The organism is Plantactinospora sp. DSM 117369, from assembly GCF_053764795.1.
The window spans coordinates 7149142-7378735 of the sequence record NZ_CM132446.1; the positions used below are offsets into that span (position 1 = coordinate 7149142).

Genomic DNA, 229594 nt, shown 5'->3' on the forward strand with positions numbered 1-229594 from the left:
CGCGCTGCTCGCCCCGCTGCGCGGCGGGATCGACCAGACCGGCGGCCCGGTCAACCAGGCTCAGGTGATCATCGGAGTGGTGCTGCTGCTGGTCGGGGTCGCCGCGCTGCTGCCCTGGCTGGTCGAGGCCGTGGTCCGCCGGATGCGCGGCGGCAGCGTCTCGTGGCAGCTCGCCATCCGCCGGCTGCAACTCGACAGCGAGTCCTCGGCCCGGATGGTGAGCGGGGTCGCGGTCGCGGTGGCCGGCGGGATCGCCCTGCAGATGCTCTTCGCCGGGGTCCAGCACAACTACGTCCGGGACACCGGCCAGGACGTCAGCCGGGCCCAGGCGATGGTCCTGGTCGGGGACGACCTGGGGCCGGACGCCGGCTCGCTGGCCGAACGGTTCCGGACCGTCCCAGGGGTCGAACGGGCGGTCGCCGTCCTCGACACCACCATCTCGCCGGTCGGCTCCACACCCGACGAGTACGGCGAGCGGCCCGGCGGCCTGCTGCGGATCGCGGACTGCGCGGAGCTGCGCGAACTCGCCAACCCGGACCGCTGCGTGGACGGCGACGTGTTCCATGTCGTCGACGAGCAGTCACCGGAACAGGTGAACCAGCCGGCACCCGGGCAGCAGGTGGAGATCGGTTTCCGGGACCCGGAGACCACCACCCGGTGGACCGTCCCGACCGATCTGCGGACCGTACCCGCCCGCACCGACCCGGCCGGCAACCAGTTCACCGGTCTGCTCGCCACCCCCGGCGCGCTCGATTCGGCCGCGCTGCGCGGGCTCAGGGGCAAGGTCTACCTCAGCATGGACCTGACCCACCCCGACCACATCGAACTGGTCCGCAACGTGGCGGCCGAAATCGGTCCGGGGGCCGACGTGCAGACGCTGCGCGCCACCGAGGAGGTCACCCGGTTCACCCAGATCCGCCGCGGGCTCTACGTCGGGGTGGTCGCCACCCTGCTGCTGCTCGGCGCCAGCCTGCTGGTCGGCATCCTGGAGCAGTTGCGGGAACGGCGCCGGTCGCTCGCCGTACTGGTGGCGTTCGGCACCCGGCGCGGCACGCTGAGCGCCTCGGTGCTCTGGCAGACCGCCGTACCGGTGCTGCTCGGCCTGGCCCTGGCGATCGTGCTGGGTACGGCGCTCGGCGGCATCCTGCTGTCCCTGGTCGGCCAGACGGTACGCCTCGACTGGCCCAGCATCGGCACCATGTCCGGGATCGCGGCCGGCGTCGTCCTGCTGGTGACCGGGGCGAGCCTGCCGGTGCTGTGGCGGTTGCTCCGGCCGACCGGGCTCCGCACGGAATGACCGCGACCGGGCAGGTCCAGCGCGGGGGACGGGTCCCCCGCGGTCGACCGGCGCTGACCCGGCCCGGTCCCGGAGCGGGCGCTCCCGGGACCGGGCCGCCCCCTCCCCGGTGTGGGTCTGTCAGGCCCCGGCCCGGCGGGCCAGCCGGGCGTCCCGCTTCTCCTCGAACCGGGCCGCCGCCCGGTCCAGCTCGTCGAGTTGCGCCGCCATCTGCTCGCGGGCGGCCTCGCCGTCGGAGTCCAGGCCGGTGACGTTCCAGACGTCCCACTGCCGCAGTACCGGCAGCAGCACGTCGTCGCGGTGCTGGCGCAGGTCGTAGATCCCGGCCAGGGCCATCGCCACCGACTTGCGGGCGAAGCCCTCGATGCCGTTGCCGGGCATCTGGAAGTCGGCCACCACGTCGGCGACCGCCCGCATCGCCTGGCTCGGGGCCAGCTCGAAGGCGGCGCCGAGCAGGTTGCGGTAGAAGACCATGTGCAGGTTCTCGTCCGCGGCGATCCGGGCGAGCAGTTGTTCGCAGCGCGGGTCGCCGGTGACCCGGCCGGTGTTGCGATGCGAGATCCGGGTGGCGAGTTCCTGGAACGAGACGTACGCCAGCGAGTGCAGCACCTCGTCGTCGTGCGGGTTGTCGTAGCCGGCGGACATGTGGGTCATCCGGGCCCGCTCCAGCGCCACCGGGTCGACCGCCCGGGTCACGGTGAGGTAGTCCCGGATCGCCGTGCCGTGCCGCCCCTCCTCGGCGGTCCACCGGTGCACCCAGGTCCCCCAGGCGCCGTCCCGACCGAAGAGCGTCGCGATCTGGTGGTGGTACGACGGCAGGTTGTCCTCGGTCAGCAGGTTGACCACCAGCGCGGTCCGGGCCACCTCGGGCACCGTGCTGTCCTCGGGCGCCCACGCCTCGCCGTCGAGGATCCCGTCGAAGGTCCGCCCCTCACCCCACGGCACGTACTCGTGCGGGAACCACTCCTTGGCAACCCGGAGGTGCCGGTCGAGATTGTCCGCGACGACCGGCTCCAACTCGATCAGCAGGGCGGTCTGGCCCAGCGGTGCGGTGGGGGTGACGGTCACGGGCTCTCCCTACGCTGGCGTAAGTTACGTTCGCGTAGGTTACGGCCGGCACCCCCGGTCAGGCAAGATCAGCCCACCGTCGGCCAGAGGTCCGCCGCCGGCGGCTGCCAGACGTCCGGCGCCGCCGCCACCTGGTCGCCGGAGCGGATGTCCTTCACCTCGTCGCCGACGCCGTCCGCGCCCGGGAACCAGACGTACGGGATGCCGCGCCGCTGCGCGTACCGGATCTGCTTGCCGAACTTCGCCGCCGACGGCGACACCTCGGTCGGGATGCCCCGGCGGCGCAGCGCGTCGGCGATCCGGTTGCTCTCCGGCCGGCGCTCCTCGGCCGCCAGCGCCACCAGCACGCAGGTCGGCACGCTGCGGGAGATCGTCAACGCCTCCGCACCGAAGAGCAGCCCGAGCAGCCGGGTGACCCCGATCGAGATGCCCACTCCCGGGAACCGGGCGTTGGCGTCGCTGGCGAGGTTGTCGTACCGGCCGCCGGAGCTGACCGAGCCGAACCGCTCGTACCCGCGCAACTGGGTCTCGTAGACCGTACCGGTGTAGTAGTCCAGGCCCCGGGCGATGCGCAGGTCGGCCACGCAGAGCCCGGGGGCGTGCGCGACCGCGTTCTCCATCACCGCGACCAGCTCGGCCAGCCCCTCGTCCAGCATCGGGTCGGTCACCCCGAGCCCGCGCACCGCGTCGGCGAAGGACGGATCCGCCGTGGCGATCTCGGCCAGCGCCAGGCACGCCTTGGCCTGTGCCTCGGTCGCCCCGGCGGCCTCGGCCAGCAGCGCCGCCACCCGGTCCGGCCCGATCCGGTCCAGCCGGTCCAGCGCGCGCAGTGCCGCCAGCGGGTCGGTCAGCCCGACCCCCCGGTAGAAGCCCTCCAGGATCTTGCGGTTGTTCACCTGGATCGTGATCGGCAGCCGCCCGTCGGTGCCACCGATCGGCAGGCCGCCGAGCGCGTCGCCGATCACCAGCGGGATCTCGGCCTCGTGGTGCGGCGGCAGGACGTCCCGGTCCACGATGTCGATGTCGGCCTGGAGGAACTCGCGGTAGCGCCCCTCCTGCGGGCGCTCCCCCCGCCAGACCTTCTGGATCTGGTAGCGCCGGAACGGGAACTGGAGCCGGCCGGCGTTCTCCAGCACGTACCGGGCGAACGGCACCGTCAGGTCGAAGTGCAGCCCCAGGGTGCCCTCGCCGGCGCCCGCCGGCCCCTCCTCCTGGAGGCGGCTGATCAGGTAGACCTCCTTGGAGGTCTCACCCTTGCGCAGGAGCTGCTCCAGCGGCTCGACGGCGCGGGTCTCCAGCGGCGCGAAGCCGTACAGCTCGAAGGTGCGGCGGATCCGCTCCAGCACGTACTGCTCGATCATCCGCTGCGGCGGGGCCCACTCCGGGAAGCCGGAGATCGGTGTTGGCTTGCTCATAATGCTCCTGTCGGATCTCGCGCCAACGCGCGAGCGGGGATTACCAGCCCCGGGTGGGCGCGACCCGCGGCCCGTCGAGGCCGGCGACCTCGATCAGGTACGGGTTGCTCGCCCGCTCGCGGCCGATGCTGGTCGCGGGGCCGTGGCCGGGCAGCACGACGGTGTCGTCGGCAAGCGGGAGGATCTTCTCCCGCAGGCTCCGCACCATGGTCGGCAGGCTGCCGCCCGGCAGGTCGGTGCGGCCGATCGACCCGGCGAAGAGCACGTCGCCCGCCAGGCAGATCTGCTCCGCCGCCCAGTCCACCCCGGGTGGAAGGGGCAGGTCGGACCGGACGGCCGGGCCCGCGCCCGGCAGCCGGAACAGCACCGACCCGCCGGTATGGCCCGGCGCGTGGTCGACGGTGATCTCCAACCCGGCCAGGGCCAGGGTCGCCCCGTCGGTCAGCTCGGCCACCTCCTCCGGCTCGGCGTACGGCAGCCGGCCGCCGAAGAGCTGGGCGAGGTCCATCGAGAGCGCCTTGGCCGGGTCGGCGAGCAGCTCGCGGTCGCCCGGATGCACGTACGCCGGAATGCCCCGGGCGCCGCAGACCGGCGCGACCGAGAAGGTGTGGTCGAGATGACCGTGGGTCAGCAGCACGGCGGCCGGCCGCAGCCGATGCTCGGCCAGCAGATCGTCGAGCCGGTCCAGCACCCCGATGCCGGGGTCGACGACGACACACTGTTCCCCGGGCGCGGTGGCCACCACATAGCAGTTGGTGCCGAAGGCGTCCGCGGGGAAGCCGGCGACGAGCACGTGGGCTCCTCCCATCCGACGGTCTCAGTAGCGTTTGGCCCTCAGGTCTCAATGTCAGTTTCGACCTCACCATATCGGGCGGCCCGCACGACCGACCGCTCATATACACCTGCCCCGGGAGGCGCCAGGAGACACAGTGATAATCTCCGATGGTTTCGGGGTGACCTCGTACAACACTTTCCCAGCGGTTACCCGTACACTCTGGCGGGCGTGTGGCGTGGCGCACTTGACGCCGGGGCGGCGGATCGTGCCGTGGCCAGGACGACCGCCGGCACGGCGACCTGAGGTAAGACGACGACCAGGGCACATGGAAAGGGGAGCGCGGGTGGCTTCCAGCAGAGACCGGCAGCGCAAACTCGCGCGGGCCAAGCTCGACCGGCAGATGGCCCGCCGGGCGGCCGCCGCCCGGCGCAAGCGACAGATCCGGGCCGGTATCGGCTCCGCCGTCGCACTGCTGCTGATCGTGCTGGGCTCGTTCTGGGCGCTCGGCGGTTTCGACCGTGACCCGGCCGACGACGCCGCCGCCCCCGAGACGTGCGCCTGGACCAGCCAGGACGCCCAGGCGAACACGAACCTGAAGGACGTCGGCACCCCGCCCACCCGGGACCTGCCCACCACCGGCACCCGGCCGATGACGATCACCACGGACCAGGGCGCCCCGGTCACCGTCGAGCTGGACCTGGCGAATGCGCCGTGTGCGGCGGCCAGCTTCAGCCACCTGGCCGGGAAGTCGTTCTTCGACAACACCAAGTGCCACGAACTGACCAGCGAGGGAGCGCTGCGCTGCGGCGACCCGAGCGGTACCGGCCAGGGCGGCCCGACGTACACGTTCTTCAGCGAGAACACCCCGGACGCCCCGGCGCCGAGCCCGTCCGCCGACCCGTCGGCCAGCGCCAGCCCGTCGGCGAGCCCGTCCCCCAGCCCGACCGCGACCACCCCCGCCGCGCCGCTCTACCCGGTCGGCACCGTCGCGATGATCGGCAACCCGCCCGGCGCCAACGGCAGCCAGTTCCTGATCTTCTTCAAGGACTTCAGCCCGACCCAGCCCAACTACCCGATCGTCGGCCGGGTGACCGGCGGGCTCGACGTGATCAAGAAGATCGGCGCCATGGAAACCGTGGACAATGGTTCCGGCGTCAAAATCAAGCCGAAGACCGACGTGGTGATCCAGAGCCTCACCGTCGGTGAGCCGGCGTCGGGCGACCCGACGGCGGTACCGTCGGCGGCGACCCCGACGCCGACCGCGCCGTCGGCCAGCCCGACGGTCGCCGGACAGTCCTGAGAACCGCAGAGACCAGCCCAGCCGCGGACCCGGCCGCGCTGCACATAGTCCAGGAGGAGCCACCGTGACGTCCACCAGAGAGCGGCAGCGCGCCGCGGCGCGGGCCAAGCTGGAACGGGAGATGGCCGAGCGCGCCGCCGCCGCCCGCAAGCGCCGGCAAGTGCAGGCCAGCATCGGCGCGGGGGTGGCGTTGCTGCTGGTGGTCGCCGGCTCGGTGTGGCTGGTGATGAGTCTCGGCGACGACAAGGACGCCTCGACCGAGGCGGGCGCCGCCACCTGCGCCTGGACCGACATCCCGGCCGAGCAGCGCAACGCGGCGACCAAGGACGTCGGGCTGCCGCCGACCTCGGTGAAGAACACCGGCAGCCAGACGATGACGATCGACACCAACCTCGGTCCGATCACCGCCAAGATCAACCTCGCCGACGTGCCCTGCACCGCCGCCAGCTTCACCCACCTCGCCGAGAAGAAGTTCTTCGACAACACCAAGTGCCACCGGCTGGTCACCCAGGGCCTCCAGGTGCTCCAGTGCGGCGACCCGAGCGTCACCGGCGACAAGTGGAAGGAGACCGACGGCACCGGCGGGCCGACCTACCGGTTCGCCGAGGAGAACCTGCCGACAGACAAGCGGCCGCCGTACCCGGCCGGAGTGATCGCGATGGCGAACTCGGGGCAGCCGGGCAGCACCGGCAGCCAGTTCTTCATCGTGTACGGCGACTCGCAGCTGCCCGCCTCGTACACGGTGCTCGGCACCGTCACCGGCGGTCTGGACCTGGTCGCCCAGGTCGGCGCGGCCGGTGACGACGGCGCCTTCGCGCAGCAGGCCGGTGGCGGCCACCCGAAGAAGGAAGTCCTGATCAAGTCGCTGACCATGAGCGCCCCGGTCGGCTGAGACCGGACCCGTAGGCACAACGGCGCCGCGCCGCCCCGTCGAGGGGTGGCGCGGCGCCGTTCTTGTCGTTCGTGACGTGGGCCCCCGTGCCGGCGGCCCGTTCTCCCGGCCTCCCGGACGGCTCAGGCGCCTGAGGTGACCCGGTAGGCGTCGAAGACGCCGTCCACCTTGCGTACGGCGGCGAGCAGGTGCCCCAGGTGCTTGGGGTCGGCCATCTCGAAGCTGAACCGGCTGACCGCCACCCGGTCCCGGGTGGTGGTCACGGTGGCGGAGAGGATGTTGACCCGCTCGTCGGAGAGCACCCGGGTCACGTCCGCAAGCAGCTTGTGCCGGTCGAGCGCCTCGACCTGGATCGCGACCAGGAACGTCGAGGCCGAGGTGAGCCGCCAGCTCACCTCGACGACGCGTTCGGTCTGCGCCCTGAGGTCCTCGGCGTTCGCGCAGTCGTCGCGGTGCACGCTCACCCCGCCGGAGCGGGTCACGAAGCCGAACACGGAGTCCGGCGGAACCGGCGTGCAGCAGCGGGCGAGCTTGATCCAGACGTCGCTGACCCCCCGGACCACCACGCCCGGGTCGTTGCTGTTGCCCCGGCGCTGCGGGCGCGTGGCGACCGCGGTCTCGGCAAGGTCCTCCGCGGCCCCCTCCTCGCCGCCGTAGCCGGCCATCAACTTCTGCACCACGGACTGCGCGGAGACCTGGCTGTCGCCGACCGCCGCGTAGAGCGAGGCAACGTCGGCGAGGTGCAGGTCCCGGGCGATGGTCATCAGGTTGTCCGTGGTCAGCATCCGCTGCAACGGCATGCCCTGCTTGCGCATCGCCTTGACGATCGCGTCCTTACCGGCCTCGATCGCCTCCTCGCGGCGCTCCTTGTTGAAGTACTGCCGGATCTTCGTCCGGGCCCGTGGGCTCTTGACGAAGCCCAGCCAGTCCTGGGTCGGGCCGGCGGTGTCGGACTTCGAGGTGAAGATCTCGATCACGTCGCCGTTGGAGAGCGTCGACTCCAGCGGCACCAGCTTGCCGTTCACCCGCGCGCCGATGCACTTGTGCCCGACCTCGGTGTGCACCGCGTACGCGAAGTCCACCGGAGTCGAGGCGGTCGGCAGCGGGATCACGTCGCCCTTGGGCGTGAAGACGTAGACCTCCTGGCTGGAGAGGTCGAAGCGGAGCGCGTCGAGGAACTCGCTCGGATCGGCCGCCTCGCGCTGCCAGTCCAGCAACTGCCGCAGCCACGTCATCTCGTCGATGTGGGCCGGCGGGCCGACGATCGTCTCGCCCTTCTTCTCCTTGTACTTCCAGTGCGCGGCGATGCCGAACTCGGCCGTACGGTGCATCGCGTAGGTGCGGATCTGCATCTCGACCGGCTTGCCGGAAGGCCCGATGACCGTGGTGTGCAACGACTGGTACATGTTGAACTTCGGCATCGCGATGTAGTCCTTGAACCGCCCCGGCACGGGCTGCCAGTTCGCGTGGATCACACCGAGTGCCGCGTAGCAGTCCCGCACCGTGTCGACCAGGATGCGCACGCCGACCAGGTCGTAGATGTCGTTGAAGTCCCGACCCCGGACGATCATCTTCTGGTAGATCGAGTAGAGGTGCTTGGGCCGGCCGGTGGTCTCCGCCTTGATCTTGGCGGAACGGAGGTCGACCTGCACCTTCTGGGTCACCTGCCGCAGCAGCGCCTCACGCTGCGGCTGGTGCTCCCCGATCAGCCGGTTGATCTCCTCGTAGCGCTTGGGGAAGAGGTTGGCGAAGGCCAGGTCCTCCAGCTCCCACTTGATGGTGTTCATACCGAGCCGGTGCGCCAGCGGCGCCAGGATCTCCAGCGTCTCCTTCGCCTTCTGCTCCCGCTTGGCCGGGGGCAGGAAGGTCAGGGTACGCATGTTGTGCAGCCGGTCGGCCAGCTTGATGACCAGCACCCGGGGGTCCTTGGCCATCGCCACGACCATCTTGCGGATCGTCTCCGCCTTGGCCGCGTCGCCCAGCTTGACCTTGTCCAGCTTGGTGACGCCGTCGACCAGCAGGGCGACCTCGGCGCCGAAGTCGGCGCGCATCTGGTCGAGCCCGTAGTCGGTGTCCTCGATGGTGTCGTGCAGCAGCGCGGCGACCAGGGTGGTGGTGTCCATCCCGAGGTTGGCCAGGATGGTGGCGACCGCCAGCGGGTGGGTGATGTAGGGGTCACCGGATTTGCGGTACTGCCCGGAGTGCCACCGGGCGGCCATGTCGAAGGCGCGTTGCAGCAGCCGCGCGTCCGCCTTGGGGTGCGACGCGCGGTGTGTCGCGATCAGCGGCTCCAGCACCTCGCTCACCTGCGGGGTCTGCCAGGGAGCGTTGAACCGGGCCAGCCGGGCCCGGACCCGGCGCCCGGTCGGCGCGTTGGCCAGGGCGAAGCTCGTCGCGGGCGGCTGCGGAGCCCCGCCCGCCATTCCGGCGAACTCGGCGGTCGTGCCGGCCCCGATGGCACCGACGCCGGCCGGTACGGGGGCGGGACCGCCGAGCGGTCCGGCAGCCGGAGCAGCGGGACCGGCCTGGCTGCCGGCGGCCGGCTGGGCCGCACCGAGCGGTCGCGTCGCCCCGCCGGCCCGCCCAAGGCCGGTCTGGGCCTGCTCGGCGGCGGCCGTCGGCTCCACGGGCCCGGAGAGCGCACCAGGACGAGTGGGTCCGCCGGCCGGGGACTGGACGCCGCCAGCGCTGGTCGTGACGTCGGCAGAAGTATCAGCCTCGTTGGTGGGATGCACCATGCCCTCCGCCGGAGGGGCGACATCGGAAGACACCGGCCTCCTCAACACTTCGCCGGGAATGACCCGACCGTAGCCGGTCGAGCCGGTCCTACGCCAGTCACGGGCATGTCGCCCGGACCAGCCACGAAGGGCAATCGTACCCGCCCGGACGACCTGGTGACCGTCCTCCGGACGTACGGCGCGGTCGAGCGGTCACCGGGGGGCTAAACGGTCAACAGGGCATGAACCGACCGGGGCGCGAGCCGCTCGCGACCGTTCAGGAAGCCCAGCTCCATCAGCACGCTGAACCCGGCCACCGTGCCGCCGGCCCGCTCGACCAGTTCCAGGGTGGCCTGTGCCGTCCCGCCGGTGGCGAGTACGTCGTCGACCACCAGGACCCGGTGTCCGGCCGTGAACGCGTCCTGGTGCACCTCCAGGGTGGCCTCGCCGTACTCCAGGGCGTACGAGGCGGCGTACGCGGCCCGAGGCAGCTTGCCGGCCTTGCGCACCGGCACCACCCCGACCCCGGTGGCGTACGCGATCGCGGCGGCCACCACGAAGCCGCGCGCCTCGATCCCGACCACCACGTCGAACGAGTCCCGCCCGTGGTGGTCGACGATGTCGTCGATCACCGCCCGGAACGCGGTGCCGTCGGCGAACAACGGCATCAGGTCCTTGAACACGATGCCGGGTTTCGGGAAGTCGGGCACGTCCAGTACCCGGCTGGCCACCAACTGCGCGGTGACCGGGCCGCTGTCGCCGCGTACCTCGGTCGGGGTCTCCGTCACACTGCGTCCTCTCCGGGCAAAGGCGCCCGACCCGCCGCCTGGGCGGCGCGTCGGGCGCCTTTCGGTCCGTTCGTCCGGCTCAGTTGCCGCTTGTCCGGCTCAGCGCCGCTTGCCACCGGGCCGGTTGCCACCGGAGCGACCGCCCCGGGCGCCACCGGACCGCTTGCCCGACGGCCGGGAGCCGACCTTCGGCGCGGCCCCGGCCAGCGCGGTCGCCTCGGCCGCCGGCACCGGAGCATCCTCAGCCGTCGGCTCGGCCGGCGTCTCGGCGGCCGGCCGGGCCTGGCCGGGTTGCCGGGCGGGGCGGCGCGTGGCGGAAGCGTCCCGGCCACCGCCGGCCCGGCGGGCCAGTACCCGCTGGGTGTGCTGCCGGATCCGCGGCTCCCGCTCCTTCAGCGACACCAGCAGCGGCGTCGAGAAGAAGATCGACGAGAAGAACGCGGCGCCCATACCGACGAAGAGCACCAGGCCGAGGTCCTTCAGCGTGCCGGCGCCGAGCAGCCCGGCACCGATGAAGAGCAGACCACCGACCGGCAGCAGGGCGACCACCGAGGTGTTGATCGACCGCATCAGCGTCTGGTTCAGGGCCAGGTTGGCCGCCTCGGCGTACGTCTGGCTGCTGCCACCGGTGATGCCCCGGGTGTTCTCCTGGATCTTGTCGAAGACCACCACGGTGTCGTAGAGCGCGAAACCGAGGATGGTGAGGAAGCCGACGACGGTCGACGGGGTCACCTCGAAGCCGACCGCCGAGTAGATGCCGGCGGTGAGCAGCAGGTCGAGGGCGAGGCCGGAGACCGCCGCGATCGCCATCCGCAGCTCGAACCGGAGCACCAGGTAGCCGGTGACCAGCACGAGGAAGATCACCAGACCGATCAGCGCCCGCTGGGTGATCTGGGCGCCCCAGGCCGCGCTGACCCGGTTGTCGCTGACCGGGACGCCCAGCTCCTGCGCGACCGCCGTCCGTACGTCAGTGGCCTGCTGCTGGTCGAGCGGCGAGGTCCGGAACAGGTAGGTGGCGTTGGCTCCGTTGCCGACCTGCTGGCTGGAGACCACCTCGGCCGGCCCCTCCGGAGTCGACTCGTCGGCGAGCGCGTTGTGCACCGCCTCCTCGGCCCGCTGCATGGTGCCGACCGAGGTCGGCACCTGGAACTCGTTGCCGCCCCTGAACTCGATGCCGAGGGTGAAGCCCTGGATCACGAAGCTCAGCACGGTCAGCAAGACCAGGCCACCGCAGATGCTGAACCACAGCTTGCGGCGGGGGACGATCGCGAGACCGGCCTCACCGCGGTACAAGCGGCTGGCGAGCCCACTCCTGCTCATCTCAGGCCTCCTTCACGCGGGTCTTGCCGGTCGTCGGCGCCTCGTCGTCGTCCCCGGTATGCAGCGCCCGACCCAGCCCGCTGACCCGCGGCGACAGGAATGCCGGGGTACGCGCGAACATCGTCATGATCGGATGCCGGAACAGGAAGACGACCACCAGGTCGAGGATGGTGGCCAGGCCCAGCGCGAAGGCGAAGCCGCGCACCGTGCCGGCCGAGACGAGGTAGAGCACCACGGCGGCCATGATCGAGATGGCGTTCGCCGAGATGATCGTACGGCGGGCCCGGGCCCAGGCGCGGGGTACCGCGCTGCGCGGGCTGCGCCCCTCCCGGATCTCGTCTTTCAGACGTTCGAAGTAGATGACGAAGGAGTCGGCGGCGACGCCCAGCGAGACGATGAACCCGGCGATCCCGGCCAGCGTCAGGGTGAAGCCGATCTGGCGGCCGAGCACCACCAGCGCGCCGAAGACCAGGATGGCGGAGAGGATCAGGCTGAGGAAGATCACCGAGCCGAGCAGCCGGTAGTAGAAGAAGGCGTAGATGATCACCAGGAGCATGCCGATGCCGGCGGCCAGCAGGCCGGCTCGCAGGTGCTCGGTGCCGAGCGTGGCGGTGATGTTCTGCGCTTCCTGCGGCTCGAAGGTCAGCGGCAGGGCACCGTAGCGGAGCTGGCTGGCCAGCTCGTTGGCGCTGGCGTTGGTGAAGCTGCCGGTGATCTGAGAGTCACCGGTCAGCACGCCCTGGATCTCCGGGGAGGAGATGATCTGGTTGTCCAGCACCACCGCCACCCGGCACCGGCCCTCGTCGCCCAGGGCCGCCTGGTCGCACTGGCTGTCGGTGTTGTTGTACGCCTCGCGGGTCAGGTTGGTCCACTTGCTCTGGCCGTCGCCGGTGAAGTCGAGGCTGACCACGTACTGGCTGGTGGTCTGGTCGAGCACCCCGTCGGCGTCCTCGACGTCGGTCCCCTCCACCTTGGCGACGTCCAGCAGGTTCTTCTGCTGGCCACTCTCGCAGGCGACCACCTGCTGGCTCGACTCCTTGATCGAGCCGGGCGGCCGCTGGTCGAGCTTCTCGCAGGTGATGGTCGGTACGTTGAACTGGACGCCGGCCGGCAGGACCCGGATCTCCTGCGGGGTCAGGTCGGCGAACGGCTTGAGCTTCTCGGCAAGCGCCGGGTCCGCGCTGAAGTCCGCCGGCGCCTGGAGCGCGGTGGCGGCGGCCCATGCCTCGGCACCGACCTTCCGCTCCACCGCCGCGCGCTGCTGCTCCGGGGTCTGGTCGCCCGGAGCCGCCGGGGCGGCGCTGGCCGAGGCGCTCGGTGCCGGCGAGGCGCTGCCGCTCGGCGTGGGCGTGGGGGCCGGAGCGCCGCCGCCCTGTCCACCGCCGGCGCCTGGCGACGAGGTCACCGCCGGAGACGGGCTGCCGGACGGGCTGGCGCTGCCGGAGGGGGCTGGGCTGCCGGACGGGGCCGGGCTGGCCGACGCGCCGGGCGACGGTGCGGCGTTGACCGGACCGCCGCCGTCGACGGTCTTGAGCACCTTGCGGAACCGCAGCTCGGCCGGGGTGCCGACGTCGTTGAGGTCGGCGTTCTGACCCGGCACCGAGATCACGATGTTGCGGTTGCCCTCGGTGACCACCTCGGCCTCGGCGACACCGCGGCCGTCCACCCGGTTCTGGATGATCTGCCGGGCCCTCTCCAGGGAGCTGGCGGGGGGCGCCTCGCCGGCCTCGGTGGTCAGGGTCATCCGGGTGCCGCCGACGAGATCCAGGCCGAGCTTCGGCTCAAGCCGGTCCGTCCAGCTGCCCTTGGCCCCGGCGGCGAAGAACACCAGAAGGTAGAGGACGGTGAAGATCAACCCGAGCACGGCCAGCTGCCGCCCGGGTCGCATCTGTCCCTGAGGTGGTGCCACGGCTTTCCTGTCTCCCTGCGCGGTTCGGCCGCTAGTGGTGGGCGGCGGGTCGGAGGCCGGCGGAGTCCGGCGACATGCGTACCGCACCGGTGGGGGTCCCACCGGCCCGTCGATCTATTATCTTCGATGCCAACCCTGCCCCGTCGGGCGGGGTCGGTCGTTGAACCTTTTCAACCTGAACCGCGCGGCACCCACGCACCGCAGCCGACCCTGCGGTCCGCCGGACCGCAAGGTGAGGTTGGAAAAGGTTCATTCCTTCGCGTCGACCTCTTCCGGCACCAACTCGACCCGCTCCACCTTCTGGACGACCCGGGCGATCGCCGGCCGCGCGTACCGCGTCTGCACGCCGGGCGCCACCTCGAGCATCACGGTCTCGTCGTCCACGCTGGTGACGGTGCCGTAGAGCCCGCCGATGGTGACCACCTCGTCGCCGGGGCCGATCGAGGACTGCATCTGCTCGGCCTCGCGGCGCCGCTTCTGCTGCGGCCGGATCATCATGAAGTACATGACGACGAAGAGCAGGACAATCATGAGGAGCGGCATGAAACTCCCGGCTCCGCCGCCGCTCGCTGCTGCCAAAGGCACTGTTACGACCTTCCCATCGGCCTCGTCGCGGCATGAGCATGCCGGAGCGGAGGCAGGAACTCACGTCCTGTACAAACGCGGCGAGTCTAGTCCCTGCACCTGAGAACACCGAATGCGGCACAGATCACGAACGAATCACACCTCCTGGGACCCTGCGGAGAAGAGGTCGGGCACCGCGGGCCCGCTCGCACCAAATGTACCATTTGGCGGATTGCGCCCCAAGTGTCGCCAAGCGGCCTCGGTGGCCACCCGTCCCCGGGGCGTACGGGCCAACAGACCGGCCCGGACCAGGAAGGGCTCGCAGACCTCCTCGACGGTGTCCGGCTGCTCACCCACCGCCACCGCCAGCGTCGACAACCCCACCGGGCCGCCCCGGAACGAGTCGACCAGCGCGATCAGCACCGCCCGGTCCAGCCGGTCCAACCCCAGTTCGTCCACGTCGTAGACCCGCAGCGCCGCCCGCGCGGTCTCCCGGGTCACCGTCCCGTCCGCCCGGACCTCGGCGAAGTCGCGTACCCGCCGGAGCAGCCGGTTGGCGATCCGGGGCGTACCCCGGGACCGGCCGGCGATCTCCGCCGAACCGCCCTCGGTGATCGGCACCCCCAGGATCCGCGCCGACCGCTGGAGCAGCACGTCCAGCTCGTCCGCGGAGTAGAAGTCGAGGTGCGCGACGAAGCCGAACCGGTCCCGCATCGGGCCGGTCAACAGCCCGGACCGGGTGGTCGCGCCGACCAGGGTGAACGGCTCGACGTCCAGCGGGATCGCGGTCGCGCCCGGCCCCTTGCCCACCACCACGTCGACCCGGAAGTCCTCCATCGCGCTGTAGAGCAGCTCCTCGGCCGGCTTGGCGATCCGGTGGATCTCGTCGATGAAGAGCACGTCGCCCTCGGACAGGCTGGTCAGGATCGCGGCGAGGTCACCGGAGCGCTCGATCGCCGGACCGCTGGTCACCCGGATCCCCGCACCCAGCTCGGCGGCGACGATGTTCGCCAGGGTGGTCTTACCCAAGCCAGGCGGGCCGGACAGCAGAATATGGTCCGGCGGGCTGCCCCGGCCCATCGCGCCGCGCAGCAGCAGGTCGAGCTGGTCGCGTACCCGGTGCTGGGCGATGAAGTCGGCGAGCCGTTTCGGGCGTACCGTGACCTCGGCGTCCCGCTCGGCGTCGCTGGCGTACGCCGAGACCAGCCCCTCCGCGTCGGTCACCGGGTCCTGCCCAGCAGCCGGATGGCCTGCTTCAACAGGACCGGCACCGGCGGGGCCGCACCGTCGATCGTCTCCGCCACCGCCGCCACCGCCTGGTCGGCCTGGGCCGCCGTCCAGCCGAGCCCGACCAGCGCCTGCCGCACCTGCTCCGGCCAGGCTCCGCCGGTGACTCCCGCCGCGCCGTCCGGGCCGACCGGGACCGGGCCGATCCGGTCACGCAACTCCAGCACCAGCCGCTCGGCCCCCTTCTTGCCGATCCCGGGTACCCGGGTCAGGGTGCCGGTGTCGGCGTTCGCGATCGCCTTGCGCACCACGTCGGGGGCATGCACGGCGAGAACCGCCTGGGCCAACCGGGGGCCGACCCCGCTGGCGGTCTGGAGCAGCTCGAAGAGCTGCTTCTCGTCGTCGTCGGCGAAGCCGTAGAGGGTCAGCGAGTCCTCCCGGACCACCAGGCTGGTGGCGAGCCGGGCGGGCGAGCCGACCCGCAGCCCGGCCAGGGTGCCCGGCGCGCACTGCACCGCCAGCCCCACCCCGCCGACCTCGATCACCGCGCCGTCCGGGGACAGCCCGGCGACCACGCCCCGGACACTCGCGATCATCCCGTTCCTCCCTGTCGCTTCGAGCCCGACCGGGCGGCCCGCCGGGGCGTACCGGAACGGGCGCCGTCCCGGGACGCGGCCGCCGCCGTGCGCTGCCGGGCCGCGCTGGCCGCCTCCGCGATCCTCGCCCGGGTGCCGCCGCGCCAGATGTGGCAGATCGCCAGCGCCAGCGCGTCGGCGGCGTCGGCCGGCCGGGGCGGCTCGGCCAGCCGCAGCAGTCGGGTGACCATCGACATCATCTGCGCCTTGTCCGCCTGGCCGGAACCGGTGACCGCCGCCTTGACCTCGCTCGGGGTGTACGTCTGCACCGGCAGCCCGGCCCGGGCCCCGGCCAGCACCGCCACCGCGCTGGCCTGCGCGGTGCCCATCACCGTCCGCACGTTGTGCTGGCTGAAGACCCGTTCCACCGCCACACTCTGCGGCCGGTGCTCGGCCACCAGCCGGGCCAGTTCGGTGTCCAGGTGCAGCAGGCGCAGCGGCAGCTCGTCGGCCGGGTCGGTGTAGACGACGTAGTAGGCCACCAGGGTGCACGGCCGGCCGGGCACGCCCTCGACCACGCCGACCCCGCACCGGGTCAGCCCCGGGTCGACGCCCAGCACCCGCACGCCGCCCCCTCCCCGTGCCGCAGCACGTACGTGTGTTCGACACCCTACTGGCCTGGGCCGGAGCCGGAAACGTCGACACGCCCGTACCCGATCATCAGACCCCGGGCCCGGCCGCGGTCGTCCGGGTGCCGCAGCCCGCCACATAGGCCGGTACCGGAGTATGTGGCCGCCGCCCATGTGCCGCCGCCCGGTTGGCTCGTAGCTTTTTCGGCCATGACGGTAGAACCCGGTCGGGACGACCAGGCCGCGCGACGGCGGCAGCAGGAGGCCGGGGCGCCGGGCGCGACCGGCGCCGATCGGCGCCTCCCGCAGATCGTCCGGCTCGACCTGTCCGGGCGGACCGCCCTGGTCACCGGCGGTGCCAGCGGCATCGGCCGGGCCTGTGCCGTCCGGCTGGCCGCGGCCGGCGCCAAGGTGACCGTGCTGGACCGGGACGCCGACCGGGCCGAGGAGGTCGCCGCCGAGATCGGCGGTCGGGCTCTCGGGCTGGACCTCGCCGATCCCGGCGCCGCCGACCGGATCGATCCCGAGTTGGACGTCGTGGTCAACAACGCCGGGCTGCAACACGTGGCGCCGGTCGACGAGTTTCCCCCGGAACGCTTCGACCACCTGCACCGGGTGATGGTGACGGCGCCCTTCCTGATCGTCCGGCGCGCGCTGCCGCACATGTACGCCCGCCAGTGGGGCCGGATCGTCAACATCTCCTCGGTGCACGGGCTGCTCGCCTCGCCGTTCAAGTCGGCGTACGTCTCCGCGAAGCACGCCCTGGAGGGGCTGTCGAAGGTGGTCGCCCTGGAGGGGGCGGCGCACGGCGTGACGGCCAACTGCGTCAACCCGGCGTACGTCCGGACACCGCTGGTCGAGGGGCAGATCGCCGCGCAGGCGAGCGCGCACGGCATCGCCGAGACCGAGGTGGTGGAGCGGATCATGCTGGCCCGGGCGGCGATCAAGCGGTTGATCGAGCCGGAGGAGGTCGCCGAACTGGTCGCCTACCTCTGCTCCCCCGCCGCCTCCTTCCTCACCGGCGCCTCGATCCCCCTCGACGGGGGCTGGACGGCGAACTGACCCGGTGCCTCCCGCAGAATGAACCCCGTGTCCTCGCCGATCGAGTTTCTGGAGCTCCTCGCCCGGGAGGCCGCTCCGGTCGAGTTCGAGGGGCCGCTGGTGGCCGCCCGGGCCGCCGGGGTCCCCGCCGACCGGCTCGCCGAACTGGAGGCGGCGAAGGTGGTGGCGCTGCGGGTACGCGCCCTGCTGGAACGGCGGCGGCGGCGCGAGGCGGAACTCTCCGGCCTGTACGACACCGCCAGTGACCTCGCCGGGCTGCGCGACTCGGACGACGTACTCCGGGCGATCGTGCACCGGGCCCGGCACCTGCTCGGCACCGACGTGGCGTACATGACGCTGGTCGACGACGACCGGGGCGACACGTACATGCGGGTCACCGACGGCTCGATCTCGGCGCGGTTCCAGGGGCTGCGGCTGCCGATGGGCGCCGGACTCGGCGGGCTGGTGGCGCAGACCGGCAGCCCGTACGCGACCGCGAACTATCCGGAGGACGCCCGGTTCCACCACACCGGGGAGATCGACGCCGGGGTCGGCGAGGAGGGGCTGGTCGCCATCCTCGGGGTACCGCTGCGGCTCGGCTCCCGGGTGATCGGGGTGCTCTACGCCGCCAACCGGTCGGCCCGGCCGTTCGCCCGGGAGGAGGTGTCGCTGCTGCTCTCGCTGGCCGCGCACGCCGCGGTGGCGATCGACACCGCCCGGCTGCTCGCCGAGACCCGGGCCGCGCTGGCGGAACTGTCGACGGCCAACTCCACGATCCAGGCGCACAGCGCGTCGGTGGAACGGGCCGCCGCCGCGCACGACCGGATGACCTCGTTGGTGCTGCGCGGCGGCGGGGTGGAGGACGTGGCGGCGGCGGTGACCGAGGTGCTCGGCGGGGCGCTGCTGGCGCTGGACGCCGAGGGCCGGACACTGGCCCGGGTCGGCGAGATCGGCGAGCCGGACCGGGCGGCGCTGGACGAGGCGGTGGTGGCGTCGCGTACCGAGGGGCGCAGCGTGCGCCGGGGCGACCTCTGGTACGCCGCCGTGGTCGCCGGTACGGAGAACCTCGGCGCCCTGGTCTCCCGCCCGGAGGAGGAGCTGGTCGACGCCGACCAGCGGATCCTGGAGCGGGCGGCCCTGGTCACCGCGCTGCTGCTGCTGTTCCGGCAGACGGTCGCCGAGGCGGAGGGACGGGTCCGGGGCGAACTGCTCGACGACCTGATCGCCCGGCCGGTACTCGACGTCGCCGCGCTGCGCGGCCGGGCCCGCCGGCTCGGCGTGGACCTGGACGCCCCGCACGTGCTCGTCGCGGTCGGTGACGACGCGATGGCCGGCAGTACCTCGTCGCGGCAGCGGGTCACCTCGTGGGCCAGCACGTACGCCTCGGCCCACGGCGGCCTGGCGGCGGCCCGGGACGGCCGGGCGGTGCTGATGCTGCCGGGCGGCGACGCCGGTGCGGCGGCCCGGACCGTGGTCCGGGACCTGTCCCGGGCGCTGGGCCGGCCGGTCACCGCCGGAGCGGGCGGGCCGGCGACCGGACCTGCCTCGCTGGCCGGTGCGGCCCGGGAGGCGGAGCGCTGCCTGACCGCGCTGCGCGCGCTGGGCCGGGCCGGGGAGGGTGCCGGCAGCGCCGAGCTCGGCTTCGTCGGGCTGCTGCTGGGCGCGGTCGAGTCCGGCGGCGACCGGGAGGTGGCCCGGTTCCTGGTCGACACCGTCGGCCCGGTGGTCGACTACGACGCCCGCCGGGGGACCGCGCTGGTGAAGACCCTGGAGGCGTACTTCGGGGTCGGTGGCAGCCTGGCCCGGGCGGCGGAGGTGCTGCACGTGCACGTCAACACGGTGACCCAGCGGCTGGACCGGGTCGGGCAGCTACTGGGGCCGGAGTGGCAGAAACCGGAGCGGGCACTGGAGGTGCAGCTCGCGCTGCGGCTGCACCGGCTGCGCGCCTCGTCCGGCCGGGTCGCGGCGGACGCCCGGCCCGAACTGCCCTGACAGCGCCGCCGCCCGGGGCGCCACCGCCCAGCGGTGGCTCGCGCGCGCCGTACCCGCCGGGCGACGAGCGGACGCACCGGCCACTCGGCGGGCGGCGATGCGGGGTGGCTCAGCGGGCGGCGATGCCGGCGATGACCGCGTCGACGACCCGCGCCGGCAGGTCGCGCTCGTCCAGCTCGGGCTGGGCGCGGAGCAGCCGCTGCATCAGCAACGGGGCGGTGAGCAGCGAGAGGGTGAGCTCGACGTCGAGGTCGGCCCGCAGCTCGCCGAGGTCGATCCCCCGGCGCAGCACCTCGCGGATCATCCGCCGCCGCGGCTCGACCAGCTCCTGATAGAGCCGGTACTGCTCCGGGCTGCGGCTGATCGTGGGCATCAGGCAGGGCATGATCTGCCGCATCCGGGGGTCCGGGTTGTGCCCGGTGTTGCCGACCAGCGCGATCAGGTCCTCGCGTACGGACCGGCCGGGCGGTGGCGGCGGTGGCGGCTTCAGCCGGCGCAGCGCGTCCTGGAGCAGGGCCTCCTTGCCGGTCCAGCGCCGGTAGATGGTCGCCTTGCCCACGCCGGCCCGCGCGGCGATCGCCTCGATCGACAGCGTCTCGATGCTGCTGCCCTCGGCGAGCAGGTCGAGCGCCGCTTCCAGGATCGCCTCGTCCGCGCGGATGCTCCGCGGGCGTCCTGGCGCCCGCGGAGCATCCATCGTTTCGGTCACGTTAACCATTGTCCCCTGCTGGTCAGGCGGCGACCAGTTCGGGATCAGCCACCGGCTCCGGCGGCAGCAGCTGCTCCTCGGCCGTGCGGCCGGGCAGCCAGCGGAGCACCACCAGGATGCCGAGGGCGGCGACCACCGCCGAGATCCCGCTGGCCCAGTGCATGGCCGAGACGAAGGCGTCGTTGGCCGCGCTGGTCACCGCCGAGCCGGCCGGACCCCCGAGCCGCTCCGCGACCGCGTACGCCCCGGAGACCGACTCGGACGCGGCGTCCCGGACCGGCGCCGGCAGCGCGCGGGCCGCCGGCTCGATCTGGTCCCGGTAGACCCCGGAGAGCACCGAGCCGAGCACCGCGACGCCGAGCGCGCCGGCCACCTGGCGGACGGTGTTGCTGACCGCCGAACCGACCCCGGCCTTCTCCCGGGGCAGCGCCGACATGATCGACTCGGTCGCCGGCGGCATGATGTTGGCCATCCCGACGCCCTGGACGAAGAAAATCAGCCCGATGATCCAGATCGGGGTGGTGGCGGTGGCGAAGGCGAACGCCACCAGCGCCGCCGAGGTGAGCGCCAACCCGGTCACCGCCACGGCCTTGCCGCCGTACCGCTTGACCATGGTGGCGCTGCGCGGTGCGAAGACCAGTTGGGCGACGGCGAACGGCAGCATCAGCAGGCCGGTCTCCAGCGGGCTGTAGCCCCGGACGAGCTGGAGGTAGAACGCGCTGAAGAACATCACGCCCATGGCGGCGAAGAAGACCAGGCCGATCACCGCGACCGGAGCGGCGAACCGGGGTACCCGGAACAGCCGTACGTCCAGGGACGGGAACTCGACCCGGCGCTCCCAGGCCACGAACGCGGCCAGTACGGCCAGGCCGCCGACGATCGACGCCCAGATCAGCGGCCGGCCGAAGCCGTGCTCGCCACCGTCGATGATCCCGTACGAGAGCGCGACCAGACCGATCACCGAGAGCAGTACGCCGATCACGTCGATCCGGCCCGGCTTCGGGTCCCGCGAGTCGGGCACCAGCAGGGCCACCGCGACCAGCCCGATCAGCACCACCGGGACGTTGATCAGGAAGACCGACCCCCACCAGTAGTTCTCCAGCAGCAGGCCGCCCAGCACCGGGCCGATCGCCACGCCGAGGCCGATCGCGCCGGCCCAGACCCCGATCGCGCGACCGCGCTCCCGGGGGTCGAAGACGTTCGAGATGATCGACAGGGTCACCGGCATCACGGCGGCGGCCCCGAAGCCCATCAGCGCCCGGGCCCCGATCAGTTGCCCCGGGCTCTGCGCGTACGCCGACAGCAGCGAGGCGAGTCCGAAGATCGCCAGGCCGACCAGTAGGAACCACTTCCGCCCGTACCGGTCGCCGAGCACGCCGAAGGTGAACAGCAGCCCGGCGAAGACCAGGGTGTACGAGTTGATGGACCATTCCAGTTGGCCCTGGCTGGCGCCGAGGCCGTGCACCGGGTCGGCCAGGGTGCGCAGTGCGACGTTCAGGACCGTGTTGTCCAGCACGATCACCAGCAGGCTGACCACGAGCACGCCGAGAATGGCCCAGCGCCTCGGGTGCCCGGTGTTTTCCGTTAACTCCATGCCGTGGTGTCCCCCCGAGACCCCGCATCGCCGGATTCGGCTGCGGGGAAGTTTCTTGACCGCACCGACGATAGTCAGCTCAGAACCGAAACGGCACCGTTCCGTATCGTATTGTGACCCGCCTCACCCCGGCCTCCGCCGTGGCCCCAGGCGCGCCTGCCCCGACAGGGCGTACCGCCTTGTACGGATAACCCCGCCGCCCTTCTCCGACCGCTCGACCCGGCGGACCCGCGGGCGATACTCGCCGCCCGGGGCGCGGTCATCACCGCCGCGACACCGCTCGGCGCCGCGCTCGGCGGTCCACTGGTGACCACGTTCGGTGCCGGCGGAACGAGGTGTCCGATCGCCGCCAGACGGCGACTCGGCGTCCGATCACGATGGGTGGCATGAGCGAGGTTATTTCAGTAAAGAGCAGTGTTCTGGATGGAAAAGTAGCGTTTGTCACCGGCGGCAGCCGGGGCATCGGTGCGGCGGTGGCAGTCCGGCTGGCCCAGGACGGTGCGGACGTGGCGCTGACCTACCAGCAGAATGCCGAGGCGGCCGGCGCGGTGCTGGACCGGATCAAGGCGATCGGCCGGCGCGGGCTGGCGATCCAGGCGGACAGCGCCGACCCGGCGGCCGTCGTCTCGGCGGTGGACCGGGCGGCCGGCGAGTTCGGCCGACTCGACGTACTGGTCAACAACGCCGGGGCGTTTCTCGTCGGGCCGGCGGCGGAGGTGGGGCTCGCCGAGTTCGAGCGGAGCGTGGCGGTGAACGTCCGGGCGCCGTTCGTCGCCGCCCAGGCGGCGGCCCGGCACATGGTCGACGGTGGACGGATCATCACCATCGGCAGCAACATGGCCGAACGGGCGGCGTTTCCGGGCTTCGCGCTCTATTCGATGAGCAAGACCGCGCTGACCGGACTGACCAAGGGACTCGCCCGGGATCTCGGGCCCCAGGGCATCACGGTCAACCTGGTCAACCCCGGCCCGACCGACACCGACTCGAATCCGGCCGACGGCCCGATGGCGGAGACCATCCGCGACTTCACCGCCGTCGGCCGGTACGCCGCGCCGGCCGAGATCGCGGCGACGGTCGCCTGGGTGGCCGGCGCCGACAGCTCGTACGTCACCGGGGCGACGATCAACGTCGACGGCGGCTTCACCGTCTGAACCGGTCATCCGACCCGATCCGGTTACCCCGGCCTGCTCCGGTTCCCGAACCGGCGGGCCGGGGTTCCGGGGTGTCCGGTGCGGCGGTGGTGGACGGGGACGGTTCCTGCCGCGCATCCTGTCGAGCTGCCCCGCCCGTGCTCCCGCTCCCCACCTCGCGGTCCGGCCGAGCGAGGGTCACGGCGGTGGCGGTGGGGCCGGCGACCAGCGTGCCGGCCATGGCCAGGCCCGCCGCCACCAGCGCCGCACCGAACCCGTCCGAGCGCGAGGTCGTCATCGGACCGCCCCTTTCCGGTACGCCTGACGTCAGCGTCGCGACCAGCACTGGACGAGGACTGGACACCGACTGGAACACCTGCGGAGTCGGCGCCTCGACGGCGGCGCGGACGAACCCGGATCCCCCGGAAATCCCTCGGCACCGGCACCCGCCCCCGATGACGTTTCCGCAGGTCAGAGCGAACGTGAACACCTTGTTCGCGTTTGCCAGTCCCGCACTGGGCAGGTAAAGATGAGTCGTCTTCGAGCCCGGGCACGGGATCGACTGTCAACAATTCCTGTCGTGACGCGTCCTGACGACGCGCGATCCCGCGTGCCCGCCGACACCCAGACCGAACAGAGGGAGAATTCATGACGATCCTGGTCACCGGCGCCACCGGAAGCGTGGGCCGACTCGTGGTCGCCCAGTTGGTCGAGACGGGCGTACGGGTACGCGCGCTGACCCGCGACCCTGGGTCGGCCAGCTTCCCCGACGGCGTCGAGGTGGTACGCGGCGACCTCGCCGACCCGACGACGTTGCGGTCCACATTCGACGACGTCGAGCGGATGTACCTCTTCCCGGTCGCCCATACCGCCCGCGAGGTGGTCGCCCAGGCGAAGCTCGCCGGGGTACGCCGGATCGTCGTACTCTCCTCCGGCGCGGTCACCGGCGGCTTCGACACCGATTTCCACCTGCCCGTGGAGCGGGCCGTCGAGGAGTCGGGGCTGGAGTGGACGCATGTCCGGCCAGGCGAGTTCATGCTCAACAAGGTCTGGCTCTGGGGGCCGTCCATCCGTGCCGAGAGCGTGGTCCGCGAGCCCTTCCCGGACGTGGCGTGGTGCCCGGTGCACGAACGCGACATCGCCGAGGTCGCCGTCACCGCCCTGCTGGCCGACGGGCATCAGGGCCGGGCGTACGACCTGAACGGGCCGGAGCTGATCACCCGACGGGAGCAGGTGCGGGCGATCGCCTCGGCGATCGGCCGGGACGTCCGGCTGGAGGTGGTGACGCCCGAGCGGGCCAGGGAGATCTACCGGGCACAGGGCGGCTTCGCCGCGGACAACGCCGACTTCCTGCTCGGCTTCGAGGACTACTCGGGCAACGACTCCGATCCGGCGTCCATGGCGGAGCTGGACCTCGGGGCGTACGGGCCGCTGCCCACGGCGGAAGCGGTGACCGGGCGCCCCGCCCGTACGTTCGCCCAGTGGGCACACGACCACGCCGCCGACTTCCGCTGACCCGCCGCACGGCTGCGGGCAGCCGTGATCCCGGAGCGTTCGGCACGTCTGGGCGGGCCACACGTTCCGCGATCACGAAGACCCCGCACCAGCGAGTGCCGGGTATCCTCGTGGACGCTTGTCTCATGTGGCTTCTTCAGATGGACCGCTCCGCACGGCCGGTTCACCTAGCCGGTCGACGGCTCCGGCGGAAGGGCGGCGGGACGTGCGGGTGACGATGGCAAGTGCCGCGGCCCGGGCCGGCCGCGGCAACGAGGACTTCGTCGGCGCCGTCCCCACGGCGGCCGTGCTGATCGACGGTGCCGGTGGGGTTTCCGGTAGCGAACTGGTCTGCCGGCACGGCGCGGCCTGGTATGCCCGCCGGCTGGGAGTGGAACTGCTCGGTCTGTTGTCACCCGACGGCGACCGACCCGTTGCGGCGCTGCTGGCCGAGGCGATCGAGCGGGTGGCGGGCGCCCACCGGGACACCTGCGACCTCGCTGACCCCCGCAGCCCCTGGGCAACCGTGGCGATCCTGCGCCTTTGCGACGGCCGGGCCGACTACCTCGTGCTCGGCGACTCGGTCCTCGTTCTCGACCGAGCCGGCGTGCCGCTGGTCGTCTCCGATCCCCGGGAGGTGACGATGGCCCGGCCGTACCGGTCCGCGCTGGAAGCCGCGGCGGAGGGCAGCGCAGAGTACGAACAGGTCCGCCGCGACGGCATCGCCGTGCTGCGCGCCAACCGCAACCAGCCGGGCGGCTATTGGGTGGCCAAGGACGATCCCCGGGCGGCGGCCGAGGCGGTCGTCGGAAGCCGACCCGTCTCGGAACTGACCGGTGCCGTCCTGCTCAGCAACGGAGCCAGCCGGATCGTCGACCGGTTCCAGCTCGCCGGCTGGCCGGAGGTGCTGGCGGTCCTCGCATCGAGCGGACCCGCCACGATCATCCGCCGCGTCCGGGAGGCGGAAGCCCGCCAGGCAGTGGCGGCCGACGATGCCACCCTCGCGCACTGCACCGACCTCGCCGAAAGCCCCTCTCCATTCCCCGGCGACCGGTAGACCCCCGGACCGGCCACGCGGACGTGGGCGGGGCGGAGCAGGCATACTGGCTGTCCGTTCGTGCGGCCGGCGGCACGCGGACGGACGACCTCTGGAGGAGCATGGCAACCGGTGACGAGGCGAGCAGTCGCCTCACCGCCTTCGGCAACCAATTGATCGAGGTACACATCTGGCTCCGCGAGCTGCTGGCGGAGCTGCGGGACAACGTCGACGGGTATTTCGCGGGCGACGGCCCTCCGCCCCGCGACCTGCGCGTGCACTGCCTCGCCTTCTGCACCGCGCTGACCCGGCACCACACCGGCGAGGACGGCGGGCCGTTCCCGGTGATCGCCGACGAGTTCCCCGAACTGCGCCAGGTGATCACCGAACTGAAGACCGACCACAACCGGATCGACTGGATCCTCGGCAACCTGGAGAAGCTGCTGCGCGAGTTGCCGGCAGAGCCCGACCCGGCCACCGCGATCCGGGTACGGGCCGAGTTGGAGGGACTGTCGGCCATCATGGAGACGCACTTCACGTACGAGGAGAAGAAGCTCGTCTCCGTGCTCAACTCCCTGGACCTGCCCGACTGGCGCAGGAACCGTCCGGCCTTCCTCCACTCCGACCAGGACGCCTGAGCCAGCGGCGATGGTGCCTGTTGGTACACCCCTGAAGGGGCAGCAGCACAAGGGGCAGTAACAGCACACGAAGCGACGGGGCACCGCCCTGCCCGGTAGGCTCGGCCAACCGCGCGGGAAGGAGCGAGGCGTGACGGACGGTTCCGGCAGCACACCGACCAGGGTCGGCCTGGCCCCGATCGGGCGGGTCGAGTCACCGCTGGTCGACCGGGCCTCGGCACCCCGGCAGGGCGACGAGGGCGCACCCGAGGCGTGGCTGGTCTTCGCCCCGGCGGTACGCGACGGTCTGCGCGATCTCCGCCCCGGCACCGACGTCATCCTGCTGACCTGGTTCGACCGGTCCCGCCGGGACGTGCTGGTGGTGCATCCCCGGGGCGACCTGACCCGGCCGCCGACCGGCGTCTTCAGCACCCGCTCCCCGGACCGGCCCAACCCGATCGGCCTGCACCGGGTGCACCTGCTGGAGATCGACGACCTCCGGATCCGGGTACGCGACCTGGAGGCGCTGGACGGCACCCCGATCCTGGATGTGAAGCCGGTACTCGACCGCGACACCGAACGCTGACCCGGCACAGGCCGGCGCTAACCGGTCGGGGTGGCCGGCTCAGCCGACCGCCGCCATGACCTCGTCGGAGACGTCGAAGTTGCCGTAGACGTTCTGCACGTCGTCGGAGTCCTCCAGCGCGTCGATCAGCTTGAAGACCTTGCGGGCGCCTTCCTCGTCCAGCGGCACGGTGACGCTGGGCACCAGAGACGACTCGGCCGACTCGTAGTCGATGCCGGCGTCCTGCAACGCGGTCCGCACGGCGATCAGGTCACCGGGCTCGGAGACCACCTCGAACGCCTCGTCCAGGTCGTTGACCTCCTCGGCCCCGGCGTCGAGTACGGCGAGCAGCACGTCGTCCTCGGAGAGCCCCGCCTTCGGCACGATCACGACGCCCTTGCGGGAGAACATGTACGACACCGAGCCCGCATCCGCCAGCGAACCGCCGTTGCGGGTCAGCGCGGTGCGTACCTCGGTCGCGGCACGGTTGCGGTTGTCGGTCAGGCACTCGATCAACAGCGCGACGCCGCCCGGGGCGTACCCCTCGTACATCACCGTCTGCCAGTCGGCGCCTCCGGCCTCCAGGCCGGAGCCGCGCTTGACGGCGCGGTCGATGTTGTCGTTCGGCACCGAGTTCTTCTTCGCCTTCTGGATGGCGTCGAAGAGGGTCGGGTTACCGGCCGGGTCACCACCGCCGGTGCGCGCCGCAACCTCGACGTTCTTGATGAGCTTGGCGAACATCTTGCCGCGCTTGGCGTCGATGACCGCCTTCTTGTGCTTCGTCGTCGCCCACTTTGAGTGGCCGGACATCTGTAACCTCCGTCGTCAACACGCCTCGATACACGACCGCCCGCTCATCTTCCCGATGATCCCGACCAACCCTGCGTATCACCCAGAGGACGACAACCAGCACGACCTCGGTCGGTTGGCTCTGGGGTGGCAGGCGATCACGAGCAGACTGTCCCGGCCGAACCCGGCAATCCTACCGGCGCCGGACCGGTCGCTGTCAGGTCCCACCGGCACCGCGTCGCGGCGCGTCCCGTTCCATCTGCCGGGCCGGCACCGCCGCACGGACCCAATGGGGGATTCCCGGCACCCCTGGCTGGTACTCCGCGCCGAGGTGTGACCCACCGGGCGGGTCGGTGAACCACCCGACCAGCCGGTGACACCGGCGGCCGAGCCGGTGCCGGTCCCGGTCAGGCGGTCGCCTCCCGGAGCATCAGGCGGCCGTTCGGCGCACCAGGTCGACGAACCACCGGTGCAGGCGCCGGTCGCCGGTCAGTTCCGGATGGAAGGCGGTGGCGACCGCGTTCCCCTGCCGGACCGCGACGATCCGGCCGGCCGCCGGGCCGTCGCTCACCCGCCCGAGTACCTCCACCCCGTCGGCGACCCGCTCGACCCAGGGGGCCCGGATGAAGACGGCATGGAAACTCGGGCCGGGAATACCGGCGATCTCCACCGGCGCCTCGAAGGAGTCGACCTGCCGGCCGAACGCGTTCCGCCGGACGGTCATCTCGATGCCGCCGAAGCTCTGCTGGTCGGGGCGGCCGTCCAGCACCTCGGTCGCCAACATGATCATTCCGGCGCAGGAGCCGTAGACCGGCATGCCCGCGCCGACGCGCTTGCGGATCGGGTCGAGCAGGTCGAACGTCTCGGCCAGCTTGCTGATGGTGGTCGACTCGCCGCCCGGGATCACCAGGCCGTCGACCTGTTCCAGCTCCTCCGGCCGGCGGACCGGCCGCGCCGCCGCACCCGCGGCGGTCAGCGCGGCCAGATGCTCGCGTACGTCGCCCTGGAGCGCCAGGACGCCGACCGTCACCCCCGCCGGCTCACTCCTCGCGCTCACCAATCCGCCGCCCGCTCGCGACTGCGGGGCTCGCAAACCCGGCTCACTCCTCGCACTCACCAATCCGCCGCCCGCTCGCGACTGCGGGGCTCGCAAACCCGGCTCACTCCTCGCACTCACCAACCCCGCTCCGCCAGGCGGTGCGGCACCGGGATGTCGTCCACGTTGATCCCGACCATCGCCTCGCCGAGCCCGCGCGACACCTTGGCCAGCACGTCCGGGTCGTCGTAGAAGGTGGTGGCCTTGACGATCGCGGCGGCCCGCTGCGCCGGGTTACCGGACTTGAAGATCCCGGAGCCGACGAAGACCCCCTCCGCGCCGAGCTGCATCATCATCGCCGCGTCCGCCGGGGTGGCGATGCCGCCCGCGGTGAAGAGCACCACCGGCAGCTTCCCGGTCTCGGCCACCTCCCGGACCAGCTCGTACGGCGCCTGCAACTCCTTGGCGGCGACGTACAGCTCGTCGGTGGGCAGTGAGCTGAGGCGGCGGATCTCGTCACGGATCTTGCGCATGTGCGTGGTGGCGTTGGAGACGTCGCCGGTGCCGGCCTCGCCCTTGGAGCGGATCATCGCCGCTCCCTCCGTGATCCGGCGCAGCGCCTCGCCCAGGTTGGTGGCGCCACAGACGAACGGCACCGTGAAGGCCCACTTGTCGATGTGGTTGGCGTAGTCCGCCGGGGTCAGCACCTCGGACTCGTCCACGTAGTCCACGCCCAGTGCCTGGAGCACCTGCGCCTCGACGAAGTGCCCGATCCGGGCCTTGGCCATCACCGGGATGGAGACCGCGTTGATGATGCCGTCGATCATGTCCGGGTCGCTCATCCGGGAGACGCCGCCCTGGGCCCGGATGTCGGCCGGTACCCGCTCCAGCGCCATCACCGCGACCGCACCGGCGTCCTCGGCGATCTTCGCCTGCTCGGGGGTGACCACGTCCATGATCACGCCGCCCTTGAGCATCTCGGCCATACCCCGCTTGACCCGCGCGGTGCCGACCACTCCGGTGGCGCTGACGGTCTGCTCTCCGGCCGCGGTCGACTGGTCGGAACCGGACTGGGCGGTGGATTCGGACACGGCGTTCTCGCTCCTCGACAGTGGTTCGGACGGGTGAATTCGCACTCGATGCTACGCGGAGTGCAACGCCGGGCCGACAGCCAATCAGACCCCGGGTGGCCTGCCCTGTGGCCCAGCTCACCCGCCCGCCGGGGAGGGGCCGGTCAGCCGACCGAGAGCTCCGGACGGCTGCTCAGGGTCGGGTCGTCGATGTCGAAATAGCGCGGCCGCTCGTGCTTGCGGGCCATCCGGAACAGCCGTACGACGGGGCGGCGCCGCAGGGACAGCGCGTCGCGTACCAGGTCGGTGTGCACCTGACGGGCCAGCGCGAGCCGCCGGCTGGCGCCGATCACCGCTGCCGCAACCGGCTCCTCCGGGTCCAGCGGGCTGGACCGCAGTTGCCGGGTCAGGTCGTTCTCGGCAGCCTCCCGCTCGTCACCCTCGGCGTCCAGCGCGATCCGGGACGCCGCGTACAGCTCCAGCGCGTACCGCTCCTCGGCCAGCACCGCGGCGGCCGCTGCCCGGCGGAGCAGGTGCGCGTCCAGCGCGCGGGTCGCCGACCGCACCCGGAGGTGCATCCGGTCGACCCGGGCCGCGATCCAGATCAGGTACGCCGTCACCAGGACGACCGCCACGGCGACGCCCACCACCCACCACATGCCCGGCATCGTAGTGCGGCCCCACTTCCGTCTCCCCCTGCACGTCACTGTCCCGGCCGGGCTCGCGATCCGGCCAACCGCCCCGAGCCGCACGTGATCCGGCCGACCGGGCCCGGACGGGACGATCCGGCCAACCCGCCCGACCGGCACGGCGGTGCCGAACCGCGCATCCGCCCCGCACCGCACCCGACCGGCTCGGCGCGGCCGCTTCCCGGCTCAGGCCGGCCCGATCCACTCCTCGTCCAGCACCCGACCGTCGGTTGCCTCGATCGCCGTGGCATACACCTCGAGAACCCGGCGGGCGACGGTCGGCCAGTCGAAGGCTTCGACCACCTCCCGGGCGCAGGCCGACAGCTCGGTCCGGCGTACCGGGTCGTCGAGCAGGCGGGACAGGGTACGCCGCAGCGCCGTCGCGTCCCCGGTCGGGAAGAGCTCTCCGGCCCGCCCCCCGTCCAACACCCGACGGAAGGCATCCAGATCGCTCGCCACCACCGTCGCACCGGCGGCCATCGCCTCGGTCAGGATCATCCCGAACGATTCGCCGCCGATGTTCGGCGCGACGTAGAGGTGCACGCTGCGAAACATGCGCGCCTTGTCCGGTTCGGAGACCTGGCCGAGAAAAGTGATCCGGTCCCGCAGCCCCTCCGGTACGCCCTCGTGCAGCTCGGCCACGTCTCCCGGGCCGGCGACCAGCAGCCGCAGCCCCGGGCGCTCGGACGCCAGCCCGACGAATGCCTCCCGGAGCACCGCGAAGCCCTTCCGGGGTTCGGTGAACCGGCCGAGGAAACCCAGCGTGCCGCCCTCGCCCGGTCCGCACGGCCCCGGCCACCCGGGCAGCGGCTCCGCGTCGGCGAACTTCGCCACCGCCACCCCGTTGGGGATCTCCACCGCGCCACCGCCGAGATGCTCGACCTGGACCTTGCGGGCCAGCGCGCTCACCGCGATCCGGGCGGTGATCCGCTCCATGACGAGTTGCAGCACCCCCTGCGCGGCGGCGAGCGCCCGGGACCGGGTCATCGCGGTGTGGAAGGTGGCGACCACCGGCCCCCGGGCGGAGAGCACGGCGAGCAGCGAGAGGCTGAGCGCGAAGGGCTCGTGCACGTGCAGCACGTCGAACCGGCCCCGGGCCAGCCAGCGCCGGACCCGGGTGGTGGAGACCGGCCCGAAGCTGATCCGGGCGACTGACCCGTTGTACGGGAACGGCACCGACCGGCCGGCCGACACCACGTACGGCGGCAGCGGCGAGTCCTCGTCCGCGGGTGCCAGCACGCTCACCTCGTGGCCGAGCCCGATCAGCGCCTCGGCGAGGTCGATCACGTGGTTCTGCACCCCGCCGGGGACGTCGAAGGAGTACGGACACACGATGCCGATCCGCACTGTGCCTCCCCCTCAGGCCGGCTCGGAGATCGACGGGGTGCCGTCCGCTGTCCCCGGCCCCGCCCCGGCGGTCCTGGCCGGCTCGTCGATCCACACCCGTTGCAGCATGTGCCAGTCTTCCGGACGCTGCGCGATGCCCTCGGCCAAGTGGTCGGCGATCCGCTGGGTCAGCGCCCGGACCCGCTGGTCGAGCGGGCCGGCATCCGGTGCCGGCACCTCCAGCGGCCCGATCAGCCGGCCCCGTGGACCGGCCGGGTCGTACCAGAGCGCCGCCACGTAGAGCGGGGCGCCGGTCCGGACGGCCAGCAGTGCCGGGCCGGCCGGCATCCGGGCCCGGCCGCCGAAGAACCGCACCTGCACACCGCGCGCCGACAGATCCCGGTCGGCGAGCAGCGGGACCAGGTAGCCGGCGGCGACCCGCTCGACCAGCACGTCGAAGGGTGCCCGGGCGCCGCCGTGGGTGGGCAGGATCTCCATGCCGAGCCGGCGCCGGAAGTCGAGGAAGCGCTCGAACACGCCCTCCGGCTTGAGCCGCTCCATCACGGTGGCGATCGGCCAGCCGTTCGCGGCCACCCAGGCGCCCGCGGCGTCCCAGTTGCCGGAGTGCGGCAGTGCCACCACCGCGCCCCGGCCGGCCGCCATGTCGGCGGCGAGCAGCTCCTCGCCGTCGAGCCGGAAGTCGTCGCGAAGCTGCTCCCGGCTGCGGGACGGCAGCCGGAACACGTCGAGCCAGTAGCGGGCGTACGAGCGCATGCCCCGGCGGACCAGCTCCTCCAGGGCGGGCTCCGGCAGCTCCGGGCCGACCACCCGGCGCAGGTTACCGGCGAGCCTGAGCGTCCCCGGGCCACGCCTGCGGTACGCCTGGTCGGCGGCGGCCCGGAACAGCGCCGCCGCGGCCGGCCGGGGCAGCGCGCGCACCGCCCGCCAGCCGGCGAGGTAGGCGAACTCGACCGGGGTCACCGGCCGGCCCGCCGCACTCTCACGCTGCCACCCGCCCGGTCACGCGTCCACGCCCGTCTCGGCGCGCTGCGCCTGCCGCCAGACATGCGTCATCCGCTGCCCGACGGTGAAGACCGAGACGGCGGCGAGCAGCCAGAGTGCGGTGACCAGCGCCCAGTCCAGCCCGAGGCCGGTGAGCAGCCCGCCGACCCCGACGATGAGCAGCCGCTCGGTCCGCTCGGCGATCCCGACGTTGCAGGTCATCCCGAGCCCCTCGGCCCGGGCCTTGACGTACGAGACGAGACTACCGGCGACCAGGCAGATCAGCGCGGCGGCGACCCCGACGCGGTCGTCCTGGGTGGCCAGCCAGTACGCGACGGCGCCGAAGACCGCGCCGTCGGAGACCCGATCCATGCTCGAGTCGAGGAACGCGCCGAACCGGCTCGACCCGCCGCGCATCCGGGCCATCGTGCCGTCGAGCAGGTCGGTGAGGGCGAAGAAGGTCACCACGAGCGCCCCGGCCACCAGGTAACCCCGGGCACCGAGCACGATCGATCCGACCACCACGCCGAGCGTCCCGGTCACGGTGACGGCGTTGGGCGTCACCCCGACCCGCAGCAGGGTCCGGGCGATCGGTTCGACGATGCGGGTCATGCCGGCCCGGGCCGACACCTGGAAGATCTTCGCCATGGCCGTCCCACCATAACGGGCCGCGAACGGCGGCGGTACGCCCGGTGGCGCCTAGTTCACGCCGCAGGCTTGTGTCACGACTTGTACGGGTGTGAGATCGGAGCAGGGGACGTGACGTCGCTCACCTGTCACCCGGCACGTCTCCGGCAGCACGGCAGGCCACCCGAGGATATCGCCGCGGAGTCGCCAGGGCAGCTCCCCCGTCGCGCGCGGCGGTCGCCACCAACCACCGGCTTAGGGAGGTGCGCCCCGATGGCGCAGAAGAGTCAGGAGAAAGGGGTCACCGGCCCGGCGCCGGTGGTGGATGAGCCCGGCAGGGTTCGCAACGTGGTGCTCGTCGGCCACTCCGGGGCGGGAAAGACGACCCTGGTCGACGCCCTGCTGGCGGCGACCGGCACGATCTCGCGGCCCGGTGCGGTGACCGAGGGCACCACGGTGTGCGACCACGACCCGGCGGCGGTACGCCAGCAGCGCTCGATCAGCCTGGCCTGCGCGCCGCTCCAGCACAACAACGTCAAGGTCAACCTGCTGGACACCCCCGGCTACGCGGACTTCGTCGGCGAACTCCGGGCCGGGCTGCGCGCGGCGGACGCCGCACTCTTCGTCGTCTCGGCGGTGGACGGGATGGACGGGGCGACCGCCGCGCTCTGGCAGGAGTGCGCCGCCGTCGGGATGCCCCGGGCCGTCGCGGTCACCCGGCTGGACCACCAGCGGGCCGACCTCGACGAGACGGTGGCGCTCTGCCAGCGGGTCTTCGGCGACAACGTACTCCCGCTCTACCTGCCGATGCTGGACGACGAGGGCGTCGACGTGGTCGGCCTGATGGGCCTGATCACCCGCCGGGTCTTCGACTACTCCGCCGGGCTGCCGGCGGCGGTCCGCGACCCGGATCCGGAGCACCTGCCGGCGATCGGCGACGCCCGCAACGAGTTGATCGAGGGCATCATCGCGGAGAGCGAGGACGAAACCCTGCTGGACCGCTACCTCGGCGGCGAGGAGATCGAGGTGCAGGTCCTGATCGACGACCTGGAGAAGGCCGTCGCCCGGGGGCACTTCTATCCGGTGGTGCCGGTCTGCGCCGAGACCGGGCTCGGCATCGACGCCCTGCTGGAGCTGCTGACCTCGGCATTCCCGACCCCGCTGGAGCACGACCTGCCCACCGTCACCGGCGTCGACGGCGCACCGCAGCCGCCGCTGAGCTGCGACCCGGACGGCCCGCTGGTGGCCGAGGTCGTCAAGACCACCATCGACCGGCACGTCGGCCGGGTCTCCCTGGTCCGGGTCTTCTCCGGCACGCTCCGACCCGACCAGATCGTGCACGTCTCCGGGCACGGCATGGCCGAGCGCGGCCATCCGGACCACGACGCCGACGAGCGGATCGCGCACATCTACTCCCCGCTCGGCGCCGCGCTGCGCGAGGTGCCGTACTGCGTGGCCGGCGACATCTGCGCGATCACCAAGTCGGGTACGGCGGAGACCGGCGACACCATCTCGGCCAAGGACCACCCGCTGCTGATCGAGCCCTGGGAGATGCCCGAGCCGCTGCTGCCGGTGGCGATCGTCGCCAAGAGCCGGGCCGACGAGGACGCGCTGGCCAAGAACCTCGCCCGGCTGGTCGCCGGTGACCCGACGATGCGGCTGGAACGCAACCCGGAGACCCATCAACTGGTGCTCTGGTGCATGGGCGAGGCGCACGCCGAGGTGGTGCTCGACCGGCTCCGCGGCGGCGGGGTGGACCTGGAGACCGAGCCGGTCCGGGTGGCGCTGCGCGAGACCTTCGCGGTGGCCTCGAAGGGGCACGGCCGGCACGTGAAGCAGTCCGGCGGGCACGGCCAGTACGCGGTCTGCGACATCGAGGTGGAACCGCTGCCCCGGGGCGAGGGGTTCGAGTTCGCCGACCGGGTGGTCGGCGGTGCCGTGCCGCACAACTACATCCCGTCGGTGGAGAAGGGGGTACGCACCCAGATGGGCCGGGGCATCGTCGCCGGCTATCCGGTGGTGGACCTGAAGGTGACCCTGGTGGACGGCAAGGCGCACAGCGTCGACTCGTCCGACGCCGCCTTCCAGACCGCCGGCTCGCTGGCGCTGCGCGACGCGGCGGAGAAGGGGCAAGTCACGCTCCTGGAGCCGGTGGACGAGGTGGTGGTACGGGTGCCCGATGCCAACGTCGGCGCGGTGATGAGCGACATGTCCGGGCGGCGGGGCCGGGTGCTCGGCACCGAGCCGGACCCGGCCGGCGGCGACCACACCCTGGTCCGGGCCGAGGTGCCGGCGACCGAACTGATCCGGTACGCCGTCGAACTGCGCTCGATGACCGCCGGCGGGGGCACCTTCCGGCGCTCCTTCGTCCGGTACGAGCCGATGCCGGCGCACCTGGCTGACCAGTTCCGCAAGGAGCACAGCGCGTCCGGCCGGTGACCGCCCGAGGTGCCCTCCCCGGGTTGCCAGGGAGGGCACCTCCGCGTCACAGCGTGCCGAGCAGGCGTTCCACCTCGGCGACCTGGTCGGCCGGGAGCGGCCCGTGTGCCAGCGCGCCGGCGTTCTCCTCCACCTGGGCGACGGTCCGGAAGCCGGGGATCGGCACGGTCCGGTCGCTGCGCGCCCAGAGCCAGCCGAGCGCGCCCTGGGCCAGGGTACGGCCGTCCGAGGCGAGCACGTCCCGGACGGCGGCCACCCGGGCCAGGAACTCCGGGGCCGGCCGCCCGTCCCGGAACCAGTCCAGCCAGGCCGGGGCGATCCCGCGTACGTCGTCGGCGGCCAGTGTGGACGACTCGGTGAACTTGCCGGAGAGCAGCCCCATCGCCAGCGGCCCCCGGTTGACGCTGGCCAGGTCGTACCGCTCGCAGACGGCGAGCACCTCCGGCGAGTCCTGTAGCACCGAGAAGGAGTGCTGCACGGCGGTGCAGTGGGTGCCGTCGGTGCCCCAGGAGGCGGCCCGGTCGGGCAGGTCGGTGCTCCAGCCGTACGACCGGATCCGGCCCTCGGCGACCAGTTCCTCGAGGGTGCCGAGCAGGTCGGCCGCCCGGTCGACCGGGAGGTCGCCGAGGTGCAACTGGTAGAGGTCGATCCGGTCGGTCTCCAGCCGGCGCAGCGAGGCGGCGACCGCCTTGCGCAGGTAGCCCGCCGACCCGTCCGCCCCGGTGAGTTGCCGGGTCGCCTCGTCGTAGGTGTTGCCCCACTTGGTGGCGATCACCACCTCGTCCCGGTGCCCGACCAGGGCGCGGGCCAGGATCCGTTCGCTGTGCCCGGTGCCGTAGACGTCGGCGGTGTCGAAGAACGTGACACCGAGGTCGAGGCCGCGCCGGATCGCCCGGACCGACTCGTCGTCGTCCACCTGCCCCCAGCCGAGCGGCTGGTCACCCTGGTGCCATACGCCCCCGATGGCCCAGCAGCCGAGGCCGAGCGCGCTCACCTCGATGCCACTGCGCCCCAACACGCGCGTGTTCGCATTCATGACGGCAAGGGTTCCACATCGGGCCGGACGGGTGGAGCCGCCGACAATCCGCTGGACTCCACCCAGGACGCTGCCGATCATCGGTGCATGAAGATCGGAATAGACATCGGTGGAGTCGTCGTCCAGCAGGTGGACCGGCTCTATCCGGCGGACCAGACGATTGGTGCGGAGCCGATATCCGCCGACCTGCCGGGAGGCCCGGAGACCGAGGACACCGCGCTGCTCGCGGACTTCCGGCGTACGCCGCCGATGCCGGGGGCGTTCGAGGCGGTGGCCGCGCTGGTGGCCGAGATGTTCGGCGAGCACGTGTACCTGGTGTCCAAGTGCGGTGAACGGGTCGAACGGCGTACCCGGCTGTGGCTGGACCACCACGACTTCTATCCGCGTACCGGGGTCCGGCCCGAGAATGTGCACTTCTGCCGTACCCGGCAGGGCAAGGCGCCGATCGCCGCCGTGCTGGGTCTGACGCACTTCGTCGACGACCGGCTGGAGGTGCTCTCCTATCTGGAGACCGTGCCGCACCGCTACCTCTTCCGACCCAGGGAACCCGAGGTACGCAGCCACCGCTCCCACCTGGCGGCGGTTCGCCGGGTCGAGTCCTGGCCGGAACTGATGGCACTGATCGGCGGTGCCGATCAGACAGGTGTTCGAATATCCTGACGGTGGGGATCCGGCCGGTGAGGAGGTCGGGATGACACCGCTGCTGCGCGCCGCCCTGGAGTACGCCGCCGCCGGCGTACCCGTGCTGCCCCTGCACTCCCCGACCGCGACCGGCTGCACGTGCCGCCGGCCCGACTGCGACCGCCCGGGCAAGCATCCCCGCTGGCACCGCAGCCTGCTCCGGCACGGCCTGCACGACGCGAGCACCCGGCCGGAGGTGATCCGGCAGTGGTGGACCCGCTGGCCGGGGGCCAACCTGGCACTGCGTACCGGTGACCGGTTCGACGTCTGCGACGTCGACCCGCCGGACGGGGTCGCCGCGCTGCGCGCCCTGGTCCGGGAGCGCCGGATCACCGGGCCGGTGGTCCGGACCGGCTCCGGCGGCTGGCACCTCTACCTGCGCCCGACCGGCGCCGGCAACCGGACCGGGCTGCTGCCCGGCGTGGACTGGCGCGGAGCCGGCGGCTACGTCGTCGCCCCGCCGTCCCGGCACACCAGCGGCCGGGACTACCGCTGGATCCGCCCACCGGACGTCCCACTCGTCGACTGCCCGCCGGAACTGACCGAGCTGCTCTTTCCACCGGCGCCTCCGCCCCGTGCCGTGACCGGCGGCGCCGACCGGGTACGGCACCCCGACCGGTACGCCAGCGCCGCGCTCGCCGCCGAGGCCAGCACCGTCGCCGGTGCGGTGACCGGTACCCGCAACACCACGCTCTACCGGGCGGCGTACCACCTCGGGCAGCTCGCCGCGCTGGATCTGCTCGACGACCACGACATCACCGCCGTACTGGCTGACGCCGCTGCCCGCAGCGGACTCGGCCGGTACGAGACCGCCCGGACGATCCGGTCCGGGCTGCGTACCGGCCACCGGCATCCCCGGCACGGCCTCGCCGCCTAGCACCGCTGCCGGCCGGCCACCCCGGCCCGACCGGAACGCCTGGCCCGACCGCGCCCCGCCCGCCGGGCGCACAGCCCCATCGGCTGTCCGTCGGCGGCCGGCAAATGTCTGCCGGGAAGACTGTCGAGCTGCCCCGCTCGTGCGCCCACTCCGCTGTCCGGCACCATCCCAGTCGTCGCGCTGCATGCTCGGCAGGAACCGCGACCCAGCCGGACCGGCGACGTCGCTCCTTCCGAAGCTTTGTGCCCCGTCCGTGCACCCAGCTCGACAGTCTGCGCAGCGGCTACCTTCCCGCCGGCCACCTGGGCCGCTCCCGCCCTGGCCGGCGGCGAACGACGGGACGGCCGGGGTCGACGGCCGGCAGCGGAACGCCCCCGTCGGGTCAGTCAGCCCGGCGAGGGCGGGACGAGCAGCCGATGGGACCGGTCCAGGGCGAGCCGGACCGGGTCGGTGGCGTCAGGGTGCCAGCCACGGGCGAGGCCGGCTCTGACCAGCCGCTCGACCAGGCCGGGCCGGACCGGTGTCAGCGCCGGTTCGGCGGGCTCGTCGGCGGTGGAGCCGAGCCGGAGCCAGCCGTCCTCGAAGGGCACCCGGACCTCCAGCGGGCGGCCGCGACCGGAACCGGCCCACCAGATCCGCACCACGACATGCCCCGGGCCTGCCCCGGCCACCACCCACAGGTAGTCGACGCCGTCGACCCGGATCCTCCGCTTCCGCCGACCGGCCACCGCCGAATCCTACCGACGGGGCAACGGCGGCTCTTCGCTCCGCGTTCACCTGGGCGCCGGCTGCCGCTCGTCCACCCGTGCAACCTTCCGAGCCGGCAAGTCAGACAGCAACGGAGAGACGATGCCCTCGAAGAAGACATACGCGACGCTGGCCGCGGTGGCCGTCGCCGCCGGCACCATCGCCGTCACCGGTAGCGGTGTGGCCGGCGCGGGCACGGCGACCACCGGCCGGCACCCGCCGGAGCCGCGCCTGATGTTCGACCGGACCGCCACCTACCCGGTGTTCCAGAACCGGCCAGCGGGCGAGGACCCGACCACCCCGACCGTGGCGGAGATCTCGACGGTCAGCGCGGACGGCCGGACCCTGATCTACACCGACGCGCTGGCCCGGCGGATCGGTTTCCTGGACATCGGCGACGCCGGCCGGCCACGCGGGCTGGGTACGTTGTCGCTGACCGAGTTGGGCGACGCGGAGGACGAACCGACCTCGGTCTCGGTGGTCGGCGGGTACGTGCTGGTGGTGGTGAACACCAGCGCCAGCCACACCGACCCGTCCGGCCGGCTCGACGTGATCCGGCTGGCCGACCGGCGCCGGGTGGCCAGTTTCGACCTCGGCGGCCAGCCCGACTCGATCGCGATCAGCGCCGACCAGCGGTACGCGGCGATCGCGATCGAGAACGAGCGGGACGAGGAGGCGACCCCGGCCGGTGGCGAGGAGGGTGACCTGCCGCAGGCGCCCGCCGGCTTCGTGCAGCTCGTCGACCTGGCGGGGACGTCACCGGCCGGGTGGCGTACCCGGAAGGTGGCCCTGACCGGTCCGGGCGGCAGCGCGCTGCCGGCCCTGGTGGCCGCCGGCCTGACCGGGCCGACCGACCCCGAGCCGGAGTACGTCTCGATCAACCGGCGCAACCAGCTCGCCGTGACGCTCCAGGAGAACAACGGCATCGTCCTGGTGGACCTGCCGACCGGGCGGATCGACCGGGTGTTCGGCGCCGGCACCGCGTCGGTGACCGGCATCGACACCGACAACGACGGCGCGATCGACCCGGCCGGTTCGATCGAGGACCTGCCCCGGGAGCCGGACGCGGTCGCCTGGATCGACGACCGCTACCTGGCGACCGCCAACGAGGGCGACTGGCGGGGCGGCACCCGTGGCTGGTCGGTCCTCGACAGCCGGACCGGCAGGGTGGCCTGGGACGCCGGCAACGGCTTCGAGCAGCTCGCCATCACCCACGGCCTGGCCAACGAGGACCGGGCCGACAACAAGGGCACCGAGCCGGAGGGCGTGGCGATCGCCGAGTACCACGGCACCCGGTACGCCTTCGTCGGCTCCGAGCGGAGCAACTTCGTCGCCGTCTACGATCTGAGCCGGCCCACCTCGCCGCAGTTCCGGCAGGTGCTGCCGGCAACCAACGGGCCGGAGGGGCTGTTGCCGATCCCCGGCCGTGACCTGCTGGCGATCTCCAGCGAGGAGGACGACGCCTCGGTCGGGGTACGCGCCTCGGTGACCCTCTACCGGCTGGGCCGGGGCACTCCGGCCTTCCCGAGCATCGTCTCCGAGCCGTCCCGCCGGGGTGCCGCGCCGATCGGCTGGGGTGCGCTCGGCGCGCTGTCGGCGGTACCGGGGAAGCCGCACCTGCTCTACAGCGTGACCGACGCGGCATTCTCGCCGAGCCGGATCCTCACCATCGACCCGACCCCGACACCGGCGGTGATCACCGGATCGTTGACCGTGCAGGGCGCCGACGGCAGCCCGGTCGGCTACGACGCCGAGGGGATCTTCGCCCGGCCGCAGGGCGGATTCTGGCTCGCCGTCGAGGGGGCCACCGGGGCCGGCAACCAGCTCGTCCGCCTCGACGCGGCCGGGGTGACCCGGCAGGTCGTGCCGGTGCCGGCCGAGGTCGCGGCGGGCCTGGCCAAGCAGGGCTTCGAGGGGGTCACCGCCAGCACCGACCGGCGCGGCCGGGAGGTCGTCTGGGCGGCGCTGCAACGCGAGGTGGCCGGCGACCCGGCCGGGGTGGTCCGGCTCGGCCGGTACGACGTCGCGGCCGGCGCCTGGAGCTGGTTCGGCTACCGGCTCGGCACCACCGGTACTCCGGGGGATTGGATCGGGCTCTCCGAGGTCACCGTGGTCGGCGACCGGCTCGCGGTGATCGAGCGGGACAAGCTGAACGGCCCGGCCGCGAAGCTGAAGCGGATCTACACCGTGGAGCTGCCGGACGCTGCCGCCGGGCCGGGCCCGCTGCGGGTGCTGCCGAAGACCCTGGCCCACGACGTGCTGCCCGACCTGCGCGCCAGCAACGGCTGGACCCAGGAGAAGCTGGAGGGGCTGACCGTGGCCGGCGACGGCCAGGTCTACGCGGTCACCGACAACGACGCCGTGCAGGACGCCACGGGCGAGACGGTCTTCCTCCGGCTCGGTAGCGAGAAGGCGGTCTTCACACGGCGCTGACCTCGACGTACTCCTCGGGGGAGACGGCCGGCGGACCTGGCGGGTCCGCCGGCCGTCCGCGTCTCAGCCGACCGGCGCGGACCAGGCGGTGGCGAGCAGGGTACGGGTGTCGGCGAGCAACTGCGGCAGCACCTTGGTCCGGGCGATCACCGGCATGAAGTTGGCGTCCCCGCCCCACCTCGGCACCACGTGCTGGTGCAGGTGGGCGGCGATGCCGGCGCCGGCCACCCCACCCTGGTTCATCCCGATGTTGAAGCCGTGCGCGTTGCTGACCCGCCGGACCACCCGCATCGCCGCCTGGGTGCAGTCGGCCAGCTCGGCCGTCTCCCCGGCGTCCAGCTCCGTGTAGTCGGCGACGTGCCTATACGGGCAGACCAGCAGGTGCCCGGGGTTGTACGGATAGAGGTTGAGCACCACGAAGACCAGCTCGCCCCGGTGCACCACGAGATTCTCCTCGCCCTCCCGTTCGGGGGCGAGGCAGAACGGGCAGCCGGCCGGCTTCTCGTGCCCCTCCCCCGGCCGGTCCGGACCGGAGATGTAGGTCATCCGGTGCGGGGTCCAGAGCCGATCGAGCCCGTCGGGCATGCCGAGTTCCGCGTGGGGCGCCGCGCCTGTCACGCCGACGATCCTACGACCAGCGCAACCGGCCCGACCGACCCGGACCGTCGCAGTGCCTCCCGCTAGGCGACCGGCTCCGCGCTCGGCCCGGTGTTGACCCGGGACCGGACCACCTCCACGACGTGCGCCACCGCCTCCGCGAGCGGTACGCCGTTGCGCTGCGAACCGTCCCGGTAGCGGAACGAGACCGCCCCGGCGTCCACGTCGGCGTCCCCGGCGATCGCCATGAACGGGATCTTCTGCTGCTGGGCGGTACGGATCTTCTTCTGCATCCGGTCGTCCGAGGTGTCCACCTCGGCGCGGATCCCCTCGGCCCGCAGCGCGGCGACGAACCCGTGCAGGTGGGTGGCGTGCTCCTCCCGGATCGGGATGCCGACCACCTGCACCGGGGCCAGCCAGGCCGGGAAGGCCCCGGCGTAGTGCTCGGTGAGCACCCCGAAGAACCGCTCGATCGAGCCGAAGAGCGCCCGGTGGATCATCACCGGCCGCTGCCGGGTGCCGTCCGCGGCCTGGTATTCCAGGCCGAACCGCTCGGGCTGGTTGAAGTCGACCTGGATGGTGGACATCTGCCAGGTACGCCCGATGGCGTCCTTGGCCTGCACGCTGATCTTCGGGCCGTAGAAGGCCGCGCCGCCCGGATCCGGCACCAGGTCGAGCCCGGACGCCTCGGCGGCGGTACGCAGCGCCTCGGTCGCCTCCGCCCAGTCCTCGGCCGAGCCGATGAACTTCGGCGAGTCGTCCCGGGTCGACAGCTCCAGGTAGAAGTCGTCCAGGCCGTAGTCGCGGAGCAGGTCGAGGACGAACGCCAGCAGCGTGGTCAGCTCGCCCGGCATCTGCTCCCGGGTGCAGTAGATGTGCGAGTCGTCCTGGGTCAGCCCGCGTACCCGGGTCAGCCCGTGCACCACGCCGGACTTCTCGTACCGGTAGACGGTGCCGAACTCGAAGAGCCGCAGCGGCAGCTCCCGGTACGACCGCCCGCGCGCCCGGAAGATCAGGTTGTGCATCGGGCAGTTCATCGCCTTGAGGTAATATTCCGCGCCCTCGAACCTCATCGGCGGGAACATGGTGTCGGCGTAGTACGGCAGGTGCCCGGAGGTCTCGAAGAGCTGCGCCTTGGTGATGTGCGGGCTGTTCACGAACTCGTAGCCGGCCGCCTCGTGCCGCCGCCGCGAGTAGTCCTCCAGCTCCCGCCGGATGATCCCGCCCTTGGGGTGGAAGACCGCCAGGCCGGAGCCGATCTCGTCGGGGAAGCTGAACAGGTCCAGCTCGGCGCCGAGCTTGCGGTGGTCGCGCCGGGCCGCCTCCTCCAGCACCTTCAGGTACGCCTTGAGCGCGTCCCGGGTCGGCCAGGCGGTGCCGTACACCCGCTGGAGTTGCGGGTTGCGCTCGTTGCCCCGCCAGTACGCGGCGGCCGAGCGCATCAGCTTGAACGCGCCGATCAGCCGGGTGCTGGGCAGGTGCGGCCCCCGGCACAGGTCGGACCAGCAGACCTTGCCGCTCTCGGCGTCCAGGTTGTCGTAGATGGTGAGGTCGCCGGTACCGACCTCCATCACCTCGCCCGCGTCGAGACCAGTTCCGCCACCCTCGGTCCCCGCGCCCTTGACCTCGATCAACTCAAGCTTGTACGGCTCGTCGGCCAGCTCGGTCCGGGCCGCGTCGAGGCTGTCGAAGCGGCGCCGCCGGAACCGCTGGCCGGACTTGACGATCTCCTGCATCCGCTTCTCCAGCCGATCGAGATCCTCCGGCTGGAACGGACGGTCGACGTCGAAGTCGTAGTAGAAGCCGTTGTCGATCGGCGGACCGATCCCGAGCTTCGCCTCCGGGAAGGTGTCCTGGACGGCCTGGGCCAGCACGTGCGCGGTCGAGTGGCGCAGCACGTTGAGCCCGTCCGGCGAGTCCAGCCGTACCGGCTCCACCACGGTCTCCGCCTCGGGCGCCCAGTCCAGGTCGCGGAGCTGGCCCTCCGGGTCGCGGACCACCACGATCGCCCCGGGGCCGGCGTGCGGCAGGCCCGCCGCGGCCACCGCCTCGGCCGCCGTCGTCCCGGCCGGGACGACGACGGGGTCGGCACCGACAGGGGTACGGGCTTGGGACACGGTGGCTCCTTACGATCTTGGACGAATCGGACGTCGCCGACGGGATCGGCTGCCAAGATGCTATCGGTCCTGCGTTTTCCTCCTGCCGGCGCCGCTACCTCGGCGTTAGATTGACGCCGTGGCACCCGTGGACGCCGTGAGCGCACTACAGCGTAGATACCAGACCTTCTTCGGCACCGGGCCGGGCGTACCGTTCGCGGTGGCACCGGCCGGCGGCCCGGTGCGGACCTTCGGCACCGGCGAACCGCAGTTCACCATCGTGGTGAAGGACGACCGGGGCGCCAAGGCGCTGGCCGCGCTCGACCAGTTCGCCGTGGCCGTGGCCTACCTGCAAGGTTCGCTGGACGTCGAGGGCGACCTCGCGGCGGCGCTGCGGATGCGGTCGTTCTTCACCGACCGGCATCCGATCGCCTTCCTCGGCCGGTTCGTGCCGGCGCTGCTGCGCGGGCGCCGGGAGGACGACCGGCGCTCCATCTCGCACCACTACGACGAGGACTCCGACTTCTTCCTGACCTTCCTCGACCACCGGCACCGCTGCTACACCGAGGGGGTCTTCGCCTCGGACGACGAGCCGCTGGAAGACGCGATGACCCGCAAGATGGACCTGGCGCTGGAGGCGATCGGGGTCCGCCCCGGCGACCACGTACTGGAGGTCGGCGGCGGCTGGGGCGCGTTCAGCGAGCACGCCGCCCGCAAGGGGGTACGGGTCACCACCACCACGCTGTCGGTGGAGTCGGAGCGCTTCCTCACCGACCTGTTCGACCGCGAGCGGCTGCCGGTGCGAGTGGTCCGGGAGCACATCTTCGGCTACTCCCCCGGCGAGCGCTTCGACGCGATCGTCAACATGGGGGTCACCGAGCACCTGCCCGACTACCGGACGACGCTGCGCAAGTACGCCGAACTGCTCCGCCCGGGCGGCCGGGTCTACCTGGACGCGCTGGCGATGCGCCGCAAGCACATCGTCTCCACTTTCATGAAGCGGTACGTCTATCCGGGCGGCTCGGCCCCGCTGCTGCTGCACCAGTATTTGCGGCACGTGGCGCACTCGCCGTTCGAGCTGCTCAACCTGGTCGACGACCGGCACAACTACTACCTGACCTGCCGGGAGTGGGCCCGCCGGCTGGACGGTGCCCGGGACGAGATCGTGCGCCGCTGGGGCGAGCCGCTGTACCGGCGGTTCCGGCTCTTCCTCTGGGGTTCGGCGGCCGGCTTCGACACCGGGATGGTCCAGGCGTACCGCTGGGTGCTGCAACTGCCGCCGGCTCGTTGAGCCTGGGACCGGGCAGCGGTAGCCCGGTCCGTTATCGGATCGTTATTGCAGTCCGGATGCCCGTGGGAGCGCTCCCGGTAGGGTCGGGCACGAGCCGATAACGACGGTCATCGATCGCCGCGGTCACCGTACGGCGGGGAGCGGCGCCGGACGTGCGGAACCTGCCGCCGGAAGGACCTCCCGTGCGTACCCGACCCACCGCCGCACTGCTCACCGCCGCCCTGCTGACCCTGGTCGGCGTCGGTGTCGGCGTTCCCGCCCCGCCGGCCGCGAGCGCCGCCGCGCTGCCCTACCAGGACCCGGCGCTGCCGGTCGCCACCCGGGTGGACGACCTGCTCGCCCGGATGAGCCTGGACGAGAAGATCGGCCAGATGACCCAGGCCGAGCGCGCCTCGGTCACCCCGGCCGACATCACGAACTACCGGCTCGGCTCGGTACTCTCCGGCGGCGGCTCCGCGCCGACCCCGAACAACGCCACGAGCTGGGCCGACATGTACGACCGGTTCGCCAACGCCGCCCTCGGCACCCCGCTGGGCATCCCGATGATCTACGGCTCGGACGCCGTGCACGGGCACAACAACGTCGTCGGCGCGACGATCTTCCCGCACAACATCGGCCTCGGCGCCACCCGCGACCCGGAACTGGTCCGGCGGATCGGCCGGGCCACCGCCGAGGAGGTCACCGGCACCGGGGTGAACTGGACCTTCGCCCCCTGCCTCTGCGTGGTCCGCAACGACCGCTGGGGCCGCTCCTACGAGTCGTTCGGCGAGGACCCGGCGCTGGTCAGCTCGATGACCAGCGTGATCGACGGCCTCCAGGGCGCCTCGCTGGCCGGCCCGGCGTCGGTACTGGCCACCGCCAAGCACTACCTCGGGGACGGCGGCACCACGAACGGCACCGACCAGGGCGACACCCAGCTCTCCGAGGCCGAGTTGCGGGCCGTGCACCTGCCGCCGTTCGCCGAGGCGGTCCGCCGGGGGGTCGGCTCGGTGATGATCTCGTACAGCAGTTGGAACGGGCAGAAGCTGCACGGGCACGACTACCTGATCAACGGCCTGCTCAAGGGCGAACTCGGCTTCGGCGGCTTCGTGGTCTCCGACTGGAACGGCATCGACCAGCTCGACGGCGCCACCGGGTTCACCGCGGCCGAGGTACGCCAGGCGGTCAACGCCGGCATCGACATGGTGATGGTCCCGACCGGCTGGCGGCAGTTCATCGGCCACCTGCGCGCCGAGGTGCAGGCCGGCCGGGTCGGCCAGGCCCGGATCGACGACGCCAACCGGCGGATCCTGACCAAGAAGTTCGAGCTGGGCCTCTTCGAGCGGCCACTGGCCGACCGGTCGTACACCTCGACCGTGGGCAGCGCGGCGCACCGGACGCTGGCCCGGGAGGCGGTGGCCGCCTCGCAGGTGCTGCTCAAGAACGACGGCGGCATCCTGCCGCTGGCCACCGCGAACAACCGGATCTTCGTGGCCGGCAAGAGCGCCGACAACATCGGGTACGCCAGCGGCGGCTGGACCGTCTCCTGGCAGGGCGGCAGCGGGGCGATCACCCCCGGCACCAGCATCCTGCAGGGGATCCGGAACGCGGTCGCCTCCTCCAGCACGGTCACCTACCAGGCCAGCGGCACCGGCATCGACAGCTCGTACCGGGCCGCGATCGCGGTGGTCGGCGAGACGCCGTACGCGGAGGGGCGCGGGGACCGGCCGAGCGGGATGGGACTGGACGGCACCGACCTGGCCACCCTGGACCGGCTGCGCGCCTCCGGGGTACCGGTGATCGTGGTGCTGGTCTCCGGCCGGCCGCTGGACATCGCCGCCCAGTTGCCGAACTGGCGCGCCCTGCTCGCCGCCTGGCTGCCCGGCACCGAGAGCGCCGGAGTGGCCGACGTGCTGTTCGGGGTACGCCCACCCACCGGCAGGCTGCCGGTGAGCTGGATGAGCAGCGCCAGCCAGCAGCCGATCAACGACGGCGACGGCAAGACGCCACTCTTCCCGTACGGCTACGGACTCGGCTACTCCTGACCTGGAGGTTCGCAATCCGGGCGGACCGGGGCACCGGCCGCCGATTCACCCGACTTGCCATGGGCAGTACGGTCATCACGTGGCCACCGTCCTCCTGGTCGAAGACGACCATGTCGTACGCGGCGCCATGCTGCGCTCCCTGGCCGACCGCGGGCACGCGGTGCACGCGGTCGGTACGGCGCTCGATGCGCTGCGCCGGGTCGCCGCAGAAACCCCCGACCTGGTCGTACTCGACCTCGGGCTGCCCGACCTGGACGGCGCCGACGCGCTGCGGATGCTGCGCGGCATCACCGACGTACCGATCATCATCGCCACCGCCCGGGACGACGAGCAGGCGATCGTCCGGCTACTCCGGGCCGGCGCCGACGACTACATGGTCAAACCGTTCACCGGCGCCCATCTGGACGCCCGGATCACCACGGTGCTCCGCCGGGTCGGCCGGGCGAGCCGGACGGTCGAGCCGGCCGTACACTCCGTCGGCGGGCTGCGGATCGACGTCGGCGAACGGAGTGCACACCTCGACGGGGTGCCCCTGGCGCTGACCCGCAAGGAGTTCGACCTGCTGGCCTATCTCGCGGCGCGGCCCGGCCGGGTAGTGTCCCGCCGGGAACTGTTGGAGGAGGTATGGCGGCAGCCATCGGTCGGCGAGGATCAGACCATCGACGTGCATCTGTATTGGCTCCGCCGCAAAATGGGCGAGTCCGCGGCGAAGCCCCGCTACCTGCGCACCGTGCGGGGGGTCGGGTTCCGGTTGGTGGTACCGGACTGAGGTTGGCGCTGGCCTACCTCGGGGCCGGCATGACCACCATCGTCGCGCTCGCCTTCCTGATCCCGCTCGGCACGGCGCTGCAACGCGACGCCCGCGAGGACGCGCTCGGCGAGGCTGCCCGGCGCAGCGCGGCGGTCACCGGCGCGCTGGCCGTCACCGCCGACCCGGCGGCGCTGCGCCGGGTCGTCGAGTCGACCGCCGGCAACACCGGCAGTGCGCCGGTCGTGCACGGCCTGTCGCTCGGCGGCGACCCCCGGGCCGCCGCCGGTGACGTCGACCGGGCGATCCGGACCGGCACACCGGTCGTCGCCGAGGTCTCCGGTGGCGTGGTCCGGCTCGAACCGGTCCCGGTCGCCGGCCGGGTGCTGGTGGTCGAGGTCTTCGTCTCCGAGGCGGCGCTGAACGCCGGTACCGGCGGCACCTGGCTGATGCTGATTCTGGTGGCGGTCGGCCTGGTGATCGCCTCGGTGATCGTGGTAGACCGGCTCGCGGGCAAGGCCGTCGCCTCGGCCCGGGGGCTGGTGCAGGCGGCGCTGGCCGTCGGCGACGGCGACCTGGAGGTACGGATCCAGCCGAGCGGGCCCCGCGAACTGGCCGAGGCCGGGTACGCCTTCAACCGGATGGCCGACCGGCTGGTCACCTCCCGCACCGACGAACGGGAACTCGTCGCCGACCTGTCGCACCGGCTGCGTACCCCGCTGACCGTGCTGCGGCTCGACGCCGACGCGCTCGACTCCGACGACACCAGCGTCGGCTCGTTCAGCGCGGCCGAGCTGGACCGGCGCCGGACGATCCGGCGGATCCGGCAGGCGATCGTGACGCTGGAAGGCGAGATCGACGTACTGATCAACACGACCCGGAAGACGGTCGCCCAGGAGGCCGCGCCGGGGAGCTGTGACGTCAGCGAGGTGGTTCGGGACCGGATGGTCTTCTGGTCGGCGCTGGCCGGCGACCAGAACCGGTCGCACCGGGTCATCGGCGCGCACACCCGGATCCCGGTGCCGGTGCCCCGGGCGGAGCTGGCCGCCGCGCTTGACGCGGTGCTGGGCAACGTCTTCCGGTACACCCCGCAGGGCACCGCGTTCGAGGTCGCGGTCACCCGGCGGGACGGCTACATCGCGGTCCGGGTGGACGACGCCGGGCCCGGCATCGCCGACCCGGACCGGGCGCTGCGCCGGGGGGCCAGCGACCGTGGCTCCACCGGGCTCGGCCTGGACATCGCCCGCCGGGTGGCCCAGCAGGCGAACGGCTCGGTCAGCATCGACCGGGCCCGGCTCGGTGGGGCGAGCGTGGTCATGCTGCTGGCCGACCCGGACGCCGCGCCCCGGCAGGTGAGCCGGTTCGGGCTGGTCGGCCGGCTGGCCCGGGAGAAGGACGCGGTCACCCGCCGCCGCTGGTCCCGGCCGCGCTCCTCCGGCGACTGAGCGGCACCCGCCCGACGCTGACCGGCAGCCCGCCGACGTTGAGCGGCCACTCGGCCGGGAAGCCGCGCGTCCGGCCGGATCCGGCGTGCCCGCACCGAGTTTCTGGTTCCGCGCAAGTCTTCCTTAGGTCTGGATTAACGCCCGTCCGAGTGCCCTGCCGCGGTGGCAACATCAAACGCGATCCCATCCCGCTCCACCGGGCCACTACCCGCAGATGTTTGCCCCAACCCGGCCCGTGGAGCCTGGCGCGCGGCGGAAGCACGGTCCCCCACACCTGGTTTCCGTCGCGCGCCGATCAGCACGGCTGAGGTCGGGCCGGCGTACCGCCGCGACGCGCGGGGACGTACCGGTCGATCCCGGCCCCATGATCGCTGACCCGGCGCGGCCGCCCGCAGCACCCCGCGCCGGGTCAGCCTGTCTCCGCCGGCCGAACGGGTCAGGACCGATGTGCGACCAGGTAGGCGTCGATCTCGGCAATCAGCTTGTCCCGCTCCGGCGGCGCCAGGAACGAGGCGGTGACGGCGTTGCGAGCCAGCCCGGCCAGCCCGGCGGCGTCGAGGTCGAGCAGTCGGGCGGCGACCGCGTACTCGTCGTTGAGAGTGGTGCCGAACATCGGCGGGTCGTCGGAGTTGACCGTCACCAGCACGCCGGCCTCGACGAGCCGGGGCAGCGGGTGCTCCTCGATCGAGCCGACCGCCCGGGTCCGGACATTGGAGGTCGGGCAGACCTCCAACGGGATCTGCCGCTGGGCCAGGTGCTCCAGCAGCGCCGGATCCTGGGCCGCCGAGATGCCGTGCCCGATCCGTTCCGCGCCCAGTTCGCGCAGCGCGTCCCAGATGGTCCCCGGCCCGGTGGTCTCGCCGGCGTGCGGTACGGAGCGCAGCCCGGCCGCCCGGGCCTGGTCGAAGTAGGGCTTGAACTGCGGCCGGGGCACGCCCACCTCCGGACCGCCGAGCCCGAAGCTGACCAGCCCGTCCGGCCGCTCGTCGAGGGCGATCCGCAGGGTCTGCTCGGCCGCCGGCAGCCCCGCCTCGCCGGGGATGTCGAAGCACCAGCGCAGCGAGACCCCGAGTTCGGTCTCGGCGGCCCGCCGGGCATCCTCGATCGCCTCGCAGAACGCCGGGGCGGGAATCCCCCGGTGCACGTGCGAGTACGGCGTGACCGTCAGCTCCGCGTACCGGACCTGCTGGCGGGCGAGTTCCCGGGCCACCTCGAAGGTCAGCAGCCGGACGTCCGCCGGGTCCCGGATCAGGTCGACCACGCTCAGGTAGATCTCGATGAAGTGGGCGAAGTCGCGGAACTCGAAGTAGGCGGCGAGGGCGTCCGGATCCGCCGGCACCCGGGTCCGGCCCTCGTGCCGGGCGGCCAACTCCGCCACAATGCGCGGCAGCGCGGAGCCGACGTGGTGCACGTGCAGCTCCACCTTGGGCAGTCCGGCGATGAAGGCCGAGAGGTCGGTCACGAAAACTCCCTACTGACGTGCGCCGGTACGGGCGACGAAGAAGACGCGGTGGAACGGAAACTGCACCAACCCGTGCCGGACCGGGTACGCCTCGACCAGCCGCTCGTTCAGTGCGGCCCGGAAGTCGTCCCAGGCCGTACCCGCGCCGCCCAGCACGGCCCGGACCGGACGCAGCGCCGTCCCCTCCATCCAGCTCAGCACCGGATGGTCGGCGGCGCCGGAGGTGGCCGGGAGCAGGTGCACGTAGGTAGTTTCCCAGGCGTCGACGGCACAGTTCGCACCGGTCAGCAGGTCGGCGTAGCCGGCCGCGTCGGAGACCGGCGCGGCCCGGAGCAGGTCGGCGACCAGGTGCCGCCAGCGCGGGGCTTCGGCCACCTCCCGCAGCGCGCGGTGCGAGGCGGCGTCGAAGTTACCCGGCACCTGGACCGCGAGCCAGCAGCCGGCGGTCAGCTCGCGGGCCCAGCGCAGCAGCAACTCCTCGTGCCCGGGCACCCACTGCAACACGGCGTTGGAGACCACCACGTCGACCTCGGGCCCGGGCGACCAGGTCCGGGCGTCGGCCACCGCGAACTCGACCCCGGATCCGCCGTTGGCAGCGGCCGGCGCACCGACCCGGGTGGCGGCGGCGATCATCTCCGGTGACGAGTCGAGCCCGACGACCCGGGCGGTCGGCCAGCGGGCCGGCAGGGTCGCGGTCAGGTGGCCGGGACCGCAGCCCAGGTCGACCACCGTCCGGGGTCGCTCGGCGGCGACCCGGGCGAGCAGGTCGTGGAAGGGCCGCGAGCGTTCGTCGCCGTACCGGAGATAGCTGGCCGGATCCCACATGACTGTCCTCCAAAACCGTACGTACGTCTTGTTTACCATACCGGCACGGTGCCACCCCGGTGGGCCCGAATTCGGCGCGGGATAGGCTCGCCGGCGTGGAAAAGCGGAGATTCCCGCGGTTGAACCGCGAGGTCGGCGTGGTCGGGCTCGGCGCCTGGCAGCTCGGTGCCGACTGGGGCCAGGTCAGCGAGCCCGAGGCCCTGGCGGTGCTGACCGCCGCTGTCGAGGACGGAGTCACCTTTCTGGACACCGCCGACGTCTACGGCGACGGGCGCAGCGAGCAACTGATCGGCCGGTTCCTGCGCGAGCGGCCCGACGCCAGGCTCACCGTCGCCACCAAGATGGGCCGCCGGGTGCCGCAGACGCCGGAGGCGTACGTGCTGGAGAACTTCCGGGCCTGGACGGACCGGTCCCGGACGAATCTCGGGGTCGACGTGCTCGACCTGGTGCAGTTGCACTGCCCGCCCACACCGGTCTTCTCCACCGACGCCGTCTACGACGCCCTGGACACCCTGGTCGCCGAGGAACGCATCGCGGCGTACGGGGTCAGCGTGGAGACCTGCGACGAGGCGCTGGCCGCGATCGCCCGCCCCGGGGTGGCCAGCGTGCAGATCATCCTCAACGCGCTGCGGCACAAGCCGGTCGAGCGGGTGCTGCCGGCCGCCCTCGCCGCCGGGGTCGGCATCATCGCCCGGGTGCCGCTCGCCAGCGGCCTGCTCTCCGGCCGCTACGACGCGCACACCACGTTTCCCAGCGACGACCATCGCAACTACAACCGGCACGGGGAGTCGTTCGACGTCGGCGAGACGTTCTCCGGGGTGGACTACGAGACCGGGCTGGAGGCCGTACGGCGGCTGCGCCCGGCGGTGCCGCCGGGAGCCACGATGGCGCAGTTCGCGCTCCGCTGGATCCTCGACCAGCCCGGGGTCACGGTGGTCATCCCCGGCGCCCGCAACGCCGAACAGGCCCACTCGAACGTCGCCGCCGCCGCGCTCGCGCCGCTGTCGGCCGAGGCGACCGCCACGGTGGACGCGGTCTACGCCGAACTGGTCCGCCCGCAGGTGCACGACCGCTGGTAGCGCGATCGGCCGGAGCGTGCGGCGTGCCGCGAGGCGACGTGCGTTCCGGCCCGCCGTGCGGTTGGCTGAGTGCGACGGGTTGGCCGCGGAACGGATGTGACCGGCTCGCCGCGGAGCAGACGTCACCGGCTCGCCGCGGACGCCACGACCGGTTCAGCGCGGAGCCGGTGCGACCGGGTCGGCGCGGAGAGACGCGACGTCGTCGCGGAGAGGAGCGAGACAGATGAAAGGGTGGCTCCCGCTCACGCTCGGGCTGCTGGCCGTCGTCGTCGGCGCAGTGTGGACGTTGCAGGGGCTGGGTCGGCTCGGCGGCAGTGCGATGACCGGCGAACCACTCTGGGCCGTGATCGGGCCGGTGGTGGTGGTCGCCGGGCTCGTGCTGGTGGTGCTGGGCCTGCGCGCCCGCAGCCGGGGCAGGCCCTCCTGACCGGCGGACCGGTGCCGCCGGGTCGCACCGGATACGCGTCGAGCCCCGCGGGGCGCGGGGCTCGACGTGGATCCCAAAGCAATCGAAACTCGGGCCGGCGGGGGCCGGCCGTCACGGAATCAGATGGGGCGAACCTGCTCCGCCTGCGGCCCCTTCTGGCCCTGAGCGATCTCGAACTCCACCCGCTGGTTCTCCTCCAGCGTGCGGTAGCCGCTGGTCTGGATGGCCGAGAAGTGGACGAACACGTCAGCACCCCCGCCGTCGACGGTGATGAAGCCGAAGCCCTTGTCTGCGTTGAACCACTTCACGGTTCCCTGCGCCATGTGTATCTCCTTCTAAAACTGGCGGCCGAGCACGCCGTGCGGCCGGTTGGCCGTTTTCGAGCAGCGGCGCCTTGGAGTCGGCCCCCACCAAGGAGGACTTCCCTCGACCCACGCCATCTCTCAACAGCGTGGAACAGCAAACCACGTACGCAAAAACTTCGCATAGCCTACCCGACGAAATTCTCCGACATGTGACCTGAGAACGCGTCCCACGGCCCCGGAGGCATCGACGGCACGGGCTGGCGACAGCTCCGCTAACCGGACCAAACCGGATCAGCCCGGGAACTCTCCCCGGACTCGTCGCGCACCGTCGCCGACGGTTCGACAGCACCGTCGCGGCCGCCCAGGGCGACCGCCAAGACGGCGCCGAACAGGCAGAACAGCGCCGCAGCAGTGAACATCTCGGCGTACTCGATCCGGAGCGCGTCGCGTACCGCGGTTGTGTAGTCGGCGACCCGCTGCTGATAGACGGCGCGGTCCACACCGAACGGCAACGGGGTCACCAGGTCGGCGGTGAGTTCCTGGAACCGGTGCAGCCCCCATGCGGTGACTCCGGCGACCCCGAGCAGCATGCCCACCATCCGGGCCACCACCAGAGCGGCGGAGGCGACACCGTGCTGGGCCGCCGGCACCGCACGGAGTACCGCCGAACTCAGCGGTGCGATGACCAGCCCGAGACCGAAACCGGCCAGTACCAGATCGGTGTCGAGCCGGGGCAGTCCGACCGGCCCGATCGGGTACTGGGCCGCCAACGGGTCGACCGGCCAGCCGGCGATCAGCAGGTAGCCGAGTACGGCCAGCGCCAGACCGCCGACGGTGACAGCGCGGTCGCCGAGGCGCCGGGCGAGCAGCCCGCCGAGCACCGCGCCGACCGGCAGCGCCACCAGGAACCGGGTGAGCAGCAGCGCCCCCTGCACCGCGTCGCGCCCGAGTACGGTCTGCGCGAAGAGTTGCACGTCGACCAGGGTCACCAGCAACGCGGCACCGGCCAGGGCGCTCACCCCGAGGGCGACCAGGAAGGGCCGCATCCGTACCCCGGCCGGATCCAGCAGCCGGATCCGGGCCCGGGCCTGCCAGAGCAGGAACGCGCCGAACACCACCACCCCGGCCCCGACGGTGACCGGACCCCACGGCGGCAGCAGCGAACGCGCCGGATCGGGGTTGTAGAGCCCGACCACCAGCAGCCCGAGCGCCACCGCCAGCAGCAGCCCGCCGACGACGTCGACCCGCTGCCGGGCCGCGTCCGACCGGACGTCCCGGCCCGGCAGCGTCAGCCGGACCACCACGATCGCCAGCACCGCGAGCGGCAGGTTCACCCAGAAGACACCGCGCCAGCCGACCAGCGTGGCGAGCCCGGCGCCGTAGAGCGGACCGAGCACGCTGCCCAACTCCTGGGCCGCGCCGACCAGCCCCAGGGTCAGTGCCCGGCGCCGGGCCGAGCCGAGGTCGGAAACCAGCGCCATCGTCACCGGCAGCAGGGCGCCACCGGCCAGACCCTGTAGCCCCCGCCCGGTGACCAGCAGCGGCAGGCTGTCGGCGAGCGCGGCCAGCACCGAACCGGCGGCGAAGCCGGCCAGGCAGCATTCGATGACCACGCGCCGGCCGTACCGGTCGGAGAGCCGGGCGAGCAGCGGCATCCCGGCGACGTAACCGAGCAGGTAGCCGGTGACCACCGGAGTGGCCCGTTCCAGCCGGTTGACCGGGACCCGCAGGTCGCCGAGGATCTCGACCAGCAGGGTCACCACGACGTACGCGTCGAGGGCGGCGAGCAGCACCGCCGCGCCACCCACCCCGATCGCGAGCCGGCGACCGGCCCGCGCCACGGGATCAGGGGACACGGATGGTGACCGGAGCGTCGTACTCCGAGAAGGTCACCGTCACGGTCCCGCTCTGGCCGGGCACCGGGAACCGGGCCCGGTGCAGCAGCCGCCGGTCGGCACCGATCCAGAGCGCGCCGGTGACGTCCGCGCTGACCCCCGGCACCAGGTTGCCGAGCGCGGCGCCGGGCAGCGTCCCCTCGATCCGGTACGTGTCGACCCCGTCGACCTCCTCCCGACCCTCGGTGGTGCCGGTGGCCTTGCCGACCAGGTTGGCGACGCCACGGTCCGGGGAGAGGATCGCGGTCGGGTCGTAGATCGCCGCAGCGGTCGCCAGCGGCAGCTTCTGCCAGCCGCCGGTCAGCCCGTTGACGTGCAGGGTCTCGTCCTTGACCACGAACGACAGTTCCAGCGGCAGCCCGCCCTGCTCGATCTTGGCGGTCCCCTGGGCCTCGCCGGCCGCGGTGATCACACCCTCGGCGGCGCTGATGCCGAGGCTGTCGGCCGCGCCCTCGGTGGCGATCGCGAACCGGGCGGTCCGCACCGTGCCCAGCTCGGTCGCCGCGCTGGAGAGGAGTTCGGCCGCCTCGGGCAGGGTCGTGGAGTTCTCCGCGCCCCCGGCCGGGTCATCGGCGCCCCGGTCGGTGCAGCCTGTGGAGACGGCCAACAGCAGGCTCAGCGCACCGGCGAGCACGAGGGATCGACGCATAACCCGAAGCGTACTCACGACGGATGGACCGTCGGCGGCGATCCGCCCCGGACGGCTCCGGAGTCCGCCGACTCAGTCGGGCCAGCGGCCGGTCAGCCGGCGTACCCCGATCGCGCCGCCCCGGTCCACGGCGGCCCGGACGACAGCGAAGATGGCCCCCTGCAACGCGGCAGCGGCGAGGATCTCGCCCCAGCCCCGGTCCTCGTCGATCGCGTCCGGCGCCTCGCCGTCACCGGCCGTCAACTTCCAGACCTGCCGGAACACCGCGCCGGCGGCCACCCCGGCGGCCATGCCCAGAAGGATGCCCACCGGCCGGTAGGCCACCTTGCTGACTGTCCTGCTCACCCACGTCTCCCTCGTGCCACCAGCACCACGACCGCCAGCGCCAGCGCCCCGGCCGCGAACACGGCCCAGGACACCGGATGGCGCAACGCTACCGAACCGGCGTCGTGCACGGAGGACCGGACGTTCGCGGTGGTCTGCCCGGCCCGCTGCTTCACCCGGTCCCGGGTCTGCGCCGCCGAGCCCCTGATCCGGGCCTTCACGTCCGCCTTGGCCGCCAGGGCCTGCACCGTCTCGCCCAGCTCGGCCCGGGTCTGCCGGATCTCCTCCCGGAGCGCCTCCGGGTTGCCGAAGCCGTTGCTGCGGGTCATCCCTGTCCCCTGTCCCGGACCGCCGAGGCCACCGTACGCACGTCCGCGCGCAGACTGTCCGCCGTGGCCTTCGGCATCGGCGGCACCGCCCGGCGTACCTGGCCCCGGCCGACCAACGCGAAGATCCCGGCCAGGAGGAACAGTGCCCCGGCCACCACCAGCGCGGCGGCCCAGGCCGGAATCACCACTGCCAGTCCCAGCACCGCGGCGGCCACCAGGACGCCGAGTCCGCAGAGCGCCAGCGCGCCGCCACCACCGAAGAGCCCCACCCCGATCCCGGCGTGCTTGCCCTTCTCGGCCAGCTCGATCCGGGCCAGCGCCAGCTCGTCGCGTACCAGCCGCGACACCTGCTCGGTGGCGCGCTGCACCAGCTCGGCGGTGGACTGCTCCGCGACCGGTCGAGCGGAGTCGCGTACGACATCGGCCATGCTGTCCTCCTATCCCGGTTCCTGGGTGTATGCCCCGGTCGCCGGTAGTTCAATCCTGCCGACGGTCCGTTCGCGCCCGGTGTCCGTTCGTCGCGCCCGTCCCGAGCCGGGCGGACGGCTGGCCGGGTGCGGCGGAGGCGGAGATGCGTCCCGCCCCCGCTGTGGTTAGTGTCCGCCACCGAGCGTCCCGATGGCGGCCGATCCGGCAGGTCAGCGGCCCGACCCGCGGCACTCAGCGCGGCGGCGCCTCGGCCGGCTCGTCGGGGCCGACGAAGGCACTGCTCCGGGCCTCGCCGTCGTCGGTACCGCCGAAGAGCCGGGCGTCGTCCGGCGGCTCGTGCTCGGTCGGCCGGCTGTCCGCGGCGGCACCGGGCACCGGGCGGCTCGGCTCGACCCACTGCCAGGGCAGCCGGCCGGAGGCGTCGCCGACCTCCGTGCGCAGCCGGGGCAGCGCGGTCGGCCGCTGGTCCCGCAGCCAGCCGACCAGGTGCTCCCGGACCAGGCAGCGCAGGTCCCAGAGCCTCGGCGCGTCGGCGGCGCTGACCAGGGCGCGCAGCCGGACCATCCCGCCGACCGCGTCGGTGACCTGGAGTACGCAGGTCCGCCCGTCCCACAACTCGGTCCCCTCCACCAGCCGGCGCAACTCCTCCCGCATCGCCTGCACCGGCACCGACCAGTCCACCTCGAACTCTGCGGTGCCCAGCACGGCGGCCTGGGTACGGGTCCAGTTCTGGAACGGCTTGGTGGTGAAGTACGACGTCGGCAGGATCAGCCGCCGGTCGTCCCAGATCTGCACCACCACGTAGCTCAGGGTCAGCTCCTCGATCCGGCCCCACTCCCCCTCGACCACCACCACGTCGTCCAGCCGGACCGCGTCGCTGAACGCCAGTTGCAGCCCGGCGAAGACGTTGCCGAGCACGCTCTGCGCGGCCAGCGCGGCGACCACTCCGATCACCCCGGCCGAGGCGAGCACGCTGGCGCCGACCCCGCGCACGCTCGGGAAGGTCATCAGCATCACCCCGGCGGCCAGCACCACGATGACCGCGATGGTGACCCGGCGCAGCATGACGATCTGGGTCTTGATCCGCCGGGCCTGCCGGTTGTCCGGCACGTCGAGCCGGAACCGGGCCAGCGCGGTGTCCTCGCTGACCAGCAGCAGCGAGGCGACCAGCCAGGCGGTGGTGCCGATGACCGCCAGGACGAGCAGGTGCAGCAGGGTCCGCCGCCACGGCGTACCGATGCCGTAGCCGGTGCTGAACCGCACGCCGAACTGGATCGCCAGCACGGTCGCGGCCACCTGGAAGGGCCGATGCGAGTGCTCGGACAGCTCGCTGAGCAGCACGGACCGTCGGCCGAGCCGGCGTACGGTCCGGTGCACCACCTCCACCACGGCGAGCGCGAACAGCGCCGCGCTCACCGTCGCGATGACCGTCCACAGATAGCTGTCCACCAATGTTCTTCCTTCCACGCCGAAGCCGGGCGCCGCTGCGGGATGTCTCCCGAGCCGCACCCGGCGAGGCTGCGAACGCGTGGGGCCAAATACGTAGAATGCCCCAGAGAGCCCTATGAATCCAGGTCAGACCTTCCGATACCTCGCCTGCACCAGGCAGAACACGGCGAACGCGGCGATGCCGAGCGCCACCAGCGTAAGCAGGATCGACCCGTACGCCTGCTCCCGCAGCGTGTGCAGGGCGGCGTCCAGGCCCCGGGCCCGGTCCGGGTCGTAGGTCACCGCGGCCGTCACCACCAGCAGCCCGGCGATGCCGTACGCGATGCCCTTGGCGACGTAACCGGCGACGCCGAGCCGGCGGGCCAGCGTGCGGGTCTGCGGGCTCATCTCACCGGTCTTCAGGTGCCGCTCGAACCTCTTGACCGCGCCGTACCAGACCAGCCCGATCCCGAGGGCCGCCAGGGCGAGGCCGATCACCCCGACCAGCAGCCGCCCCCCGGACGAGGCCATCAGTTCCTCGGTCAGCGCCTGCTGCTTGTCCGCACTGGACGAGTTCGCCTGCTGCACCACCTGATAGGCCGTCCAGGCGAAGTAGAGGTAGACGAGGGTCCGGCCGAGCGAGGTGAGCCGCTCGACGACCCGCTCCCGGCCCCGGTATTCCCGGTGCCCGATCGCCGCCTCGAAGGCCTGCCAGATCGCCATCGCGAGCAGCCCGACCCCGATCGCACCGACCAGGAAACCGCCGGGCGGCTGCGCGGCCAGGGTACGCAGTGCGCCGGACTGGTCGCCGTCGTCGGTCGGCCGGCCGAAGGCGATCTGCAATGCCAGCCAGGCGAAGAGCAGGTGAACGAGCCCGTAACCGACGAAGCCGGCCCGGGCGAGGATTTCCAGGGGCTTGCTGTTGGCGGCGCGGGCCGCGCTCGCTCCGGCGGTAGAAGTCGCTGACATGGGCGTGTCAATGACCGATCGGGACGATTTCCAAACGTCCGGGCGCCGGTTCCAAACGTCCGGGCGCCGGAGGCGACTCCACCCGGGCGGTGGCCGGCGGTGGCGGATCGTCCCGCCACCGCCCGCCCGGGTCACAGCTCAGCCGGCGTTGCGGCCGATCCGCACCACCACCTGCTCCTGGTCGGCGCTCTGCACGGTGGCGTACAGGCCGCCGACCTCGGTGGCCTGCTGGCCGACGGTCAGCGCCAACTGCTCACCGGCGACTTCGATGGTCACCTTGTCGCCATCGACGCCGATCAGCTTGGCCTCGACCCCGAGGATGCTGGCCTTGGCGTCGACGCCCCGGTCGAAGGTGACGGTGCAGGCGTCCAGCCCGCAGTCTGTGGTGGCGCCCTCGGAACTACAGCCGGCCAGGACGGCCACACCGAGGGCCAGGCCGGCGAGGAGGCCGGCGGCACGACGGACGGTGGTCATTTGGCGGTACGGGGGATTCGTCACCCCACCAAGGGTACCCGGAGTGATCCAGGCAACGGCCCAGCCGACTTCCCGGCTGCGGCCGATATCGTGCCTGCCATGCCGTTCGAGATCGCCCGGGTCCGGGCCGCCTACCCCGCCCTCGCCGAGGGATTCGCGCACTTCGACGGGGCCGCCGGTACCCAGGTGGCCGCCCCGGTCGCCGATGCGGTGGCCGGCACCATGCGAACCGCGGTGGCCAACCTGAGCAGCGCGCACCTCCCCGGGCAGCGCTCCGGTGAGCTGGTGGCGGCGGCTCGAGCGGCGGTCGCCGACCTGGTCGGGGCGACCCCGGACGGGGTGGTCTTCGGGCCGAGCGCGACCGCACTGACCTACCACGTGGCCCGGACGCTCAGCCAGGCGTGGCGCCCCGGCGACGAGGTGGTGGTCTCCCGGCTCGACCACGACTCCAACGTCCGGCCCTGGGTGCAGGTTGCCGAGGCGACCGGCGCGGTCGTCCGGTGGGCCGAGTTCGACCCGGAGACCGGCGAACTGCCGGCCGGGCAGTACGCCGACCTGGTCGGCCCGCGCACCCGGGTGGTGGCGCTCACCGCCGGCAGCAACGCGATCGGCACGGTGCCGGACGTGGCCGGGATCGCCGCTATCGCACACGCAACCGGTGCGTTGGTCTATGTGGACGGGGTGCACGCCACCCCGCACGGCCCCACCGACGTCGCCGCGCTCGGCGCCGACTTCTACGTGACCAGCGCCTACAAGTGGTCCGGCCCGCACCTCGCCGCCGTCGTCGCCGACCCGGCCCGCTGGGCGGAACTGCGCCCGGCCAAGCTGCTGCCCTCGCCCGACCGGGCACCGGAGCGGTTCGAGCTCGGCACGCCGAGCTTTCCGCTGCTGGCCGGGATCCGGGCCGCCGTCGACCACCTGGCCGGGCTGGACCCGGACGCCACCGGCGAGCGCCGAGCCCGGGTACGGGCCGGTCTCGCCGCCGCACTGGAGCACGAGAACCAGCTCTTCGTCCGCCTGCACCGGGGCCTCGCCGAACTGCCCGGGGTGACCGTCTACGGCTCGCCCCGGCACCGCTGCCCGACGGTCTCGTTCCGGCTCGCCGGCCAGACCCCGCAGCAGACCGCCGCCGCACTCGGCCAGCGCGGTGTCTGCGTCTCGGCCGGCGACTACTACGCGTACGAGTACTTCTCCGCGCTGGGCCTGCGGGACAGTGGCGGGGCGGTCCGGGCCAGCGTCTACCACTACAACACGACCGAGGAGGTCGACCGGCTGCTCGCCGAACTCGACCGGCTGGTGGTGGGCGGGATCACCGACAGCACCGGGCTGGTGAGTGGAGAATTGCTCCGGTGAGCTCACTCGTCGAAGAAAATCCCGCCCGCCGCCGCTTCGAGATCCTGGTCGACGACGCCCTGGCCGGCTTCATCGGCTACCGGGTCGAGTCCGGGACGATGGTGCTGGTGCACACGGAGGTCGACAAGCAGTTCGAGGGGAAGGGTGTCGGCAGCGCGCTGGCCCGGGGCACCCTCGACCAGCTCCGCGACCGGGGCGAGCGGGTCCGGGTCACCTGCCCGTTCCTGCTCTCCTTCCTGGAGCGTCATCCCGAGTACGCATCGGTGGTCGCCGACGGCTGAGCCCGTCCGGGGGTGCGGCGGTCGGGTCCCGGCGACGGGCTACCGTCGTACCCGTGGCGGAGCCGGAAGTGCGCACGACGGGCCGGGCGGGTCGGTGGATCACCGTGGTGGTCGTGGTGGTGGCGCTGGCCGCCGTCGGAGTCGGCGTGGGGTTCTGGCGGGGCTGGTTCGCCGACCCGTCGGTCTCGGACGCGCCTCGGGCCCGGGCCGGCACCGTGCAGACCCTGGTCGCAGACCTTGAGGCGCCCTGGGGACTCGCCTTCCTCCCCGACGGCTCGGCACTGGTGACCGAGCGGGACAGCAAGCGGGTCCTCCAGGTCTCCGGCGGTACGGCCCGGGAGGTGGCCCGGATCGAGGAGGCGGCACCGGCAGGCGAGGGCGGCCTGCTCGGCCTCGCCGTCTCCCCGGACTACGCCACCGACCGCTGGGTGTACGTCTACTACACCGCCGCCGACGACAACCGGGTCGCCCGGCTGCGCCTCGGCGATACGGCTCGGGAGGTCGTGCTGAGCGGCATCCCGCGCGGCTCGCGCACGCACAACGGCGGGCGGATCGCCTTCGGGCCGGACGGCATGCTCTACGTCGGCACCGGGGACGCCGGGGACCGCGACGCCGCGCAGGACCGGAACAGCCTGGCGGGCAAGATCCTGCGGATGACCCCGGACGGCCGGCCCGCTCCGGGCAACCCGTTCGGCGACACCCTGGTCTACAGCTACGGCCACCGCAACGTGCAGGGGCTCGGCTGGCACGCCGACGGGACGATGTACGCGGCCGAGTTCGGCCAGAACCACTACGACGAACTCAACCGGGTCACGCCGGGCGGCAACTACGGCTGGCCGGAGGTCGAGGGCGACTCCGACGATTCCCGGTTCGTCACCCCGGTCGCCACCTGGGGTACCGCCGAGGCGTCCCCGAGCGGGCTGGCGGTGGTCGGCGACCGGGTCTGGCTGGCCTGCCTGCGCGGGCAGCGGCTCTATCGGATCGGCACCGACGGGCAGGACGCCGAGGCGCTGCTGACCGGCGAGTACGGCCGGCTCCGGCACGTCGCCCCGGCGCCGGACGGGTCGCTGTGGGTACTCACCTCGAACCGCGACGGGCGCGGCTCGCCGGAGGACGACGACGACCGCATCCTCCGGCTGGTTCCCTGACCGGCCCGACCGACCCGGCTGCCGGCGGGCCTAGATCGCGTGTTCCGGCGCGGGTAGGTCGGTGAACGGGAAGCGGAGTCGGAAGTCGGGCCAGGGCACGCTGAGCCGCAACCAGTCGCCACCACGGCCGGCGTCGACGCCCAGCTCGGCGATCTGACCGAGATCGGCGAGCGAGCGCCGGGCCTGCTCCTCGGTGACGCCGGCCGCGCCGGCCAGGCTGGTCAGGCTGGTGCTGACCACGCGGCGCCGCCATCGCCGCCGGGTACGCGCAGCCAGCCGCCGGATCGCGATGGCCACCAGCACGGCCTGGTCGTCCCGCTGTGCCCGGGCCTCCAGCTCCCGCTCCGCCTCGGAGAGCGGCAGCACGTCCAGCGGATCGCGGTCCAGCCGGGGCGTGACCCACGGATCGTCGCCCTCCTCGTCGTTCAGCTCGAAGAGGCCGAACTCTGCCAGGCAGAGCAGCAGCTCGCCGACGGTGTGCGGGACCGGCACGTCGCGCCGCCGGCACATCTCGGCGAACAGCTCGATCCGGGTGGCGCGGATCCGGACCATCCAGGCGTAGTGCTGCCGGGCGTTCAGCTCGGCGTCCTCGGCGTCCCGGCCGGCGCGGCGCCACCGGGCCCGGTCCACCCACTCGTCGACGCTGCCGGGATCACACCACGCCGAGCCCTCCCAGGGGACGATCGTCGACCAGGCCGACCGGCGGAACCGGGAGTCCCCGGGCACGACGGTGAGGTAGACGAAGGCGCAGGGAAGCCACCTGATCCAGGACGGGGTAAGGGCGGCCCGCTGCCAGCGAGGGGTCACCGGAGGAACGATACCGCGACTCGCCGTGAACGTGGGGGCACCCTTGGTGACAGCCGCGGTACGGATCGGGTGTCGTCCCGGCGGTCCGATCAGGACCGTCCGGCGAGCACCTCCGCGGCGGCCCGGCCGGTGGCCCGAGTGGCGCCGTAGGTGGCCAAATGCACCCGGCCGGTGACGATCGAGGGTACCCCGAGCTCCACCACCACAGCGTCCGGGCGGTCGGCCAGGATCCGGCGCACCGCCGCCGCCATCCAGTCGTGCCGGTGCAGGTCGCGGACCACCAACACCAGTGGTCGGCCGGCCGCCCCGGCGAGCGCCCCGGTCGGCGGGACACGGTCGGCGGCCAGGTCGTCGGCGGCCAGCCGTACGGTCGTGGTGCCAGGCAGCAGGGCGGCCAGCGGGGCACCTACGCCCCACGGGGTCTCGGCGCCGATGGCGATGTTCCGGGGCGGCTCGAACTCCAGCACGTGGGCCGGGCCGGTCAACGGCAGTACGGCCGGGCCGGCACCGTCGGTCAGCCGGACCGCCCGGCGTGCGGCGGCCAGGCCCAGCGGAGAGCCGTCCGGGCCGGCGGGCGTCCACTCGGCGCGCTGGGCCCGGGCGGCACCGCTCCACGCGGCCAGCAGGCCCACCCGCTTGGCCGCCTCGACCAGGCGCTCCTCCGGCAACACCCCGGCGAGCACCGCGTCGACGATCGCGTCCCGCAGCCGCAGGGCGTCCGCCTCGTCGGCGTGCTCGCCGCCGACACAGATCGCGTCGGCCCCGGCGACCAGGGCCCGGACGGTCGCCCCGGCGAAGCCGTACCGGTCGGCGACCGCGCGCATCTCGATGCCGTCGGTCACCACCACACCCTGGAAGCCCAACTCCTCGCGCAGCAGATCGGTCAGCACCCGCCGACTCAACGTCGCCGGCCACTCCTCGTCGACCGCCGGGACCAGCAGGTGACCGGTCATCACCGCCTGCACCCCGGCGTCGATGGCCGCCCGGAACGGCGGCAGCTCGCAGGCGTCGAGCCGCGCCCGGGAGACCGCGATCCGGGGTACGTCGAGATGCGAGTCGACGCTGGTGTCCCCGTGCCCGGGGAAGTGCTTGGCGCAGGCGGCGACCCCGGCCGACTGGAGGCCGCGTACCCAGGCGGCGGTGTGCCGGGCGACCAACCCCGGGTCGGCGCCGAAGGCGCGTACGCCGATCACCGGGTTGTCCGGATTGGCATTCACGTCCGCGTCCGGGGCGTAGTTCAGGGCGATGCCGGCGGCGGCCAGCTCGGCGCCGAGGTCGCGGGCGACCGCCTCGGTCAGCTCGGGGTCGTCGACCGCGCCGAGCGCCAGGTTGCCCGGGCGCGAGCTGCCGAGCCGGGACTCCAGCCGGGTGACGTCGCCGGCCTCCTCGTCGATCGCCACCAGCACGTCCGGCCGTTCCGCCCGCATCGCGTCGGTCAGCGCGGCGACCTGCCCGGCGTCGACCACGTTGCGGGCGAACAGCACCACCCCGCCGAGCCCTTCACCGAGCCACCGGCGCACCCAGTCCGGCGGTCGGGTGGTGCCGACGAACCCGGGCTGGAGCACCGCCGCCGCCAGACTGGACAGGTTGTCCGTCGTTCCGCTCATCCCGCCGGTTCCCCCCGCATCTACAGTGGACAGCCGCCGCCCTGGTAGCGGCGGGTGCTGCCATGGTCACACCACCTCGACAAATAGTCAAGAAACCTTCCTATTAGCCGGAACGGGCCCGGACGTGCGACATGGCCGCCGGTGACGTGCGACAGTGCTGGAATGCAGTCGAGCATCCCGGAGACCGCGCCGCGCCTCACCGAACTGCCGCACCGCCTGCTTGCCGCCGAGGAGACGAGCTGGTTCGACATTCCGGGCGTTCGGATCGTGGGCGCCATCCTCGGCACCGTGCTGCTGGTCGCCGCCCTCCGGTCGATGTTCGGTCGTCGCTAGGCGGTCGATCTTCGCTCGCAATCCGGTGGCCGATCTTCGGTCGCAGTCGGGCGGACGACCGCCGCCGCACGGCCCCTCCGCCGCACGGCCCCTCCGCCGCGCAGGCCCTCCGCCGCGCGGCCCCTCCGCCGCGCCCGCCCGGCGCTCCCCGACATGACCTGTGCGGCGGACTGTCGAGCTGGGCGCACGAATGGGGCACGGATCGAGACCCCGCAGCGCGATCAGCGCGACGAACGCGGACATGAAGCGGCACACGCGGCACAGACGCGGAGCACAAACGCGGCCCAGAGGCGGCACGGACGCGAAACGTAAACGCGGCACAGAGGCGACACGGACGCGACGCGTAAACGCGGCACGGAGGCGGCACGGACGCGACGCGCAGACGGGCGGCAGAGGCGAACAGACGCGACGCGTAGACGGGCGGCAGATGCGTGGCGCGGAGACGGCGCAGACGCGGGGATGGCTGGACCATGCGGGGTGGGTGCAGGGACGGGGCAGCTCGACAGTCTCGTCGGGAGGTAGTACGGGCGCGGGCGACCGGGGCCGTCTCGACCGGTCGGATTTCCGATAAGCGCGGTTCCGCTGCGCGCACTAACATCGACGATCATCGTGACATCGGCAAACGACGCCGCAGCTCACGACCACTTCAGCGCCAGAGATAGTGGCATGAGATGCCGTGCCGAGCCGATGGTTGACCCCGCCCACTCCAGGAGTCGAGAATTCCAAGACGGCGACGGCGAGTGACGCCAGCCTGACCGTGCGTTCGTCGAGCTGCATTGGAGCGTTGATGGGGAGGCTCAGCATTCCCGCCCTGCCGGAGGGGCCGATCCGGGAGTTCTACGAACGGCTGCACACACTGCATCACGTGGCGGGCCAACCCAGCATGCGCGCCCTGCACCATGGCACCCGCACCGCCACCCGCCCCCGGGGGATCAACGCGACCTCGATCCACGCCGCATTCGCCCGGCCACGGCTGGCGCGGTGGGACGTGGTCAGCGAAATCGTCCGGCTGCTCGACGGTGACGTGGGCGAGTTCGCGGAGCTGTGGCAGCAGGCCCGGCACCGGGAGTTGAGCGCGGACGTGCCGCCGGGAACGGTGCTCGGGGCGTACCCGAAAGAGGTTGGTGGATCGTGGCCGGCAGACCGGTCGGGCGGCCCGGTGCCGCGCGAGTTGCCGCCGGACCTGCGGACGCTCTCCGGCCGAGAGCGGCAACTGGCCGAACTCGACACCGTGCTCGACGCCGGCACGGAGGCTGCTATGACGATGATCATCGTTCTGACCGGGCCGCCCGGCGTCGGCAAGACCGCGCTGGCCGTGCACTGGGCGCACCGGGTCGCCGACCGGTTTCCGGACGGACAGCTCTATCTGGACCTGCGCGGATACCACCCGGTACCGCCGACCCGGCCGACCGACGCGCTCGCCGGGCTGCTCGGCGCGCTCGGCGAGGACGCCGCGACCCTGCCTCCCGGGCTGGCCAGCCGGGCCGCCCGGTTCCGCACCCTGCTCGCCGACCGGCGGATGCTGGTGGTGCTGGACAACGCCGGCTCGGTGGACCAGGTACGCCCACTGCTGCCCGGAACCGGTCGGTGCCGGACCCTGGTCACCAGCCGGGACAGCCTGGCCGGTCTGGTCGCCCGGCACGGGGTACGCCGGCTCGACCTTGACCCGCTCGCGCCGCGCGCGCCGCCGTTTCGGGGCGGGCCCCTCGGGGTACCTCCGGCGACCGATGAAGCTGCCACCCCTGCACGCCACCCGGCTCCGCCGTACCGCCCGGCACCGATTCGGCTGGCGATCGTTGCGCCCCGACCAACTCACGGCGATGCGTGCGGTGATGCGCCGCCGGGACGCTCTCGTCGTACTGCCGACCGGGGCCGGAAAATCGGCCGTCTACCAGGTACCGGCGACGCTGCTGACCGGACCGACGGTGGTGATCTCACCGCTGCTGGCCCTCCAGCAGGACCAGATCGCCGCGCTCAACGACCGTGACCAACCGGAGCTGCGCGCGGTACGGATCAGTTCGGCGGAGAGCCGCGCGCAGCAGGCCGCCGCCCTGGACGAGATCCGATCCGGCCGGGCCCGATTCCTCTTCACCACCCCCGAGCAGCTCAGCAACCCGGAACGGCTGGCCGAGGTACGCGCGCTGCGCCCTGCCCTGGTCGCGGTCGACGAGGCGCACTGCATTTCCGCCTGGGGGCATGACTTCCGCCCCGACTATCTGGCACTGGGACACCTGATCCGCGAGTTGGGCCGCCCGCCGGTGGTCGCGCTGACCGCCACCGCGTCGCCGCCGGTCCGGGACGACATCGTCGGCCGGCTCGGCCTGCACCGGCCCCGGGTGGTGGTCTCCGGACTGGACCGGGCGAACCTGTTCCTGGAGGTGGCGAACTGCGCCACCGAGGACTATCGGTGGCGGCGACTGCTCGCGCTGCTCCGCGCCGAGTCCCGCCCGGGCATCGTCTACGTGCCGACCCGGCGGGCCGCCGAGGAACTCGCCGCGAGGCTGACCGCCGCCGACTTCCCGGCGAAGTACTACCACGGCGGGATGCCGGCCGGCGCCCGCGAGGAACTGCACGAGGACTTTCTCGCCGACCGGGTACCGATCATGGTCGCCACGTCGGCGTTCGGGATGGGCATCGACAAGTCGAACATCCGCTGGGTGGCGCACATGGCGCTGCCCGACGCGCCGGACAGCTACCTCCAGGAGATCGGCCGGGCCGGCCGGGACGGCGAACCAGCCCGCGCATTGCTGCTGTGGCGGGCCGAGGACCTCGGGCTGCGCCGCTACTTCACCGGCGGCGCCCCGGACCCCGAGGAGCTGCGCGACCTCGCCGCGCTGCTCCGGGACGGGCCGACCACCCGGACCGCGCTGCGCGAGCGGACCGGGCTCGGCGCCCGCAAGCTCGGCCAGCTCCTCGCCCTGCTGGAACGGGTCGGCGCCGCCGACACCCGACCGGACAACCGGCTCGGCAGCCCCCGGTACGCCCCGAAGCCCGTCGACGCGGCCACCGCCGCGCTGGCCGAGGCGGATCGGCAGCAGACGGTGCAGCGGTCGCGGACCGACATGATGCGGGCGTTCGCCGAGACCCGGAGCTGCCGGGGGCAGACCCTGCTGGCCTACTTCGGCGAGCGGCTACCGAAACCCTGCGGGCACTGCGACAACTGCCACGCCGGGCTGGACGCGACCGCACCGGGAACCGGCACCCGGAACGGTACTGGTCGGCGCAGTGAACGTAAGGGTCCAGGAGCCAACGGTCCCTTTCCAGTACACAGCGCGGTCCGGCACACCGAGTGGGGCTCCGGGATGGTGCTCGGCTACGAGGACGACCGGATGACCGTGCTCTTCGACGAGGTCGGCTACAAGACCCTCTCGGTGCCGGTGGTCAGCGAGCAGGGCCTGCTGGAGCCGGTAGACGACTGATCTACGGTGTCCCGGGGTACGGGTCACAGGACGCCGTACGGCGATTCGGTTTGCCCTCGGCCACGAGGTGCCGTGGGATGTGATGGTTTGTTCTCAGTGGAGGGAGGTTGCCGTGACCGAGCAACCGCTATACGCGAGCGAGTTCGGATTCTCCGACGACGAGTGGGGGCTGCTCGTCGGTCTGCCCCAGTCGGTGCTGACCGCGGCCAGCGCCGCGGAGTCGGACGGCAGCCGCCGGACCCGGACGGAGAACGCCGCCGGGCTGGAGAGCATCGCCGCCGGACGGGAGTCGGCCAGCCCGCTGGTCGCCGCCGTCGCCGGGGAGCTGATCACCCGGGTCGGCGACCCGGAGGTGGGCGAGGAACTGCCGGCGATCGAACCGGACGACCCGAAGGCGCTGATCGCCGACGTGCTGAGCCGGGCGCAGAGCGCGTCGAAGCTGCTCGCCGGCAGGGTCTCCGAGGGCGAGGCCGGGGCGTACCGGCACTGGCTGCTGACCATCGCCGAGCAGGTGGTGACCGCCGCGTCGACCGGCGGGGTACTCGGCCTCGGCGGCGACGAGGTGACCGAGTCGGAGCGGCGCTTCCGCGACGAGCTGGCGCACGTACTCAACGACTGACCGAAGGCGAAGCGCCCCGTATACCCGCGAGGGTTACGGGGCGCTGTGCGTAGTCGGGTCAGCGGGTCGTGACGTCCTGGACGAACGCGCGCCAGGCGGCCGGGCCGAAGGTCAACACCGGTCCGGCCGGGTCCTTGCTGTCCCGTACGCCGACAATCTCGGGGAGGTTCTTCGCCACCTCGACGCAGGTGGATCCGCCATTACCGCTGCGGGTCGACTTCCGCCAGATGGCACCACTCAGGTCTGCCATGTCGCCGCTACTTCCTTAATCAAGCTGAGGGTCTGCCCGGTGGGCAGGGCTACCGCCCGCATGGCTTCCCATTTGCCCTCCAGGGTATCAATCTCGTCCTGTTGGCTGACGACGTGCGCGCGCAGCGGATCGTCCAGATGCGCGGCGACTCCGGACGGTCCCTTGGCCAGGATGAAGCCTCCGGCGAGCCCGGCGTGCGCCCCTGCGGTGGCGGGCACTGCCTGGAGATGGATGTGCGGGCGTTCGGCGAACTGGACGAGGCGGTCGCACTGTTCGGCCATGACCGCCGGGCCGCCGACGCAGCGGCGCAGCACCGCCTCGTCGACCATGACGAAGAACTGCGGCGGTTTCGATCCGGCGAGGATGCCCTGCCGCTCCATCCGGGACTGGGTACGCTGCTCCACCTCGTCGGTGGTCATCAGGCCGCCCCAGCCGAGGACGGCCCGCGCGTACGCCTCGGTCTGCAACAGGCCGGGCACGAGCGCCGGCTCGAACCAGCGGAGTAACCGTGCCTCCCGTTCGATTTCGAGCCACTCGCGCAGCCAGGCCGGTTCGCGGCGGCGCAGTACGTCCGGCCAAAGGTCCCCTACGTCCCTGCCGACGGCTTCCGCGACCTGGGCACGATGCCGGGTCTGCGGGATCCGTCCGGGAGTCACCCAGCGAGCCGCCGTCTTCGGATCCACGCCGATCCGGCCGGCGAGCGATTCGGCCGTCTGACCGGCCTCGGCCATCGCGACCTTGAGAGCGTGGTTCATTCCAGCTCCTAACCGGACGTACCCAACGAATGAAGGCCATTCCGTGGCGCGGTGTGATTGTTCCATCACCCGGCGCAGGCTTCAATCCATGGCGCCTCCGCTCGGACCCATCACCCGCAGCACATCGCCAGGACGGGCGGAGGTTGCCGACGGGGGTGGCGCCAGCGGGGTTGGGATGCCCTGGCGCCGCCCCCGTCTCCATTGCCTCGAAGGGAGAGACAGCATGCGACCGATCCGGCGAGACAGGCCGCGCCACCGCCGCGACTGGCGCCGACTCTGGCGGTACTGCCGATGTGGGTGGCGCTGGCGCTGCCCCGACTCGCTCGGCCTGGTGCCGATGCCGTACTCGCCAACGGTGCCGCCGCTCGACCGCACCGCCCAGCGCGCGGCCGTCGTTTCCGAGCCCTCGTACCCGGGCGCACCGCAGCCTCCTCCCCCAGCCGTCCGGCACTGGGCCCGTAACGACAGGCATCCGCGTAACGAGCGGCATGCGTCGGGGAACTCGGCAGCCGGACGGTACGAGATCGGCCGGGTGGACGCGCTGACCCCCGCGCGACGGCACCGCGCCCGGCAGGTCGAGCGGGCGTGACCGGCCGCCCCGCCCGGGTACTCATGTTCCGGCCGCACGCCCGGTTCCGCGCGCACACGCACACCCGGCCGCTGTTCCTGTGCCGCGAGTGCGGCGCGAAGTGGCCGTGCCAACCGGCCCGGCTCGCGTTGCTCGTCGCCTACCGGAGTAACCCCGCCGGCCTGTGCGACATGCTGACGAACAAGCTGGCCATGGCCCTGTCGGACCAGCCCCGGGCCGACCCGGACGACCTGACCGCCCGCTTTCTCGGCTGGCTGCCCGACGGCCGCTGACGCCATCGCTCACCTGTACGTCAGAGGCGCTAGCACTGGCGGTAGCGCCTCTGACGTACAGCTGAGTCGGCGGCCCCGGGCGAACGACCACACGACACGGCCGGCGACCGGCGTCAGACAAGCCGGCGCCGCGCCAGTTACCGGGCCAGGAGCGCGAGTACGGCGCGCTCGGCGTCGGCGTCGGTGCTCTCCGGGCGCACGTCGGCGACCGTACCGCTCTGGTAGAGGTCGATCAGGCGGGGGTCTACATAGGAGGCCCGGGCCACCGCCGGGGTGTTGCCGAGCCGGCCGGAGACCCGGCGCATCGCCTCGGCGATCACCCGGCGTCGGGCGGTCACCGACTGCTGCGGCCCGGCCTCGGCGAGCGCCCGGGACGCCCACAGGGTCGCGTGCCAGGTACGGAAGTCCTTCGCCGTCATCTCACCCCCGCTGGCCGTCCGCAGGTAGTCGTTGACCTCGTCGCTGCGGACGTCCCGCCAGCTCCGGCCGTCCCAGTAGCCGAAGAGCCGCTGGGCAGCGCGCCTGCGTCGGCGCAGTTCCCGCAGCACCCGGCATGCCTCGGTGTCGTCGATCCGGAGCACCTGGTCGATGCCGCCCTTCGCCGGGAACGCGAAGACCACCGCGCCGTGCCGGCACCGGGTGTGCTCGGGCCGGAGGGTGGCCACCCCGTACGTCGGGTCGTCGCCAGCCGCGTACTGGTCGCTGCCGATCCGGAAGGTGCCCATGTCCAGCAGCCGGGCCACGGTCGCCAGTACCCGGGGACGGCGCAGTCCCCGCCCGGCCAGGTCGGCGCAGACCTGTTCGCGCAGCACCGGCAGCCGGGCGGCGACCTCCAGTACGTGGTCGAACTTCGCCTGGTCGCGCCGGAGCCGCCAGGTCGGGTGGTAGAGGTACTGCCGGCGACCGGCAGCGTCGATGCCGACCGCCTGGATGTGCCCGGCCGGATGCGGGCAGATCCAGACGTCCTTCCAGGCGGGCGGGATCACCAGTTCACGGAGCCGGGTCAGCTCGTCCCGGTCCCGGATCGGCCGCCCCTCGGTGTCCAGGAAGACCACGCCGCGACCGTGCCGGCGCCGCCCGTAGCCCGGGGCCGACAGGTCGCTACGCCGCAACCGCACGGTGACCCCGCCCCACCCGATCGACCTCACCCGCCGCCGCCAGCACCTCGTCCACCCCGATCGCGGCGAGCGCCGGATGGATCCGGGACCGGTCGACCGACTCCCGAACGCCGGCAGGCTCCGCCGGGCGGTGCAGGGCCCGGTGCCAGGGCCGGTCCGGCGGCGGGCCCCAGAGCTGCGGCCGGATCGGCCCGAACAGCACCACCGACGGCGTCCGGTACGCGGTGGCCAGGTGCGCGACGCCGGTGTCCGTACTCAGCACCAGGCGGGCGTGCGCGACCACGGCGGCCAGCTCGACCAGGCCGAGGCGGCCGGCGAGCACCGCCGTCGCCGGCAGCCCGGCACTGCTCGCCACCCGTTCGGTCAGGTCCCGCTCGTCGGGTGAGCCGGTCACCACCACCCGGTGCCCGGCCCGGGTCAGCTCCCTGGCCAGCGTGCCGAACCGGGCCGGCGACCAGCGGCGGGCGGTGCCCTTGCCGCCGGGGTGCACGACGGTCGCCCCGACCGGCACCCGCCGGGGCACCGGTCGGCGCAGGTCCAGGTCGTCCGGGTCGCACTCGACGCCGTACCAGCTCAGCAACCGGCACCAGCGGCGTACCTCGTGCTCCTCCGCCCGCCAGGCTGGGCCGTCGAGGTGGCCGGCCTCGGCACAGTGGTAGCCGCAGAGCCGTTCCGCCCCGGCGGAGGCGAGCAGCCGGTGCGACTGCGGGCCCCGGCCGTGCAGGTTGACCGCCCAGTACGGTGCCGGCCCGGCCCAGTCGACCGGGTCCAGCCCGTCGGTCGGCACCACGTTGTCCACGTCGCCGACCAGCTCCACCAGCGGGGTGAGCCAGTCCGGGGCGGCCACCGTCAGGGTGTGCTCCGGAAACGCGGCACGCAGCCCGCGCAGCGCCGGCACCGCCGTCGCCAGGTCACCCACCCCGAGCGCCCGCAGCACCAGGATCACGGATAGGACGTTTCCCGGTCGGCGCAGACCACCATCTCCCGGATCGCGCATCCGGGCGGCTGGCGCAGGGCGAAGAGCACGGCGTCGGCGACGTGCGCCGGGTCGTTCAGCGCGGCATCGGCACCCGGCCGGTACTGCGGGTCGCGCTCGTCGAAGAAGGCCGTACGCATCCCGCCCGGCACCAGCAGCGTCACCCCGACCGTCCCGGCCAGTTCGGCGGCGAGCGCCCGGGTGAAGCCCACCACCCCGAACTTGGCCGCGCAGTACGCGGTGGCGTCCCCGACCGCCTTGACGCCGAGGGTCGAGGCGACGGTGACCACCGTGCCGCGTGAGCGTTCCAGATAGGGCAGCGCGGCCCGGATGACGGCGGCGGTGGCCAGCAGGTCGACGGTGACGACCTGTTCCCAGGTCTCCGCCGGCACCTCACCGAGCCGCCCCGGCACGTCGACTCCGGCGGCGGTGACCACTCCGGCGAGTCCGCCGGCCTGCTCGGCGAGCTGCCGGGTGGCCGCCTCGGCGGCCCGGGTGTCGGACAGGTCGCAGCGCAGCCACGGCGTGGGCGCGGTCGGCGGCTGCCGGTCGAGCACCAGCGGCCGGCCGCCCGAGTTGAGGATCGCGGCCACCACCGCCGCGCCGAGCCCGCTGGACCCGCCGCTGACCAGCACCGCCCCGCCGAACTCCTCGGCGCCGGCCTCGGCGCCGGCGCCGGCGCCGAGGGAGACGTCACCGGGCCGGGGGGCCAGCGCGCCGCCGGCCCCGTCGAGTCCGCCGCTCACCGGGCCCGTCCCACCGGCCGGCGGCCGGCCCGGGCGGCGGCGATCATCCCGGTGGTGGAGCGCCCGTCCAGATAGGGCACCACCACGGTGTGGCCGCCCCAGCGGTGCATGATCTCGGCCTCCGGCAGGTCCGGCCCGTCGGCGCCGGTACCGTAGTCGCCGCCCTTGACCCAGATGTCCGGCCGCAGCCAGGCCAGCGCCGCGTGCGGGGTGGACTCGTCGAAGACGACCACCGCGTCCACGCAGCCGAGCGCGGCCAGCAGCCGGGCCCGGTCGGCATGCCGGACCAGCGGCCTATCCGGACCCTTGAGGCCGGCCACGCTGTCGTCGGAGTTGACGCAGACCACCAGGCAGTCGCCGAGTTGCCGGGCCGCCTCCAGGGTGGCCACGTGCCCCGCGTGCAGCAGGTCGAAGCAGCCGCCGGTGGCCACCACGGTGCCGCCAGCGGCCCGGACCCGGGCGACCACCTCACCGGCGGCCCGGGGGCCGATCCGGTCGCTCCAGTCCACCGCCGTGATCGGCACGGTGTCCGTGCGGGAGGCGACCCCGGGACGGCTCCGCGCCACCTCATCGGCGCGCCCCACCTCACCGGCCGGTCCCACCTCACCGGCCCGGGCTGCGACACCGGCTGTCGTCCCCGCTCCGGCGCCGGGTCCGTCGGCGGTCGGCCGTGTTCCGGTACGCACCGTCGCTCCGGTACGCACGGTCGCGCCCCTGGCCGGAGCCGCCGGTACGGCACTGGCCACCCCGCCGGCCGCCACATACCCGGACGCCTCGGCCACGGCGTGCTGCACCGCCTCGGAGACCAGCGCGCCGTCGGCCAGCGCCACGGTGGCGGTGGCGGCGAACCGGTCACCGGCACCGCAGGTGTCGCCGTCGGCGCAGGTCGGTGACGGTACCGCCAGCGGCGTCGACCCGGCGTGGCAGAGCAGGGCCCCCTCGCCACCCATCGTCACCACCACCGCACCGACCCGCCAGCGCTGGCGCAGCGCCTGGGCGCACCGGGCCGCGCTGACCAGCCGGGAGCCGCCGGTCGCCACCCCGGCGAGTTCCCGGGCCTCCACCTCGTTCGGGGTGGCCAGCCGGACGCCGGGCACCGCCGCCGGGCCGCGCGGATGCGGATCCCAGACGATCGGTGCGGCGGTGCCGGCCAGCGCGGTACGCAGGGCCGGCAGCCGGGCGACGCCCCGGCCGTAGTCGCTGACCAGGATCCCGGCCGCCCCGGCCAGCAGGTCGAGTACGGCTTCACTCGGCTCGCCGGGTGGCCCGGCCGGTCCGCCCCGGTCGTGCCGGAGCAGCACCCGGCCCCGGGTGCGCAGCCGGATCTTCTCCGGGGTGGCTCCGGGCAGCGGCAGCCCGTAGACCTGCACCCCGGCGGCGGTGAGCAGGTGGCTCAGCCGGGCCGCCCCCTCGTCGTCGGCGAGCGCGGTGACCAGGGCGACCTCGTAGCCGCGCTCGGCGGCGAAGAGCGCGGCCAGCCCGGCCCCGCCCGGCCGGTCGACGCTGTTGTTCTCGTCCAGCACCGGCACCGGCGAGTCCGGGCAGAGCCGGTTCACCACGCCCTCCACGTCCCGGTCGAGCAGCGTGTCGCCGACGACCACGATTGTCCCGGTCACGGCACCTCCTCGGGCCCGGCCGGCCGGAGCGTTCCCGGCACCCGCAGCACCAGTTCGTCCTCGACCCCGGACGGGCGTACCGGGCTGGCGCCGGCCGGGCGTACCGGATCGGGGCTGGCCGGGCGGGCACCGGGCGAGGCCGCCGCCCGGGCCACCGCCGGGGCCGGGCCGGCGTGGCTGGCCGGGCCGAACGGCACCGGCAGGTACGCGTCGACGTAGCCGCAGAGCACGTGCGCCGAGACCAGGTGGAGTTCCTGCACCACCTGGCTGTCCGGACAGGGCACGGCGAGCACCTCGGTGCAGGCGTCGGCGAGCGGGTTCGGGGTCGGGCCGGTCAGTGCCCAACAGCGCATCCCCAGCTCCCGACCGGCCCGGGCCGCCCGGACCAGGTTGGCGCTGCGCCCACTGGTGGAGAGCAGCAGCAGGACGTCGTCGGGGCGGCCGTGCGCGCGTACCTGACGGGCGAAGACCTCGTCGAAGCCGTAGTCGTTGCCGATCGCGGTCAGCGAGGAGGTCTCGGCGCAGAGCGCGATCGCCGACAGCGGGGCCCGGTCGTCGCGCAGCTTGCCGACCAGCTCGGCGGCGAGGTGCTGGGCCTCGGCCGCACTGCCGCCGTTGCCGGCGACCAGGACCCGGCCGCCGCCGGCGAGCAGCCGGGCAAGTTCGTCGCCCCAACGGGCCAGCCGGGCGGCCTCGGTCCGGTACGGCAGCAGTGCGGAGGCGAGCCCGGCCAGGTGGCTGTCCAGCACCTCCATCGACGCGGTCATCCGGCGACCACCCCGCTCGGCCGGCGCACCTCGCTGACCGCGGTGTAGACGGCGGCGATCTGGTCGGCGGTACGCGTCCAGGAGTACCAGCGGCGGGCCCGGTCCAGCGCGGCGGCGGCGTAGCCGAACCGGCGTACCCGGTCGGCGAGCAGGTCCCGCAGGGCGGTGCCGAGCGCCTCGGGATCGCGCGGCGGCACCAGGTCGCCGGTGCGCCCGTCCGCGACCGTGTCGGTGAGCCCGCCGACGGCGGTACCGACCACCGGCACCCCGCAGGCCATCGCCTCCAGCGGGGTCAGCCCAAACGGCTCGTACCAGGGGGCGGCGACCAGCACGTCCGCCGACCGGTACCAGTACGGCATCTCCTCGCGGGGCACCGCGCCGATCAGGCGTACCCGATCGGCCACCCCGACCTCCTCGGCGAGCGCCCGCAGCCGGCGGACCTGGGGGTCGTCGTCGACCTCGCCGGCCGGCGGACCGCCGACCACCACGCACTCGGCGTCCGGGACCATCGGCATCGCCCGGATCACGTCCTGGTAGCCCTTCCGTTCCACCAGCCGGCCGACGGTGAGGATCCGGGGGCGGCCGGGCGCCCGGGGCACGGAGGGGCCGTCGGGCGAGAAGGTCTCGTCGTTGACCCCGGACGGGATCACCGTCACCCGGGCCTGCGGCACGCCCATCCGGACCAGTTCACGGACCTCGTCCTGGCTCTGCGCGATGACCCGGTCGACCGCCCGGCCCAGCGCCCGCTCGTAGCCGACCCGGCGGGCCGGGCTGGTGTCGGCGGCGCCCTGGTGCCGCCGCTTCACCGTGCCGAGCGCATGGTAGGTCTGCACCACCGGAATCCCGGTCTGCCGGCCGGCGGCGATTCCGGCCAGCCCGCTCATCCAGAAGTGCGCGTGCGCGACGTCCGGCACCCAGTCGTCGCCGCGCCAGCGCGCCACCAGCCACCGGCTGAAATCCTTCATGTACGGCAGCAGTTCGTCCTTGGCGATCGGCTGCGGCGGCCCCGCCGGTACGTGCACCACCTCGACCCCGTCGCGCAGCCGTACTGCCTCCGGCGCGTCGGGGCTGTCCCGCCGGGTGTAGACCCGCACCTCGTGGCCGGCGTCGGCGAGCGCGGCGGAGAGTTCGGCGACGTGCGTGTTCTGGCCGCCGGCATCCTCGCCGCCGAGTACCGCGAGCGGGCTGGCGTGCTCGGAGATCATCGCGACGCGCATAGTTCCTCCTCCAGCAACCGGTCCCAGTCGGTCAGGAACCGGTCCAGGCCGTACCGGGCCTGCGCGACCTCGCGGGCCTGCCCCCCGAGCTGGCGGGCGGTGTCGGGCTCCGCCACGAGCTGGCGGGTGGCGGCCAGCAGGGTGTCGAGCCGGGTGGAGAGCGCACCCGCCTCCGGCGGCACCGCCTCGACCGCCTCGGTGGCGGCGAGCACCACCACCGGCATGCCCATGGTCATCGCCTCGATCAGGCTCAGCCCCAGCGACGTCCACCGGCACAGGTGCAGGTACGCCCGCCGCCGGGCGATCTCCGCCTGCATCCGGCCCTGCGGCAGGTCGTCGTAGACGGCGAGCCGGTCAGCGGGCAGTCCCAGCCGGTCCGGCAGCCCGGCCACCCCCATGCCGAAGACGTCGAGCGGGGCGATCTCGGCGAAGAGCGGCAGCAGGTCGGTGCCGGTGACCCGCCAGCGGCGTACCGGCTCGTTGACCACCACCGCGAGCCGGTCGAGTTCACCGGTGTAGTGCGCGGTCGGTGCCACGATGCCGTGCTCGACAACCGTGGTCCGGGTGCTGCCGGTGTCCCAGTACAGCGCGTTGAAGTGCGTGACGTGCGCGATCAGCAGGTCGTCCCGGTCGGCCAGCGGGTGCCGGCTGTTCGGCACGTCTCCCTGCTTCGGGGTGTTGTGCTCGACGAAGATCGCCGGCAGGTCCCGGCCGACCCGCCGGCCCAGCCACTGCGCGACCAGGTCGATCTCCTCCGGCCGTTGCAGGATCACCAGGTCGACGTCGGCGGTGGACAGTTCGGCAGGGGTCACCTCGTCGACCGTGTCCGGCCACTGGTAGGTGCGGGCCCGGCCCAGCCCGTACGGGCCGCGATCCGGGGTGACCGGGACGAGGTAGCGGTGCTTGCCGTGCACGAAGGCGGTGGTCCAGGAGCCGTGTACGTGCCAGAGCAGGATGTTCACGGCCGCACCTCCTCGGCTCCGGAGCGCACCGCACCGGACGGCGCGAGACCGGAGCGCGCCGGAGCAGCCGGCGCCGGACCGGATCGGGCCGGGTCGGACCGCAGTGGGCCGGACCGGGCCGGCCCCGACGGCGGGGCGGCCGGCGGTGCCGTCGGGGTGCCGAGCAGCCGGACCGCCTCGACCACCTCGCGCGGCTCGATGCCGGACAGGCACGGGTGCCCGGGTACCGGACAGGTGGTGGCCCGGGTGTGCCGGCAGCCGGCGACGGCCGCACCGAGCCGTACGGCCGGCACCCGGTACGGCCCCCACTGTCCGAACGGGACGGTCGGGGCGAAGAGGCTCACCACCGGTACGCCGAGCGCGGCGGCCAGGTGTGCCGGTCCGGTGTTGCCGACGACCAGGCAACCTGCCCGGGCGATGATCGCGGCCAGCCCGGTCAGCGAGGTCTGCCCGCCCAGGTCGATCCCGGTACGCCCGGCGACCCGGGCGGTCAGCGTCCGCTCACCGGGGCCGCCGGTCACCACCACCCGGTGCCCCGCGCCGGTCAGCGCCGCGACGATCTCGGCACAGAGTTCGGGCGGACAGGCCCGGGCCTGCACCGACGACCCGGGGTGCAGCACGACGTACCCCGGGTCGGGCAGCGCACCGTCGGCGGGTGCCGTGCCCGCCCCGGCGCGCAGCCGCAGCACCGGCTCGTCCCCCGGTGGCAGTACGAATCCGGCCGCCGCCGCCAGCGACAGCGCCCGCTCGGCCTCGGGCATCCCCGGCGAGACGCGGTGCCGCACGTCGAGCAGCGAGCCCGGATAGTCCGGGCTGATCGCCGAGATCCGGTCCACCCCGGCCATCCGCAGCACCAGGGCGAGCGGCAGCGCGGACTGGTGGAACGAGGTGAACAGCACCGCCTCCTCGGCACCGGTGGCGGCGAGCCGGGCGGTCAGCCGGTCCACCTCGGCCCGGTCGACCGGACCCGGCTCCGGGTCGATCCAGGGAAGCCGCCACTCGACCAGCTCGTCGACGCCGGGCAGCAGTTCGGCGGCGGCCCGGCCACGCGGTCCGCAGAGCAGCACCACCCGGTCGGCCCCGGCCGCGACGGCCCGGATCGCCGGGCCGGTCACCAGCACGTCCCCGGCCGAGTCCGGCCGGGCCACCAGGACGCAGCGGGGGCGTCGAGGTGGGACACCGGCAGCCCGGTTGCCCAGCGTGCACCGGTGCCGGCGCAGGATCAGGTCGACCGCGCCAGGCAGGTCACCGGCGACGGCGGGAGCCGCCGCGACCTCGTCCGGCCGGGTGGCCGGGGTCGGTACCAGTACCGCGCTCGCCCCGGCCGCGCCGGCCGCGATCATGTCGGCGCCGATGTCGCCGACGAGTACGCAGCGGGTGGGCTCGGTGCCGAGCGCGCGGGCCGCGTCCCAGACCATGCCGGGCGCGGGCTTACGGCAGCGGCAGCCCTGCTCGCCCGGGGCCGGTTCGGCGTGCGGACAGACCTGCCAGGTGTCGAACGGGCCCAGCAGCTCGTCGACCCGGGCGTTGACCCGGGCCAGATCGGCGGAACTGAACCGGCCACGGGCCACCCCGGACTGGTTCGTCACCACCCCCAACCGCAGCCCTGCGGCGCGGAGCCGGTCGAGCGCCTCCCGGGCGCCGGGCATCGGTCGGACCAGACTCGGATCCCCGTTGTACGGCACGTCGTGCACCAGCGTGCCGTCCCGGTCGAAGAGCACCGCGTCGAACAGACCGGCCGTGGCCCACACCCCGGCCGGGCCACCGTGCGGTGCCCCTGACCTGCACTGATGCGGGTCGACCTGGTCGTTGCGCACGGCCGGCGGGTTCCCTGGCGCAGGAGAAGTAAACATCAATTCCGCCGGCCGGACGGGCGCGCCGGATCCGTCCGACATCACCCGTCGGGCCTGCGGTCCGCCCCGGTCGTCGTCGCCAGTCGGCATACCCCGGGCGGGTCGCCGCTATCCAGAGCCCGAACCGTTACCCGGCCGCCGGCACCGGTTTTTCCGGCCGCCCCCATGGTGTTCACCGAGGTCCGGGCCGATTTTCCCCCTCCGGCCCGTGTTGTGGCCCGCGCGTTGCGTCAAGTTAGGCTTTGCCCCTGACCGCTGTCGGCCAACCGAGGATGCCCCGATGATCGAACCCGTACAGCTGCCCTCTCCCTGGCGGGACGCTCGCCTGACCGTCGTCGTCCCCACCTACAACGAGGCGGGGAACCTGCCTGTGCTGGTCGAGCGACTGCTCGCGCTGCCGCTACCCGGGCTGACCATCCTCGTCGCCGACGACAACTCCCCGGACGGCACCGGCGAGGTCGCGGACAAGCTCGCGATCGAGCATCCGGAACGGATCCAGGTGCTGCACCGGGCCGGCAAGGAAGGGCTCGGGCGGGCGTACGTCGACGGCATGAGCCGGGCCCTGGACGCCGGCGCGGAGTACGTGGCGCAGATGGACGCGGACCTGTCCCATCCCCCGGAGGCGCTGCCCGGGATGCTCGGTTCGCTGCTCTCCACCCAGGCCGGTGTGGTGATCGGCTCCCGGTACGTCCCCGGCGGGCAGCTCGACGAGGCATGGCCGCTCTACCGGCGCGCGCTCAGCGGTTGGGCCAACTTCTACGTGCACACGCTGCTCCAGGTGCGGATCCGGGACCTCACCGCCGGTTTCAAGATCTGGCGGGCGGACGCGCTGCGCGACATCGGCCTGCACCGGGTGCAGTCGAACGGATACAGCTTCCAGGTCGAGATGCACTACCTGGCCACCAAGCTGGGTCACACCATCCTCGAGGTGCCGATCCGATTCCAGGAGCGCCTGGACGGCGACTCGAAGATGACCACCGCGACCAAGATCGAAAGTGCGCTGATGCCGTTCAAGTTGCGCGGCCGGCACCGCAACATCACCCGCTCGCCGAGGGCTCCCCGCGCCGACCAGATCCCCGCGCCGGCCGAGGTCCCGGAGTCGAACGACGTCCCGGCGTACGCCGAGGTTCCCGCGCCCGCCGAGGTCCCCGAGCCGAACGAGGTAACGGAGCCGGTGAGGGTTCCCACGTCGCCGGAGGCCACGGTGCCGGCGGGAATTCCCGAGCCCACGGAAACCCCGGAGCCGGCAGGAGACCCGGAGCCGGCGGCGACGAAGCCGGTGAAGGCTACGAGGGCCGTGAAGGCCACCAAGCCGGTGAAGGCCGCCAAGGCAGTCAAGGCCACCACGGCCACGACGGCCACCACGGCAGTGAAGGCCACCAAAGCAGTGAAGGCCACCAAAGCCACCAAGGCAGTGAAAGCCACCAAGGCCACCAAAGCTACTAAAGCCACCAAAGCCACTAAGGCCACTAAGCCGGCGGAGGTCACCAACCCGGCAGAGGTCACCGAGCCGGCAAAGCTCACCGAGGCGGTGGAGGTCACCGAGCCGGTGAAGCTGACGGAGTCGACCACGGGTCCTGGGTCGGACGGGACGGTTCCGGCCGGCGAGGTCCCCGAGCCGACGAGGCCGGCCAAGCGTCAGCGGCGCGGGTCAGGGCTGAGCGGCGCGGGTCAGGCGTAGACGGCGGCGCGGGTCAGGCGTAGACGGCGCGCTGCGCCCGGGCGAGCACGGCGGCGTACGCCCGGCCGGTCAGGGCGCGGTCCCGGGCGAGTGCGGCCCGGGCCGCGTTCGCCCCGGGGCCGCCGTGCACCCCGCCGCCCGGATGCGCCGACGCGCTGGCCAGGAACAACCGGTCGACCGGGGTGTCCGCCCGGCCCAACCCGGGCACCGGGCGGAGGAAGAGCTGCTGGTACGCGGCGGACGTGCCGCCGCCCACCGCGCCGCCGACCAGGCTCGGATTCCCGGCCGCCAGCTCGGCCGGCCCGGCCACGTGCCGTGCCCTGACCAGCCGACCGAAGCCGGGCGCGGCCCGCTCCAGCACCGCCTCGATCCGCTCGACGTGCGCTCCGACCTCCTCCGCCCGCCAGTTCCGTCGGAACGGCAGGTGCGTGTAGGCCCAGAGTGACTCGGTACCGGCCGGCGAGCGGCCAGGGTCCGCCACCGTCATCTGCCCGGCCAGCACGAACGGCTCGGCCGGCAACTCGCCCCGGTGCAGCGCGGCCGCGTACCGGCGCAGGTCGGTGAGGTCGCCGCCAAGGTGCACGGTGCCGGCGCCGGCCACCGCGGGATCCCGCCACGGGACCGGCCCGGTCAGCGCCCAGTCCACTTTGACCGTGGACCCGTCCCAGCGGAAGTGCGCCAGGTCGTCCACCAGCCGGGGCGGCAGCCGGTCGGCCCCGACCAGATCGAGGAAGAGCGCCGGGGCCGGCACGTCGGCCAGCACCGCGCGGCGGGCCCGCCACAGCAGACCGTCGGCCGAGCGCACCCCGACGGCCCGGTTCCGGGCCACCAGCACCCGGTCGGCCGCAGTGCCGGTGCGCAGCCGGCCGCCCCGGTCCCGCAGCCGGGCCAGCAGCGCCTCGGTGATCCGCTGCGCCCCGCCGACCGGTACCGGCCAGCCGACCTGCTGCCCCAGCATGGCCAGCAGCCAGCCGTACACCCCGGAACCGGGCTCGTCCGGGGCCAGGTCGGTGTGCAGCGCGCAGCCGGTGAGCAGGGCCGGACCGCCCGAGCCGGTGAAGAGTTCCGCCCCGAGCCGGGCGCTGGGCAGCACCAGCCGGCGGGCCAGCCGGAGCATCCCGGCGGTACGCAGCCGGCGGGCGAGCGCCAGGCCGCCGCGCAGCGGTGGGAACGGGCTGAAGAGCGCGTCGAGCAGGGGCGCGGAGATCTGCCGCCACTGCGCGTACGCGTCGAGCCACCGCTCGCCGTCCCCGGCGCCGAACCGCGCCACGGAGCCGGCGGTAACCTCGGGGTCGCGGTTGAGTAGCACGGCGCCGTCGTCCGGAAACAGGTGCGCCAGCACGTCCGGCGCGTGCCGCCAGGCCAGTCCGTAGCCGTCCAGCCGCAGTCGGCGCAGCACCGGCGAGGCGTAGCCGAGCGGATAGAAGGCGCTGTAGAGGTCGCTCAGGTAGCCGGGGGCGGTCACCTCGGCCGACCGGACAGCCCCGCCCGGCTCGCCTGTCGCCTCCAGCACCAGCACGTCCCACCCGGCGTCCGCGAGCAGGTTCGCGGCGACCAGGCCGTTGTGCCCCGCTCCGACGACGACCGCGTCGGCGGTGTCCCCCAGCACCGTCACCCGAGCACCTTATCCCGGAACACCCGGGCCGCCCCGCCGTCACGGGCCGGTTCCACCAGGCACCGGGTACGGGTCGAACGCGGATAGTTTGGACCGCCCGGACCGGGGCAAACTGCGCTCCATGTATCAGGTGCAACAACTCATCGCCGGTGTGTGGGACGGTAGCGGCGACGCCGGATGGTTGACCGTGGTCGATCCGGTCGACGGTACCCCGGTCAGCCGGGTGCCGGTGGCCACCGAGGCCGAGGTCGAGGCGGCGGTCAAGGCCGCCCGGGCGACGGCTCCCCGGTGGGCCCGGACCGCACCCGCCGACCGGGCCGCCGCGCTGCACCGCGCCGCCGACGCGATCGAGGCGTCCGCCGACCGGCTCGCCGAGGCGGAGACCGCCGAGATGGGCCGGCCGCTGGCCGCCGCCCGGGCCGGAGTCCAGGCGGGCGTGTCGACGCTGCGCCAGTACGCCGAACTCGCCCCCGTGCGGGGCGGCCGCACCCTCGGCGGCGACGCCGACGCGATCGACCTGATGGTGCCGCAGCCGCGCGGCGTGGTCGCCGTCGTCACGCCGTGGAACGACCCGGTCGCGGTCTCCTGCGGTCTGCTCGGCGCGGCCCTGGCCACCGGGAACACCGTCGTCTACAAGCCGAGCGAGCGGAGTACGGCCAGCGGCTGGCTGCTCGCCCGGCTGCTCGACGAGCACCTGCCGTCCGGGGTGCTGTCGCTGCTGACCGGCGACGCCCCGGTGGGTGCCGCGCTGGCCGGGCAGGAGGTCGACGTGGTCGCGCACGTCGGTTCGACCGCGACCGGGCGGTCGATCGCCGCCGCCTGCGCCCGGTCCGGGGCCAAGGCGCTGCTGGAGAACGGCGGCAGCGACCCGATGATCGTCGATGGTGACGTCGACCCGCTCTGGGCGGCCGAACAGGCCGCCACGGGTGCCTTCGCCAACGCCGGGCAGCTCTGCGTCGCGGTGGAGCGGATCTACGTACTCCGGTCGGTGTCGACCCGGTTCCTCGCCGGCCTGGTGGAGCGGGCCGAGGCGCTGCGGTCGGGGCCGGGCCTCGACCCGCGCACCGAACTCGGGCCGCTGGTCGACCGCCGGCACCGCGACCACGTGCACGGGCAGGTCCGGGCGGCGGTAGCGGACGGCGCCAGCGTGCTGTCCGGTGGTCTCGTTCCGGACGGGCCCGGTTCCTTCTACCCGCCGACGGTGCTCGCCGAGTGCACCGACCAGATGGCGGTGATGCGGGAAGAGACGTTTGGCCCGGTCGCCCCGGTGATGGTGGTCGAGTCGTTCGACGAGGCGCTGTCGAGGGCGTCGCACTCGCCGTACGGGCTGGCGGCGACGGTGCTCACCGGGTCGATGAGCCACGCGCAGCGGGCCTGGCGGGAACTCCCGGTCGGGACCGTGAAGATCAATGCCGTCTTCGGCGGGGCACCGGGCGGCGCCGCCGAGCCCCGGGGCGGCAGCGGCCAGGGCTTCGGGTACGGCCCTGAGCTGCTGGACGAGCTCACCGCCACCAAGGTGGTGCACATCGAGGGGCCGGGTGGGGAGGGCGGCCGGTGGTGAGCCCGGTGCCCACCGCCCCACCCGTGACCGGCTGACCCCGCGCGGGTCAGCGGCGGTTGCGGCCCTTCTCCCGTCCCCGGGAGGCGGTGGTCTTCCGGTTGTTCGCCTTCTGGATCGCGCCGACCAGCTCGGCCTTGGTCATCCGGGACCGCCCCTTGATGTCGAGCCGCTTCGCCACGTCCATCAGGTGTTCCTTCGGGGCGTTGGCGTCCACGCCACCGGCGGTCGGTGCGCGCCGTGCCGGTCCACCGCCGGCCGCCTGCTCGTCGCTCGGGCCCTTGCGTCCCTTCGGCTCCCAGTGGTCACCGACCTTCTCGAACGAGTGCTTGAGCGAGGCGAACGCGGTCCGATGCGACCGCTGCCCCTCGCCGTACGTCTCGACCGCCGAGTCGTGGGTCTTCGCCCAGGTCTCCTGAGCCTTCTGCGGCGAGCGTCGCAGGGTGCTGGGCAGAACCTCGCGTCCGGGCATGATCTTCCTCCTCCGGATCGTCTCCTGTCTCCTGTCTCCCCGTTCGGTTTCCCGGGACACCGTCGGCAAACCCGGGGGCCGCAGCACCGGGAGTTTGTCCAGTTCCCGCCCTGGGTACCGGGCAGCGCAACCCCAGCCGCGACGCGACCCCGCACCCGGCTGGCCCCACCGACGAGGGGGCGAGCATGGCGTCGACCACCGAACCGGTCCCGGCGGTACGCGGGCCGGACCGCCACCTCCCCGGGCACCTGCGCCAGTTGCACTGGTCGACCTGGCGGGGCGTACTGGTCCGCAGTGTGCGGAACTTCGTGGCGGACAACTGCGCCGACTGGGCCGCCGCGCTGACCTACTACGGCGTGCTGGCGCTCTTCCCGTCCGCGATCGTCATCGTCGCGCTGGTCGGCCTGGTCTCCAACGGGGAGCAGACCATCGACACGATCGCCGGGCTCGCCAAGGATGTCGGCGCCGGTTCGGTGGTGGCCAACGACGCCGTGCTGAAGGTCCTGGAGGACGTGGTCGACAACCAGGGGTCGGCGAAGGTACTGCTCGGCTTCGGTGTGCTGGCGGCGCTCTGGTCGGCCTCGGGCTACGTCGGCGCGTTCACCCGGGCCTCCAACGCCATCTACGGGGTCGCCGAGGGGCGGCCGTTCTACCTGCTGCGTCCGCTGCAACTCGGGCTGACCGCGATCGCGCTGGTGCTGCTCGCGGTGGTGGCCACCGGGCTGATCGTGAGCGGCCCGGTCACCGACGCCGTCGGCGACTGGCTGGGGCTCGGAAACGCGCCCCGGACCGCGTGGACGGTGGCAAAGTGGCCGGTCCTGGTGGCCATCATGATGCTGCTGCTCTCGCTGCTGTTCTGGATCGCCCCGAACGTCCGGCAGCCCCGGTTCCGCTGGCTCACCGTCGGCGGCGCGGTCGCCCTGGCCTCCTGGGCCGTCGTCTCGGCGGGCTTCGGCTTCTACGTCTCCCGGTTCGACTCCTACGACGTCACCTACGGCAGCCTCGGCGCGGTCATCGCCTTCCTGGTCTGGCTCTACCTCTCCAACTGCGCGGTCATGCTCGGCGTGGAGATCAACGCCGAGGTGCAGCGCGGCCGGGCCCGCCAGGTCGGCGCCGCGGAGCCGGTGGAGCCCGCACTGCCGCCGAAATCGGCGGACGGAGGGCGGTGACGGGCCGCGCTGCCGTTTAGCGCGATTCCCCTCGGGTAGCGCATTAGACATGGAACGTGGGAACAGCAAGCACGGCCCCCGCCTGGACGAGCAGATGGACCGGGAGGTGCAGGGCACGGTGCAGGGCTCCGTCGGCGGTCGCGCCGAGGAGTGGCGCGACCCCGAACCGGCCGGGGAGGACCAACCCGGCCTGACCAGGGCGCCCGGCAACGACACCCGGGCCGGTGCACCGCAGGGGATGACCTCGGAGGAGGTCGAGCAGCGGAGCCGGTTGGGCCGGTTCATCCCGCTCTCCGCCCTGCCCGGCGACCGGGAGGGCCTCCGCCGCAGCGCGGAGCAGAACGAGGCGCCGGACGAGGTCCTCGCCCAACTGGACCGGCTGCCCCCGGGCACCCAGTTCCAGACCGTCTCCGAGGTGTGGGCCGCGCTCGGACACGCGAACGAGACCCATCGCTGGTGACGGCCCCCGAACTCACCGGCACAGGGCCAGACCCAGACCGACCGACAAGGAGGATGCCAGATGAGTGGCGTGACCAAGTCCGTCGACGTGGCGGTGCCGATCCGGACCGCGTACGACCAGTGGACCCAGTTTGAGGACTTTCCGCAGTTCATGGAGGGCGTCGAGGAGGTCCGGCAGATCTCGGACACGATGACGCACTGGAAGGTCGAGATCGGCGGGATCAACCGGGAGTTCGACGCCAGGATCACCGAGCAGCTACCCGACGAACGGGTGGCCTGGACCTCGACCGACGGCACCCGGCAGGCCGGTGTGGTGACCTTCCACCGGATCGACGAGAACCACACCCGGGTCACCGCGCAGATGGAGTTCGAGCCGCAGGGGATCACCGAGAAGGCCGGTGACAAGCTCGGCATGGTGGACCGGCGGGTCGCCGGTGACCTGAACAGGTTCAAGGAGTTCATCGAGCGGCGCGGCACCGAGACCGGTGCCTGGCGCGGCGCGGTCGCCCGGCCGCAGCCGTAGCCGTAGCCGCGGTCCGGATACGACACCCGGTGGCCGCCGGCAGGGGTACGCCCCTCCCGGCGGCCACCGCCGTATTGTCCCGGCACCGCCGGGTACGGCCCGGGTCGGCGGTGTTTGCCCCTCGGCTGGGCCGGGTAGGGCGACAGGCATGACGGACAGGGACAGGCACGTCTGGCGCGACGAGGAGCGGCTGCCGCTGCGCGACCTGGAAGGGGCGATGGGTGCGTCGACGCCCGACGGGCAGGTCGACGACGTGACCGGCAACGACGCGGGCGCGGAGTCGGCGTTCGGCCACGGCGCGGAGGCGGACGACCCCGACCAGCCGTACGACGAGGAGCAGGCCGCGCAGCGCAGCGACGAGCAGCGCCGGTACCGGCCGTCGACCACCGGGCGCACCGGCCCGCACTGACCCGGGTCAGCCGGCCGGCACGGGGTGCCGGGCCGCCCGGCGGTTGGACGCCCAGTAGAGCCCGATCATGGCCAGCGAGAGCAGCAGCAGCGCCGGCCCCAGCACCTCGACCGAGGTACGCCCGATCAGCACACCGAGCGCACCCGGGATGATCGCCCCGCCCAACCCGGAGGCCCCGATCTGCAACCCGATCGTCCGGTCCGCGTGCTGCTGTCCCACCCGTTCGGCGGTGCTGAGGGTGAGCAGCGGGAAGACCGCCGCCGCGCCGAACCCGACGACGGCGAGGCCGGACACCGCCAGCCAGCCCGGTCCGGGTACCGCGACGAGCGCGGAGCCGAGCGCCATCGCGTACATGCTGCCGAGCAGCACCGTGCGGGTGCCCAGCCGCTCGGCGACGAAGCCCTGCACCACCCGGCCGAGGAAGAGGCTGCCCCAGTAGAGCGAGACGCAGAGGCCGGCCATGGTCGCGCTGACCCCGCGGTCCTCGGTGAGCAGCAGGAAGGCCCAGAGTCCGGCGGCCACCTCGATCGCCACGTACACCGCGAAGGTCAGCGCGCCGAACCAGACCGCCGGCAGGGCCAGGGTGGCGCCGATCCGTACCGGCCCGGCCGGGGTCGCCGGGTCACGGTCCGGTTCGTCGGCGTCGACGGCGGCGGCGGGGCGGCGACGCTCCCAGGTCCGGACGGTGAGCACGAAGGCCAGCGCCAGCCCGGCCTGGGCGGCGGCCACGATGCCGTACCCCCAGCGCCAGCCCAGCCCGGCGCCGAGCACGGTGGTCATCACCAGCGGCCCGATCGCGACACCGAGCCCGAAGCAGGCGTGCAGCCAGTTCATCTGGCGCGGCCCGAACGCACCGGCGGCGTACGCGTTCAACCCCGCGTCGACCGCGCCCGAGCCGAGGCCGAGCAGCAACGCGCAGCCGATCATGATCGGTAACTCGGGTGCACCGGCATAGCCGGCGAGCGCCAGGCTGGCCAGGGCGGTACTGCCGGCCAGCAGCCAGCCGACGCCGACCCGGGCGATGCTGAACCCGGCCACCACGCTGGAGACGAGATAGCCGACCGTACCCGAGGTGAGCAGCAGCCCGACCGCCTCGGTCGGCACCGTCAGCTCGGCGCTGATCGACGGCCAGCCGACCCCGAGCAGGCCGTCGGGGAGGCCGAGGCTGACGAAGGCCAGATAGGCCAGGACGAGTACGGCGAGACCCGTGCGGCGGCGGGAGGGAGTGGACACGCCCGCCGATCATGCCGGACGGCCGGACGACTGGAAACCGTGGCCACCGTCACGGAGCAGTACGGGCAGGCTGCCGTCGGCCTGGCGGGCGCCCCCAGCCGGCGGCGGCGCGGGCTGTCGGAACGCCCACCGACGGCGGGCGGGAGCGCGCAGAACTGGATCAAGGGGACACCAGCCCCGAATTCGTCCGAACGGAGGACCGGCGATCGGCATCCGGCAGGGCAGAATTTCGGGATGCGTCAGGCTCCTGGTTTCCTCTCCGTCCGTCAGCGTCGCTTCGCGTGGCTCGCCTTCCTGCTCACCGCGGTGCAGGCCCCGGTCTCGGCCCGCCTGGTCGACGACGGCTCCTGGTTGTTCAGCCTCTGCGTCTCGCTGATGGTCGCCACCGTGATCCTGGCCGACGACGCCATGCGGCGCCGTCCGGTGGACGCCGGCTCGGTCGACTAGTCGCCCGCCATCCCGCAGGGTCCGAGCGGGCGCAGCACAGGGGCCACCAGACCGCGTCCGACGAGCGGATTCGGCGGCTCCGGTTAGGCTGCTGGCATGCCAGGCACGGTCGGGCGGACCCCCGCTCCCCCCTCCACCGTGGCCGGTGCGCCGCCGACTCCGGATCCCACGGTCGGGCCACCGGCCGACCTCCGCTGGCCGGACACTCCGCTGGGTCCGCCCGGCCGCTGGGACCCGGCGCTGCGGGCGGTCGTCGACCTGGTGCTCTCCGCCCCGGTGCCGATGGCCCTGGCGTACGGCGCGCAGCTCGCGCTGGTCTACAACGACGGTTTCGCGGAGCTGATCCCCGCCAAGCATCCGCAGGCGTTCGGCCGGCCGGCGGCCGAGGTCTTCGCCGAGGTGTGGCACGTGCCGGGCGTCGGCGACGTGATCGAGCGGGTCTACCGGACCGGCGAGCCGTTCCTGGAGCGGGACGCCCCGCTGCCGCTGGTCCGCGACGAGGCCGGGATCCCGGAGCAGACCCTCTTCACCCGCGGCTACTCCCCGGTCCGGGACTCCACCGGCAAGATCATCGGAGTACTCACGGTGGCCGCCGAGGCCACCCAGGTCACCCAGCGTCTACAGAATCTCAGCGAGCTGGCCTCGGCGCTGGCCGGGACGCTCACCCTCGACGACGTCGCTCGGGTCACGCTGCGTAACGCCGTCTCGACGTCCGCAGCCGACCAGGTCGAGTTCGGGGTGGACGACGGCAGCGGCTGGCGGCTGGTCCGGCGGATCCGGGGCGAGGTGCTGGACGAGGCCGACGAGCGGCTGCCCCCGCTGTGGCGCCGGCACACGGCCGACTCGCCCGCCCCGCTGGTGCTGGCCGCCGACAGCGGTAAGCCGAGCTTCGCCAGTGACGGCCAACCGCTGCTGCACAGCGCGGTCGACCGGCACGACGAGAAGATCCGGGCGCTGGCCGCGCTGCCGCTGCGTACGCCAACGCTGCGCGGCGGGCTGACCGTCGGCTACCGGCAGCCGCACCGCTGGCCGCCGGCCGAGCGCGCCCTGCTGGCTGCCTCGGCAGAGCTGGTGGCCCAGGCCGCCGAGCGGGCCCGCCGGTTCGAGACCCAGCACGGCACGGCGCAACTGCTCCAGCGCAGCATGCTGCCGGAGCACCTGCCCGACCTGCCGCTGCTGCGGATCGCCGCCCGCTACGACGCCGGGGTCGACGGCAACGCGGCCGGCGGCGACTTCTACGACGCCTTCGCGCTGCCGGACGGGCGGCTGGCGGTGGTCCTCGGCGACGTGGCCGGGCACGACGTGCAGGCCGCCGCGCTGATGGGGCAGGTACGCGCCGCGCTGCGGGCGCTGGCCCTGAGCGACCCCGATCCGGTCGGCGTACTCGCCGGGCTGGACCGGCTGGTGGCGAGCCTGAGCGCGGAGGCGCACAGCGACGAGCTCTTCGTCACCGTGGTCTACGGGCTGATCGAGCCGGAGACCGCCCGGCTGACCATCGCCAGCGCCGGCCATCCCCCGCCGCTGATCCGGCGCGGCTCCCCCGGCCAGCCCGGCACCGCCCGGTATGTCGAGGTGCCCCCGGGGGTGCCGCTCGGGCTGCACGGGCGGCGGTCGGCGGTCACCGTGGAGTTTCCGCCCGGCGACACGCTGCTGCTGTTCAGCGATGGTGTGGTGGAGCGGCGGCAGCGGAGCCTGACCGACGGGTTCGAGGCGCTGGCCGGCACGGTGGCTGGGGCGGCTACCGGCGACCCGCGTACGCTCTGCGCGCTGGCCAGCGGCGCGGTGCCGGGCAGCACCGACGACGACGTCGCCGTCCTCGCCGTCGAGCACGCGAGCACACCCAGCCGGTCGGCGAGCATGGAGGTGCCGGCGGAGCCGACCGCCCCGGGCCGGGTACGGCACTGGATGACCGGTCAACTGCACCTGTGGGGGGTGCCCGAGCAGGTGGTCGGGGCGGCGGTGCTCTGCACCAGCGAGTTGACCACCAACGCGCTGCTGCACGCCGGCACCGCCGCCCGGGTGGAGATCGACCTCAGCCCGGAGCGGTTGCTGGTCTCGGTCGCCGACAGCGGCACCCGGGGCGCGGTGACCCGGGCCCGGACCGAGAAACTGAGCAGCCGGGGCCGGGGTCTCGGGCTGATCGAGCAGCTCAGCGACGCCTGGGGGACCGATCCGACGGTACGCGGCTCGACGGTCTGGTTCGAGATGATGATTCCCGGGGCGGCCGGCACCGGCGAGCGGCCAGGCGGCTGACCGCCGCACCCAGGCGTGCGGAGTACCCCGGCGGGGAAAGGCTCCCGGGGTGGATCTCTCGGCTACCTCGTACGCGTTGATCGGCCTGGCCGCGCTGCTGGCCGGCATCCTGCCCCGGGTGCTGGAACGGCGCCCGCTCTCCATGCCGATCGCCTTCCTCGGCCTCGGCATGCTGGTGTTCCTGCTCCCGCTCGGGCTGCCCGAACCGGATCCCGTGACCCACGCCGGGATCACCACCCAGCTCACCGAGATCGGCGTGATCGTGGCGTTGATGGGCGCGGGACTCAAGATCGACCGTCCGCTCGGCCGCCTGCGCTGGTCGTCGACCTGGCGGCTGCTCGCGGTCGCGATGCCGCTCTGCATCGCCGCCGTGGCGCTGCTCGGCTGGTGGTGGCTGGGGCTGGCGCCGGCCGCCGCGCTGCTGCTGGCCGCCGCGCTGGCACCCACCGACCCGGTGCTCGCCTCGGACGTGCAGGTCGGCGAGCCGACCGACGTCGAGGACAACGAGGACGAGGTGCGGTTCGCGCTGACCGCCGAGGCCGGGCTGAACGACGGTCTCGCCTTTCCGTTCGTCTACGCCGCCATCACGATCGCCACGGTCGGGCTGGCCCCCGGCGACTGGCTGGCGCGCTGGCTGACCGTGGACGTCGGCTACCGGATCGTGCTCGGGGTGGCCGGTGGGCTGCTGGTGGGCTGGCTGCTCGGCAAGCTGTTCTTCCGGTCCCGCTCGGAGCGGCTGCGGCTGGCCCGGCACTCGGAGGGCTTCCTCGCGCTGGCCGCCACCTTCCTGTCGTACGGCCTGGTCGAGCTGGTCGGCGGCTACGGCTTCGTCGCCGTCTTCGCCACCGCCCGGGCGATCCGGGCGGCGGAGCGGTCGCACGAGTACCACCAGGTGTTGCACCACTTCGCCGAGCAGGTCGAGCGACTACTCACCGTGCTATTGCTGCTGCTCCTCGGCGGCGCGGTGGTCACCGGGCTGTTCGCCCCGCTGACCTGGCCTGCGGTGGCGCTGGCGCTGGCCCTGCTCTTCGTCGTCCGCCCGCTGACCGGCCGGCTGTCGCTGCTCGGCGCGCCGGGCCGACCCGCCGAGCACTGGGTGATCGCGCTGTTCGGGATCCGTGGCGTCGGCACGTTCTACTACCTCGGGTACGCCACCACACACGCGTACTTCCCCGGTGCCGATCTGCTCTGGGCGACGGCCGGGCTGGTGGTGGTCGTGTCGGTGGTGGTGCACGGGGTGGCCGCCACCCCGGTCATGCAACTGCTGGACCGGCGGCTGGACCGCACCTCCGGGCCGGCTTCCGGCGACCCGGCGCCGGGCGGCCGGCCGGTGGATGTCCCGACGCCACGCGCGCCCGCTGCGGCGGGTGCGAGCGCACCGACCTCCCCCGGGCCGGACGCCCCGGCCCGGAACTGACCACCCCCGCATCGCGGCCCGCCCTCAGCCCGCTGCTCGCGGGCCTGGTGATGGCCCCGCTCCTCAGGTGGCCAGACCCGCGCATCGGGTGGACCGGCGCCCGCTCGTCAGCTCCGGCCTCGCTCGTCAGGCGGGTCGGACCCCGGGCGTCGGGTGGGTCGGACCCCGGTCGTCAGGTGGGTCCGGCCCCGGTCGCCGGGGCGGGACCGGTCGCCGGCTCCACTCGGCGGTGCATGTGCAGCCGGATGGCGGTCGAGGTGCTGTCGGTGTGCACCTGGACCAGGTCGCAGAGATAGTTGACCAGCAGCAGACCGCGCCCGGTGTCGCTGACCGGCGATGGCGGGAGGCGGCCGGCGAGCCGGTCGGTCAGCACGCTCGATCCGGTGATCTCGCAGACCAGCCCGTCCTCGTCCAGCCAGACCCGGGCCACCGCCGGCCGCCCGGAGTGCACCACGGCGTTGGTGGCGATCTCGTTCGCCGCGACCCGCAGGTCTTCGACCTGGTCCGGGGCGAGCCCCGCCTCCCGGGCCAGCGCGGCGACCATGGCACGCATCCCGGAGAGGCCGGCGGCCTCGAAGAACAACATGGACGCCGTCGACGGCGGGGTCGGAAAGGGCAGGTTGAAGGCGTCGACCACACTCTCCGGGCGGCCGTATCCGGCGCTGGCCTGCCGGTCACCGTCGCGGATCAGGAACGGGTGGGTGCTCGCCGCGTCGGCGATCACGTCCACGTCCAGCCGCACCGCGTCGTACGGGCAGAGCACACTGACCGGCCGGCCGGCGAGGGCGATGTTGATCAGGGCCTCGTGCTGTACGCACCGGGGATAGGCCAGCACCGAGCGGCCGGGCCAGATCGGCTCCCCGACGACGCGTACCCGGACCGGTGCGTGCTCCTCGACGAAGGCGTGCAGCACTCCCGGGATGATCCACCCCGGGTTGCGCCCCTCCCGGGCCATGTCGACGAAGCGCAGTTCGGTGCTGGCGCCGAGGGCCGTGCGCAGCAGGTCGAGCCGGCTGCCGGGCACCGCGATCAGCACCGGCTCCCCGGCCGCGAGCCCGGTCTCCACGAAGGAGCGGATGCCGGTGACGTAGTCGTCGTCGCTCCGGTAGAAGAGGGCGTCGTGCCGCAGCGTTCCGGCCGCCGGCCGGGCGGCTGGTTCGGATGTCATCGCCCGCCCGTCGCACGCCACGCGTTCACTGCCCACCTCCGCCAGCAGCGTACGCGGCATCGGCAACGTCTGGCCACGCAGAGTCAGCGGACCGGTTCGCCGCGGTGCTGCCGCCCTCCCGTCCGGTGGGACGGTCGGCGGGCAGGGCCGCCGAGACGGCTCCGTCCACACGCCGATGACCTGCGGCGATGACCGACGACCGAAACCAGGGCTTCACACGGACGCAACATGGCCTTACCGTGGTCGATGTCTATGGGAGCGCTTCCAGCGATGCCCCTCGATCTCCCACCGCCCCGAAGGGAGTACCGCATGCACCTCAGACCCGCGCTCGCCGCAGCCGGTGCCGTCGCCGTCACGGCACTCGCCGCGACGACAGCGGTCGGTGTCGGCCTCTTCAACCCCACCCCGGCCAAGGCCGCCGACTCGGCGTTCTACGTCGACCCGGACACCAGCGCCGCACGTTGGGTCGCCGCCAACCCCAACGACTCCCGCGCCGCCGTCATCCGGGACCGGATCGCCAGCGTCCCGCAGGGCCGGTGGTTCACCCAGAACAACCCCAGCACCGTACGCGGTCAGGTCGACGCCTTCGTCGGCGCCGCCGCCGCAGCCGGAAAGATCCCGATCCTGGTGGTCTACAACATCCCCAACCGGGACTGTAGCGGCGCCAGCAGTGGTGGCCTGCCCAACCACACCGCCTACCGGCAGTGGATCGACCAGGTGGCCGGCGGCCTGAACGGGCGACCGGCGAGCATCATCCTCGAACCCGACGTACTCGCGCTGATGTCGGACTGCATGAACTCCTCTCAGCAGGCCGAGACCCAGGCGTCGATGGCGTACGCCGGCAAGGCGTTCAAGGCCGCCTCCAGCCAGGCCAGGGTCTACTTCGACGCGGCACACTCGGCCTGGCTCACCCCGTCGGCGATGGCCTCCCGGCTGGTCGCGGCGGACATCGCCAACAGCGCCGACGGGATCTCGGTCAACGTCTCCAACTACCGCACCACGGCCGAGTCGGTCAGCTACGCCAAGGCGGTGGTCGCGGCCACCGGCGCACCGAACCTGAAGATCGTGGTGGACACCAGCCGGAACGGCAACGGCCCCGACCCCCGTGGCGAGTGGTGCGACCCGGCCGGTCGGGCGATCGGCACCGCGAGCACCACGGAGACCGGTGACCCGGCGGTCGACGCGCTGTTCTGGATCAAGCTGCCGGGCGAGGCGGACGGCTGCATCGCCGGTGCGGGCCAGTTCGTCCCGCAGCGTGCGTACGACCTGGCGATCGCCGCCCCCAACCCGCCCACCGTGCCGCCGACCACCCGGCCGCCGACGACAGCACCGCCGACGACCCAACCACCGACCACCCCACCGCCCAGCACCCCGCCGGCCGACACCAGCTGCCGGGTGACCTGGACCGCCAACTCCTGGACCGGCGGATTCACCGCCGAGATCCGGGTGACGAACAACGGGCCGGCGGTCAACGGCTGGACCCTGACCTTCACCGTCGGCGCCAACGTCCGGTACAGCAACGGCTGGAACGGCGTCTGGAGCCAGTCCGGCAGCCAGATCAGCGTCGGCAACGTGGCCTGGAACGGCTCGCTGCCGACCGGCGGCACCACCAGCGTCGGCTTCCAGGGCACCTACAGCGGGACCCTGGCCACGCCGACCGGCTATGCCCTGAACGGAAACGCCTGCACGAGCTGACCCGTCCCCTCCGGCCGGGTCGCCGCCCGCCACCTGCGGCGGCGACCCGGCCCCCCCCCCCCCCCCCCCCCCCCCCCCCCCCCCCCCCCCCCCCCGGGCAGACCGCCCCTGACCTGGCCGGGCGGGCCGCGGCCAGCGACCCGGCCGGACGATCGGAATGGTGATGACGAGATGACGGTCGCCGGACAGCGGCAGCGACCGGTCGGCCACCTGCTGCGCGAGTGGCGCGAACGACGCCGGCTCAGCCAACTCGAACTCGCCATCCAGGCGGACATCTCCACCCGGCACCTCAGTTTCGTGGAGACCGGCCGGGCAATGCCGAGCCGCGACATGGTGCTCCGGCTCGCCGAGCAACTCGACGTGCCGCTGCGCGAGCGCAACCACCTGCTGCTGGCCGCCGGGTACGCACCGATCTACCCGCGTACCCCACTGGACTCCCCGGCGCTGGCCGCCGTACGCGCGGCGGTCCGCCAGGTGCTCACCGCCCACCAGCCCTATCCGGCCATCGCGGTGGACCGGGGCTGGTATCTGGTCGAGGCGAACGCCAGCATCGGCCTGTTCACCCAGGGCGCGGCGGCCCCGCTGCTCACCCCGCCGGTCAACGCGCTCCGGCTGGCCCTGCACCCGGCCGGGCTGGCGCCCCGGATCGTCAACCTCGGCGAGTGGCGGGCGCACCTGCTCGGGCGGCTCCGCCGGCAGGTCGCGCTCAGCGGCGACGCCGAGCTGACCGACCTCTACGACGAGCTGCGGGCGTACCCCTGCGACCAGCCGGAGCCCGAGGTCGAGCTCCCGGGGCCGGGTGAGGTCGTGGTGCCGCTGCGGATCCGGGACGGCGACCGGGAACTCGCCTTCTTCAGCACCGTCTTCACCTTCGGCACCCCGCTGGACGTCACCGTCGCGGAACTCTCCGTCGAGTCGTTCTTCCCGCTCGACGACTACACGGCGGCGGCGGTCCGCTCGGCCGCCGAGCAGGAGGAGCGCCGGGTGGGCAGCGCCCCCGCGCGCTGACCCTGCGACGGTCTGCCCCCACGCCGACCTTCGACGGTCCCCGCGCGCTGGCCCTGCGCGATCGGCGGTCCCACCCATTGTCGGCAGAACCGGACAGCACGCCCGTCCGGGCCCTTCCGTTTACCGTCCGCCAGAGCGGGTTACCGAGTGGGGCAGGCGGGGAATCGAGCCGTGACGAAGGAGGCTGATTCATGATGTCCAGGAACCCGACGGCGGCCTGGCGGTCCGGTATGCCTGGTATGCCGGGTGTTGCCGGAGGCAACAACCTACCCGCCGGGCCATCCGGCGACCAGTTCAGGGCGCCGAGCAGCGACGGCGGGACGGCCCCCGGGCAGCAGTCCACGGTGACGGTCGCCTCGTACCCGGACTACCCATCGGCGCAGTACACCGTGGACTTCCTCTCCGACAACGAGTTCCCGGTCGAACGCGCCGCCATCGTCGGCACCGACCTCACCCTGGTCGAAACGGTACTGGGCCGGATGACGACCGCCCGAGCCGCGCTGGCCGGTGCCGCCACCGGTGCCTGGTTCGGGCTCTTCATCGGCCTGCTCTTCGGCATCTTCACAGTCGGCAACTGGTGGGCCGTCATCCTGGTGGGACTCGCCATCGGTGCCGTCTGGGGCGCGATCTTCGGCGCCATCGCGCACGCCATGACCGGCGGCCGGCGCGACTTCACCTCGGCCAGCAGCCTGCGGGCCAACCAGTACGCGGTGACCGTCGACGCGACCTTTGCCGACCAGGCGCGACAGCTTATCGGCCGGATGAACTGGCAGGGTGGGCAGCGGCCGGCCGGCGCCATCGGCTGACAGGGCGCCGGCATCGCCGTCGAGCGTACGGCGCCGGCCGGGTCGGTCAGTGGTACACGCGCTCGCCGGCCCGGACCGGTGCCGCGATCCGGTTCTCCTCGGGAGCGAGTGGGCAGGCCCACCTGTCGTCGTAGGCACAGGAGGCGTTGTAGGCGTAGTTGAAGTCCAGCCGTAGCCGGCCTCCGGGCAGCACGATCAGCCCTCGGCCGTAGGTGCCCTTGACCGTGTCGGTGAGATAGCGCCCGCCGCCGTACGTCTCCCGGCCGGCGGTGCCGTCCCGGAACGGCAGGAAGAGTCCGCCGCCGTACGCCTCGATCCACCAGAGGGTCAGCGGCCCCCATGGAGTCTCGGCGATGCCCGAACGGCGGTAGTGCACCACGCCGTCCGGCCCGCCGGTGTCGATGCTCAGCGTGCCGGCGGCCGGGCGTACCGGTACGTCTACCACGGCCGACGGCTCGGGCGGAAAGTAGCGCAGGCCGGTGAAGCCGGCCCGCTCGGCCAGCGGGATCGGCGACTGCGGATGCCCGGCGAAGAGGGCATCCCGGGCCGCCCGGAATCCGGCCAGGTCAAGGTCGGACAGGTAGAGCCTGGTCACCTGCTCACGCCAGTCCGCCAGCTCCAGTTCCTCCACCCGACCGAGCCTAGTGGCGGTGGTCGGCCGCGGGTGGCGGCGGGCCCGGTCGACAGGTAGTTCAAACATGCAGGGCCCTTTCTGTGCTGTCCTCGGCTGTGACGGTGCTCGTACTCGGTCAGGTGTTTCAGATTTTAAATAGTGCTACCCTCGGCACATGGGTGAAGGTCTGGACGCCGAGCGGCTGGCCTGTTGGCGGGCGTACATCGAGTCGAGCCAGCTTCTGCTGAACCGGCTCGAGGACGAGCTGCGCGCCGCCAGCGAGCTGAGCCTGGCCGACTACCACGTGCTGGTCCTGCTCTCCGAGGCACCCCGACAGCGGCTCCGGATGGGAGAGCTGGCCAGCCGGCTCGTCTTCTCGCCGAGCCGGCTGACCTACCAGATCTCCTCGATGGAACGGCGCGGCCTGGTCGCCAGGCAGAGCTGCCCGGAGGACCGCCGGGGCAGCGAGGCGGTGCTGACCGCCGCCGGGCTGCTCACCCTGCGCGAGGCCGCGCCGCAACACGCGGCCTCGGTGCGCGGGTACCTGATGGACGACCTCGACGGGACCGAGGTCGCCTGCCTCACCCGGGTCTTCGACCGGCTGGCCGGGCGGTTGAAGACGGACGACGCCACCCCGACCCCTGAATCCCCCGGCAGCGTCAGCGTCAAGGAGAAGTAGCCATGCCCGCGATCACCGTCGACGACGTCCTGGTCCTGCCCCGCCTGCGCCGGCTCGCCGCGACCACCGCCTACCGGCCGGTCCGCCGGCTGGTCACCGCGCCCAGCGGGTACGAGGGCGAGGGCTTCCCGGTCCGCCGCGCCTTCGCCGGGGTGCCGCTGACCGAACTGGATCCCTTCATCCACCTCGACCAGATGGGTGAGGTGGATTATGCCCCCGGCGAGCCGAAGGGAACCCCGTGGCATCCCCACCGGGGCTTCGAGACGGTCACCTACATCATCGACGGGATCTTCGAGCACCAGGACTCGCACGGCGGTGGCGGCACCATCACCGACGGCGACACCCAGTGGATGACGGCCGGCGCCGGCCTGCTGCACATCGAGGCGCCCCCGGAGCACCTGGTGATGAGCGGCGGCCTCTTCCACGGCCTGCAACTCTGGGTCAACCTGCCCCGGGCGGCCAAGATGAACCCGCCGCGCTACCAGGACATCCGAGGCAGGGAGTCGGCCCTGCTGACCACGCCGGACGGCGGCGCGCTGCTCCGGGTGATCGCCGGCGAGGTGGCCGGGCACACCGGCCCCGGTTCCACGCACACCCCGATCACCGTCACGCACGTGACGGTGCAGCCGGGCGCCGAGGTGGAGCTGCCCTGGCGGTCCGACTTCAACGCTCTGGTCTACGTGCTCGCCGGTCGGGGCACGGTCGGCGCCGAACGCCGCCCGGTGCACACCGGCCAGCTCGCGGTGCACGGCCCGGGCGACGCCCTGCGGTTCGCCGCCGACCAGCGGCAGGAGGCGGCGACCCCGGCGCTGGAGGTGTACATCATGGGCGGCCAGCCGATCCGGGAGCCGGTCGCGCACTACGGGCCGTTCGTGATGAACACCCGGGCCGAGCTGGTCCAGGCGTTCGAGGACTACCAGGCCGGCAGGCTGGGCGTGATCCCGGCGCACCGTACCCCGCACACCGACGGAGCCGGACCACGGCCGTCCTGACCCGCTCCGCCACGCCGCCGCGACGGCACGAGTTCGTCGCCGGTGGACCCCGGAACGACACACCGCGTCAACGATGTGTTGACAAACTGCTCGCCCGGCCGGGACCATGCGCGAATGCGACCCGAGAACCGGCCCGGCGACGAGTTCCCCGACAGCATCTCGCCGCAGCCCTCGTCCACCGGACCCGACCGCGGTGCCCCGCCGACGATCGGGCCGGCGGACGAGGTCGACCGGCAGCTCGCCGCGTACGCGGCCGTGCTGGCCGCAGCGTCCGGGACCGGTGCCGGCCGACCCGAGCCACTGGCCGCGTTACGGCTGCTCGGCGGGTTGCGGGCCGGGCTGGACGAGGCGGAACGGCGGCTCGTCGAGGCCGCCCGGCAGCAGCGGGCGAGCTGGGCCCAGATCGCCACCGCGCTGGGACTGGCCAGCCGGCAGGCAGCCGAGCAGCGCTGGGTACGGCTCTCGGGCGCGGCGACCCGCGACCCGTCCCGGGTACGAGTCGAGCGCAAACGTCAACAGTCCGTTGACAGCACGTTTGGCGTGCAGATCAGCCGACTCCGCGCGGCAGTGGTAGCCGTGCACCGGCAACTGGGCGCGGAACCCGACCGGGACGACTGGCATCCCCGGGCCCGACTCGCGCGTACCACCCTAGGGCTGGCCGGCTCCGCCGATCCCGGCGGGCTGTACGCGCTGGCCGCCCAGGCCGTCGATGACCTCGAACGGGTCCCGGCCGAGCAGTTCGGCGGGGCACTGCCGGACGCACGGGACCGGCTCCGCCGGGCGCTCGACCAAGCCGCCCCGGCGCCCGAGCCGGACCAGTCCGAGGACCCGATCACAAGTTGAGTCGACCTGACTGAAGTTCTGGTTGACACAGTGCGACTGACCAACCGAAGATGTGAGTCTCTGTGACTCAATCCTCGGAGGTCCGACCGTGCGTACGGGACGGTGGCGCAGCCCGGAGCAGCGCAACACCCTGCTCTTCGTCGGCATCTCACTGAGCTCCGGATTCGGCGGTACCGCGCTGAACGTGGCCGCCGGGGTCTGGGTACTCGACCTCTCCGGCTCCAGCAGCCTGGCCGCGCTCACCGGCCTCTGCCTCTTCGCCCCGACACTGCTCGGCCCGGCCCTCGGCGCACTCGTCGACCGGATGCCCCGCAGGCGGTTGATCGTCTGGACCCACCTGCTCACCGCGGTCGCCGTACTCTCGCTGCTGGCGGTCCGTACCGACGCCCAGGTCTGGCTCGTCTACGCCGTGATGCTCGGCTACGGCACCAGCCTCGTCCTGGTCGACGCCGCCGACAACGCCCTGCTGCCCGCCGCGCTCCCACCGGCCGCCCTCGGCGGGGTCAACGGGTTGCGGACGAGCGCACAGGAAGGCGTGAAACTCGTCGCCCCGCTGGTCGGTGCCGGACTCTTCACCTGGCAGGGCGGATATCCGGTTGCCGCGCTCACCGCCGGCACGCTGGCCCTGGCCGCCGGCCTCTACACCCTGCTCCGGATCGGTCCGCAGCTCCCGTCGCCGCGGGCCGGCTCCACCGGCGGCCGGTCGGGACGGGCCGATCCCGCCCTACCCCCGGCACCGGAGCCGGCCGCCGAAGGCGGTACGCGGCGGCGGCCGGGCCGGAAGTGGCGCGTCCCGGCCGGTGTCGCCGTCCTGTGCCGGGATCCCGCACTGCGGACATCCGTACTGGTCGGATCCGTCACCATCGCGATGTCCGGGCTGACCACCGCCGCCGTCTACACCGTCGTCACCGAGGACCTGCACCAGCCCGCCGCCTTCGTCGGGGTGCTCTCCTCGGGGCAGGGCGCCGGATCGTTGCTCGGCGGCCTGGTCGTCGGCCGGCTGCTGCGTACCCGGGGAAGCCTCGCGGTCGGCGTACTCGGCGCCGCCCTGTTCGCGCTCGGCACCCTCGGCCGGGCGGTCCCCTGGTCTCCGGCGGCGGTGGCGTGCTCGGTGGTGGTCGGGATCGGCCTGCCCTGGACCCTGGTGGCCGCCGTGACGGCGGTGCAGTCCCGGACTCCCGAGGCGTTGCTCGGGCGGGTCTCCGGCACCGTCAACACCCTGCTCTTCGCACCGGTCGCGGTCGCCACTCCGGTGGGGGCGGCCCTGGTCCTGCCGGACCACCGCCTGCCACTGGTCGTCGCCGCCGTACTCTGCCTCGGCGTCGCGCTGGCCGCGCTCCGGTCGGCCCGACGCGCCCGTCGAGCCGGTACCCCGGAGGGCCCGGTCACGCCGCCGGTCGACGCCGTCCCGGGCCCGCACGCCCCGGACGGCGCCGGGGTCGGCACCGTTCCGGACGGGGGCGTGCCGGTCCGCTCCTGACCGGACGGGGAGTGCGACCCGCCAGCTGCCGTGCCGGGGGCCAGCGGGTCCCATCAGTGAACCTTTTTCAACCTCCCCTTGCGGTCCGGCGGACCGCAAGGGGCGGACGCGGTGCGTGAGCACCGCGCGGTCCAGGTTGAAAAAGGTTCAGTGGAGATCGGACACCATCACGTGGAGACGGCGAAGATGCCGGCCACCCCGAGCACGACCATCACCAACACCGCGACGAGGGCTCCGCGCTCGCTCTCCACCGCCGCCTGGTCCGGTCGGTCCCGCTCGGCGTCCATGATCTCGCTGGACATGCTGTCCTCCCCTGGTCGTCACCTGCTCGGACGGGCAGGACGACCACCGCCGTACCGGCTCCGACGTCCGCCGCCGGCGCACCGGTTTCCCGGCGCCTCTGCTGGTACGGCCGCCGGTCGTCCTCACCTGGGCACCCCGCACGGGCGCCTGGGCTGCCCGGAGGCCGCATGCGAGCACGGCCCCACCGTCACGCGCGATCGGGGCAACCCGACCTCGGAGTTGCCGCTCAGGCCGATCGGAAACCCGGTAGCGCGGCCCGATTCCGGGGTAGCCTGCCCCGCCCCGACCACCGGTACGGGCGGGGCGGCTGTGCCCCGGTGGTGGTGGCCGTACGTGCTGTCCGGTCGAGGCGCGACAACCCTGCCGGAGTCCGCCGTGTCCCGTCGAGGTCGACCGGCTACCGAACGAGCGCTCTGCGAAGGTTCAGCGCTGGATCCAGCCGGTCGGTACCAGGATCGGCTGGTCGGGCTCGCCGGCTGGCACCAGCCGGGCGATCCAGTCGGAGATCGTCGGCTCGCCCCGGGCAATCCAGCGGTCCCGCAGGGCGAGCGCGTCGGCGGCGTACCGGGCGGCGGACGGTCCGGACGCCTGCACCGAACCGTCGGCGAGCAGGCCCGCCCCGCCGCCGTGCACCTCGTCCAGCAGCACGCAGCCGCCGGGGCCGCCCCAACCGCCGGCCGGCCCGGCGCAGAAGGTGGTCCGCCGGTCCCAGGCCCCGACCGCGAACCACAGGTCGTGGTAGCGGAAGACGTCCAGCGGTGGATGCCAGCGGGGCGGGTGCCGCACGGTCGTCGGCGGCAGCGCGCCGGTCCGCCGGGGCGCCGGATGCGCTCCCGGATAGCGGGCGGCCAGCGGCCCGGCGGCCGACATGAATCCGGCCCGCAACTCGCCGCGCGCCTCGCCCATCCCCGGCCCGCCCGGCCGAATCCGCAGCACCGGGTGGTTCCCGGCGTGTTCGACCGGGGCGAGCAGGTAACCGTCCGGCCCGAGCTGGTCCAGCCAGCGCGGAGAGACGCCGGTCACTCCGACCGTGACCACCACCCGGTCGTACCCGGCCTCCGCCGGCACGCCGAGGTAACCGTCGCCGAGGCGTACGTCGACGGAGCCGGCCAGCCCGACCCGGCGCAGCGCGGCCTCGGCCCGCTCCACGACGTCCGGGGCGATGTCCATCGTGGTCACCCGGGCGCCCATGGTCGCCATCAGGGCCGCGTTGTAGCCGGTGCCGACGCCGATTTCCAGTACCCGGCTGCCGGGGCGCAGCTCCAGCGACTCGATCATCGCCGCCATCAGCGACGGCTGACTCGACGAACTGACCGGCACCCCGTCGGCGACCTTGGTCACCAGTGGATGGTTCCGGTAGACGAGGGGCAGGAAGTCGGGGTCGCCCGGCCCGACCCAGCGCCCGTCGCCACCGTCGAAGCCGGTCGCCACGAACTCCTCCCGGGGCACCGCGCCGAACGCCCGGACCAGGTCCTCGCCGCCGAGCAGTCCGTCCCGGCGCAGCCCCTCGACGTACCGGGCGCGCAGCTCGGCCGCGGAGGTCATGACCGGCCCGCCACGGCGGCCGCCGCCGGCCCGGACGACCTCAGCACCGGACCCAGCCCTCGCTGCCGGGCAGCGCGAACGACGAACGCGGCGAGTAGAACCCCCACAGCAACTCCAACGGGTTGGCCGGACGGAGCGCGAAGACGGGATGGTCCGGCGCGAGGAACTCCACCGACTCGATCTCGAACGGTGTGACCGGCTCGAAGACGTACGGGCAGGTGGCCCCGGTGAGCTGGCTGCCGAGCCGGCTGAGGTAGCGGACGTGTCCCCGGTAGACCCGGGTGACGTTGCGGCCGATCCGGGCGGTGGTGCGGATCAGCGCCACACCGTCGGCCTCGGTCACCGCCACCAGCGCCTGTCCGGTGATCTCGATCGTGGTCCGGCCGGCGGCGGCCGGCACGCCGCGTACCGCCGCCTGGGCCTGGGCGAGCGGGCTCGAACTCAGGTGGTGGGCGTACCAGCGGGCCCGGACCGAGTCGGCCAGGTCGAGGTCCGGGCCGAGTCCGGTAGCCGAGTAGCTGTCCAGCCCGGAGGTCTGGGCCGCGTCGTCCACCACGTACTGCTGGAGGAAGACCTGCCGGTTGGCCGGCAGTCGCAGGCCCGGCGGCACCATCGCCGCCACCGCCTCGGGATCCGCCGGCACCCAGCCGAAGTGGAGCATCCGGCAGTGCACGACCAGTTGCGGCGGAACAGGCTGGCTCAACAGGGCTCCTGTCGCGTCGGGATAGCCGCGACGCTACGACCGGCCCCGGGTGCAGACAAGCGCAGGCAAGACGGAAAGTCGACAGTCACCTCCGCCGGCTCAGACCGTTCGGGCCGCCCGGTCCAGGTAGGCCGGCACGTCGGCGGCGTGGAACACCCGCTCGCTCGGCTCGATCCGGGCCAGGAAGTCGGCGTACACCGCCGCCATCCGCAGCGCCGCCACCGGGCGGAGCAGCTCGACCGCGCGGGCCGGATCGCTGCCCGGCACGCTCGATTGCCAGCGCCGCGCCCAGGCCCGCCGCAGGTGGCCGGCCGGCTCCGGGTCGAGCCCTTCGGTCAGCCGCAGGATGTCGAAGCCGGGATGCCCGACGAACCCGTCCCCCCAATCGATGATCACCCGGTGGTCGCCGGCGATCCGCACGTTGCCGGGGTGCAGGTCGCCGTGGACCAGCACGTCCGGCAGGCCGCAGCGGGCCACCTCGGCCATCCGGTCCGGGAGCCCGTCCAGCAGCGGACGCACCGGCGCCAGGTCCGCGCCGTGCGCGGCGAGCCGGTCCCGTACGGTCCGGGCCAGCGCCGCCGCGCGCCGGTCCGGTACGCCCGCCGCGACCAGTGTCTCGACCTGCGCCGCCGAGGCGAGCTGGATCCGGTGCTGGTCGGCGGCGATCGCGTCCCGGCCCGCCGGGTCGAGACCGTAGCCGTCCTCGCCCGGCACGTGCTCCAGCAGCATCCGTCCACAGCCGTCCGCGGCCAGCAGCAGCGGCACCAGGTCGGGTACTGCCGTGCCGAGCCAGCGCAGCAGCACCGCCTCGTGGGCGAAGAATCCCGGTACCTGCTTGAGCCAGACCGGCGCGCCGCCGCCGGCCCGACCGTCCGGCCCCGGCCCGTCGAGCCGCCAGATCGCCGACAGGTTCCAGGCCCGCTGCGGCACGCCGAGGTGCACACCCCGGCCGGCCCGGTGCAGTTCGGCGGCGGCCCAGCGCAGGCTCGCGGCCGGTCCGCCGGGCACCGCCCAGGGCGCCCGCAGCGGCTCCCTCGACAGGTCTACATCGGACGGTGCCAGCGGTACGCCGGGCGGCAGTCCCGCACCCGGGTCGAGCTGCGCCAGATAGCCGACCGTACCGCCGTGCGGCGCGGGCCGGTCGGTGTGCAGCAGCCGCAGTACGGAGACGTCGATGCCGTACCGCGCCCGGGCCCCGGCCACCACGTCGGCGACCTCCTGCCACCAGGGCGCCGGCACGTCGTATTCCGGCAGCACACCGAGTGGTCGGCCGTCGCCGTCCAGCAGGTGCAGCAGCACGGTCCGGGTCACGGCCACCAGGCTCTCGCCGGTCGGGTCCCGGCCGTACCCACCTGGCGGGCGTGCGCCGGGGGCAACGACTCCGACCAGCGGCGGCGCAGCCGGTCGAGGTCGGCCGGGGCGATCCGGCCGGGCAGCCGCAGCCGGGCCATGCCGCCGTCCGGGAAGACGTCCAGCCGGACCTCGGTGGCGGTCGGGACCGCGTCGACCGGAAACCGGTGCCGGGTGTCCGGCTGCAACCGGGTACGCGGCAGGATCTCGAACCAGGCCGCCTCGTCCGCCGGGTCGGCGACCCGGGTGTCGATCCCGCGCAGCGCCGCCGCTGCCGGTGCGTTGCCCTTGAAGTGGCTGGTGTCCAGCTCGACCTGCCGGACCTGGCCGGGTGCGGCCAGCCGGACCCGTACCCAGTCGTTGCCGTCGTCGCGCCGGCGGGCGGTCTCCCAGCCCTCGCCCATGGTCCGGGCCAGGCCGGGTGCGATCAACTGCCCTGGCGCACCGTAGAACATGTCGCTGCACCCGACCACCAGGCCGCCGTGCTCCAGCGCCGCGAGGTCGAGCTGCCCGTCGGGGAAGAGCGCCGGATCGGGTACGACCACACCGTGCACCCGCAGCCGGGCCACCCCGCCGTCGGGGTAGATCCGCAGCCGCACGTGCGTGTAGCGGTGCGGGTCGTCCACCTCGAACAGGTTACGACCGTCCCCGCGCAACGCCGCCCGTGGCACCAGGGTCGTCCAGTCGGCACCGGCCAGCTCGGCCGGGTCGGGATATCCGACCATCCCGCACGCCTCCACCGAGGCGTACGGCGGGTAGTTGCCGACGAAGTGCGAGGTGTCCACCACCACGCCGGTGACGACGCCGGGGGCGCCGAGCCGGAGGATCGCCCAGTCGTGCCCGGGCTCCCGGCGGCGGCGGGTCTCCCAGCCGTCGTACACCTGGCCCTTGGCCCCGAAGGTGCCGGCGGCGAAGCCCGGCGGCGCGTCCGTGACCAGGTTGTCCCGGGCGGCGAAGAACTCGTCGTTGGCCGCCACCACCCCGCCGCCGAGCGACCGCGCCGCCAGGTCCGGCAACTCCGTGAACGCGCTCATCCCCGCCCCTCTCCGGCCCGCCGCCCCGCCGGCCGGAGCCCTTCCCCCGGGAAGCCGGGGTGCCGGTCCGGCCGGGACAGCAGACGGCCCCGGGGCGGGTCCGCCGGTCCGACCGGCTCGCCGCGCAGCCAGGTGCCCCGGACCACGCCGGCCAGCCGACGCCCGGCGTACGGGGTGACCGGGTGCCGGTGCAGCAGCCGGGCCGGTTCGACGGTCCACTCCGCGTCCGGGTCCAGCGCCACCAGGTCGGCATCGGCGCCGACCCGCAGCACCCCCTTGCCGGGCAGCCCGGCGATCTCGGCGGGCCGCCGTGCCATCCAGCGCAACAGGTCGACGAGACCGTGCCCGCGCCGCCGCGCCTCGGTCCAGACCACCGGCAGCCCGAGCTGCACCGAGGCGATCCCGCCCCAGGCCGCGCCGAAGTCCCCACTGTCGAGCCGCTTGAGCGCGGGCGGGCACGGGGAGTGGTCCGAGACGACGCAGTCGACCAGCCCGTCGGCCAGGCCGGCCCAGAGCGCCGCCCGGTTCGCCGCGTCCCGGATCGGCGGGCAGCACTTGAACTCGGTCGCCCCGTCCGGGATCTCGGCGGCCTCCAGGGTCAGGAAGTGCGGGCAGGTCTCCACGGTCACCCGTACCCCGGCGGAGCGGGCGGCGGCGACCGCCGGCAGCGCGTCGGCGGCCGACAGGTGCAGGATGTGCACCCGCCGGCCGGTCCGCCGGGCCGTCTCCAGCACCACCTCGACCGCTCGCCGCTCGGCGGCCGGCGGCCGGGAGCCGAGGAAGTCCGCGTACCGGGCGGAGGGCGGGGCGACCCCGATCCGGGCCGGATCCTCGGCGTGCACCACGAAGAGCGCGTCGACGGCGGCCAGCGCCTCGCCCAGCCCGGCCGGGTCCAGCGGCGGGAACTCCGGCACCCCCGAGTCGACCAGGAACGCCTTGAACCCGAACACCCCGGCGGCGTGCAGGGCCGGCAGCTCGGCCAGGTGCGCCGGGACGGCACCGCCCCAGAACCCGACATCGACGTGGCACCGACCGCGCGCCGCAGCCCGCTTGGCGCGCAACGCCGGCACGGTGACGGTCGGCGGCACCGAGTTGAGCGGCATGTCGACGATCGTGGTGACCCCGCCGGCCAGCGCGGCCCGGGTCGCCGAGACGAAACCCTCCCACTCGGTCCGGCCCGGCTCGTTGACGTGCACGTGCGTGTCCACCAGCCCCGGCAGCAGGGCCAGGTCGCCGAGGTCGGTGCCGGGCACCGCGTCGTACCCGGCCACCCGGACGATCCGGCCGTCCCGTACGCAGATCGCCGCCGGCCGCTCGCCGTCGGGCAGTACCACCCGCCGGGACCGCAGCACCAGGTCGTACCCGCCCATCCGCTCCCCTCCCCCGAAGTCGCCGACGGCGGTCACACCGCCGACAGCGCGGCCCGGTCGTGCCCGGTCTCCGCCTCGGTCAGCGCACCGCAGTCCAGCCCGCGCAACAGGAAGCCGGCCAGCGCCCGGGCCGTCGCCGGCTCGTCCAGGATCCCGCTGGGCCGCCGCCCGAGGTACGCCCGCAGCCGCGCCACCGCCGCCGCCCGCCCGTCCCGGAAGAACGCGTACGTGCCGGCGAACCGCGTCGGCAACTGGGCCGGGTGCAGGTCCCAGCCCTGGTAGTAGCCGCGTTCCAGCCCGCGCCGGACCAGCGCGGCGTGCTCCGCCCAGCCGGCCTGTACGGCAGCGGTGTCGCCGACCGGGAGCAGGTTGGTCGAGCCGTCGGAGAGCCGTACCCCGGTCTCGGCGGCGGCCACCTGCATCACCGCCTTGGCGAAGTCGGCCACCGGGTGCGCCGAGCTCTGCTGCCCGGCGGCGATCCCACAGGCGGCGCTGTAGTCGTAGGTGCCGTAGTGCAGTCCGGTGCACCGGCCGGCGGCCGCCCCGATCAACCGGCCCGGCGTCGCCAGCCCGTCCGGCCCGAGGATCGCCGCCGGCGTCTCGATCTGCACCTCGAAGCGCAGCCACCCGGCCGGCAGCCCGTACGCCGCCTCCAGCCGTTCGCAGAGCAGCACCATCGCCTCGACCTGGGCCGGCACGCTCACCTTTGGCAGCGTCACCACCAGCCGGCCGGCCGGGGGCAGCTCACCGTCGTCGCGCAGCGTGTCGAGGAAGAGGTCCAGGGTACGCACCGCCCGGCGCCGGAGCGCCCCGGTCAGGCTCTTGATCCGCAAGCCCAGAAAGGGCACCCCGAGGCCACCACCCGCCAGCCGCCCCGCCGCCCGGGCCGCCGCGTCCTCGGCCTCGTCCTCGCGTACCCCGTAGCCGTCCTCGAAGTCGATCCGCAGGTCCTCGATCGGCTCCCGGCGCAGCTTGTCGACCACCCGCTCGTGCAGCTCGGCCGGGTACGGCAGCGGCGGATGGTCCCGCAACGCGGCCAGCGCCGCCGCACCCCACTGGGCCACCAGCCCCGGATGGCAGCGGTCGGCCGGCACGTAGACGGTGTGCACCGGCTGCCGCCCCACCGGCTGCCCCGGATAGCGCCGCCGCAGCTCGGCGTCGACCGGCCCGAGCCGCGCGTCCAGCTCCGCGAGGACGTCCGGGGGCAGCCGGCCCATCAGCCGGTCCCGGTCAGGTGCTCGGGCCGGACCGGTACCCGGGCCAGCGGCAACCCGGTCGCCGCCCGGATCGCCGCCACGATCGCCGGAGTGGCCGAGATGGTCGGCGGCTCCCCCACCCCACGCAGCCCGTACGGGGCGTGCGGGTCGGCCAACTCCAGCACGTCGACCGCCATCGGCGGCACATCCAGGACGGTCGGGATCAGATAGTCGGTGAAGGACGGGTTCCGGATCACCCCGTCGACCACCTGGAGTTCCTCCATCAGCGCCAGCCCGAGCCCCTGGGCCGTGCCGCCGTGGATCTGCCCCAGCACCGCCTGCGGGTTGATCGCCCGGCCCACGTCCTGGGCGGTGGCGATCTCCACCACCCGGACCAGCCCGAGTTCGGGGTCCACGTCCACGGTGGCCCGGTGCGCCGCGAAGGCGTACTGCACGTGCGCGTCGCCCTGCCCGGTCACCGGGTCCAGCGGCCGGGTCGGGCGGTGCCGCCAGCGGACGGTCTCCTCGACCGGGCCGGCGGCGAGCAGGTCGACCAGCGTGCCGAGCGTGCGGCCGGCGGCGTCCCGTATCTCGCCACCGGCCAGCTCCAGCCCGCCCCCGTCGACCTGCCCGCCACCGTCGTCACCAGCGCCACCCTCGTCACCACCGGCACCGGGCCCGCCGGCCAGCCGCGCGACCAGCGCCGCCCGGACCGCCCGGCAGGCCGCCCGCACCGCACCCCCGGTCATGTACGTCTGCCGGGACGCCGACGACGACCCCGCACTCCCCACCGTGGTGTCCGCAGTCGCCACCACCACCCGCTCGACCCCCAGCTCGGTCCGGGCGATCTGCGCCTGCACGGTGACCAGCCCCTGCCCCACCTCGGCCGCTGCCGTGTGCACCAACGCCGTCGGCTCGCCACCGATCAGCTCCAGCCGGACCCGCGCGGTCGCGTAGTCGTCGAACCCCTCGGAGAAGCAGACGTTCTTGATCCCGATCGCGTACCCGACCCCCCGGACCACCTGCTCCGGCGTGGTCGTGTTCGCCACCCCGCCCGGCAACTGCCGCGGATCGTCCCCGACGGGCGGCGGTGCCGGCCGGTCCCGCACCAGCTCCAGCAGCCGGGCCACCGGCGCCGGCCCCTCCACCACCTGCCCGGTCGGCATCACCCCGCCCTCGGCCAGCGCGTTGCGCACCCGCACCTGCACCGGATCCAGCCCCACCGCCTCGGCCAGCCGGTCCATCTGCGACTCGTACCCGAAGCACGCCTGCACCGCCCCGAACCCGCGCATCGCCCCGCACGGCGGGTTGTTGGTGTGCACCCCGTACGCGTCCACCGTCACGTTCGGCACCCGGTACGGTCCCACCCCGAGACTGGCCGCGTTCGCCACCACCGCCGGGGTCGTGGACGTGTACGCCCCGCCGTCCAGCAGGATCCGGGCCCGTACGTAGACCAGCTCGCCGTCCCGGGTCGCGCCGTGCTCGTACCGCAGGATCGCCGGGTGCCGGTGCACGTGCCCGACGAACGACTCCTCCCGGCCGTAGACCATCTTCACCGGCCGCCCGGTGCGCAACGCCAGCAGGCTGGCGTGCACCTGCATGGACAGGTCCTCCCGGGCACCGAACGCGCCACCCACCCCGGCCAGGCTCAGCCGGACCAGCTCGGCCGGCAAGCCCAGCGCGGCGGCCACCTGCCGCTGGTCGGCGTGCAGCCACTGGGTGGCGACGTACAGCTCGACGCCGCCGTCCGGGGCCGGCACCGCCAGCCCGGACTCCGGCCCGAGGAACGCCTGGTCCTGCATGCCGACCCGGTACTCCCCGGTCACCACCACCTCGGCGACCGCCGCCGGATCACCCCGCCGGATCGGCACGTGCCGCACCAGCCGCCCAGCGGCCAGCGCCGCCTCCGGATCCGTCACCGGCTCCCGCACGCGGTAGTCGACCACGATCCGCCGCACCGCCCGGCGCGCGGTCTCCGGATGGTCGGCGGCCACGATCGCCACCGGCTCCCCCCGGTAACAGACCTCGTCGACCGCCAGCACCGGCTGGTCGGCGACATCCAGCCCGTAGTACCGGTCCCCCGGCACGTCCTCGGCGGTCAGCACCGCGTACACCCCCGGCACGGCGAGCGCCGCGCCGACGTCGATCCCCCGGATCGCCGCCGACGGGTGCGGGCTGCGCAGCGTGGCACCCCAGAGCATGTCGTCGGCCCACAGATCGGACGAGAACGCGAACTCCCCGCGCACCTTCAGCGCCCCGTCCGGCCGTACCGGACTGGCCCCGATCCCCTGGGACGCCGGGGCCGCATGCTCCGGCGCGGCCTCGGCCACCGAGGGTCGGGAGGCCGGGTGACCCGCGTCGGGATCAAGCCTGACCGACCAGGGCGGGTCACCCGGCCCCCCGACCCCAACCGCGCCCACCGGCAACCCGGAACCTCCGGACGCCACGCCGGTCATCGTCGTGCCTTCCGGACCACCGAACGATGCGCCCGCCGAACCCCCCGCGCCAACTCACGCGAGTCCGCCGTCCGCAGCTCACCGTCGTCCACCACGACCTCACCCCCGACCAGAAGCAGATCGACCCGAGCCACCGGCCCGAACACCAGCCCCGCCACCGGGTCGTCGATCCCGACGTGCCCCAGCCCGTCCAACCGCCACAGCACCACGTCGGCGAGCTTGCCGACCTCCAGCGAGCCGAGCTGGTCACCCCGACCCAGGCAGCGCGCCCCGCCGATCGTGCCGAGCGCCAACGCCTCCCGGGCGGTCAACGCCGCCGCGCCACCCTGCGACCGGGCCACCAGCAGTGCCTGCCGCAGCTCCGCACCGAGCTGACCGGCCTCCTGCGACGCCGGCCCGTCCACACCGAGCCCGACCGGCACCCCCCGGTCCAGCAGTTCCCGGACCCGCGCGACACCGGCCCCGAGCCGGGCATTCGAGCTGGGACAGTGCGCGACCGAGGTCCCCGTCCGGGCCAGCGCGTCCAGCCCGGCGTCGTCCAGGTGTACGCCGTGCGCGAGCCAGACGTCCGGGCCGAGCCAGCCGAGCCGTTCGGCGTACTCGACCGGGGTGCAGCCGTGGGTCTGCCGGCAGTACTCCTCCTCGTCGACGGTCTCGGCGAGATGGGTGTGCAGCCGTACGCCCCGGCGCCGGGCCAGCGCCGCCGCCTCGGCCATCAGCTTCGGCGTGACGCTGAACGGCGAGCAGGGCGCCACCGCCACCCGCAGCATCGCGTCGTCGGCCGGGTCGTGGTAGCGGTCGATCGCCTCCTCGGTGGCGACCAGCGCCGTCTCGGTCTCCTCGACGATCCCGTCCGGCGGCAGCCCGCCCGACGACACCCCGAGATCCATCGACCCCCGGCACGGATGGAACCGCAGCCCCAGCCCCCGGGCCGCGTCGACCTGGGCGGCCATCAGGTCACCCGCCCCGGCCGGATGGATGTAGTGGTGGTCGGTGCTGGTGGTGCAGCCGTGCAGCGCCAGCCAGCCGAGTCCGGCGGCGGTGGTCGCGGCCACCACCTCGGCGTCCAGCCCGGCCCAGACCGGATAGAGCGCCGTCAGCCAGCCGAACAGCTCCTCCTGCTGCGCCATCCCCCGGGTCGCCCACTGGTAGAGGTGGTGGTGGGTGTTGACCAGGCCGGGGGTGGCGAGGCAGCCGGTGCCGTCGATCCGGCGTACCGAGCGGTGGTAGCGGGGGGCGTGGCCGGGGCCGACCGCGACGATCCGGCCCTCGTCCAGCACCAGGTGCCCGTCGGAGTACTCGGTGCCGGCCGGGTCGACCGTGGCGACCGCGCAGTTCTCGATGATGATCACGACTCGTGCTCCCGCCCGGCGGCCAGACGTACCGCCGTCAGGATCTTCTCGTATCCGGTGCACCGGCACAGGTTGCCGGCCAACGCCTCCCGGATCTCCTCCTCGGCCGGGGACGGCGTCCGGGCCAGCAGGTCGTGTACCGCGACGACCAGTCCCGGGGTACAGAATCCGCACTGCACGGCGCCGGCGGCGACGAACGCCCGCTGCACCCGGTCGAGTTCGCCGGGCCCCGGACCGAGCCCCTCCACGGTGACCACCTCGCGACCCCGGGCCTGCCCGGCCGGCACCAGGCAGGCGCAGACCGGCTCCCCGTCCAGGTAGACCGTGCAGGAGCCGCACTCGCCCTGCTCGCAGGCGTTCTTGGCACCGGGCAGGCCGAGCCGCTCCCGCAGGACGTGCAGCAGGCTCTCCCCGGCCCACACGTCGTCGGCCAGGCGCGGCTCGCCGTTGACCACACACTCGATCCTCACCCGTCGCCCCCTCCCCGTCGGTGTTCCGCCCAGGCCCGCTGCACGGCCCGCCGGGCCAGTACGCCGAGCGCGTGCCGGCGGTAGGCGGCGGTGCCGCGTACGTCGTCGATCGGGCTGGCCGCCGCCGCGACCAGCTCGCCGAACCGGCGGGCCAGCGGCTCCGGCAGCGCGGCCCGGTCCGCCCAGGGCAGCTCGGCGGCGAGCAGCTCCTCGGCCGCCGGTGCCCGGACCGGGGTCGGGGCCGCGGAACCGATCCCGGTGCCGACCGTCCGGCTCGCCGGGCGCAGCGCCAGCGCGAACGAACAGACCGCGATCACCATGGCGTTCCTGGTGCCGACCTTGGCGAACTGCTCCGGCCCACCGTCCGGCGGCAGCAGGACCGCCGCGATCAGCTCGTCCGGGGCCAGCACGCTGCGCTTCGGCCCGGTGCAGAAGCCGGCGACCGGCACCCGACGGACGCCCCGGACCGAGGCCAGTTCCACCAGCGCCCCGGCGGCGAGCAGCGGCGGCAGCGCGTCTCCGGCCGGTGACGCCGAGCCGAGGTTGCCACCGACGGTGCCCCGGTTGCGGATCTGCGCCGAACCGACCGTCCGGGCCGCCATCGCCAGCCCCGGCACCCGGCCAGCCAGTTCGCTGACGATCCGCCGGTACGGCACCCCGGCGCCGAGCCGTAGCAGGCCGTCCTCAATGCCCCAGTCGGCCAGCCCGGCGACCCGGCCCAGGTCGAGCAGGGCCGGTGGGCGACGCCGGGCGAAGTTCAGCTCCACCATCACGTCGGTGCCGCCGGCCACCGGCAGCGCCTCCGGGTACGCCGCCCGGGCGGCCAGCGCCTCGGCCCAGCTCTCTGGTTGCAGGAACTCCATCTCCGGTTGTGGGACGACCATCAGTCCGGCCCGCCGTCCCCGGCCGCCGCCCCCGCCGGGCCACCCCGCGGTGCCGCCGTCCCCTCCGCCGCCGACCCGGTCCCGCCCTGCGGTGCCCCGGTCCCGTCCCCCGTCGACCGGGTCCCGTCCCCCGGTGTGCGGGTCCCGTCCCCCGTCGACCGGGTCCCCTCCTCCGGTGTGCGGGTCAGCGTCCCCTCGATCAGCCCGTACGGCCGGTCGGTGGCCACGAACACCTCACCCGGGTTGTCCAGCCCGAACGGCGCCAGGTCCACCAGCAGGTGGTGCCGGTTGGGCAGCGCCAACCGCACCTGCGCGACCTCCGGGCGCTCGGCCAGCACCCGGCGCCCCATCGCGTACAGGGTCTGTTGCAGCGAGCGGCTGTAGGTTTCCACGAACGCGCCGACCAGCGCGGCCCGCACCCCGGCGTACGACTGCGCCCAGTCCCGCCCCCGGTCGGCCAGGCCGGCGTCGCGGTGCCGCCACCGCGCCTCGACGGCGGTGGCCAGGATCCGGTCGTCGGTCTCCGGCAAGGTCGTGTACCGGTCCTTCAGGTAACCCCTGAACTCCGAGTCGGTGCTGTTCAGCAGCACCAGCCCGGAGATCCCGGACTCCACGGTGCTGCCGTCGGCGTCCACCGTCACCGTGGCGGTACGGCTCTCGGCGCCGTCGCGCTGGAAGGAGTGCGGGCCGAGCCGCTGCCAGCCGTGCTCGGTCAGCTCCACCCGGGCCCGGGTGATCGCCGGCGCGCTCCGGACGAAGTGCCGGGCGAGCAGCAGGCCGAACTCCTCGGGCTGGTCGACGCCGTGCTCGCGGGCGAAGGCGTACACGGTGTTCTTCTGCGAGTCGGTGGGCAGCACGTGCGCGTTGTCGCCGCTGCGGTGCACCTCGTCGAGGTCGCCGCCGAGCGCGATGCTGACGGTCAGGTCGCGCAGGTCGTGCCGCGGCCCGTCGCGGCGTACCCGGACCAGCCGCACCTCGGCCTTGCCGTACTGGTTGGCGCCGAGCACGATCGCCACCGCCCGCCTCCTCAGCTTCCCCGGTAGGTGGTGTAGCCGTACGGACTGAGCAGCAGCGGTACGTGGTGGTGCCGGTCCGGCTCGGTGACCTGGAAGGCGACGACGATCTCCGGGAAGAACGCCGTGCCGGGCGGAAAGTGGCCCTCGACCTGGAACACCAGCCGGTAGCCGCCGGCCTGCCAGCCCCGCAGCGGCAGCCGGTCCAGCAGCGGCGTCCAGCCGGTCAGCCGGCCGCCGGAGTCGGTCCGGCCGTGTGCCACCGCCGTCCAGCCGCCGCTGTCCCGCCGGTCCAGCCGGACCGGGACGTCGGCGGCCGGCTCGCCGCGTACGGTGTCCAGCACGTGCGTGGAGATCCGGATCAGACCGTCCGGCGCGCTCGTCCGGTCGTCGGTCACGAGAGCAGCCTCCTCAGCCGGAGCAGCGCGATCTGCCGCAGTTCGTCCCGGACCACCCCGCGTTCGGTGTCGGGATCGTTGCCGAGCCGCCGCCGGGCCGTTGCGAGCAGTTCCGCGTCGGTCCGGCCGTTGGCGAAGACCAGGAAGAGGTGTCCGAACCGCTGCTCGTACTCCCGGTTGACCCGGACGAGCGCGGCCCGGGTGTCCCGGTCGGCACCGTCGAGGCCGGACTGTTCCCGGCGGGACCAGGCCGACTCCCGGCCGGTGCCGGTCGGCCGCTCGCCGATCCGCGGGTGCGCGGCCAGCGCCCCCGCCACCTCCGGCCAGTCCAGCCGCCGCAGCGCGGCGTCGGCCACCGCGACCAGCGCCGCCACGTCCGGGTACGGCCGTCCGGCCGCCACCGCCCGGGCCCAGGTCGGTACGGCGCAGCAGGCGAGCAGCTCCGTCTCGGCCTCGGCGGCGGAGCGCCGGTTGAACTCGTCCAACATCGCGCTGACGGTGGCCACCCGGATCACCTCCTGCGGTCGGGAGAAGTACAACAGCCGGGTGGTGGCCGGGTGAATCGGCGCGAACACCGAAACCACGGCCGCCCGCCGTATCGTTTTCGTAGGTTCCTCCAACCGGCCTGTCGCCGGGATCGGACGGGTACGCGATGCTGCTGCGCGAGGCGCTGGACCGGCCCCAGTTGCGACTGACCCTGCTCACCGGCGAGGCCGAACTGGACCGAACGGTCAGCCGGGTGTACGTCACCGACCTGCCCGATCCACGTCGCTACCTCTCCGGCGGCGAGATCGTGCTGACCGGGCTGATGTGGCGCCGCCGGGCCGGTGACTCGGACGGGTTCGTGGCCGCCTGCGCCGCCGCCGGGGTCACCGCGATCGGGGCCGGCGACGCGGCGTACGGGTCCGTGCCGGTGGACCTGGTGACGGCGTGCCGGCGGTACGGAGTACCGCTGTTCGAGGTCCCGGTCGAGGTCTCCTTCCGGGACATCATCGACGAGGTGACCCCGACGCTGTGGGCGCGCCGGGCGAACGGGCTGGCGACGGTGCTCGGCCGGTACCGGGGTCTGGTCGCGGCGATGGCCGGCGGTGCCCGGCTGGCCGACCTGCTCCAGCCGGTCGCCGCCGATCTCGGCGTCGACTGCTGGGTGCTGACCTCGACCGGGCGGACCGTCGCGGGTACCGGGCCGCTTCCGTCCGACGCCAGCCGCCGGTTGGCGACCTCGTTCCTGGCCGCCGGCCGGCTGCCGGCCCTGGTCGAGGTCGACGCCCGGCGGATCTGGCTGGTCGCCGTCTCCGGCCGTCCCGAGCACCGGCTCGCCGCCTGGCTGCTGGCCTGCGCGGTCCGGCACACCGGACCGTCCGATGCCGACGGTGTTGTCCCGCCCGCGGCCGCCGGCTCCGCTACCGGCGCCGCCCCGTCCACGACCGCTACCGGCGCCGCCCCGTCCACGGTTGCCGCCGGCGCCGCCCGGTCCACGGTCGCCGATGCCGTTCCGCCGCCCGGGCTACCCGAGGCGGCGGCCGAGCTGGTCAGCCTGGTGGCGCTGGAACGGGCCCACGCCGACGAGGCGGGCCGGGTGGAACGGCGGCTCGCCGACCAGCTCGGTACGGCCCTGTCCACCGCCGCCTCCCCGGCGGAGCTGCGCGCCGCGCTGTTCTCCGGCGGGCTGCCACCCCGGTCGACCCTGCTGGTGCTGGCCGTCCGGCTGACCGGGCTGACCACACCCCCCGAGCTGGCGGTCGCGGTCACCGAGGAAATCGTCCGGTCGACGCCCCTGCCCGCCATGGTCACCGGCACCGCCCGCCCCGGGACGGTACTCGCCGTGCTGGCGGGCGGGCGGACCGAACTGGCCGGGGTTCCCGACGCGGTCCGGGGCACGGTCGCGGGGCTGGTGCCGGGGCTCGGCGCCGGGCGGCTCACGGTGGGGATCAGCGGGCCGGCTGCCGAACCGGATGCCCTGGCAGGCGCGGTGGAGCAGGCCGAGCACGCCCTGACGACAGCGCTGGCGGATCCCACCCCCGGCACTGTGCTCTCGGCCGGTGACCTCGCCTCGCACCTGCTGCTGCTCAGCGGCGTACCGCCGGAGGCGAGGCGGGCGTTCCGGGACCGGCTGCTCGGCCCGGTGCTGGCCTACGACCGTGCACACCACGCCGACCTGGTCAGTACGTTGGACGAGTTCCTGGCCTCTTCCGGCTCGTGGAGTCGGGCGGCCGAACGGCTGCACCTGCACGTCAACACCCTGCGCTACCGGATCGGCCGGATCGAGCAGCTCACCGGGCGTGACCTGTCCCGGTTCCCCGACCGGGTCGACTTCTATCTCGCGCTGCGCCTACCGCACTGACCCGCCGCTCTGCCCCGGTGCCACGCCGCCGGTCGGGACGCCGGACCGGCCGCCACGTCGCGGCCACCGCCTTCCCGCCATCACGTCACGGTCGAGCATCACGACCATCGAGCATCACGACGGGCATCACGACGGTCGGGCGTCACGACGGTCGCCGGTGGCACGTCGAGGTCCGCGTCGTCCGCGACGTCGTCGCAGGGTACGACCGACAGCCGCGCCTCGTGCCGGCGGAGGTAGGGCCGGGCACCGACGTCGCCGACCGCCAACTCGGCCACGCCGGGCCAGTGTGCCCGGCCGAGCAGTACCGGATGGCCGCGCCGGGCGCCGTACCCGGCCATGCCGAGCGCGTCCGGTTCGGCGATCTCGACCAGCCGGCTGACCGCCTCGGCGGTGATCCCCGGCATGTCGACCAGCAGGACCACCACCGCGACGGCGCCGGAGTCCCGCAGCGCGGCCAGCCCGGCGCGCAGCGAGGAGCCCATCCCGGTCGCCCACTCCGGGTTCTCCACCGGTACGGCGTCGCCGAGTTCCGCCCGGGACCGGACGGTCGGCGCGGCGGCGCCGAGCACCGCGACCACCGGCCCGCAGCCACCGGCGCGGGCGACCTGGACCGCCCGTTCGACCAGCAGTCGGCCGTCCAGCCGGACCAGTGCCTTGGGCCCGCCGTAGCGCCGCCCGGCACCGGCGGCGAGCACCAGCCCGGCGACCCGTTCGGTGGTGACCGGTCCAGGGCCGGACGGTTCCTGCCGGTGCGCTCTGGGCTCGTCCGGGGCGAGATAGGTCACGGTCGGAGCCTAGTTCAGGCGCAAGACCTCGGCGAAGTTCCGCTTATAGGGCGCTTTACCCCTTTTATACATCAGCCGTTCGGCTAGCCTCAACCAATACCAACGGGCTAAGGTGATGCCTGAACAGCCACACAACAACCCACCACCCGACCACCCGAACACCCGAACACCCACCAGACAACCCCATCCCCGCCACAACCCAGTGCAGGGAGGACCACCATGACCACCACCACAACCACCACCCGGGCCGACAACCCCACCCTCACCGACACCGCCACCGACCTACTCCACGCCATGACCGCCCTACCCACCCACCACCCCTCCCGACCCACCCTCCGCGACAAAGCCATCGAAGCCTGGCTCCCCCTCGCCCACCACCTCGCCCACCGCTACAGCGGACGCGGCGAACCCACCGACGACCTCACCCAAACCGCCGCCGTCGGCCTCATCAAAGCCATCGACAAATGGGACCCCACCCGCGGCGTCGACTTCGCCGGCTACGCCATCCCCACCATCATCGGCGAACTCAAACGACACTTCCGCGACCGCACCTGGGACATCCGCGTCCCCCGCCGCCTCCAAGAACTCCGCCTCGCCATCAGCGAAGCCAACAGCACCCTCCTGCAAACCCTCGGCCGCTCCCCCACCATCACCGACATCGCCACCCACCTCCACCTCACCGAAGAAGAAATCCTCGAAGGACTCGAAGGCGCCCGCGCCTACAACGCCGTCTCCCTATCCACCCCCACCGGCGACGGCGACCGCACCACCGAACTCGGCGACCTCCTCGGCACCGAAGACAACGAATACGAACTCGCCGAACTCCGCGTCGCCCTCGGCCCCGCCCTCGCCACCCTCGACGAACGCGAACAGAAAATCCTCACCCTCCGCTTCTACGGCAACCTCACCCAATCCCAAATCGCCGAACACATCGGCGTCTCCCAAATGCACATCAGCCGCCTCCTCACCCGCGCCCTCACCAAACTCCGCGGCCACCTCGCCGACACGTACTGAACCTTTTTCAACCTGGACCGCGCGGCGCTCACGTACCGCGTCCGACCTTGCGGTCCGCCGGACCGCAAGGGGAGGGTGAGAAAGGTTCACCGAGCGCAGGCACACCTCCGCCCTACCCGGCGGCCCGAGCGGGACGACCGCGCCGGCCACCGGGTAGGGCGGAGGTGTTTCCAGCCCTGCCGGAAAGGGTTCAGTCGAAGTCGGTGGCGGAGTACTCCCGCGACTCGACCAGCACCATCCAGTTGCCCGAGTTGTCCCGGGCCACCGCCTCGACGCCGTACGGGCGCTCCTCCGGGGTGTGGATGAACTCGACGCCCTTGGCCCGCAGTTCGTCGTACGCCTTGCGGCAGTCGTCCACCTGCAGGCCGAGTCCGAACATGCCACCGGCGTCCATCTCCCGGTTGATCGCGGTCACCATCTCCGGCGAGTACGGCGGCCCCGGCAGCGTCAGGTGCACCTGTAGTTCCGGCTGGTTCGGGTGCTTGACCGTGCACCACCGGTAGGAACCGTCCGCGAGGGTGATGTCGGTGTGCTCCTCGAAGCCGAGCACATCGAGATAGAACGCCTTCGAGGCGTCGATATCCTTCACGAACACGCTGGTGATCGAGATGTTGGTAATCATGCGACCAGGCTAGGAGCCGTCACCGGACCCCGGCTTCTCCCCGGTTGCGGAGCCGCGCTCGGCCAGCCCCCACATGAACACGAAACAGCCCGGGATCCGGGGCGCACCGTTGGCGGCCCAGCGGCGCTGGAACTCGCGCGGCGTCTCGCCGACCAGTTCCCGGAACCTGCTGCTGAACGAGCCCAGGCTGGCGAACCCGACCGCGTGGCAGACCTCGGTGACGGTGAGGTTGGTGGCGCGCAGCAGGTCCTGGGCCCGCTCCACCCGCCGCCGGCTCAGGTGCGCCGCCGGGGAGACCCCGTACGTCGCCGTGAAGAGGCGCTGGAAGTGGTACTTGCTGATCCCGGCCACCGCCGCAAGGGTGCCCAGGTCCAGCGACTCGGCGTAGTGCCGGTCGGCGTAGTCGCGGGCCCGGCGCAGGTGCACCAGCAGGTCTCCCGGGGCCCGGCGCGGCGGCACGCTCACGGCGGGCCAGTCTAGGCCATCCAAAATCGCCGACCGGTGAACCGGGCCGATAAGCCACAACCAGGTGCGAAGAGTGGGCGCGTACGTCCGTTCCGGCCCCGATCCGAACGCCCTTCTCCTCACGTGTCCGTTTGCCGCTTTCTCGCCCTCGATCACTCGTCGCGCCATTAGTACCGCCCCGCGCACTCTCTGCGACTTCGCAGCTCAAGGCCGGCATGTTTCCAGTTTCCGAAAACGCCTGTGGCCTGCGTCACATCAATTTTGGAAGGTGTTTTTCCGCGCCGGCACCCCGGGTACGGCCTGGAGCTAGACGAAATGCGTTTGCCGAAATCGCCGCAGCGCCAGGGACTCAGCAAAGGGGACGATGAAATGAATAGAGCGACGCAGATCGCGGTGGGAGCCGGCGTCGGCTACCTGGTCGGCCGACACCGGAAGCTGGGTCTGGTCGCGGTGCTGGGCGGTGCGGCGGTGGCCGGACGGCTCAGCGGCGATCGCCGGCTACTGCGCCGGGGCGCGAAGCTGCTCGGCGACTCCTCCGAACTGGGCCGGATCGCCGGGTTGGGCGCACCGCTGCTTTCGGCGACCCGGGCTGCCGCGACCAGCGCGGTCACCCGGCGGATCGACTCGGTCAGCGCGGGGCTCCGGGAACGGACCGACCGGCAGCGCGCAGCCGGGCAGCGCGCAGCCGGACGCGGGCGACCGGACGAGCCGGACGAGCCCGCCGAGCGCCCCCGCCGGAAGCTCTCGGACATCCGCCCGACGGCCCGGCGGGGTCGACGACAGGCCGACGTCGAGGACGACGACCTCGACGAGTTCGAAGAGGATCAGTACGAGGACGACGACTCGGTGGACGAGGAGCCGGACACCGAAGCCGACCTGCGGGACGAGGACGTGCGGGAGAGCGATGTCGACCACCCGGACGCCGACGCGGATGACACCGCCGACGCGGATGACGCCGACGACGCGGGTGACGCCGACGACCTGGCTCGAACCCGTCCGGCTGCCGGTCGGGAGAGCGAGCGGAAGCGTCCCGGATCGACGTCCCGGCAACCGGCCCGACGCCGGACTCCGACCGAGGCCGCTCCGGTGCGGCGGAGGACCCGATGAGCCCGGCCACCGACGCGGCGAAGAGCCGGCCCACCGGCGGGCGGACGGCGCGCTCGACCGGACTCACCGAGGCGCTCCGGGGCCTGGCCGGGGCCGCCGGTGAGCACGTCGTCGCGGCCGCAACCAGCCGGGTCGGCGGCACCACTGACCGGCTCGTCCGGTACGCCGAGCGCGGCGGCCCGGCCGGGGCGGCGGCGAAGGCCGGTGCCGGACGGCTGGCCGAGGGTTCCTCCCCGGTACAGGCCGGGTTGGCCGCCGGACTGGCCGCCGTCAAGGAGCGGGTCCGGACGGCGCTGGGCCGGGGCGGCGGCGCGAAGGAGAAGCTCAAGGTGACCAACATCGTGGAGTCGATCGACGTCGGCGTGCCACGGCGGCTGGCGTACGACCAGTGGACCCGGTTCGAGGACTTCCCCCGGTTCATGAAGAAGGTGGAGCACGTCGAGCGGGCCTCGGCCGAGGAACTGGCCTGGAAGGCACAGATCTTCTGGTCGCACCGCAGTTGGCGGTCCACCGTCACCGAACAGGTCCCGGACAAACGGATCGTGTGGCGGTCCACCGGGGACAAGGGCTCGGTCGACGGCGCGGTGACCTTCCACGAGATCGCCCCCGACCTGACCCGGATCCTGCTGGTTCTCGAGTACCACCCGCAGGGCCTGGTCGAACGGACCGGCAACCTCTGGCGGGCCCAGGGCCGCCGGGTACGCCTCGAACTCAAGCACTTCGCCCGGCACCTGATGACCCAGGCGATCCTGCACCCGGACGAGGTCCAGGGCTGGCGGGGTGAGATCCGGGACGGGCGGGTCTTCCGCGACGACGACTCGGCCCAACTGCCGGACGGCGCCGGGCAGCGGCGCCGGGACGCGCCGGAACGGTCCGGTGCCAGCGGCCGGGGCGGGGACGAACGCACCGGACGCGGTGGCGCGGGACGCGGTGGCAGCGGTGCCGAGCGCCGTGGTGACGGTACGGAACGCCGTGGTGACGGTGCCGAGCGGGTCGACGCCGAGCGGGTCGGACGTAGCGGTGGTGGAGGACGACGGCGATGACGGAGATCGTGCGACGGACGGACGGCGCCCCATCCGGTGGAGGCGACTCCTCGGACCTGGCCGAGGTGGTCGGGTTGATCCTGGACAAGGGTGTGGTCATCGACGCCCACCTGGCGGTCAGCCTGGTCGGCATCCGGCTGCTGACCGTCGACGCCCGGGTCGTGGTGGCCAGCGTCGACACCTACCTGCGGTTCGCCGAGGCGACGAATCGACTCGACCTGTCGGCGACCCGGGACAAGGGTCTGCCCGACCTCGTGTCCGGCCCGAAGGCCGGACTGGCGGAGAAGGCCGGGGACGCCCTCGGCGAGATCGTCGGCGGCAGCGGCCGGGACCGGGACCGCGTCCCCCGCCGCCGTCGCCGGGAGGAGGACTGAAATGACCAGCACATCCATCGACTCCGGCGTCGGGCAGCTCCTCTACGGGCTGGTGCCGGCGGATGTCGAGGTGACCCCGCAGGCTCGTGGCCTGGGCGACCCGCTCGGGCTGGTCACCACGATCCGGCATGGCGACATCGCCGCCCTGGTCAGCGAGACTCCCCTGGACGTACGGCTGGGACGTCCCGAGGACCTGCTGGCCTACCGTGACCTGCTGGACGGCGTCGCGGTGACCGCCGAGGTCCCGGTACTGCCGGTGCGGTTCGGCACGGTGCTGCCGAGTACGGCGGCGGTGACCGAACTGCTGGCCCTGCGCCATGACGAGTACCGGGCCGCGCTGGTCGAGCTGGACGGCCGGGTCGAGTACGTCGTCCGGGCCCGGTACGTCGAGCGGGCCCTGCTGACCGGCGTACTGGCCAAGGAGCCGGAGGCCGCCGACCTGCGCGACCGGCTGCGTGGCCGGCCGGCGGAGGCCGACGTCGACCTGCGGATCCGGCTCGGCGAGATCGTCGCTCGCGCGGTGGAGGCGCACCGGGCGGCCGACACCGAGCGGCTGACCGAAGCGCTCGACCCGTACTGCCTGGCCGAGGCGCCGCTGCCGGCGCACCACGAGCAGGACGCCGCCCGGGTCGCGTTCCTGGTCGAGCGACGGCGCCGGGCGGCCTTCATGGACGCGGTGCGGGACCTCGCCGACGCGTGGCGGGACTGGGCGACGGTACGGATGGTCGGCCCCGCCGCGCCCTGGGACTTCGTCCCCTCCGCGCCGGGACGGTGACGGCCGGTGTTGGGCATCCTGCTCTCCCTGCCGCTCGGCCCGGTACGCGGGCTTGCCGGGCTGGCCCGGCTCCTCCGCGACCAGGCGGAACGCGAACTGCACGACCCGGTCAACGTGCAGCGCGAGTTGACCGAGCTGGCCGAGGCGGCGGCGGCCGGCGAGATCTCCGAACCGGAACTCGCGCAGGCAGAGCAGCGGATCCTCGACCGCCTGATCGCCCGACCCGACGTGTCGGACGTGGTACCTGAAGGGAGATGACATGGCCGCGCGCACTCACCGCGCCGACCGCGGCCGGGAGCACGACCGCTACCCGGACCAGGACGACGACCATCGCGAGGAGGACGACCGCCGCGAGGAGGACGACCGCCCCGACGACGATCGGTACGACGAGGACGCGGACGACGAGGACCGGGCCGACGACGAGTCGGACGACAAGTACGACGACGAGTCGGACCACCGGACCGGGGACCGGCGGCGGCCGGCGCGGCGGCGTACCGGCCCGGCCCCGGTGGTCTCCGCGCAGGTCGCGGCCCGAAACGGCGCGCGACACATCGCCGGCCTGACCGGCAAGCAGGTCACCGGCGTCACCTCGCTGGACCGCACGGAGCGGGGCTGGGTGGTCGGTGTGGAGGTCGTCGAGGACGCCCGGGTGCCCTCCTCGGCGGACATCCTCGCGGTCTACCGGACGGAGCTGGACACCGGTGGGGAGTTGGCCGGCTATCGGCGGACCCGGCGCTATCCGCGCGGCCGGGGCGACAGCGGCACCGGGGCGGCGTGACCGACATGTCGATGCCACAACCGGCCTACGGCCACGGTCACGGCCGCCCGGCGACCAGCGACACCGGCAACCTGGCGGACATCCTGGAGCGGGTACTCGACCGCGGCGTGGTGATCGCCGGCGACATCCGGGTCAACCTGCTCGACATCGAACTGCTGACCATCAAGCTGCGCCTGGTGGTCGCCTCCGTCGACACCGCCCGGGAGATGGGGATCGACTGGTGGGAGCACGACCCGTTCCTCGGCGGCCGTTCCCGCCCGTCCGTCGGGTCGGGTGCCGACGCGGGACGGTCCGATCGGGCGCTGCCGAACCGGACCGATCGGCGGACGGAGGAGGAAGAAGAAGAAGAGGAGGAAGAAGAAGAGGAGGAAGAGGAGGAGGAGCGATGAGCGGCGGATCCGGGATCTGGCTGCACGCCGTGACCCGGCACCTACGGCCCGACCGGCTGGCCGGGCTCACCGGTACGGGCGGGAGTCCGGTCGAGGCGGTGTGGGTCGGCGACCTGGTCGCGGTGGTGACGCCGGTGGATCTCGACGAGTACGGCGAGGCGGCACTGCACCGGAAACTGGGCGACCTGCGCTGGCTGGCGGCGGCGGCGAACGCCCACCACCGGGTCATCGCGGCGGTCTGGCGGCTCGGCCCAGTCCTGCCGACCCGGCTGGCCACCGTCTACCGGGACGAGCCAGCGCTCCGGGCGGGGCTGCACGACCTGCGGGCGGAGTTCGTCGCCGCCCTCGATCGGCTCACCGACCGGGCCGAGTGGGGTGTGAAGGCGTACTCGGTGCGCGTGGCCGAGGAGGCGGCGGCGACGACCGCGCGGCCGTCCGGCGGCGGTGCCGGTGCGGAGTACCTGCGCCGCCGGCGCGCCGCGCTCACGGCGGGCGAGGCGGCCCGGCAGGCGGCGGCGGAGGGCGCCGAAGCCGTACACGTGGCGCTGGCCGGGTACGCCGAGGCGGCCCGCCGGCACCGGCCGCAGGACCGGAGCCTGAGCGGGGTACCGGACCCGATGGTGCTCAACGGCGCCTACCTGCTGCCCGGCGGGCGCGCGGCGGGATTCGGGAACCTGGTCCGGGAGCTGGGCGCCCGGTACCCGATGCTCCGGCTGGAGCTGACCGGCCCGTGGCCGCCGTACTCGTTCGCCGGGCTCGACGACTTCGCCGGGCTCGACGACACCGGCAGGCTCGATGACACCGGCGGGCTCCACGACGCCGGTCCCGGCCCGGCCACCGCTGCTGGAGTGCGGCGGTGACCGGGCGGGAGGTGGTGGACAGCCGGCCGGTCGCGCTGGTCGACCTGCTCGACCGGGTACTCGCCACCGGAGTCGTGGTCAGTGGCGACCTGGTGCTGTCGATCGCCGACGTGGACCTGGTGTACGTCTCGCTGCGGGCGCTGCTCGCCTCCGTACGCGCCGCCGACCGCCGGGACCCGACCGACGGCGGTACCCCGTGCTGAGCCCGGAGCAGCGCCGGCCGGGGCGGGTCGAGGTGGACCGGGGTGGGGTCGAGCGTGGCCTGGCCGGCCTGGTGCTCACCATCGTGGAGCTGCTGCGGCAGTTGATGGAACGGCAGGCGCTGCGCCGGATCGACCAGGGTGACCTGACCGAGGAACAGATCGAGCGGGTCGGCAGCACCCTGATGGCGCTGGACGAGCAGATGACGGAACTGCGGGAGCACTTCGGCCTGACGCCGGAGGACCTCAACCTCGATCTCGGGCCGCTCGGCCCGCTGCTGCCCCGGGACTGACCGGAGCCCGCCGGCTGCAGGTGAGCGGGACCGGAGCCGGTCGGGTGCCAGGGAGCTGCCCGGATCCCGGCCGCCGGCGCCGCCGGTGCGACACTGGCCCGGTGTCACCGCCCGAATCCGCCGCCGATCTGCCGGTCCGGCACGTCCTGCCGGCCCTGACCGAGACGCTGGCGGAGCATGGCGCCGCCGTGCTGGTGGCGCCGCCCGGGGCCGGCAAGACCACGCTGGTCCCGCTGGCGCTGGCCGACCAGGTCGACGGGCGGATCGTCGTCGCACAGCCGCGCCGGGTCGCGGCCCGGGCCGCCGCCCGCCGGATGGCGGAGCTACGCGGCGAACGGGTCGGCGAAACCGTCGGGTACGCGGTGCGCGGCGAGCGCCGGACCAGTGCCCGGACCCGGATCGAGGTGGTCACCACCGGCCTGCTCGTGCAGCGGCTCCAGCACGATCCGGAGTTGCCCGGCGTCGGCGCGGTACTCCTCGACGAGGCCCACGAGCGGCAGCTCGACGCCGATCTGGCCCTGGCGTTCGGCATCGAGGTCCGGGCGGCGCTCCGTCCGGAGCTGCGCCTGCTGGCGATGTCCGCGACCGCACAGGCGGAGCGGCTCGGCGACCTGCTCGGCACGGCGGCGGAGCCGGCCCCGGTGCTGCGCGCCGAGGGTCGGGCGTACCCGGTGGACGTGGTCTGGTCCCCGCCGCCCCGGCCGGTCGACCCGCCGCACGGGCTGCGGGTCGATCCCCGGCTGCTCGACCACGTGGCGGCGACCGTACGCCGGGCGCTGGCCGAGCACGACGGCGACCTGCTCGTCTTTCTCCCCGGCGCAGGGGAGATCAACGGTGTCGCCGGCCGGCTGACCGGGCTGGCCGGCACCGACCTGGTACGCCTGCACGGCCGGCAGTCCAGTGCCGAGCAGGACGCCGCGCTCCGTCCGGCCGCCGGTCGGCGCCGGGTCGTGCTGGCCACCGCCGTCGCGGAGACCAGCCTCACCGTGCCCGGGGTGCGGGTGGTGGTCGACGCCGGGCTGAGCCGGGTGGCCCGGACCGACCTGGCCCGCGGACTCGGCGCGCTGGTGACGGTGCCGGTGTCCCGGGCGGCGGCGACCCAGCGGGCCGGGCGGGCCGGCCGGGAGGCGCCGGGCCGGGTCTACCGGTGCTGGTCGGCAGCGGACCACGACCGGCTGCCGGCGCAGCCCGAGCCGGAGATCGCGGTAGCCGACCTCACCTCCTTCGCGCTCCAGCTCGCCTGCTGGGGGCGCCCGGACGGCGCCGGGCTGGCGTTGCCGGATCCGCCTCCGGCGGCGGCGATGCAGGTGGCTCGGGCCACCCTGGCGGCACTCGGTGCGGTCGCCCCGGACGGCCGGGTGACCGGGCGGGGCCGGGCGATCGCGGCGGTCGGCGCGCATCCACGGCTGGCCCGGGCCCTGCTGGACGGCGCTGCCCGGGTCCGACCGCACCGGGCCGCCGAGGTGGTCGCGGTACTCGCCGAGTCCGCTCCCGGTGACGACCTGGTCGCCACCTGGCGCCGGCTCCGCTCCGGTACGGACCCCGCCAGCACCAGGTGGCGGGCGGAGGTGAACCGGCTGCGGGCCGCCCTCGACGAGTCGCAGCCCTCCGCCGGGCGGGACGACCGAGAAGGCGGGCCCGACAACCAACGGACCGGACCCGACGACCGACGAAACGGACCCGACGACCAACGGACCGGGCGGGACGGCCGACGGAACGGGCCTGACGACCGACGGACCGTACCCGACGACCGGCAGACCGGGCCGGAACTGCCGGACGACCTGGCCGCCGGGCTGCTGGTCGGGCTGGCGTACCCGGAGCGGCTGGCCCGGGCCCGGCAGGCCGGCGCCGAGACGTACCTGATGGCCGGTGGCACCGCGGCGGACCTGGCGCCGGGCTCGCCGCTGGCCGGGGCGGAGTGGCTGGCGATCTCAGTGGCCGACCGGGCACCGGGCCGCCGGGGTGCGGTGATCCGCCAGGCGGCGGTGGTGGACGGGGCCACCGCCCGGGAGGCCGGTGCCGCGCTGCTCGGGCGCGAGCAGGAGATCGCCTGGTCCGGCGAGGACGTGGTGGCCCGCGAGGTGGAGCGGCTGGGCGCGATCGTGCTGCTGGACCGCCCGCTGGCCCGGCCGGATCCGGCCCGGGTCGCCGCCGCGCTGCGGGACGGGTTGCGTCAGGTCGGGCTCGACCTGCTGACCTGGACCCGGCCGGCGCGGGAGCTGCGGGCCCGGCTGGCGTTCTGCCGGCAGTCCCTCGGCGGCGAGTGGCCGGAGGTGACCGACGCGGCCCTGCTGGACCGGGCCGACGAGTGGCTCGGTCCGGAGCTGGCCACCGCCCGGCGCCGGGCCGACCTGGCCCGGATCGACGTCCCGGCGGCGCTCCGCCGGCTGCTGCCGTGGCGCGAGGCCGCCCGGCTGGACGAACTGGCCCCGGAGCGGCTCGCCGTGCCGAGCGGGTCACGGTACCGGGTGGACTACTCCGATCCGGCGGCACCGGTTCTCGCGGTCAAGTTGCAGGAGACGTTCGGGTGGCGGGACGTGCCCCGGATCGCCGACGGGCGGGTGCCGGTGCTGCTGCACCTGCTCTCCCCGGCCGGCCGTCCGGTCGCGGTGACCCGGGACCTCGCCTCCTTCTGGCGGACCGGCTATCCGCAGGTACGTGCCGAGTTGCGCGGTCGCTATCCCCGGCACCTGTGGCCGGTGGACCCGACCGGGGCGGCCCCGACCCGCGGCCTCCGACCCCGCCGCGGGTAGCCGGCCGCTGAACCTTCGTCAACCCGGACCGAGGTCGTGTTGTCGGTGCCGGGCAGGCCGTCGATCCGCGCGGTGGCCACGCTCGACGCCTCACCTGCGCGCGGCACCCACGAGGAGGGCTTCCGCTCCGCATACCCTCGAGGAGCCGGCACAGGCGCGGTCAGGGGATGTCGATGACGTCCGCGACCACGACGGTGATGTTGTCCGGCCCGCCGGCCCGCAGGGCCAGGTCGACCAGCCGCTGTGCGCAGCCGGCCGGTTCGGGGTAGCCGAGCAGCGCCTCGGCCAGGCTGTCCGGTCGGACCACATTGGACAGCCCGTCGCTGCACAGCAGCCACCGGTCGCCGGGTTGGGGCACCACGGTGGTGTAGGTGGGGGTCACCGGCTCGCCCTGTAGGGCCCGGGTGACCACCGCCCGGCGGGGATGGCTGTGCGCCTCCTCCGGGCTGATCACCCCCTCGTCGACCAGCATCTGCACGAAGGTGTCGTCCCGGGTGAGCTGGGTCATCGTGCCGCCGCGCAGCAGGTACGCCCGGGAGTCGCCGACGTGGGCCAGAGCGAGGCAGGCACCGGTACGGGCGAGCAGCAGCGCGGTGAGGGTGGTGCCCATGCCCTGCCGGTCCGGGTCCTCGGCGATCGCTGCCCGGATGCCCGCGCTCGCCGTGTCCACGGCGCCCTGCAGGGCGGCGACCAGCCCCTCCTCCGGAGTCTCCACGTCCAGCGGCCGGATCGCGTCGATGGCGATGGTGCTGGCCAGGTCGCCGGCGGCCATTCCGCCCATGCCGTCGGCCACGGCGAGCAGCCAGGGTCCGGCGTGCACGGAATCCTGGTTCGCGCCTCGGATCAGGCCACGGTCGCTCACCGCCACGGATCGCAGCTTCAGGCTCATGGCTGGCAGCCTGCCAAAAAGACGGCCGAAATGCTTGCAGTAGATCACCAACGAGCCGGAGTGGCGATCGAAATTTACCGTACGTGGCTACGGTGATCACGAACCGCGAGCCGTTCCGGCGCCGGTAGCTGGTCCGCAGCCACCCACCGGCCGGAATTCGATCCAGCTCGGTCGATTGACATGCCGGAAACGGACTGGCAACATCGGCTCCGTATTGGGAGCGCTCCCACCAGCGCTGCCGGTTCCACCCCCGCGAACCCGAGTGCTTCACCGCCGCGAACCCGAGTGCTGCGGGCCCGCTGGCGGCACACCCACCGGAAGGGATCCCCCGTGCTCCGACCCCGCCACCGCCACCGCCGGCCCGCCCGCGCGGTCACCCTGCTCGCCACCGCCGCCCTGCTGCTCACCGGCACCGCCACCGGGGCGCAGGCCCGGCCCGACGGCCCCGCCGGCACCCTGGCGCTCACCGAACACATCGTCAACGGCACCTTCACCGACAGCACCGCCCCGTGGTGGTCCACCACCAACCTCACCCTCGCCCCGGTCGACGGCCAGCTCTGCACCGAGGTCCCCGGCGGCACCGCCAACCCCTGGGACGCCAGCCTCGGTCACAACAACATCCCGCTGGGCGACGGTGCCGGCTACGCGCTGAGCTTCCGTGCCTCGGCCAGCGCGCCGGTCACGGTGAAAGCGAACGTGCAGCTCAACGAGGACCCGTACACCACGGTCTTCTCCCGGGACGTCGCGCTCGACGCCACCGCCGAGGAGTTCGGGTACGAGTTCACCGGCACCCTCGACTCGGCCAACGGCACCCTCACGTTCCAGCTCGGCGGCGCCGCCGAGGCGTACACGTTCTGCCTGGACGACGTCTCGCTGAGCAGTGACGCCGACACCGGACCGCCACCCGGCGGCGCCGAGCAGTTGACCAACGGGGACTTCGCCGACGGCACCTCCGGCTGGTACTCCTACGGCACCACCTCCACCGGGGTGACCGACGGCCGGCTCTGCTCCGAGGTGCCGGGCGGACTGGCCAACCCCTGGGACGGCGGCGTCGGGCAGAACGACGTGACGCTGATCGACGGCGAGTCGTACACGCTCTCCTTCGACGCCTCCGCCGCACCCGGCGCGACCGTACGGGTGGCGGTGCAGCTCGGCGTCGACCCGTACACCTCGTTCTTCGCCGAGGACATCACCTTCGGCCCGGAGGCGCAGCACATCGAGCGGACCTTCACCGCCACCGCCGACACCGAGGCCGCCCAGGTGGCGTTCCAGGTCGGCGGCGCCGCCTCGGCATACACCTTCTGCCTGGACAACGCCTCGCTGCTCGGTGGCGAGGAGGAGCCGCCGTACGTGCCGGACACCGGGCCGCGGGTCCGGGTCAACCAGGTCGGCTACCTGCCGGCCGGGCCGAAGAACGCCACGATCGTCACCGAAGCCACCGAGCCGCTGGGCTGGGAGCTGAAGTCGGCCGCCGGTGCCGTGCTGGCCAGCGGGCAGAGCACCCCGCGCGGCGTGGACCAGGCGTCGGCGCAGAACGTGCACACCGTCGACTTCTCCGCGTTCCGCACCCCGGGCACCGGCTACACGCTGACCGCCGACGGCCAGACCAGCCACCCGTTCGACATCTCGACCGACGTCTGGAAGCAGCTCCGCTCCGACTCTCTCCAGTTCTTCTACATCCAGCGCAGCGGGATCGCCATCGACGGCGACCTGGTCGGCGAGGCGTACGCCCGGCCGGCCGGGCACCTCGGGGTGGCGCCGAACCGGGGCGACACGGACGTACCCTGCCAGCCCGGCGTCTGCGACTACCGCCTCGACGTCCGGGGCGGCTGGTACGACGCCGGTGACCACGGCAAGTACGTGGTGAACGGCGGCATCGCCACCTACCAGCTACTGAGCGCCTTCGAGCGGACCAAGACCGCGCCCACCGCCGGCGGCGGTGCGGCGCTGGCCGACAGCACGCTGCGGGTGCCGGAACGCGACAACGGCGTGCCGGACATCCTCGACGAGGCGCGCTGGGAGCTGGAGTTCCTGCTCCGGATGCAGGTACCGGCCGGGCAGCCGCTGGCCGGGATGGCCCACCACAAGATCCACGACCAGAACTGGACGGGGCTGCCCCTGCAACCCGAGGACGACCCGGAGCTGCGCGAACTGCACCCGCCGTCCACGGCGGCGACGCTCAACCTGGCCGCCACCGCCGCGCAGTGCGCCCGGCTGTACGCCCCGTACGACGCCGCGTTCGCGGAGCGCTGCCGGACCGCGGCCAGCACGGCGTACGCGGCGGCCAAGGCCAACCCGACCCGGTACGCCGATCCGCAGGACGGCAACGGCGGTGGCTCGTACAGCGACGGCGACGTCACCGACGAGTTCTACTGGGCTGCCGCCGAGCTCTACCTGAGCACCGGTGGCGCGTCCTACCTGGCCGACCTGACCGCCTCGCCGCACCACACCGACGACGAGGTCTTCGGGGCGCACGGCTTCGGCTGGGGCAGCACCGCCGCGCTGGGCCGACTCGACCTGGCCACGGTGCCGAGCGGCCTGCCGACGGCCGAGCGGGACCGGATCCGCGCCTCGGTGGTGGCCGCCGCCGACGGCTACCTGGCCACCGCGCAGGGCCAGGCGTACGGGCTGCCGATGCCGGGCACCCCGGGCAGCTACTTCTGGGGCGCCAACAGCAACGTCATCAACAACGCCGTCGTACTGGCCACCGCCTTCGACCTGACTGGACAGCCGAAGTACCGGGACGGCGCGGTGCAGGGCATGGACTACATCTTCGGCCGCAACGCGCTGAACCAGTCGTACGTGACCGGGTGGGGCGAGAAGGCGTCGAAGAACCAGCACAGCCGGATCTTCGGCAACCAGTACGACGAGTCGCTGCCGAACCCGCCGTCCGGCTCGATCGCCGGTGGCGCGAACGCCAGTCTCGACGACCCGTTCGCCGAGGAACTGCTGGAGGGGTGCGCCCCGATGTTCTGCTACGTCGACGACATCGCCTCGTACGCCACCAACGAGGTGGCGATCAACTGGAACTCGGCGCTGGCCTGGATCGCCTCGTTCCTCGCCGACCAGGGCGGCGGCACCTCGGTGCCGGCCGGCTCCGGCTGCCGGGTGACGTACGTCAACCACGGCGCCTGGGCCGAGGGCGGCGGGTTCACCGGGCAGGCGACCATCACCAACACCGGCAGTACGCCGATCAACGGCTGGACGCTGAGCTTCGCGTTCAACGGCGACCAGAAGGTCCGGGAGGCGTGGATGGCGAAGGTGACCCAGTCGGGCGCCCGGGTCACCGCGCGGAACGAGTCGTACAACTCGCGGATCATGCCGGGCGCCAGCCAGATGTTCGGCTTCAACGCCACCACCGCCGGTGGCCCGAACCCGAATCCGGTGCTGTTCACGGTCAACGGGGTGCCGTGCGGCTGACCCGGTGACGCGGTGGAGCCCCGACCCGTGCGGCGACGGGTCGGGGCTCCGTCCCGGTCAGCGCAGCCAGTCGAGCAGCCGGTCGCCCTGCTGCCAGACGGTCAGTGCGGAGAAGACCCCGAAGAGCAGCACCGACCAGACCAGCGCCGCCACCCGGTACGACCGGGGCCGGATCTGCTCGGGCAGCACCCGACGGTTGAGCAGCAGCAGCAGGATCGAGTAGAAGAACATCATCAGCCCACCGACGCAGGCCGAGATGACCAGCAGGATCAGCGGCTGGTCGAAGCCGGCCAGCAGGATGGCACAGCCGAGCCCGACCAGCCCCCAGACCAGCGCGAAGTAGATCCGGCTCTCGGAGAACCGGGGCAGGTACGCCGTCTTGAGCACGTCGGCGGCGAGCCGGCTGGTGTAGTCGACGATGCCCATCGCGGCGGCGAAGAGCGAGAGCGCTCCGACCACCCAGAACAGGGTGCCGAACCACGGACCGACGATCTCCTTCAGCCGCTCCCCCTCGACCTGGAGGAACGAGACGCCGTTGGCCAGCCCGGGCACCCCGTACACGGTGGAGTAGGCCAGCAGCGAGGTCAGCACGATGGTGACGAACGAGATCAGCGCGAAGGTGACCGCCTGCTCCCGGTTGGCCAGCCGCCACCAGCGCCGCCAGCGGGCCAGGTTCTCCTCGGTCGGCTCGAAGACGAAGCCACGACCGTCCGGGGCCGCCTCCTCCCGGCCGGTGACCGGGCTGACCAGCCGGGGCACGTACGTGCCCATGCCGTAGCCCTTGTCCCGGATCCAGTTGGACTGCACCAGGTTCTGCCCGCCGCCGGCACCGGCGAAGACCAGCGCGGAGAGCATCAGCGCGAAGCCGAGTTCGGTGGGGAACTCCGGGGCGGTCACCGCGGTGGGCAGGTCGCCCCAGGCCCGGGCCGAGATGGCGAAGACCACCGCGACCGCGATGAAGACCAGCACCAGGCCGACCTTGACGAACTCGACCCGCTCCAGCGCGGTGTAGACCACCGGGGCCAGGGTGAGGGTGGCGCCGATCAGCAGCAGCAGGCCGACCGCGATCCAGGTGGCATCGCCGCCGAACAGGTACGTCAGCATGGTGGCCGAACTGGACGCCCAGCCCGGCCAGAGGTTGGCGAAGTAGACCATGATCGCGAAGACCAGTCCCCAGTGCCGCCAGAACCGCGAGAAGCCGGTCAGCGCGGTCTCCCCGGTGGCCAGGGTGTAGCGCTCGATCTCCATGTTCAGGAACCACTGGGTGACGATGCCGACCGCGGCGGCCCAGAGGAAGACCAGCCCCACCTGCGAGGCGATGTACGGAAAGAGGATGAACTCGCCGGACGCCAGACCGACGCCGGCCGCGATCACCCCCGGTCCGATGATCGACCAGGCCGACCGGGGTGGTGGGGGTAGTTCCCGTACGGTGACGCCGGGCAGGTGTTTCGTCGGAAATCGGTCGGCGGCGGTCTGCGTCATCGGTGACCTCCAGGGGACGGGCACCGGCCCGGCGCTCCGGACACCGCCCGGGCGTCTCGGTCAGCGGGGCCGAGTGCGAGCTCGATTCGCAGTGGTGGTGATGGATAGATCTTCTGCCAACATGGACGCTGTGCCTAGGGATGAAATCGTCGTCCGGCGCGGTGGTTCCGACGACGTCGCCGCGGTGCTCGCCCTGCTCGACGGCGCCACCCGCTGGCTGGTGGAACGCGGCCGCACCGGCCAGTGGGGCAGTGCGCCGCACTCCGGCAACCCGCGCCGGATCGCCCAGGTCCAGCGCTGGGCCGCCGAGGGCGGCCTCTACCTGGCCGAACTCGCCGGCCGCCCGGTCGGGGCGATCGTCGTCGGCGCGGCGGTGCCGCACGTCCCGGCCGCGACCGAACCCGAGCTGTACGTCAACCTGCTGGTCAGCGACCGGGCCCACGCCGGGCGGCGGATCGGCGCGCGACTGCTGGAGTACGCCGAGGAACTCGCCCGGGCCCAGGGGCTCGCCCTGCTCCGGGTGGACTGTTACGCCGGTGACGACGGCGCCCTGGTCCGCTACTACGAGAGTCAGGGCTTCACCGCCACCGAACCGTTCACCGTGCCGCTGGTCGACCGGTCCTGGCCGGGCCAGCTTCTCGAACGCCGCCTGAGCCGCCGTACCGGCGAGGACGGGCCGGCCGGGACCTGAGCCGGGCACCGGGTCAGCCCCGCTCCGACCCGCCCGTCCGCAACTCGGGGAGCACCTTTGCCCCGAAGGCGTCGACGAAGGCGTCCTGCCGCTGCCCGACGTGGTGCAGGTAGATCTCGTCGAAGCCGAGGTCGGCGTACTCGCGCAGCAGGGCCGCGTGCCGGCCGAGGTCGGCGGAGACGTTGACCACCTCGGCGACCCGTTCCGGCGACACCTGCTCGGAGAGGACGTCGAAGTGGTCGGTCAACTCCAGGTCCCAGCAGACCGGCGGGGCGAAGACGTTGCTGCGCCACTGGTCGTACGCGATCCGGGCCGCCTCCGCCGGGTCGGGCGCCCAGCTCAGGTGGACCTGGAGGTGCAGCTTGCCCCGGCCGCCCGCGTCCCGGTAGGCGTCGACCATCCGGCGCAGCCGGGACACCGGCGCGTTAACGATGATCAGGCCGTCCGCCCACTCGGCGCACCACCGGGCGGTCGCCTCGGTCACCGCGGCGCCGACCAGCGCGGGCGGTTCCGCCGGCCGGGTCCAGAGCCGGGCCCGGTCCACCGTGACCAGTCCATCGTGGCTGACCTCCTCGCCGGCCAGCAGCGCCCGGATCACGTCGACGCACTCCCGCAGCCGGGCCGTCCGGATCTCCTTGCGCGGCCAGCCCGCCCCGGTGACGTGCTCGTTGCTCGCCTCCCCGGTGCCCAGCGCGGCCCAGAACCGGCCGGGATACATCGCGGCGAGCGTGCCGATCGCCTGCGCGACGATCGCCGGGTGGTAGCGCTGGCCGGGCGCGTTGACCACGCCGAACGGCAGCGTGGTGGCCTGGAGCGCGGCGCCGAGCCAGGACCAGGCGAAGCCGGACTGCCCCTGCCGGGCGCTCCACGGCGAGAAGTGGTCGGAAGACATGGCCGCGTCGAAGCCCGCCTCCTGGGCCCGGACGACGGCCCGGAGCAACTCGGCGGGATGGATCTGCTCGTGTGAGGCGTGAAGCCCGAAGACCGTCATGGCGGTCTCCCGTACCCCGCCGCACCCGGCCCGCACACCCGGTACGCCGACGAGGAAACTTTTTTCCACCTGAACCGCGCGGCGCTTGCGCACCGCGTCCGCCCTTGCGGCCCACCGCACCGCAAGGGCAGGTCGAACATGTCCAATATCCGCGGACCGTCAATCGGGCCGGTACGGCGGTGTGCGCTACTCGCTGTGCGCGCCCGCGCCGGGTCCGCCCGAGGACCCCGCGCCGATCCAGACGGCCTTGAGGTTGCAGAACTCCCGGATGCCCTGCGCCGACAGCTCCCGGCCGTAGCCGGAATTGCCGACTCCACCGAACGGCAGTTCCGGATAGGACGTGGTCATCCCGTTGACAAAGACCATTCCGGCGTCCAGGTCGGCGACGAAGCGCTGCTGCTCCGCCGGGTCCCGGGTCCAGGCGTTGGCGCCGAGACCGTAGTCGGTGCCGTTGGCCACCTCGATCGCCTCTTCGTAGGAGCCGACCCGGTAGAGCCCGGCTACCGGGCCGAAGACCTCGTCGGCGTACATCCGCATCTGCGGGGTCAGCTCGGTGACCACGGTCGGTGGGTACCACCAACCGGGCCGGTCCGGCACCTCCCCGCCGCAGAGCACCCGGGCCCCCTTGGCGACGGCGTCCCGGACCTGCTCGGCCACCTCGTCGCGACCCCGCTCGGTAGCGAGCGGCCCGACGTCGGTCCCGTCGTCCATCGGGTCGCCGACCCGCAGCGCCGACATCCGGGCCACGAACGCGTCGGTAAACTCGTCGTAGACGTCGGTGTGCACGATGAACCGCTTCGCCGCGATGCAGGACTGGCCGTTGTTCTGGCAGCGGGCCACCGTGGCCACCTCGGCGGCCCGGGCCACGTCGGCCGAGGGCATCACCACGAACGGGTCACTGCCGCCGAGTTCGAGCACGGTCTTCTTGACGTACTTCCCGGCGATGGACGCCACCGACCGGCCGGCGCCCTCGCTGCCGGTCAGCGTCGCCGCCCGGACCCGGGGGTCGGCGAGCACCTGCTCGATCCGCTCTGCACCGATCATCAACGTCTGGAACGCGCCGGCCGGGAAGCCGGCCCGGCGGAACAGCTCGTCCAGATAGAGCGCGGTCTGCGGCACGTTCGAGGCGTGCTTGAGCAGACCCGCGTTGCCGGCCATCAGGGCCGGTGCGGCGAACCGCATCACCTGCCAGAGCGGGAAGTTCCACGGCATCACCGCCAGCACCGGGCCCATCGGGAAGTACCGGCCGTACGCCGAGGTGGCACCGATCGAAGCGGCGTCGGCGGGCTCGTCGGCGAGGAACCGCTCGGCGTGCGCCGCGTAGTACCGGCAGGCCGCCGCGCACTTGGCCACCTCGGCCTTGGCCGACGCGTACGTCTTGGCCATCTCCGTCGTCATCATCCGGGCCACGCCGTCGCACTCGACCTCCAGCAGGTCAGCCGCGGCGGACATCCACCGGGCCCGGTCGGCGAAGGTGGTGCCGCGCAACTCGTCGAAGCCGGCCGCCGCCCGGGCGAGGGCGGCCGTCAACTGCTCGTCCGTCATCTCGTCAAAGGTCTTGAGCACCTGTCCCGTGGTCGGGTCGATGGTGGCGATCGACATGTCGTACTCCCTCCGATGTCGGCGGATCGGGCGGCGCGCGGGTCACGGGCGGGCCGGACCGGCTCCGTGTTCACTCGAAGAGCGAGTGCTTCGTGCCCGGCGGCTCCTCCCGGCGCCGCGCGGCCCGGCGCCGCTGCACCACCGCCATGTCGATCACGGCGGCCAGGGCGAGGATGCCGAGGACCACCGCGAGGACCAACAGGTCGGCCCGGAGCGCCAGCACGCCGAGCACCACACAGATCACCAGACCGAACGCGGCCAGCACCAGGCGCAGGTTGAGCGCGCTGTACGGGTGGCCAACCGTCCCTTTCGCCCCTCGGGGCTGCGATCTCGCGGCCATTTCGCCGAACTACCCGGTATCGGCCCGGACTAACCTGGCCGGCCGCCCTTGGGCCGCCGCCCGGCGCGGCTCGTGACCCTGAAGACGACGCCCGGCGTGCCGCCGGTCCGGCCCGGGCCGGTGGGGGATTTCGCCGCCCGGTGGGTATAACGGGTGGATGACGACCGGTCCCACTCCCCCGCCCAGCCACGCCGACCTGCTGACCCGCCCGCTCTTCGCGCACCTGGCGACCACCCGCCCGGACGGCGGGCCGCAGAGCAACGTGATGTGGTTCGACTGGGACGGCGGGCTGATCAGGATGACCCACACCAAGCGCCGGCAGAAGTTCCGCAACGTGCGGCGCGATCCCCGGGTCGCGCTCTCGATCGCCGACCCCGACGACCCGTACCGGTTCCTCGAGGTGCGCGGTGTGGTGGAGAAGGTCGAGGACGACGACGAGGTCGCGTCCTTCTACCGTTCGCTGCAACAGCGGTACGACAACGTCTACGAGATCAAGGACGCGCCGGAACGGGTCATCGTCACGATCCGGCCGGAGAGCTTCGTCGCCGTCACCAACGGACAGCCACAGCGCACCCGCTGACCGTCCACCCCGGGTCACCGCCGTCCTCCCCGGTTTCGCTGCCGACAGGGTGTGCCACCGGACGTCGGGTGTCCGTGATCCGCGTGCCGGCGGTGGCCGGCGAGGGTTCCGGGCCGGCGGCGGCGCCGCGTACAGTTACGGAGCGATTGCTGTCCGCTCTGCACCGGGGGAAGCATGCCCAGACGTTGGACCGCCGCCGTCACCGCGCTGCTCGCGGCCTTCGCGCTGGCCTGCGAGGGGTCCGACGGCGGCGGCGGGGGCCAGCCCGATCCCCCGCCCGCCCCGCCCCGGCCCGGGCTGCCCGGCTCGATCGCGGCGCTCGGCGACTCCATCACCGCCGGCTTCGGCTCCTGCCTGATCCTCGCCGCCTGCCAGCGCAACTCCTGGTCGACCGGGGAGAGCAGCCGGGTGGAGAGCCTCTACCGGCAACTCCGCGAGGTGAACCCGGCCATCCGCGGCAAGGCGCACAACGAGGCGGTGAACGGGGCCCGCGCCTCGGGACTGGCCAGCCAGGCCGCCGCGGCGGTACGCGCCAGGGTGGACTACGTGACCGTACTCATCGGAGCGAACGACGCCTGCCGGGGCGGGATCGAGGACATGACCGGTGTCGCGGCGTTCCGCACCGAGATCGACCGTGGACTCGCGACGCTGAAGAAGGGCCTGCCGAAGGCTCGGGTCCTGGTGGTGAGCATCCCGAACCTGTACCGGGTCTGGGAGGTCGGCCACGAGGACACCCGGGCGGTACGCGCCTGGCGGGGGCGGATCTGCCCCGCGTTGCTGGCCAGCCCCACCTCGACCGAGCCGGCCGACCGTACCCGCCGGTCGACGTTCCGGGCCCGGATCGACGCGTACAACGAGCAGCTCGCCGCCGCCTGCAAGGCGTACGGGTCCCGCTGCCGCTACGACGGCGGCGCCGCGCACCGGGTGCGGTTCGGCCTGGACCTGCTGAACCGGCTGGACTACTTCCACCCGAACGTGGCCGGGCAGAACGAACTGGCCAAGGTGGCCTGGCGGGCGTCGGGCCTGGCCGGTCAGGCCCGACGAGCCGACTGAGGCTACCGGCCGGGCGGCATGATCGCCCGGGGCCGGTACAGCTCCTGGGACCGGGCCGCCAGGCTCTTGGTGGCCGACGAGTTCGCCCAACTGCCGAGCACCACCGCCGCCCCCGGCACCGCCTTGGCGAGCAGCCGCTTCGCGGCCCGGACACCGGCCATCTGCGCCAGCTTCAGGCCGAGCCGCAACATCACCTGGGCCAGCGGGGTCTCCGACCGGCCCCGCAGCGCGTCGACGCGCTCCCGCCCGGCGGCCACTCCGAGCGCCAGCCGCGCCGTCTCGGCGATCTTGTGTACCCGTTGCAGCACCAGCAGGTCGGTGGCCCGGTCGGGGTGCTCGGGGTCGTGCCCGTACGCCGCCGCGACGTAGAGCACCATCCGGGCCTGGGTCCAGGCCAGCACACCCATGTCGAGGACCGCGCCGGGCAGGCCGGCGGCGCCGGATATCGCCCCGGAGACCCGGGCGTGGTTGACGAACTTCCGGATCGCCGTCTCGGCGATGGCCTCCGGCGTCATCTGCGGATACCAGGCACGGGTGCGCTCGGCCCAGGCCCGGGCCTGCGGCCCGATCCGCCGGACCGCCTCCAGGGCGAGGTGCTCCGGGGCGTACTGCGGATCGGCCTTCATCCGCTCCCACAGCCCGCTGGGTGGGGCGACGGTCAGCTCCGGGTCGTCGGCGGGCTCGGCCGGGGGCGGCTCGGCCGCGGTCGACTCGGCCGGGGACGGCTCGGCCGCGACGCCCGGGTCGACCTGGGCCACCCCGACGGCGGCGCCCGGTGCGGCGTCCGGACGGGATGCCGGCCCCGGGTTCGCGGCGGCCGGCGGCGTACGGTCGGTCGGCGGCACCGGCGCGGCGGTTCCGCCGCCGCCCGGCTGGGACTCGGTCACGGGACACTCCGGATGTCGAGGGAAGGAATCAGGGTACGACCACGGCCCGGCCAGGACCGACGAGCGGTACGCACCGCCGAGGGGCGGCACCCACGCCCAGATGGTCGACGATCGCGGCAGCCACCTGGCCGACGGTCAGCGCCGGCCGCGCAGCCGGGACACGATCCGGCGCATCCGGTGCTGGTTCGACGGCTTGGCGAATTCGCGCCGGCCCCGCTCGACGAGCTGCCGGCCCTGCGGGGATCTGAGGAACATTCGGATCCGTTGCACCAGTGACGCCATCTCGGTCCTCCTCGGGTGGTCCTGGTACCAGGTGTACCCGATCCCCGGCCGGGCCACACCGGCCGCGCGATTCGGACGGGTCCACGCCTCCATCGTGGCCGGACCGATCAAGTCGACGTCCCGTCCCGCTCAGCGCCAGGACGGGACGAGCGTGTCGACCACCCTGGTCGCCTGGCCCTCGTGCTTGGCGTAGTGCTCGGGGTAGGCCGAGTACTGCACCGCCTGGGCCGCCTCGGTCAGCCGCATCCGCTGCCACCCGGGCACCTGGCGCAGCGCCTCGAAGAACCGCGCACTCGCGTACGCCGGGTCCATCAGGCGGTTCACCGGGCCCCAGCCGCTGCTGGTGCGCTGCTGGAACAGCCCGACCGAGTCGTGGTCCCAGCCGGTGCCCTGGTGCCGGTAGCGCTTGGACTCCGGCAGCACCTCGCTGGCCCGGTTGAGCAGGTTGCTCTCCTGCATGGCGGTGGCCACCCCGATGATCAGGCCCCGGCGCGGCATCCCCATGTCCCGGCCGGTCCGGACGATGGCCCGGGCGTTGTCCATCTGGACCTCGGTCAGCCCGGCCACCGGTTTCGCGTCGTCCAGCGGGGAAGACGTGTCCGGGTCCGCCTCGTCCGACTTCGCGGCGCCCGACCGGTCGTGGTCGCCGGAGCGGCTCGGCCGGTCCGCCGAGCGGTCGGCGCCGGACCGGTCGCCGGTGCCGTCGTCCGGCCGGGAGAGCGCGACCCGGTCCTCGGCGTTCGCGGTGCTGCCGCCGGCGGGGTCGGCCGAGGGCGAGACCGCCTCGACGGCGGCCAGCACGCCGAGGCAGCAGAGCAGCCCGGCGGCCACCGCGACTCCGGCCGGGCGGCGCAGGCCGAGCCGGTCCGGCAGCCCGGTCCGGGCGGCCAGGGCGCCGGCCCGGACGGCGAGCCGGCGGGCGGGTGGTGCGGTCCGGCCGGCGGCCCGGCGCGCCGCGCGCTCGGCGGTCCGGACGGCGGGCACCCGGCGGACCCGGGCCAGCCCGGGCTCGACGGCGCGGCGGAGGCGTCGCGCCTGGGCTAGCAGCAGGGCCAGGACCGGCCCGGTGGCGACCCGCAGTCGGGCGGCCGCCACCCCCACCAGCCGGCCGGCCACGGTGGCGCCGGGCCGGACCGCCCGGTCGACGGCAGCGGCGGCCCTAGCGAGCCGGCGCGACACGGCCGGGCCGAGCGGCCGGAGCCGGCCGATCAGGGCCGACAGCAGGAGTACGAACCTCCGCAGCCGGGCCGGCGTGGGCCGGAGGGTCCCGGGCGACTGGCGCGGCACGGCGCCGGATGTCGGGTCGGAGGAGGAGGCATCATCCGATCGGACAGTGCTGGGCACGGCGGAGTTCGCGGTCTCAGAACGGTCGTCGTCAGGCATCCGACGAGGCTAGGCATGTCGAAGGCCGACTACGGGGAGTCACCAGGTGGGCTGCACCACATCTGCTGACCGAGCATTCGGTCAGTGGACCGCAGGCGCGGGCGGCGATGGCCAACCGGAACAAGCACGGCATTCCGGATAAATCACACTTCAGCCATCAATCAGCCGTATACCTTCTAATCAACCGTCACTCGACGCACCATCGACCGCCTCCTCCGATCGGCTGAGTCGTGCTCGGCCGGCCGGTCCCCCACCGGGTACCCGGACCGGTCCGTCTCGTGAGACCGTGGACTATGGCACCGGTCACCGACCCGCTTCCGCGCCGCGACCTCCGTCGGTTGCCAAAGACCAACCTGCACCTGCACCTCACCGGCTCGATGCGCCCGGAGACGCTGACCGAACTGGCGGACCGGGACGGGCTGCCGCTGCCCGAGCCGCTGCCGACCGGCGCCCTGCACGGCTGGGCCGCGTTCCAGCGCCGCTACGACCTGGCCCGGGCGGCGCTGCGTACCGCCGGGGACCTGAGCCGGGTGGTGGCGGAGGCGACCGCCGACAATGTCGCCGACGGCGCCGGCTGGGTGGAGATCCAGGTGGACCCCACGACGTACGCCGACCGGCTGGGTGGACTGGAGCCGGTGGTGGAGGCGGTACTCGCCGGGGCGGCCGGCGGGCGTACCGGAGTGGTGCTGGCGGCCAGTTGGGCCGGACCGCCGGCCCAGGCGGACCGGGTCGCCCGGCTCGCCGCCCGGTACGCCGGGCACGGTGTCGTCGGCTTCGGGCTCTCCAACGACGAGCGCCGGGGCCGGATCGCGGACTTCGTCCCGGCGATGCGGACGGCTACCGAGGCCGGACTGCTGGCCGTGCCGCACAGCGGGTTCTACGAGCCGGCCTGGCACGTCCGGGACTGCGTCACGCTGCTCGGCGCGCACCGGGTCGGGCACGGGCTGACCGCGGCGGCCGACCCGGCCACCCTCGACCTGCTGGCCGGGCGGGCGGTGGCGATGGAGGTGTGTCCCAGCTCATATCCGCCGTTCGGCGTCACCACCGGGCTGGCGGCCACCCCGCTGCGTGCCCTGCTCACCGCCGGCGTGCCGGTGGCGCTCGGCACGGACGATCCGCTGCTGTTCGGCACGAACCTGCTCGACCAGTACGTGCTGGCCCGGGACGTACTCGGCTGCACCGACGCCGAGCTGGCCACCCTGGCCCGGTCCTCGGTCGAGGCGTCCGCCGCGCCGCCGGAGATCCGCACGACGATGCTGGCAGGGGTCGCGGAGTGGCTCGGTGGAATGGACCAAGATAGCGGCAGCGTTTGCTACATCGGGGCGCCGTCCGCGAAGGCGCGTCCCGGCGTACCCCAAGGAGGTCCTGACCGGTGCTCGACCCGAACGAGCTCTACGAACTCACCGACGACCTGCCCGAGCTGGGTCAGCCGGTGCTGATCCAGGCGCTTTCCGGCTTCGTCGACGCCGGAAACGCGACCCGGCTCGCCCGGGAACACCTGGTGTCGACCCTCGAGTCCCGGACGATCGCCACCTTCGACGTCGACCAACTGCTCGACTACCGCTCCCGGCGCCCCACGATGATCTTCGTCGAGGACCACTGGGAGCACTACGAGCAGCCGAAGCTCGAACTGCACCTGCTGCGTGACGACGAGAACACCCCGTTCCTGCTGCTGTCCGGCCCCGAGCCGGACTTCCAGTGGGAACGGTTCATCGCCGCCCTGACCAGCCTGATCCGCCGGCTCGGCGTACGCGTGACGATCGGGCTGAACGCGATCCCGATGGCGGTGCCGCACACCCGGCCGATCGGGGTGACCGCGCACGCCACCCGGCCGGAACTGATCACCGGCTACGAGTCCTGGCTGCAACGCATCCAGGTGCCGGGCAGCGCCGGCAACCTGCTCGAGTTCCGCCTCGGCGAGCAGGGCCGGGACGCGGTCGGCTTCGCGGTGCACGTGCCGCACTACGTGGCCCAGACCGAATACCCGGGCGCGGCCGAACTGCTGCTCACCTCGGTCTCCCGGGCCACCGGCCTGCTGCTGCCCACCGAGTCGCTGCGGACCGCCGCCGAGGCCGTCCGGGTCGACATCGACCGGCAGGTGGCGCAGACCGACGAGGCGACCTCGCTGGTACACGCGCTGGAGGAGCAGTACGACGCCTTCACCCGGGGACGGGGCGGCCCGAACCTGCTCGCCAACCAGACCGGGCCGCTGCCCACCGCCGACGAACTCGGTGCGGAGCTGGAGCGCTTCCTCGCCGAGCAGGGCCGGCCGGGAGACAACCCGGGTAGCTGACGGCGGGACGCTTCCGCCGGGGCCCGTCGGCGGTGGTCCCCGGCGTCGCGTCGCGCACCTGCGTTCCCCGCCCGGATCGGGCAGGCTGGGCACATGCGCCTGGCGACTTGGAACGTCAACTCGGTGAAGGCCCGCCTCCCCCGGCTGCTGGACTGGCTCGCCGGCACGAAGCCGGACGTGGTCTGCCTGCAGGAGACGAAGTGCCCGGACGGCTCGTTCCCGGCCGACGAGGTCGGCGAGCTGGGTTACGAAGTGGCCAGCCACAGCGACGGGCGGTGGAACGGGGTGGCGATCCTGTCCCGGGTCGGCCTGGCCGACGTCGCGGTCGGGTTCGCCGACGAGCCCGGCTTCCCGGAGCCGGAGGCCCGGGCGATCTCCGCGACCTGTGCCGGGCTCCGGGTCTGGTCGATCTACGTGCCGAACGGGCGTACCCCGGACTCGCCGCACTACGAATACAAGCTCGCCTGGTTCGCGGTGCTGCGCGACGCACTCGAAGCCGAGCTGCGCACCGGACTGCCGCTGGTGGTCTGCGGCGACTACAACGTGGCGCCGACCGACGCCGACGTCTGGGACCCGACGCTCTTCGTCAACTCGACGCACGTGACCCCGGCGGAGCGGCAGGCCCTGGCCGACCTGCGCGCCCTCGGCCTGACCGACGTGGTGCCGACCCCGATGAAGGGTCCGCACCCGTTCACCTACTGGGACTACCGGGCCGGGATGTTCCACCAGAACAAGGGCATGCGGATCGACCTGGTGTACGCTACCGAGTCGTTCGCCGAGCGCGTCACCTCGGCATATGTGGACCGGGAGGCCCGCAAGGGCAAGGGCCCGTCCGACCACGCCCCGATCGTGGTGGACACCGCGCCGGACGGCGGGTGAGCCGGCTTCCCGGGCCACGGTCCTGGTCGACGGCGGCGGGCCAGCGTGGCTGTCCCGTCGGGCCGTTCCCCGGCCTTCGACGCATGCCGGATCCCGGGCTCGCGGACAGCCGCTCGCCAACGCCTGCTCGGAAACGCGCTGCCGTACCCCCGGCCAGCGCCCGATGCCGAATAATGACGGCGATGTGGGTCCGGCCAGGTGCGGAGGGCGGATGGAAGACGGCGGGACATGGTGATCGACCTCGGCACCGAGCGGTACGAGCCACCGGCCGAGGTCGCCAGGGCACCCCGCGAGGTGACCGTACGCCGATGGCGGATCGCGGCGGCAGCCGTCGCCGGAATCCTCGTGCTCAGCACCGGTGGTGCCGGGCTGCCTCCGGCGCCACCACTGCGCCAGGTCCACGCCGCGCCGATCGGCCCGGCCGACACCTACACGCTGGCTGACGGCCTGCTCGTCACCACCTCGGTGATCCACGAGGCCGACCCGTCGACACGCCGGATCGTCTGCCACGACCTCACCGACGGGCGGCGGCTCTGGTCCGCCGACTTCAGAGTCGACCAGGAGGGCCTCGGGCTGAGGCTCTCCGACGGAGTGCTGCTGGTCTTCGAGCGGCTGGCCGAAGGTGCACCGGCCCGGACCACGGCGCTGGATCCACGGACCGGGGAACGGCGCTGGTCGGTCCCGTACCGTTCGCTGCTGCTCCCCGGCGGGCCGATCGCGCTGGTCTTCGACACCATCTTCCGGCCCGAGTCGCGGATCCAGCCCGGCCAGGCCGGCAGCACCGGCGAGATCTACGGCGGGTCGGACGGGCACACCTACAGCGAGCCGCCGATCGCAACGATCGTCCGAGGGCTCGACCTCGGCACCGGCCGGCTGCGCTGGGAGTTGCCCCGGATCGACAACGCCCGGCTGGTCGAGGCGTTCGACGGGCGCCCGACCATGCTGCTGACCTCGTCGCCCGACGGTCACGTCGACGTGCGGGACGTGCTCTCCGGCAGGGTCGCGCACCGGCTGGACTGGGCGGGCGGTGAGCTGGTCCTCGCGCAATGGGTCGGGGAGACCGTCGTGGCACTGGCGCAGTCCGGACCCGCGCTGGTCGTGACGGCGTACTCGGCGGATCTGCGGCAGCGGCGGTGGAGCCGCTCACTGTCCGGCCCGAATCAGTTCGTCGAGCGCTGTGGTCTGCTGCTGTGCCACTCGGCGAATCTCCACACCATCGCGCTCGACCCGACCACCGGCGAGGCCCGGTGGGAGCATCCCGGGCCGCTACGGCTGCTCTCCTTCGGCCCGTGGCTGATCGAGATGGCCGCGGCCCCCGCACTCCGCCGGGTCCTCGACGCCCGGACCGGACGGACCGCGACCGAACTCGGAGGTTGGCGGCTGACCGAGGATGTCGTCTGGTCCGGTGCGGTACCGCTCGGCACGGACCCGCCCCCGCTGGTGCTCCAACCGGACCTCGTCAGGCAGCAGACCTGGTTCGGCGTACTCGACCCGGCCGGGCCGTCGGTCCGCCGGCTCGGAATCCTGCCGTACAGCGTGGAGGGGTGCATGGTGGCCGAGCGGTTCATGGCCTGCCGGAGCGGTGGTGCACAGCTCCGTGTCTGGCGCTACGAGGTGGCCCGGTAGCTGTCGTCGCTCCCCCCTGGCGTTCCGGGCGGCTGCCCTAGGCTGAAGCCATGGCAGTAGTGAAGATCAACGCGATCGAGGTCCCGGCCGGCGCCGGTGCGGAGCTGGAACGCCGGTTCGCCGCCCGGCAGGGCGCGGTCGAGAACTCTCCCGGGTTCCTCGGCTTCGAACTGCTCCGGCCGGTAGCCGGCGAGAACCGCTACTTCGTCTACACGAAGTGGGAGAGCGAGGAGGCGTACCAGGCGTGGGCGAGTGGGCCGGCCCGGGAGGCGCACGCCCGTGGGCCCGCCGACGGCGGATCGGGCGGCGAGCAGCCCCGGCCGGTCGCCACCGGCGCCACGCTGCTGGAGTTCGAGGTGGTCCAGCAGGCCGGCCCCACCGCCCCGTAGCCGGCTGGAGATCACGGCTTGCGGGAATCGACCAGCGAGGCGAACGCGATGATGTTGTCCGAGTAGCCCGTACCGCCGCCGACCCAGCGTCCGCCGCAGGTGATCAGGCGGAGCCAGGGGCGGCGGAAGTCGCCGTACACCCGCTCGGCGGGCAACCTGTCCTTGTCGAAGTGCTCGACCGAGTTGACCTCGAAGATCGCCACCGACCGGTCCTGCCGGGTCACCTCGATCCGGGCACCCGGCCGGAGCTTCACCAGGTCGTGGAAGACCGACGGTCCGGTACGGGTGTCCGCGTGCCCGACGATGATCGCCGGCCCGAACTGGCCGGGGGTCGGGCCGCGGTCGTACCAGCCGGCCTCGTTGTGCTTCTCCAGCGCGGGTACGGCGATCGAACCGTCGTCGGCGAGCCCGACCCGGTGCACCGGGGCGCGTACCCCGATCGACGGGACCGCCAGCTTCACCGGCCGGCTCGGCGCGAGCACCGGGAAGTCCCGGGACGGCTCCTTGGTGCCGCCGTTCAGCCAGCGCCACGGCCCACCCGACGACTGGCCCAGCCCGGCACCGGTGGCGAAGACCCCGACGAGTACCAGGACGATCGCCAGCGGCCCGATCATGCTCCGGCGGGGGCGGCTCCCGCCGGATCGGGCCGCCGGATGCCGCAGGTGCGCCGCCGGCTGCCGGCCGCCGATCCAGGGGCGCCGGCCGGTGGAGGTACGGGCCATCGGGGCGGGACTCCTCCCGGTCAGGTCCGGCGGGGGGACGTCGACCGGGCCCGGCGACGGATGGCGACCAGGCCCAGCACGGCGCCGAGTACGGTGCTGGCCAGCCCGCCGGCCACCAGCAGTCCGCCCGGGTCGTCCCCGGCGCTGCCGCCGAAGCCGGTCGCCGGCCCCTTTTGCGGCCGGGTGGCGCCCACCACCATCAACCGGGTGGAGGCGGTCCCGCCGTCCGGGCAGCTCAGCCGGACCCGGTAGGTGTCCGCCCGGGTCGTCTCCGGCACGGTGGCGACCGCGGTGAGGAAGCCGGCCTGCGGCTGCACGGTCACGGAGCCGAAGGCCGGCGACTCGACCGTGGCGGGCTGGGTGTTGGTCCGGCAACTGGCCTTGATGCCGACCATGAAGCCGGCCTCGACGGTGCTCGGGTTGACCTGCACGAAGACGTCGGCGGCGCGGGCCGGGGCGGGCACGGCCAGGAGCAGGGCGAGCGGGACACCGCAGAGGATCGCGATGCGTCGACGCGTTGCCACTGGTCCCCCTCCCGGCGCCTCGGGCAGGGCCGGACGCGGGGCCTGGGCCTGCCGTATGCGGAAATCCTCTCATCTGTCGCCGCCGAGCACACCCGGTCCGGCGTTCTCGGGCAGATCCGCGTCGGCCGCCCGGTAGCTTCGCGGTCGGCCGGCCCATGGTCCCGCCGTCGGCCGCCCCGGAGCTTCGCCGTCGGCTGGCCCGCACCTCTGCCGTCGGCTGGCCCGCAGCTTCGCCGTCGGCTGGCCCGATCGCGTAGGCTGGCTCTCCCGTGACCCTCGCCAGCCAGGACCAGACCGCCGCGCCCGTGCCGGCCCCGCAGCCCGAGCCCGCCGGAATGTCGGGCCGGGTGCTGTCAGGCCGGTTGGCGCAGATCCGCACCTTCCACCCGCGCCGGGGCCGGCTCAGCGCGCGGCACCTGGACGCGCTGGACCGGCTCTGGTCCGGGTACGGCCTGACCGTCCCGGTTCCGGAGCACGCCGACAGCGGTGACCGGCCCACCGGCGGCCGGCTGGACCTGGTCGAGCTGTTCGGGCGCGAGGCGCCGGTGGTACTGGAGATCGGTTCTGGGATGGGTGACGCCACCGTGGCGATGGCCGCCGCCGACCCGGGGCGGGACTATCTCGCCGTCGAGGTGCACACTCCGGGCATCGCCAACCTGCTCGCCCTCACCGAGCAGCACGGGCTGACCAATGTCCGGATCGCCCGGGGTGACGCGCTCGATCTCGTCCGGCACCTGTTGTCACCGGACCGGCTCGACGCCGTACACGTCTTCTTTCCCGACCCCTGGCCGAAGCCGCGACATCACAAGCGCCGGCTGATCCAGCCGGCGCACGTCGCGCTGCTCCGCTCCCGGCTGGTCCCCGGCGGTACCCTGCACTGCGCCACCGACTGGCCGGAGTACGCCGAGAGCATGCGCGACACCCTGACCGCCGACCCGGAGCTGGTGAACGTGTACCCCGGCTTCGCCCCCCGCCCGGCACACCGGCCGGTGACGAAGTTCGAGCGGCGCGGCACGACCGCTGGGCGCCCGATCCTCGACCTGATCTTCCGGCGCCGCTGAGGACGCCGACGACGGAGGCAACCACACCGAGGCCGGCGAGATCAACTGGGCCGGGCCGGAGGATTGGCGTTGCCGAGCCGGGCCAGGCACGATGGACCGGCTATGACGCTCACCGACCAGCTGCCGGGCAGCGCCGACCCCGACACCCTCTTCGACGCGTTCGCCGGTTGGGCGCAGGAGCGTGGCCTCAGTCTCTATCCGCACCAGGAGGAGGCGCTGATCGAGATCGTCTCCGGGGCCAACCTGATCCTGAGCACTCCGACCGGTTCCGGCAAGAGCCTGGTCGCCGCGGGCGCCCACTTCGCGGCCCTGGCCGACGACCGGATCAGCTTCTACACCGCGCCGATCAAGGCCCTGGTCTCGGAGAAGTTCTTCGCGCTCTGCGAGATCTTCGGCGCCGAGAACGTCGGGATGCTGACCGGGGACGCCAGTGTCAACGAGGACGCGCCGATCATCTGTTGCACGGCGGAGATCCTCGCCAACATCGCGCTGCGGGACGGCGAGCGGGCCGACGTCGGCATGGTGATCATGGACGAGTTCCACTTCTACGCCGAGCCGGACCGGGGCTGGGCCTGGCAGGTGCCGCTGATCGAGCTGCCACAGGCGCAGTTCGTGCTGATGTCCGCCACGCTGGGCGACGTCACCCGGTTCGTCGACGACCTGACCCGGCGTACCGGGCGGCCGACGGCACTGGTCCGTAACGCCGAGCGGCCGGTTCCGCTGATGTTCTCGTACGCGATGACACCGCTGCACGAGACGCTGGAGGAGCTGCTCTCCACCCGGCAGGCGCCGATCTACGTCGTGCACTTCACCCAGGCAGCCGCACTCGAACGCGCGCAGGCGCTGATGAGCGTCAACGTCGCCACCCGGGCTGAGAAGGACATGATCGCCGAGGCGATCGGCAACTTCCGGTTCACCGCCGGCTTCGGGCGTACGCTGTCGCGGCTGGTCCGGCACGGCATCGGGGTGCACCACGCGGGGATGCTGCCGAAATACCGGCGGCTGGTGGAGACGCTGGCCCAGGCCGGGCTGCTCAAGGTCATCTGCGGCACCGACACCCTCGGGGTCGGGATCAACGTGCCGATCCGCACCGTCCTCTTCACCGGCCTGTCGAAGTACGACGGCGTCAAGACCCGGCTGCTCAAGGCACGGGAGTTCCACCAGATCGCCGGCCGGGCCGGCCGGGCCGGCTTCGACACCATGGGCACGGTGGTGGTGCAGGCGCCGGAACACGTGATCGAGAACGAGAAGGCCCTGGCCAAGGCGGGCGACGACCCGAAGAAGCGGCGCAAGGTGGTCCGGAAGAAGCCGCCGGAGGGGTCGATCGGCTGGGGCCGGCCCACCTTCGACCGACTGGTCGAGGCCGAGCCGGAGCCGTTGACGTCGAGCTTCCAGGTCAGCCACGCGATGCTGCTCAACGTGATCAGCCGGCCGGGCGACGCCTTCGCCGCGATGCGGCACCTGCTGACCGACAACCACGAGGACCCCGCCGCGCAGCGCCGGCACATCCGGCGGGCGATCGCCATCTACCGGGCGCTGCTGGCCGGCGGCGTGGTGGAGCGGCTCGCCGAGCCGGACGAGCAGGGTCGACGGGTACGCCTCACCGTCGACCTCCAGCTCGACTTCGCGCTCAACCAGCCGCTCTCGCCGTTCGCGCTGGCCGCGATCGAGCTGCTGGACACGGCGTCCCCGACCTACGCCCTGGACGTACTGTCGGTGATCGAGTCCACACTGGACAACCCGCGTCAGGTGATCTCGGCCCAGCAGTTCAAGGCCCGGGGCGAGGCGGTCGCGGCGATGAAGGCCGACGGCATCGAGTACGAGGCCCGGCTCGAACTGCTCGACGAGGTGACCCACCCGAAGCCGCTCGCCGAGTTGCTGGACGCCGCCTACGAGATGTACCGGCGGGGGCACCCCTGGGTCGCCGACTACGAGCTGCGGCCGAAGTCGGTGGTCCGGGACATGTACGAGCGGGCGATGACCTTCGTCGAGTACGTCAACTTCTACGGCCTGTCCCGGTCCGAGGGGCTGGTGCTGCGCTACCTGGCGGACGCGTACAAGGCAGTGCGGCAGAGCGTGCCGGAGGACGCCAAGACCGAGGAACTGATCGACCTGATCGAGTGGCTCGGCGAGCTGGTCCGGCAGGTGGACTCCAGCCTGATCGACGAGTGGGAGCGGCTGCGCAACCCGGCCGACCCGGCCGCCGTGGTGGTGGACGACAAGCCGCCAGCCGTCACCGGCAACGTCCGCGCGTTCCGGGTACTGGTCCGCAACGCGCTGTTCCGCCGGGTGGAGTTGGCCGCCCTGCGTCGCTTCGACGAGCTGGGCGCGCTCGACGCCGAGGACGGCTGGGACGCCGACGCCTGGGCCGACGCGCTGGAGCCGTACTTCGAGGCGTACGACGAGATCGGCACCGGGCCGGCGGCGCGCGGGCCGGCGCTGCTGATGATCGAGCAGGGCCGGGACCGCTGGACGGTCCGGCAGATCCTCGACGACCCGGACGGCGACCACGACTGGGGAATCAGCGCGGAGGTCGACCTCGCCGCCTCCGACGCGGCGGGCACGGCGGTGCTCCGAGTGACCGAGGTCGGACAGCTCTGACGTCCCGCCGGCCCGGCGCGGCTACCTGGCGCCTTGCGGCCGCCTGGCCCGGGCGGTCCGGGCTCCTATCCTTGCCCGCATGACGATCACCGATCACGAGCTGGCCATCGCGGCGGCGCAGGCAGGGGCCGAGGTGGTGCGCTCGCACTACGGCACCGCGCTGGCCCGGTTCGCCAAGGGTCCGGGCGACTTCGCCACCGCCGCCGACGTCGAGGCGGAGCAGGCGATCCTGGCGGTACTGCGCGCCGCTCGCCCGGACGACACCGTGGTCGGTGAGGAGAGCGGCCGCACGGGATCCGCCGGGAACGGTCGGGAATGGCTGGTCGACCCGCTCTGCGGAACACTGAACTACGCCGCCCGCAGCATGCTGGTCGCGGTGAACGTCGCGCTGCGCTCCGGCCCGGAGACCACCGTGGCCGCCTCGGCCGACCCGTTCAGCGCGGAGGTGTTCTGGACCGACGGCACCCGGGCCCGGGTACGCCACGACGGCGTGGACGCCGAACTCCGGCCGTCGGCCGACTCGTGGTTGGTGGACATCAACCTGGATCCGCCGTTCCCGAACGATCCCGCCTTCCGCGCGGTACGCCTGCTCGCCGACCGGGGGTTCGCGGAGCGGTTCCGCCCACGCGTGATCTCCAGCACCCTCGCGGTGGCCTGGGTCGCGGCCGGTCGGCGGGCCGGGTACGTGACCGACGGCCACCTGCGGGACAGCGTGCACTTCGCCAGCGGGATCGCCCTGTGCCGGGCCGCCGGCTGTGTGGTCACCAGCCTGCGCGGGCAGCCGCTGCACACTGGGGTGGGCGGCCTCGTCGTGGCGGCCGACGAACAGACCCACGCCGCCCTGCTGGCCCTGGTCGAGAAGCAGTTCCCGGCATAGCTGCCGGGCACTCGCAAGTCCAGTTGTCACACCCCGCTCACCCGACGGTGCCAAGTTCAGTGGCGATGAGGCGTCGCAAGGCGGCGCTGGCGGGCGGGCCCCAGGTGGCCTTGCCGCCGGGGCCGCTGTCGTTGCCGACGAAAATGCAGCCGAGGGCGCGCCACACCGCCCAGCCCCGCGCGCGTCGCAGGGTCGCGGTATCCAGGGTTGGCTGGTAGGCCGCGTGGAAGCGGTCGATGGCGCCATCCGGTAGCAGGATCCACCCGGCCGCGAGGTCACATGCCGGGTCACCGGCGCAGAGGTCACCGAAGTCGATCACGCCGCAAAAGGAGCCGTCGGCAGTGAGGACGTTGGCCGGGTGCAGGTCCGCATGGATCCACAGTGCCGGACCAGTCCATTCAGGCGCGGTGACCGCGTCGCGCCAGACGGCGTTGACGGCGTCGAGGTCACGGATCAGCCCTCGCTCGGCAGCGGAGGCGAGCCCCTTGGCGACCTCCTCTGCGCGGTCGACCAGCGGGCCGCCGCGGTCCCGGCCGGCGGGCGCGCCGTCAGGGGCAGGTTGGTGAAGAGCCGTCAGGAAAGCGGCCAAGGACTCGGCCGCGTCCGCTGCGCGCGTGACCGGGGTGCGGTCTGCTGGTGTGCCCGGAACCCAGGTGGTGATGAGCCATGGCCGAGGGAACCGTTCGGAGGGCTCGCCGATTCGCTGCGGGACGGGGACCGGCAGCGGAAGGCGCGGGGCCAGCATGGGCACCCAGGTGTGCTCCTTGCGCAGCAGTGCGTCCGAGTCCCGGGTCGCCCAGGGCAGCCGGACGGCGAGGTCGTCGCCGAGCCGCCACAGTTGATTGTCCCAGCCACGCGCGCCTAGGCGGACCGGACGATCGGCGAGGTCGGGGTGCTGGTCACGCACCAGATCCCGGACCAGTTCCGCAGTGATCTCGATCTCAGCGTGGGACATGCGGACGAACTGTAGTCGCAGCGCCCGTAGGCGGAGACTCCCCTCGGAGCTACTTGGCACTTTCGTTGCCCGTGCACCGAGTCCGTACGCCTTCGATGGCAAGTGTGACCAGTCGGTCGACGTCAGCCGCGCTGTCAGGCTCGGGTTCTGCGGCCAGGGCGATTGCGCTGACAAGCTTGAGTAGGTCGGCGGTGGTGACATCCGGGCGTACGCTGCCCGCGCGGCGCGCGCGGACGAGTAGCGCGTCGCCGGCATCCATGATCATCGTGTGGCAGGTGGCACCGAGCGTGGGATCGCCGCCAGGAGTTCCAGACATGATCGCTGTCGCGAGGCCACGGTTGGCTGTCGCGTGTGTGCCGACGGCTCGCAGCCACGTAGTCAGCGCGGGCCAGGGGTCGAGACCGGTGGCAAGGTCGTGGGCCTTGGCGCAAAGGGCCTCCACCCGGTCTCGGAAGACCGCCTCCAGTAGCGCCTGGCGCGAGGGGAAGTGCCGGTGCAACGTAGCGGAACCGACTCCGGCCCGGCGGGCGATCTCCTCCAGCGACGCCTGGGCGCCGTGCGCGGCGACGATGGCTCCCGCCGCGCCGAGGATCCGCTCGTAGTTGCGGCGTGCGTCAGCCCGCATGGGGCGCCCGGCCAGGGGTGGTGTTGCGCCGTCCGTGGGCACGGGGCCTCCAGCGACTTGCAAAGTGGGGTGGGCCCCCATATCGTAGCCCGACACAAACGGGGGGCCACCCCGTTTTTCCAGGCTGGCGACCCCGTCCCCTCGTAGCTCAGGAGCAAATATGGATACAACAGACAAAGCCATTGTTGTGGTAGGTGCGACCGGCTTGCAGGGCCGCGCCGTGACGAAACACCTGCTCAACAACGGCTGGCCGGTACGGGCTCTCACCCGCAATCCGGACAGCGCCTCGGCGCGGGCTCTGGCTGACATCGGCGCCCGGATCGTCCACGCCGAGATGGCGGACGTCGCCTCCCTAATCGCCGCGGCGGAGGGCGCGTACGGCGTGTTCAGCGTCCAGCCGACAGTCGGCTCGCCCGGCACCGCGCCGGGGTTCACCGCCGACGACGAGATCCGGTGGGGCGTCAACGTCGCCGAGGCCGCGCACGCCGCAGGAGTCGCGCACTTCGTCTTCACCTCCGTCGCGGTGCGGGCCGTCACGACGGCGAGAAGGTGCCGCAGAACCTGGTGAGCAAATGGCGGATCGAGCAGCACATCGCGGAACTCGGTCTGCCGGCGACGATTCTGCGGCCGGTGTCGTTCATGGAGAACTACACGGGCGGATACCACCTGCACAACAGCGCCGTGACCGCCGCGTTCGAGTCCGATGTCCCACAGCAGGTCATGGCCGTCGACGACGTCGGCGTGTTCGCCGCGCTCGTCTTTGCCCAGCCGACGGACTGGATCGGGCGCGCGATCGACCTGGCCGGCGACGAGCTGACACCAGTACAGATCGCGGCGGCCATCTCCGAAGCCATCGGCCGCCCGCTGCCGTACGTGCAGATTCCGATCGACGCCATCCGGCAGATCGGCGAGGAATTCGCGTACGGGTACGAGTGGCTCAACACGCTCGGCTACCGAGCCGACATCTCCGATGCACGCCGGATCCACCCCAACCTCATGGACCTCCGCACCTGGCTGACCGTCACCGGAGCGGCCCGGATCAGCACGTTCCTCGCCACCCAGGACGCCAGCGGACAGCACGCGTGAGCAACCAGAAGGCAGAGCTCGGGCGAATCGGGATCTGGGCCGGCCACCTTGACAACTACCCCGCCGCCACGCTCCGCAGCGCCGCCAGAACGATCGAGGATCTCGGCTACGGCACGCTGTGGTTCCCTGAGACGGCTGGCCGGGAGGCGATGGCACAGGCCGCGATCTTGCTATCGGCCACCCAGCGGATCGTGGTGGCGGCAGGCGCCGCCGACATCTACGCCCGCGACGCGGTCACCACCGCAGCCGCGCAACGCACCCTCGACGAGGCGTACCCCGGACGATTCCTGCTCGGGCTCTGGGAAAGCCATCCGAGCCTCGCCGAGGACGTCCGTGGTCATCGCTTCGGCCCGCCGGTGACGACCATGCGCACCTACCTCGATGCGATGGATGCCGCTCCGTTCCGGATGCCGACAGCCTCCGCCCGACCGCGACGGGTGCTCGCCGCGTTGGGACCCGAAATGCTCACGCTCGCGGGCGAACGCGCCTGGGGCGCACACCCGCTGGGCTTGCCTGTCGCGCACACCGCGAACGCGAGAGCTGTACTGGGCCCGGACGCGTTGCTGGCCGTCGCCCAACTCGTCATCCTGGACCCGACCCGTTCGAACTTGGCCGAACTGGCCCGCTCGTACGCCGCCGCGACCGTGCCCAACCGTCGCCCGCTGCTGCGTGAACTGGGTTTCGAGGAAGCGGAGATCGACTCCCTGAGTGACCGGCTCGTCAATGCGATCGTGGCCTGCGGGACTGTAGACGAGATCGCACAGCGGGTCGGTCAACACCTCGACGCCGGCGCCGATCACGTAAGTCTCTACGTGGTCACGCCCACACCCGAGACTCCGCCCCTACCGCAATGGCGGGAACTCGCCGCTCAACTCTCGGTCGGATAGGCAACCTCGGCGTCAGACCAGTCCGGCTTAGTCTGCTTCCGGGTGACTTGGCGTCGAAGCCCCAAACGTCGGCCTTCACGTACTTCATCATCCCGGCCGTCGTACCCGTCGATCGGAAGCCCGAGGAGGTCGGCCAGGGTCGGCTCCGGGGCTTGGGCGAGCGGCAGTGGAACCTGGCACCGTACCGCTGGCCACCCTTGAGCGGTCGTGGCCACGCCGTTGGCCAACTTCCCGCGGACTGGCCACCTTTGGCCAGACCGGACAGGCGATACGACCCTTTTGGGCTGGGCGGAGCGGCAGAAATCAATTAGAATGTGTGTACTAAAACGGCTTCTGAACTGGGAGGACAGCCGTGCCAGAGTCTGTCGCCACCGCGCCTACTGCCGCCCCCCTCCCCTACGCCACCCTGCTCGCCTTCACCCGCTACGTCGACCGCACCGGCCCGGCCAAGGCGACGTTCGTCGGCGGCCTGCGCAAGCAGCGCGCAAGCCGCTCCGGCTTCAACCCGCACGGGCAGCTCGTCAAGGCACTCAAGACCGACATCGCGTTCCGGACCGGGGGCCGCCACCTGGCCGAGATCGCCGGCGTGGTCAAGCCGCGCTGGCGCCCGCTCTACGAGGCGCTGGTCCCGGGCGCGGTGAGCTACCTGCACTCGCTCGGCGACCTGTCGACGGTCGAGCTCGCCCAGACGCACGACGCGCTCGGGATGGTCGGCGACCTGCCGGTGAAGGTCAACCCGCACCTCGGCCTGCGCTACGGCGACGGCCGGCGGGAGGCCGTCCGGCTGCACTTCGACGAACAGCCACCGAGCCAGGAGGCACTGCTGGCCACCCTGCACCTGATGGGCCGGCAGATGGACCAGGTGCTGCCCGGTGCCGAGCCGGTGCTGGTCGACGTACGCCGGGGCGTCGCACACCACTGGGACGCCGCCGTCCGCCCCGACCAGGTCGAGCGCTGGCTTGCCGGCGAGGCGGCCGCCTTCACCGCCATCTGGTCCACCGCCGCCTGACCGAGGCGTGGATCGCGCTGTGTCCCGGAAGTAGTGCTGTCGGCCAGCCGTGGGTTCCGCGGTTCGCTGAAGTAGCGCGACCTTGAGGCCGGACCCTGCCCCGGCGTGCCGGGCACGCCGGGGCAGCTTCGTCCGGTCAGATCGTCAGTGACCAACCGTCCAGGCGACCGCCGTACGGGGCCGCCGCGTCCTGGACCCGCAGCCGCCAGCTGCCGTTGCGGGCCTCCGACGAGAGGTTCACCAGGTAGACCTCGTTGATCGGTGATCCACCGGCCACCCGGTTGCGCAGCAGGTAGGAGCTACCGTCCGGCGCGACCAGCCGCAGTACGAGGTCGGCGACCCGGCCGTGCGAGATCCGCACGGCGATCGCGCTGGTCGTCGAGGCATTGCCCGAGCAGCCGGCGAGGGTGATCGGGCTCTGCACCGTACCGAGGTCCGGAATGGCCACCCCGGTGGCGGTGCTGCCGGCACAGGCCGTCGGTGTGCCGGCGGTCAGGTTCAGCGTCCAGGTGTCGAGCTGGCCGACGTCCAGAGGTGCCGCGTCCTGCACCCGCAGCCGCCACCGGCCGTTCGCCGTCTCGCTGGACAGGTTGACCCGGAAGGTCTGGTCGATGTTGTCCTCACCGCCGCCCGTCCGGTTGTGCAGCACGTACGCGCTGCCGTCCGGCGCCACCAGGCTGACCACCAGGTCGGCGCGGAATGTGTGCAGGATCCGCACCCGCACGGTGCTCGACGCCGACGCCCGGCCGGGGCAACCGGAGATGGTCACCCCGCTCTCCACCGTCGACAGGTCCGGGATCCCGACGTCGGTGTTGTTGGTGCCGGTGCAGCCGCCGGGGTTCGTGACGGTCAGCGTGTACCGGGCGATCCGGGTGGCGTACGGGCCGGTGCCGGTGACCGTCACCGGGTAGCTTCCGGGCAGTGCCGCCGAGCCGACCCGGATCGTCAGCACCGACGACCGGCCGGCGACGACGGAGGCCGGGCTGAACGTGGCGGTGGTACCCCTCGGCAGTCCGGCGGCGGTCAGCGCGACCGTCTGGGCCGACCCGGCGGTGACCCGGGTGCTCACCGTCGCGGTGACCGCGCCGCCCGGTCCGGCCGAGCCGCTGCCCGGGGTGACCGTGAGGGCGAAGTCGTGGGTGGGCGGCGGCACGTCGGCGACGTAGAGCAGGACGTTCGGCGAGCCGGGGCCGGGATTGGTGACCAGTCCGGGCGTGCCGCTGCCGACCAGCAGGTCCCGCACCTGCTGCGGGGTGTACGACGGATTCTGCGCCAGCACGAGCGCGGCGGCCCCGGCCACGTGTGGTGAGGCCATCGAGGTGCCGTCCGCCGCCCCGCTGGAGGTGTCGGTGGCGATGGTGGACGAGACGATCGCCACCCCGGGAGCGAAGATGTCGACGCAGGTGCCGTAGTTGGAGAAGCTGGCCCGGGCGTCGGTACGGCCGGGGCCGCCCTGGAAGCCGCCGGTGGCCGCTACGGTGATCGCGGCGGGGACGCTCGCCGGTGAGCCGCCGCAGGCGTCCACGTTCTCGTTGCCGGCCGCCACGGCGTAGCTGACGCCGTCGGCGATCGAGTTCGCCACCGCCGTGTTGGCGGCGCTGTTCGCCGGCCCGCCGAGGCTCATGTTCGCCACCGCGCGCTCGCCGGGGTCGTGGTCGCCGGTGACCCAGTCGACGCCGGCGATCACCTGTGCGTAGGTGCCGCTGCCGGAGCAGTCCAGCACCCGTACCGCGACCAGGGTCACGCCCTTGGCGACCCCGTACTCGGCGCCGCCGACGGTGCCGGCGACGTGGGTGCCGTGCCCCTGGCAGTCGCTGGCGGGTCCGCCGTCGATCGCGTCGAAGCCGGAGACCGCCCGGCCGCCGAAGGTCTGGTGGGTGAGCCGGATCCCGGTGTCGATGACGTAGGCCCGGATCCCGCTGCCGGTGCTCGGATAGGTGTAGCTGTTGTCCAGCGCCAGCGGGCGCCGGTCGATCCGGTCGAGACCCCAGGAGGGGGTCGGGGTCTGCGTACCGGTGAGCCGGACCCGGTGGTTCTGTTCGACGTACGTCACCGACGGGTCGGTGGCGAGCCGGCGGGCGGCCTCGGCGGAGCCGGTAAACTCGAAGCCGCGCAGCGCGTGCCGGTAGGTGCGGGCCACCTTTCCGCCGGCCCGGGTGGCGAGTACGCCGGCCCGGTCGGTCACCGAGTCGGCGCTGACGGACGCCTCCTCAAGGACCACCAGATAGCTTCCGGTGACCGCGGTGGCGCCACCTGAATGCCGGATCGTGCCGCCGGCCGGTGCGGCGGCCGCCGGTGCCACCGCCGCCGTGCCGAGCAGCCCGGCGGTCACCGCGACGGCCAGTCCGGCGGCGAGTCTGCCCGTCCCCCGCTGACCTGATGTGCTGGCAATTCTCATCGCCATTCTTCTCCCCTCCTGCCGATGGCCCAGGGCTCGCGCGACGGTGCCGCGACGCCGCCCCGGAAAACGGCTAACGGGACACTACGAGGGGTATTTGAATCCTGGCGGACAGTAACTGACAGCAGGTCAGTCGGCATCTGGACCGGGCGCGGCCGTTACCTTTCGGCGGCCGGAACTATCGGCGGAGGGTCAGGATCAGGTCGGCGACCAGCGCCGTCCAGCCGGCCTGGTGCCAGGCGCCCAGCCCGGCCCCGTTGTCGCCGTGGAAATACTCCGGAAAGGCGATCAGGTCCTTCCAGTCCGGATGGGTCTGGAAGAGTTCGGCGACGCCGTAGATCGGGCGGCGCCCCCAGGCGTCCGGCACGAAGAGCGCGATCAGCCGGGCGGAGAGGTCGTCGGCGATCTCGGTCAGCGTGTGCTTGTTCCCGGACCGGGTCGGGTACTCGACCAGCAGGTCGTCGCCGAAGAACGCCGCGTGGTCCCGGAGCGCGGAGATCAGCATGAAGTTGGTCGGCATCCAGATCGGGCCACGCCAGTTGGAGTTGCCGCCGAAGAGCCCGGAGGTCGACTCGGCCGGCTCGTAGCCGACGGTGAACTCCTGCCCGCCCAACTCCACCGCGAACGGCTGCTCCAGATGCCGGCGGGAGAGCGTACGCAGCCCGTACGGGGAGAGGAACTCCTCCTCGTCCAGCATCCGGGCGAGCAGCCGGACCACCTGGTCCGGGCCGACCATGGAGAGCAGCCGCTGCTGCCGCCCGTCACCGCCGAGCCGGCGACCGCCGATCACCCGGGCGTACTCCGGCTTGTTGGCCAGGAACCAGCGCAGCCGGGCGGTCAACTCGGGCAGCCGGTTCAGCGTGACGGTGGTCAGCCGGGTGATCGCGGCCAGCGGCAGCAGCCCGACCACCGAACGCACCTTGAGCGGGGTACTGGTGCCGTCCGGCAGCCGCAGCACGTCGTAGAAGAAGCAGTCCTCCTCGTCCCAGAGTCCCTGCTCGTAGGCGGCCGCCGCGATGTACGCGAAGTGCTCGAAGAACTTCGTCGCGATGTCCGAGTACGTCGGGTCGTGCACCGCCAGGATCAGCGCCATGTCGAGCAGGTTCAGCGCGTACATGGCCATCCAGCCGGTGCCGTCGGACTGCTCCAGCACCCCGGCCACCGGCAGCGCCGCCGACCGGTCGAACGGACCGACGTTGTCCAGCCCGAGGAAGCCGCCCTCGAAGACGTTGTTGCCGCCGACGTCCTTGCGGTTGACCCACCAGGTGAAGTTGAGCAGCAGCTTGTGCATCATCCGGGCCAGGAAGTCGAAGTCCCGGCCACCGTCGATCTCGAAGACCTTCAGCGCCGCCCAGGCGTGCACCGGCGGGTTCACGTCACCGAACGCCCACTCGTACGCCGGGATCTGCCCGTTCGGGTGCAGATACCACTCGCGGAGCAGCAACAGCAGTTGCGCCTTGGCGAAGCCGGGATCGACCCGGGCGATGGTGACGCAGTGGAACGCCAGGTCCCAGGCGGCGTACCAGGGATACTCCCAGGGGTCCGGCATCGAGATGACGTCGAAGCTGTTCATGTGCCGCCAGGAGCTGTTCCGGCCGTACCGGTGCCCGTCCGGCGGTGGTACGGCGGCCGGGTCGCCGGTCAGCCACTGCTGCACGTCGAAGTGGTAGAACTGCTTGCCCCACATCAGCCCGGCGATCGCCTGCCGGGCCACCAGCACCTCCTGCGGGGAGGCGCCCTCCGGGATCAGCCGGGCGAAGAACTCGTCCGCCTCGGCGCGCCGGGCCGCCATCACCGCGTCGTGCTCCGCCCCGAGGTCGAGCGGGGGCGCGGGCTCGCTGGCCGGCGGCGGGGCGGTCCGGGTGAGCCGCAGCTTGATCGTCGCCTCGCCCCGGGCCGGTACGTCCAGCACGTAGTGCAGCGCCCCCTTGGTGCCCACACCGGCCGGATTGACCGTGTCGGCGCCGTTCACCACGTGGTCGTTGATGCCGTCCTTCGGGTACGCGCTGCGTCCGGGCAGTCCCCACAGCCGCTCGGTGTTGGTCTCGTTGTCGCAGAGCAGCGCGGCCGGCTCACCGTCGCCTTCCAGCACGAGCTGGCCGAGCACCCAGTGCTCGCCGACCAGCCGGCCCGGGGTGCCGTGCAGCCTCGGCACCTGGTCGCGGCCGGGCAGCCCCCAGGACCAGGTGTTCCGGAACCAGAGGGTGGGCAGCACGTGCAGGGTGGCCGGCTCGTCGCCCCGGTTCGCCACGGTGACCGAGATGCACATGTCGGTCGGCGACGCCTTGGCGTAGTCGACGGTCACCGCCCAGTACCGGTCGTCGTCGAAGATGCCGGTGTCGACCAGCTCGTACTCCGGCTCGTCCCGGCCGCGCGCGGCGTTGACCGCGACCAGTTCGTCGTAGGGGAAGGCCGCCTGCGGATAGTGGTAGCGCCAGCGCATGAAGGAGTGCGTGGGCGTGGAGTCCAGGTACCACCAGTAGTCCTTGACGTCCTCGCCGTGGTTGCCGCCGTCGCCGCCGAGCCCGAACATCCGCTCCTTGAGGATCGGGTCCGCGCCGTTCCACAGCGCCAGGCCGAAGCAGAAGGTCTGCCACTCGTCGCAGATCCCGGCCATCCCGTCCTCGTTCCACCGGTAGGTCCGGGACCGGGCGTGGTCGTGCGGGAAGTAGTCCCAGGCGGTGCCGTGCTCGCTGTAGTCCTCCCGGACCGTGCCCCAGGCCCGCTCGGCCAGGTACGGTCCCCAGGCTCGCCACGGCTCCTCGCCGGCGTCGGCCTCGGCCAGCCGGGCACGCTCCGGATCCAGTCCGGCACGCTCCGCGTCCCGCCCGTCGCCCATTCGACTCCCGCCCGTCATCCGACCGATCCGCTACGGTCATCCTTCCGATCATTGTGATCGGTCCCGGCTCACCCGGCCAACGATCGCGGTGACCGTCACCACCGCCCGTGTGCGCCGGGTCACCGGAGCGGGCATCATGGGCGCCATGCTGCCGATCGAGTTCGGGCCGCGGGTCTGCGGTCACCTGGAGGCCGGTATCGACCGGGAGTGGCTGGTCCCGGACGGCCTCGGTGGATACGCGATGGGCACGGTGGGCGGGCTGCGTACCCGGCGCTACCACGGGCTGCTGATGGTGGCCGGACAGACCCCGGCAGACCGCCGGCTCGGGCTGGTCAGCCTGGACCCGGAGCTGATCCTGCCGTCCGGCGCGGTGGTCCGGCTCGGCGCGCACGAGTGGCGCTCCGGCGACGTCGACCCGCGCGGCTTCGCGCTGCTGGAACGCTTCGACCTGGTCGACGGGCTGCCGCGGTGGCGGTGGCGGATCGGCGACCTGGTGCTGGAGCGCGAGCTGGCGATGGCGCACGGCCGGTCCTGCCTGGCGGTCCGGCACCGGCTGGTCGCCGGCGGCCCGGCCCGGCTCGGCCTGGCCGCGGCGGTGACCTGGCGGGACGGCCACGGCGAGCGGCGGGCGGACGGGCCGGCGCCGAAGGTGGAGCCGGCGGCCGGCGGAGCGGTGGTCGAGGACGCGTTCCGGCTGGCCGGGCCGGGGTGGGTGGCCGAGGGGCAGTGGTGGCACGGGGTGTATCACCGGGAAGAGGCGGCCCGGGGGCTCACCCCGGACGAGGACCTCTGGTACGCGGGCCGGTTCACCGGCGCGCTCGACCGCCCCGGAGACAGCGTCTCGGTGCTCGCCTGGGCCGGCGACCTGGCCGAACAGCCGCCGCCGGCCGACGAGCTGATCGAGGCGGCCCGCCGGCGCAACCGCCGGGTGGTGGCGGCCGGCAGACCGGCGGACGCGGTGGCGGCGACGCTGACCCTGGCCGCCGACGCGTTCGTGGTCGGCACCGGCACCGGGCCGGACGTGGTGGCCGGCTATCCGTGGTTCGGCGCCTGGTCCCGGGACACCATGATCGGGTACGAGGGGCTGTTCCTCGACACCGGCCGCGCGGACGAGGGCCGGGAACTGCTCCGGGCGTACGCGGGGACGCTCTCGGAGGGGATGCTGGCGAACACCGCCGACACCGGGCGGGTGGAGTACAACACGGTGGACGGGACGCTGTGGTTCCTGCACGCGGTGGCCCGGCACGTGGCGGTCGCCGGGGACACCGACCTCGCCGCCGAGCTGCTGCCGGCGCTGCGCGCGGTGGTCGACAACCATTTGCGGGGCACCCGGTACGGCATCGTGGCCGACCCGGCCGACGGGCTGCTCACCCAGGGCTGCCCCGGGGAGGCGTTGACCTGGATGGACGCCCGGGTGGACGGCGAACCGGTGACCCAGCGGGCGGGCAAGCCGGTCGAGGTGAACGCGCTCTGGGTCAACGGGCTGGCGGCGCTCGCCGAGCTGGCCGGGCGGCTCGGCCAGGACGCCGGTGCCGCCCCGGCCGCGCACCAGAGGGCCCGGGCGGCGTTCCGGCGCCGCTTCCCGGCGCCGAGCGGCTGGCTCTACGACGTGGTCGACGCCCCGCCGCCGGCCTATCCACGCGGCGCCGACGGCCGGCACGACGACGACCTGCTCCGGCCGAACCAGCTCCTCGCCTGGTCGCTGCCGTACGCGCCGCTCGACCCCGATCCGGCGGCGCTGCGCCGGATCGGCGCGGCCCTGCTCACCCCGCTCGGCCCGCGCAGTCTCGCCCCGGAGAGCCCCGGCTACGTGCAGCGGCACCGGGGCGGCCCCGCCGAGCGGGACGCCGGTTACCACCAGGGCACCGTCTGGCCCTGGCTGATCGGCCCGTACGCGGACGCCTGCCGCCGGGCCGGGCTCGATGTCGACGAACTGTTCGCCGGGCTGGCGGCGCACCTGCCCGAGTACGGGCTCGGCTCGGTGAGCGAGACCGCCGACGCGGTACCGCCGCACGGTGCCACCGGAGCGCCCTTCCAGGCCTGGTCGGTGGCGGAACTTCTACGGGTACGGCGGAACTGACCGAGCGGCGGAACTGACCGAGCGGCGTTACATGCCCGCAACGGCCACGTCTTCGCCGGTTTTCCCGCCACGGGCACTATGGGCACCGACCCAATGACGCGTAGGCACCCGTAACAGGTGTCTCTACGCGCCTGCCTGGGAATCAACTAAAAGGGGGCTGGGCCATGTCACCGAACGCCGAGGTCATCAACTTCCCCGCGGCCCGCCCGCTGAAGGTGCTCATCCTCTCCTGGGAGTACCCGCCGGTGCTGGTCGGCGGGCTCGGCCGGCACGTGCACGCGCTGGCCACCGCGCTGGCCGCCGCCGGGCACCAGGTCACGGTGGTCACCCGGCCCGGCGAGGGCGCCCCGGTGGAGGCGTACGTCGACGGAGTGCATGTGCTGCGCGCCCCCGAGGACCCGGTCGGGTTCCCGCTGGCCACCCCGAGCCTGCTGGCCTGGACGATGGCCTTCAACCACACGCTGACCCGGACCGCGCTGCGGGCCGCCCGGACCGGCGACTACGACGTGATCCACGCCCACGACTGGCTGGTCGCGCACACCGCGATCACCCTCGCCGACCACCTGGACATCCCGCTGGTCACCACGATCCACGCCACCGAGGCGGGCCGGCACCAGGGCTGGCTGCCGGACGAGATGAACCGCACCATCCACTCGGTCGAGCACTGGCTCAGCCACGAGTCGCACCGGGTGATCACCTGCTCCGGCTACATGCGCGACCAGGTGAATGCCCTGTTCGGGCTCCCGGCCGGGCACGTCGAGGTGGTGCCGAACGGGGTCGACGACCGGGCCTGGTCGGCCCAGCCCCGGGCGGTCGCCACCGCCCGCAAGCGGTACGCCGGGGCCGGGCCGCTGATCGGGTTCGCCGGCCGGCTGGTCTACGAGAAGGGCGTACAGCACCTGGTGCACGCCGTACCGAGGCTGCGGGAGCGGCACCCGGAACTGCGGGTGGTGATCGCCGGAGACGGGCCGTACCGGCAGGAGTTGCAGGACCAGGCCCACCGGCTCGGGCTGGACCGCACCGTACGGTTCGCCGGCTTCATGACCGAGCGGCAGTTGCCGGCGGTGCTGGCCGCCACCGACGCCACGGTGGTGCCGAGCCTCTACGAGCCGTTCGGGATGGTCGCCCTGGAGGCGGCCGCCGCCGGGGCGCCGCTGGCAGTCGCCGCCACCGGTGGGCTGGCCGAGATCGTCGAGCCGGGGGTCACCGGTGTGACCTTCCCGCACAGCGACCCGGAGGCGCTGGCCGGTGCGGTCGACTCGCTCCTCGGCGACGAGGTCTTCGCCCGCCGGGTGGCCCGCCGGGCCCGGACCATGGTCGCCGAACGGTACGGCTGGACGAGCATCGCCGCCCGCACCGCCGCCGTGTATGCCAGCGCGGCGAACGCCGGCCCGGCGCCGCGGACCCGGGCCGGGAGCGGGACGGCGCGGATCGTCGTACCCGAGGGGAACCTGCTGGCCCTCCACGGCGCCGCCTGCTGACCCGCGCCGACACCGCCGGAGCCGCCGTCGGACGGGCCCGGCGGGTCGGGTGTTCGGCGATTCCGTGAATTCTTTTCGGATCAAGGTTGCCAGCAGTGCCGGCGCCGCCGGAATTGATGCGGGAGGCGACGCCGGCTCGCTATCGTGTACCGCGGGTAGCAGAGAGGGACACCGCCGGTGCACCAGGGACGGATCGCCGATCGTTACCTGCTGCTGCACACCATCGGCACCGGCGGGATGGGGCGGGTCTGGCTGGCCCACGACGAAACGCTGCACCGCCCGGTCGCGGTCAAGCAGGTGGTGCCGCCGGGCTGGATGACCCCGGACGAACGCGACGAGTTGCGCTACCGGACGCTGCGCGAGGCGCGCACCGCCGCCCGGCTCAACCACCCCAACGTGGTCCGGGTCTACGACGTGGTGCACGACGACGACTCCCCGTGGATCGTGATGGAGTACGTCCCGTCCCGCTCGGTCCAGCAGGTACTGGAGACGGACGGGCCGCTGTCGCCGGTGCGTACCGCCGAGGTCGGATTGGCGGTGCTGGCCGCGCTGCGCGCCGCGCACGCCTCCGGGGTACTGCACCGGGACGTCAAGCCGCACAACGTGCTGATCGCCGACGACGACGGCCGGGTGGTGCTCACCGACTTCGGGCTGGCCACCGTGGACGGCGGGGACGGCGCGCTGACCCGGGACGGCGTGGTGCTCGGCTCGCCGCAGTACGTCTCGCCGGAGCGGGCCGCGGACGGCTCGTCCACCGTCGAGTCCGACCTCTGGTCCCTGGGCGCCACCCTGTACGCCGCGGTGGAGGGTCGGTCGCCGTACCGCCGACCGACCACAATGGCCACCCTGACCGCGCTGGCGGTGGCGCCGCCGGATCCGACCCGACTGGCCGGTCCGCTCCGCCCCGTGCTGGCCGGGCTGCTCCGCCGCGACCCCCGGCAGCGGCTGACCGCCGACGAGGTCGAACGGCTGCTGCGCCGGATCACCGATCCGCCGCCCCGGTCCGGCCGGCATCCGTTCGCCCTGGCCCGCAGCCTCGCCCGGCGGCCACCGACCCCGCCGACCGCCGACCGGCCGGTTCCCGAGGAGGCCCCGGCCGACCCGCCGGTCGAGCGGCCGCAGCCGAGCCGTCGACGGCCGCCGAACCAGCGCCCGCAGCCCGACGAGCGACCGCAGCCGAACCAACGGGCTGCCGGGGACCAGTCGCCGCGACCGACCCACCGGGGCCGGCCGGACCAGTACGCCGCACCGGACCGCTCGATCAATCCGGCCGGTCCGGCCGACCTCGCCGCTCCGGGCGGCCGGCCGGGGCCGGCCCGCGCGGGGGTTCCGGGCCGGGCCGGTGTGCCGGGGCGGGCCGGGGCGCGGCCGGAGCGGCAGCCGCACCCGGTGTCGGGTGCGCGGCGCGGCCCGGAGCGGCAGCCGGACCACGACCGGCCGGAACCGCCGGGCCGGAACCGGCGTCGGCGGCGTCCCGGCGGGCGGGTCTGGCGGATCGCGGCCACCGCGCTGGCCCTGACCCTGCTGGCCGGGCTCGGCACCGAGTTGACGCTGCGGGCCAAGCGGGCCGGCGAGAGCCCGCCCGACACACCGGGTAGCCGGCCGATGGCCGAGGTGGTCGGCGCGTTCCCGTGCGCGCCGCCGCCGGAGCGGACCGTACCGGTGACTGCCGCGCCGCGCCCGCCGGAGGAACGCTTCGGACTCGTCGACAACTGGACCTGGTACACCGACGCGTCCGGGTTCCGGATCGCCGTGCCGATCGGCTGGCAGCGCTACACCGACGGCGGAGTGGTCTGCTTCCGGGAGCCGGTGGCCGGCACCGGGCGGATGCTCAGCATCGATCCGAGCACCCCGCCGACCCGGGACGGCGAGCGGTACTGGCTCGCGGAGGAGCGGCGGCTGACCGGCGCGGGCCTGCTGGCCGGGTACGAGCAGGTGGACATCGGGCCGCTGGACATCCGGGCCGGTGGGGCGATCTGGGAGTGCCGGTGGACCAACAAGCGCGGCGACCGGGTACACATCGCCCGGATGCTGATCAACACCTCGCCCGGCCGGGCGTACACCGTCTCCTGGCTGACCCGGGAGTTCGACTGGGGCGTGAACCAGAGCTACCTGCGGATGGTCCAGACCAGCTTCCGGCCGGTCGACTGAGCGGAGCCGTACCCGGGCCGGGCGACACGCCGGAGTCCACTTGCCGACACGGTTTCCCGGTGCCGCCGCGCCGCCCCGAGTGCCGCGGCACGTACCGGCGCACACCCCGGCTGACCTGGCCGGCGATCCGTTCCGGACACGCGTTCGCGCACACCGGAACGATGCGGTGGATCCGACCGTGACGTCGGCGACACCACTGTGGATCAAACGGTGATTGCCTCGCGATCCCCGGTTTGACACAGTGTCGCCAGCCGTGAGGGATGTACCCGGGGGAGGATGCACGACGATGATGGGGCCATCCCATGCGCTGTCCGGTGCCGCGGTCTGGTTGGCCGGGTCCTGGGGGCTGGACTACTTCGCCGGCTACGAGCAGTCGCCGCTGGCGATCGCGGTCGGCACGGCGGTCTGCGCCGGCGGGGCGCTCTTCCCCGACCTCGACATGTCCGGCAAGGTCACCCGCAACCAGGGTGGTGCGACCGTCGCCCGTACGTTCGGCGTGGTGTCGCTCTTCTTCGCCGAGGTGATGGAGAAGATCTCCCTCGGCGTCTACCACGCCACCAAACTGAGCAAGGATCCGCACCGGAACAACGGCCACCGCACGTTGACCCACACGCTGCCGTTCACCTTCCTGGTCGGCTGGGGCACCACCGCGCTCTGCACCGCGTACGGCAAGTGGGCAGTGATCGGCATCCTCTTCTTCATGATCGGTCTGGCGCTGCGCGGGCTCTTCGACGAGTGGGCGAAGCGGGCCGGCTGGGTGATCGTGACGATCGTGTCGCTGGCGGCGGCGTACTTCACCTTCCTGCACCTGCCCGGCGACCGGGGCTATCCGATGCTGGGGCTGGCGGTCGGGGTCGGCTGCTTCGTGCACATCATGGGCGACATCATCACCAGCAACGGGGTGCCGATCCTCTGGCCGGTGCCGATCAAGCGGCGGATGTGGATGATGATCGGCATCCCGAACAAGATCGCCGTCAAGGTGGGCGGCAAGGTGGAGACGATCGTGCTGCGCGGTGCCTTCACGGTGATCTCGATCCTCTCCACACTCGGCCTGGTCGCACCCTCCGTACTCCGGCGGTTCAACATCGAGGTCTGAGCCGCCCGCGCCCGGTCCGGACTCCGGCGGTCCCGGATTACGGGTCAGAGTGCCGGGGCGAGTCCCACCAGGCGGGCGCTCTCGTCCCGGAGCCGGTCGCAGCGCGCGGCGTCGGTGGTGTGCGGTGCGGCGGCGCACCGGCCTCGATAGCGCACCGGAGGCGGCCGGCGACGGCCGCCTGAGCGGGTCGACCGGTGCGGATCGACCCGCTCGGGAGGTGGCCGGGCCACCGGTGCGTTCACGCCGACGGCCGCACGGATCCAGACTGCCCTGGACTCAGCCAGTGCCCTGAGCCCAGACGGGCGCCCTGGACTCACGGCGGCCTGGACTCAGCCGGCGGCCTGAACTCAGACGGCGACCCGCTGGGCCGGGACCGGGACGGTCAGCCCCCAGGCCGCGAGCAGTTCCGGGGTGTTCGCCCGGCTGCCGTCCGCCACCGTGTCACAGGCGATGTCGACGATCTCGTCCTTGTGGGCCATGAGGTACGGCCGGGCGCCGACGTCGGCGTTGGCCAGCGCCGCGATGCCGGGCCAGTGCCGGCGGCCGAAGAGCATGGGATAGCCGCGCAACCCCTCGTAGGTGGCGCATACCAGGGCCTCCGGATAGGGCAGCGCCGCCACCCGGCGTACCGCCGCCTCGGTCAACCCCGGCATGTCCACCGGGACCACCACCACCGCCTCGACCCGCCGGTCCGGTACGGCCTCCAGCCCGAGCCGGATCGACGAGCCGATTCCGGTGCCCCAGGAGCGGTTCACCACCACGGTCGCCCCGGAGAGGTCGGCGGTGGCGCGTACCTGTTCGGCCGCGGCCCCGAGGACCACGACCAGCGGCCCGCAGCCGGCCGCACGCATCGTGTCGAGTACCTGGTTCACCAGGGGTCGCTCTCCCTGGTGCAGCAACGCCTCCGGGCCGCCGATCCGGCGTCCCCCGCCCGCGGCGATGATCATTCCTGCGATCCGACTCAGCGCCATCACCTTCCGCCGGTCGCGCGACCCCCGCCGCGCGCACAACGGTCCCAACGAGCGGGCGCCGCCCAGGTATCGGCACTAATCGGACCAATTCGCAACTATGCCGCATTTGCATAACAGTCCACCACCGAGACGTCCAGCGGGAACCGCACCGGGGTCTCGCCGAACAGCAGCCGCCCGGCCTGCGCCGCCGCCTCGTGCACCAGCGCGGTCACCTGGTCGGCCTGCTCCGCCGGACAGTGCACCAGCACCTCGTCGTGCTGGAAGAAGACCAGCTCGGGACGGCCCGCCCCGGCCTCGGCGCCGAGCCCGGTCAACCCGTTGCGCAGCCCGGCGAGCAGGGTCAGCGCCCACTCCGCCGCCGTCGCCTGGATGACGAAGTTGCGGGTGAACCGGCCCCGGGCCCGCGCGGCGGCCCGGGCCCGCGGCCCGAACGGGTCGACCGCGGCCGACTCCACCACCGGCCCCTCGCCCTCCTCCGACTCCCGCACCGAGACCGAGGCGGGTGGACAGGTACGCCCCAGCCAGGACCGGACCAGCCCGCCACCCTCGCCGGTCCGGGCCGCCGCCTCGACGTACTCGAAGGCGGTCGGATAGCTGCGGCGCAGCACCGCCAGCGCGGGGATCGCCTCGCCACCGGTCTGGCCGTACATCGCGCCGAGCAGGGCCAGCTTGGCCCGGGCCCGGTCACCTCCGAAGCTCTCCCGGGCCAGCGCGGTGTAGAGGTCACCCGCGCCACCGGCGGCGGCGAGCCGGGCGTCCCCGGAGACCGCCGCCAGCACCCGGGGCTCCAACTGGCCGGCGTCGGCGACCACGAACCGCCAGCCCGGATCCGCCAGCACCGCCCGCCGGACCACCTTCGGGATCTGCAACGCGCCGCCACCCCGGGTCGCCCACCGCCCGGACACCACTCCGGCCGGCACGTACTCCGGACGGAACCGGCCGTCCCGGACCCAGGCGTCCCGCCAGGTCCAGCCGTGCGCCGTCCAGATCCGGTAGAGCTCCTTGTATTCGAGCAGCAGCGGAACCGCCGGATGGTCGATCCCGCGCAGCACCCAGGCCCGGGTACTGGGCAGGTCGTGGCCGGCCCGGGCGAAGGCCCGGAGCAGCTCGGCGGGCGACTCGGCGTGCAGGTGGCGTACCCCGAAGGCGGCCGCGATCCGCGCGGAGAGCTCCGCCAGCCGGCGCGGCGGCCCGCCCACCGGCGACGGCTCGCCGAGCAGGTCGACCAGGAGCGCGTCGTGCACGTCGGCCCGCCACGGCAGTCCCGCCGCGCCCATCTCGACGGCGATCAGCGCACCCGCCGACTCGGCCGCGACCAGCAGCCGGAACCGCCCGGGATGCGGCGTCGCCGCGATCCGGGCCTGCTGGTCGGCGTAGACCCGGAGCAGCGCGTCGAGGCCGAGTGGCGGCGGCCCGGGCGCCACGTCGAAGAGCGCGGCCTGGCCGTCGCCGGGCGGTGCGGCGGCCCGGGGCGGCGGATCGGCCGGCACCGGCGCACCGGTCAGCCGGGCGAACGCGGCGGCCAGGCCGCGCGGCTCGCCCCAGCGCCCGTCCTGGCCGAGCAGCAGTGCCTCGGTCAACTCGACGTCGTGGCAGCGCTCCACCCGGACGCCCCGGCGCAGCAGCCCTGGATAGATCGCGGCGGTGGAGGCCCAGACCCAGCGCGGCGGGTCGAGCCGCTCCCGGGCGGTGATCGCCGCGCCGAGGTCGGGGACCCGTTCGGCAGGGCCGGCGGGCCGGCCGTCCGGATGCAGCGGCGCGAGCCGGCCCCCGTCGCCCTCCTCGTCCCGCACCACCGCCACCAGCACGCCGACGATTCTGCCCGCCCCGACCGACATCCCCGGCGGCCCGGGTGAGCTCGGGCCGGGCCGCCGCTACCCGGCGGGCCGCAGCCAGCGACGGACGGCATGCCGGGATAGCGGCGATGGCACCCCATAGACTGAACCTTTTTCAACCTGGACCGCGCGGCGCTCACGCACCGCGTCCGACCTTGCGGTCCGCCGGACCGCAAGGGGAGGTTGAAAAAGGTTCACTTGTTATGCCCGATTGCCCAGAAAGCGCAACGCCGAATGGTCCGGGTGCGGCCGGAACTCCGCCGATCATGGGCCGGTCAGCGGCATGCCGGCGGCACGAGGACGCCGCGCGGCACGCTCCGGCGAGCCACCGACGTGGCACGACTCCACCGGTCAACCCGAGCGGCGCGCTGGCCGGACTGACCCGAAACCTGCCGGTACGCCCCCTCCGGGCTGCTGGTGACCTACCTCATAAAGCGATACGCTGAGTCCTTCAGAATCAGCCCCATCGTGATTGAGCGGGGGAGCCTCAGCCGAGGCGGTGCGTGCTGGTGCCCCTAGACGCCGCCCTCCAGGAGGTTCGACAGGAGGGCACAGGGTGTCACAGGAGCGGCCGACTGAGTGGGACGTCCCACTGGGCGACCGAACCCTCGCCGTCGAGACCTCGGGGGACGCGAACGGGTTTCCCGTTTTCCTGATGCACGGAATGCCCGGCAGCCGCAGTGGCCCGAAACCCCGGAGCATGATCCTCCACCTGCTCGGCATCCGGTTGATCTGCTATGACCGGCCCGGCTACGGCAGATCCACCCGCCACCCCGGGCGCCGGGTCGTCGACGCCGCACTGGACGTGCAGGCGGTGGCCGATCATCTTGAGCTGGACGAGTTCGCTGTCGTGGGCCGGTCCGGCGGCGGACCGCACGCCCTCGCCTGCGCCGCCAGCGACCTGTTCACCGGCCGGCTGACCCGGGTCGCGGTGCTGGTCTCCCCGGCACCCTCCGACGCGGCCGGCCTGGACTGGTACGACGGGATGGCTCCCTCCAACGTCCAGGCGTACCGGGAGGCGACGTCCGACCGACGCAGGCTGATCGAGTCGCTGACCATCCGGGCCGACCGCACCCGGCGGGACCCGTCGAGCGTCGTCAACTTCATCGACGGCGAGTTGAGCGCCGCCGACCGCAACGTGGTCGAGGATGTCGCACTGCGCCGGCTGCTGACCGAGAGCTACGCGGAGGCGGTGCGGTTCGGCGCCGACGGGTGGATCGACGACGCGCTGGCGCTCAGCCGGGACTGGGGCTTCGACCTCTCATCGATCAAGGTGCCGGTCCGGCTCTGGCACGGTGCCGAGGACAACTTCTCGCCGGTCGCGCACACCCGGTGGCTCCAGTCGCAGATCCCACACGCGGAGGTCGATGTGCAACCCGGGGTGGGACATTTCGCCGCCGTGCAGATCCTGCCGGACATCCTCGCCTGGCTCGCCCTCCCCGAGCCGGAACTGGTCGACCTCGGCCGGGGCGGTCCAGCCTGACCCGAGCGGCCCACGGCCCGGCCGGGCGGGGTCCGACACCCCTTCCGCGACCGGTGACCGGCGACCGCAGATCAGATCGGTGTCGATCCCGCACCCCGTCGGGCAGGGCCGCCGATCAGAACGGGTGCGGATCCAGCACCCGGTCGAGCAGCGTCCGCCGCCCCAGCGTCCGCACGTCCGGATGGCTACTGCCGAGCCGCTCGGTCAACTCCGCCAGGGCCGCCTCGAACTCCTCCGAGCCGGAGTCCGGCTCCCGCAGGTTGCGGATCAGGGCCAGGTTGGCCGCACCGCGCAGCGTGTCCGGGTGCTCGGGGAGGAGCGCCGTACGCATCACCTTGTGCAGGTTCTCCACCAACTCGAGCGCACCCGGGAGATCACCGGTCTCGGCCTTGCCGACCGCCAGGTTCATCTGGGCGGCGAGCAGGAACGGATGCTCGGGGTGCAGCATCTCGGCCAGTCCGCTCACGGCCGCCTGCGCCGACCTGCGGGCGGCCTCCCGGTCGCCGCGCGCCCGGGCCGCCACCGACAGGTTGTTCTCGCAGATCAGCATGTGCGGGTGGCGGGTGTCGAGCAGCTCCTGGTAAGCCGCCTGCACCGCTCGCAACTCCTCCTCCGCCTCGGCGACCTGGTGCAACGCCAGCCGGTTTGTCGCCCGGCTCAGCCGGGCCGCCAGCGTGTCGGGACTGTCGTCGCCGAACGTCATCCGCAACATGTCGTACGCGGCGTCGAGCAGCCGGCCCGCCTCGACCGCCTGGCCGACCGTCCGCAGCGCCACCGCCAGGTTCACCTGTGCGGTCAGCGTGGCCAGCGCGTTCGGCCCGGACAGGCTCCGGTAGCCCGCCAGAGCCTCCTGCGACTGGCTCAGCGACCGCTGGTAGTCGCCGGTCTCCCTGAGGTCACGGGCCAGGTTGACGGCGGAACCGAGCGTCCAGTGGTTGTTGCGGCCCAGCATTACCCGGCGCCGCTCGAACACCTGGTCGTCGAGGCGCTGCGCCTCCCTGATGTTGCCGGCCAGCCGCATCGACGCCGCCAGGTTGTTCAGCGCGGTGAGCGTACGCGGAAAGTCCTCGCCGAAGTCGCGCGACCACATCCGATGGGTCTGCTGGTCCAAGGCCAGTGCCTCGCCGTACCGGCCCAGACCACGCAGGTCACCGGCGAGGCCACCGGCGGTCATCAGCGCGTCGGCGTGCGTCTCGCCGAGCAGTTCCCGCTGCTCGGCGAGGGTCATCTCGTCGTACGCGTGGGCGTCCTTGAAGTGGCCCTGGGAGCGCAGGATGTTACCGAAGTTGAACCGCAACCGCAGCAGTGGCGGACGGAGCATCTCGGGTACGGCCGGATCGGTGCTCTCCTCGATCCGGGCGGTCCACGCCGCCAGGATCCGCTCGGCCAGCTCGCGGGCCTGGTGGAGTACGCCGCGCAGCCAGATGTAGCGGACCCGCTCGACCAGCAGATCCAGCACGGCCGGGTCGTCGGAGTCGAGCGCCGCCTGCATGGCCTCCTCGGACTCCTCCAGGTGCGGCCAGAGTAGCTGGAAGCGGTCCCAGTTCTCTGCCACGTCGACATCGCTGTCCGGCCGGGCCGCGGCCAGGGCACTGATCACCTGCTGCCGGATGCTCTGCTGCTCCTGGCCGGTCATCCGTCGCTGGACGGCGTCCCGCAGCAACCGGTGCAGCTCGATCTGCTGGGCGCGGGTGTCGAGCCGCAGCAGCGCCAACCGGTTGGTCCGCTGGATCAGCTTCGCGGCGCCCGACCGGCTCGGCACCGACGGATCGGCCTGCCGCAGCAGCTCCCCGATGCCCTTGCTGTTGAGCAGCTCGATGGAGACCTTCACCGACAGCACCGAACAGATTTCCAGCAGCCGGTAGGCGCCCGGCGAGTCCTGCTTGAGCCGGTCCAGGGACGGGCCCCAGGTGTCCAGTGAGGTGCCCTGCTCGGCCAGCTGCACGAGGTAGTCGTCCACCGTGATGCCACTGTCGGCGAGGTAGGCACCGGCGGGGGCCAGCGCGATCGGCAGGTCACCGAGCGCCTCGGCGACCCGGTCGGCGTCCCGGTGGGAGATGTCGGGCGCCCGGCGCTGGAGCTGCTCGATGCTCTCGGCCCGGCTGAACGGGCTGATCTCGATCGTCTCCGCGCCCTCCTCCCAGGTCTTCTCCCGGGCGGTGATGATGATGTGGCCCCGACCGCCCTGCGGCAGGAAGTCCTCGATCTCGCGGTAGTCGGCGACGTTGTCGAAGACCAGCAGCCAGCGCGGGTACCGGTCGCCGCGGACCAGCGTGTCGAGCACCTGGCGAATGGCGGCCGGGACGTTCGCCTGCTCCGGCAGGCCCATCCGCTCACCGAGCTCGACCAGCTGGGTGTCGATGAAGATCTGCGGATCGGCCTCGATCCAGAACACCAGGTCGTACGCCGTCCGGAACCGGTGGACGTACTCCAGGGCGATCTGGCTCTTGCCGACCCCGCCCATCCCGTGCAGCGCGACCAGCGAGTAACCGCGGCTGGTGCCGGAACGGAGCAGTTGCCGCAGCGTGCGCAGATTCTCGTCCCGCCCGGTGAACTGCACGTTGGCGACCGGCGTCTTCTGCAACTCCGGTCCGGCGCCCGGATAGCGGGCCACGGTCGCCGCGTTGGCGTCGTCGGCGGCCGACGCCACCCGCCCGACCAGCCGCAGCAGGCTCGCCACCGCGTCGCTCGCCTTCGTGACCCCGGTCAGGAAGACCGACGTTTCGGGCAGGAACTCGGGCAGCGACCTGACGTCGTCGACGTACACCGCGAGCGGGGCACCCGAACCGGGGGTCTCCGCCGGTGGCAGGGAGTCCAGCGCGCTCTCCGCGTAGGCGGTCGAGACGATGGTCAGCGTCCGGATCGGCGAGCTGTCCCGGCCCGGGCTCCCCTCCCTCGACCAGACGTCGACGGCGCCGATCCCGGCCGGTCCGAGTACCCGCTCGATCCACTCCGCCCAGACCTGGTCCTTCGGCGAGTACCGCAGCAGGATCTCGCCCTGCGGCAGGAACCTCTTGCGCTCGAACTGGGACCGCAACTGGTCCCGCAGGACGTCCTCCATCCGGGGCAGCGACCGGACCTGGCCCTCCGTGATGGCCGCGGTCAGCCGCTCGTACGCCGAGAGCATCGCCCGGTCGGTGCCGAACGTCGCCAGCGTCTCCTCGTACGCGTAGTAGGCCACATAGGGGACCTCGACCTCGGCCCAGTAGTCACGCCGGTCGGCCTCGGTCAGCCCGGCGGGCAGGCCCGCGAACCGGTGCATGGCGAGCGCGCGGCCGGCGTTGGCCTTGTCCTGTTCGGCCGGGTCGACCCGCATCGGAGCCGGCAGCACCCGGATCCGCCGGTTGACGTACCGCTTGGTGACGTCCCGGGCGACCCGCGCCGCGCCCTCGATTCCCTGGTCGCTGAGGGTGAAGCAGTCGACCAACACGTCCGGCAGGTGGATGGTGCAGATGCTCGCCACGTCGCTCAGCCCGGTCCGGCTGTCGATCAGCGTGTAGTCGTAGTTGCGCCGCATGTCCTCGCGCAGCGCGTCGATGAACGCCGCCCCACCCAGTCCGTCGTAGAAGACGTCCCAGTCCAGGCCGCTGATCCCGGCGGCGTAGTCCTGGTTCTGCCGGCCCGCCGAGAGGAAGTCGAGGCTGCCCCCGCCGGGGAAGGTGTAGTTCAGCGAGAAGGCGAAGTGTTGTACCCGGGCGAACTCCGCCTCCCAGCCCGCGGGCAGGAACCGGATCTTCGGTACGCCGTCGGCGTCCTTCGCCGAGGCCTGGGTCTCGAACCCGCGGATCATGTCGATGACCCCGCCGGTGCCGACCAGCACGCTCAGGTCGATGAACGGGTGATAGAACCGGTGCAGGCCGGGCGATTCCAGATCCCAGTCCGCGACCAGGACCTTCTTGCCGTTCGCGGCGAGGATCCAGGCCACGTTGGCCAGTGCCATGGTCCGGCCGGTGCCACCCTTGAACGAGTAGAACGTGACCACCTGGCCGTTGCGTTCGTCAGTCATCGTTCCTCTTCCGTGCCTGCGGGGATATCGCCCGGCGGTTCGGGGCGGCCGAGCTGTGGGCGCCGGACCCGGGGCCGGTCCGGCGGAAGGACGGGAGCGTTCTTGAGGTACTGCCGGCGTGCCTCGGTCACCAGCTCCGGCATGATCTGCACGAACTCCGGGAGCTGGCCGACCCGCTTCGCGGGGGGCCGGTTCGCCGCGCCGAGCATCCGGGCGACCCGGTCGGCGAACCGGGTGCCCACGGTCGCGGTGTGCGGATCGCCCTCGTTCAGCACCACCAGCGGGATCACCCACCGGGGCAGGCGTTTGAGGACGAGCGCCAGGTCGTGCTCACCGGCGCTGTCGCTGACCACCCACGGGTCGATGAGCAGGACCGAGGGGCAGCGGACCATCGCGTCACCGGCGTCCGCGAAGCTGGTGACGTGGGTGGCCAGCCCCAGCCGCTCGGCGGTGCTGGCCACGTATTTCGCGGCGGGTAGCGCCTGGTCCTGCCCGAACGGGCGCCACTGCTCGCTCCGCTCGGTGTAGACCCCGGGCTCCCGGTCCGGCGGCGCCTCGGCCAGGGTCGGTGCGGCGACGACGACCACGAACTGGGCGTCCGCCAGGGAGGTGTGCTGCGCCTCGGCCACCCTGGGCACCCGGGAGGGCGGCAGCGGGTAACGCTGCGCGATCTGCGTGACCTCCGCCGCGAGCCGGCCCAGGATCTCCTGGTACGCGGCGCGGTAGCTGGCGAGCATGCAGAGCGCCCGCAGGCCGTTCTCCGCGTACCCGGGGACGTCGCCGGCGAGTTCGAGCGCCTCGCGGGTCTCGGCGCTCTGGTCCCAGGACGGCAGCGGGATCCAGAGCACCGGGATGATGTGCCGGTATTTCTCGGCGATGGGGGACGCCTTCAACCGGCGGCGGAACGACTCCAGTTCGTCGAGCGGCCAGGAGTTGCTGAGGTAGGCGGGCGAGTAGAGCGGTACGAAGACCTGGGTGTTGCCGAGCGCCGCGGTCAGCGCCTCCTCCCAGTCCGCGCCGGAGTGCAGTTGTGCGTCGAAGAACCCGACCTGCCGCCCGTCGGCGGCGGAGATCCGGCTGCGGATCGCCGCCGACAGGTCGTCGAAGAAGACCTTCACCCACTTGTCGGGATCGAGCCGGGGATCCTCGAGCATCGGCGCGGAGTGGGCGTAGCTGAGGAAGAAGTAGGTGCCGTCACCGATCGCCGCCGCTGCCGCCGCGCCGCTCCCGGTCATGTGCCCCTCCTGGAGAACTTCCGGGCAATTCCGCCGGGTGTGGTCAGGACCCGCGGCTCGACCCAGTGCGATCGGGACAGTTCGACGATGCGCTGCGCGAGTTTCCAGAGCACCACGTCGCTGGCCGGGTCCTTCATCGAGAGCAGGCCGTAGAGGCCCTCCTGGTGATAGGTCGGGACCAGGTCCTCGTCCGGGGTGCCGTCCGGGGAGAACCGCTGGACATAGTTCGGCGGCTCGCAGGAATCCGCCGGGGTCCAACTCACCGGCAGTATGCAGGTCTCGTTGCTGGGCCGGCCGTCGCGGCGTACGACGGTGCGGCTGGCGAAGAGATTCCACTCCCGCGCGCACCACTCACTGTCCAGATAGGCCGGAGACAGCAACGCGACGAAGACCTGGCAGGTGCCGACGGCCTCCAGCAGGTCCGGGGTCCACCGCTCGCCGCCGCGCATGTTCCGGTCGATGTAACCGGGGTCCGCGCCGGTCGGCCGGCTCACCAGGGCGTTTACGTGAATCGACAGCTCGGAGAAGAGTCGCAGCGCATTGGTGTTGGCCTCCCGCCGGCCTCCGGGAGTGCGCCGCGGCGGCTTGATGACGGCGTAGCTGACAAAGAACAGTGGAGCGAGTGGATCGTCCACCACCCGGCCGTCGTCCAACTGCCGCTCTCCTGCCGTCGACCATGCGTCACCCCACACCCGTCGCCCAAGGTAAGCACACGGGTACCGGCCGGTCTATCCAGCTTTACGGTCGGCGGTGCTCCGCCATCCAGCTTGTCGCGAAATCGACCGTAGCGCGAAGATCCAGAAGCCGCGCCGCCGCGGCACCGACCGGGCCCCGACCGACCGGCAGACTGGTCTCGATCGCCGCACCGATCCGGGGAAAGTCGCTCATGTCGAGCACCGGCGCGCGGAAGTCGCACCGCTCCCGCCGGCCATTCGCCAGCACGTAGCAGCGGTACACCCGCTCCGGTGGCGGGCCCGCCGGCCGGCGGGCGTCGGGACGGTACTCGGCCAGGTGCAGCGCGGTGCACCTGTCGTAACCGACGCCGAGCAGCAGTACGGCGGCGCCGGCGTCGTAGAGGCGGCCGAGTGGGGAGCGTTCCCCGAGGTGACAGTCGAGGTCGTGGGTCTGCGTGAACTCCACCGCGCGCCGGCCGAGGGCGGCGAAAGACGTGATCGGGTGCCCGCTGCGCGCCGCACCCGGCTGTCTGCGCAGGTGTTCGGCGAAGACCCCCATCCCCCCCGAGGGCGTGGTCGCCGGGTCGAACCCGGGCATCCGGGCCTCGTACCCGGCCCGCCCCGCCGCGTCCAGCCGCTCGGTGGCGGCGCGGAACGCGGGACCGGTCGTGGAGTTGCCGGCCGTCTGCGCCGGTACGACCACCGTCGCCTCCGGGCCAGCCACCCGGCGCAGCGCGGCCAGCAGGGTCGCCGGACCGCCCGGCACCGGCCCGATCCGCCGCATCGAGCAGTGCACCAGCACATCCTGGCCGGGTCGTACGCCGATCGCGGCCAGGTCGGCGGCGAGCCGCTCGGTCTGGCGGGGATCGGCGTGCGTGGTGCGGGTCGCCGGGTCAGCGCTCATCGGGCCAGGAGTGCAGGGTCTCACCCATCTGCCGGACGAACCGTTGCCCGTGCTCCGTGAGGGCGCCGGTCCCGGCGAGCCTGTCGATCGCTCGTGCCGTCCACCCGTGGTACCGGCGGTAGTGTTCCCCGGCCTCGGCGCCCGGCCGGGCCCGCCAGATGTCGGCGATGGCCAGATGGGCGTAGGTGCCCTGGAGCGCGCCCTCCAGCGGTCGCGGCGCGTCCCGCCACGGCACGCTCAGCCGCCCCGGGTACGCCGGGTCGAACAGGACGGTGAGGTCCAGCAGGGCGCCGAGCTTCACGTGCTGGAACTCGTGCACCAGCAGCACGGCCAGCGCGTCGGGATCGGCGGCGACGGTGCCGACCGCTCCGAAGGCGTCCCGGGAGGTGGCGCTGCGCAACCGGCCGGTGGAATCGGTCCGCAACGGTGTGACGGCGCGCAGGCCGGCCCGCAGGCCCGGCGCCTGACCGGGCACCTCCCGCTGGATCCGGGCCCACGCGACGGCCAGCGACCGCTGCCAGGACGCCAGCGCCGCCGGGTCGAGCCGAGCCGCCGCCGGCCACTCGTAGCAGTCCCGGTACGGGTCGAGATCCTCGACGAGGATCTCCCAACCGTCCAGCCCGGCCCGGCGTACCGGTCGCCAGGCGGCCGGCGGCGGCGCGTGCCCGGCCGGCGGCACAACGACGGCCGAGGGCCCGGCGCGGGCGGTGAAACCGCCACCGGCGATGGACAGCAGCGCGCTCCGCTCCCCCGGTTCGTCGAGTGCGAGCGCACCGAGGCCCGGCAGGTGGACCAGGCCGGACCGGACCGGCACCTCGAGGTCGGCGACGACGCCGGCCCGGATCGCCACGGCTGCCGCCACCCCGGCCAGGTGCGCCCGCTCGGAGGTCTTCCCGGCCCGGTGCGTGAGGCACTGCCGCGCCCAGCGCCGCAGGTAGGGGTGGGCGAGGGTCGCCGACACCGCCTCGGCCGCCTCCTCGTCGAGCCGGGCGAGCAGCTCCCAGGCGCTGGCGGTCGGGGTACCGGCGACCCGGTCGGCCAGCTCGACCAACAGCCCCCGGACGTATCCGAGCTGGGCGGCGGCGAGCCGCCGCAGGCTGGTCATCGAGCCGTGGCCGGCGCCGAGGTCTTCGAGCAGATCGCCGGTGGGCAGGCCGTCGAGCAGCAGGTCCCCGCGCGGGCCGGTCGGGACGGCCACCCCGGTCGGCGTCGCATCGGTCGCCGTTTCCCGGTTGATCGAAATGATCAGCTCCTTCAGGTCGGCACAGTAGACGGACGGATTGTCGAATCCGCCGACGTCGGAGTAACGGTGCGCCCGGAGCCCGCCGCCGCACTGCGCGACGACGGGGCACTGCCGGCAGGTCCGGCAGAGCCCGGACAGACCCCGTTGGCTGCCGACGAACTCCGGATGGGCGAGCACGGCGTCCGCTGGATGCTGGAAGACATCCAGCCCGATCCCGGCAGCGCCGTCGTACGCGGTCTTCATCGAGTCGGCCAGTTCCCAGGCACCGTCCGTCTCCACCACCGCGAGGTCCGCCGGGTCGAGCCCGACCGACTCGGTGCCGCTGCGCCCACCCGCCGCCGTGGCGATCAGCGAGTCGAAGAGCCGGATCTCGACCGGCCTGCCGTCCCGGACCCACCGACGGTAGATGCGCAGCAGCCAGTCGGCGTACGGGGTCGCCGTGCCATCGGGCCGCGACGGCGGGGCGTTCCAGGTGGCATGCGGCAGCAGGAGGTCGATCCGGGGCGGCGCCTCGGCCAGCAGTGCCTCGTACACCCGGATCGGGTCGTTGCGCACGTCGATGGTGCAGAGGATGCCCGCGTAGCTGTGGCGGTATTCCGGGCGGCGCAGTAGGGCCAGCGCCCGGCGTACCGGCGCATGGCTGCTCGCCCCGCCCGCGAAGCGCCGGTGCCGGTCGTTGGCGGCGGCGTCGCCGTCGAGCGAGATCCCGACCCGTACGCCGTGCGCCGCGAACAGGTCGCACAGGCGCGGGGTCAGCAGCACCCCGTTGGACTGCATCCGCAGGTCGAGCTCGGCCACCGGCTCGATGGTGGCGCGCAGCCGGTTCAGCACCGCCGCCAGCCTGACCGGGCCGAGCAGCAGCGGCTCACCGCCGTGCAGCACCAGATGGATCCGCCGGAGTCCGTGCTCCCGGGCGTGCTCGGCGATCCGGGTGGCGGCGGCCCGCACGGTCTCCGGGGCGATCTCCCGAGGCCGCTCGCGCCAGCTCTGGTCCGCGTGCTGGTAGACGTAACAGTGGTCGCAGGCCAGGTCACACCGGCTGTGTACCTTGAGGACATACTGGCTCAGCCCGCGCGGCCGTACGTCGGAGTGGCCTCGCGCGGTGGGCCTCACGCGATCAGATCGACGATTGGAACGCTGCCACGTCGACGGCCTCGGCGCGCTCGCGGTCGTCGACGATCCGCCGTACGACGGGGCGGACCTGGTCGGCGGAGAGCTGACGCAGCGGGGTACGCAGGATCGCGGTCAGGTCGGTGGACGTCTGCTGGGCCTCGACGGGTGCGGCATGGGCCACGACGGGTTCCCCCTCAATGCCGGTGACGCGGGCGGCGCGGTCGTCGGAGCGACGAACCTCACTCCATTCAGTAGCATAGGGGCCACCCGTCGTCATGTCACCGGCCGTCGCCAGGGCGCCCGCCAACGCCGCGGCAGAGCCGGCAGCCGGCCGGGTCACGCCACGCGGTCGCCCTCGTCGCGCAGCCGGGCGTGCAGGTGTACGTCGTGCCAGCCGTCCGCGTGCCACCACGCGCCGCGCAGCGTCCCCTCGACCGCGAACCCGAGCTTGTCGGCCACCCGGCAGGACGCGCGGTTCGCCGTCGAGTGCCGCAGCTCCAGCCGGTGCAGCCCGAGGCGGTCGAAGGCCCACGCCTGTACTGCCCGTACCGCCCGGCCGGCGAGGCCCCGGCCGCGGGCGGCCGGCAGCACCCAGTACGAGATCTCGGCCGACGCCTGGTCCAGCCGGATCTCGCGCAGCCCCACCTGGCCGAGCGGCTCGCCGGTCCGCTCCGCCACCACGGCCCAGCTCGCGTCGGTCTGCGCCGCCCAGCGGGCCGGCCACTGCGCCGTCCACTCCCGCGCCTCGTCCTCGCTGTCCAACCGGCGCAGATGCCACCGCTGGATTTCCGGACAGTCGAAAGCGGCCCGCACGGTGGCGGCGTCGTCCACCCGCCACGGCCGCAGGGCCAGCCCGCCGCCGGCGGTGAGCCGGGGTTGGCGGATCGTGCGCAGCGAGTCGGCCGGCAGGACTGGCGGCACCAGCAGGGGCATCCGTCCATGATGGCCGAGCACCGGCACCGGCCCGGTGCCGGCGTACCCGTTCCGATGCAGGGACTGGCACGCGCCGCCGGCGCCGCCCGGTCCGTCGTCCAGCAAGCGGGCCCCGATCTCCTCGTGAGAGATCGGGGCCCGGTCTGGTGGGACGGCCCGCCGGTACGCGGCCGGCCGGGGAGTGTCGCGTCCGGTGGGCCGCGCTACTTGACCGCGCCGGCGGTGAGGCCGGACTGGATCTGCCGCTGGAAGATCGCGTAGACCAGGATCATCGGCAGGATCGCCATGGTCAGCGCGGCGAACAGCCCGGACCAGTCCGCCTCGTAACCGGCGTTGACCGAGATGTCGGCGATGCCCTGGGTGAGCACCCACTTGTCCTCGGCGTTGGAGAGCAGCACCAGCGGCAACTGGTACTGCGACCACTGCCCGATGATGTTGAAGATCCCGACGCTGATCAGGCCGGGCTTGGCCATCGGCAGCATCACCTGGAAGAAGAGCCGGGTGTGCGAGCAGCCGTCGATCATGCCCGCCTCGGCCACCGAGGTCGGCAGCGTCTTGAAGAACGCGGCCAGGAAGAAGACCGTGAACGGCAGCGAGTACGCGATGTAGACCAGGACCAGCCCGGTGTGCGAGTTGAGCAGGCCGAGGTTCTCCACCACGAAGAAGAGCGGCACCAGGGCCAGGAAGACCGGGAAGGCCAGCCCGGAGACGAAGAGGTAGTAGATCACCCGGTTGCCGACGAACTTGTAGCGGGCCAGCACGTACGCGGCCATCGAACCCAGCAGCATCGTGCCGAAGACGCCGCAGGAGACCACGATCACGCTGTTGACGAAGAACTTCCCGACCCGGGCCTGGGTCCAGGCGCGGCCCCAGTTCTCCCAGCGCAGCTCCGCCGGAAGCGTCCACGGGCTGCTGAAGATCTCCGCCGTGTTCTTGAACGAGGCCAGGAAGGTCCAGAGGATCGGGACGATCACGATCACCGCCCAGACCACCAGGGCGACGTGGCCCAGGCTGGACAGCAGTCGTACCTCGGACCTGACCTTACGGTCGCGGCCCTTGCCGGCCGCGCCGGCCAGCTTGCCTTCCCCCGGCCGGATCACCGGGCGCTCGGTCTCTGTCGTCATCTGGGGTCCCATCTCAGTACTCGATGCTCTCCCGCTTGGACACCCGCAGCATCAGCGCCGCGAACGTGATGGTCAGGAAGAACAGCGCCACCCCCATCGCCGAGGCGTAGCCGGCCCGGCCGTAGGTGAAGGCGTTGCGGTAGATCTCCATCGCGAGCACCGTGGTGGCCCCGTCCGGGCCGCCGCTGTCGATGGAGAGCACCGCGACGATGGCGAAGCAGTCGAACGCCGCGATGCCCAGATAGACCCAGGCCACCTGGAGGGTGTCCCAGAGCAGCGGAAGGGTGACCCGGAAGAAGAGGGTGACCTTGGTGGCCCCGTCGATCTCGGCGGCCTCGTAGATCTCGGTCGGGATGGACGCCATGCCGGCCGAGAAGAGCACCACGTAGAAGCCGACGCTCTGCCAGACCAGCACCGCGATGATCGACCAGAGGGCGAGGTTCGGGTTGATCATGAAGAAGACCGGCTCCAGCCCGATCTTCGTCAGCACGCCGTTGATCAGGCCGGACTCGTCCGGCCGGTAGACCATCTGGAACAGCACCGCGATGACCGCCACCGCCAGGACCTGGGGGAAGAAGAAGACCACCCGGTAGAAGGCGGACCCCCGGACCCCGACCCGCTGCCCGCCCCTGCTGCCGCCGCCGACGTTCAGCATGAAGGCGAAGAACAGCGCGATGGCGATGGTGATCAGCGGCAGGGCGAGCAGGATTATCCCGTGGTGCTGGACCGCCTTCCAGAAGGCCGTGTCGTTGAACAGCCGCTGGAAGTTCTCGAACCCGATCCACTCCGGCGTGCCGATGCCCCGCCAGTTCGTCATCGCGAGCTGGAACGCCTGGGCGTACGGCGCGATCACGAAGATCGAGTAGAGCGTGACCGGCAGGAAGAGAAAGCCGATCACGAACGGGTACTTGCCCTGCCGCATGATCACTCCATTCCGGTCAATCAGCGCGAGAACTTGGCGACGCTGCTGTCGGCCTTGATGGCGTCCGCGCGCTTCTGGATCCGCTCGGCCCACTGCTCGGCGGTGGCGCGGCCGAACATCAGTTCGTTGGTCGCCGTCCGGGCCTCAGTGTCCAGCTCCTTGTACCAGTTGTCGAACATCATGTTGAACACGTTCGCCCCGGCCGCCTTCAGCGCGGCCTGCGAGCTGGCCACGCCGGGCGGGAACGAGTAGCCCTCGCTGCCGGCCGGCACCACGGTGGCCGCCCCGACGGTCTCGGTGAAGCCCCGGGCACCCGCCTTGGAGAGCATCTGCCGCATGTACTCCATGCCGCCGCGCGGGTTCTTGCTCTTGGCCGAGACGAAGTACCCCTCGCCGCCGGCCGCCCGGATCGCACCGGCCGGCAGCTTGTCCCCAGCGGTCAGGCTCGGCACCGGCATGAGCTGGTACTCGAAGCCGGCCGGCGTGTCCTTCTTCTGCTCGTTCTCCAGCCAGTCGCCGCTGGGGTAGAAGGCGAGCTTGTACTGGTTCTGCCGGAGCTGCACGTCGGTGTGCTTGAGGCCCTCGAAGCTCTTGTCGCCGTACTTGGCGCCGATCTCGGCCCAGGCCTTGGCGGACTGGATCACCGCGTCGGCCTTCCAGGCGTTCGGCTCCAGGTTGTCGATGCTCTTCAGCACGTCCGGACCACCGACCTTCGCGGCCTGGGTCAGGATCACGTTCCACATGTAGTACGCCGCGTTCGCCCCGGCGTAGCCGAACGGGGTGATGCCCTTGGCCTTGATCTTGTCGCAGAGCGCGGTGAAGTCGGCCCAGGTGGTCGGTACGGTCCAGCCGTTGTCCTTGAAGAGCTTGCCGGAGTACCAGATGCCGTAGACGGTCGAGACGTAGTAGAGCACGAAGGGCTTGCGCGCCCCGTCCTTGGTGTTGAACATGCCCTGCTCGACCACGCCCGGGATGACGGTGTCCCGGACCTTCTTGTTCGGGTCGTCGACCGACGGCGCGTCCCACAGCTCGGTCAGGTCCTGGAGCTGGTTGTCGTTGACCAGGGCACCGAAGTCGAGGAACTTCTCGCCCGAGTTGTTGACGAACTCCGGCGGGTCACCGGCGGTGAACCGCGGCTGGAGCACCGTGGAGACCGCCTGGGTCGCCTGGTGCTTGATCTGCGCCTTCGGGAAGGCGGTCTGGTAGAGCTTCTCGTGCACGTCGGTGGCGTACTTCTCGCCGTAGCCACCGTTGAAGATGATCACCTCCAGCGCGGCGTCCTCCTTGACGCCGAGCGGGTTGGTGGCGCTCTTCTCTCCGGTCTCCTGCTCGGTACTGCCCTCGTCGTCACCACCGGTGGCGCAGGCGCCGAGCAGGCCCGCGGCGGGGATGGCGAACATCCCGGCGGCGGCGGCCCGGCGCAGCACCGTACGGCGGCTGGTGCCCAGCGCCGCCGGCAGGTCCGGCCCGGTCATGGTCGACGGATCAACGCGGTCCGACGCGTGGTCGGAGGTTGCGGACATCTTCATCTCCTCAGTTGAGAATCGGGTCGGGCCAGCCGGACGACTCCGGATGACCGGGACCTGCCAGCGGTGCGGTTACTCGTCCCCGCCAGGGACGATCGGGCCGGAGGCGGAACACGAGTACCTCCGCCCCGACGGGTCGGTGTCGGATGCGTGTCACGGCCGCGCCTCCTTGGTCGCCTTGTGCCCGCCCACCGCCCGGGCCGTCCGCTGGAACGCGGCGTGGGCCCGGTCGTGGGTGCGTTGGGCGACGGCGATGTAGAGCAGGTCGAGCACGACGAGCTGCGGATGCCGGGCGGAGAGCGCGTCCGGCCGGAAGGTGGTCGCCTGGCTGGCGGTGAGCAGCACGATGTCGGCCAGTTCGGCCAGCGGCGACCGGGGGAACCCGGTCAGCGCCACCGTGGTCGCGCCATGACTGCCCGCCTCGGCGAGGGTCTCGATGGTCTCGCGGGTCTGGCCGGTGTGCGAGATGCCCAGGGCGACGTCACCCTTGCGGAGCAGCGCGGCCCCGGCCAACCCCTCGTGTACGTCGTTCCAGGCCCACGCCGCCACGCCGATGCGGTGCAGGCTGAACTGCATCTCCTCGCCGACCAGCGCACTGCCGCTGGCGCCGAAGATGTTCACCCGGGCGGCTCCGGCGATCGCCTCGGCGGCCCGCCCGACCTCGGCCAGGTCCAGCAGCGCGGCGGTGTCGTGCATGGCCTGGGTGTCCGCCGCGATGATCTGGCCGAGCACCCGCTCCAGCGGGTCGGTCGGCTGGATCTCCCGGCCGATGTCGACGGTCCAGCCGGCGGTGTGCGCCCGGCCGGTCTCGGCGGCGATGCCGAGCCGCAGGTCGGCGTAGCCCTCGAAGCCCAGTGCCCGGCAGAACCGGGTGACGGTGGCCGGGGACGTGCCGCTGCGCTCCGCCAGCTCGACGATGGTGGCCCGGGCGGCGGCGGCCGGATCGCTGAGCACCTGCTCGGCCACCCGCTGCAGGGCACCGGTGAACTCGGTGAGTCGGGACCGGACCCGGACCAGCACGCTGTCCGCCGGTGAGAGCCCGGCGGCGGCCCGGCGGTCGGGCTCGGCGTCGACCACCGCGGTCCCCGCGATGGTGTCCGCCTCCTGCTCGACCATGGGCACGCCTTTCCGAAAAGGAAGTTAACTGTTAGTGGTAAAAGTTCTTACTAAGAGCCCCTCCTTGTCAAGACGATGGGTGAAGTTTTCAAACTGTTACCTGGGCCCGCCCTGGCGCCGGACGACCAGCGCTTGCCCCGGACAGCCGCACCGAGCAGCATGGACGCCGATCAACTCCGCAGGTGGAAGGTGGTTGCCGGTCATGTCCGACGGCATTGTGGTGGGGCTCGACATCGGCGGCACCTCGACCCGGGCCGCGGTGGTCACGCTGGCCGGGGAACGCCTCGGCGCCGGGCTGGGCGGCGGCGGCAACCCGACCAGCCACGGCGCCGACCGGGCTGCCGAACAGCTCCGGGTGGCGCTGACCGACGCCCTCGCCGAGATCGATCCGGGACTGGTCTGGGCCGGCGCCATCGGGCTGGCCGGAGCGGGCCGGCTGCTCGCCGATCCGGCTGGCCGGTTCGCCTTCGACCGGACCTGGCAGGAGGTCGGGCTGCGCTGCCGGTACGAGATCTTCGGCGACGCCCTCATCGCGTACGCCTCGGGCACCGCCGAGCCGGACGGCACGATCCTGATCGCCGGCACCGGGGCGATCGCCGCCGAGGTACGCGACATGGCGTTGGACCGGGTAGCCGACGGCCACGGCTGGCTGCTCGGCGACGCGGGCAGCGGCTTCTGGCTCGGTCGGGAGGCCGTCCGGCGGGCGCTGGCCGACCTCGACCGGCACCGGCCGCCCGGCCCGCTCGGCACCCTCGTGCTCACCGAGCTGCTCGGCTCGGCGCAGATCGCCGCCCGCCCCCGGGACACCGTCGACACCCTGGTCCAGACGGTGACCCGGCGTCCCGCCGTCGAACTGGCCGCGCTCGCCCCGCTGGTGATCCGGGCCGATCGGGACGGCGACCCGGCCGCCGCAGCGATCCTCGCCGAAGCCGCCCGGCTGCTCGTCGCCAACGTGGCCCGGATCCGGCCCGCGGACGCACGCACCCCGATCGTGCTCGGCGGCGGGCTGCTCACCGGCGACACCCCGCTGACCGACGCGGTACGCCCGGCCCTGGCCGCGCGCTGGCCGCAGGCGCCGCTGCGCACTGCCGGGGACGGTGCGCTCGGCGCCGCCTGGCTGGCCGCCCGGAACCTGCCCGAGCTCACCGACCCGGCCGAGCTGCACCGCCGGCTGCTCGGGCCGGCCGAAGCCTGACCCGGGCACTTTCCCGGCCAGGCCGGAGTCCGTCGGCCCTACTTCAACTGGCCGGCGGTCAGCCCGGACTGGATCTGGCGCTGGAACAGCACGTAGACCGCCAGCACCGGCAGCATCCCGAGGGTGAGCCCGGCGAACAACCCGCTGAAGTCGCCCTGGTAGCCCTGGCTGACCGCCAGCGCCGCGAGCCCCTGCGCGAGCACCCATTTCGACTCGTCCCCCTGCATCAGCACCTGGGGCAGGATGAACTGGTTCCACTGGCTGAGGAAGTTGAAGATGCCGATGCTGACCAGGCCCGGCCGGGCCATCGGCAGCATCACCCGGAAGAAGAGCCGGAAGTGTCCACAGCCGTCGATCAGCGCCGCCTCGGCGACCGAGGTCGGCAGGGTCCGGAAGAACGCGGAGAGGAAGAAGACCGTGAACGGCAGCGAGTAGGCGGCGTAGACCAGGATCAGCCCGGTCCAGGTGTTGAAGAGCCCGGCGTTGCGGACCACGAAGAAGAGCGGCACCAGGGCGAGGAAGACCGGGAACATCATGCCGCCGACGAACAGGTAGTAGAAGACCTGCCGGAACCGGAACTCGTAGCGGGCGAAGACGTACGCGGCGGTGGCGCCGAAGAGCATCGTCAGGGTCAGCGAGCCGGCCACCACGATGGCGCTGTTCAGGAAGTACTGCCCGATCCGGGCCTCGGTCCAGGCCCGCGCCCAGTTCTCGAAGCGCAGCGCGCCGGGCAGCCCCCACGGGTCGCTGAGGATCTCGCCGTCGCTCTTGAACGAGCTGAGGAAGACCCAGAGCAGCGGCAGCGTGGTCAGCAGCGCCCAGAGCAGCAGGAAGCCGTGCGAGAAGACGTTCACCACGCCCAGCTCGCGGCGGGGTGCCCGGTCGCCGGCCCCGGTCCGGCCGTCGGCGCCGGCGGCGGGCGGGGCCGACTCGGTGGTGTCGACGGTCGTCACGAGTACTCGATTCGGTCCCGGCGGCTGGCGCGCAGCGCCAGTACCGCCACCGACAGGGTCAGGAAGAACATCACCACGCCGATCGCCGAGGCGTATCCGAACTTGGTCTCGCTGCCGAACGCCGTGTTGTACATCCGCAGGCCGATCACGTCCGAGGAGTGGTTGGGCCCGCCGTCGGTCATCTGCTGGATCAGGATGAAGCCGTCCAGCGCGGCGATGGCCAGGTAGATCCAGGCGACCTGCACGGTGTCCCAGAGCAGCGGGATGGTGACCTTGGTCAGCGTGGTCCACCGGGAGGCGCCGTCGAGCATCACCGCCTCGTAGATGTCCTTCGGGATGGCCTGCATGGCCGCGCCGAAGAGCACCACGTAGAAGCCGACGTTGCTCCAGACCATCACCGCCAGCACCGCCCAGAACGCGGTACGCGGGTCGCCGAGCCAGGTCGGCGCGGGCAGCCCGATCCCGCGCAGCGTGGCGTTGAGCAGCCCGTTGTTGGGGTGGTAGACCTCCTTCCAGAGCAGCGCGATGATCACCACGGAGAGCACCTGCGGGAAGAAGTAGACCAGCTTGTACGCGCCGGAGCCGCGTACCCCGACCACCCCGGCGGTGCCGCGCCGGCCGCCCATGTTGAGCATGCTGGCGAAGAAGATCCCCAGCCCGATGGTGAGCACCGGCAGCAGCACCAGCAGGATCGCGTTGTTCTTGACCGCGTTCCACAGCGCGCCGTCGCGCAGCAGGGTGGCGAAGTTCTCCAGCCCGACGTAGTCGGCGCTGGCCGAGTAGCCCAGCCAGTTGGTGGTGGAAATCTGGAACGCCTGGAGGTACGGCGAGAGCACGAAGATGCCGTACAACAGCAGCGGCGGCACCAGGAAGGTGATGATCAGCGGATACTTGCCATGTTTCACGGGACCGACATCCTGCCCACTCCACGCGGGAAGACCTTCCCCGCGACGATCGCGCCGGAGGGGCCGACCACACCGGCCGACCCCCACGACGTCACCCGACGACCTACTGGCGCTTGTACTTCTTGATGCTGCTGTCCCCGGCGATCTGGTCGGCGCCCTTCTGGCACTGGTCCAGGAACTCGGCCGGGGTGGTCCGGCCGCTGAAGAACTCGCCGCAGGCCGCGTCGACCAGCTCGCGCTCCAGCTTCCGGTAGTAGTTGTTGTAGACCCAGTTGAAGCCGTTGCTGCCGGAGGCGTCCAGCGCCTTGACCACGCTGCTCAGCCCGAACGGGAGCTGCGCACCCTGGGTGGCGCCGGCCACCACGCTCAGGCTGGAAACCTTCTTGGTGAAGTCCTGGGCGCCCTTCATCGAGAGCATGGTGCGCAGGTATTCCAGACCACCGGCCCGGTTCTTGGCCTTGGCCGGCACGATGAACGGCTCGCTGGCGGTGCCGCGCATCGCCTCGAACGGCAGCTTGTCGCCCGCGCCGAGGCTGGGCGTCGGCGCGACGGTCATGTTGAAGCCGGCCGGGGTGACCTTGGCCTGCTCGCTCTCCAGCCAGGAGCCGCAGGAGATGAAGGCGGCCTTGCCCCGGCACCACTCGGTCTGCGACTGCACGTGGTCGAGACCGGGGCTGCCGGGCATGATGAAGCCGTCCTTGACGATCTGGTACCAGGCGTCCGCCGCCATCTTCATCGGCTCGGACTTCCAGGCGTTCGGCTCCAGGTTGTCGATCGCCTTCGCCACGTCCGGGCCGCCGAACTTGATCGCCATCGAGATGACCGGCCAGCTCATGTACCGGGGGTGCTTGCCGGCGTACGTCCAGGGGGCGATGCCGGCGGCCTTGATCTGCCGGCACAGCGCGATGTGGTCGTCCCAGGTCTTGCCGTACTGCCAGCCGCGGTCGGTGAAGAGCTTGCTGGAGTACCAGATGCCGTACGCGGTGTACGCGTAGCTGAGCACCAGGAACTTGCCGTCGTACGACCCGACGTCGACCACGCCCGGCAGCAGGGTGTCCCGGACCTTCTTGCCCGGGATGTCGAGGCTGGGCGCGTCGAGCAGCTCGCTGAGGTCGGCCAGGGCGCCCTGCGAGACCAGGCCGTTGAAGTCGATCTGACCGGCGCCGGAGTTGTTCACCACGTCCGGCGGAGTGCCGTCGACGAACCGGGGCTGGAGGGTCTTGTTGATCTCCTGCGTCGCGGAGTGCTTGATCGTCGCCTTTGGATATTTCTCGGTGTACATCGCCTGGTGGGCTTTGGCATACTCTTCACCAAAACCACCATTGAAGATGACCACCTCGAGCGGCGCATCCTCCTTGACGCCGAGTGGGTTCTGCTCACTCTTCGTGCCTTCGAGCGACTCGCCGCCGCTGTTGTCGTCGCCGCCGCCGAGGGCGCAACCGGTCAGCAGGCCGGTGGCGGGGACGGCCAGCAGGCCGGCCGCGGCGGTACGACGGAGGATGTCACGCCTCTTCATAGCTTCTCCTCGGATCCGGTCCAGGTGGACGCCGCAGCCGGTTGGGGCGGCGCCCGCCAACGAGGCTCGGGGTCATCGGGTCGGTGGCACTGGCGGTGCTGGTGTTGGTGCTGGTCGGCGGCGTGCCGTCGACCGGTGGTGCGGGGTGGTGCCGCGCCGACAGGTACGAGCGTTTCGACATACTGGTGCTTGTCTTCACTTAACATAAAGTTACTGAAGGATTCTTACGGAAGAGGGTGCCGGCAGCAAGCCCCGGCGGCCGAACCGTTACGGACCGGCAATCCACCCGGGTTGGCGCATAGCGCGTCGGCGGGCCGACGGAGTAGATAGCCTGGCCACATGCGCCGGCTGCGGGAGATCGCCGGCCGCACGCCCGCCCAGCGCGAGCGCTATGTCGACCTGCTCCGCGCGGTGGCGATCACCCTGGTGGTGCTCGGGCACTGGCTGATCGCCGTCCTCGACAACGACGACGCGGGGCGGCTGCGCGGCCACAACGCCCTGGAGGACATCACCTGGGCCCGACCGGGCACCTGGCTCTTCCAGGTCATGCCGCTGTTCTTCCTGGTCGGCGGCTACGCCAACGCCGCCTCCCTGGACAGCCACCGGCAGCGGGGCGGCGACGCCGGTGGCTGGCTGACCGACCGTAGCGGGCGGCTGATCCGGCCCACCACCGTACTACTGGCGCTGCTCGCCCTCGCCGCCCTGGGCGCCCGGCTGCTCGGCGCCGGCCCGACCCAGGTCCGCGAGGTCGTCTGGTACGCCACGGTGCCGCTCTGGTTCCTCTCCGCATACCTCTGCGTGGTGCTGCTGACCCCGGTGACGTACGCCCTGCACCAGCGGTACGGCCTGGTCGTGCCGGTGGTGCTGCTCGGGCTGCTCGCCCTCGGTGACCTGGCCCGGCTGCTCGGCGAGAGCCGGCTCGGGTACGGCAACTTCCTGTTCGGCTGGCTCGCCATGCACCAGGTCGGGTTCGCCTGGCGGACCGGCAGCCTGCCGATGCGTCCCCGGGTGGGCTGGCCGCTGCTGGTGGTCGGGCTGACCGCGCTGCTGCTGCTGACCCTGGTCGGCCCGTACCCGACCAGCATGATCAACCAACCGGACCAGCGGATCCAGAACATGTCCCCGCCGAGCCTGGCCCTGCTCGCCCTGGCCACCGCGCAACTCGGACTGATCATGCTGCTCCGCGCCCCGGCCGAGCGGTGGCTGCACCGGAGGAGCCCCTGGATGCTGGTGGTCGCGGTGAACTCGGTGGTGCTGACCATCTTCCTCTGGCACCTGACCGCCGTGATCCTGCTGGCCGGCGCGCTGGACGCGCTCGGTGCGCTGCCCACCCCGCCGGTCGGCAGCACCGACTGGTGGCTCTGGCGGATCCCCTGGGAGATCATGCTGGCCGTGGTACTGGCGGTGCTGGTCGCCGTCTTCGGCCGGATCGAGCTGCGCGGCTCCCGCCGCCCGGCCACCCGGCCCCACTGGTTGCCGGCGGCACTGTGCCGTACGCTCGCCCGCCCGCTGCCTCGGCTGCTGATCGTCGTGCTCGGCTTCGCCGCGACCGTGGTCGGGCTGTTCAGCAACAGCGTCGCCCCGAAGAGCGGCGAGTACCTGCTCGGCCTGCCCGCCGGCGCCCTCGTCGCGTACCTCTCCGGAGCGGGCCTGCTCCGGCTGCTCCGCTCGGTACCCGTCCCGCCCCGGACCGACCGGCCGTCCCGCTAGCGCACCGCTAGCGCACCGCTAGCGCCCAGGCTCGGACCGACCGGCCGTCCCGCTAGCGCACCGCTAGCGCACCGCTAGCGCCCGGGCTCGGACCGACCGGCCGTCCCGCTAGCGCACCGCTAGCGCACCGCTAGCGCCCGGGCTCGGACCGACCGGCCGTCCCGCTAGCGCACCGCTAGCGCCCAGGCTCGGACCGACCGGCCGTCCCGCTAACCCGCCGGATCGGCCACCGCCCTCGCCTCGGTGTCGGCGAGCGCAACGGCCCCGGCCAGGATCGCCAGCGCCTCCCGGGCCTCGGACTCGGTCAGGGTCAGCGGCGGGCCCATCCGCAGTACGTTGCCGTAGAGGCCGCCCTTGCCGACCAGCAGGCCGCCCCGCCGGCACTCCTCGAAGACCCGGACGGTGGCCGCCGGATCGGGCTCGGTGGTGCCGGGCCGGACGAACTCGACGCCGAGCATCAGCCCCTTGCCGCGTACCTCTCCGACGACGGCGTGCCGGTCGGCCAGCTCGCGCAGCCCGGTGAGCAGTACCGCGCCGACCCGGGCGGCGTTGGCCTGGAGGTCGTGCTCCAGCAGGTAGTCCAGGACGGCGTTGCCGGCCGCCGTCGAGATCGGGTTGCCGCCGAAGGTGGAGAACGAGACCGCGTGCACCTCGTTCAGCACCTCGGCCCGGCCCACCACTCCGGCCAGGGCGAAGCCGTTGCCGATGCCCTTGGCGAAGGTGAGCAGGTCCGGCGTGACCCCGTGCGCCTGGTAGCCCCAGAAGTGCTCCCCGGTACGCCCCCAGCCGGTCTGCACCTCGTCGGAGATGAGCAGGATGCCGGACTCGTCGAGTACCTTCTTGTACGCGCCGAACAGCCCGTCCGGCGGGGCCACGAACCCGCCCACCCCCTGGATCGGCTCGGCGATCAGGCAGGCAACGTCCCCGCTGGTCTGGGTGGCCAGCACCTCGCGCAGGTCGTCGACGGCCGCCTCCACGTACTCGTCCGGGCCGAGCCGGGCCAGCAGGCCGCGCAGCCGGTCACCGGAGTGCAGCCAGCTCACCTGGAGCGGGTTGAGGCTGCTCGCCGACCAGCTCCGGTGCCCGGTGATCCCCATCGCCGCGTACGACCGGCCGTGGTAGCTGTTCCGCACCGCCAGGATCTGGTTCGACCGCCGGTGGTTGGTGGCGACCAGCAGCGCCGCCTCGTTCGCCTCGGTACCGGAGTTGGTGAAGAAGACCCGGGCGTCCGGGATGCCGGAGAGCGCGGCGATCTTCTCGGCCAGCTCGACCTGCTGGCGGATCAGGTAGAGGGTCGAGGTGTGCACCACCCCGGTGCCGAGCTGGCGCCGCACCGCCTCGTTCACCTCGGCGACGTCGTAGCCGAGCATGTTCGTCAGTACGCCGCCGAAGAAGTCCAGGTAGCTGCGCCCCTGCGAGTCGGTGACCCGGCGCCCGGAACCGGCGACGATCTCGATCGGCTCGGCGTAGTACAGCGGCATCCAGGACGGCATGACGGCCCGGTGCCGCGCCAGCAGTTCGTCGGTGGTCATGGTTCTCACACCCCTCAGCGGTGGGAACGCGGACTCCTGCACGCTCCCACCGCGCGGGGACGCCGGGCAACTGCCACCCTGTCGGGCACCGGGGCCCGGACATTGACATGCCGTCAACCCGGGCGGACTACTATTGCCTGTGCCCAACGGACAGCTCCGGCGAATGGACGCCTTCTCCTTTCCGGCCCACTCCTTCGACCCGGCCACCGGGGAGGCGGCCCTCGAATACGCGCTGACCGGCCCGGACGGCGAGCTGCGGTTCACCGAGCGGATCACCTTCCCGCAGCCTGCGACCCCGCCGTCGCCGGAGGCGCTGGCCACCTTCGGCCGGGTGCTGGAGCTGTTGCACCTGGTCGCCGGGGTGAGCTACTACAAGGCCGCCGCACCGCCCCGGCTGGTCCTGCCGGCGCCGCTGGGCGAGCAGGCCGTCGCGCTGGTCACCGCCGTCTACACCTCCGGCCTCGCCGAGTACGCCTACCGCAACGACCTGCCGCACGTGCTGGAGCTGACCCCGGAGCTGCCGCCCGGGCGGGTCGCCGAGCCGGCCGGGTGGGACAACTCGGACCGCCGGCCGCTCTCCACGGTGGGCGGCGGCAAGGACTCCATCGTCAGCCTGGAGGCGCTGCGCCGGGCCGGCTTCGACCCGGTGCCGTTCTCGGTCAACCCCAACCACATCATCGTCAGCGTCAACGAGGCCTCCGGGTTGACTCCGCTGGCCGCCCGGCGCCGGCTCGACCCGGCGCTGATCGCGCTGAACGCGGCCGGGGCGCGCAACGGGCACATCCCGGTCACCGCGATCAACTCGCTGATCGCGGTCGCCACCGCCGTCCTGCACGGGCTGGGCCCGGTGGTGATGTCGAACGAGCGCTCCGCCTCCGACCCGAACCTGGTCTGGCACGGTGTCGAGGTCAACCACCAGTGGTCCAAGGGGGTCGAGGCGGAGGGGCTGCTCCGGGCGGCGCTGGCCGGGCACGCCGGGCTGACCGAGCCGTACTTCTCGCTGCTGCGGCAGCTCTCCGAGCTGCACATCGCCCGGCTCTTCGCCCAGTTCAGCCGGTACGACGACGTGGTGACGAGCTGTAACGCCGCGTTCAAGCTGAGCGACCCCAGCGACCGGTGGTGCGGAAACTGCCCGAAGTGCCGGTTCATCTTCCTGGCGCTGGCCCCGTTCATGCCCCGGGCCCGGCTGGTGCAGATCTTCGGCGCCGACCTGCTGGCCGACCCGGCCCAGTCCGCCGGCTACCTCGAACTGCTCGGCATCGAGGCGCACAAGCCGTTCGAGTGCGTCGGCGAGGTCGAGGAGTCGGTGGTGGCGCTCGGCCTGGTCGCCGAGCACCCGGACTGGCGGGACGCCGCCGTGCTCCGCACCCTGCTCGACGCCATCCCGGCCGAAGCCTGGACCGCCGCCAACGCCACCGACGTGTTCACCCCGGCCGGCCCGCACTTCGTCCCGCCGACGTACGCCAAGGCGCTGACCGCGATCTCCTGAGCCGGGGCGGCGGCGTGGCCGGTCAGCCGTCCCGGACGGCGTCCAGGGCGAGCAGGGCGACGTGCAGCGACAGGCAGTCGTCCACCGAGTCCAGGTCGACCCGGAGGATCCGGGAGATCCGGGCCAGCCGCTCGTAGAAGGCCGGCCGGGACAGGTGCGCCGCCGCGGCGGCGGCCGACTTGTTCCGGCCGCTCTCCAGATAACCGCGCAGCGTGCCGAGCAACTGCTCACGGGGATGTTCGGCGTCGTGGGTCAGCAACGGCCCGAGTTCGCGTTCGACGAAGGTCTGCAACCTCGGCTCGTCCCGGAGCAGGTGCAGCAGCCCGGCCAGCCCGACCTGGGGCAACCGGTACACCGGCAGGTCCCGTCGACCCCGGCGGGCGGCGTCGGCGACCTGGCGGGCCTCGATCAGCGAGCGCCGGGCCTCCCGTACGCTGCCCACACCCGAGCCGGCCGCCACGATCACCGCGCCCGGTGCGCCGGACGGCCGGCCGGCGGTCGGGCCGGGGTCCAGGCGTACCCGGTCCAGGGCCGCCGCGAAGGCGGCCAGCGCGCGCTCCTCGTCCCCGGCGTCCCGCAGCGCCAGCACGGCACCGACCGCCTGGTCGTCCAGGGTGCTGGCCAGCCCGCTCAGCTCGGCGTCCCGGAGCGCCTGGCTGACCGCCTCGGCCAGGTCCCGCAGCCGGGCCTGCCCGGCCGGGCCACCCGCCGCCGCGCCCGCGCCCGCCTCGTCGGCGCGGTACCGGACCACGACCCCGACCAGGTGTCGCCGGTCCAGGGGTACGCCGAGGGCGCGGGACCGCAGCGCCACCTCGTCGACCGGTCGGGTGTGGTCGAGCAGCGCGGTGAGCAGGGTGCGGTGGATCTGCCGCTCCAGCCCCTCGGCGTCCCGCCGGATCAGCCGGCCCAGCGCCAAGGTGGAGGCGGCCCGCTCGATCAGGATCGTCAACCGGGTCGACGGGCCGCCGGACGCGCCGGCCGGCAGCTCACCGGTCGGCCAGCGCAGCAGCAGCCGCCCCCAGTCCTGCCCCCGGGCGCCGACGGTGGTGTAGAGCCAGCCGGCGTCCGGGTCGTAGCCGGTCCGGCCGGTCGGGCGGATCCGCCGGGAGTGCTGCTCCCAGCCCCGCAGCAGCAGCTCGGCGCTCTCCCCCGCCGGGTCGTACGCCAGCACCTGCCGGGAGAGGTTCTCCAGGATCACCGGGCAGCCGGCCAGTACGGCGGCCTGCCGGACCACCTCGGCCGGCTCGGCGCCCTCGACGGAGAGTTCGGTGAACCGCTGGTGGATCTCCTCCGTCGCCCGCAGCTCGGCGAGCTGGGCGTCGACGATCAACCCGTGCACCGCCTCGGTGATCCGGACGAACGGCGTCACCCGGCACAGTTCGACCAGCGGCAGGTTGCGGCGCTCGGCCGCGTTGACCATCGCCCGGGGTACCGCCGCCGGATAGCGCCGGCCCAGCTCGACCAGGAGCCCGGAAACCCCGACGTCGGCCAGCTCGCCGATGAAGGCGCGCAGTCCGGCGTCGTCGCCGGGCAGGCCGATCCCGGTGGTGAGCACCAGTTCGCCCCCGCTGAGCAGGGCGGCGATGTCCGGCACCTCGGCGGCGTGCACCCACCGTACGAGCCGGTCCAGCCCGGCCGCGCCGGCGACCACCCGGGGGCCGCCGTGCCGGACCGGGTCGAGGGCCAGCACCTCACGCACGGTAGGAAACACGGGCTCGACGGTACCGCCCGAGGCGTGCCGGCCCGACCCGCGCCGTCCCGGGCCGGCTGGCCGGTTACAGCGGGTCGTCGCGGCCCAGTTCCCAGAAGGCGACGGCGGCGGCCGCCGCGACGTTGAGCGAGTCGACGCCGCGACGCATCGGGATGACCACCCGGGCATCGCTGGCGGCCTGGGCGGCCGGGGTGAGACCGGCGCCCTCGGCCCCGAGCAGCAGCGCGGCCCGGTGCCGCTGTGCCGGGGTGAGCCGCTGGATCGGCACCGCGTCCGGGGCCGGCGTCATGGCGAGTACGGCGTAGCCAGCCGCCCGCACCTCGGCCAGCCCGGCCGGCCAGCGGTCGAACTTCGCGTACGGCACCGCGAAGACCTCGCCCATGCTGACCCGGACACTGCGCCGGTAGAGCGGGTCGGCACAGGTGGGTGAGAGCAGCACGGCGTCCACCCCGAGCGCGGCGGCGCCCCGGAAGACCGCGCCAAGATTCGTGTGGTTGTTGACGTCCTCCAGTACCACCACCCGGCGGGCGTCCCGGAGCACCTGCGCCACGGTGGGCAACTCGCGGCGGTGGAACGACCCGAGTACGCCCCGGTGCACGTGGAAGCCGGTGGCCCGCTCCAGCACGGCCGGGCTGGCGGCGTAGACCGGTGCGTCGCCGGTCACCAGGTCACCGAGCTGGTCGACCCGTTTCGCGTCGACCAGGAAGGAGCGGGGCCGGTAGCCGGCCCGGACCGCCCGGCGCAGCACGAGTTCGCCCTCGGCGATGAAGAGGCCGTTCGGCGGTTCCCACCGGGTACGCAGCTCGACGTCGGTGAGCGCCCGGTAGTCGGCGATCCGGGGGTCCTCCGGATCGGTGATCACTTCGGCGGGCACGGTGGTCGGTGCGTCGGACACGGCGCCGATTCTTCCCCCGTCCCCGCGCCACGGCTCGGGCGGCCCCGATAGGTAGGAGATTTCCTACCCTTGACTGGTAGGACTTCGCCTACCTATTGTCGTCGGCATGGCTATCACGCAGATCCAGTTGCTCTCCCTGCCGGTGACCGACCAGAACCGGGCCCGGGACTTCTACGTCGACACCCTCGGCTTCGAGCTCCTCGGCGACAACCGGATGGGGCCGGAGCAGCGCTGGGTGCAGGTGGGCCCGAAGGGCGCCGCGACCTCGATCACCCTGGTCACCTGGTTCGACACCATGCCGCCCGGCTCGGTCAAGGGACTGGTGTTGGAGACTGACGACCTCGACGGCGACGTGGCCGAGCTGACCCGCCGGGGGGTAGCGATCTCCGGCGGCATCCAGGACGCGCCCTGGGGCCGGTTCGTCAGCTTCGACGACCCGGACGGCAACGGCATCGTGCTCCAGGCGACCGCCGGCCGTGGCTGAGGTCGACGTCTTCACCGCGGTCGCCAACCCGACCCGGCGGCAACTGCTCGGCCTGCTGCTGGACCGGGGCGAGCGGCCGGTGCAGGAGTTGGCCGACCACTTCGACATGCGCCGGCCGAGCCTGTCGGAGCACCTGCGGGTACTCAAGGACGCCGGACTGGTGGTCGAGCACCGGGCCGGCCGGCAGCGGCTCTACTCGCTCCGCCCGGAGCCGCTGCGGGACGTGGCCGAGTGGCTGACCCCCTACGAGCGGTTCTGGCGGGAGAAGCTCGCCGGGCTCCGCGACCTGCTCGACGCGATGGGCGTCGAGGAGGGCACCGACGGCCCGCAGCAGACCGCGGCCGTGACATCCGAGCAGGGCCGGGCTTCCGGCGAGCAGGAGGGGAAACGACGATGACCCAGCGCGGTGTGATCCGGGCCGACCAGTATCTCGCGCATCCACCCGGACGGGTCTGGCAGGCGCTCACCGAGCCCGACCTGCTGGCCCGGTGGTTCATGCCGAACGACTTCAAACCGGTGCCGGGACACCGGTTCACCTTCCAGACCATGGCCCGGCCGGACCACGACTTCGACGGCGTGGTGCACTGCGAGGTCCTGGAGGTCGAGCCGGAACACCGGCTCCGGCTCTCCTGGAGCGGCGGGCACCTGGAGACCACCGTCACCTGGACGCTGGCCGCCGAGGGGCGGGGCACCCGGCTCTTCGTCGAACACGCCGGGTTCGACCCCGACGACCCGGTCCAGCAGCACGCCTTCACCATCATGTCCGGCGGCTGGCGCGGCATGGTCTTCCGCCGCATCGCGGAACTGCTGACCGAACTGGACAGCGCGGCGGAGCGCGAGCCGGGCCGGTAGCGCCGCTCCGGGACGGGCGGACAGTCCGGCAGGGACGGGGACGGGCGGACAGTCCGGCAGGGACGGGGACAGGGCTTGTCCGCCGGGTCCGGGCCGGACTGGCGGGTCCGGACCGGACGGTGGTGGTGGTCGGGTTGTCCCGGCCGGGCAGGACGGCCGGGGTTGTCCCGGCCGGTCAGGACGGGGCGGGGCCGGTCGTGGCGGGGCCGAGCCCGCCACCTGCCGGCGCGACACCGAGGCCGCCGCCGGAGACCCGCGCCGCCACCGCACCGGCCGTACCGGGACGGGTCAACGCGGCCCGGCCGACCGCCGGCACCAGCCGCCGGGCCCGCCAGGCGATCCCGATGCCGGCGGCGAGCACGAACATCGCACCGAGGGCGTGCAGTGCCGAGGCCAGCATCCCGCCGACGCCGAGCAGCGGAGCCGCGATCATCAGCAGTACGCCGTCGGACTGGCTGAACACTCCGGACCGGTGCAGCGCCAGACCGGTCAGCCACCAGCCGAGGGAGTAGAGCACTCCGCCGCTGACGGCGATGACCTGGCCCGCCCTGCCGAACGCCGCCGTGGAATCCGGCAGCCCGCCGAACGGGAGTACCAGCATCGTTCCGGCGACCGCGACCAGCAGGCCGGCCGTACCGGCGCGCCGGGTGCGGGTGGTGACCAGCAGGCTGGCCAGCGCCATCAGCGCGAGCAGACCGAGCCAGAGCGCACCGATCCAGCCGAGGAGGTGGGCCGGACGCTGCTGGGTGAGGAACGGCGCGTTCCCGGCGCCGACCAGCGTCACCGAACCGTACACAATGGCATAACCGGGCAGTGACCAGACGGCGAGCCGGGCCAGCCGGCGCAGCGACCAGGCCCAACTCGCGTCGCTGGCCGGTTCGCTGGTGCCGCGCTCCACCACGAACGGCAGAAAGCCGAAGCCGCCGTACGGCCAGCGCCCGGACACCGGATCCACCGCGCCGATGGCGCCCGATCCGGCGCCGGCTGTCCGCTTCGGCACACTCGATGGCGGTGCGAGCGCCGGATCACGCTTGGGGTTCGAGGGGTGGTTTTCCGGTTTCGAGGGGTGGATCACGCGCCGTCACCTCGCTCAACGTGCTGCGCGGGCGGGCGCGGGCGCGATCCGCTTCGACGCCCCGCTCCTTCACACCACCCGTCGCTAGACCGATCGTGTCAGGTGTCGGGGCGCCGCGCGGACGCTTTGGTGGAATAAGCCGGGCGGACCGGACGGCGGCCGGTCAGCCGCGCTCGGGCCGCTTATCCACAGTGGAGTCGTCGAGCAGGCTGGCCGGCGGGACCGGTTCCGGTGCCGGCAATTCCTGCGTACCGGTGGGCCGGGAGGTCACCTGCGCCTCGGCGGCGCGTACCTCGGCGTTGACCTCCTGGGCCGCCTCGGCCGCCGCCCGGGCCGCCTCCGCCGCCTCGCGCTCGACCGCACCGGCGTCGACCCGCGCCCGGGGCTCGTCGCCGACCATCTGGCTGAGTCCGCCCAACGCGCCGCCCAGCCCTTCGAGCGCCTTGTTCAACTCGGCGGGCACGATCCAGACCTTGTTGGCGGTTCCGTTGGCGATCTGCGGCAGCGCCTGGAGGTACTGGTACGCCAGCACCTTCTGACTCGGGTTGGCCTGGTGGATCGCGTCGAAGACGGTACGGATCGCCTTGGCCTGGCCCTCCGCCTGGAGGATCCGGGCCTGCCGGTCACCGTCGGCGCGGAGTACCGCGGCCTGCTTCTCGCCCTCGGCAGTGAGGATCTGCGACTGCTTGTGCCCCTCGGCGTTCAGGATCGCGGCCCGGCGGTCCCGCTCGGCGCGCATCTGCTTCTCCATCGAGTCGCGGATGCTCGGCGGCGGCTCGATGGCCTTGATCTCCACCCGGGTCACCTTGATGCCCCACCGTCCGGTCGTCTCGTCGAGTACGCCGGAGAGGTGCCGGTTGATCTCCTCGCGGCTGGTCAGCGCCCGCTCCAGGTCGAGCGAACCGATCACGTTACGCAGGGTCGTGACGGTCAACTGCTCGATGGCCTGGAGGAAGTTCGAGATCTCGTAGGTCGCCTTCACCGAGTCGGCGACCTTGAAGTAGAGCACCGTGTCGATCGAGACGCCCAGGTTGTCCGAGGTGATCACGGGCTGGGGCGGGAAGCTGACCACCTGCTCCCGCATGTCGACCTTGGTGCGTACCGCGTCGATGAACGGCACCAGCAGGTTGAGGCCGGGGTGGAGCGTGCGCTTGTACTTCCCGAGCCGCTCGACCACGTCCTGACGTTGCTGGGGGACGATCCGCACCGCCCGGATCAGTGTGACCACCGCGATCAGGGCCACGGCGGCCAACAATATGCCCATCACAGTTTCCACACCGCTCACCTCTTTGTATCGGGCTGCTCAATCAGTAGCGTCGAAATCCTCGTGCCACACCAGCGCGGTCACGCCCTTGACCTCGATCACCCGCACCCGGTCGCCGGGGGCGAACACCTGGGTCGCGTCGTAGGAACGGGCGGTCCAGATCTCACCATCGATCTTCACCACCCCGCTGTTGGCGTCCACCCGTTCGAGCACCAGCGCGGTGCTCCCGGCAATGGCCTGCACGCCGAACGGCTGCTCGTCGCCGGTCAGCGCGGACTGGCGGTGCCGTCGGATGACCGGGCGGGCAACGACCAGGGTCAGCGCCGAGACGGCCGCGAAGACCACCGCCTGGAGCGCCAGCGGGGCGCCGAGGGCGGCCGCGCCGGCCGCGGCGAACGCCCCGACCCCGAACATGACCAGGAAGAGGGTCGTCGTGAAGATCTCCGCGACGACCAGCACGACGCCCAATACGATCCACAGGAGCGGCTCCACACGTCGATCCTGGCACGCCCACGCACCTACCGGCGACCCGCGATCGACAGACATAAGATCTCGCATGCCGAGATCCGGCCAATCGGGATTCCCGGCGCCCCGGTCCAGCCCGGTTCCGCCCCGCACGGTCCGGTTCGGATAATTCAGTCCGGTTCCCGTACCCGAGTCCCAGGAGGCAGCCCGTGGCCCCCCTGCCGCCGGAGTCCGGCCTACTGCCGGAGACCACCCGCCGGATCGACGCGCTCGTCGCCCAGGCCCAGGCCACCGGCCGGGCGCCCTCGCTGATCCTCGGGGTGCTCCGGGCCCCGGCCGCCGCCGGACCCGGTCCGGGCGGCGGGCTCGTGCACGTCGCCACGGCCGGCGAGACCCCGCCGCCGGACCCGGACATCCAGTACCGGATCGGCTCGATCACCAAGACGATGACCGCGGTACTGCTGCTGCGCCAGCGCGACGAGGGGCTGCTCGACCTGGACGATCCGCTGGACCGGCACCTGCCCGGCAACCCGGTCGGCGCCGTCCGGCTGCGTCAACTCCTCGGCCACGTCGCCGGCCTGCAACGCGAACCGGACGGCGAGTGGTGGGAACGCTCCGCCGGTGCCGGCCTGGACGCCCTGCTGGCCGGTCTGACCAGCGACAAGCTGGCCTTCCCGGCACACCGCACCTTCCACTACTCCAACCTGGCGTACGGGCTGCTCGGAGCGGTGCTGGAGCGGGTCACCGGGGAGTCGTGGTGGAAGCTCGTCCGGTCCCGGCTGCTCGATCCACTGGGGATGGTCCGCACCTCGTACCAGCCGGCCGAACCGTACGCCCGCGGCTACGTCGTACATCCCTGGCACGGCACACTGCGCGAGGAGCCGCGTACCGACACCGGGGCGATGGCACCGGCCGGACAGCTCTGGGCCAGCCTGGCCGACCTGGCCCGATGGGCCGGCTTCCTCGCCGATCCGGATCCGGAGATCCTCGCCCCGGACACCCTGGCCGAGATGTGCGTTCCGGTGGCAATGGCCGACCTGGACTCCTGGACCGCCGGCTACGGGCTCGGCGTGGAACTGCACCGGGTCGGCGAACGGGTGTACACCGGGCACGGCGGCTCGATGCCCGGCTACGTGGCCACGCTCTCGGTGCACCGGCCGTCCGGCACCGGCGTGGTGGGCTTCGCCAACGCGTACGGGCTACGCGCCGGATCAGTGCCGGTGCTCGGCCGGCAGGTGCTCAGTACCGTGCTCGACGCCGAACCCCCGCCGGTCCCGCCCTGGCGTCCGGCGACGGCACCGCCGGCCCCGGAGATCGCCGAGTTGACCGGCCGCTGGTGGTGGATGGGCCGGGAGTTCGAGGTCGCCTGGGAGCCGACCGTCGAGGAACTGGTCTTCACCCAACTGCCGGTCGGTGCCGCACCGCGCTGGCGGTTCGGCCGGGACGCCACCGGCCGCTGGCGGGGCCGCTCCGGCATGAACAACGGTGAGGTCCTCGCCGTCCGGCGCGACCCGACCGGTGCGGCCACGGCCCTGGACATCGCCACCTTCGTCTTCACCCGCGACCCCGACCGCCTCGGCTGATTCCGGCACGGGAGGTTTCGCCGGTGACGGGCGGCAGCTCAGGGCGCGGTCGGGGCCGTGACGAAGTCGATGAGGCGTTCCATCGCGTTGATCAGGGGTGTCTCCACGTCGTGGAAGTTGTCCACCCGGGCGAGGATGCGCCGCCACATCTCGGCCGGCTCGGCAACCCCGAGGGCGGCACAGACACCCTCCTTCCACGGCCGTCCCGGCGGCACCACCGGCCACGCCCGGATGCCGAGCGCCGACGGCTTCACGGCCTGCCACACGTCGACGTACGGGTGGCCGGTGACCAGCACGTCCGGCGAGGTGACCGCCGCGACGATCCGGCTCTCCTTCGACCCGGGCACCAGGTGGTCGACGAGTACCCCCAGCCGCCGTTCCGGGCCCGGGCCGAACTCGCGGACCCGAGACGCGAGCGCGTCGATGCCGTCCAACGGCTCCACCACCACGCCCTCGATCCGCAGGTCGTCGCCCCAGATCCGCTCCACCAGCGCCGCGTCGTGCACGCCCTCCACCCAGATCCGGCTGGCCTTGGCCACCTGGGCGGGTACCCCGGCCACCGCCACCGATCCGGAGGCGGTCCGTCGGCGCGGCGCCGGTGCCGCCGACGGCGCCGGCCGGCGCAACGTCACCGGCTCCCCGTCGAGCAGGAACGCCGCCGGCAGCAGCGGGAAGTTCCGCCGCCGGCCGTGCCGGTCCTCCAGCACCACCGCACCGGACTCGAAACCCACCACCGCGCCGCAAAACCCCGAGTCGGCGTCCTCGACCACCAGGTCGGCCTCGGCCGGCACCTCCGGTATCACCTTGCGCCGCCGCCAGTCCCCGGCGAGCACGTCGTCGCCGTACATCCTCCCCATGGGAGGCGACGCTAGCCGCTCGCGGCCGGCCGGTCGGCGTTGACGCGCCGCCGAGCCCGCACCCGAGACAGCCGACACAGGAAGCACGTACCCTAGCCGCATGTCCCCCGCAACGGGCGCGGCGACTCTCGTGGCGCGCCGGTCCAGCCGCTTTGTGGCCTGGGTACGCGCATGGCGTGCCGGGCTCGTGCCGTACGACGAGATCGCCGACGAGATCGCCGCCGGCGAGGAGCACCTCGTCGCCGACGCCCCCGGCGCCTGGACCGACATACCGCTGCGCGACGCGCTCTCCGCCTTCTCCAAACTCTCGCCCGACGAAATCCGGCTGGTGCTGCCCGCTCCCGGCGATCCGCGCGGGCTCCCCGGTCCCGGCCCGTTCGCCTCGGCGGCCCTGCTGGCCGGCGAGGCGGTGGTCGCCCGCGGCCTGGGCGTGATTCCCGAGGTACGCACGCACACCAGCGGGTCCGGCGTGACGTTCGAGACGGTGCTCTGGCGGGTCTATCCGCTGCCGGAGACCGCTCCGGCCGCCTCGCTGGGCAATCCCGGTGCGGCCGAGGCCGAGGCCGAACTGGCGGTGACCCTGGCCGAGGCGACCGCGGCGCTGGCCCGGCTCGACGTCGCGCAGTGGCGTCCGGAACTGGCCGGTGCGCTCGCCGCACTGCGCCGCCCGGACAACGGGATGGACCTGCCGCCCGGCTTCGACCCGCGCTCCCGCCGGCTGTTCGCCCGGGCCAGCGTGCTGGACCAGGTGCTCGCGCTGGCCGAGCACGCCGCACCCGGTGGTTCGGTCAACGGTTACGAGGCACAACAGCGCGACGCCGCGCTGCGCCCGCTCACCGCCGCCTGCCGCCGGGCGGTCGTGGCGGCCTGCAACGCCCCGCTCTCGGTCTGAGGTCGCCGTCCGTTCCGCCGAGCCGTCGCCCAAGCTGCGGTGATCGGCCCGCCGGCCCGCACCGGCGAGGAGACCGGCTTCTCCGAACGATCCCGACCCCTCCAACCCGCACTTACGTCCGCCGTAAGTGCCAGTGGCGCGTTGATCGGGTTGAAACCGGTTCAATGCGCCGACATCCGCGTAATTGCCGAGTACGGACCTGTTTCGTGGTAGGCCGACCGGCTCGTGGATGGCGGGACGACGGGGAAAGATCCCGGATACAAAGGTGCGGTAGGGTCCTCGTTCCATGGGCGGCACCCCGAATACGATCGATCTCGCACAGACCTCCTCCGCGAATCCTCCCGGATCCCGGCGACAGTGGTTCAACCGTCGCTCCGTCGTCGAACTGAGCTGGGTGTTGTTGGTCCTGGTCATTGCCAGCGCCCTCTGCATGGCCCGCTACGAGGACCCCCGCCGGATCGCCTCCTCCGGCGACAGTTACTGGTACATGCGGCAGGCGCAGATCTTCGCCGGCGCCGATCCGGCGACCGCGTCGGCCCAGGCATCCTTTCAGGTGTGCCGCGACATCAACCGTTCGGCCAAAGAGCGGAGAATGCCCCGCGCCTGTCGCAACGGATATCCCCAGGCAGGCATTTCTCCCAGGTACATCGCGATTTTCGACAGCCGGCCCGGATATCCGCTGTTCGCGGTACCGTTCGTGAAGATCCTCGGCCTCTGGCAGGGCATGGCCGCGGCGACGCTGATCATCGCGGTCGGCGTCGGCCTGCTCACCTATCTGGCCGTCTGGCTCGCCTTCGGAATACGCCTGGTCTCCGTCATCGCGGCGGCCCTGGTCTATGCACTGCCGACCGGCTTCTGGATAACCCGGATGCTGGCCGACGGTGCGATGATGGTCGGCTGCCTCGCCGTGCTGATCGGCGCGATGCTGCTCTGGCGGAACCGGTTCAGCGGGATACCGATCGCGCTCGCGGGCTTCGCCTGGACTTTCTCCACCAAGTCGGCGAACGGCGTCGCCATGGCCCTGGTACTGCTGGCCGCGAGCCTCGGCGCGCTGCTGACCCGGTTCCCGAACCGGCGCGGCGCGCTGCTCACCGGTGGGCTCGGCCTGGCCACCCTGGTCGGCTGGTTCGCGCTCAGCGCGGCCCTCAAGCTGCCGTCGTTGAGCGAGGCCATCCAGGACTACGCGACCACCCACTACATCCGGCCGGACACTCCCGAGCCGTACACCTGGCTCTGGGAGAGAAACCTCCTATGGTGGCCGGGCGCTCTCGAACACATGATCGTCTCCCCGCTTCCCCTGATCGCGGTGATAATCGCAGCGCTGATCTTCGTCATCCGCACCAGACACCTCACCTTCCTGTGGCTGGGTACCGGGCTGAGCGGGCTGGCGATGCTCGTCGCGAAGCCGGTCGACTCGGAGGTGGAACGGCTGATGATCCCGGTCTGGATCCTGGTCTCCGCCGCCCTCGGGTACGCCATCGTGGCGGCGCTTCCGGCCGGCTGGTCCGGCCGGCCCGGCACGGAGGGAGCCGCCCGGCCCGTGGACCGGCCGCCGTCACCGACGCCGGTCCGGCCGGACCAGCCCGGTCGACCAGCGCCCGGAGCCGGCACGGAGGCGGCCGGTCCGGCCGACGAAACGCGCACCGGTCCGGCCGACGAGGCGCGCAGCGGTCCGGCCAGCCGGGAGCGCACAGATCCGGCCGACGACGGTCTGAATCCGGCCGGGCCCGCAATGGCCTGAGCCGGTCCACGACCGTCTGGACAGAGCCGGCCACACGGGACGGAGAAGCCGGCACCGACCCCGCGCTCGCGCACCGCGAAGGTGGCGTGCTGCGGTCGGTGCCGGGCTCAGATCTCGTCGATCAGGTCGGCGACCGAGGAAACGATCCGGGACGGCAGGTACGGATAGCGTTCCGCCTCGGCCCGGGTGCTGATCCCGGTCAGCACCAGTACGGTCTGCAACCCGGCCTCCAGCCCGCAGAGGATGTCGGTGTCCATCCGGTCGCCGATCATCGCGGTCGTCTCGGAGTGCGCGTCGATGGTGTTCAGCGCCGACCGCATCATCATCGGGTTCGGCTTGCCGACGAAGTACGGCTCCACCCCGGTCGCCTTCGAGATCATCGCCGCCACCGAACCGGCGGCCGGCAGGGCACCCTCGGCGGACGGGCCGGTCGGATCCGGGTTGGTGCAGATGAACCGGGCCCCGCCGTCGATCAGCCGGACCGCCTTGGTGATCGCCTCGAAGCTGTACGTCCGGGTCTCGCCCAGCACCACGTAGTCGGGTGCGAAGTCGGTCAGCACGTACCCCACGGCGTGCATCGCGGTGGTCAGCCCGGCCTCCCCGATCACGTACGCCGTGCCGCCGGGGCGCTGGTCGGCCAGGAACTGCGCGGTGGCCAGCGCGGCGGTCCAGATCGCATGCTCGGGAACGTCGAAGCCCATCCGGTTCAGCCGGGCCTGGAGATCCCGGGCGGTGTAGATCGAGTTGTTGGTGAGGATCAGGAACGGCTTGCCCGAGGCGCGCAGTGCCCGGACGAACTCGGGCGCGCCGGGCACCGGCTGCCCCTCGTGCACCAGCACCCCGTCCATGTCGGTGAGCCAGCTCTCCACCGGCTTCCTGTCGCTCATGCCGGCACTCCGCTGCGCTCCGTGCCGCCATGAGGCACACCCACACCGAGCTGGCCGATTCCCTCGCTACGCTCGCTCATGCCGACACTCCGCTGCGCTCCGTGCCGCCATGAGGCACACCCACACCGAGCTGGCCGATTCCCTCGCTACGCTCGCTCATGCCGACACTCCGCTGCGGTGGGCGTGCGGGCTGCTCTCGTTCATGGCTCTCCTAGCGGATGGGGTCAGGGGCGCCGGACCGGCTGGCAGCAACCGGCCGGACAGGTGTCCCAGGCGGGCAGCGTACCCAGCCGGCGTCGCGCCGCCGTGTCGGCCGGGTTAAGCCGCTCAGTCACCAGCTCCCGGACCATCGCCACGAACCTCGGGTCGGTGCCCGGGGTACCGGCCCGGACGAAGTCGAGGCCGAGCTGCTTGGCGGTCGCCGCCGCCTCGGTGTCCAGGTCCCAGACCACCTCCAGGTGGTCGGAGACGAAGCCGATCGGGCTGACCACCACCGAGGTGACGCCGTCGGCCGCGAGCGCCCGCAGGTGGTCGTTGACGTCCGGCTCCAGCCACGGCACCTGGGGCGGACCGGAGCGGCTCTGCCAGACCAGGTCGTACGGCAGGCCGGGGGCGGCCCGCTCGGCCACCAGCGCGGCGGTCTCGCGGAGCTGGGCCTCGTACCGGCCGCCCTGCGGTCCGGCGGAGGCGGCCATCGAGACCGGGATCGAGTGGGCGGTGAAGACCAGCCGGGTGCTGTCCCGCCGGGCCGGGTCGAGGGTGGCCAGCGCGTTGGCCACCGCGTCGGCGTGCGGCTCGACGAACCCGGGATGGTCCCAGTACTGCCGCAGCTTCTCGATCCGGGGCGCGTCCGGGCCCACCGCCGCCCGGGCGGTCGCGATGTCCTCCAGGTATTGCCGGCAGGAGGAGTAGCCGCCGTAGGCGCTGGTCACGAAGCCGAGAGCCGAGGTGACGCCGTCGTCGCGGAGCTGGGCCACGGTGTCGGCGAGCATCGGATGCCAGTTGCGGTTGCCCCAGTACACCGGGAGGTCGAGCCCGTGCGCGGCGAAGTCGGCGCGGATCGCGGCGAGCAGGTCCCGGCACTGCTGGTTGATCGGCGACACGCCACCGAAGTGCTGGTAGTGCTCGGCGACCTCGGCCAGCCGGTCCGGTGGCACGTTCCGCCCCCGGGTGACGTTGGCCAGGAACGGCAGGACGTCCTCCGGCCGTTCCGGGCCACCGAACGAGATCAACACAACGGCGTCGTACGACATGCCACCATTGTTCCCGCCCCGGCCGAGCCGGCCGGCAGGGCCCCGCCCGCCGGCAGCGCCGGACGGACGGGGCCTTCCTCACATCGCGGCGCCGAGCGCGTGGTAGCCGCCGTCGACGTGCACGATCTCACCGGTGGTGGCCGGGAACCAGTCGGAGAGCAGGGCCAGGCAGGCCCGCGCGGCCGGCTCCTGGTCGGTCAGTGCCCAGCCCAGCGGGGCCCGCTCGGCCCAGGCCTCCTCGAACTGCTGGAAGCCGGGGATCGACTTCGCCGCCATGGTGCGCAGCGGCCCGGCCGAGACCAGGTTGCTGCGGATCCCCTTCGGGCCCAGGTGCAGCGCCAGGTAGCGGGAGGCGGACTCCAGCCCGGCCTTGGCCACCCCCATCCAGTCGTACACCGGCCAGGCCTTGGTGGCGTCGAAGGTGAGCCCGACCACCGCGCCACCGGCGCTCATCAGCGGCAGCGCGGCCACCGCGAGCGCCTTGTAGGAGTACGTCGAGACGTGCACCGCGGTCGCCACGTCCTCCCACGGCGCGTCGAGGAAGCCGCCGCCGAGACAGCTCTGCGGCGCGAAGCCGATCGAGTGCACCACCCCGTCCAGCCCGTCGACGTGCTCGCGGACCCGGTCCGCCAGGCTGGCCAACTGCTCGGCGTCGGTGACGTCCAGCTCGATCACCGGGGCCGGCTCGGGCAGCCGCTTGGCGATCCGCTCGACCAGCGACATCCGGCCGAAGCCGGTGAGTACCACCGTCGCACCGTTCTCCTGGGCGAGCTTCGCGACCGAGAACGCGATCGACTGGTCGGTGATGACACCGGTGACGAGCAGCCGCTTGCCGGCCAGCAGTCCAGACACGTGAAGATCCTCCATACCCTCGTGGTCCCCCGCGTCCCGTGGCCGGTCCGGGTCCGTCCCGGCCGATCACGGCGCCTGGGCGATTGTGCCAGTCGGTGCCCCGGGCCCGGGCCGGTCAGTGCCCCATGCCGAGGCCGCCGTCCACCGGAATGACCGCCCCGGAGACGTAGCCGGCGGCGTCGGAGGCCAGCCAGGCCACCACCCCGGCCACCTCGTCCGGGCTGGCCATCCGGCCCGCCGGGATGGACTTGCGGATCTCCGCCTTGCGCTCCTCGGTGAGTACCGCCGTCATGTCGGTGTCGATGAACCCGGGCGCGACCACGTTGGCGGTGATGTTGCGGCTGCCCAGCTCGCGGGTGATCGACCGGGCCACCCCGACCAGGCCGGCCTTGCTCGCCGCGTAGTTCACCTGGCCGGCGCCACCGGAGAGGCCGACCACCGAGGAGACGAAGACCATCCGGCCCCACCGGGCCCGGAGCATCTTGCCGGAGGCCCGCTTGGCGCATCGGAACGCGCCGGTCAGGTTGGCGTCGACCACCCGGGTGAACTGCTCCTCGGACATCCGCAGCAGCAGCGTGTCGTCGGTGATCCCGGCGTTGCACACCAGCACCTCGACCGGGCCCAACTCCGCCTCGACAGCCGAGAACGCCTCGTCGACCTGGGCACTGTCGGTGATGTCACACCGGACGCCGAACAGGTCGGCGGGCGGGTTGCTGCCCCGGTGGGTGACCGCCACCCGGTCGCCCTGCTTGGCGAAGGCCTGCGCGATGGCCAGGCCGATGCCCCGGTTGCCTCCGGTCACCAGCACGGTTCGGGCCACGGATGTCCTCCTCACGGACGGTACGGACGTGCGGGTTGGAGACTAGGCGCTACCGGCAGGTAATCCGTAACCCGGGTGGCGTGCTACCCGGGTACTACCGGCGGAATCGTGCCACGGGGTGACGACGGTCGGGCTCCGGCACCCGTACCCTGCCCCTGATGGAGAACGGCACCGCTGCGGTCCTGCGCGTCGGCCGGGACGACCTGCGCCGGCTGCTGGTCGGGGCGGACTTTCCGCTGTCCCCGCCGCTCGGCCCGCCCGGCAGGTGGCGGCGAGTGTGGCGGAGCGCCCGGCCGTTCCTGGCGCCGGTGCTGGTCTTCGCCCTGGTCGGCATCACCATCGCCGGCATCCAGTACCTCACCGACACCCGGGACCTGCCCGGATGGCTGGCGATCGGGCTCGGCGTCGGCGGGACCCTGCCGGCGGTGCTGGCCCCGCTCCGCCCGCTGCTCGCCTGGCGGTTCGGCTACCCCCTGCTCTACCTCGGTGTGATCGGCGCGCTGCCGGACGAGGACTGGCCGTGGAGCCCGGTGCAGATCATCGCCTTCTTCTTCGTCCTGCTGGTGCTGGCCGCCCGGACCAGCCTGGGGATCGCCGCCTGGGCGGGGCTGCTCAGCGTGCTGCCGGTGTACCTGTTCGTGCCGGCCCAGGCGAACGCGCACGGGGTCGCCCTCCTCTTCCTGGCGATCCTGATCGTCGGCGACCAGGTGCGGCGGCGCCGGCAGAGCCAGCGAGCCCTGGCCGAGCAGGCCGAGCGCAGCGAGCTGGAGCAGGCTCGCCGGGCGGTGCTGGAGGAACGGACCCGGATCGCCCGGGAGATGCACGACGTGGTCGCGCACCACATGTCGATGATCGCGGTGCAGGCGGAGACCGCACCGTACCGGCTGACGGAGCTGCCCGAGCCGGCCCGGGCCGAGTTCACCGCGATCGCCGGGTCGGCCCGGGAGGCGCTGGTCGACATGCGCCGGCTGCTCGGCGTACTCCGCAGCGAGTCGGCGGCACCGGAGACCGCGCCGCAGCCGGGGCTGGCCGACGTACCGGAGCTGGTCGAGGCGGCCCGCCGGGCCGGGATGGCGGTGACGGTCGCCACCGGTCCGGAGCCGGCGCAGGGCCGGCCGGTGCCGGAGGCGGTCGGGCTGGCCGCGTACCGGATCATCCAGGAGGCGCTGGCCAACGCGGCCCGGCACGCTCCCGGGACCGCCGTGCGGGTGTCGGTGGACGCGGACGACCGGGCGCTGACCGTCGGCGTCTGGAACGACCCGGCCGGTCCCGGCGCCGGCCGCCCGGGAGACGCCGCCGGCCCCGCCGGGCACGGACTGACCGGGATGCGGGAGCGGGTCCGGCTGCTCGGCGGCCGGCTGCGGGCCGGCCCGACCGACGACCAGGGGTACGTGGTCACCGCGCACCTGCCCTACGACCCGGAGCCGACCGAACGGTGAACCTTCGCCAACCTGAATCGCGCGACGTACCCGCCCCGACCTCCACCTGCGGCCGGGACGGACCGCAGGGGGCGGTTGACAGCGGTCCGGTGCGGACGGCCGGCGCCGAGCACGACGGAGGTCCGCGATGATCCGGGTGCTGATCGCCGACGACCAGGCGATGGTCCGGCAGGGGTTCGGGGCGCTGCTGGCGGCCCAGCCCGACCTGCTGGTGGTCGGGGACGCGGCGAACGGCGCCGAGGCGGTCACCGCGGCCCGGCGGCTCGACCCGGACGTGGTGCTGATGGACGTCCGGATGCCGGTGCTGGACGGCCTGGCCGCGACCCGGCAGCTCCTCGGCGACCGGCCGGAGGCGGACCGGCCCCGGGTGCTCATCCTGACCACCTTCGACCTCGACGACTACGTCTACGAGGCGCTGCGGGCCGGCGCCAGCGGCTTCCTGCTCAAGGACGCCCCGGCCGCCGACCTGGTGCACGCGGTCCGGGTGGTCGCGGCCGGGGACGCGCTGCTCGCCCCGGCGGTGACCCGCCGGCTGATCGCCGAGTTCGCCGCCCGGCCCGGCCGGGACCGGCCCCGGCCGGTCAGCCTGGCCGGGCTCACCCCCCGGGAGACCGAGGTGCTCCGGCTGATCGCCCGGGGCCGCTCCAACGGCGAGATCGCCGCCGAGCTGGTGGTCGCCGAACAGACCGTGAAGACCCACGTCGGGCGGATCCTGAGCAAGCTCGACCTGCGCGACCGGGCCCAGGCGGTCGTCGTCGCGTACGAGTCCGGGCTGGTCACCGCCGGCGACTAGTTCCCCGGTCCGCCGGCTGGTACCCCCGGTCTGCCGAGCCGGCGCGGTACGCCTCCGGGCGGCGGGCGGCCCGCACCGGTCGGGTCGTCCCCCGGTAGCCCTGCGGTAGTCCCCGGGTAGCCCGCCGAAAGCCGTCCCGTGGCGTGACGCGGCAACCCATGCCGACCACGCATTCTCTGCTCCGAAGGCGATCGGAGGGAGATCGGGATGGTGTGGCGACCGGCGGTACGGGGAGCGGTGGCCGGGCTGCTCGCGCTGGGGCTGATGGTGCCGCCGCCGGCCGGGGCGAGCGAGGTGGCGGTGGCGCGGGCCGGGTTCGTCGAGGCGTACCCGGCGGTGGCGGCGGCGATGCGGACGGCCGGTGCGCCGTACGCCGGCTGGGTGGCCGCCGGCCGCTCCTTCCTGGCGTTCGATCCGCACGGTGACGGGCTGGCCGTGGAAGTGCTCGGCGACCTCGGCACCGCCGACCGGATCGCGGTGCTGGTGCCGGGGGTGGACAGCACGCTGCGGGACTTCGACCGCGGCCTGGGCGGGATACGCCGGCGTGCCCCGGCCGCCCAGGCCCGCGCCCTGTACGACGAGATCCGCGCCACCCGGCCGGGTGCCCGGGTGGCCGTGCTGGCCTGGCTCGGCTATGACCCGCCGAACGGGCTGGGCCGGGCGGCGGCCCGCTCGGAGCACGCGCGGGCCGGGGCGGACGCCCTGGTCGAGCTGACCCGGACTCTGGCCCGGCACCGCCCCGACGCGACGGTGACGCTGGTCGGGCACAGCTACGGCGCGCTGGTGGTCGGGCTGGCCGCACCGGAGGTGCCGCCGCAGGTGACCGACCTGGTGACGCTGGCCGGGATCGGGATGGGCGTGGACCGCGCCGCCGCGCTGGGCACCGGAGCCCGGGTCTGGGCCGCCGAGGCGCTGGACGACTGGATCCGCCGGCTGCCCCCGGTGCGGGTGTTCGGCTTCGGGCACGGCGTCCGGCCGGCCAGCCCCGAGTTCGGGGCCCGGCCGCTGCCGGTGGACGGGGTGACCGGCCACGACGGCTACCTGGTGCCGGGCAGCGCGACGCGGCACGCGGCGGCCGTGGTCGTACTCGGCGTGGCCGGGACGACCACCGGCACGGCCGGCCCTGCCACCGGGACGGCGGTGACCCCCCGGTGAGCGTCCTCGACCGGCGATCGATGAACCCCCTCGAACGGCGGCGAACCGACGGCGCGGCCCCGCACCCGTCCTCCCGGGTCGGATCGGACGGCGGCGGCCGAGACCGGGGTATCGACGGGCTGCGGGCGTACGCGATCGGCGGGGTGGTGTTCGGGCACTGGCTGGTCACCGCCCTGGTACTCGGCCCGGACGGCGCGCTGCGCACGGCCAGTCCGCTGGCCGCGATGCCGGCGCTGGTCCCGGTGACCTGGCTGTTCCAGACGCTCGGGCTCTTCTTCTTCGTCAGCGGGTACGCCTCGGCCCGGTCGCTCCGCTCGGCCGCCGCCCGGGGACTCGGCCCGGCACGGTGGCTGCGCCAACGGCTCGGTCGACTGGGCCGGCCGGTGCTGCTGCTGCTCGGCGGCTGGCTGGCGGTGCTGGCCGTGGCCGCCCTGCTCGGCACTCCGGCGGGCACCCTGCGTACCGTCGCCACGCTTGTGGTCAGTCCACTGTGGTTCCTGCTGCCGTTGGTGGTGCTGATCGCGTCGACCGCCCCGCTGGCCCGGGCACTGGACCGGTACGGGCCGGTCCGGCTGGCGGTACCCGCCGTGGCGTTGGTCACGCTGAGCGACCTGGCCGGGCGGAGCGGCGATCCGTCGGGCTGGCCGGTACCGCTGCCCGGGGACGGGGTGTGGCGGGTACCGGTCGCGGTGCTGGCCGGCTGGCTGCTGCCGTACCTGCTCGGGATGGCCCTCGCCGACGGCCGGCTCGGCGGCCGGCGGACCGCCGTCGGGCTGTTGCTGGCCGGTGCCGCCGGGATGGCCGGGCTGGGCTGGGCGGGCTATCCGCTCAGCGCGGTCGGGGTACCCGGGGACGGCATGTCCAACCTGGACCCGCCGTCACTGTTCGCGGTCAGCCTGGCGCTGGCCCAGGTCGGCGCGGCGCTGCTGGTCCGGCCGGTGCTGGCCGGCGCGCTGGCCCGGCCGGGCCGGTGGGCCGCGGTGAACCGGCTCAACACCGTGGCGATCAGCGTCTACCTGTGGCACCAGAGCACCCTGCTCGGGGTGACCGCGCTGGCCGCGCTCGCCGCCCGGCTGGCCGGCACGGGTCCGGTACCCGGACTGCACACGGTGCCGGACGGGCCCGGTTGGGTGGCCGCCCGGCTGGCCTGGCTGCCGCTGCTGGTCCTGGTCCTGTCCGTGCTGGTCGGGCGGGCCGGCGGCGACCGGCGGCGGCACCGCGACGGCCAGCGGCCGGCGTCCGGGACGCTTCCGGGCGTCCCGGACCGGCACGGACAGTGAACCCTTGCCACCTGAACCGCGCGGCGCATGCGCCCGACTTCCACCCGCGGCCACGACGGACCCAAGGGGAGGCTGAAAGGGTTCAGTGACGAGCAGCGGGGCCTGATCCGCGCCCGGCAACGGTCGGAGTGCCGACACCCGGGGACCCGAATGGCCGACTGCGGCCACCGGGCTCCCCGGGTGTACGATGACTCACGTTCCAGGTCCGGTCGACAGATGGAGGTGATCGCTGTGCGAAATAGCGATCCTCCCAGTCGTGGCCGGGTCCTTGGTCAGTCCGCCTGAGCCGTGACATCTCCCGCCGACTGACCCAGTTCCGCTCCACACCGCATCCCCGGACCACTCCGGCATCTGCCGGCGTGCCGTCCCCGCTGTGCGAATCCGACGGCTGTCGCCGAGCCGAGGTGTGTGGAGCCGCCCGGTCACGACTTCGTGTGCGCGTCCACTGATCCCCGAGACACCCCGCCCGGCCCTGCGCCGGCCCGGGAGGTCTCCAGTCGCCACCCGGAGAGCAGAATCATGCAGCGTTACGTCGCCCCGCTGGGCTTCACCCTCGCCGCCGCCTGGGTCGTGCTGGTCTTCATCCTGGTCCGCGCGACCCCGTGACGACCGCCACCCCCAGGCCGACCGTCGACCCCGTCCACCGGCGCCGTCCGCACGGTCGTCCGAGCGGCAGTCGTCCGTCCGCACGTACCCGGCCGGGCCGGTGACCGGCACCGACCGGGTATGTCCGCACACCTGTCCCCGCCCCGGCCGGCGCCCGCCCGTCAGACCAGGCGGGACGTCCAGAGCAGGCTCAGCCCCGCCGCGCAGAGCGCGAAGAGCAGCGCGATCCCCGCATACCACTGGGTGATCTCCCGGGCCTCGGTACGGAACCCGATCGAGCTGCCCATGTCCTGGTAGACCTGCTTCAGCTCGTTGACCGAGGCCGCCTCGTAGAAGAAGCCCTGGGTCGTCTCGGCGAGTTCGGCCAGGGCCAGCCGGTCGACCGGCACCCGCTGCACCTGGCCACCGATGTCGACCTGGCCGGAATCGGTGCCGAACGCGATGGTCGAGACCGGCACGTTCGCCGCCTGCGCCGCCGCAGCGGCCTCCTCGATCGAGCGCCCCGAGGTCCGGTAGCCGTCCGAGAGCAGCACGATCCGGGCCGGCGGGATGCCCTGGGCGCCGTCCGCCGGCACCGACCGGATCGCCTCCAGGCAGGTGAAGACGGCCTCGCCGGTCGCGGTAGCCTCGGCCAGCACCAGGCCGTCGATGGCCTGGGTCACCGCCGGGCGGTCCTTGCCCGGCGGTACCAGCACGTTGGCCGACTTGGCGAAGGCGACCAGCCCGAGGTTGTAGGTCGGCGGCAGCTCCGCGACGAACTGCTTCGCCGCCTCCTGGGCCGCCTCCAGCCGGTTCGGCGGCACGTCGTCGGCCTCCATCGACAGCGACACGTCGATCGCCAGCATGATGGTGGCCCGCTCCAGCGGCTCCTTGGTGTCGACCGCCGGCCGGGCCATCCCGGTGGCCAGGATCAGCAGGCTGAGCAGCATCACCCCCGCCGGGGCGTGCCGGCGCCAGCCGATCCCCTTCGGCGCGAGGGTGCGCAGCAACTCGACGTTGGTGAACCGCATCGCGTACGTGCGGCGATGCAGTTGCCGCCAGACGTACGCCCCGGCGAGCAGCAGCACGGGCAGCACGGCCAGCAGCCACCACGGTTGCAGAAAACGGATCATCGTGTCGTCCCCCGGGTACGGGCGTGCCGCTGCGCTGCGACGAAGCGCACCATGTCCAGCAGCCAGTCGGAGTCGGTACGCAGCCGCAGGTGCGCCGCTCCGGCGGCCCGCAGCTGGTGGGCGATGGCGGCACGCTGGGCGGCCGCCGCGGCGGCGTAACGGCGCCGCAACCGTGGGTCGGCGGTCTGCACCTCGTGCAGCTCACCGGTCTCGGGGTCGACGACGGGCAGCACCCCGACGTCCGGCAGCTCCAGTTCCCGCGGGTCGACCACCTCGACGGCGAGCACCTCGTGCCGGACCCCGAGCTTGCGTACCGGGCGTCCCCACTGCTCCGGCGGGGCCAGGAAGTCGGAGATCACCACGGCCATCCCGCGCCGCCGGGGTGGGCGGTTGAGCGCGTCGACCAGCAGACCGAGGTCGGTCCGCCCCGGCCGGGTCGGCGTGCCGGCGATGGTCCGGAGCAGTCCCTGCGCCTCCTTGCGCCCCGGCCGGGCGGGCAACCGCAGCACTCCCGGTGGCGTGGCCGGGGATCCGGTCCGGCCGTCCCGGGGCGGGCCGGTGCCGATCACCGCGCCGATCCGGTTGCCGCCGCGCACGGTCAGGTGGGTGATCGCCGCCGCCGCCGCGATCACGAGTTCCCGCTTGAGCCAGCGGCCGGTGCCGAAGTCGAGGCTGGCCGACAGGTCCACCGCCAGCCAGGTCTCCAGCTCCCGGTCGGCGACCGTACGCCGGACGTGCGGCACGGTCGTCCGGGCCGTCACCGGCCAGTCCATCCGGCGTACGTCGTCGCCGGGGCGGTATTCCCGGGACTCCCCCGCCTCGGTGCCGGGCCCCGGCAGCAGGCCGAGGTAGTCGCCCTGGAGCAGCCCGTCGAGTTTGCGGGTGACCAGCAACTGCAACCGGGAGAGTACGGCGTCGGCCCGGGCCGGACTGCTGTCGGTCGCCGACATCATGCCGGCGGGCGCCCGGGCCACGCCGGGTTGGCCGCCGGCACCCCGGACGCGGGCCCGAGGACGGGTCCGGAACCGTTCGGCGGGGCGGGGGTGGCGTTCTGCCGGGGCGCGACCGAGGGCAGCGGGATGGTGGACATCACCCGGTCGACGACGTGGTCGGCGGGGATGTTGTCGGCCAGCGCGTCGTAGCTGAGCACCAGCCGGTGCCGGAGGATGTCCGGGGCGATGTCCTGGACGTCCTGCGGCAGCGCGTAGTCCCGGCCGCGCATCAGGGCGAGCGCCCGGGTGGCCCGGACGATGCCGAGCGAGGCGCGCGGGCTGGCGCCGTACTGGATGAGCTGGGCCACGTCCGGCATCCCGTGCTCGGCCGGTGCGCGGGTGGCCAGCACCAGGCGTACGGCGTAGTCGACCAGGGCGTTGTGCACGAAGACCTTGTCGGCCTTCTGTTGCAGCCCGACGAGTTCGAGCGGGGTGAGGACCGACGCCGGCTCGGGGGCGCTGACCCCCATCCGGTAGACGATCTCGCGCTCCTCGGCGTCCGTGGGGTAGCCGACGATGATCTTCATCAGGAAGCGGTCCCGCTGCGCCTCGGGCAGCGGATAGACACCCTCCTGCTCGATCGGGTTCTGGGTGGCCATCACCAGGAACGGGTTCGGCACCCGGTGGGTCTGCCCGCCGATCGACACCTGCTGCTCGGACATCACCTCGAGCAGCGCCGACTGCACCTTGGCCGGTGCCCGGTTGATCTCGTCGGCGAGCAGGAAGTTCACGAAGACCGGCCCGAGCTCGACGTCGAACTTCTCGCTCGACTGCCGGTAGATCCGGGTACCGACGATGTCCGCGGGGACCAGGTCCGGAGTGAACTGCACCCGGGCGAAGGTACCGCCGACCACCCGGGCCAGGGTCTCCACCGCGAGCGTCTTGGCCACCCCCGGTACCCCTTCGAGCAGGCAGTGCCCGCGGGCCAGCAGGGCGACGAACATCCGCTCCACCATCCGGTCCTGCCCGACGATGACCCGCTTGACCTCGAAGAGGGCTCGTTCCAGCAGGGTGGCGTCCTCGGCCGGGGTGCTGCCCACGGTGGGGACGGCACCGCCGACGTCGGGCGGGGTCGGGGTGTCGGGCGTCGTCGGCTGGGCCACCGGTCCTCCACAGCGGGGTCAGGAAATCAGGGGTCGGCGCGAGCCGACGCCCCCAAGCGTCGCACGTCGAGCTGAGAGACCGCGAAGGGAGAACCGGATTTGCGGTTCCATCCCGCGCATTTGCGCCTCGGCGAGGCGCGCAATCCGGAAAACGGTCGATGGTGGGTAGACATAGAGGGGTTTTCTCTGTGTACGATGCAGCGAATCGCCGGGCGGCTCCCCCCGTGGCCGCCCGGCGATCTCTTCCTCCGGGCTCCCTCCGCCGGCGCCGTAGACTCGCCGCCGTGAGTGACGGGTCCGCAGCCGCGAGCGGTGGCTCTCCACCGGCAGACAGCCCGCCCCGGATCTGCTCGGCCCGGGGCTGCCGGGCAGCGGCCGTCTGGGCGTTGCACTGGAACAATCCCCGGCTGCATACCCCGCAGCGGCGCAAGACCTGGCTCGCCTGTGCCGACCACCGCCGCTCGCTCGGCGACTTCCTCGGCGCGCGCGGGTTCCTTCGCGAGGTAACACCCGCCGGGGGATCGCCTACGCTCGACACGTGAGCGAGCGAGGCGGCGACCGAAGCGAGCACGGCAGCGCAGACCGAAGCGAGCACGGCGAGGACGACCGAAGCGAGCACGGCGCGGCGTCGACCGGTGAGCCGGCGTCTGGACGGCCCACAGCCGGGCCGACCGACCCGCTGGAGCCGTGGCCGGAGACCGTGCACTGGCAGCCGGTCTCCACTGACCTGATCAAGGTGGAGGCACTGCGGCTCGGCATCGGCATGCTGGCCCTCGCCGCCGGCGCCGGAGTCGGCCTGGCGCTCACCGGCCACTGGTTCTTCGGCCTCCTGCTCGGCGCGGTGGTCGTGCTGACCGTCTGGCGGCTGGCGGTGATCGTCCGGGCCGTCCGGGCCTGGGGGTACGCCGAGCGCGACCACGACCTGCTGGTCCGGCACGGCCTGCTGGTCCGGCGGCTGTCGATCGTGCCGTACGCCCGGATGCAGTTCGTCGATGTCACCGCCGGGCCGCTGGAACGGGCCTTCGACCTGGCCACCGTGCAACTGCACACCGCCGCCGCCGCGAGCGATGCCCGGGTGCCCGGCCTGCGTCCGGCCGAGGCGTCCCGGCTGCGCGACCGGCTCACCGCCCTCGGCGAGGACCGGGCGGAGGGTCTGTGACCCCCGAGGAGGCCGCCGAGCCCCGGCAGCGGCTGCACCCGTTGAGTCCACTGCTGCACGGGGCGAAGTCGCTGGTGGTGATCGTCGCCGCGCTCTCCTGGTCGACCCTGTCCCGGGTCGGCCTCGGCTTCTTCGCCCTGCTGGTGGCGGTACTGCTGGTCGGCGCGCTCGCGCTCTCGGTGGTCAGTTGGTACAACACCGGCTACCACATCGTCGGGCGGGAGCTGCGGATCCACGAGGGACTGCTGTGGCGGCGTACCCGGGCGATCCCGCTGGAGCGGTTGCAGTCGGTGGAGGTGGTCCGGCCACTGCTGGCCCAGCTCAGCGGGCTGGCCGAGCTGCGGCTGGAGGTGGTCGGCGGCGGCAAGACGGAGGCGCCGCTGGCGTACGTCACGGTGGCCGACGCGGTGGCGCTGCGGGAACGCCTGCTGGTGCTGGCCGGCCGGGCGCCGTCCGGCCCGACCGGAGCGCCCGCCGAGGCCGCCGGCCCCGGCACGGTACCGCCCGGGCAGCCCGGAGCGCCGTGGCCGGGTCAGCCCGGCGTACCCGGCCTTCCGGGGCTGGTCGGCACCGCCGAGCCACCGGCCGGCCGGCACCTGCACGCGGTGTCCAACCGCGACCTGCTGGTCAGCCAGCTCCTCACCCCGCAGGCGTTCCTGCTGCCGTTCGGCCTCGCCTTCGTGCTGACCCAGTTCTTCACCGAGGGCTCGTGGTCGTTCATCGCGGTCGCCAGCACCCTCACCGCGATGGCCGGGGTGGTGCTCCAGCCGATCCGGCGGGTACTGGACGACTGGAGTTTCCGGCTGGCCCGCGACGACGCCGCGCTGCGGGTCCGGCACGGTCTGCTGGAGACCCGGGCCCAGACCGTACCGCTGGACCGGCTCCAGGCGATCGGGGTCACCTGGCCGCTGCTCTGGCGGCTGAAGGGGTGGCTGCGGATGCGGCTGTCGGTCGCCGGGATCGCCAGCGGTGAACTGGACGACCGGAGCCACCCGGACCGTCTACTGCCGGTCGGCGACCTGGGCACGGCACAAATGATCATGTCGGAGATCCTTCCCGGGGTGGCGATCACCGGCACCCTCACCCCGCCGCCGGCCCGGGCCCGCTGGGTGCACCCGCTGGCCCGTACCGCGCTCGGCGCCGGGCTCTCGGCCCGGGTCTTCGCGGTCCGCTCCGGACTGCTGACCCGGGAACTCCTCGTCGTGCCGTACGCCCGGATCCAGAGCGTACGGGTGGTGCAGGGTCCGCTGCAGCGCCGGCTGCGGCTGGCCACCGTCTACGCGGACACGGCCGGCGGGCCCGGCGCGGCAGCCCGGGACCGGGACCTGTACGAGGCGTGGGCGCTGGCGGCGGAACTGACCGTCCGGGCCCGGGCCGCCCGGGTCAGCGACCCGCGCTGACCGTCCGCTCCGGCGCCGGCCCCGACTCCGGCCCGCTGTCGGTGCCTGCCCCGGCCCGGGCACCTGTGCTGGCCTTCGGGGCGCTGTCGACGTCCGGCCCGGGCTCCCCGGCCGGCCCGGTGCCGGCCTGGGAGGTCGCCGCCCCGGCCGGATCCGGCTCGACCGGCCGGCGGCGGGCCCTGCGCGCCGCCCACCAGCGCTCGGCGAGCCCGACGACCAGGAAGGTCACCCCCACGTACGCCCAGCCGACCAGTACGTCGATCACGTAGTGCTCGCCCGCGTAGACCAGGGTGAAGGTCATCGCCAGCGGGTAGCAGAGCAGCAGCGGCCACCAGCGTCGCCGGGTCGCGCCGAGGAAGAAGACCACCACGAAGAGCGCCCAGGCGGTGTGCAGCGACGGCATCGCGGCGACCGGGTTGGAGGCGATCTGACCGGCGTTGAGCAGGTTGCCGGCGCCGTGCATGCCGAACTCCCGCCAGCCTCGGGTGGAGATCCGGGCGACCTCCTCCAGCATCCCGTACTGCGCGGCCCACCAGGGCGGCGCGGCCGGGTAGAGGAAGTAGGTCACCAGGCCACTGGCGCAGAGAAAGCCCCACCGGCGCATGAACGCCGCCCAGCGGGGTCGGGAGCGCAGCCAGAGCACCACCGCCGCGGCCAGGGTGACCACGAAGTGCGAGAAGTAGACCCAGCTCACCCCGACGTCCCACCAGTGGATGCCGTCCGGGTCGTAGAGGTGCTGTTGCAGCCAGACCGTCGGGACCTGGCCGTCCATCGCCCAGCCGAACATCCACCGGTCGGTGACGATCAGCTCGTAGGCGTGCGGTGTCGCCCCGTTGTCCGCGAACCCCCGGGAGAGGTTGTACAGGGCCAGCAGCACCACCACCGGCAGCCAGTCCCGGGCGAATCCCAGGTGCGTCCGCCAGGGGCGGTCACTGCGCCAGGCTATGGTGGCGGCCCAGAGCCAGGCGAAGGCGTACAGCGGGTCGGTGGGCAGGCCGATCAGCAGCCAGGCGGCGACGAAGGCCACCGCCCAGATCGACATGGCGACGAACCGGCGGCGGCGCCGGCCGTCCGGGGCCGCCGGACCGGGCGGCGGCGCGGGTGGGGTGTCGGTGACGGTAACGAGCATCGCCGTCCAGGTTAACGGCGCCGGTACGCCGGACTCCGGGAGGGACGGACGGCACGCGGTACCGCGCGGACCGTGGGACCGGATTCGATCGGGCTAGCAACTCGCTTGCTAGCTTAGCAACTCAGTTGCTAGTGTCCCGGGCCATGTCGGTCTCCCGGATCCTGCTCGGCCTTCTCGAACCGCACTCCCAACACGGCTACGTGCTGCGCCGCCGCTACGACGAGTGGTTCGGCAACAGCCGCCCGCTCAAGTCGGCCCAGGTCTACGCCACTCTCGGCCGGCTGGACCGGGACGGGCTGATCGACCTGACCGGAGTGGCCAGCGGGGTCGGCCCGGACCGCCGGGTCTACGCCATCACCGAGGCGGGCGTCGGCGAACTCGACCGCTGGCTCGACGAGCCGGAGGTGCCCGAGGTGACCGGCAGCCGCCGGGTGCTCTTCGCCAAGGTGCTGATCGCACTCTCCAGCGGCCGACCGGCCGAGCCGATGCTCGACCGGCAGCGCCAGGCGCACCTGGCCCGGATGCGCGAGCTGCGCGCCCAGCGGCAGGCCGGCGACCTGCTCGCGCAGCTCGACGCCGACTTCGAGATGTACCACCTCGACGCCGATCTGAAGTGGATCGACGGCGCCGTCGCCCGGCTCGCCCGGCTGGCCGCGCTGGTATCCCGCGTCGACGACGCGGAGAAGGAGTCCCGATGACATCCCAGGGCAGCACGATGACTCTCCAGGGTCGTGACCTGGCCATCCGGTTCGGCCGGACCGTCGCGCTCGACGGCGCCGACGTGACCATCGCCCCCGGCGAGATCGTCGCCATCATGGGACCGTCCGGCTCCGGCAAGTCGACCCTGCTGCACGTACTCGCCGGCATCCTCCGCCCCGAGCACGGCGAGGTACGCCTCGACGCACAGCGCATCGACAACCTCTCCGACAGCCGGCGCAGCAGCCT

General features: G+C 73.1%; 207 protein-coding genes and 4 pseudogenes (2 of these 211 running past the window's edge). 97 read left to right on the forward strand and 114 right to left on the reverse strand.

The genetic code is table 11. The features are described 5' to 3' along the window. Positions 1–1297, forward strand: the 3' portion of a protein-coding gene (locus ACSMXO_RS30130) for an FtsX-like permease family protein (protein ID WP_455414778.1). It extends 1043 nt beyond the left edge of the window; 1297 of the gene's 2340 nt are visible here — the last part of the coding sequence; the start codon falls outside the window, past its left edge; it ends in the stop codon at positions 1295–1297. A gap of 120 nt (positions 1298–1417) precedes the next feature. Here ACSMXO_RS30130 and ACSMXO_RS30135 read toward each other — a convergent pair whose 3' ends face one another. The 3 genes from ACSMXO_RS30135 to ACSMXO_RS30145 all read right to left on the reverse strand — a co-directional run bounded on the left by ACSMXO_RS30135 (position 1418) and on the right by ACSMXO_RS30145 (position 4573). Continuing rightward, positions 1418–2365, reverse strand: a complete 948-nt coding sequence (locus ACSMXO_RS30135) for an acyl-ACP desaturase (protein ID WP_346259731.1) — start codon at positions 2363–2365, stop codon at positions 1418–1420. Between the two features lie 68 nt (positions 2366–2433). Then, a complete protein-coding gene (hisS, locus tag ACSMXO_RS30140) occupies positions 2434–3780 on the reverse strand; it encodes a histidine--tRNA ligase (RefSeq protein WP_455414779.1) in 1347 nt (448 codons plus the stop codon). Positions 3781–3820: 40 nt separating this feature from the next. Next, the gene (locus ACSMXO_RS30145) at positions 3821–4573 is read right to left on the reverse strand and encodes an MBL fold metallo-hydrolase (RefSeq protein ID WP_455414780.1); all 753 of its coding nucleotides are present in this window, start codon (positions 4571–4573) and stop codon (positions 3821–3823) included. Between the two features lie 325 nt (positions 4574–4898). Here ACSMXO_RS30145 and ACSMXO_RS30150 point away from each other — a divergent pair, with 325 nt between their 5' ends. Then, entirely contained in the window at positions 4899–5855 is a 957-nt protein-coding gene (locus ACSMXO_RS30150; RefSeq protein WP_346259734.1) for a peptidylprolyl isomerase, read from the forward strand. A gap of 64 nt (positions 5856–5919) precedes the next feature. Next, complete coding sequence (locus ACSMXO_RS30155; RefSeq protein ID WP_346259735.1) at positions 5920–6747, forward strand: peptidylprolyl isomerase; 828 nt, start codon at positions 5920–5922, stop codon at positions 6745–6747. Positions 6748–6869: 122 nt separating this feature from the next. Here ACSMXO_RS30155 and ACSMXO_RS30160 read toward each other — a convergent pair whose 3' ends face one another. The 8 genes and pseudogenes from ACSMXO_RS30160 to ruvC form a co-directional block, all read right to left on the reverse strand. Continuing rightward, positions 6870–9485 (reverse strand): RelA/SpoT family protein, encoded by a 2616-nt coding sequence (locus ACSMXO_RS30160; RefSeq protein WP_455419339.1) that lies wholly within the window; start codon positions 9483–9485, stop codon positions 6870–6872. A gap of 203 nt (positions 9486–9688) precedes the next feature. After that, positions 9689–10252, reverse strand: a complete 564-nt coding sequence (locus tag ACSMXO_RS30165; RefSeq protein ID WP_455414781.1) for an adenine phosphoribosyltransferase — start codon at positions 10250–10252, stop codon at positions 9689–9691. A gap of 99 nt (positions 10253–10351) precedes the next feature. Then, positions 10352–11572, reverse strand: a complete 1221-nt coding sequence (gene secF / locus ACSMXO_RS30170; protein WP_455414782.1) for a protein translocase subunit SecF — start codon at positions 11570–11572, stop codon at positions 10352–10354. A gap of 1 nt (position 11573) precedes the next feature. Continuing rightward, entirely contained in the window at positions 11574–13481 is a 1908-nt protein-coding gene (gene secD, locus ACSMXO_RS30175) for a protein translocase subunit SecD (protein ID WP_455414783.1), read from the reverse strand. 249 nt (positions 13482–13730) lie between these two features. Continuing rightward, entirely contained in the window at positions 13731–14024 is a 294-nt protein-coding gene (yajC, locus tag ACSMXO_RS30180; protein WP_455414784.1) for a preprotein translocase subunit YajC, read from the reverse strand. A 177-nt stretch (positions 14025–14201) separates the two neighbouring features. After that, complete coding sequence (gene ruvB / locus ACSMXO_RS30185) at positions 14202–15269, reverse strand: Holliday junction branch migration DNA helicase RuvB (protein WP_455414785.1); 1068 nt, start codon at positions 15267–15269, stop codon at positions 14202–14204. Continuing rightward, entirely contained in the window at positions 15266–15868 is a 603-nt protein-coding gene (gene ruvA / locus ACSMXO_RS30190) for a Holliday junction branch migration protein RuvA (RefSeq protein WP_346259740.1), read from the reverse strand. The genes ruvB and ruvA overlap by 4 nt, the downstream gene beginning before the upstream one ends. Before the next feature lie 92 nt (positions 15869–15960). Next, positions 15961–16473, reverse strand: a pseudogene (gene ruvC, locus ACSMXO_RS30195) (crossover junction endodeoxyribonuclease RuvC); the annotation flags it as partial. Positions 16474–16686: 213 nt separating this feature from the next. On the opposite strand from ruvC, the gene ACSMXO_RS30200 reads away from it, so the two are divergent. Then, positions 16687–17538, forward strand: coding sequence for a 3-hydroxybutyrate dehydrogenase (locus tag ACSMXO_RS30200; protein ID WP_455414786.1), 852 nt, complete (start codon positions 16687–16689; stop codon positions 17536–17538). 18 nt (positions 17539–17556) lie between these two features. After that, positions 17557–19509 carry a helix-turn-helix domain-containing protein gene (locus ACSMXO_RS30205; RefSeq protein ID WP_455414787.1) on the forward strand — a complete coding sequence of 651 codons (1953 nt, stop codon included), beginning with the start codon at positions 17557–17559 and terminating at the stop codon, positions 19507–19509. 109 nt (positions 19510–19618) lie between these two features. Here the strand turns inward: ACSMXO_RS30205 and ACSMXO_RS30210 are convergent, their stop codons facing one another. Both ACSMXO_RS30210 and ACSMXO_RS30215 read right to left on the reverse strand, forming a co-directional pair. Further along, positions 19619–20227 (reverse strand): TetR/AcrR family transcriptional regulator, encoded by a 609-nt coding sequence (locus tag ACSMXO_RS30210; RefSeq protein ID WP_346259744.1) that lies wholly within the window; start codon positions 20225–20227, stop codon positions 19619–19621. Between the two features lie 13 nt (positions 20228–20240). Further along, positions 20241–21812 carry an MFS transporter gene (locus ACSMXO_RS30215; protein ID WP_346259745.1) on the reverse strand — a complete coding sequence of 524 codons (1572 nt, stop codon included), beginning with the start codon at positions 21810–21812 and terminating at the stop codon, positions 20241–20243. 386 nt (positions 21813–22198) lie between these two features. On the opposite strand from ACSMXO_RS30215, the gene ACSMXO_RS30220 reads away from it, so the two are divergent. From ACSMXO_RS30220 to tsaA, 5 genes are all read left to right on the forward strand, one after another. Further along, positions 22199–22963, forward strand: a complete 765-nt coding sequence (locus ACSMXO_RS30220; protein WP_455414788.1) for an SDR family NAD(P)-dependent oxidoreductase — start codon at positions 22199–22201, stop codon at positions 22961–22963. A 627-nt stretch (positions 22964–23590) separates the two neighbouring features. Continuing rightward, a complete protein-coding gene (locus ACSMXO_RS30225) occupies positions 23591–24457 on the forward strand; it encodes an SDR family oxidoreductase (RefSeq protein ID WP_455414789.1) in 867 nt (288 codons plus the stop codon). A gap of 217 nt (positions 24458–24674) precedes the next feature. Next, on the forward strand, positions 24675–25493 hold the full coding sequence (locus tag ACSMXO_RS30230; protein WP_455419340.1) for a protein phosphatase 2C domain-containing protein: 819 nt from the start codon (positions 24675–24677) through the stop codon (positions 25491–25493). Between the two features lie 101 nt (positions 25494–25594). Further along, positions 25595–26110 carry a hemerythrin domain-containing protein gene (locus ACSMXO_RS30235; RefSeq protein WP_346259748.1) on the forward strand — a complete coding sequence of 172 codons (516 nt, stop codon included), beginning with the start codon at positions 25595–25597 and terminating at the stop codon, positions 26108–26110. Positions 26111–26240: 130 nt separating this feature from the next. Continuing rightward, complete coding sequence (gene tsaA / locus ACSMXO_RS30240; protein WP_455414790.1) at positions 26241–26675, forward strand: tRNA (N6-threonylcarbamoyladenosine(37)-N6)-methyltransferase TrmO; 435 nt, start codon at positions 26241–26243, stop codon at positions 26673–26675. Positions 26676–26714: 39 nt separating this feature from the next. On the opposite strand, the gene ACSMXO_RS30245 is transcribed toward tsaA, so the two are convergent. The 7 genes from ACSMXO_RS30245 to pgsA all read right to left on the reverse strand — a co-directional run bounded on the left by ACSMXO_RS30245 (position 26715) and on the right by pgsA (position 33214). Continuing rightward, positions 26715–27464: a YebC/PmpR family DNA-binding transcriptional regulator gene (locus ACSMXO_RS30245; protein WP_130460350.1), complete on the reverse strand. Its 750-nt coding sequence runs from the start codon at positions 27462–27464 to the stop codon at positions 26715–26717. A 409-nt stretch (positions 27465–27873) separates the two neighbouring features. Further along, positions 27874–28500, reverse strand: coding sequence for a pyridoxal 5'-phosphate synthase glutaminase subunit PdxT (pdxT, locus tag ACSMXO_RS30250; protein ID WP_455414791.1), 627 nt, complete (start codon positions 28498–28500; stop codon positions 27874–27876). 116 nt (positions 28501–28616) lie between these two features. Then, positions 28617–29495: a pyridoxal 5'-phosphate synthase lyase subunit PdxS gene (gene pdxS, locus ACSMXO_RS30255; RefSeq protein ID WP_455419341.1), complete on the reverse strand. Its 879-nt coding sequence runs from the start codon at positions 29493–29495 to the stop codon at positions 28617–28619. 218 nt (positions 29496–29713) lie between these two features. Further along, the gene (locus ACSMXO_RS30260) at positions 29714–30217 is read right to left on the reverse strand and encodes a hypothetical protein (RefSeq protein ID WP_346261715.1); all 504 of its coding nucleotides are present in this window, start codon (positions 30215–30217) and stop codon (positions 29714–29716) included. 207 nt (positions 30218–30424) lie between these two features. Next, positions 30425–31585 carry a glycosyltransferase family 4 protein gene (locus ACSMXO_RS30265; protein ID WP_346261716.1) on the reverse strand — a complete coding sequence of 387 codons (1161 nt, stop codon included), beginning with the start codon at positions 31583–31585 and terminating at the stop codon, positions 30425–30427. A 12-nt stretch (positions 31586–31597) separates the two neighbouring features. Next, positions 31598–32545, reverse strand: a complete 948-nt coding sequence (locus tag ACSMXO_RS30270) for a phosphatidylinositol mannoside acyltransferase (protein WP_346261717.1) — start codon at positions 32543–32545, stop codon at positions 31598–31600. Positions 32546–32584: 39 nt separating this feature from the next. Continuing rightward, positions 32585–33214, reverse strand: coding sequence for a phosphatidylinositol phosphate synthase (gene pgsA / locus ACSMXO_RS30275; RefSeq protein WP_318397319.1), 630 nt, complete (start codon positions 33212–33214; stop codon positions 32585–32587). 252 nt (positions 33215–33466) lie between these two features. Between pgsA and ACSMXO_RS30280 the strand changes: the two genes are divergently transcribed. Continuing rightward, positions 33467–35632 (forward strand): elongation factor G-like protein EF-G2, encoded by a 2166-nt coding sequence (locus tag ACSMXO_RS30280; RefSeq protein ID WP_455414792.1) that lies wholly within the window; start codon positions 33467–33469, stop codon positions 35630–35632. Between the two features lie 46 nt (positions 35633–35678). Here ACSMXO_RS30280 and ACSMXO_RS30285 read toward each other — a convergent pair whose 3' ends face one another. After that, positions 35679–36668, reverse strand: a complete 990-nt coding sequence (locus ACSMXO_RS30285; RefSeq protein ID WP_455414793.1) for an aldo/keto reductase — start codon at positions 36666–36668, stop codon at positions 35679–35681. Positions 36669–36755: 87 nt separating this feature from the next. Between ACSMXO_RS30285 and ACSMXO_RS30290 the strand changes: the two genes are divergently transcribed. Both ACSMXO_RS30290 and ACSMXO_RS30295 read left to right on the forward strand, forming a co-directional pair. Continuing rightward, positions 36756–37328 (forward strand): hypothetical protein, encoded by a 573-nt coding sequence (locus ACSMXO_RS30290; RefSeq protein WP_346261720.1) that lies wholly within the window; start codon positions 36756–36758, stop codon positions 37326–37328. A 31-nt stretch (positions 37329–37359) separates the two neighbouring features. Then, positions 37360–38226 carry a bifunctional DNA primase/polymerase gene (locus ACSMXO_RS30295; protein WP_455414794.1) on the forward strand — a complete coding sequence of 289 codons (867 nt, stop codon included), beginning with the start codon at positions 37360–37362 and terminating at the stop codon, positions 38224–38226. A 386-nt stretch (positions 38227–38612) separates the two neighbouring features. Here the strand turns inward: ACSMXO_RS30295 and ACSMXO_RS30300 are convergent, their stop codons facing one another. Then, positions 38613–38954, reverse strand: coding sequence for a hypothetical protein (locus ACSMXO_RS30300; RefSeq protein WP_455414795.1), 342 nt, complete (start codon positions 38952–38954; stop codon positions 38613–38615). 121 nt (positions 38955–39075) lie between these two features. Between ACSMXO_RS30300 and ACSMXO_RS30305 the strand changes: the two genes are divergently transcribed. Then, positions 39076–41406, forward strand: a complete 2331-nt coding sequence (locus ACSMXO_RS30305) for an esterase-like activity of phytase family protein (RefSeq protein ID WP_455414796.1) — start codon at positions 39076–39078, stop codon at positions 41404–41406. Positions 41407–41469: 63 nt separating this feature from the next. On the opposite strand, the gene ACSMXO_RS30310 is transcribed toward ACSMXO_RS30305, so the two are convergent. Together ACSMXO_RS30310 and thrS are read right to left on the reverse strand one after the other, a co-directional pair. Next, the gene (locus ACSMXO_RS30310) at positions 41470–41991 is read right to left on the reverse strand and encodes an HIT family protein (RefSeq protein WP_318397503.1); all 522 of its coding nucleotides are present in this window, start codon (positions 41989–41991) and stop codon (positions 41470–41472) included. Positions 41992–42086: 95 nt separating this feature from the next. After that, complete coding sequence (gene thrS, locus ACSMXO_RS30315) at positions 42087–44120, reverse strand: threonine--tRNA ligase (protein WP_455414797.1); 2034 nt, start codon at positions 44118–44120, stop codon at positions 42087–42089. 118 nt (positions 44121–44238) lie between these two features. Here thrS and ACSMXO_RS30320 point away from each other — a divergent pair, with 118 nt between their 5' ends. From ACSMXO_RS30320 to ACSMXO_RS30335, 4 genes are all read left to right on the forward strand, one after another. Continuing rightward, positions 44239–45390 (forward strand): class I SAM-dependent methyltransferase, encoded by a 1152-nt coding sequence (locus ACSMXO_RS30320; protein WP_346261725.1) that lies wholly within the window; start codon positions 44239–44241, stop codon positions 45388–45390. Positions 45391–45572: 182 nt separating this feature from the next. Continuing rightward, positions 45573–47414, forward strand: a complete 1842-nt coding sequence (locus ACSMXO_RS30325; protein WP_455414798.1) for a glycoside hydrolase family 3 protein — start codon at positions 45573–45575, stop codon at positions 47412–47414. 79 nt (positions 47415–47493) lie between these two features. Beyond that, entirely contained in the window at positions 47494–48183 is a 690-nt protein-coding gene (locus ACSMXO_RS30330; RefSeq protein ID WP_101366818.1) for a response regulator transcription factor, read from the forward strand. A gap of 29 nt (positions 48184–48212) precedes the next feature. After that, positions 48213–49607, forward strand: coding sequence for a HAMP domain-containing sensor histidine kinase (locus ACSMXO_RS30335; protein WP_346261785.1), 1395 nt, complete (start codon positions 48213–48215; stop codon positions 49605–49607). 436 nt (positions 49608–50043) lie between these two features. Here the strand turns inward: ACSMXO_RS30335 and ACSMXO_RS30340 are convergent, their stop codons facing one another. Next, a complete protein-coding gene (locus tag ACSMXO_RS30340; RefSeq protein WP_346261727.1) occupies positions 50044–51069 on the reverse strand; it encodes an adenosine deaminase in 1026 nt (341 codons plus the stop codon). 9 nt (positions 51070–51078) lie between these two features. Continuing rightward, entirely contained in the window at positions 51079–51894 is an 816-nt protein-coding gene (locus ACSMXO_RS30345) for a trans-aconitate 2-methyltransferase (RefSeq protein WP_346261728.1), read from the reverse strand. Between the two features lie 95 nt (positions 51895–51989). Between ACSMXO_RS30345 and ACSMXO_RS30350 the strand changes: the two genes are divergently transcribed. Then, the gene (locus ACSMXO_RS30350) at positions 51990–52973 is read left to right on the forward strand and encodes an aldo/keto reductase (protein WP_455414799.1); all 984 of its coding nucleotides are present in this window, start codon (positions 51990–51992) and stop codon (positions 52971–52973) included. Between the two features lie 223 nt (positions 52974–53196). After that, entirely contained in the window at positions 53197–53400 is a 204-nt protein-coding gene (locus tag ACSMXO_RS30355; protein WP_346261730.1) for a hypothetical protein, read from the forward strand. Between the two features lie 119 nt (positions 53401–53519). On the opposite strand, the gene ACSMXO_RS30360 is transcribed toward ACSMXO_RS30355, so the two are convergent. The 9 genes from ACSMXO_RS30360 to ACSMXO_RS30400 form a co-directional block, all read right to left on the reverse strand. After that, positions 53520–53723: a cold-shock protein gene (locus tag ACSMXO_RS30360; protein ID WP_007075740.1), complete on the reverse strand. Its 204-nt coding sequence runs from the start codon at positions 53721–53723 to the stop codon at positions 53520–53522. Positions 53724–53977: 254 nt separating this feature from the next. Further along, positions 53978–55561, reverse strand: a complete 1584-nt coding sequence (locus tag ACSMXO_RS30365; RefSeq protein ID WP_455414800.1) for an MFS transporter — start codon at positions 55559–55561, stop codon at positions 53978–53980. Next, positions 55551–56249 (reverse strand): LppX_LprAFG lipoprotein, encoded by a 699-nt coding sequence (locus ACSMXO_RS30370; protein ID WP_455414801.1) that lies wholly within the window; start codon positions 56247–56249, stop codon positions 55551–55553. Before ACSMXO_RS30370 ends, ACSMXO_RS30365 begins: the two co-directional genes overlap by 11 nt. Positions 56250–56321: 72 nt before the next feature. Beyond that, on the reverse strand, positions 56322–56594 hold the full coding sequence (locus ACSMXO_RS30375) for a DUF4235 domain-containing protein (RefSeq protein ID WP_318397304.1): 273 nt from the start codon (positions 56592–56594) through the stop codon (positions 56322–56324). Further along, on the reverse strand, positions 56591–56902 hold the full coding sequence (locus tag ACSMXO_RS30380; protein WP_455414802.1) for a DUF3618 domain-containing protein: 312 nt from the start codon (positions 56900–56902) through the stop codon (positions 56591–56593). The genes ACSMXO_RS30375 and ACSMXO_RS30380 overlap by 4 nt, the downstream gene beginning before the upstream one ends. Beyond that, complete coding sequence (locus tag ACSMXO_RS30385; protein WP_346261734.1) at positions 56899–57330, reverse strand: phage holin family protein; 432 nt, start codon at positions 57328–57330, stop codon at positions 56899–56901. The genes ACSMXO_RS30380 and ACSMXO_RS30385 overlap by 4 nt, the downstream gene beginning before the upstream one ends. 232 nt (positions 57331–57562) lie before the next feature. Next, the gene (locus ACSMXO_RS30390) at positions 57563–58780 is read right to left on the reverse strand and encodes a mechanosensitive ion channel family protein (protein ID WP_455414803.1); all 1218 of its coding nucleotides are present in this window, start codon (positions 58778–58780) and stop codon (positions 57563–57565) included. 126 nt (positions 58781–58906) lie between these two features. After that, positions 58907–59728, reverse strand: a complete 822-nt coding sequence (locus tag ACSMXO_RS30395) for a DUF1206 domain-containing protein (RefSeq protein ID WP_455414804.1) — start codon at positions 59726–59728, stop codon at positions 58907–58909. Between the two features lie 138 nt (positions 59729–59866). Beyond that, positions 59867–60202, reverse strand: coding sequence for a hypothetical protein (locus ACSMXO_RS30400; protein WP_455419342.1), 336 nt, complete (start codon positions 60200–60202; stop codon positions 59867–59869). A 99-nt stretch (positions 60203–60301) separates the two neighbouring features. Here ACSMXO_RS30400 and ACSMXO_RS30405 point away from each other — a divergent pair, with 99 nt between their 5' ends. The 3 genes from ACSMXO_RS30405 (at position 60302) to ACSMXO_RS30415 (ending at position 62984) form a co-directional block, all read left to right on the forward strand. Beyond that, the gene (locus ACSMXO_RS30405) at positions 60302–61555 is read left to right on the forward strand and encodes a cysteine desulfurase-like protein (protein WP_455414805.1); all 1254 of its coding nucleotides are present in this window, start codon (positions 60302–60304) and stop codon (positions 61553–61555) included. Beyond that, a complete protein-coding gene (locus ACSMXO_RS30410) occupies positions 61552–61836 on the forward strand; it encodes a GNAT family N-acetyltransferase (protein WP_346261739.1) in 285 nt (94 codons plus the stop codon). The genes ACSMXO_RS30405 and ACSMXO_RS30410 overlap by 4 nt, the downstream gene beginning before the upstream one ends. A 107-nt stretch (positions 61837–61943) precedes the next feature. Next, on the forward strand, positions 61944–62984 hold the full coding sequence (locus tag ACSMXO_RS30415; protein WP_455419343.1) for a PQQ-dependent sugar dehydrogenase: 1041 nt from the start codon (positions 61944–61946) through the stop codon (positions 62982–62984). A gap of 30 nt (positions 62985–63014) precedes the next feature. Here the strand turns inward: ACSMXO_RS30415 and ACSMXO_RS30420 are convergent, their stop codons facing one another. Then, a complete protein-coding gene (locus ACSMXO_RS30420) occupies positions 63015–63791 on the reverse strand; it encodes a DUF6042 family protein (RefSeq protein WP_346261741.1) in 777 nt (258 codons plus the stop codon). An 89-nt stretch (positions 63792–63880) separates the two neighbouring features. Beyond that, the gene (locus tag ACSMXO_RS30425) at positions 63881–65398 is read right to left on the reverse strand and encodes a glycoside hydrolase family 3 protein (RefSeq protein WP_455414806.1); all 1518 of its coding nucleotides are present in this window, start codon (positions 65396–65398) and stop codon (positions 63881–63883) included. A 162-nt stretch (positions 65399–65560) separates the two neighbouring features. Here ACSMXO_RS30425 and ACSMXO_RS30430 point away from each other — a divergent pair, with 162 nt between their 5' ends. The 4 genes and pseudogenes from ACSMXO_RS30430 to ACSMXO_RS30445 all read left to right on the forward strand — a co-directional run bounded on the left by ACSMXO_RS30430 (position 65561) and on the right by ACSMXO_RS30445 (position 69769). After that, positions 65561–65731 (forward strand): hypothetical protein, encoded by a 171-nt coding sequence (locus ACSMXO_RS30430; RefSeq protein WP_346261789.1) that lies wholly within the window; start codon positions 65561–65563, stop codon positions 65729–65731. An 883-nt stretch (positions 65732–66614) separates the two neighbouring features. After that, a pseudogene (locus ACSMXO_RS30435) lies at positions 66615–67223 on the forward strand (AAA family ATPase); the annotation flags it as partial. Positions 67224–67458: 235 nt separating this feature from the next. Beyond that, positions 67459–69150 (forward strand): RecQ family ATP-dependent DNA helicase, encoded by a 1692-nt coding sequence (locus tag ACSMXO_RS30440; RefSeq protein ID WP_455414807.1) that lies wholly within the window; start codon positions 67459–67461, stop codon positions 69148–69150. 112 nt (positions 69151–69262) lie between these two features. Beyond that, complete coding sequence (locus tag ACSMXO_RS30445; protein ID WP_455414808.1) at positions 69263–69769, forward strand: hypothetical protein; 507 nt, start codon at positions 69263–69265, stop codon at positions 69767–69769. Positions 69770–69827: 58 nt separating this feature from the next. Here ACSMXO_RS30445 and ACSMXO_RS30450 read toward each other — a convergent pair whose 3' ends face one another. After that, positions 69828–70019 (reverse strand): DUF397 domain-containing protein, encoded by a 192-nt coding sequence (locus ACSMXO_RS30450; protein ID WP_432880600.1) that lies wholly within the window; start codon positions 70017–70019, stop codon positions 69828–69830. After that, entirely contained in the window at positions 70007–70774 is a 768-nt protein-coding gene (locus tag ACSMXO_RS30455) for a DUF5753 domain-containing protein (RefSeq protein WP_455414809.1), read from the reverse strand. The genes ACSMXO_RS30450 and ACSMXO_RS30455 overlap by 13 nt, the downstream gene beginning before the upstream one ends. Positions 70775–71359: 585 nt before the next feature. Between ACSMXO_RS30455 and ACSMXO_RS30460 the strand changes: the two genes are divergently transcribed. Beyond that, a complete protein-coding gene (locus ACSMXO_RS30460; protein WP_455414810.1) occupies positions 71360–71635 on the forward strand; it encodes a hypothetical protein in 276 nt (91 codons plus the stop codon). Positions 71636–71772: 137 nt separating this feature from the next. Here the strand turns inward: ACSMXO_RS30460 and ACSMXO_RS30465 are convergent, their stop codons facing one another. The 8 genes and pseudogenes from ACSMXO_RS30465 to ACSMXO_RS30500 all read right to left on the reverse strand — a co-directional run. After that, positions 71773–72753: a DNA topoisomerase IB gene (locus ACSMXO_RS30465; protein ID WP_455419344.1), complete on the reverse strand. Its 981-nt coding sequence runs from the start codon at positions 72751–72753 to the stop codon at positions 71773–71775. Beyond that, entirely contained in the window at positions 72737–73699 is a 963-nt protein-coding gene (locus ACSMXO_RS30470; protein ID WP_455414811.1) for a glycosyltransferase family 9 protein, read from the reverse strand. The genes ACSMXO_RS30465 and ACSMXO_RS30470 overlap by 17 nt, the downstream gene beginning before the upstream one ends. After that, the gene (locus ACSMXO_RS30475; protein ID WP_346261787.1) at positions 73696–74364 is read right to left on the reverse strand and encodes an SDR family oxidoreductase; all 669 of its coding nucleotides are present in this window, start codon (positions 74362–74364) and stop codon (positions 73696–73698) included. The genes ACSMXO_RS30470 and ACSMXO_RS30475 overlap by 4 nt, the downstream gene beginning before the upstream one ends. Before the next feature lie 107 nt (positions 74365–74471). Then, positions 74472–76091, reverse strand: coding sequence for a PfkB family carbohydrate kinase (locus ACSMXO_RS30480; protein ID WP_455414812.1), 1620 nt, complete (start codon positions 76089–76091; stop codon positions 74472–74474). Continuing rightward, complete coding sequence (locus ACSMXO_RS30485) at positions 76088–76858, reverse strand: D-sedoheptulose-7-phosphate isomerase (protein ID WP_346261749.1); 771 nt, start codon at positions 76856–76858, stop codon at positions 76088–76090. Before ACSMXO_RS30485 ends, ACSMXO_RS30480 begins: the two co-directional genes overlap by 4 nt. Beyond that, entirely contained in the window at positions 76855–78075 is a 1221-nt protein-coding gene (locus tag ACSMXO_RS30490) for a glycosyltransferase (RefSeq protein ID WP_455414813.1), read from the reverse strand. Before ACSMXO_RS30490 ends, ACSMXO_RS30485 begins: the two co-directional genes overlap by 4 nt. Next, positions 78060–79037 (reverse strand): glycosyltransferase, encoded by a 978-nt coding sequence (locus ACSMXO_RS30495; RefSeq protein ID WP_455414814.1) that lies wholly within the window; start codon positions 79035–79037, stop codon positions 78060–78062. Before ACSMXO_RS30495 ends, ACSMXO_RS30490 begins: the two co-directional genes overlap by 16 nt. Positions 79038–79141: 104 nt before the next feature. After that, a pseudogene (locus tag ACSMXO_RS30500) lies at positions 79142–80854 on the reverse strand (HAD-IIIA family hydrolase); the annotation flags it as partial. A gap of 316 nt (positions 80855–81170) precedes the next feature. Between ACSMXO_RS30500 and ACSMXO_RS30505 the strand changes: the two are divergent. Next, a pseudogene (locus ACSMXO_RS30505) lies at positions 81171–81935 on the forward strand (polyprenol monophosphomannose synthase); the annotation flags it as partial. A gap of 649 nt (positions 81936–82584) precedes the next feature. On the opposite strand, the gene ACSMXO_RS30510 reads toward ACSMXO_RS30505, so the two are convergent. Continuing rightward, positions 82585–84177, reverse strand: a complete 1593-nt coding sequence (locus ACSMXO_RS30510; protein ID WP_455419345.1) for a phytoene desaturase family protein — start codon at positions 84175–84177, stop codon at positions 82585–82587. 130 nt (positions 84178–84307) lie between these two features. Here ACSMXO_RS30510 and ACSMXO_RS30515 point away from each other — a divergent pair, with 130 nt between their 5' ends. Further along, positions 84308–85747 (forward strand): aldehyde dehydrogenase family protein, encoded by a 1440-nt coding sequence (locus ACSMXO_RS30515; protein ID WP_455414815.1) that lies wholly within the window; start codon positions 84308–84310, stop codon positions 85745–85747. A 46-nt stretch (positions 85748–85793) separates the two neighbouring features. Here the strand turns inward: ACSMXO_RS30515 and ACSMXO_RS30520 are convergent, their stop codons facing one another. Then, positions 85794–86216 (reverse strand): ChaB family protein, encoded by a 423-nt coding sequence (locus ACSMXO_RS30520; RefSeq protein ID WP_318397279.1) that lies wholly within the window; start codon positions 86214–86216, stop codon positions 85794–85796. Between the two features lie 185 nt (positions 86217–86401). Between ACSMXO_RS30520 and ACSMXO_RS30525 the strand changes: the two genes are divergently transcribed. From ACSMXO_RS30525 to ACSMXO_RS30540, 4 genes are all read left to right on the forward strand, one after another. Continuing rightward, the gene (locus ACSMXO_RS30525) at positions 86402–87385 is read left to right on the forward strand and encodes a YihY/virulence factor BrkB family protein (protein ID WP_455414816.1); all 984 of its coding nucleotides are present in this window, start codon (positions 86402–86404) and stop codon (positions 87383–87385) included. A 49-nt stretch (positions 87386–87434) separates the two neighbouring features. Then, on the forward strand, positions 87435–87845 hold the full coding sequence (locus ACSMXO_RS30530) for a DUF2795 domain-containing protein (protein WP_346261755.1): 411 nt from the start codon (positions 87435–87437) through the stop codon (positions 87843–87845). Positions 87846–87905: 60 nt separating this feature from the next. Further along, a complete protein-coding gene (locus ACSMXO_RS30535; RefSeq protein WP_346261756.1) occupies positions 87906–88367 on the forward strand; it encodes an SRPBCC family protein in 462 nt (153 codons plus the stop codon). A gap of 148 nt (positions 88368–88515) precedes the next feature. Then, positions 88516–88776, forward strand: coding sequence for a hypothetical protein (locus tag ACSMXO_RS30540; protein WP_318397275.1), 261 nt, complete (start codon positions 88516–88518; stop codon positions 88774–88776). Positions 88777–88782: 6 nt separating this feature from the next. On the opposite strand, the gene ACSMXO_RS30545 is transcribed toward ACSMXO_RS30540, so the two are convergent. After that, a complete protein-coding gene (locus ACSMXO_RS30545; RefSeq protein WP_455414817.1) occupies positions 88783–90009 on the reverse strand; it encodes an MFS transporter in 1227 nt (408 codons plus the stop codon). A 234-nt stretch (positions 90010–90243) separates the two neighbouring features. Here ACSMXO_RS30545 and ACSMXO_RS30550 point away from each other — a divergent pair, with 234 nt between their 5' ends. From ACSMXO_RS30550 to ACSMXO_RS30560, 3 genes are all read left to right on the forward strand, one after another. Next, positions 90244–90456 (forward strand): hypothetical protein, encoded by a 213-nt coding sequence (locus tag ACSMXO_RS30550; RefSeq protein ID WP_346261758.1) that lies wholly within the window; start codon positions 90244–90246, stop codon positions 90454–90456. 96 nt (positions 90457–90552) lie between these two features. Further along, positions 90553–92709 carry a SpoIIE family protein phosphatase gene (locus ACSMXO_RS30555; protein WP_346261759.1) on the forward strand — a complete coding sequence of 719 codons (2157 nt, stop codon included), beginning with the start codon at positions 90553–90555 and terminating at the stop codon, positions 92707–92709. Positions 92710–92758: 49 nt separating this feature from the next. Beyond that, positions 92759–94126: a cation:proton antiporter domain-containing protein gene (locus ACSMXO_RS30560; RefSeq protein WP_455414818.1), complete on the forward strand. Its 1368-nt coding sequence runs from the start codon at positions 92759–92761 to the stop codon at positions 94124–94126. 172 nt (positions 94127–94298) lie between these two features. On the opposite strand, the gene ACSMXO_RS30565 is transcribed toward ACSMXO_RS30560, so the two are convergent. Continuing rightward, positions 94299–95294: an anti-sigma factor RsbA family regulatory protein gene (locus tag ACSMXO_RS30565; protein ID WP_455414819.1), complete on the reverse strand. Its 996-nt coding sequence runs from the start codon at positions 95292–95294 to the stop codon at positions 94299–94301. Positions 95295–95603: 309 nt separating this feature from the next. On the opposite strand from ACSMXO_RS30565, the gene ACSMXO_RS30570 reads away from it, so the two are divergent. From ACSMXO_RS30570 to ACSMXO_RS30580, 3 genes are all read left to right on the forward strand, one after another. Beyond that, positions 95604–96989, forward strand: a complete 1386-nt coding sequence (locus ACSMXO_RS30570; RefSeq protein ID WP_455414820.1) for a glycoside hydrolase family 6 protein — start codon at positions 95604–95606, stop codon at positions 96987–96989. Positions 96990–97160: 171 nt separating this feature from the next. Next, the gene (locus ACSMXO_RS30575) at positions 97161–97997 is read left to right on the forward strand and encodes a helix-turn-helix domain-containing protein (RefSeq protein ID WP_455414821.1); all 837 of its coding nucleotides are present in this window, start codon (positions 97161–97163) and stop codon (positions 97995–97997) included. Between the two features lie 194 nt (positions 97998–98191). Continuing rightward, complete coding sequence (locus ACSMXO_RS30580; RefSeq protein WP_346261788.1) at positions 98192–98803, forward strand: general stress protein; 612 nt, start codon at positions 98192–98194, stop codon at positions 98801–98803. A 46-nt stretch (positions 98804–98849) separates the two neighbouring features. On the opposite strand, the gene ACSMXO_RS30585 is transcribed toward ACSMXO_RS30580, so the two are convergent. Then, the gene (locus ACSMXO_RS30585; protein ID WP_346261764.1) at positions 98850–99434 is read right to left on the reverse strand and encodes a DUF1684 domain-containing protein; all 585 of its coding nucleotides are present in this window, start codon (positions 99432–99434) and stop codon (positions 98850–98852) included. Between the two features lie 157 nt (positions 99435–99591). On the opposite strand from ACSMXO_RS30585, the gene ACSMXO_RS30590 reads away from it, so the two are divergent. The 4 genes from ACSMXO_RS30590 to ACSMXO_RS30605 all read left to right on the forward strand — a co-directional run bounded on the left by ACSMXO_RS30590 (position 99592) and on the right by ACSMXO_RS30605 (position 103410). Beyond that, positions 99592–100095: a MarR family winged helix-turn-helix transcriptional regulator gene (locus ACSMXO_RS30590; protein WP_455414822.1), complete on the forward strand. Its 504-nt coding sequence runs from the start codon at positions 99592–99594 to the stop codon at positions 100093–100095. 2 nt (positions 100096–100097) lie between these two features. Next, the gene (locus ACSMXO_RS30595; protein WP_455414823.1) at positions 100098–101087 is read left to right on the forward strand and encodes a pirin family protein; all 990 of its coding nucleotides are present in this window, start codon (positions 100098–100100) and stop codon (positions 101085–101087) included. 114 nt (positions 101088–101201) lie between these two features. Then, positions 101202–101930 carry a hypothetical protein gene (locus ACSMXO_RS30600; protein ID WP_455414824.1) on the forward strand — a complete coding sequence of 243 codons (729 nt, stop codon included), beginning with the start codon at positions 101202–101204 and terminating at the stop codon, positions 101928–101930. A gap of 88 nt (positions 101931–102018) precedes the next feature. Next, the gene (locus ACSMXO_RS30605; RefSeq protein ID WP_455414825.1) at positions 102019–103410 is read left to right on the forward strand and encodes an MFS transporter; all 1392 of its coding nucleotides are present in this window, start codon (positions 102019–102021) and stop codon (positions 103408–103410) included. A 167-nt stretch (positions 103411–103577) separates the two neighbouring features. Here ACSMXO_RS30605 and ACSMXO_RS30610 read toward each other — a convergent pair whose 3' ends face one another. The 14 genes from ACSMXO_RS30610 to uraD form a co-directional block, all read right to left on the reverse strand. Beyond that, positions 103578–103712, reverse strand: coding sequence for a hypothetical protein (locus ACSMXO_RS30610; RefSeq protein WP_318397515.1), 135 nt, complete (start codon positions 103710–103712; stop codon positions 103578–103580). A gap of 424 nt (positions 103713–104136) precedes the next feature. Beyond that, the gene (locus ACSMXO_RS30615) at positions 104137–105258 is read right to left on the reverse strand and encodes a protein-L-isoaspartate O-methyltransferase family protein (RefSeq protein ID WP_455414826.1); all 1122 of its coding nucleotides are present in this window, start codon (positions 105256–105258) and stop codon (positions 104137–104139) included. Between the two features lie 40 nt (positions 105259–105298). Then, positions 105299–105961, reverse strand: a complete 663-nt coding sequence (locus ACSMXO_RS30620) for a hypothetical protein (protein ID WP_346261770.1) — start codon at positions 105959–105961, stop codon at positions 105299–105301. Between the two features lie 99 nt (positions 105962–106060). Then, complete coding sequence (locus tag ACSMXO_RS30625) at positions 106061–107272, reverse strand: aminoglycoside phosphotransferase family protein (RefSeq protein ID WP_455414827.1); 1212 nt, start codon at positions 107270–107272, stop codon at positions 106061–106063. After that, the gene (gene alc / locus ACSMXO_RS30630; protein ID WP_455414828.1) at positions 107269–108345 is read right to left on the reverse strand and encodes an allantoicase; all 1077 of its coding nucleotides are present in this window, start codon (positions 108343–108345) and stop codon (positions 107269–107271) included. The genes ACSMXO_RS30625 and alc overlap by 4 nt, the downstream gene beginning before the upstream one ends. Beyond that, positions 108342–109715, reverse strand: a complete 1374-nt coding sequence (allB, locus tag ACSMXO_RS30635) for an allantoinase AllB (protein ID WP_455414829.1) — start codon at positions 109713–109715, stop codon at positions 108342–108344. The genes alc and allB overlap by 4 nt, the downstream gene beginning before the upstream one ends. A gap of 32 nt (positions 109716–109747) precedes the next feature. Continuing rightward, positions 109748–110932: a DUF6986 family protein gene (locus ACSMXO_RS30640; RefSeq protein WP_455414830.1), complete on the reverse strand. Its 1185-nt coding sequence runs from the start codon at positions 110930–110932 to the stop codon at positions 109748–109750. Next, positions 110932–113241: a xanthine dehydrogenase subunit D gene (gene pucD / locus ACSMXO_RS30645; RefSeq protein ID WP_455414831.1), complete on the reverse strand. Its 2310-nt coding sequence runs from the start codon at positions 113239–113241 to the stop codon at positions 110932–110934. Before pucD ends, ACSMXO_RS30640 begins: the two co-directional genes overlap by 1 nt. 122 nt (positions 113242–113363) lie before the next feature. Next, positions 113364–114719, reverse strand: a complete 1356-nt coding sequence (locus tag ACSMXO_RS30650) for an 8-oxoguanine deaminase (protein WP_455414832.1) — start codon at positions 114717–114719, stop codon at positions 113364–113366. Further along, entirely contained in the window at positions 114716–115189 is a 474-nt protein-coding gene (locus ACSMXO_RS30655) for a (2Fe-2S)-binding protein (protein WP_455414833.1), read from the reverse strand. Before ACSMXO_RS30655 ends, ACSMXO_RS30650 begins: the two co-directional genes overlap by 4 nt. After that, a complete protein-coding gene (locus ACSMXO_RS30660) occupies positions 115186–116073 on the reverse strand; it encodes an FAD binding domain-containing protein (protein ID WP_455414834.1) in 888 nt (295 codons plus the stop codon). Before ACSMXO_RS30660 ends, ACSMXO_RS30655 begins: the two co-directional genes overlap by 4 nt. After that, complete coding sequence (pucL, locus tag ACSMXO_RS30665) at positions 116073–117089, reverse strand: factor-independent urate hydroxylase (RefSeq protein WP_455414835.1); 1017 nt, start codon at positions 117087–117089, stop codon at positions 116073–116075. The genes ACSMXO_RS30660 and pucL overlap by 1 nt, the downstream gene beginning before the upstream one ends. Before the next feature lie 11 nt (positions 117090–117100). Further along, positions 117101–117484, reverse strand: a complete 384-nt coding sequence (gene uraH / locus ACSMXO_RS30670; protein ID WP_346261780.1) for a hydroxyisourate hydrolase — start codon at positions 117482–117484, stop codon at positions 117101–117103. Continuing rightward, on the reverse strand, positions 117481–118059 hold the full coding sequence (gene uraD, locus ACSMXO_RS30675) for a 2-oxo-4-hydroxy-4-carboxy-5-ureidoimidazoline decarboxylase (RefSeq protein WP_455414836.1): 579 nt from the start codon (positions 118057–118059) through the stop codon (positions 117481–117483). The genes uraH and uraD overlap by 4 nt, the downstream gene beginning before the upstream one ends. 77 nt (positions 118060–118136) lie before the next feature. Here uraD and ACSMXO_RS30680 point away from each other — a divergent pair, with 77 nt between their 5' ends. Further along, positions 118137–119828, forward strand: a complete 1692-nt coding sequence (locus tag ACSMXO_RS30680) for a PucR family transcriptional regulator (protein ID WP_455414837.1) — start codon at positions 118137–118139, stop codon at positions 119826–119828. A gap of 98 nt (positions 119829–119926) precedes the next feature. Here the strand turns inward: ACSMXO_RS30680 and ACSMXO_RS30685 are convergent, their stop codons facing one another. Beyond that, complete coding sequence (locus tag ACSMXO_RS30685; protein WP_455414838.1) at positions 119927–120613, reverse strand: nucleotidyltransferase family protein; 687 nt, start codon at positions 120611–120613, stop codon at positions 119927–119929. 219 nt (positions 120614–120832) lie between these two features. Between ACSMXO_RS30685 and ACSMXO_RS30690 the strand changes: the two genes are divergently transcribed. After that, positions 120833–121627, forward strand: coding sequence for a SigB/SigF/SigG family RNA polymerase sigma factor (locus tag ACSMXO_RS30690; RefSeq protein WP_455414839.1), 795 nt, complete (start codon positions 120833–120835; stop codon positions 121625–121627). 190 nt (positions 121628–121817) lie between these two features. On the opposite strand, the gene ACSMXO_RS30695 is transcribed toward ACSMXO_RS30690, so the two are convergent. Both ACSMXO_RS30695 and ACSMXO_RS30700 read right to left on the reverse strand, forming a co-directional pair. Beyond that, entirely contained in the window at positions 121818–122249 is a 432-nt protein-coding gene (locus ACSMXO_RS30695) for a VOC family protein (protein WP_346258852.1), read from the reverse strand. Between the two features lie 9 nt (positions 122250–122258). Then, positions 122259–122714 (reverse strand): AraC family transcriptional regulator, encoded by a 456-nt coding sequence (locus tag ACSMXO_RS30700; protein WP_346258853.1) that lies wholly within the window; start codon positions 122712–122714, stop codon positions 122259–122261. 369 nt (positions 122715–123083) lie between these two features. On the opposite strand from ACSMXO_RS30700, the gene ACSMXO_RS30705 reads away from it, so the two are divergent. The 11 genes from ACSMXO_RS30705 to ACSMXO_RS30755 all read left to right on the forward strand — a co-directional run bounded on the left by ACSMXO_RS30705 (position 123084) and on the right by ACSMXO_RS30755 (position 131286). After that, positions 123084–123821: a hypothetical protein gene (locus tag ACSMXO_RS30705; protein ID WP_455414840.1), complete on the forward strand. Its 738-nt coding sequence runs from the start codon at positions 123084–123086 to the stop codon at positions 123819–123821. Further along, positions 123818–124864 carry an SRPBCC family protein gene (locus tag ACSMXO_RS30710; protein ID WP_455414841.1) on the forward strand — a complete coding sequence of 349 codons (1047 nt, stop codon included), beginning with the start codon at positions 123818–123820 and terminating at the stop codon, positions 124862–124864. Before ACSMXO_RS30705 ends, ACSMXO_RS30710 begins: the two co-directional genes overlap by 4 nt. Beyond that, entirely contained in the window at positions 124861–125238 is a 378-nt protein-coding gene (gvpJ, locus tag ACSMXO_RS30715) for a gas vesicle protein GvpJ (protein ID WP_455414842.1), read from the forward strand. Before ACSMXO_RS30710 ends, gvpJ begins: the two co-directional genes overlap by 4 nt. A gap of 1 nt (position 125239) precedes the next feature. Then, positions 125240–126013, forward strand: a complete 774-nt coding sequence (locus ACSMXO_RS30720) for a GvpL/GvpF family gas vesicle protein (RefSeq protein WP_455414843.1) — start codon at positions 125240–125242, stop codon at positions 126011–126013. 6 nt (positions 126014–126019) lie between these two features. Then, positions 126020–126271 carry a gas vesicle protein GvpG gene (locus ACSMXO_RS30725; protein WP_455414844.1) on the forward strand — a complete coding sequence of 84 codons (252 nt, stop codon included), beginning with the start codon at positions 126020–126022 and terminating at the stop codon, positions 126269–126271. A gap of 1 nt (position 126272) precedes the next feature. Then, positions 126273–126791 (forward strand): gas vesicle protein GvpO, encoded by a 519-nt coding sequence (gvpO, locus tag ACSMXO_RS30730; RefSeq protein ID WP_455414845.1) that lies wholly within the window; start codon positions 126273–126275, stop codon positions 126789–126791. An 11-nt stretch (positions 126792–126802) separates the two neighbouring features. Continuing rightward, positions 126803–127180, forward strand: a complete 378-nt coding sequence (locus ACSMXO_RS30735; protein ID WP_455414846.1) for a gas vesicle protein — start codon at positions 126803–126805, stop codon at positions 127178–127180. Further along, positions 127177–128040, forward strand: coding sequence for a GvpL/GvpF family gas vesicle protein (locus tag ACSMXO_RS30740; protein ID WP_455414847.1), 864 nt, complete (start codon positions 127177–127179; stop codon positions 128038–128040). The genes ACSMXO_RS30735 and ACSMXO_RS30740 overlap by 4 nt, the downstream gene beginning before the upstream one ends. Further along, positions 128037–128243: a gas vesicle protein gene (locus ACSMXO_RS30745; protein WP_346258861.1), complete on the forward strand. Its 207-nt coding sequence runs from the start codon at positions 128037–128039 to the stop codon at positions 128241–128243. The genes ACSMXO_RS30740 and ACSMXO_RS30745 overlap by 4 nt, the downstream gene beginning before the upstream one ends. Continuing rightward, entirely contained in the window at positions 128237–128533 is a 297-nt protein-coding gene (locus ACSMXO_RS30750) for a gas vesicle protein K (RefSeq protein ID WP_455414848.1), read from the forward strand. Before ACSMXO_RS30745 ends, ACSMXO_RS30750 begins: the two co-directional genes overlap by 7 nt. Before the next feature lie 101 nt (positions 128534–128634). Next, positions 128635–131286, forward strand: a complete 2652-nt coding sequence (locus ACSMXO_RS30755; protein WP_455414849.1) for an ATP-dependent RNA helicase — start codon at positions 128635–128637, stop codon at positions 131284–131286. A gap of 160 nt (positions 131287–131446) precedes the next feature. On the opposite strand, the gene ACSMXO_RS30760 is transcribed toward ACSMXO_RS30755, so the two are convergent. Continuing rightward, the gene (locus ACSMXO_RS30760) at positions 131447–132175 is read right to left on the reverse strand and encodes a PP2C family protein-serine/threonine phosphatase (RefSeq protein ID WP_346258864.1); all 729 of its coding nucleotides are present in this window, start codon (positions 132173–132175) and stop codon (positions 131447–131449) included. Between the two features lie 330 nt (positions 132176–132505). Here ACSMXO_RS30760 and ACSMXO_RS30765 point away from each other — a divergent pair, with 330 nt between their 5' ends. After that, positions 132506–135595, forward strand: coding sequence for a glycoside hydrolase family 9 protein (locus ACSMXO_RS30765; RefSeq protein WP_455414850.1), 3090 nt, complete (start codon positions 132506–132508; stop codon positions 135593–135595). Positions 135596–135652: 57 nt separating this feature from the next. On the opposite strand, the gene ACSMXO_RS30770 is transcribed toward ACSMXO_RS30765, so the two are convergent. Then, positions 135653–137077, reverse strand: coding sequence for an Nramp family divalent metal transporter (locus ACSMXO_RS30770; RefSeq protein WP_455414851.1), 1425 nt, complete (start codon positions 137075–137077; stop codon positions 135653–135655). A gap of 130 nt (positions 137078–137207) precedes the next feature. Between ACSMXO_RS30770 and ACSMXO_RS30775 the strand changes: the two genes are divergently transcribed. After that, positions 137208–137768, forward strand: coding sequence for a GNAT family N-acetyltransferase (locus ACSMXO_RS30775; RefSeq protein ID WP_455414852.1), 561 nt, complete (start codon positions 137208–137210; stop codon positions 137766–137768). Between the two features lie 13 nt (positions 137769–137781). Here the strand turns inward: ACSMXO_RS30775 and ACSMXO_RS30780 are convergent, their stop codons facing one another. The 3 genes from ACSMXO_RS30780 to ACSMXO_RS30790 all read right to left on the reverse strand — a co-directional run bounded on the left by ACSMXO_RS30780 (position 137782) and on the right by ACSMXO_RS30790 (position 140701). Continuing rightward, the gene (locus ACSMXO_RS30780; RefSeq protein ID WP_455419346.1) at positions 137782–138759 is read right to left on the reverse strand and encodes a TIGR03885 family FMN-dependent LLM class oxidoreductase; all 978 of its coding nucleotides are present in this window, start codon (positions 138757–138759) and stop codon (positions 137782–137784) included. A gap of 186 nt (positions 138760–138945) precedes the next feature. Next, a complete protein-coding gene (locus ACSMXO_RS30785; protein ID WP_455414853.1) occupies positions 138946–140361 on the reverse strand; it encodes an NADP-dependent succinic semialdehyde dehydrogenase in 1416 nt (471 codons plus the stop codon). Between the two features lie 70 nt (positions 140362–140431). Continuing rightward, positions 140432–140701 (reverse strand): DUF6343 family protein, encoded by a 270-nt coding sequence (locus tag ACSMXO_RS30790; RefSeq protein WP_346258870.1) that lies wholly within the window; start codon positions 140699–140701, stop codon positions 140432–140434. Positions 140702–140858: 157 nt separating this feature from the next. Between ACSMXO_RS30790 and ACSMXO_RS30795 the strand changes: the two genes are divergently transcribed. Continuing rightward, on the forward strand, positions 140859–141281 hold the full coding sequence (locus ACSMXO_RS30795) for a PPOX class F420-dependent oxidoreductase (RefSeq protein ID WP_346258871.1): 423 nt from the start codon (positions 140859–140861) through the stop codon (positions 141279–141281). Between the two features lie 174 nt (positions 141282–141455). Next, entirely contained in the window at positions 141456–142334 is an 879-nt protein-coding gene (locus ACSMXO_RS30800) for a GDSL-type esterase/lipase family protein (RefSeq protein ID WP_346258872.1), read from the forward strand. 2 nt (positions 142335–142336) lie between these two features. On the opposite strand, the gene ACSMXO_RS30805 is transcribed toward ACSMXO_RS30800, so the two are convergent. From ACSMXO_RS30805 to ACSMXO_RS30815, 3 genes are all read right to left on the reverse strand, one after another. Next, positions 142337–143092 (reverse strand): EcsC family protein, encoded by a 756-nt coding sequence (locus tag ACSMXO_RS30805; RefSeq protein ID WP_455419347.1) that lies wholly within the window; start codon positions 143090–143092, stop codon positions 142337–142339. Positions 143093–143356: 264 nt separating this feature from the next. Further along, positions 143357–143503, reverse strand: a complete 147-nt coding sequence (locus ACSMXO_RS30810; RefSeq protein WP_346258873.1) for a hypothetical protein — start codon at positions 143501–143503, stop codon at positions 143357–143359. 129 nt (positions 143504–143632) lie between these two features. Next, positions 143633–144886, reverse strand: coding sequence for a hypothetical protein (locus tag ACSMXO_RS30815; RefSeq protein ID WP_455414854.1), 1254 nt, complete (start codon positions 144884–144886; stop codon positions 143633–143635). 338 nt (positions 144887–145224) lie between these two features. Here ACSMXO_RS30815 and add point away from each other — a divergent pair, with 338 nt between their 5' ends. From add to ACSMXO_RS30840, 5 genes are all read left to right on the forward strand, one after another. After that, positions 145225–146325, forward strand: a complete 1101-nt coding sequence (gene add / locus ACSMXO_RS30820; protein WP_455414855.1) for an adenosine deaminase — start codon at positions 145225–145227, stop codon at positions 146323–146325. Then, positions 146259–147179 carry a proteasome assembly chaperone family protein gene (locus tag ACSMXO_RS30825; protein WP_346258876.1) on the forward strand — a complete coding sequence of 307 codons (921 nt, stop codon included), beginning with the start codon at positions 146259–146261 and terminating at the stop codon, positions 147177–147179. Before add ends, ACSMXO_RS30825 begins: the two co-directional genes overlap by 67 nt. Before the next feature lie 93 nt (positions 147180–147272). Continuing rightward, complete coding sequence (locus tag ACSMXO_RS30830; protein WP_455414856.1) at positions 147273–148058, forward strand: exodeoxyribonuclease III; 786 nt, start codon at positions 147273–147275, stop codon at positions 148056–148058. A 228-nt stretch (positions 148059–148286) separates the two neighbouring features. Next, positions 148287–149684: an outer membrane protein assembly factor BamB family protein gene (locus ACSMXO_RS30835; protein ID WP_455414857.1), complete on the forward strand. Its 1398-nt coding sequence runs from the start codon at positions 148287–148289 to the stop codon at positions 149682–149684. A gap of 50 nt (positions 149685–149734) precedes the next feature. Beyond that, positions 149735–150073 (forward strand): antibiotic biosynthesis monooxygenase family protein, encoded by a 339-nt coding sequence (locus ACSMXO_RS30840; protein WP_346258879.1) that lies wholly within the window; start codon positions 149735–149737, stop codon positions 150071–150073. Between the two features lie 11 nt (positions 150074–150084). Here ACSMXO_RS30840 and ACSMXO_RS30845 read toward each other — a convergent pair whose 3' ends face one another. After that, positions 150085–150795 (reverse strand): class F sortase, encoded by a 711-nt coding sequence (locus ACSMXO_RS30845; protein ID WP_455414858.1) that lies wholly within the window; start codon positions 150793–150795, stop codon positions 150085–150087. Between the two features lie 20 nt (positions 150796–150815). After that, positions 150816–151319: a hypothetical protein gene (locus ACSMXO_RS30850; protein ID WP_346258880.1), complete on the reverse strand. Its 504-nt coding sequence runs from the start codon at positions 151317–151319 to the stop codon at positions 150816–150818. A gap of 335 nt (positions 151320–151654) precedes the next feature. Between ACSMXO_RS30850 and trmB the strand changes: the two genes are divergently transcribed. The 3 genes from trmB (at position 151655) to ACSMXO_RS30865 (ending at position 155858) form a co-directional block, all read left to right on the forward strand. Further along, positions 151655–152380: a tRNA (guanosine(46)-N7)-methyltransferase TrmB gene (gene trmB, locus ACSMXO_RS30855; protein WP_455419348.1), complete on the forward strand. Its 726-nt coding sequence runs from the start codon at positions 151655–151657 to the stop codon at positions 152378–152380. A gap of 102 nt (positions 152381–152482) precedes the next feature. After that, on the forward strand, positions 152483–154981 hold the full coding sequence (locus ACSMXO_RS30860) for a DEAD/DEAH box helicase (RefSeq protein WP_455414859.1): 2499 nt from the start codon (positions 152483–152485) through the stop codon (positions 154979–154981). A gap of 79 nt (positions 154982–155060) precedes the next feature. After that, on the forward strand, positions 155061–155858 hold the full coding sequence (locus tag ACSMXO_RS30865; protein ID WP_455414860.1) for an inositol monophosphatase family protein: 798 nt from the start codon (positions 155061–155063) through the stop codon (positions 155856–155858). Positions 155859–155895: 37 nt separating this feature from the next. Here the strand turns inward: ACSMXO_RS30865 and ACSMXO_RS30870 are convergent, their stop codons facing one another. Beyond that, positions 155896–156813 (reverse strand): aminoglycoside phosphotransferase family protein, encoded by a 918-nt coding sequence (locus ACSMXO_RS30870; RefSeq protein WP_455414861.1) that lies wholly within the window; start codon positions 156811–156813, stop codon positions 155896–155898. A 49-nt stretch (positions 156814–156862) separates the two neighbouring features. Beyond that, the gene (locus ACSMXO_RS30875; RefSeq protein ID WP_455414862.1) at positions 156863–157480 is read right to left on the reverse strand and encodes a TetR/AcrR family transcriptional regulator; all 618 of its coding nucleotides are present in this window, start codon (positions 157478–157480) and stop codon (positions 156863–156865) included. 163 nt (positions 157481–157643) lie between these two features. Between ACSMXO_RS30875 and ACSMXO_RS30880 the strand changes: the two genes are divergently transcribed. From ACSMXO_RS30880 to ACSMXO_RS30895, 4 genes are all read left to right on the forward strand, one after another. Continuing rightward, positions 157644–158006 (forward strand): NmrA family NAD(P)-binding protein, encoded by a 363-nt coding sequence (locus tag ACSMXO_RS30880; protein ID WP_455414863.1) that lies wholly within the window; start codon positions 157644–157646, stop codon positions 158004–158006. Continuing rightward, the gene (locus ACSMXO_RS30885) at positions 158003–158524 is read left to right on the forward strand and encodes an NmrA family NAD(P)-binding protein (RefSeq protein WP_455414864.1); all 522 of its coding nucleotides are present in this window, start codon (positions 158003–158005) and stop codon (positions 158522–158524) included. Before ACSMXO_RS30880 ends, ACSMXO_RS30885 begins: the two co-directional genes overlap by 4 nt. After that, a complete protein-coding gene (locus ACSMXO_RS30890; RefSeq protein ID WP_455414865.1) occupies positions 158521–159411 on the forward strand; it encodes a TIGR03620 family F420-dependent LLM class oxidoreductase in 891 nt (296 codons plus the stop codon). Before ACSMXO_RS30885 ends, ACSMXO_RS30890 begins: the two co-directional genes overlap by 4 nt. Before the next feature lie 352 nt (positions 159412–159763). After that, entirely contained in the window at positions 159764–160420 is a 657-nt protein-coding gene (locus tag ACSMXO_RS30895; RefSeq protein WP_455414866.1) for a hypothetical protein, read from the forward strand. A gap of 136 nt (positions 160421–160556) precedes the next feature. Here ACSMXO_RS30895 and ACSMXO_RS30900 read toward each other — a convergent pair whose 3' ends face one another. Together ACSMXO_RS30900 and ACSMXO_RS30905 are read right to left on the reverse strand one after the other, a co-directional pair. Beyond that, complete coding sequence (locus tag ACSMXO_RS30900) at positions 160557–162824, reverse strand: S8 family serine peptidase (RefSeq protein ID WP_455414867.1); 2268 nt, start codon at positions 162822–162824, stop codon at positions 160557–160559. Between the two features lie 172 nt (positions 162825–162996). Continuing rightward, positions 162997–165675: an MGH1-like glycoside hydrolase domain-containing protein gene (locus tag ACSMXO_RS30905; protein WP_455414868.1), complete on the reverse strand. Its 2679-nt coding sequence runs from the start codon at positions 165673–165675 to the stop codon at positions 162997–162999. Between the two features lie 127 nt (positions 165676–165802). Here ACSMXO_RS30905 and ACSMXO_RS30910 point away from each other — a divergent pair, with 127 nt between their 5' ends. The 4 genes from ACSMXO_RS30910 to ACSMXO_RS30925 all read left to right on the forward strand — a co-directional run bounded on the left by ACSMXO_RS30910 (position 165803) and on the right by ACSMXO_RS30925 (position 172465). After that, positions 165803–167737: an amylo-alpha-1,6-glucosidase gene (locus tag ACSMXO_RS30910; protein WP_455419349.1), complete on the forward strand. Its 1935-nt coding sequence runs from the start codon at positions 165803–165805 to the stop codon at positions 167735–167737. A gap of 164 nt (positions 167738–167901) precedes the next feature. Beyond that, entirely contained in the window at positions 167902–169218 is a 1317-nt protein-coding gene (locus tag ACSMXO_RS30915) for a glycosyltransferase family 4 protein (protein ID WP_455414869.1), read from the forward strand. 177 nt (positions 169219–169395) lie between these two features. Next, complete coding sequence (locus ACSMXO_RS30920) at positions 169396–171369, forward strand: protein kinase domain-containing protein (RefSeq protein WP_455414870.1); 1974 nt, start codon at positions 169396–169398, stop codon at positions 171367–171369. 286 nt (positions 171370–171655) lie between these two features. Continuing rightward, positions 171656–172465: a metal-dependent hydrolase gene (locus tag ACSMXO_RS30925; RefSeq protein WP_346258892.1), complete on the forward strand. Its 810-nt coding sequence runs from the start codon at positions 171656–171658 to the stop codon at positions 172463–172465. A 347-nt stretch (positions 172466–172812) separates the two neighbouring features. Here ACSMXO_RS30925 and ACSMXO_RS30930 read toward each other — a convergent pair whose 3' ends face one another. Together ACSMXO_RS30930 and ACSMXO_RS30935 are read right to left on the reverse strand one after the other, a co-directional pair. Further along, positions 172813–173412, reverse strand: a complete 600-nt coding sequence (locus tag ACSMXO_RS30930) for a nucleotidyltransferase family protein (protein WP_346258893.1) — start codon at positions 173410–173412, stop codon at positions 172813–172815. A 119-nt stretch (positions 173413–173531) separates the two neighbouring features. Next, positions 173532–175274, reverse strand: coding sequence for a bifunctional 3'-5' exonuclease/DNA polymerase (locus ACSMXO_RS30935; protein ID WP_346258894.1), 1743 nt, complete (start codon positions 175272–175274; stop codon positions 173532–173534). 553 nt (positions 175275–175827) lie between these two features. Between ACSMXO_RS30935 and ACSMXO_RS30940 the strand changes: the two genes are divergently transcribed. Further along, positions 175828–176754: an alpha/beta fold hydrolase gene (locus ACSMXO_RS30940; protein WP_455414871.1), complete on the forward strand. Its 927-nt coding sequence runs from the start codon at positions 175828–175830 to the stop codon at positions 176752–176754. Positions 176755–176869: 115 nt separating this feature from the next. On the opposite strand, the gene fxsT is transcribed toward ACSMXO_RS30940, so the two are convergent. From fxsT to ACSMXO_RS30995, 11 genes are all read right to left on the reverse strand, one after another. Then, positions 176870–180760 (reverse strand): FxSxx-COOH system tetratricopeptide repeat protein, encoded by a 3891-nt coding sequence (gene fxsT / locus ACSMXO_RS30945; RefSeq protein ID WP_455414872.1) that lies wholly within the window; start codon positions 180758–180760, stop codon positions 176870–176872. Next, entirely contained in the window at positions 180757–181995 is a 1239-nt protein-coding gene (locus tag ACSMXO_RS30950; protein WP_455414873.1) for a TIR-like protein FxsC, read from the reverse strand. Before ACSMXO_RS30950 ends, fxsT begins: the two co-directional genes overlap by 4 nt. Further along, a complete protein-coding gene (locus tag ACSMXO_RS30955; RefSeq protein WP_318399384.1) occupies positions 181992–182687 on the reverse strand; it encodes a TIR-like protein FxsC in 696 nt (231 codons plus the stop codon). The genes ACSMXO_RS30950 and ACSMXO_RS30955 overlap by 4 nt, the downstream gene beginning before the upstream one ends. A 46-nt stretch (positions 182688–182733) precedes the next feature. Further along, positions 182734–183573 (reverse strand): aminoglycoside N(3)-acetyltransferase, encoded by an 840-nt coding sequence (locus tag ACSMXO_RS30960; protein WP_455414874.1) that lies wholly within the window; start codon positions 183571–183573, stop codon positions 182734–182736. Continuing rightward, positions 183563–185929: an FxsB family cyclophane-forming radical SAM/SPASM peptide maturase gene (locus tag ACSMXO_RS30965; protein ID WP_455414875.1), complete on the reverse strand. Its 2367-nt coding sequence runs from the start codon at positions 185927–185929 to the stop codon at positions 183563–183565. The genes ACSMXO_RS30960 and ACSMXO_RS30965 overlap by 11 nt, the downstream gene beginning before the upstream one ends. Before the next feature lie 4 nt (positions 185930–185933). Next, complete coding sequence (locus tag ACSMXO_RS30970; RefSeq protein ID WP_455414876.1) at positions 185934–186110, reverse strand: hypothetical protein; 177 nt, start codon at positions 186108–186110, stop codon at positions 185934–185936. Positions 186111–186265: 155 nt separating this feature from the next. Beyond that, entirely contained in the window at positions 186266–186862 is a 597-nt protein-coding gene (locus tag ACSMXO_RS30975) for a GNAT family N-acetyltransferase (RefSeq protein WP_346259008.1), read from the reverse strand. 203 nt (positions 186863–187065) lie between these two features. Then, positions 187066–187986 carry a carbohydrate ABC transporter permease gene (locus tag ACSMXO_RS30980; protein WP_346258901.1) on the reverse strand — a complete coding sequence of 307 codons (921 nt, stop codon included), beginning with the start codon at positions 187984–187986 and terminating at the stop codon, positions 187066–187068. A 13-nt stretch (positions 187987–187999) separates the two neighbouring features. After that, positions 188000–188908: a carbohydrate ABC transporter permease gene (locus ACSMXO_RS30985; protein WP_346258902.1), complete on the reverse strand. Its 909-nt coding sequence runs from the start codon at positions 188906–188908 to the stop codon at positions 188000–188002. A 20-nt stretch (positions 188909–188928) separates the two neighbouring features. Next, on the reverse strand, positions 188929–190431 hold the full coding sequence (gene ngcE / locus ACSMXO_RS30990; protein WP_346258903.1) for an N-acetylglucosamine/diacetylchitobiose ABC transporter substrate-binding protein: 1503 nt from the start codon (positions 190429–190431) through the stop codon (positions 188929–188931). A gap of 156 nt (positions 190432–190587) precedes the next feature. Next, complete coding sequence (locus ACSMXO_RS30995) at positions 190588–191550, reverse strand: MurR/RpiR family transcriptional regulator (RefSeq protein WP_455414877.1); 963 nt, start codon at positions 191548–191550, stop codon at positions 190588–190590. A 202-nt stretch (positions 191551–191752) separates the two neighbouring features. On the opposite strand from ACSMXO_RS30995, the gene ACSMXO_RS31000 reads away from it, so the two are divergent. Beyond that, positions 191753–192745 carry an N-acetylglucosamine kinase gene (locus ACSMXO_RS31000; RefSeq protein WP_346258905.1) on the forward strand — a complete coding sequence of 331 codons (993 nt, stop codon included), beginning with the start codon at positions 191753–191755 and terminating at the stop codon, positions 192743–192745. A gap of 38 nt (positions 192746–192783) precedes the next feature. On the opposite strand, the gene ACSMXO_RS31005 is transcribed toward ACSMXO_RS31000, so the two are convergent. The 3 genes from ACSMXO_RS31005 to ngcE (ACSMXO_RS31015) form a co-directional block, all read right to left on the reverse strand. Further along, complete coding sequence (locus ACSMXO_RS31005; RefSeq protein ID WP_455414878.1) at positions 192784–193698, reverse strand: carbohydrate ABC transporter permease; 915 nt, start codon at positions 193696–193698, stop codon at positions 192784–192786. Next, entirely contained in the window at positions 193695–194603 is a 909-nt protein-coding gene (locus ACSMXO_RS31010) for a carbohydrate ABC transporter permease (RefSeq protein WP_346258906.1), read from the reverse strand. Before ACSMXO_RS31010 ends, ACSMXO_RS31005 begins: the two co-directional genes overlap by 4 nt. Before the next feature lie 103 nt (positions 194604–194706). Beyond that, positions 194707–196119: an N-acetylglucosamine/diacetylchitobiose ABC transporter substrate-binding protein gene (gene ngcE, locus ACSMXO_RS31015; RefSeq protein ID WP_455414879.1), complete on the reverse strand. Its 1413-nt coding sequence runs from the start codon at positions 196117–196119 to the stop codon at positions 194707–194709. A 339-nt stretch (positions 196120–196458) separates the two neighbouring features. On the opposite strand from ngcE (ACSMXO_RS31015), the gene ACSMXO_RS31020 reads away from it, so the two are divergent. Further along, positions 196459–197829 (forward strand): acyltransferase family protein, encoded by a 1371-nt coding sequence (locus ACSMXO_RS31020; protein WP_455414880.1) that lies wholly within the window; start codon positions 196459–196461, stop codon positions 197827–197829. Positions 197830–198038: 209 nt separating this feature from the next. On the opposite strand, the gene ACSMXO_RS31025 is transcribed toward ACSMXO_RS31020, so the two are convergent. Continuing rightward, positions 198039–199361 carry an aspartate aminotransferase family protein gene (locus tag ACSMXO_RS31025; protein WP_455414881.1) on the reverse strand — a complete coding sequence of 441 codons (1323 nt, stop codon included), beginning with the start codon at positions 199359–199361 and terminating at the stop codon, positions 198039–198041. Between the two features lie 139 nt (positions 199362–199500). Here ACSMXO_RS31025 and ACSMXO_RS31030 point away from each other — a divergent pair, with 139 nt between their 5' ends. Continuing rightward, on the forward strand, positions 199501–200850 hold the full coding sequence (locus ACSMXO_RS31030) for a hypothetical protein (protein WP_346259010.1): 1350 nt from the start codon (positions 199501–199503) through the stop codon (positions 200848–200850). Between the two features lie 22 nt (positions 200851–200872). On the opposite strand, the gene ACSMXO_RS31035 is transcribed toward ACSMXO_RS31030, so the two are convergent. Beyond that, on the reverse strand, positions 200873–202561 hold the full coding sequence (locus ACSMXO_RS31035) for a PucR family transcriptional regulator (protein ID WP_455414882.1): 1689 nt from the start codon (positions 202559–202561) through the stop codon (positions 200873–200875). Between the two features lie 64 nt (positions 202562–202625). Beyond that, positions 202626–203465 (reverse strand): TrmH family RNA methyltransferase, encoded by an 840-nt coding sequence (locus tag ACSMXO_RS31040; protein WP_455419350.1) that lies wholly within the window; start codon positions 203463–203465, stop codon positions 202626–202628. A 97-nt stretch (positions 203466–203562) separates the two neighbouring features. Here ACSMXO_RS31040 and ACSMXO_RS31045 point away from each other — a divergent pair, with 97 nt between their 5' ends. From ACSMXO_RS31045 to ACSMXO_RS31055, 3 genes are read left to right on the forward strand one after another with little or no spacing between them, the layout of a single operon-like run. Beyond that, the gene (locus ACSMXO_RS31045) at positions 203563–203940 is read left to right on the forward strand and encodes a glyoxalase superfamily protein (protein ID WP_455414883.1); all 378 of its coding nucleotides are present in this window, start codon (positions 203563–203565) and stop codon (positions 203938–203940) included. Next, positions 203933–204337, forward strand: a complete 405-nt coding sequence (locus tag ACSMXO_RS31050) for a metalloregulator ArsR/SmtB family transcription factor (protein ID WP_432880337.1) — start codon at positions 203933–203935, stop codon at positions 204335–204337. Before ACSMXO_RS31045 ends, ACSMXO_RS31050 begins: the two co-directional genes overlap by 8 nt. Then, positions 204334–204792 (forward strand): SRPBCC family protein, encoded by a 459-nt coding sequence (locus ACSMXO_RS31055; protein ID WP_346258913.1) that lies wholly within the window; start codon positions 204334–204336, stop codon positions 204790–204792. Before ACSMXO_RS31050 ends, ACSMXO_RS31055 begins: the two co-directional genes overlap by 4 nt. 175 nt (positions 204793–204967) lie before the next feature. Here ACSMXO_RS31055 and ACSMXO_RS31060 read toward each other — a convergent pair whose 3' ends face one another. From ACSMXO_RS31060 to ACSMXO_RS31070, 3 genes are all read right to left on the reverse strand, one after another. Beyond that, positions 204968–205738 carry a hypothetical protein gene (locus ACSMXO_RS31060; RefSeq protein WP_455414884.1) on the reverse strand — a complete coding sequence of 257 codons (771 nt, stop codon included), beginning with the start codon at positions 205736–205738 and terminating at the stop codon, positions 204968–204970. Between the two features lie 292 nt (positions 205739–206030). Beyond that, complete coding sequence (locus tag ACSMXO_RS31065) at positions 206031–207131, reverse strand: SPFH domain-containing protein (protein WP_455419351.1); 1101 nt, start codon at positions 207129–207131, stop codon at positions 206031–206033. Positions 207132–207170: 39 nt separating this feature from the next. Beyond that, on the reverse strand, positions 207171–207623 hold the full coding sequence (locus ACSMXO_RS31070) for an NfeD family protein (protein WP_346258916.1): 453 nt from the start codon (positions 207621–207623) through the stop codon (positions 207171–207173). A gap of 191 nt (positions 207624–207814) precedes the next feature. On the opposite strand from ACSMXO_RS31070, the gene ACSMXO_RS31075 reads away from it, so the two are divergent. Then, complete coding sequence (locus tag ACSMXO_RS31075; protein ID WP_455419352.1) at positions 207815–209179, forward strand: serine hydrolase domain-containing protein; 1365 nt, start codon at positions 207815–207817, stop codon at positions 209177–209179. Positions 209180–209217: 38 nt separating this feature from the next. On the opposite strand, the gene ACSMXO_RS31080 is transcribed toward ACSMXO_RS31075, so the two are convergent. Then, positions 209218–210036 (reverse strand): DUF3097 domain-containing protein, encoded by an 819-nt coding sequence (locus ACSMXO_RS31080; RefSeq protein WP_455414885.1) that lies wholly within the window; start codon positions 210034–210036, stop codon positions 209218–209220. Between the two features lie 100 nt (positions 210037–210136). Between ACSMXO_RS31080 and ACSMXO_RS31085 the strand changes: the two genes are divergently transcribed. Both ACSMXO_RS31085 and ACSMXO_RS31090 read left to right on the forward strand, forming a co-directional pair. After that, complete coding sequence (locus ACSMXO_RS31085; RefSeq protein ID WP_346258919.1) at positions 210137–210928, forward strand: hypothetical protein; 792 nt, start codon at positions 210137–210139, stop codon at positions 210926–210928. A gap of 394 nt (positions 210929–211322) precedes the next feature. After that, positions 211323–212669 (forward strand): hypothetical protein, encoded by a 1347-nt coding sequence (locus ACSMXO_RS31090; protein ID WP_455414886.1) that lies wholly within the window; start codon positions 211323–211325, stop codon positions 212667–212669. 107 nt (positions 212670–212776) lie between these two features. Here ACSMXO_RS31090 and ACSMXO_RS31095 read toward each other — a convergent pair whose 3' ends face one another. The 4 genes from ACSMXO_RS31095 to fabG form a co-directional block, all read right to left on the reverse strand. Continuing rightward, on the reverse strand, positions 212777–213556 hold the full coding sequence (locus ACSMXO_RS31095; protein WP_346258921.1) for an HAD-IIA family hydrolase: 780 nt from the start codon (positions 213554–213556) through the stop codon (positions 212777–212779). Between the two features lie 224 nt (positions 213557–213780). Next, positions 213781–214809, reverse strand: a complete 1029-nt coding sequence (locus tag ACSMXO_RS31100; RefSeq protein ID WP_455414887.1) for a ferrochelatase — start codon at positions 214807–214809, stop codon at positions 213781–213783. A 78-nt stretch (positions 214810–214887) separates the two neighbouring features. After that, a complete protein-coding gene (gene fabI, locus ACSMXO_RS31105) occupies positions 214888–215661 on the reverse strand; it encodes an enoyl-ACP reductase FabI (protein ID WP_318399352.1) in 774 nt (257 codons plus the stop codon). Positions 215662–215776: 115 nt separating this feature from the next. Beyond that, entirely contained in the window at positions 215777–216481 is a 705-nt protein-coding gene (gene fabG, locus ACSMXO_RS31110; RefSeq protein WP_346258923.1) for a 3-oxoacyl-ACP reductase FabG, read from the reverse strand. Positions 216482–216639: 158 nt separating this feature from the next. Here fabG and ACSMXO_RS31115 point away from each other — a divergent pair, with 158 nt between their 5' ends. From ACSMXO_RS31115 to ACSMXO_RS31135, 5 genes are all read left to right on the forward strand, one after another. Then, positions 216640–217920, forward strand: coding sequence for a sensor histidine kinase (locus ACSMXO_RS31115; protein WP_455414888.1), 1281 nt, complete (start codon positions 216640–216642; stop codon positions 217918–217920). A 127-nt stretch (positions 217921–218047) separates the two neighbouring features. Continuing rightward, complete coding sequence (locus ACSMXO_RS31120; protein ID WP_346258925.1) at positions 218048–218713, forward strand: response regulator transcription factor; 666 nt, start codon at positions 218048–218050, stop codon at positions 218711–218713. A gap of 207 nt (positions 218714–218920) precedes the next feature. Beyond that, entirely contained in the window at positions 218921–219868 is a 948-nt protein-coding gene (locus tag ACSMXO_RS31125) for an alpha/beta hydrolase (protein ID WP_455414889.1), read from the forward strand. A 20-nt stretch (positions 219869–219888) separates the two neighbouring features. Further along, positions 219889–221148 (forward strand): acyltransferase family protein, encoded by a 1260-nt coding sequence (locus tag ACSMXO_RS31130; RefSeq protein ID WP_455414890.1) that lies wholly within the window; start codon positions 219889–219891, stop codon positions 221146–221148. A 432-nt stretch (positions 221149–221580) separates the two neighbouring features. Next, complete coding sequence (locus tag ACSMXO_RS31135) at positions 221581–221754, forward strand: hypothetical protein (protein ID WP_346258928.1); 174 nt, start codon at positions 221581–221583, stop codon at positions 221752–221754. A 161-nt stretch (positions 221755–221915) separates the two neighbouring features. Here ACSMXO_RS31135 and ACSMXO_RS31140 read toward each other — a convergent pair whose 3' ends face one another. The 3 genes from ACSMXO_RS31140 to ACSMXO_RS31150 are packed head-to-tail and all read right to left on the reverse strand — an operon-like array spanning position 221916 to position 224961. Continuing rightward, positions 221916–222866, reverse strand: a complete 951-nt coding sequence (locus ACSMXO_RS31140) for a VWA domain-containing protein (RefSeq protein ID WP_455414891.1) — start codon at positions 222864–222866, stop codon at positions 221916–221918. Beyond that, positions 222863–223840: a DUF58 domain-containing protein gene (locus ACSMXO_RS31145; protein ID WP_455414892.1), complete on the reverse strand. Its 978-nt coding sequence runs from the start codon at positions 223838–223840 to the stop codon at positions 222863–222865. The genes ACSMXO_RS31140 and ACSMXO_RS31145 overlap by 4 nt, the downstream gene beginning before the upstream one ends. Next, the gene (locus tag ACSMXO_RS31150; RefSeq protein WP_346258931.1) at positions 223816–224961 is read right to left on the reverse strand and encodes an AAA family ATPase; all 1146 of its coding nucleotides are present in this window, start codon (positions 224959–224961) and stop codon (positions 223816–223818) included. Before ACSMXO_RS31150 ends, ACSMXO_RS31145 begins: the two co-directional genes overlap by 25 nt. Positions 224962–225245: 284 nt before the next feature. Between ACSMXO_RS31150 and ACSMXO_RS31155 the strand changes: the two genes are divergently transcribed. The 3 genes from ACSMXO_RS31155 (at position 225246) to ACSMXO_RS31165 (ending at position 227520) form a co-directional block, all read left to right on the forward strand. Then, on the forward strand, positions 225246–225503 hold the full coding sequence (locus tag ACSMXO_RS31155) for a hypothetical protein (protein WP_346258932.1): 258 nt from the start codon (positions 225246–225248) through the stop codon (positions 225501–225503). Positions 225504–225640: 137 nt separating this feature from the next. Continuing rightward, on the forward strand, positions 225641–226120 hold the full coding sequence (locus ACSMXO_RS31160) for a PH domain-containing protein (protein WP_346259012.1): 480 nt from the start codon (positions 225641–225643) through the stop codon (positions 226118–226120). Further along, on the forward strand, positions 226117–227520 hold the full coding sequence (locus ACSMXO_RS31165; protein ID WP_455414893.1) for a PH domain-containing protein: 1404 nt from the start codon (positions 226117–226119) through the stop codon (positions 227518–227520). Before ACSMXO_RS31160 ends, ACSMXO_RS31165 begins: the two co-directional genes overlap by 4 nt. On the opposite strand, the gene ACSMXO_RS31170 is transcribed toward ACSMXO_RS31165, so the two are convergent. Continuing rightward, on the reverse strand, positions 227504–228562 hold the full coding sequence (locus tag ACSMXO_RS31170) for a phosphatase PAP2 family protein (protein ID WP_455419353.1): 1059 nt from the start codon (positions 228560–228562) through the stop codon (positions 227504–227506). The genes ACSMXO_RS31165 and ACSMXO_RS31170 overlap by 17 nt on opposite strands. A gap of 230 nt (positions 228563–228792) precedes the next feature. Between ACSMXO_RS31170 and ACSMXO_RS31175 the strand changes: the two genes are divergently transcribed. Together ACSMXO_RS31175 and ACSMXO_RS31180 are read left to right on the forward strand one after the other, a co-directional pair. Then, complete coding sequence (locus ACSMXO_RS31175; RefSeq protein WP_346258935.1) at positions 228793–229347, forward strand: PadR family transcriptional regulator; 555 nt, start codon at positions 228793–228795, stop codon at positions 229345–229347. Further along, positions 229344–229594: the 5' end (the start) of an ABC transporter ATP-binding protein gene (locus ACSMXO_RS31180; RefSeq protein ID WP_455414894.1), read on the forward strand. The gene runs 427 nt beyond the window's last position; the window shows 251 of its 678 coding nt (coding positions 1–251); the start codon lies at positions 229344–229346; the stop codon falls past the right edge of the window. Before ACSMXO_RS31175 ends, ACSMXO_RS31180 begins: the two co-directional genes overlap by 4 nt.

Coding starts and splice junctions, on each gene's coding strand:
- ruvA (WP_346259740.1), bottom strand. CDS start 15,868: ATGATCGCGAGTGTCCGGGGCGTGGTCGCCGGGCTGTCCCCGGACGGC.
- ACSMXO_RS30705 (WP_455414840.1), top strand. CDS start 123,084: ATGAATAGAGCGACGCAGATCGCGGTGGGAGCCGGCGTCGGCTACCTG.
- ACSMXO_RS30640 (WP_455414830.1), bottom strand. CDS start 110,932: ATGGGCCGGCTGCCCCCGGACGTCCTCGCGGAGCTGGACGCGCGGCTC.
- allB (WP_455414829.1), bottom strand. CDS start 109,715: ATGGGCGGGTACGACCTGGTGCTGCGGTCCCGGCGGGTGGTACTGCCC.
- ACSMXO_RS30865 (WP_455414860.1), top strand. CDS start 155,061: ATGACGATCACCGATCACGAGCTGGCCATCGCGGCGGCGCAGGCAGGG.
- ACSMXO_RS30310 (WP_318397503.1), bottom strand. CDS start 41,991: ATGCCCGACGGGCTCGATCGGCTCTGGACCCCGCACCGGATGACCTAC.
- hisS (WP_455414779.1), bottom strand. CDS start 3,780: ATGAGCAAGCCAACACCGATCTCCGGCTTCCCGGAGTGGGCCCCGCCG.
- ACSMXO_RS30485 (WP_346261749.1), bottom strand. CDS start 76,858: ATGACCGCGTCGATGGAGGTGCTGGACAGCCACCTGGCCGGGCTCGCC.
- fxsT (WP_455414872.1), bottom strand. CDS start 180,760: ATGACTGACGAACGCAACGGCCAGGTGGTCACGTTCTACTCGTTCAAG.
- ACSMXO_RS31120 (WP_346258925.1), top strand. CDS start 218,048: ATGATCCGGGTGCTGATCGCCGACGACCAGGCGATGGTCCGGCAGGGG.
- ACSMXO_RS30900 (WP_455414867.1), bottom strand. CDS start 162,824: ATGGCGATGAGAATTGCCAGCACATCAGGTCAGCGGGGGACGGGCAGA.
- ACSMXO_RS30840 (WP_346258879.1), top strand. CDS start 149,735: ATGGCAGTAGTGAAGATCAACGCGATCGAGGTCCCGGCCGGCGCCGGT.
- ACSMXO_RS30615 (WP_455414826.1), bottom strand. CDS start 105,258: ATGACCTCCGCGGCCGAGCTGCGCGCCCGGTACGTCGAGGGGCTGCGC.
- ACSMXO_RS30695 (WP_346258852.1), bottom strand. CDS start 122,249: ATGATTACCAACATCTCGATCACCAGCGTGTTCGTGAAGGATATCGAC.
- ACSMXO_RS30570 (WP_455414820.1), top strand. CDS start 95,604: ATGCACCTCAGACCCGCGCTCGCCGCAGCCGGTGCCGTCGCCGTCACG.
- ACSMXO_RS30260 (WP_346261715.1), bottom strand. CDS start 30,217: ATGCCGGGCATGTGGTGGGTGGTGGGCGTCGCCGTGGCGGTCGTCCTG.
- ACSMXO_RS30590 (WP_455414822.1), top strand. CDS start 99,592: ATGGGTGAAGGTCTGGACGCCGAGCGGCTGGCCTGTTGGCGGGCGTAC.
- ACSMXO_RS30225 (WP_455414789.1), top strand. CDS start 23,591: ATGACGATCCTGGTCACCGGCGCCACCGGAAGCGTGGGCCGACTCGTG.
- ACSMXO_RS31080 (WP_455414885.1), bottom strand. CDS start 210,036: ATGGGGAGGATGTACGGCGACGACGTGCTCGCCGGGGACTGGCGGCGG.
- ACSMXO_RS31065 (WP_455419351.1), bottom strand. CDS start 207,131: ATGGGCATATTGTTGGCCGCCGTGGCCCTGATCGCGGTGGTCACACTG.
- alc (WP_455414828.1), bottom strand. CDS start 108,345: ATGAGCGCGTTCACGGAGTTGCCGGACCTGGCGGCGCGGTCGCTCGGC.
- ACSMXO_RS30980 (WP_346258901.1), bottom strand. CDS start 187,986: ATGACGACAGAGACCGAGCGCCCGGTGATCCGGCCGGGGGAAGGCAAG.
- ACSMXO_RS30860 (WP_455414859.1), top strand. CDS start 152,483: ATGACGCTCACCGACCAGCTGCCGGGCAGCGCCGACCCCGACACCCTC.
- ACSMXO_RS30800 (WP_346258872.1), top strand. CDS start 141,456: ATGCCCAGACGTTGGACCGCCGCCGTCACCGCGCTGCTCGCGGCCTTC.
- ACSMXO_RS31020 (WP_455414880.1), top strand. CDS start 196,459: ATGCGCCGGCTGCGGGAGATCGCCGGCCGCACGCCCGCCCAGCGCGAG.
- ACSMXO_RS30230 (WP_455419340.1), top strand. CDS start 24,675: ATGGCAAGTGCCGCGGCCCGGGCCGGCCGCGGCAACGAGGACTTCGTC.
- ACSMXO_RS30455 (WP_455414809.1), bottom strand. CDS start 70,774: ATGAACCACGCTCTCAAGGTCGCGATGGCCGAGGCCGGTCAGACGGCC.
- ACSMXO_RS30995 (WP_455414877.1), bottom strand. CDS start 191,550: ATGGTCGAGCAGGAGGCGGACACCATCGCGGGGACCGCGGTGGTCGAC.
- ACSMXO_RS30385 (WP_346261734.1), bottom strand. CDS start 57,330: ATGGCCGATGTCGTACGCGACTCCGCTCGACCGGTCGCGGAGCAGTCC.
- ACSMXO_RS31055 (WP_346258913.1), top strand. CDS start 204,334: ATGACCCAGCGCGGTGTGATCCGGGCCGACCAGTATCTCGCGCATCCA.
- trmB (WP_455419348.1), top strand. CDS start 151,655: ATGTCGGGCCGGGTGCTGTCAGGCCGGTTGGCGCAGATCCGCACCTTC.
- ACSMXO_RS30205 (WP_455414787.1), top strand. CDS start 17,557: ATGAACCCCGTGTCCTCGCCGATCGAGTTTCTGGAGCTCCTCGCCCGG.
- ACSMXO_RS30370 (WP_455414801.1), bottom strand. CDS start 56,249: ATGCGTCGATCCCTCGTGCTCGCCGGTGCGCTGAGCCTGCTGTTGGCC.
- ACSMXO_RS30490 (WP_455414813.1), bottom strand. CDS start 78,075: ATGCGCGTCGCGATGATCTCCGAGCACGCCAGCCCGCTCGCGGTACTC.
- ACSMXO_RS30355 (WP_346261730.1), top strand. CDS start 53,197: ATGAAAGGGTGGCTCCCGCTCACGCTCGGGCTGCTGGCCGTCGTCGTC.
- ACSMXO_RS30790 (WP_346258870.1), bottom strand. CDS start 140,701: ATGGCCGCGAGATCGCAGCCCCGAGGGGCGAAAGGGACGGTTGGCCAC.
- ACSMXO_RS30905 (WP_455414868.1), bottom strand. CDS start 165,675: ATGACGGGCGGGAGTCGAATGGGCGACGGGCGGGACGCGGAGCGTGCC.
- ACSMXO_RS30760 (WP_346258864.1), bottom strand. CDS start 132,175: ATGAGCCTGAAGCTGCGATCCGTGGCGGTGAGCGACCGTGGCCTGATC.
- ACSMXO_RS30985 (WP_346258902.1), bottom strand. CDS start 188,908: ATGCGGCAGGGCAAGTACCCGTTCGTGATCGGCTTTCTCTTCCTGCCG.
- ACSMXO_RS31025 (WP_455414881.1), bottom strand. CDS start 199,361: ATGACCACCGACGAACTGCTGGCGCGGCACCGGGCCGTCATGCCGTCC.
- ACSMXO_RS31100 (WP_455414887.1), bottom strand. CDS start 214,809: ATGTCGTACGACGCCGTTGTGTTGATCTCGTTCGGTGGCCCGGAACGG.
- ACSMXO_RS30245 (WP_130460350.1), bottom strand. CDS start 27,464: ATGTCCGGCCACTCAAAGTGGGCGACGACGAAGCACAAGAAGGCGGTC.
- ACSMXO_RS30280 (WP_455414792.1), top strand. CDS start 33,467: ATGGCGCAGAAGAGTCAGGAGAAAGGGGTCACCGGCCCGGCGCCGGTG.
- ACSMXO_RS30515 (WP_455414815.1), top strand. CDS start 84,308: ATGTATCAGGTGCAACAACTCATCGCCGGTGTGTGGGACGGTAGCGGC.
- ACSMXO_RS30690 (WP_455414839.1), top strand. CDS start 120,833: ATGACCACCACCACAACCACCACCCGGGCCGACAACCCCACCCTCACC.
- ACSMXO_RS30810 (WP_346258873.1), bottom strand. CDS start 143,503: ATGGCGTCACTGGTGCAACGGATCCGAATGTTCCTCAGATCCCCGCAG.
- ACSMXO_RS30975 (WP_346259008.1), bottom strand. CDS start 186,862: ATGCCCCTGCTGGTGCCGCCAGTCCTGCCGGCCGACTCGCTGCGCACG.
- ACSMXO_RS31000 (WP_346258905.1), top strand. CDS start 191,753: ATGTCCGACGGCATTGTGGTGGGGCTCGACATCGGCGGCACCTCGACC.
- ACSMXO_RS30530 (WP_346261755.1), top strand. CDS start 87,435: ATGGAACGTGGGAACAGCAAGCACGGCCCCCGCCTGGACGAGCAGATG.
- ACSMXO_RS30285 (WP_455414793.1), bottom strand. CDS start 36,668: ATGAATGCGAACACGCGCGTGTTGGGGCGCAGTGGCATCGAGGTGAGC.
- ACSMXO_RS30680 (WP_455414837.1), top strand. CDS start 118,137: ATGCTGCTGCGCGAGGCGCTGGACCGGCCCCAGTTGCGACTGACCCTG.
- ngcE (WP_455414879.1), bottom strand. CDS start 196,119: ATGAAGAGGCGTGACATCCTCCGTCGTACCGCCGCGGCCGGCCTGCTG.
- gvpO (WP_455414845.1), top strand. CDS start 126,273: ATGGCCGCGCGCACTCACCGCGCCGACCGCGGCCGGGAGCACGACCGC.
- ACSMXO_RS30785 (WP_455414853.1), bottom strand. CDS start 140,361: ATGTCGATCGCCACCATCGACCCGACCACGGGACAGGTGCTCAAGACC.
- ACSMXO_RS30915 (WP_455414869.1), top strand. CDS start 167,902: ATGTCACCGAACGCCGAGGTCATCAACTTCCCCGCGGCCCGCCCGCTG.
- ACSMXO_RS30425 (WP_455414806.1), bottom strand. CDS start 65,398: ATGAGCGGAACGACGGACAACCTGTCCAGTCTGGCGGCGGCGGTGCTC.
- ACSMXO_RS30580 (WP_346261788.1), top strand. CDS start 98,192: ATGTCCAGGAACCCGACGGCGGCCTGGCGGTCCGGTATGCCTGGTATG.
- ACSMXO_RS30780 (WP_455419346.1), bottom strand. CDS start 138,759: ATGACGGTCTTCGGGCTTCACGCCTCACACGAGCAGATCCATCCCGCC.
- ACSMXO_RS30360 (WP_007075740.1), bottom strand. CDS start 53,723: ATGGCGCAGGGAACCGTGAAGTGGTTCAACGCAGACAAGGGCTTCGGC.
- ACSMXO_RS30925 (WP_346258892.1), top strand. CDS start 171,656: ATGATGGGGCCATCCCATGCGCTGTCCGGTGCCGCGGTCTGGTTGGCC.
- ACSMXO_RS30235 (WP_346259748.1), top strand. CDS start 25,595: ATGGCAACCGGTGACGAGGCGAGCAGTCGCCTCACCGCCTTCGGCAAC.
- ACSMXO_RS30835 (WP_455414857.1), top strand. CDS start 148,287: ATGGTGATCGACCTCGGCACCGAGCGGTACGAGCCACCGGCCGAGGTC.
- ACSMXO_RS30660 (WP_455414834.1), bottom strand. CDS start 116,073: ATGGTCGTCCCACAACCGGAGATGGAGTTCCTGCAACCAGAGAGCTGG.
- gvpJ (WP_455414842.1), top strand. CDS start 124,861: ATGACGGAGATCGTGCGACGGACGGACGGCGCCCCATCCGGTGGAGGC.
- ACSMXO_RS30200 (WP_455414786.1), top strand. CDS start 16,687: ATGACGGTAGAACCCGGTCGGGACGACCAGGCCGCGCGACGGCGGCAG.
- ACSMXO_RS30215 (WP_346259745.1), bottom strand. CDS start 21,812: ATGGAGTTAACGGAAAACACCGGGCACCCGAGGCGCTGGGCCATTCTC.
- ACSMXO_RS30400 (WP_455419342.1), bottom strand. CDS start 60,202: ATGACCACCGTCCGTCGTGCCGCCGGCCTCCTCGCCGGCCTGGCCCTC.
- ACSMXO_RS30600 (WP_455414824.1), top strand. CDS start 101,202: ATGCGACCCGAGAACCGGCCCGGCGACGAGTTCCCCGACAGCATCTCG.
- ACSMXO_RS30575 (WP_455414821.1), top strand. CDS start 97,161: ATGACGGTCGCCGGACAGCGGCAGCGACCGGTCGGCCACCTGCTGCGC.
- ACSMXO_RS30870 (WP_455414861.1), bottom strand. CDS start 156,813: ATGTCCCACGCTGAGATCGAGATCACTGCGGAACTGGTCCGGGATCTG.
- ACSMXO_RS30520 (WP_318397279.1), bottom strand. CDS start 86,216: ATGCCCGGACGCGAGGTTCTGCCCAGCACCCTGCGACGCTCGCCGCAG.
- ACSMXO_RS30610 (WP_318397515.1), bottom strand. CDS start 103,712: ATGTCCAGCGAGATCATGGACGCCGAGCGGGACCGACCGGACCAGGCG.
- ACSMXO_RS30910 (WP_455419349.1), top strand. CDS start 165,803: ATGCTGCCGATCGAGTTCGGGCCGCGGGTCTGCGGTCACCTGGAGGCC.
- ACSMXO_RS31115 (WP_455414888.1), top strand. CDS start 216,640: ATGGAGAACGGCACCGCTGCGGTCCTGCGCGTCGGCCGGGACGACCTG.
- ACSMXO_RS30770 (WP_455414851.1), bottom strand. CDS start 137,077: ATGACGCAGACCGCCGCCGACCGATTTCCGACGAAACACCTGCCCGGC.
- ACSMXO_RS30160 (WP_455419339.1), bottom strand. CDS start 9,485: ATGGTGCATCCCACCAACGAGGCTGATACTTCTGCCGACGTCACGACC.
- ACSMXO_RS31170 (WP_455419353.1), bottom strand. CDS start 228,562: ATGTCGATCTGGGCGGTGGCCTTCGTCGCCGCCTGGCTGCTGATCGGC.
- ACSMXO_RS30950 (WP_455414873.1), bottom strand. CDS start 181,995: ATGACCGGGAGCGGCGCGGCGGCAGCGGCGGCGATCGGTGACGGCACC.
- ACSMXO_RS30335 (WP_346261785.1), top strand. CDS start 48,213: ATGACCACCATCGTCGCGCTCGCCTTCCTGATCCCGCTCGGCACGGCG.
- ACSMXO_RS31140 (WP_455414891.1), bottom strand. CDS start 222,866: ATGATCCGTTTTCTGCAACCGTGGTGGCTGCTGGCCGTGCTGCCCGTG.
- ACSMXO_RS31175 (WP_346258935.1), top strand. CDS start 228,793: ATGTCGGTCTCCCGGATCCTGCTCGGCCTTCTCGAACCGCACTCCCAA.
- ACSMXO_RS30550 (WP_346261758.1), top strand. CDS start 90,244: ATGCGTCAGGCTCCTGGTTTCCTCTCCGTCCGTCAGCGTCGCTTCGCG.
- ACSMXO_RS30405 (WP_455414805.1), top strand. CDS start 60,302: ATGCCGTTCGAGATCGCCCGGGTCCGGGCCGCCTACCCCGCCCTCGCC.
- ACSMXO_RS30960 (WP_455414874.1), bottom strand. CDS start 183,573: ATGAGCGCTGACCCGGCGACCCGCACCACGCACGCCGATCCCCGCCAG.
- ACSMXO_RS31095 (WP_346258921.1), bottom strand. CDS start 213,556: ATGAGCGACAGGAAGCCGGTGGAGAGCTGGCTCACCGACATGGACGGG.
- ngcE (WP_346258903.1), bottom strand. CDS start 190,431: ATGTCCGCAACCTCCGACCACGCGTCGGACCGCGTTGATCCGTCGACC.
- ACSMXO_RS30555 (WP_346261759.1), top strand. CDS start 90,553: ATGCCAGGCACGGTCGGGCGGACCCCCGCTCCCCCCTCCACCGTGGCC.
- ACSMXO_RS30450 (WP_432880600.1), bottom strand. CDS start 70,019: ATGGCAGACCTGAGTGGTGCCATCTGGCGGAAGTCGACCCGCAGCGGT.
- ACSMXO_RS30710 (WP_455414841.1), top strand. CDS start 123,818: ATGAGCCCGGCCACCGACGCGGCGAAGAGCCGGCCCACCGGCGGGCGG.
- ACSMXO_RS30395 (WP_455414804.1), bottom strand. CDS start 59,728: ATGTCAGCGACTTCTACCGCCGGAGCGAGCGCGGCCCGCGCCGCCAAC.
- ACSMXO_RS30935 (WP_346258894.1), bottom strand. CDS start 175,274: ATGTCGGTCGGGGCGGGCAGAATCGTCGGCGTGCTGGTGGCGGTGGTG.
- ACSMXO_RS31125 (WP_455414889.1), top strand. CDS start 218,921: ATGGTGTGGCGACCGGCGGTACGGGGAGCGGTGGCCGGGCTGCTCGCG.
- ACSMXO_RS30380 (WP_455414802.1), bottom strand. CDS start 56,902: ATGACCCGCAGCAACGGCTTCGGCAACCCGGAGGCGCTCCGGGAGGAG.
- ACSMXO_RS30720 (WP_455414843.1), top strand. CDS start 125,240: ATGACCAGCACATCCATCGACTCCGGCGTCGGGCAGCTCCTCTACGGG.
- ACSMXO_RS30540 (WP_318397275.1), top strand. CDS start 88,516: ATGACGGACAGGGACAGGCACGTCTGGCGCGACGAGGAGCGGCTGCCG.
- ACSMXO_RS30220 (WP_455414788.1), top strand. CDS start 22,199: ATGAGCGAGGTTATTTCAGTAAAGAGCAGTGTTCTGGATGGAAAAGTA.
- ACSMXO_RS30345 (WP_346261728.1), bottom strand. CDS start 51,894: ATGTGGGATCCGGCCAGCTATCTCCGGTACGGCGACGAACGCTCGCGG.
- ACSMXO_RS30565 (WP_455414819.1), bottom strand. CDS start 95,294: ATGACATCCGAACCAGCCGCCCGGCCGGCGGCCGGAACGCTGCGGCAC.
- ACSMXO_RS30795 (WP_346258871.1), top strand. CDS start 140,859: ATGACGACCGGTCCCACTCCCCCGCCCAGCCACGCCGACCTGCTGACC.
- pgsA (WP_318397319.1), bottom strand. CDS start 33,214: ATGGCGAAGATCTTCCAGGTGTCGGCCCGGGCCGGCATGACCCGCATC.
- ACSMXO_RS31045 (WP_455414883.1), top strand. CDS start 203,563: ATGGCTATCACGCAGATCCAGTTGCTCTCCCTGCCGGTGACCGACCAG.
- ACSMXO_RS30830 (WP_455414856.1), top strand. CDS start 147,273: ATGCGCCTGGCGACTTGGAACGTCAACTCGGTGAAGGCCCGCCTCCCC.
- ACSMXO_RS30295 (WP_455414794.1), top strand. CDS start 37,360: ATGACACCGCTGCTGCGCGCCGCCCTGGAGTACGCCGCCGCCGGCGTA.
- ACSMXO_RS31130 (WP_455414890.1), top strand. CDS start 219,889: ATGAACCCCCTCGAACGGCGGCGAACCGACGGCGCGGCCCCGCACCCG.
- ACSMXO_RS30525 (WP_455414816.1), top strand. CDS start 86,402: ATGGCGTCGACCACCGAACCGGTCCCGGCGGTACGCGGGCCGGACCGC.
- ACSMXO_RS30595 (WP_455414823.1), top strand. CDS start 100,098: ATGCCCGCGATCACCGTCGACGACGTCCTGGTCCTGCCCCGCCTGCGC.
- ACSMXO_RS30305 (WP_455414796.1), top strand. CDS start 39,076: ATGCCCTCGAAGAAGACATACGCGACGCTGGCCGCGGTGGCCGTCGCC.
- ACSMXO_RS30740 (WP_455414847.1), top strand. CDS start 127,177: ATGAGCGGCGGATCCGGGATCTGGCTGCACGCCGTGACCCGGCACCTA.
- ACSMXO_RS31085 (WP_346258919.1), top strand. CDS start 210,137: ATGTCCCCCGCAACGGGCGCGGCGACTCTCGTGGCGCGCCGGTCCAGC.
- ACSMXO_RS30815 (WP_455414854.1), bottom strand. CDS start 144,886: ATGCCTGACGACGACCGTTCTGAGACCGCGAACTCCGCCGTGCCCAGC.
- yajC (WP_455414784.1), bottom strand. CDS start 14,024: ATGCCGCTCCTCATGATTGTCCTGCTCTTCGTCGTCATGTACTTCATG.
- ACSMXO_RS30430 (WP_346261789.1), top strand. CDS start 65,561: ATGCAGTCGAGCATCCCGGAGACCGCGCCGCGCCTCACCGAACTGCCG.
- ACSMXO_RS30845 (WP_455414858.1), bottom strand. CDS start 150,795: ATGGCCCGTACCTCCACCGGCCGGCGCCCCTGGATCGGCGGCCGGCAG.
- ACSMXO_RS30735 (WP_455414846.1), top strand. CDS start 126,803: ATGCCACAACCGGCCTACGGCCACGGTCACGGCCGCCCGGCGACCAGC.
- secF (WP_455414782.1), bottom strand. CDS start 11,572: ATGAGCAGGAGTGGGCTCGCCAGCCGCTTGTACCGCGGTGAGGCCGGT.
- ACSMXO_RS30535 (WP_346261756.1), top strand. CDS start 87,906: ATGAGTGGCGTGACCAAGTCCGTCGACGTGGCGGTGCCGATCCGGACC.
- ACSMXO_RS30290 (WP_346261720.1), top strand. CDS start 36,756: ATGAAGATCGGAATAGACATCGGTGGAGTCGTCGTCCAGCAGGTGGAC.
- ACSMXO_RS30210 (WP_346259744.1), bottom strand. CDS start 20,227: ATGGTTAACGTGACCGAAACGATGGATGCTCCGCGGGCGCCAGGACGC.
- ACSMXO_RS30440 (WP_455414807.1), top strand. CDS start 67,459: ATGAAGCTGCCACCCCTGCACGCCACCCGGCTCCGCCGTACCGCCCGG.
- ACSMXO_RS30930 (WP_346258893.1), bottom strand. CDS start 173,412: ATGATCATCGCCGCGGGCGGGGGACGCCGGATCGGCGGCCCGGAGGCG.